208 protein-coding genes, 2 pseudogenes and 1 riboswitch (1 of these 211 only partly in view) are annotated in these 227,514 nt (G+C 72.2%); of the genes and pseudogenes, 120 read left to right on the top strand and 90 right to left on the bottom strand.

Annotated elements, in window-relative coordinates:
* Window positions 1-173: the 3' end of an extracellular solute-binding protein gene (locus tag AB0M92_RS11350; RefSeq protein WP_366101863.1), read on the top strand. It extends 1,252 nt beyond the left edge of the window; the window shows 173 of its 1,425 coding nt (coding positions 1,253-1,425); the start codon falls outside the window, past its left edge; its stop codon occupies window positions 171-173.
* Window positions 174-203: 30 nt separating this feature from the next.
* Here AB0M92_RS11350 and AB0M92_RS11345 read toward each other — a convergent pair whose 3' ends face one another.
* Window positions 204-554: a hypothetical protein gene (locus AB0M92_RS11345; protein WP_366101928.1), complete on the bottom strand. Its 351-nt coding sequence runs from the start codon at window positions 552-554 to the stop codon at window positions 204-206.
* Window positions 555-828: 274 nt separating this feature from the next.
* On the opposite strand from AB0M92_RS11345, the gene AB0M92_RS11340 reads away from it, so the two are divergent.
* From AB0M92_RS11340 to AB0M92_RS11320, 5 genes are all read left to right on the top strand, one after another.
* Window positions 829-972 (top strand): hypothetical protein, encoded by a 144-nt coding sequence (locus AB0M92_RS11340; RefSeq protein WP_366101862.1) that lies wholly within the window; start codon window positions 829-831, stop codon window positions 970-972.
* A 53-nt stretch (window positions 973-1,025) separates the two neighbouring features.
* On the top strand, window positions 1,026-1,244 hold the full coding sequence (locus tag AB0M92_RS11335) for a helix-turn-helix transcriptional regulator (protein WP_366101927.1): 219 nt from the start codon (window positions 1,026-1,028) through the stop codon (window positions 1,242-1,244).
* Window positions 1,241-1,750: a hypothetical protein gene (locus AB0M92_RS11330; protein ID WP_366101861.1), complete on the top strand. Its 510-nt coding sequence runs from the start codon at window positions 1,241-1,243 to the stop codon at window positions 1,748-1,750. Before AB0M92_RS11335 ends, AB0M92_RS11330 begins: the two co-directional genes overlap by 4 nt.
* An 84-nt stretch (window positions 1,751-1,834) precedes the next feature.
* Complete coding sequence (locus tag AB0M92_RS11325) at window positions 1,835-3,412, top strand: carboxylesterase family protein (RefSeq protein WP_366101860.1); 1,578 nt, start codon at window positions 1,835-1,837, stop codon at window positions 3,410-3,412.
* A 26-nt stretch (window positions 3,413-3,438) separates the two neighbouring features.
* Entirely contained in the window at window positions 3,439-3,894 is a 456-nt protein-coding gene (locus AB0M92_RS11320; RefSeq protein WP_366101859.1) for a hypothetical protein, read from the top strand.
* Here the strand turns inward: AB0M92_RS11320 and AB0M92_RS11315 are convergent.
* From AB0M92_RS11315 to rpmG, 6 genes are all read right to left on the bottom strand, one after another.
* On the bottom strand, window positions 3,854-4,636 hold the full coding sequence (locus tag AB0M92_RS11315) for a crotonase/enoyl-CoA hydratase family protein (protein WP_366101858.1): 783 nt from the start codon (window positions 4,634-4,636) through the stop codon (window positions 3,854-3,856). The two genes, AB0M92_RS11320 and AB0M92_RS11315, sit on opposite strands and share 41 nt — an antisense overlap.
* Before the next feature lie 9 nt (window positions 4,637-4,645).
* On the bottom strand, window positions 4,646-5,002 hold the full coding sequence (locus tag AB0M92_RS11310) for a hypothetical protein (RefSeq protein ID WP_366101857.1): 357 nt from the start codon (window positions 5,000-5,002) through the stop codon (window positions 4,646-4,648).
* A 17-nt stretch (window positions 5,003-5,019) separates the two neighbouring features.
* Window positions 5,020-5,991, bottom strand: a complete 972-nt coding sequence (locus tag AB0M92_RS11305) for a LysR family transcriptional regulator (protein WP_366101856.1) — start codon at window positions 5,989-5,991, stop codon at window positions 5,020-5,022.
* 103 nt (window positions 5,992-6,094) lie between these two features.
* Window positions 6,095-6,700: a GPP34 family phosphoprotein gene (locus AB0M92_RS11300; protein WP_366101855.1), complete on the bottom strand. Its 606-nt coding sequence runs from the start codon at window positions 6,698-6,700 to the stop codon at window positions 6,095-6,097.
* Between the two features lie 181 nt (window positions 6,701-6,881).
* On the bottom strand, window positions 6,882-7,124 hold the full coding sequence (locus tag AB0M92_RS11295) for a type B 50S ribosomal protein L31 (protein ID WP_366101854.1): 243 nt from the start codon (window positions 7,122-7,124) through the stop codon (window positions 6,882-6,884).
* A gap of 106 nt (window positions 7,125-7,230) precedes the next feature.
* Window positions 7,231-7,395, bottom strand: coding sequence for a 50S ribosomal protein L33 (gene rpmG / locus AB0M92_RS11290; RefSeq protein WP_366101853.1), 165 nt, complete (start codon window positions 7,393-7,395; stop codon window positions 7,231-7,233).
* A 176-nt stretch (window positions 7,396-7,571) separates the two neighbouring features.
* Between rpmG and AB0M92_RS11285 the strand changes: the two genes are divergently transcribed.
* The gene (locus tag AB0M92_RS11285) at window positions 7,572-8,132 is read left to right on the top strand and encodes a hypothetical protein (protein WP_366101852.1); all 561 of its coding nucleotides are present in this window, start codon (window positions 7,572-7,574) and stop codon (window positions 8,130-8,132) included.
* A gap of 5 nt (window positions 8,133-8,137) precedes the next feature.
* Here the strand turns inward: AB0M92_RS11285 and AB0M92_RS11280 are convergent, their stop codons facing one another.
* A complete protein-coding gene (locus tag AB0M92_RS11280; RefSeq protein ID WP_366101851.1) occupies window positions 8,138-12,952 on the bottom strand; it encodes a hypothetical protein in 4,815 nt (1,604 codons plus the stop codon).
* A gap of 78 nt (window positions 12,953-13,030) precedes the next feature.
* The gene (locus AB0M92_RS11275; protein WP_366101850.1) at window positions 13,031-14,167 is read right to left on the bottom strand and encodes an NAD(P)/FAD-dependent oxidoreductase; all 1,137 of its coding nucleotides are present in this window, start codon (window positions 14,165-14,167) and stop codon (window positions 13,031-13,033) included.
* 117 nt (window positions 14,168-14,284) lie between these two features.
* Between AB0M92_RS11275 and AB0M92_RS11270 the strand changes: the two genes are divergently transcribed.
* Complete coding sequence (locus AB0M92_RS11270; protein WP_366101849.1) at window positions 14,285-14,962, top strand: TetR/AcrR family transcriptional regulator C-terminal domain-containing protein; 678 nt, start codon at window positions 14,285-14,287, stop codon at window positions 14,960-14,962.
* A 50-nt stretch (window positions 14,963-15,012) separates the two neighbouring features.
* Here AB0M92_RS11270 and AB0M92_RS11265 read toward each other — a convergent pair whose 3' ends face one another.
* Complete coding sequence (locus tag AB0M92_RS11265; protein ID WP_366101848.1) at window positions 15,013-15,483, bottom strand: RICIN domain-containing protein; 471 nt, start codon at window positions 15,481-15,483, stop codon at window positions 15,013-15,015.
* Between the two features lie 389 nt (window positions 15,484-15,872).
* Here AB0M92_RS11265 and AB0M92_RS11260 point away from each other — a divergent pair, with 389 nt between their 5' ends.
* From AB0M92_RS11260 to AB0M92_RS11240, 5 genes are all read left to right on the top strand, one after another.
* Window positions 15,873-16,604, top strand: coding sequence for a glyoxalase (locus AB0M92_RS11260; RefSeq protein WP_366101847.1), 732 nt, complete (start codon window positions 15,873-15,875; stop codon window positions 16,602-16,604).
* Between the two features lie 217 nt (window positions 16,605-16,821).
* Window positions 16,822-19,143 carry a nitrate- and nitrite sensing domain-containing protein gene (locus AB0M92_RS11255; protein ID WP_366101845.1) on the top strand — a complete coding sequence of 774 codons (2,322 nt, stop codon included), beginning with the start codon at window positions 16,822-16,824 and terminating at the stop codon, window positions 19,141-19,143.
* A complete protein-coding gene (locus AB0M92_RS11250; protein ID WP_366101844.1) occupies window positions 19,140-19,559 on the top strand; it encodes a roadblock/LC7 domain-containing protein in 420 nt (139 codons plus the stop codon). Before AB0M92_RS11255 ends, AB0M92_RS11250 begins: the two co-directional genes overlap by 4 nt.
* 14 nt (window positions 19,560-19,573) lie before the next feature.
* Window positions 19,574-19,999: a DUF742 domain-containing protein gene (locus tag AB0M92_RS11245; protein WP_366101843.1), complete on the top strand. Its 426-nt coding sequence runs from the start codon at window positions 19,574-19,576 to the stop codon at window positions 19,997-19,999.
* Window positions 20,000-20,033: 34 nt separating this feature from the next.
* Window positions 20,034-20,585, top strand: coding sequence for an ATP/GTP-binding protein (locus AB0M92_RS11240; RefSeq protein WP_366101842.1), 552 nt, complete (start codon window positions 20,034-20,036; stop codon window positions 20,583-20,585).
* 39 nt (window positions 20,586-20,624) lie between these two features.
* On the opposite strand, the gene AB0M92_RS11235 is transcribed toward AB0M92_RS11240, so the two are convergent.
* Both AB0M92_RS11235 and AB0M92_RS11230 read right to left on the bottom strand, forming a co-directional pair.
* On the bottom strand, window positions 20,625-21,773 hold the full coding sequence (locus AB0M92_RS11235) for a hypothetical protein (protein WP_366101841.1): 1,149 nt from the start codon (window positions 21,771-21,773) through the stop codon (window positions 20,625-20,627).
* Window positions 21,774-21,881: 108 nt separating this feature from the next.
* On the bottom strand, window positions 21,882-22,433 hold the full coding sequence (locus AB0M92_RS11230; RefSeq protein WP_366101840.1) for a superoxide dismutase family protein: 552 nt from the start codon (window positions 22,431-22,433) through the stop codon (window positions 21,882-21,884).
* A gap of 357 nt (window positions 22,434-22,790) precedes the next feature.
* On the opposite strand from AB0M92_RS11230, the gene AB0M92_RS11225 reads away from it, so the two are divergent.
* Together AB0M92_RS11225 and AB0M92_RS11220 are read left to right on the top strand one after the other, a co-directional pair.
* The gene (locus tag AB0M92_RS11225; RefSeq protein WP_366101839.1) at window positions 22,791-23,594 is read left to right on the top strand and encodes a methyltransferase domain-containing protein; all 804 of its coding nucleotides are present in this window, start codon (window positions 22,791-22,793) and stop codon (window positions 23,592-23,594) included.
* Window positions 23,595-23,706: 112 nt separating this feature from the next.
* Window positions 23,707-25,230: an adenosine deaminase gene (locus tag AB0M92_RS11220; RefSeq protein ID WP_366101838.1), complete on the top strand. Its 1,524-nt coding sequence runs from the start codon at window positions 23,707-23,709 to the stop codon at window positions 25,228-25,230.
* A 35-nt stretch (window positions 25,231-25,265) separates the two neighbouring features.
* Here AB0M92_RS11220 and AB0M92_RS11215 read toward each other — a convergent pair whose 3' ends face one another.
* A complete protein-coding gene (locus AB0M92_RS11215; protein ID WP_366101837.1) occupies window positions 25,266-25,784 on the bottom strand; it encodes an N-acetyltransferase family protein in 519 nt (172 codons plus the stop codon).
* Between AB0M92_RS11215 and AB0M92_RS11210 the strand changes: the two genes are divergently transcribed.
* Complete coding sequence (locus tag AB0M92_RS11210; RefSeq protein WP_366101836.1) at window positions 25,783-26,373, top strand: XRE family transcriptional regulator; 591 nt, start codon at window positions 25,783-25,785, stop codon at window positions 26,371-26,373. The two genes, AB0M92_RS11215 and AB0M92_RS11210, sit on opposite strands and share 2 nt — an antisense overlap.
* 192 nt (window positions 26,374-26,565) lie before the next feature.
* On the top strand, window positions 26,566-27,627 hold the full coding sequence (locus AB0M92_RS11205) for a BTAD domain-containing putative transcriptional regulator (RefSeq protein WP_366101835.1): 1,062 nt from the start codon (window positions 26,566-26,568) through the stop codon (window positions 27,625-27,627).
* 16 nt (window positions 27,628-27,643) lie between these two features.
* Here AB0M92_RS11205 and AB0M92_RS11200 read toward each other — a convergent pair whose 3' ends face one another.
* Complete coding sequence (locus tag AB0M92_RS11200; RefSeq protein WP_366101834.1) at window positions 27,644-28,312, bottom strand: cutinase family protein; 669 nt, start codon at window positions 28,310-28,312, stop codon at window positions 27,644-27,646.
* Between the two features lie 206 nt (window positions 28,313-28,518).
* Here AB0M92_RS11200 and AB0M92_RS11195 point away from each other — a divergent pair, with 206 nt between their 5' ends.
* The 4 genes from AB0M92_RS11195 (at window position 28,519) to AB0M92_RS11180 (ending at window position 32,982) form a co-directional block, all read left to right on the top strand.
* Window positions 28,519-29,919 (top strand): penicillin acylase family protein, encoded by a 1,401-nt coding sequence (locus AB0M92_RS11195; protein WP_366101833.1) that lies wholly within the window; start codon window positions 28,519-28,521, stop codon window positions 29,917-29,919.
* Between the two features lie 41 nt (window positions 29,920-29,960).
* Entirely contained in the window at window positions 29,961-30,983 is a 1,023-nt protein-coding gene (locus AB0M92_RS11190) for a penicillin acylase family protein (RefSeq protein ID WP_366101832.1), read from the top strand.
* Window positions 30,984-31,116: 133 nt separating this feature from the next.
* Window positions 31,117-32,199, top strand: a complete 1,083-nt coding sequence (locus tag AB0M92_RS11185) for an alpha/beta hydrolase-fold protein (protein WP_366101831.1) — start codon at window positions 31,117-31,119, stop codon at window positions 32,197-32,199.
* Window positions 32,200-32,298: 99 nt separating this feature from the next.
* Window positions 32,299-32,982 (top strand): class I SAM-dependent methyltransferase, encoded by a 684-nt coding sequence (locus tag AB0M92_RS11180; protein ID WP_366101830.1) that lies wholly within the window; start codon window positions 32,299-32,301, stop codon window positions 32,980-32,982.
* A 90-nt stretch (window positions 32,983-33,072) separates the two neighbouring features.
* On the opposite strand, the gene AB0M92_RS11175 is transcribed toward AB0M92_RS11180, so the two are convergent.
* Window positions 33,073-33,549, bottom strand: coding sequence for an Rrf2 family transcriptional regulator (locus AB0M92_RS11175; protein WP_366101829.1), 477 nt, complete (start codon window positions 33,547-33,549; stop codon window positions 33,073-33,075).
* A 114-nt stretch (window positions 33,550-33,663) separates the two neighbouring features.
* Here AB0M92_RS11175 and AB0M92_RS11170 point away from each other — a divergent pair, with 114 nt between their 5' ends.
* Window positions 33,664-34,404 carry an NAD(P)H-binding protein gene (locus AB0M92_RS11170; RefSeq protein WP_366101828.1) on the top strand — a complete coding sequence of 247 codons (741 nt, stop codon included), beginning with the start codon at window positions 33,664-33,666 and terminating at the stop codon, window positions 34,402-34,404.
* 101 nt (window positions 34,405-34,505) lie between these two features.
* On the opposite strand, the gene AB0M92_RS11165 is transcribed toward AB0M92_RS11170, so the two are convergent.
* From AB0M92_RS11165 to AB0M92_RS11150, 4 genes are all read right to left on the bottom strand, one after another.
* A complete protein-coding gene (locus AB0M92_RS11165; protein ID WP_366101827.1) occupies window positions 34,506-35,495 on the bottom strand; it encodes a phospholipase in 990 nt (329 codons plus the stop codon).
* 230 nt (window positions 35,496-35,725) lie between these two features.
* The gene (gene metE, locus AB0M92_RS11160) at window positions 35,726-38,050 is read right to left on the bottom strand and encodes a 5-methyltetrahydropteroyltriglutamate--homocysteine S-methyltransferase (protein ID WP_366101826.1); all 2,325 of its coding nucleotides are present in this window, start codon (window positions 38,048-38,050) and stop codon (window positions 35,726-35,728) included.
* 166 nt (window positions 38,051-38,216) lie between these two features.
* A riboswitch (cobalamin riboswitch) is annotated at window positions 38,217-38,443 on the bottom strand.
* A 75-nt stretch (window positions 38,444-38,518) separates the two neighbouring features.
* Window positions 38,519-39,313 carry a hypothetical protein gene (locus tag AB0M92_RS11155; RefSeq protein ID WP_366101825.1) on the bottom strand — a complete coding sequence of 265 codons (795 nt, stop codon included), beginning with the start codon at window positions 39,311-39,313 and terminating at the stop codon, window positions 38,519-38,521.
* A gap of 213 nt (window positions 39,314-39,526) precedes the next feature.
* Window positions 39,527-40,459 (bottom strand): SDR family NAD(P)-dependent oxidoreductase, encoded by a 933-nt coding sequence (locus tag AB0M92_RS11150; protein WP_366101824.1) that lies wholly within the window; start codon window positions 40,457-40,459, stop codon window positions 39,527-39,529.
* 207 nt (window positions 40,460-40,666) lie between these two features.
* Between AB0M92_RS11150 and AB0M92_RS11145 the strand changes: the two genes are divergently transcribed.
* Both AB0M92_RS11145 and AB0M92_RS11140 read left to right on the top strand, forming a co-directional pair.
* On the top strand, window positions 40,667-41,869 hold the full coding sequence (locus AB0M92_RS11145; RefSeq protein WP_366101926.1) for an MFS transporter: 1,203 nt from the start codon (window positions 40,667-40,669) through the stop codon (window positions 41,867-41,869).
* A 159-nt stretch (window positions 41,870-42,028) separates the two neighbouring features.
* The gene (locus AB0M92_RS11140; RefSeq protein WP_366101823.1) at window positions 42,029-43,585 is read left to right on the top strand and encodes an AMP-binding protein; all 1,557 of its coding nucleotides are present in this window, start codon (window positions 42,029-42,031) and stop codon (window positions 43,583-43,585) included.
* 96 nt (window positions 43,586-43,681) lie between these two features.
* On the opposite strand, the gene AB0M92_RS11135 is transcribed toward AB0M92_RS11140, so the two are convergent.
* Window positions 43,682-44,128: a DUF1772 domain-containing protein gene (locus tag AB0M92_RS11135; RefSeq protein ID WP_366101822.1), complete on the bottom strand. Its 447-nt coding sequence runs from the start codon at window positions 44,126-44,128 to the stop codon at window positions 43,682-43,684.
* 91 nt (window positions 44,129-44,219) lie between these two features.
* Between AB0M92_RS11135 and AB0M92_RS11130 the strand changes: the two genes are divergently transcribed.
* The 8 genes from AB0M92_RS11130 to AB0M92_RS11095 all read left to right on the top strand — a co-directional run bounded on the left by AB0M92_RS11130 (window position 44,220) and on the right by AB0M92_RS11095 (window position 53,287).
* Entirely contained in the window at window positions 44,220-44,798 is a 579-nt protein-coding gene (locus AB0M92_RS11130; protein WP_366101821.1) for a TetR/AcrR family transcriptional regulator, read from the top strand.
* Between the two features lie 330 nt (window positions 44,799-45,128).
* Window positions 45,129-45,671, top strand: coding sequence for a GNAT family N-acetyltransferase (locus AB0M92_RS11125; protein WP_366101820.1), 543 nt, complete (start codon window positions 45,129-45,131; stop codon window positions 45,669-45,671).
* 261 nt (window positions 45,672-45,932) lie between these two features.
* Window positions 45,933-46,979, top strand: a complete 1,047-nt coding sequence (locus AB0M92_RS11120; RefSeq protein WP_366101925.1) for a histidine kinase — start codon at window positions 45,933-45,935, stop codon at window positions 46,977-46,979.
* Window positions 46,980-47,306: 327 nt separating this feature from the next.
* Window positions 47,307-48,662, top strand: coding sequence for a discoidin domain-containing protein (locus tag AB0M92_RS11115; protein ID WP_366101819.1), 1,356 nt, complete (start codon window positions 47,307-47,309; stop codon window positions 48,660-48,662).
* Complete coding sequence (locus AB0M92_RS11110; protein ID WP_366101818.1) at window positions 48,662-49,912, top strand: MFS transporter; 1,251 nt, start codon at window positions 48,662-48,664, stop codon at window positions 49,910-49,912. Before AB0M92_RS11115 ends, AB0M92_RS11110 begins: the two co-directional genes overlap by 1 nt.
* The gene (locus AB0M92_RS11105; protein ID WP_366101817.1) at window positions 49,909-50,907 is read left to right on the top strand and encodes a hypothetical protein; all 999 of its coding nucleotides are present in this window, start codon (window positions 49,909-49,911) and stop codon (window positions 50,905-50,907) included. Before AB0M92_RS11110 ends, AB0M92_RS11105 begins: the two co-directional genes overlap by 4 nt.
* 229 nt (window positions 50,908-51,136) lie before the next feature.
* Complete coding sequence (locus AB0M92_RS11100) at window positions 51,137-52,150, top strand: SDR family NAD(P)-dependent oxidoreductase (RefSeq protein ID WP_366101816.1); 1,014 nt, start codon at window positions 51,137-51,139, stop codon at window positions 52,148-52,150.
* Between the two features lie 96 nt (window positions 52,151-52,246).
* Entirely contained in the window at window positions 52,247-53,287 is a 1,041-nt protein-coding gene (locus tag AB0M92_RS11095) for a terpene cyclase (RefSeq protein ID WP_366101815.1), read from the top strand.
* Window positions 53,288-53,336: 49 nt separating this feature from the next.
* Here AB0M92_RS11095 and AB0M92_RS11090 read toward each other — a convergent pair whose 3' ends face one another.
* Complete coding sequence (locus tag AB0M92_RS11090) at window positions 53,337-55,343, bottom strand: hypothetical protein (protein ID WP_366101814.1); 2,007 nt, start codon at window positions 55,341-55,343, stop codon at window positions 53,337-53,339.
* 191 nt (window positions 55,344-55,534) lie between these two features.
* On the opposite strand from AB0M92_RS11090, the gene AB0M92_RS11085 reads away from it, so the two are divergent.
* A complete protein-coding gene (locus AB0M92_RS11085) occupies window positions 55,535-56,269 on the top strand; it encodes a helix-turn-helix domain-containing protein (RefSeq protein ID WP_366101813.1) in 735 nt (244 codons plus the stop codon).
* 102 nt (window positions 56,270-56,371) lie between these two features.
* Entirely contained in the window at window positions 56,372-57,331 is a 960-nt protein-coding gene (locus AB0M92_RS11080) for a DMT family transporter (RefSeq protein WP_366101812.1), read from the top strand.
* A gap of 10 nt (window positions 57,332-57,341) precedes the next feature.
* Here AB0M92_RS11080 and AB0M92_RS11075 read toward each other — a convergent pair whose 3' ends face one another.
* The 9 genes from AB0M92_RS11075 to AB0M92_RS11035 all read right to left on the bottom strand — a co-directional run bounded on the left by AB0M92_RS11075 (window position 57,342) and on the right by AB0M92_RS11035 (window position 65,596).
* Window positions 57,342-58,532, bottom strand: a complete 1,191-nt coding sequence (locus AB0M92_RS11075) for a hypothetical protein (RefSeq protein WP_366101811.1) — start codon at window positions 58,530-58,532, stop codon at window positions 57,342-57,344.
* Between the two features lie 174 nt (window positions 58,533-58,706).
* A complete protein-coding gene (locus tag AB0M92_RS11070; protein WP_366101810.1) occupies window positions 58,707-60,107 on the bottom strand; it encodes a HAMP domain-containing sensor histidine kinase in 1,401 nt (466 codons plus the stop codon).
* The gene (locus AB0M92_RS11065; protein WP_366101809.1) at window positions 60,104-60,844 is read right to left on the bottom strand and encodes a response regulator transcription factor; all 741 of its coding nucleotides are present in this window, start codon (window positions 60,842-60,844) and stop codon (window positions 60,104-60,106) included. Before AB0M92_RS11065 ends, AB0M92_RS11070 begins: the two co-directional genes overlap by 4 nt.
* Window positions 60,845-60,879: 35 nt before the next feature.
* Window positions 60,880-61,455, bottom strand: a complete 576-nt coding sequence (locus AB0M92_RS11060; RefSeq protein WP_366101808.1) for a hypothetical protein — start codon at window positions 61,453-61,455, stop codon at window positions 60,880-60,882.
* Between the two features lie 56 nt (window positions 61,456-61,511).
* Window positions 61,512-62,276 (bottom strand): cytochrome c biogenesis protein CcdA, encoded by a 765-nt coding sequence (locus tag AB0M92_RS11055; RefSeq protein WP_366101807.1) that lies wholly within the window; start codon window positions 62,274-62,276, stop codon window positions 61,512-61,514.
* Window positions 62,273-62,887: a TlpA disulfide reductase family protein gene (locus AB0M92_RS11050; protein WP_366101806.1), complete on the bottom strand. Its 615-nt coding sequence runs from the start codon at window positions 62,885-62,887 to the stop codon at window positions 62,273-62,275. Before AB0M92_RS11050 ends, AB0M92_RS11055 begins: the two co-directional genes overlap by 4 nt.
* Window positions 62,884-63,645 carry a thioredoxin family protein gene (locus AB0M92_RS11045; protein ID WP_366101805.1) on the bottom strand — a complete coding sequence of 254 codons (762 nt, stop codon included), beginning with the start codon at window positions 63,643-63,645 and terminating at the stop codon, window positions 62,884-62,886. The genes AB0M92_RS11050 and AB0M92_RS11045 overlap by 4 nt, the downstream gene beginning before the upstream one ends.
* Before the next feature lie 341 nt (window positions 63,646-63,986).
* Window positions 63,987-64,547, bottom strand: a complete 561-nt coding sequence (locus AB0M92_RS11040; RefSeq protein WP_366101804.1) for a hypothetical protein — start codon at window positions 64,545-64,547, stop codon at window positions 63,987-63,989.
* A gap of 161 nt (window positions 64,548-64,708) precedes the next feature.
* The gene (locus tag AB0M92_RS11035; RefSeq protein WP_366101803.1) at window positions 64,709-65,596 is read right to left on the bottom strand and encodes a CAP domain-containing protein; all 888 of its coding nucleotides are present in this window, start codon (window positions 65,594-65,596) and stop codon (window positions 64,709-64,711) included.
* Between the two features lie 209 nt (window positions 65,597-65,805).
* Here AB0M92_RS11035 and AB0M92_RS11030 point away from each other — a divergent pair, with 209 nt between their 5' ends.
* On the top strand, window positions 65,806-66,834 hold the full coding sequence (locus tag AB0M92_RS11030) for a hypothetical protein (RefSeq protein ID WP_366101802.1): 1,029 nt from the start codon (window positions 65,806-65,808) through the stop codon (window positions 66,832-66,834).
* Window positions 66,835-66,843: 9 nt separating this feature from the next.
* Here AB0M92_RS11030 and AB0M92_RS11025 read toward each other — a convergent pair whose 3' ends face one another.
* Window positions 66,844-67,251 carry a DUF6463 family protein gene (locus AB0M92_RS11025; protein ID WP_366101924.1) on the bottom strand — a complete coding sequence of 136 codons (408 nt, stop codon included), beginning with the start codon at window positions 67,249-67,251 and terminating at the stop codon, window positions 66,844-66,846.
* 432 nt (window positions 67,252-67,683) lie between these two features.
* Between AB0M92_RS11025 and AB0M92_RS11020 the strand changes: the two genes are divergently transcribed.
* From AB0M92_RS11020 to AB0M92_RS11000, 5 genes are read left to right on the top strand one after another with little or no spacing between them, the layout of a single operon-like run.
* The gene (locus AB0M92_RS11020; protein ID WP_366101801.1) at window positions 67,684-68,871 is read left to right on the top strand and encodes a branched-chain amino acid ABC transporter substrate-binding protein; all 1,188 of its coding nucleotides are present in this window, start codon (window positions 67,684-67,686) and stop codon (window positions 68,869-68,871) included.
* 6 nt (window positions 68,872-68,877) lie between these two features.
* A complete protein-coding gene (locus AB0M92_RS11015) occupies window positions 68,878-69,798 on the top strand; it encodes a branched-chain amino acid ABC transporter permease (RefSeq protein ID WP_366101800.1) in 921 nt (306 codons plus the stop codon).
* Complete coding sequence (locus AB0M92_RS11010) at window positions 69,795-71,213, top strand: branched-chain amino acid ABC transporter permease (protein WP_366101799.1); 1,419 nt, start codon at window positions 69,795-69,797, stop codon at window positions 71,211-71,213. The genes AB0M92_RS11015 and AB0M92_RS11010 overlap by 4 nt, the downstream gene beginning before the upstream one ends.
* The gene (locus AB0M92_RS11005) at window positions 71,210-72,064 is read left to right on the top strand and encodes an ABC transporter ATP-binding protein (RefSeq protein ID WP_366101798.1); all 855 of its coding nucleotides are present in this window, start codon (window positions 71,210-71,212) and stop codon (window positions 72,062-72,064) included. The genes AB0M92_RS11010 and AB0M92_RS11005 overlap by 4 nt, the downstream gene beginning before the upstream one ends.
* On the top strand, window positions 72,061-72,828 hold the full coding sequence (locus AB0M92_RS11000) for an ABC transporter ATP-binding protein (protein ID WP_366101797.1): 768 nt from the start codon (window positions 72,061-72,063) through the stop codon (window positions 72,826-72,828). Before AB0M92_RS11005 ends, AB0M92_RS11000 begins: the two co-directional genes overlap by 4 nt.
* Window positions 72,829-72,933: 105 nt before the next feature.
* Here the strand turns inward: AB0M92_RS11000 and AB0M92_RS10995 are convergent, their stop codons facing one another.
* The gene (locus AB0M92_RS10995) at window positions 72,934-73,602 is read right to left on the bottom strand and encodes a GNAT family N-acetyltransferase (RefSeq protein ID WP_366101795.1); all 669 of its coding nucleotides are present in this window, start codon (window positions 73,600-73,602) and stop codon (window positions 72,934-72,936) included.
* A gap of 563 nt (window positions 73,603-74,165) precedes the next feature.
* Between AB0M92_RS10995 and AB0M92_RS10990 the strand changes: the two genes are divergently transcribed.
* From AB0M92_RS10990 to AB0M92_RS10970, 5 genes are all read left to right on the top strand, one after another.
* A complete protein-coding gene (locus AB0M92_RS10990; RefSeq protein WP_366101794.1) occupies window positions 74,166-74,744 on the top strand; it encodes an NADPH-dependent FMN reductase in 579 nt (192 codons plus the stop codon).
* A gap of 547 nt (window positions 74,745-75,291) precedes the next feature.
* Complete coding sequence (locus tag AB0M92_RS10985; RefSeq protein WP_366101793.1) at window positions 75,292-77,190, top strand: PQQ-binding-like beta-propeller repeat protein; 1,899 nt, start codon at window positions 75,292-75,294, stop codon at window positions 77,188-77,190.
* On the top strand, window positions 77,187-78,470 hold the full coding sequence (locus AB0M92_RS10980; protein ID WP_366101792.1) for an MFS transporter: 1,284 nt from the start codon (window positions 77,187-77,189) through the stop codon (window positions 78,468-78,470). The genes AB0M92_RS10985 and AB0M92_RS10980 overlap by 4 nt, the downstream gene beginning before the upstream one ends.
* An 11-nt stretch (window positions 78,471-78,481) precedes the next feature.
* Entirely contained in the window at window positions 78,482-79,153 is a 672-nt protein-coding gene (gene ribA, locus AB0M92_RS10975) for a GTP cyclohydrolase II (protein WP_366101791.1), read from the top strand.
* Complete coding sequence (locus tag AB0M92_RS10970) at window positions 79,150-80,853, top strand: WD40 repeat domain-containing protein (protein WP_366101790.1); 1,704 nt, start codon at window positions 79,150-79,152, stop codon at window positions 80,851-80,853. The genes ribA and AB0M92_RS10970 overlap by 4 nt, the downstream gene beginning before the upstream one ends.
* A 41-nt stretch (window positions 80,854-80,894) precedes the next feature.
* Here the strand turns inward: AB0M92_RS10970 and AB0M92_RS10965 are convergent, their stop codons facing one another.
* A complete protein-coding gene (locus AB0M92_RS10965) occupies window positions 80,895-81,530 on the bottom strand; it encodes a TetR family transcriptional regulator (protein WP_366101789.1) in 636 nt (211 codons plus the stop codon).
* Window positions 81,527-82,987: an MFS transporter gene (locus tag AB0M92_RS10960; RefSeq protein ID WP_366101923.1), complete on the bottom strand. Its 1,461-nt coding sequence runs from the start codon at window positions 82,985-82,987 to the stop codon at window positions 81,527-81,529. Before AB0M92_RS10960 ends, AB0M92_RS10965 begins: the two co-directional genes overlap by 4 nt.
* Before the next feature lie 349 nt (window positions 82,988-83,336).
* Here AB0M92_RS10960 and AB0M92_RS10955 point away from each other — a divergent pair, with 349 nt between their 5' ends.
* Window positions 83,337-85,052: a glycosyl hydrolase family 18 protein gene (locus AB0M92_RS10955; protein WP_366101788.1), complete on the top strand. Its 1,716-nt coding sequence runs from the start codon at window positions 83,337-83,339 to the stop codon at window positions 85,050-85,052.
* Window positions 85,053-85,115: 63 nt separating this feature from the next.
* Here AB0M92_RS10955 and AB0M92_RS10950 read toward each other — a convergent pair whose 3' ends face one another.
* Entirely contained in the window at window positions 85,116-86,342 is a 1,227-nt protein-coding gene (locus AB0M92_RS10950; RefSeq protein ID WP_366101786.1) for a hypothetical protein, read from the bottom strand.
* 306 nt (window positions 86,343-86,648) lie between these two features.
* On the opposite strand from AB0M92_RS10950, the gene AB0M92_RS10945 reads away from it, so the two are divergent.
* The 4 genes from AB0M92_RS10945 (at window position 86,649) to AB0M92_RS10930 (ending at window position 91,013) form a co-directional block, all read left to right on the top strand.
* Entirely contained in the window at window positions 86,649-86,891 is a 243-nt protein-coding gene (locus AB0M92_RS10945) for a DUF6480 family protein (protein ID WP_366101785.1), read from the top strand.
* Window positions 86,892-86,985: 94 nt separating this feature from the next.
* Window positions 86,986-87,447 carry a DUF5709 domain-containing protein gene (locus AB0M92_RS10940; protein ID WP_366101784.1) on the top strand — a complete coding sequence of 154 codons (462 nt, stop codon included), beginning with the start codon at window positions 86,986-86,988 and terminating at the stop codon, window positions 87,445-87,447.
* 131 nt (window positions 87,448-87,578) lie between these two features.
* Entirely contained in the window at window positions 87,579-89,297 is a 1,719-nt protein-coding gene (locus tag AB0M92_RS10935) for a PP2C family protein-serine/threonine phosphatase (protein WP_366101783.1), read from the top strand.
* Window positions 89,298-89,387: 90 nt separating this feature from the next.
* Window positions 89,388-91,013: an MFS transporter gene (locus AB0M92_RS10930; RefSeq protein ID WP_366101782.1), complete on the top strand. Its 1,626-nt coding sequence runs from the start codon at window positions 89,388-89,390 to the stop codon at window positions 91,011-91,013.
* Window positions 91,014-91,100: 87 nt separating this feature from the next.
* Here AB0M92_RS10930 and AB0M92_RS10925 read toward each other — a convergent pair whose 3' ends face one another.
* Complete coding sequence (locus tag AB0M92_RS10925) at window positions 91,101-91,478, bottom strand: hypothetical protein (protein WP_366101781.1); 378 nt, start codon at window positions 91,476-91,478, stop codon at window positions 91,101-91,103.
* 504 nt (window positions 91,479-91,982) lie between these two features.
* On the opposite strand from AB0M92_RS10925, the gene AB0M92_RS10920 reads away from it, so the two are divergent.
* The 17 genes from AB0M92_RS10920 (at window position 91,983) to AB0M92_RS10840 (ending at window position 112,864) form a co-directional block, all read left to right on the top strand.
* Complete coding sequence (locus AB0M92_RS10920; protein WP_366101780.1) at window positions 91,983-92,975, top strand: Ldh family oxidoreductase; 993 nt, start codon at window positions 91,983-91,985, stop codon at window positions 92,973-92,975.
* A gap of 38 nt (window positions 92,976-93,013) precedes the next feature.
* Complete coding sequence (locus AB0M92_RS10915; protein WP_366101779.1) at window positions 93,014-94,180, top strand: LLM class flavin-dependent oxidoreductase; 1,167 nt, start codon at window positions 93,014-93,016, stop codon at window positions 94,178-94,180.
* 71 nt (window positions 94,181-94,251) lie between these two features.
* Entirely contained in the window at window positions 94,252-94,869 is a 618-nt protein-coding gene (locus tag AB0M92_RS10910; RefSeq protein ID WP_366101778.1) for a hypothetical protein, read from the top strand.
* A gap of 42 nt (window positions 94,870-94,911) precedes the next feature.
* Window positions 94,912-95,826 (top strand): ABC transporter ATP-binding protein, encoded by a 915-nt coding sequence (locus tag AB0M92_RS10905; RefSeq protein WP_366101777.1) that lies wholly within the window; start codon window positions 94,912-94,914, stop codon window positions 95,824-95,826.
* A 10-nt stretch (window positions 95,827-95,836) separates the two neighbouring features.
* Window positions 95,837-96,571: an ABC transporter permease gene (locus AB0M92_RS10900; RefSeq protein WP_366101776.1), complete on the top strand. Its 735-nt coding sequence runs from the start codon at window positions 95,837-95,839 to the stop codon at window positions 96,569-96,571.
* An 81-nt stretch (window positions 96,572-96,652) separates the two neighbouring features.
* Window positions 96,653-97,327: a phosphopantetheine-binding protein gene (locus AB0M92_RS10895; RefSeq protein WP_366101775.1), complete on the top strand. Its 675-nt coding sequence runs from the start codon at window positions 96,653-96,655 to the stop codon at window positions 97,325-97,327.
* Window positions 97,328-97,332: 5 nt separating this feature from the next.
* The gene (locus AB0M92_RS10890) at window positions 97,333-98,139 is read left to right on the top strand and encodes an SDR family oxidoreductase (protein WP_366101774.1); all 807 of its coding nucleotides are present in this window, start codon (window positions 97,333-97,335) and stop codon (window positions 98,137-98,139) included.
* A gap of 36 nt (window positions 98,140-98,175) precedes the next feature.
* Window positions 98,176-102,342 (top strand): beta-ketoacyl synthase N-terminal-like domain-containing protein, encoded by a 4,167-nt coding sequence (locus AB0M92_RS10885; RefSeq protein WP_366101773.1) that lies wholly within the window; start codon window positions 98,176-98,178, stop codon window positions 102,340-102,342.
* The gene (locus tag AB0M92_RS10880) at window positions 102,339-104,900 is read left to right on the top strand and encodes an SDR family NAD(P)-dependent oxidoreductase (protein WP_366101772.1); all 2,562 of its coding nucleotides are present in this window, start codon (window positions 102,339-102,341) and stop codon (window positions 104,898-104,900) included. The genes AB0M92_RS10885 and AB0M92_RS10880 overlap by 4 nt, the downstream gene beginning before the upstream one ends.
* A gap of 18 nt (window positions 104,901-104,918) precedes the next feature.
* Window positions 104,919-106,460, top strand: a complete 1,542-nt coding sequence (locus AB0M92_RS10875) for a Gfo/Idh/MocA family oxidoreductase (protein ID WP_366101771.1) — start codon at window positions 104,919-104,921, stop codon at window positions 106,458-106,460.
* Complete coding sequence (locus AB0M92_RS10870; protein WP_366101770.1) at window positions 106,457-107,467, top strand: hypothetical protein; 1,011 nt, start codon at window positions 106,457-106,459, stop codon at window positions 107,465-107,467. Before AB0M92_RS10875 ends, AB0M92_RS10870 begins: the two co-directional genes overlap by 4 nt.
* Window positions 107,464-108,777 (top strand): hypothetical protein, encoded by a 1,314-nt coding sequence (locus tag AB0M92_RS10865; protein WP_366101769.1) that lies wholly within the window; start codon window positions 107,464-107,466, stop codon window positions 108,775-108,777. Before AB0M92_RS10870 ends, AB0M92_RS10865 begins: the two co-directional genes overlap by 4 nt.
* Before the next feature lies 1 nt (window position 108,778).
* Entirely contained in the window at window positions 108,779-109,465 is a 687-nt protein-coding gene (locus AB0M92_RS10860) for a 4'-phosphopantetheinyl transferase superfamily protein (RefSeq protein ID WP_366101768.1), read from the top strand.
* 19 nt (window positions 109,466-109,484) lie between these two features.
* Window positions 109,485-110,312, top strand: coding sequence for a WbqC family protein (locus AB0M92_RS10855; protein ID WP_366101767.1), 828 nt, complete (start codon window positions 109,485-109,487; stop codon window positions 110,310-110,312).
* Entirely contained in the window at window positions 110,309-110,959 is a 651-nt protein-coding gene (locus AB0M92_RS10850; protein WP_366101766.1) for a PIG-L family deacetylase, read from the top strand. The genes AB0M92_RS10855 and AB0M92_RS10850 overlap by 4 nt, the downstream gene beginning before the upstream one ends.
* 106 nt (window positions 110,960-111,065) lie before the next feature.
* On the top strand, window positions 111,066-112,343 hold the full coding sequence (locus AB0M92_RS10845) for a molybdopterin-dependent oxidoreductase (protein ID WP_366101922.1): 1,278 nt from the start codon (window positions 111,066-111,068) through the stop codon (window positions 112,341-112,343).
* Window positions 112,340-112,864: a hypothetical protein gene (locus tag AB0M92_RS10840; protein WP_366101765.1), complete on the top strand. Its 525-nt coding sequence runs from the start codon at window positions 112,340-112,342 to the stop codon at window positions 112,862-112,864. Before AB0M92_RS10845 ends, AB0M92_RS10840 begins: the two co-directional genes overlap by 4 nt.
* 34 nt (window positions 112,865-112,898) lie before the next feature.
* Here AB0M92_RS10840 and AB0M92_RS10835 read toward each other — a convergent pair whose 3' ends face one another.
* Complete coding sequence (locus AB0M92_RS10835; RefSeq protein ID WP_366101764.1) at window positions 112,899-113,162, bottom strand: hypothetical protein; 264 nt, start codon at window positions 113,160-113,162, stop codon at window positions 112,899-112,901.
* Between the two features lie 108 nt (window positions 113,163-113,270).
* Window positions 113,271-114,500 carry a cytochrome P450 gene (locus AB0M92_RS10830; RefSeq protein ID WP_366101763.1) on the bottom strand — a complete coding sequence of 410 codons (1,230 nt, stop codon included), beginning with the start codon at window positions 114,498-114,500 and terminating at the stop codon, window positions 113,271-113,273.
* Window positions 114,501-114,786: 286 nt separating this feature from the next.
* Here AB0M92_RS10830 and AB0M92_RS10825 point away from each other — a divergent pair, with 286 nt between their 5' ends.
* Entirely contained in the window at window positions 114,787-116,190 is a 1,404-nt protein-coding gene (locus tag AB0M92_RS10825; protein WP_366101762.1) for a hypothetical protein, read from the top strand.
* A gap of 133 nt (window positions 116,191-116,323) precedes the next feature.
* On the opposite strand, the gene AB0M92_RS10820 is transcribed toward AB0M92_RS10825, so the two are convergent.
* Window positions 116,324-119,584, bottom strand: a complete 3,261-nt coding sequence (locus AB0M92_RS10820; protein WP_366101761.1) for a cytochrome P450 — start codon at window positions 119,582-119,584, stop codon at window positions 116,324-116,326.
* Window positions 119,585-119,736: 152 nt separating this feature from the next.
* On the opposite strand from AB0M92_RS10820, the gene AB0M92_RS10815 reads away from it, so the two are divergent.
* Entirely contained in the window at window positions 119,737-120,408 is a 672-nt protein-coding gene (locus AB0M92_RS10815; RefSeq protein WP_366101760.1) for a PAS domain-containing protein, read from the top strand.
* A 22-nt stretch (window positions 120,409-120,430) separates the two neighbouring features.
* Here AB0M92_RS10815 and AB0M92_RS10810 read toward each other — a convergent pair whose 3' ends face one another.
* The 4 genes from AB0M92_RS10810 to gnd all read right to left on the bottom strand — a co-directional run bounded on the left by AB0M92_RS10810 (window position 120,431) and on the right by gnd (window position 126,197).
* Window positions 120,431-122,833, bottom strand: a complete 2,403-nt coding sequence (locus tag AB0M92_RS10810; protein ID WP_366101759.1) for a glycosyl hydrolase family 65 protein — start codon at window positions 122,831-122,833, stop codon at window positions 120,431-120,433.
* Window positions 122,830-123,573 (bottom strand): beta-phosphoglucomutase family hydrolase, encoded by a 744-nt coding sequence (locus AB0M92_RS10805; RefSeq protein ID WP_366101758.1) that lies wholly within the window; start codon window positions 123,571-123,573, stop codon window positions 122,830-122,832. The genes AB0M92_RS10810 and AB0M92_RS10805 overlap by 4 nt, the downstream gene beginning before the upstream one ends.
* A gap of 114 nt (window positions 123,574-123,687) precedes the next feature.
* Entirely contained in the window at window positions 123,688-125,160 is a 1,473-nt protein-coding gene (gene zwf / locus AB0M92_RS10800) for a glucose-6-phosphate dehydrogenase (protein ID WP_366101757.1), read from the bottom strand.
* 11 nt (window positions 125,161-125,171) lie between these two features.
* The gene (gnd, locus tag AB0M92_RS10795) at window positions 125,172-126,197 is read right to left on the bottom strand and encodes a phosphogluconate dehydrogenase (NAD(+)-dependent, decarboxylating) (RefSeq protein WP_366101921.1); all 1,026 of its coding nucleotides are present in this window, start codon (window positions 126,195-126,197) and stop codon (window positions 125,172-125,174) included.
* Window positions 126,198-126,434: 237 nt separating this feature from the next.
* On the opposite strand from gnd, the gene AB0M92_RS10790 reads away from it, so the two are divergent.
* Window positions 126,435-126,932, top strand: coding sequence for a GNAT family N-acetyltransferase (locus AB0M92_RS10790; RefSeq protein WP_366101756.1), 498 nt, complete (start codon window positions 126,435-126,437; stop codon window positions 126,930-126,932).
* 4 nt (window positions 126,933-126,936) lie between these two features.
* Here the strand turns inward: AB0M92_RS10790 and AB0M92_RS10785 are convergent, their stop codons facing one another.
* The 5 genes from AB0M92_RS10785 to AB0M92_RS10765 all read right to left on the bottom strand — a co-directional run bounded on the left by AB0M92_RS10785 (window position 126,937) and on the right by AB0M92_RS10765 (window position 133,048).
* Complete coding sequence (locus tag AB0M92_RS10785) at window positions 126,937-127,992, bottom strand: PP2C family protein-serine/threonine phosphatase (protein ID WP_366101755.1); 1,056 nt, start codon at window positions 127,990-127,992, stop codon at window positions 126,937-126,939.
* 150 nt (window positions 127,993-128,142) lie between these two features.
* Complete coding sequence (locus AB0M92_RS10780) at window positions 128,143-129,867, bottom strand: BCCT family transporter (RefSeq protein ID WP_366101920.1); 1,725 nt, start codon at window positions 129,865-129,867, stop codon at window positions 128,143-128,145.
* 537 nt (window positions 129,868-130,404) lie between these two features.
* Complete coding sequence (locus AB0M92_RS10775) at window positions 130,405-131,241, bottom strand: YhjD/YihY/BrkB family envelope integrity protein (RefSeq protein WP_366101754.1); 837 nt, start codon at window positions 131,239-131,241, stop codon at window positions 130,405-130,407.
* Window positions 131,242-131,562: 321 nt separating this feature from the next.
* Window positions 131,563-131,718: a DUF6131 family protein gene (locus AB0M92_RS10770; protein ID WP_366101753.1), complete on the bottom strand. Its 156-nt coding sequence runs from the start codon at window positions 131,716-131,718 to the stop codon at window positions 131,563-131,565.
* A 199-nt stretch (window positions 131,719-131,917) separates the two neighbouring features.
* Window positions 131,918-133,048 carry an NADH:flavin oxidoreductase gene (locus AB0M92_RS10765; RefSeq protein WP_366101752.1) on the bottom strand — a complete coding sequence of 377 codons (1,131 nt, stop codon included), beginning with the start codon at window positions 133,046-133,048 and terminating at the stop codon, window positions 131,918-131,920.
* A gap of 129 nt (window positions 133,049-133,177) precedes the next feature.
* Between AB0M92_RS10765 and AB0M92_RS10760 the strand changes: the two genes are divergently transcribed.
* Window positions 133,178-133,720, top strand: a complete 543-nt coding sequence (locus tag AB0M92_RS10760) for a MarR family transcriptional regulator (protein WP_366101751.1) — start codon at window positions 133,178-133,180, stop codon at window positions 133,718-133,720.
* A gap of 11 nt (window positions 133,721-133,731) precedes the next feature.
* Here the strand turns inward: AB0M92_RS10760 and AB0M92_RS10755 are convergent, their stop codons facing one another.
* The gene (locus AB0M92_RS10755) at window positions 133,732-134,259 is read right to left on the bottom strand and encodes a cupin domain-containing protein (RefSeq protein WP_366101750.1); all 528 of its coding nucleotides are present in this window, start codon (window positions 134,257-134,259) and stop codon (window positions 133,732-133,734) included.
* 82 nt (window positions 134,260-134,341) lie between these two features.
* Here AB0M92_RS10755 and AB0M92_RS10750 point away from each other — a divergent pair, with 82 nt between their 5' ends.
* A complete protein-coding gene (locus AB0M92_RS10750) occupies window positions 134,342-134,962 on the top strand; it encodes a TetR family transcriptional regulator (protein ID WP_366101749.1) in 621 nt (206 codons plus the stop codon).
* Between the two features lie 87 nt (window positions 134,963-135,049).
* On the opposite strand, the gene AB0M92_RS10745 is transcribed toward AB0M92_RS10750, so the two are convergent.
* On the bottom strand, window positions 135,050-136,444 hold the full coding sequence (locus AB0M92_RS10745) for an alpha/beta hydrolase (protein WP_366101748.1): 1,395 nt from the start codon (window positions 136,442-136,444) through the stop codon (window positions 135,050-135,052).
* Between the two features lie 235 nt (window positions 136,445-136,679).
* Here AB0M92_RS10745 and AB0M92_RS10740 point away from each other — a divergent pair, with 235 nt between their 5' ends.
* The 3 genes from AB0M92_RS10740 to AB0M92_RS10730 all read left to right on the top strand — a co-directional run bounded on the left by AB0M92_RS10740 (window position 136,680) and on the right by AB0M92_RS10730 (window position 139,783).
* On the top strand, window positions 136,680-137,246 hold the full coding sequence (locus tag AB0M92_RS10740) for a histidine phosphatase family protein (RefSeq protein ID WP_366101747.1): 567 nt from the start codon (window positions 136,680-136,682) through the stop codon (window positions 137,244-137,246).
* 69 nt (window positions 137,247-137,315) lie between these two features.
* Window positions 137,316-137,753 (top strand): VOC family protein, encoded by a 438-nt coding sequence (locus AB0M92_RS10735; RefSeq protein ID WP_366101746.1) that lies wholly within the window; start codon window positions 137,316-137,318, stop codon window positions 137,751-137,753.
* 197 nt (window positions 137,754-137,950) lie between these two features.
* The gene (locus tag AB0M92_RS10730; RefSeq protein WP_366101745.1) at window positions 137,951-139,783 is read left to right on the top strand and encodes a glycoside hydrolase family 15 protein; all 1,833 of its coding nucleotides are present in this window, start codon (window positions 137,951-137,953) and stop codon (window positions 139,781-139,783) included.
* 103 nt (window positions 139,784-139,886) lie between these two features.
* Here the strand turns inward: AB0M92_RS10730 and AB0M92_RS10725 are convergent, their stop codons facing one another.
* Window positions 139,887-140,162, bottom strand: a complete 276-nt coding sequence (locus tag AB0M92_RS10725) for an isoamylase early set domain-containing protein (protein WP_366101744.1) — start codon at window positions 140,160-140,162, stop codon at window positions 139,887-139,889.
* Window positions 140,163-140,962: 800 nt separating this feature from the next.
* Between AB0M92_RS10725 and AB0M92_RS10720 the strand changes: the two genes are divergently transcribed.
* Both AB0M92_RS10720 and AB0M92_RS10715 read left to right on the top strand, forming a co-directional pair.
* A complete protein-coding gene (locus AB0M92_RS10720) occupies window positions 140,963-141,562 on the top strand; it encodes a TetR/AcrR family transcriptional regulator (protein WP_366101743.1) in 600 nt (199 codons plus the stop codon).
* Window positions 141,555-141,902, top strand: coding sequence for a nuclear transport factor 2 family protein (locus AB0M92_RS10715; protein ID WP_366101742.1), 348 nt, complete (start codon window positions 141,555-141,557; stop codon window positions 141,900-141,902). Before AB0M92_RS10720 ends, AB0M92_RS10715 begins: the two co-directional genes overlap by 8 nt.
* Before the next feature lie 40 nt (window positions 141,903-141,942).
* On the opposite strand, the gene AB0M92_RS10710 is transcribed toward AB0M92_RS10715, so the two are convergent.
* Window positions 141,943-143,175: an MFS transporter gene (locus AB0M92_RS10710; protein WP_366101741.1), complete on the bottom strand. Its 1,233-nt coding sequence runs from the start codon at window positions 143,173-143,175 to the stop codon at window positions 141,943-141,945.
* 505 nt (window positions 143,176-143,680) lie between these two features.
* Between AB0M92_RS10710 and AB0M92_RS10705 the strand changes: the two genes are divergently transcribed.
* The 4 genes from AB0M92_RS10705 (at window position 143,681) to AB0M92_RS10690 (ending at window position 148,165) form a co-directional block, all read left to right on the top strand.
* A complete protein-coding gene (locus AB0M92_RS10705) occupies window positions 143,681-145,519 on the top strand; it encodes an IPT/TIG domain-containing protein (RefSeq protein WP_366101740.1) in 1,839 nt (612 codons plus the stop codon).
* A gap of 221 nt (window positions 145,520-145,740) precedes the next feature.
* Complete coding sequence (locus tag AB0M92_RS10700) at window positions 145,741-146,544, top strand: alpha/beta hydrolase (protein WP_366101739.1); 804 nt, start codon at window positions 145,741-145,743, stop codon at window positions 146,542-146,544.
* Entirely contained in the window at window positions 146,544-147,830 is a 1,287-nt protein-coding gene (locus tag AB0M92_RS10695; RefSeq protein WP_366101738.1) for a SpoIIE family protein phosphatase, read from the top strand. Before AB0M92_RS10700 ends, AB0M92_RS10695 begins: the two co-directional genes overlap by 1 nt.
* Window positions 147,827-148,165: an STAS domain-containing protein gene (locus AB0M92_RS10690; RefSeq protein ID WP_366101737.1), complete on the top strand. Its 339-nt coding sequence runs from the start codon at window positions 147,827-147,829 to the stop codon at window positions 148,163-148,165. The genes AB0M92_RS10695 and AB0M92_RS10690 overlap by 4 nt, the downstream gene beginning before the upstream one ends.
* 114 nt (window positions 148,166-148,279) lie before the next feature.
* Here AB0M92_RS10690 and AB0M92_RS10685 read toward each other — a convergent pair.
* Together AB0M92_RS10685 and AB0M92_RS10680 are read right to left on the bottom strand one after the other, a co-directional pair.
* Window positions 148,280-150,757 (bottom strand): annotated as a pseudogene (locus AB0M92_RS10685) (SpoIIE family protein phosphatase); the annotation flags it as partial.
* Between the two features lie 145 nt (window positions 150,758-150,902).
* On the bottom strand, window positions 150,903-151,061 hold the full coding sequence (locus AB0M92_RS10680; protein WP_366101736.1) for a hypothetical protein: 159 nt from the start codon (window positions 151,059-151,061) through the stop codon (window positions 150,903-150,905).
* 262 nt (window positions 151,062-151,323) lie between these two features.
* On the opposite strand from AB0M92_RS10680, the gene AB0M92_RS10675 reads away from it, so the two are divergent.
* Window positions 151,324-152,163: a class I SAM-dependent methyltransferase gene (locus tag AB0M92_RS10675; RefSeq protein WP_366101735.1), complete on the top strand. Its 840-nt coding sequence runs from the start codon at window positions 151,324-151,326 to the stop codon at window positions 152,161-152,163.
* 163 nt (window positions 152,164-152,326) lie between these two features.
* On the opposite strand, the gene AB0M92_RS10670 is transcribed toward AB0M92_RS10675, so the two are convergent.
* Together AB0M92_RS10670 and AB0M92_RS10665 are read right to left on the bottom strand one after the other, a co-directional pair.
* Entirely contained in the window at window positions 152,327-154,054 is a 1,728-nt protein-coding gene (locus AB0M92_RS10670) for a thiamine pyrophosphate-dependent enzyme (protein ID WP_366101734.1), read from the bottom strand.
* Between the two features lie 83 nt (window positions 154,055-154,137).
* The gene (locus AB0M92_RS10665) at window positions 154,138-155,721 is read right to left on the bottom strand and encodes an FMN-binding glutamate synthase family protein (protein WP_366101733.1); all 1,584 of its coding nucleotides are present in this window, start codon (window positions 155,719-155,721) and stop codon (window positions 154,138-154,140) included.
* A gap of 270 nt (window positions 155,722-155,991) precedes the next feature.
* Here AB0M92_RS10665 and AB0M92_RS10660 point away from each other — a divergent pair, with 270 nt between their 5' ends.
* Complete coding sequence (locus tag AB0M92_RS10660) at window positions 155,992-157,011, top strand: AraC family transcriptional regulator (RefSeq protein ID WP_366101732.1); 1,020 nt, start codon at window positions 155,992-155,994, stop codon at window positions 157,009-157,011.
* Here AB0M92_RS10660 and AB0M92_RS10655 read toward each other — a convergent pair.
* Complete coding sequence (locus AB0M92_RS10655) at window positions 156,973-157,338, bottom strand: hypothetical protein (protein ID WP_366101731.1); 366 nt, start codon at window positions 157,336-157,338, stop codon at window positions 156,973-156,975. The two genes, AB0M92_RS10660 and AB0M92_RS10655, sit on opposite strands and share 39 nt — an antisense overlap.
* Window positions 157,339-157,447: 109 nt before the next feature.
* The gene (locus AB0M92_RS10650; protein ID WP_366101730.1) at window positions 157,448-158,029 is read right to left on the bottom strand and encodes a DUF2231 domain-containing protein; all 582 of its coding nucleotides are present in this window, start codon (window positions 158,027-158,029) and stop codon (window positions 157,448-157,450) included.
* A 241-nt stretch (window positions 158,030-158,270) separates the two neighbouring features.
* Between AB0M92_RS10650 and AB0M92_RS10645 the strand changes: the two genes are divergently transcribed.
* The 5 genes from AB0M92_RS10645 to AB0M92_RS10625 all read left to right on the top strand — a co-directional run bounded on the left by AB0M92_RS10645 (window position 158,271) and on the right by AB0M92_RS10625 (window position 161,680).
* Window positions 158,271-159,317 (top strand): YihY/virulence factor BrkB family protein, encoded by a 1,047-nt coding sequence (locus tag AB0M92_RS10645; protein WP_366101729.1) that lies wholly within the window; start codon window positions 158,271-158,273, stop codon window positions 159,315-159,317.
* A gap of 117 nt (window positions 159,318-159,434) precedes the next feature.
* Window positions 159,435-159,659, top strand: coding sequence for a DUF6479 family protein (locus AB0M92_RS10640; RefSeq protein WP_366101728.1), 225 nt, complete (start codon window positions 159,435-159,437; stop codon window positions 159,657-159,659).
* A gap of 107 nt (window positions 159,660-159,766) precedes the next feature.
* On the top strand, window positions 159,767-160,408 hold the full coding sequence (locus AB0M92_RS10635) for a HemK2/MTQ2 family protein methyltransferase (RefSeq protein WP_366101919.1): 642 nt from the start codon (window positions 159,767-159,769) through the stop codon (window positions 160,406-160,408).
* Window positions 160,392-160,652: a CDGSH iron-sulfur domain-containing protein gene (locus AB0M92_RS10630; protein WP_366101727.1), complete on the top strand. Its 261-nt coding sequence runs from the start codon at window positions 160,392-160,394 to the stop codon at window positions 160,650-160,652. Before AB0M92_RS10635 ends, AB0M92_RS10630 begins: the two co-directional genes overlap by 17 nt.
* Window positions 160,653-160,735: 83 nt before the next feature.
* Window positions 160,736-161,680 (top strand): iron-containing redox enzyme family protein, encoded by a 945-nt coding sequence (locus AB0M92_RS10625; protein ID WP_366101918.1) that lies wholly within the window; start codon window positions 160,736-160,738, stop codon window positions 161,678-161,680.
* A 59-nt stretch (window positions 161,681-161,739) separates the two neighbouring features.
* Here AB0M92_RS10625 and AB0M92_RS10620 read toward each other — a convergent pair whose 3' ends face one another.
* From AB0M92_RS10620 to AB0M92_RS10610, 3 genes are all read right to left on the bottom strand, one after another.
* Window positions 161,740-162,219, bottom strand: a complete 480-nt coding sequence (locus AB0M92_RS10620) for a hypothetical protein (protein WP_366101726.1) — start codon at window positions 162,217-162,219, stop codon at window positions 161,740-161,742.
* Between the two features lie 301 nt (window positions 162,220-162,520).
* Entirely contained in the window at window positions 162,521-162,694 is a 174-nt protein-coding gene (locus tag AB0M92_RS10615; protein ID WP_366101725.1) for a CsbD family protein, read from the bottom strand.
* A gap of 90 nt (window positions 162,695-162,784) precedes the next feature.
* The gene (locus AB0M92_RS10610) at window positions 162,785-163,063 is read right to left on the bottom strand and encodes a GlsB/YeaQ/YmgE family stress response membrane protein (RefSeq protein WP_366101724.1); all 279 of its coding nucleotides are present in this window, start codon (window positions 163,061-163,063) and stop codon (window positions 162,785-162,787) included.
* 168 nt (window positions 163,064-163,231) lie between these two features.
* Here AB0M92_RS10610 and AB0M92_RS10605 point away from each other — a divergent pair, with 168 nt between their 5' ends.
* Together AB0M92_RS10605 and AB0M92_RS10600 are read left to right on the top strand one after the other, a co-directional pair.
* Window positions 163,232-163,585, top strand: a complete 354-nt coding sequence (locus tag AB0M92_RS10605) for a GNAT family protein (protein WP_366101723.1) — start codon at window positions 163,232-163,234, stop codon at window positions 163,583-163,585.
* Between the two features lie 308 nt (window positions 163,586-163,893).
* Window positions 163,894-164,310, top strand: coding sequence for a hypothetical protein (locus tag AB0M92_RS10600; protein WP_366101722.1), 417 nt, complete (start codon window positions 163,894-163,896; stop codon window positions 164,308-164,310).
* Window positions 164,311-164,341: 31 nt separating this feature from the next.
* Here AB0M92_RS10600 and AB0M92_RS10595 read toward each other — a convergent pair whose 3' ends face one another.
* Window positions 164,342-165,022 carry a DUF4232 domain-containing protein gene (locus AB0M92_RS10595; RefSeq protein WP_366101721.1) on the bottom strand — a complete coding sequence of 227 codons (681 nt, stop codon included), beginning with the start codon at window positions 165,020-165,022 and terminating at the stop codon, window positions 164,342-164,344.
* Between the two features lie 203 nt (window positions 165,023-165,225).
* Window positions 165,226-165,450: a hypothetical protein gene (locus AB0M92_RS10590; RefSeq protein WP_366101720.1), complete on the bottom strand. Its 225-nt coding sequence runs from the start codon at window positions 165,448-165,450 to the stop codon at window positions 165,226-165,228.
* A gap of 249 nt (window positions 165,451-165,699) precedes the next feature.
* On the opposite strand from AB0M92_RS10590, the gene AB0M92_RS10585 reads away from it, so the two are divergent.
* The 7 genes and pseudogenes from AB0M92_RS10585 to AB0M92_RS10555 all read left to right on the top strand — a co-directional run bounded on the left by AB0M92_RS10585 (window position 165,700) and on the right by AB0M92_RS10555 (window position 172,847).
* Window positions 165,700-165,930 (top strand): DUF5133 domain-containing protein, encoded by a 231-nt coding sequence (locus tag AB0M92_RS10585; RefSeq protein WP_366101719.1) that lies wholly within the window; start codon window positions 165,700-165,702, stop codon window positions 165,928-165,930.
* A 46-nt stretch (window positions 165,931-165,976) separates the two neighbouring features.
* A pseudogene (locus AB0M92_RS10580) lies at window positions 165,977-166,264 on the top strand (hypothetical protein); the annotation flags it as partial.
* Window positions 166,265-166,343: 79 nt separating this feature from the next.
* Window positions 166,344-167,189 (top strand): peptide ligase PGM1-related protein, encoded by an 846-nt coding sequence (locus AB0M92_RS10575; RefSeq protein ID WP_366101718.1) that lies wholly within the window; start codon window positions 166,344-166,346, stop codon window positions 167,187-167,189.
* A 106-nt stretch (window positions 167,190-167,295) separates the two neighbouring features.
* A complete protein-coding gene (locus AB0M92_RS10570; protein WP_366101717.1) occupies window positions 167,296-168,762 on the top strand; it encodes an ornithine decarboxylase in 1,467 nt (488 codons plus the stop codon).
* Window positions 168,763-169,052: 290 nt separating this feature from the next.
* A complete protein-coding gene (locus tag AB0M92_RS10565; protein ID WP_366101917.1) occupies window positions 169,053-169,598 on the top strand; it encodes a 2Fe-2S iron-sulfur cluster-binding protein in 546 nt (181 codons plus the stop codon).
* Window positions 169,595-170,632: a xanthine dehydrogenase family protein subunit M gene (locus AB0M92_RS10560; RefSeq protein ID WP_366101716.1), complete on the top strand. Its 1,038-nt coding sequence runs from the start codon at window positions 169,595-169,597 to the stop codon at window positions 170,630-170,632. The genes AB0M92_RS10565 and AB0M92_RS10560 overlap by 4 nt, the downstream gene beginning before the upstream one ends.
* Window positions 170,633-170,669: 37 nt before the next feature.
* Window positions 170,670-172,847 carry a xanthine dehydrogenase family protein molybdopterin-binding subunit gene (locus tag AB0M92_RS10555; protein WP_366101715.1) on the top strand — a complete coding sequence of 726 codons (2,178 nt, stop codon included), beginning with the start codon at window positions 170,670-170,672 and terminating at the stop codon, window positions 172,845-172,847.
* Window positions 172,848-173,105: 258 nt separating this feature from the next.
* Here AB0M92_RS10555 and AB0M92_RS10550 read toward each other — a convergent pair whose 3' ends face one another.
* Window positions 173,106-173,957 (bottom strand): methyltransferase domain-containing protein, encoded by an 852-nt coding sequence (locus AB0M92_RS10550; protein ID WP_366101714.1) that lies wholly within the window; start codon window positions 173,955-173,957, stop codon window positions 173,106-173,108.
* 387 nt (window positions 173,958-174,344) lie between these two features.
* Between AB0M92_RS10550 and AB0M92_RS10545 the strand changes: the two genes are divergently transcribed.
* The 4 genes from AB0M92_RS10545 to AB0M92_RS10530 all read left to right on the top strand — a co-directional run bounded on the left by AB0M92_RS10545 (window position 174,345) and on the right by AB0M92_RS10530 (window position 177,052).
* Window positions 174,345-174,548, top strand: coding sequence for a cold-shock protein (locus AB0M92_RS10545; protein ID WP_366101713.1), 204 nt, complete (start codon window positions 174,345-174,347; stop codon window positions 174,546-174,548).
* A 275-nt stretch (window positions 174,549-174,823) separates the two neighbouring features.
* Window positions 174,824-176,341, top strand: a complete 1,518-nt coding sequence (locus tag AB0M92_RS10540; protein WP_366101712.1) for a DEAD/DEAH box helicase — start codon at window positions 174,824-174,826, stop codon at window positions 176,339-176,341.
* Between the two features lie 60 nt (window positions 176,342-176,401).
* The gene (locus AB0M92_RS10535) at window positions 176,402-176,734 is read left to right on the top strand and encodes a CBS domain-containing protein (RefSeq protein WP_366101711.1); all 333 of its coding nucleotides are present in this window, start codon (window positions 176,402-176,404) and stop codon (window positions 176,732-176,734) included.
* A 6-nt stretch (window positions 176,735-176,740) separates the two neighbouring features.
* Complete coding sequence (locus tag AB0M92_RS10530; RefSeq protein ID WP_366101710.1) at window positions 176,741-177,052, top strand: SCO5918 family protein; 312 nt, start codon at window positions 176,741-176,743, stop codon at window positions 177,050-177,052.
* A 22-nt stretch (window positions 177,053-177,074) separates the two neighbouring features.
* On the opposite strand, the gene AB0M92_RS10525 is transcribed toward AB0M92_RS10530, so the two are convergent.
* Window positions 177,075-177,488, bottom strand: coding sequence for a hypothetical protein (locus AB0M92_RS10525; protein ID WP_366101709.1), 414 nt, complete (start codon window positions 177,486-177,488; stop codon window positions 177,075-177,077).
* A gap of 154 nt (window positions 177,489-177,642) precedes the next feature.
* Here AB0M92_RS10525 and AB0M92_RS10520 point away from each other — a divergent pair, with 154 nt between their 5' ends.
* From AB0M92_RS10520 to AB0M92_RS10510, 3 genes are all read left to right on the top strand, one after another.
* Window positions 177,643-177,942, top strand: coding sequence for a hypothetical protein (locus tag AB0M92_RS10520; protein WP_366101708.1), 300 nt, complete (start codon window positions 177,643-177,645; stop codon window positions 177,940-177,942).
* A gap of 138 nt (window positions 177,943-178,080) precedes the next feature.
* Window positions 178,081-178,242: a hypothetical protein gene (locus AB0M92_RS10515; RefSeq protein WP_366101707.1), complete on the top strand. Its 162-nt coding sequence runs from the start codon at window positions 178,081-178,083 to the stop codon at window positions 178,240-178,242.
* 205 nt (window positions 178,243-178,447) lie between these two features.
* Complete coding sequence (locus AB0M92_RS10510; RefSeq protein WP_366101706.1) at window positions 178,448-180,244, top strand: hypothetical protein; 1,797 nt, start codon at window positions 178,448-178,450, stop codon at window positions 180,242-180,244.
* A gap of 130 nt (window positions 180,245-180,374) precedes the next feature.
* On the opposite strand, the gene AB0M92_RS10505 is transcribed toward AB0M92_RS10510, so the two are convergent.
* Complete coding sequence (locus AB0M92_RS10505) at window positions 180,375-181,019, bottom strand: lysophospholipid acyltransferase family protein (RefSeq protein ID WP_366101705.1); 645 nt, start codon at window positions 181,017-181,019, stop codon at window positions 180,375-180,377.
* Window positions 181,020-181,150: 131 nt separating this feature from the next.
* A complete protein-coding gene (locus AB0M92_RS10500) occupies window positions 181,151-181,588 on the bottom strand; it encodes a hypothetical protein (protein WP_366101916.1) in 438 nt (145 codons plus the stop codon).
* Window positions 181,589-181,818: 230 nt separating this feature from the next.
* On the opposite strand from AB0M92_RS10500, the gene AB0M92_RS10495 reads away from it, so the two are divergent.
* Together AB0M92_RS10495 and AB0M92_RS10490 are read left to right on the top strand one after the other, a co-directional pair.
* Window positions 181,819-182,127, top strand: coding sequence for a hypothetical protein (locus AB0M92_RS10495; RefSeq protein ID WP_366101704.1), 309 nt, complete (start codon window positions 181,819-181,821; stop codon window positions 182,125-182,127).
* A gap of 68 nt (window positions 182,128-182,195) precedes the next feature.
* Window positions 182,196-182,570, top strand: a complete 375-nt coding sequence (locus AB0M92_RS10490; protein ID WP_366101703.1) for a VOC family protein — start codon at window positions 182,196-182,198, stop codon at window positions 182,568-182,570.
* A 239-nt stretch (window positions 182,571-182,809) separates the two neighbouring features.
* On the opposite strand, the gene AB0M92_RS10485 is transcribed toward AB0M92_RS10490, so the two are convergent.
* Entirely contained in the window at window positions 182,810-183,031 is a 222-nt protein-coding gene (locus tag AB0M92_RS10485; RefSeq protein WP_366101702.1) for a hypothetical protein, read from the bottom strand.
* 209 nt (window positions 183,032-183,240) lie between these two features.
* Between AB0M92_RS10485 and AB0M92_RS10480 the strand changes: the two genes are divergently transcribed.
* Window positions 183,241-183,444: a hypothetical protein gene (locus tag AB0M92_RS10480; protein ID WP_366101701.1), complete on the top strand. Its 204-nt coding sequence runs from the start codon at window positions 183,241-183,243 to the stop codon at window positions 183,442-183,444.
* A gap of 162 nt (window positions 183,445-183,606) precedes the next feature.
* Here the strand turns inward: AB0M92_RS10480 and glgX are convergent, their stop codons facing one another.
* The 8 genes from glgX to AB0M92_RS10440 all read right to left on the bottom strand — a co-directional run bounded on the left by glgX (window position 183,607) and on the right by AB0M92_RS10440 (window position 192,396).
* Window positions 183,607-185,760 carry a glycogen debranching protein GlgX gene (glgX, locus tag AB0M92_RS10475; protein WP_366101700.1) on the bottom strand — a complete coding sequence of 718 codons (2,154 nt, stop codon included), beginning with the start codon at window positions 185,758-185,760 and terminating at the stop codon, window positions 183,607-183,609.
* 98 nt (window positions 185,761-185,858) lie between these two features.
* Entirely contained in the window at window positions 185,859-186,329 is a 471-nt protein-coding gene (locus AB0M92_RS10470) for a DNA starvation/stationary phase protection protein (protein ID WP_366101699.1), read from the bottom strand.
* Between the two features lie 150 nt (window positions 186,330-186,479).
* Window positions 186,480-187,844, bottom strand: coding sequence for a pyridoxal-dependent decarboxylase (locus AB0M92_RS10465; RefSeq protein ID WP_366101698.1), 1,365 nt, complete (start codon window positions 187,842-187,844; stop codon window positions 186,480-186,482).
* A gap of 126 nt (window positions 187,845-187,970) precedes the next feature.
* Window positions 187,971-188,549, bottom strand: coding sequence for a hypothetical protein (locus tag AB0M92_RS10460; protein WP_366101697.1), 579 nt, complete (start codon window positions 188,547-188,549; stop codon window positions 187,971-187,973).
* A gap of 134 nt (window positions 188,550-188,683) precedes the next feature.
* Window positions 188,684-189,316, bottom strand: coding sequence for an NAD(P)-binding oxidoreductase (locus tag AB0M92_RS10455; protein WP_366101696.1), 633 nt, complete (start codon window positions 189,314-189,316; stop codon window positions 188,684-188,686).
* Window positions 189,317-189,461: 145 nt separating this feature from the next.
* Complete coding sequence (locus AB0M92_RS10450; protein ID WP_366101695.1) at window positions 189,462-189,941, bottom strand: VTT domain-containing protein; 480 nt, start codon at window positions 189,939-189,941, stop codon at window positions 189,462-189,464.
* 348 nt (window positions 189,942-190,289) lie between these two features.
* Window positions 190,290-190,790, bottom strand: a complete 501-nt coding sequence (locus AB0M92_RS10445; protein ID WP_366101694.1) for a hemerythrin domain-containing protein — start codon at window positions 190,788-190,790, stop codon at window positions 190,290-190,292.
* 229 nt (window positions 190,791-191,019) lie between these two features.
* A complete protein-coding gene (locus AB0M92_RS10440; protein WP_366101693.1) occupies window positions 191,020-192,396 on the bottom strand; it encodes an MFS transporter in 1,377 nt (458 codons plus the stop codon).
* Between the two features lie 373 nt (window positions 192,397-192,769).
* On the opposite strand from AB0M92_RS10440, the gene AB0M92_RS10435 reads away from it, so the two are divergent.
* Window positions 192,770-194,221, top strand: a complete 1,452-nt coding sequence (locus tag AB0M92_RS10435) for an amidohydrolase family protein (RefSeq protein ID WP_366101692.1) — start codon at window positions 192,770-192,772, stop codon at window positions 194,219-194,221.
* Between the two features lie 73 nt (window positions 194,222-194,294).
* Here the strand turns inward: AB0M92_RS10435 and AB0M92_RS10430 are convergent, their stop codons facing one another.
* Window positions 194,295-195,731 carry a carotenoid oxygenase family protein gene (locus AB0M92_RS10430; RefSeq protein ID WP_366101691.1) on the bottom strand — a complete coding sequence of 479 codons (1,437 nt, stop codon included), beginning with the start codon at window positions 195,729-195,731 and terminating at the stop codon, window positions 194,295-194,297.
* A 171-nt stretch (window positions 195,732-195,902) separates the two neighbouring features.
* Window positions 195,903-200,879: an FG-GAP-like repeat-containing protein gene (locus AB0M92_RS10425; RefSeq protein ID WP_366101690.1), complete on the bottom strand. Its 4,977-nt coding sequence runs from the start codon at window positions 200,877-200,879 to the stop codon at window positions 195,903-195,905.
* An 865-nt stretch (window positions 200,880-201,744) separates the two neighbouring features.
* Between AB0M92_RS10425 and AB0M92_RS10420 the strand changes: the two genes are divergently transcribed.
* Window positions 201,745-203,088, top strand: coding sequence for a hypothetical protein (locus AB0M92_RS10420; protein WP_366101689.1), 1,344 nt, complete (start codon window positions 201,745-201,747; stop codon window positions 203,086-203,088).
* A gap of 35 nt (window positions 203,089-203,123) precedes the next feature.
* On the opposite strand, the gene AB0M92_RS10415 is transcribed toward AB0M92_RS10420, so the two are convergent.
* Window positions 203,124-203,621, bottom strand: a complete 498-nt coding sequence (locus tag AB0M92_RS10415) for a MarR family transcriptional regulator (RefSeq protein ID WP_366101688.1) — start codon at window positions 203,619-203,621, stop codon at window positions 203,124-203,126.
* Between the two features lie 64 nt (window positions 203,622-203,685).
* Here AB0M92_RS10415 and AB0M92_RS10410 point away from each other — a divergent pair, with 64 nt between their 5' ends.
* Window positions 203,686-205,806 (top strand): MMPL family transporter, encoded by a 2,121-nt coding sequence (locus AB0M92_RS10410; protein WP_366101687.1) that lies wholly within the window; start codon window positions 203,686-203,688, stop codon window positions 205,804-205,806.
* Window positions 205,807-205,854: 48 nt separating this feature from the next.
* On the opposite strand, the gene AB0M92_RS10405 is transcribed toward AB0M92_RS10410, so the two are convergent.
* Entirely contained in the window at window positions 205,855-206,262 is a 408-nt protein-coding gene (locus tag AB0M92_RS10405; RefSeq protein ID WP_366101686.1) for an ATP-binding protein, read from the bottom strand.
* 297 nt (window positions 206,263-206,559) lie between these two features.
* On the opposite strand from AB0M92_RS10405, the gene AB0M92_RS10400 reads away from it, so the two are divergent.
* From AB0M92_RS10400 to AB0M92_RS10380, 5 genes are all read left to right on the top strand, one after another.
* Window positions 206,560-206,901 carry an STAS domain-containing protein gene (locus AB0M92_RS10400; protein WP_366101685.1) on the top strand — a complete coding sequence of 114 codons (342 nt, stop codon included), beginning with the start codon at window positions 206,560-206,562 and terminating at the stop codon, window positions 206,899-206,901.
* Window positions 206,901-207,584, top strand: coding sequence for a response regulator transcription factor (locus AB0M92_RS10395; RefSeq protein ID WP_366101684.1), 684 nt, complete (start codon window positions 206,901-206,903; stop codon window positions 207,582-207,584). The genes AB0M92_RS10400 and AB0M92_RS10395 overlap by 1 nt, the downstream gene beginning before the upstream one ends.
* Window positions 207,581-208,723 (top strand): PAS domain S-box protein, encoded by a 1,143-nt coding sequence (locus AB0M92_RS10390; RefSeq protein WP_366101683.1) that lies wholly within the window; start codon window positions 207,581-207,583, stop codon window positions 208,721-208,723. Before AB0M92_RS10395 ends, AB0M92_RS10390 begins: the two co-directional genes overlap by 4 nt.
* Window positions 208,724-208,755: 32 nt before the next feature.
* Window positions 208,756-209,142, top strand: coding sequence for a response regulator transcription factor (locus AB0M92_RS10385; RefSeq protein ID WP_366101682.1), 387 nt, complete (start codon window positions 208,756-208,758; stop codon window positions 209,140-209,142).
* 551 nt (window positions 209,143-209,693) lie between these two features.
* Window positions 209,694-210,098 (top strand): STAS domain-containing protein, encoded by a 405-nt coding sequence (locus tag AB0M92_RS10380; protein ID WP_366101681.1) that lies wholly within the window; start codon window positions 209,694-209,696, stop codon window positions 210,096-210,098.
* Between the two features lie 394 nt (window positions 210,099-210,492).
* Here AB0M92_RS10380 and AB0M92_RS10375 read toward each other — a convergent pair whose 3' ends face one another.
* The 7 genes from AB0M92_RS10375 to AB0M92_RS10345 form a co-directional block, all read right to left on the bottom strand.
* The gene (locus tag AB0M92_RS10375) at window positions 210,493-210,687 is read right to left on the bottom strand and encodes a hypothetical protein (protein WP_366101680.1); all 195 of its coding nucleotides are present in this window, start codon (window positions 210,685-210,687) and stop codon (window positions 210,493-210,495) included.
* Window positions 210,688-211,363: 676 nt separating this feature from the next.
* The gene (locus tag AB0M92_RS10370; protein ID WP_366101679.1) at window positions 211,364-212,755 is read right to left on the bottom strand and encodes an amidase; all 1,392 of its coding nucleotides are present in this window, start codon (window positions 212,753-212,755) and stop codon (window positions 211,364-211,366) included.
* Entirely contained in the window at window positions 212,742-212,951 is a 210-nt protein-coding gene (locus tag AB0M92_RS10365) for a hypothetical protein (RefSeq protein WP_366101678.1), read from the bottom strand. Before AB0M92_RS10365 ends, AB0M92_RS10370 begins: the two co-directional genes overlap by 14 nt.
* 135 nt (window positions 212,952-213,086) lie before the next feature.
* Window positions 213,087-214,019 carry an MBL fold metallo-hydrolase gene (locus AB0M92_RS10360; RefSeq protein ID WP_366101677.1) on the bottom strand — a complete coding sequence of 311 codons (933 nt, stop codon included), beginning with the start codon at window positions 214,017-214,019 and terminating at the stop codon, window positions 213,087-213,089.
* A gap of 68 nt (window positions 214,020-214,087) precedes the next feature.
* A complete protein-coding gene (locus AB0M92_RS10355; RefSeq protein ID WP_366101676.1) occupies window positions 214,088-215,314 on the bottom strand; it encodes an MFS transporter in 1,227 nt (408 codons plus the stop codon).
* Window positions 215,315-215,390: 76 nt separating this feature from the next.
* Complete coding sequence (locus AB0M92_RS10350; protein WP_366101675.1) at window positions 215,391-215,975, bottom strand: TetR/AcrR family transcriptional regulator; 585 nt, start codon at window positions 215,973-215,975, stop codon at window positions 215,391-215,393.
* A 9-nt stretch (window positions 215,976-215,984) separates the two neighbouring features.
* Complete coding sequence (locus tag AB0M92_RS10345) at window positions 215,985-216,611, bottom strand: AAA family ATPase (protein ID WP_366101674.1); 627 nt, start codon at window positions 216,609-216,611, stop codon at window positions 215,985-215,987.
* 136 nt (window positions 216,612-216,747) lie between these two features.
* Between AB0M92_RS10345 and AB0M92_RS10340 the strand changes: the two genes are divergently transcribed.
* Complete coding sequence (locus tag AB0M92_RS10340; protein ID WP_366101673.1) at window positions 216,748-217,407, top strand: glyoxalase; 660 nt, start codon at window positions 216,748-216,750, stop codon at window positions 217,405-217,407.
* A gap of 189 nt (window positions 217,408-217,596) precedes the next feature.
* Here AB0M92_RS10340 and AB0M92_RS10335 read toward each other — a convergent pair whose 3' ends face one another.
* The gene (locus AB0M92_RS10335) at window positions 217,597-218,856 is read right to left on the bottom strand and encodes a serine/threonine-protein kinase (RefSeq protein WP_366101672.1); all 1,260 of its coding nucleotides are present in this window, start codon (window positions 218,854-218,856) and stop codon (window positions 217,597-217,599) included.
* A 288-nt stretch (window positions 218,857-219,144) separates the two neighbouring features.
* Between AB0M92_RS10335 and AB0M92_RS10330 the strand changes: the two genes are divergently transcribed.
* Window positions 219,145-221,541: an ABC transporter substrate-binding protein gene (locus AB0M92_RS10330; RefSeq protein ID WP_366101671.1), complete on the top strand. Its 2,397-nt coding sequence runs from the start codon at window positions 219,145-219,147 to the stop codon at window positions 221,539-221,541.
* Between the two features lie 85 nt (window positions 221,542-221,626).
* Here the strand turns inward: AB0M92_RS10330 and AB0M92_RS10325 are convergent, their stop codons facing one another.
* Complete coding sequence (locus AB0M92_RS10325; RefSeq protein WP_366101670.1) at window positions 221,627-222,559, bottom strand: MerR family transcriptional regulator; 933 nt, start codon at window positions 222,557-222,559, stop codon at window positions 221,627-221,629.
* A gap of 197 nt (window positions 222,560-222,756) precedes the next feature.
* On the opposite strand from AB0M92_RS10325, the gene AB0M92_RS10320 reads away from it, so the two are divergent.
* Window positions 222,757-224,430, top strand: a complete 1,674-nt coding sequence (locus AB0M92_RS10320) for a carboxylesterase family protein (RefSeq protein ID WP_366101669.1) — start codon at window positions 222,757-222,759, stop codon at window positions 224,428-224,430.
* 224 nt (window positions 224,431-224,654) lie between these two features.
* The gene (locus tag AB0M92_RS10315; RefSeq protein ID WP_366101668.1) at window positions 224,655-225,164 is read left to right on the top strand and encodes a hypothetical protein; all 510 of its coding nucleotides are present in this window, start codon (window positions 224,655-224,657) and stop codon (window positions 225,162-225,164) included.
* 165 nt (window positions 225,165-225,329) lie between these two features.
* Here the strand turns inward: AB0M92_RS10315 and AB0M92_RS10310 are convergent, their stop codons facing one another.
* Entirely contained in the window at window positions 225,330-226,820 is a 1,491-nt protein-coding gene (locus AB0M92_RS10310; protein WP_366101667.1) for a cryptochrome/photolyase family protein, read from the bottom strand.
* Window positions 226,821-227,038: 218 nt separating this feature from the next.
* Between AB0M92_RS10310 and AB0M92_RS10305 the strand changes: the two genes are divergently transcribed.
* Complete coding sequence (locus AB0M92_RS10305) at window positions 227,039-227,380, top strand: PRC-barrel domain-containing protein (RefSeq protein WP_366101666.1); 342 nt, start codon at window positions 227,039-227,041, stop codon at window positions 227,378-227,380.
* Window positions 227,381-227,514: the final 134 nt, after the last annotated feature.

Raw genomic sequence — 227,514 nt, 5'->3', positions numbered from 1 at the left:
TGCTGCCCGCCCTGGAGAACGCGGTCCAGCGGCCGCGCACCCCGCTCTACGGAGCCTTCAGCCAGACGTTCGCCGGCCAACTGGCCCGGCTCCAGGGCGACAAACCACCCTCCGACGTCCAACTGGCCGAAGAACTCGACAGAGAGCTGAAACGGGCCCTTCCCACACGCTGACCCCCGGGTGGCGCTTCACGCCTCGCGGCGTCACGCCACCCGGTCGTGCTCGGCCTCGTGGTGCATGCCGTGGCACAGGGCCCAGACGATGAAGAGGTTGACGGCCACCAACACCGTTGCCCAGACGGGGTAGTACGGGATCCAGAGGAAGTTGGCGATCGCACCCAGCCCGGCGACGAACACGCCGAAGAAGCGTGCCCACAGGGCGCCGGTCAGGACGCAGCACCCGGCGAGGACGATGACGATGCCGAGGATGAGGTGGACCCAGCCCCAGCCCGCCAGGCTGAACTCGAACACGTAGTGGCGTGTCGTCAGGAACAGGTCGTCCTTGGCGATGGCCGCGATCCCCTCGAAGACGGCCATCGCACCACCGAAGATCATCAACGCTGCCGCGAGGACGGTGGTTCCGGATGTGGGCCCGTGCCACGGGCTCGGGTCGGCACCGGCCGCTCTGGTCCGGGTGGAGTCACTGGCCATGTCGGCCTCCTTGCTTGGCGCGGCCGTCCGGCCGGTGGTGCGTGCCGGACCGTCGCGATCTCCATCTCAGCGTGGCACGGCGGCTGGGCGTCGGCACTCCGAGGTCAAGAATTCTTGACATCGTGTTGCGGCTGCTTGACACTCCTGGTGTCTGGTCTTCTTGACATCGGGAGTGGTGGTGGCAGTCGAGGAGAAGCGTGCCCGGAGCATGCCGGTGGTCGCGATCGGGTCGTACGCCATCTACCTGGCCTTCGTCCTGTCCTCGGTGCTCAGCTCGGTGGTCAAGGTCATCTCCTACCGGTTCGGCTTCCACCCGTGGTGAAGCCGACGAGGGTCACCAACACCATCCGGGCCCAGCGCTTCGCGCACCAAGAGATGACCCAGGCCGAGCTCGCCCGCCGCATCGGCGTGAGCCGCCAGACGGTCATCGCCATCGAGCAGGGCCGCTACTCGCCGTCGCTGGAAATGGCCTTCCAGATCGCCCAGGTCTTCGGGGTGCCCCTCGACAGCGTCTTCCAGTACTCGGCCGGCGGCGGAGCGAACGGCACATGCACGACGGGCGGCACGGACGAAGAGGGAGGGGAGAGCCGATGAAGGCCGGCTTCCAGGACGTGTACGGACCGCCCGAGGTCCTGCGTCTCGAAGAGATCGACCAGCCGGTGCCCGGGCGGGGAGAGGTGCTCCTGCGCGCACCGAGGCGGCGCGTCCGGGGCATGGACGCCGCGGGCCGGGTCGAGGCCCTCGGGGCGGACGTCACCCGCTTCCGGCGGGGCGACGAGGTGTACGGCACGTGCGCGGGCGCGTTCGCGGAGTACGCCCGCGCCAAGGAGGACCAGCTGGCTCCGCGGCCCGGCCGGCTCACGCCCGAACAGGCGGCGGTCGTCGCGGTCTCGGCTGGCACCGCTCTCCAGGCCCTGCGCGCCGGGCGGTTGAGGCAGGGGCAGCGGGTCCTGGCGATCGGCGCCGGGGGCGGGATCGGTAGGTACGCGGTCCAACCGGCCAAGGCACGCCGTCTACGGGAAGGCCGCGTACACGGCAAGATCGCGATCCGCGTCCAGCCCCTGCCCGCGACCACGGGGGCTCCGCCCGGCCGCCGGTAAATGGCTTGGTGCGGAGCCCGCGGACGGCGGATGATGCGCAGCGTCCGGTGCCGCCGTGCACCACGTACCTGACGGGATGTCGTGATGAGCCCCCTTGCCGCGTCCGAGCCCTCCGGGCCCTCCGAGCCGTCCGGGCCGTCCGTGCCTCGCGGGCCCCGGCCCGAAGTCCGCGTGACCGCAGGGGCGCTGCGCGGCAGCCGGGAGGGGGGTGTGGCGGTGTTCCGCGGCATTCCGTTCGCCGAACCCCCGGTCGGTGCCCTGCGCTTCGCCGCGCCGCGGCCGGCACAGGGCTGGAGCGGGGTGCGGGAGGCCGTCTCGTACGGTCCGCCGCCCCCGCAGGCCGGTGTGTTCGGGATGGACGCGCTGGCGCAGGAGGCTCCGGGCGACGACTGGCTGACGGTCAACGTGTGGTCGCCCGAACCCTCGTCGGGCGCCGGCCTGCCGGTGATGGTCTGGATCCACGGCGGCGCGTACGCGATCGGCATGTCCGGCCTTCCCGAGTACGACGGGGCCCGGCTCGCCCGGGACGGCGGCGTCGTCGTGGTCACGTTCAACCACCGCGTGGGCATCGAGGGCTTCGCGCAGATCGACGGGGCTCCGGCCAACCGCGGCCTGCTCGACCAGGTCGCCGCCCTCGAATGGGTCCGGGAGAACATCCGGGCCTTCGGCGGCGACCCCGACCGGGTCACGGCCTTCGGCCAGTCGGCGGGGGCGGGTTCGATCGCCGCGCTGCTGGCGATGGAGCGCGCGTCGGGGCTCTTCCGCCGGGCCATCGTGCAGAGCGCACCGGGCACCTACTTCTCACGGGAGCTCGCCGCGGACATCGCGGGCGCCTGCGCCGCCGAGCTGGGGCTGCGCCCGACCACCGCCGATCTGTCCGGTGTCGACCCACACCGACTGGCCGCGGCCGGTGACGCGGTCGCCGCCAAGATGGACCAGTGGGCGGACCGCTGGGGCCGACCCGCGCACCGGTCGATCCTCTTCGCGCCCGTCGTCGACGGCGAGGTCCTGACGGCCACACCCTGGCAGGCCCTGGCCGACGGCGCGGGCCGTGACATCGAACTGCTCGTCGGCCACACCCGCCATGAACAACGGCTGTTCACGCTGATCGAGGGAATGCTCGGGCAGGTGACCGAGGAGCAGGCGGCGACCGCCCTGCGCATCTTCGCGCCGGGCGAGGACGGCGACCGCCATTACCGCGAGGCCTTTCCGTCGGCGGGTCCGCAGGAGCTCTACGAGCTGGTCCACTCGGACTGGCTGTTCCGCATGCCCACGCTGCACCTCGCCCAGGCCCAGGCGGCCGCAGGCGGGCGCGCGCACGTCTACGAGCTGACCTGGCCGGCCCCGGGCATGGGCGGTGCCTTCGGTGCCTGCCACGGCCTGGACGTCCCCCTGGTCTTCGGCACCCTGGACCGCGGCCAGCCCGCCGTGCTGATCGGCGCGCCGCCCTCCGCGGAGGCGGAGGCCGTGTCCGCCCGTATGCGCGCCGCCTGGACGGAGTTCGCCGCCGGGGGCGCCCCGGGCTGGCCCGCGTACGACACCGCTGAACGCCTGGTCCGGCTCTTCGACGCCCGACCGGCCGTCACCGCCTATCCGGAACGGGACTCCGACCGGATCTGGATGAACCACACCTTCCCACCGCTTCCCCTGATCGGCGGGTAGCCACCGCAGGGTCCTATGCTCATCAGATGATGGACCGGGGGAGGGTCGTCGCGGCCGTGGCGTGGGGCGTGGTGGCCCTGTTGTTCACGGCGGTGACCGTGTGGGTGACCTTGGCCGGCCTCGCCGGACTGGGGTTCGTCGGCAGCGAGGACCAGCTCCAGGTCTCGCAGTGCCGACGCGTGGGCGGAGGGCGGGGCGGCAGCCACGTCGAGTGCACCGGGAGCCTGACGGCCTCCGCGGACGGCGGGCAGGTCAGGATCGTGCTGCCGGACGACGGGCGGAGCGCCGGGAGCGTCGTACGGGTCGCCAGGACGCCGTGGGGGAGGTACGCGCCCGTGGACACGGGCTTCACCTCGTGGGCGACGACGGCGCTCTACTGCTCCCTGTCATTGATCGCCGCGACGCTGTTCTCCTGGCTCTGCGCGAGGTCCGCGCGGCGGATCACTCCCCGAACGCGCCGTGCCGCCCCGCTCCCGAGGTGAAGCGGCCCGCGCCGGACGCCGTCTCTCCTTCGGCCAGCGGGACCAGGCCGTGGCGGTACTCCCCGGCCAGCGCCTGCGCCTCCTCCAGCCCGTGCTGTTCCAGGACGGACAACCGGTCGTGGCGCATGCACAGCCGGGGGAACGCGGCGATCTCGCGCGCCAGCTCCTCCGCCTTCGCGCGCGACTGCCCCACTCCCACCACCCGGTTCGCGAGCCCCATCCCGTGCGCCTCGGCGGCGCCGACCGGACGGCCCGTCAGGATCAGGTCCATGGCCCGGCTCTCGCCGATCAGCCGGGGGAGCCGCACCGTACCGCCGTCGATCAGCGGCACGCCCCAGCGCCGGCAGAACACGCCGAAGACCGCGTCCTCCTCCGCCACCCGCAGATCGCACCAGAGCGCCAGCTCAAGGCCCCCGGCCACGGCGTGCCCGGCGATGGCGGCGATCACCGGCTTGCCCAGCCGCATCCGGGTGGGCCCCATGGGCCCGTCCCCCGAGGCGAGCACCTGATTGCCGCGCTCGGTGCCGATCGCCTTGAGGTCGGCACCGGCGCAGAAGGTCCCGCCCTCGCCCCAGAGCACGGCGACGGCCGCGTCCTCGTCGGCCTCGAAGCGCCGGAAGGCATCGGCGAGCTGCGCCGCCGTCGGACCGTCCACCGCGTTGCGGACCTCCGGGCGGCTCAGGATCACCGTGAACACGGGGCCGTCGCGCTCGACCCGCACCGGTGCCCGCTCATCCGCCATGCCGCATCCTCACTGGTCGTCCTCGGTGAGGGGCCCGTAGTGGTACGCGAGCTCCCGCCAGGTCAGCGCGCCGCCGGGCTGCTCCTCCTGCCCGGGGCGGTCGAACCGGGCCATGCGCCAGGCACCCCGGTTCGGGCCGTCACCCAGCCGGGTCCACGCGTCCAGGTCGCCGTCGAGTACGCGTGAGGGCCCGTCATCGCCGGGGTCGGTGTCGTCGATGAGGGACCAGTGGCGCAGGTCGGGGCGCTGGGCCAGCCGTTCCTGGTAGGCGGCGGCCCGGGCCATGAAGTCGCGACCGCCGGCCGGGGCGCGCTTGACGTGCTCCAGGTCGTAGGCACTGGCGAGGCTGGTGAGCGTGTGGCGCATGTGACCAGCCTAAAAGCTCAGGCCTCCGTCCGGGAGCCGGTCCGGCGATCTGCTGCATTTCCCCTCTGGCCGGGGTCGGGGTCGGAGCCGGCCGCGTCGCCCGACGGGTCCCGTACCGCGGCCGCCACGTGATCGCGGAACCAGCGGTGACCCGGGTCGGCGGAGTTGCGGGGGTGCCAGGCCATTCCGAGGTCGAGGGGTTCCAGGTCCAAGGGGATGGGGAAGGTGCGCAGTCCCATCGCGGCGGTGGTGCCGGGGAGCCAGTCGGCCAGGGTGAGGGCGACGAGGTCGGTGTCCCGGGCGAGGACCATCGCGCTGGTGTGGCTGGGGACGACCACCGCCGTCCGCCGCCGGAGTCCGAGCTGCGCGAGGGCGGTGTCGATCGGGCCGTGGCATTTGCCGGTCCGCGAGATGCCGATGTGGTCGGCGGCGGCGAAGCGGCGCGCGTCGATCCGCCCCTTGAAGAGGGGATGGCCGGTGCGGGCGATGCCGACGAGCCGCACCCGGGTGAGCGCTCGGGTACGGATTTCCGGGTCCAGCTGTCCGAGGACGCCCAGCTCGACGTCGATCACGCCCTGCCGCAGCGCGGGGCCGCCCTCCATCGCCTCCGGCAGGAAGACCACGTCCACGTGCGGGGCCTCGGCGTGGATCCGCTCGGTCAGGGGTCCGGCCAGCCCGGCCAGGAGCAGGTCGGTGGTCTGCACGGTGAAGGTGCGCTGGAGGTGCACGGCGTCGAAGCCGGCACCCGGGCGCAGCACGTTGTCGCAGCCACGGAGCAGCGCGCCCACCTCCTCCCGGAGCTCCAGGGCTCGCGGGGTCGGGACCAGCTGCTGGCCCGCACGGACCAGCAGGGGGTCGCCGACGGCACGGCGCAGCCGGGCGAGCGTGCGACTGGCTGCCGCGGGCGAGGTACCGAGCCGCTCGGCGGCCCGGGTGACGCTGTTCTCCTGGAGCAGGGCGTCCAGGGCGCGCAGTAGATTCAGATCCATCGATGCTCCTGACCTGCATTTTTGTACCAGGAGCAACTATAGGACCCGCATCTTTGCGCCGCTGGGCAGCCCGCCCCTCCCGCCATCCGTCACAGGTGCCGGGTCAGGGGGCGCGCCAGACGTTGGCGAACGCGGCCTTCTCGATGGTCCGCCGCTGGCGTACGGCCTCCAACTCCATGACCGCGTCGTTGACGATCGCCAGCACGGTCGTGACCGCCTCGTCGTCGAGCTCCGGCTCCTCCTCGGAGGGGGCGCTCTGCACTCCGACGACCGCCGCGAGGGCTGCGAGCACGGGCTCGTCCGCCTCCCAGCGGTGCCGGGCCTGGCGGCGGGCGGGGGAGTCCACCAGTTCCAGGCGTTCGGACCCGAAGAGCGAGCGGCCGCTCCGTCCCTGCGTCAGCTGACCTTCGGCTTCGAGGGCGCTCTGGTACGCGGAGGCGAGATCGCGGCCCCTGCGCCACAACCAGTCCTCGACCCGCTCGTACGGCACGTGCCGGGTGAGCGCCTGCGAGGCTTCGCCCAACTGGTGGTCGTCCGGCACCGACTGCCCGCCCGGAACGATGCTGTCACCGTCCAAGGTGACGACCTGCGCGCCGATGAGATCGATCAGCTCCGCTCCGGCGAGCGCGAGCGACAAGTCGCCCTGCCCCACGGAATGGTTCGGCTGCGGATCCATGGCGATGATGAACAGGTCTTTCGCCGTGGTCATGAACGGCTCCCCTCGGGGTCATCGGCAGTGAGGTGTCCCACCGGGCGGCCCACCCGGCATCCGAGGCCGTCCGAACAGCGAGAGTAGCGCTCCCGGTTGGCGGAAAGCCGCCGTGTCGCGGGCCGGCGCCCCGCGAGGCGCGCTCGCGTCAGCCCCGGCGGGCCTGGAAGCGCGACGCCGATCAGCGGTCGTAGCGCCGGCGGAAACGCTCCACCCGGCCCTCGGAGTCCACGATCCGCGCGGTCCCCGTGTAGAACGGGTGGCTGGCGGACGAGACCTCGACATCGACCAGCGGGTAGGTCTTGCCGTCCTCCCATTCGACGGTGCTCGGCGCGTGCGCGGTCGACCGGGTCAGGAACGCGGTGCCGGCCGCACGGTCGCGGAAGACGACGGAACGGGATGCGGGGTGGATGCGGGGCTTCATGCGGTGTCCTTCCTCATGCCTCGTGCCTCGTGCCTGAGGCCTCAGGCTTCGTGCCTCAGGCGTGCGGGCCGGGTGCGCGTGCGTTCCGGGCGGTGCCCGGGGTGCCTCAGCGTTCCTCCCGGAAGGCGACGTGCTTTCCGGCCAGGGCGTCGTACTTGCGCAGGACCAGCCGGTCGGGGTTGTTCCGGGTGTTCTTGCGGGTCGTGTAGGTGGTGCCCGTCCCGGCCGTCGACTTCAGCCGGACGACGGGACGCGTGGTGTTGCGTGCCACGGGGTCCTCCTCTCGGCGGCACTCGCGCGATGTTTGACTCGCGCATGCCAGCTGAGTCCTGTAACAGGAGCCGGGCACGATGCATTCCCGCCGGGGAGCGCCCCGGCCCCTCCCCGTCCGAGTGATCATCGGTGTGGGTGCGTGTACGGCGGTGCGCGACTGCCGAGGATGGCGGCATGTCTCTTCGATCTTCATCACTGCGCCGTGCGCTGGGTCCGTTCGTGGCCGCCCTCGCACTGTCGGCCACCCTCGCCTCCTCCTCGGCCGCCGCTGCGGAGGCGTGCGGTTCGATCATCACCGCACCCCTGGCCGCGCCCGTCTCCGCCGACGACCCCTGCCCGAGCACCGACCCGGTCGTGTGCCGGATCCGGGTGCTCCCCATGGACGAGAAGGTCGAGGCCCAGAGGATCCGGATCCAGTACCACGACCTCCTTGAGGACATGCACCGGACCGCGGCCGACATGCGGGAGGCCGGGGCCACCGACGAGGAGGTCGCCAGGGAACTGGTGGACATGCGCAACCAGGCCAAGGCGATCACCCGCGCCGGCATGACCCCGGAAGAGGTCCGCATCCTCGAAGAGCGCAACATCGCCAAGTACGGCAACCCGCTCGGCCCCACCGCGGACCAGCTGTACGCCAAGTACGGCACCTGGCAGCAGGTCATCGACGCGTCGATGCGGACGAGCTACGCGGTCGACCGCGAACTCAGCCTGGAATACAAGCCCTGCCCCGTCTAGGACCTTCACGGTCCCGGTCGAAGTGCTGCGCCCGTCTCGCCCCTCCCTCCGCCGCTCGCCCCGCCGGACTCCCGCTCCCAGGCCGCGGCGAACATCTCGTGCAGCGGTGCCGTCGGCAGGACCCGGCCGAACGGGCTGAGGATCCGGTTGCGCGGCAGCGGCCGCACCGCGTGCGCCGCCAGCTTCGACGCCTCCAGGGGCAGGTGCGGGGACCCCGGCTCGGTCCACTCCCCGGGCAGGAACAGGGTCCGGCCCGCCCGGGCCCGCTTCGCCTCCACCACCCTGCCCGTGCCCAGCAGTTCCGTACGGGCGGCCGCGTGCCGCTTGGCCGACCAGTCGTTCCAGCGCCGTACGTTCCGGTCCGTCGGCGCGGCCAGCGTCGCCAGCTGGAGGTACAGGGCCGCCGCATCCGCGCCCGCCCCGAGCTGCTCAGCCACCCGGGCGAGTAGCTCCGGGCAGGACTGGCGCGGATCCGCCTCGTACGCACCGGCCGGCACCGCCCCGGACCGGGCCCGCCGCATCATCCGCTCCAGACCGCCGCCGGCCAGCAGCGGCTCCACCCGGTCCAGCTCCCGGCCCAGTTCGGCGACCTCCCGCACCCGCCGCCACGCCTCAGGGTCGGCCACCGCCGCCGGCCGCAGGAAGCAAGAGCCGCCCGGCACGCACACCACCAGCGCCCCCGCGTCGTACGCGGTCACCGCAAGCGGCTCCGCTTCCTTGCGGCGGTCCGTCGCCACCGGCAGCCGCCCGGGCCCGAACCGCTGAGCGATCCGCTCCGGGGTGTCCTCGACCCGCCCACCGGCCAGCGCGACCAGCAGTTCCGGACGATCGAGCTCCGCCCGCAGCCGCTCATAGAGGTCCATCGCGCCCGCCACCGCCGGATCACCCACGGGCCGGTCCGTCCACGCCCAGACCAGCGCGCTCGCGATCTGCCGGAGCGGGAGTCCCACCGGAGTGCGGTACGGCAGCTCGGGCCCGGCCGGCGGCACCGCCCGGACCTCCACGCCCGACCCGTACGCGGAAGCCGCCAGTTCCCACCCGGCCGCCTCCACCGTGGCGTCCGCCGCCGCCGCGTACCCGCCCGCGAGCCGCCGGGCCCACACCTCGCAGAGCCCCAGCCCGGCCTCCAGCGCGTCCGCCGCGTCGTCGTCCAGGGCGGGCAGCGTCCCGAGACGCTCCCGCCAGACCTCGGCCATGCGCTCCACGGCCGCCTCGACACCGCCCGGCCGCCACAGCTCGGCCGGGTCCTCGGGCAGGCCCGCCGCCAGGACCGCGCGGCGCCCCGCGCCGCCGAGCCCCGCGCGCAGCCGGTCGTACGCGTCGGCCGTCATCGGCGTCGCCTTGTACGGGGCCCTGCGGACCAGGGCGCGGTCCTCGTCACGGTCGGCCCGGCCGACCAGACCGGCCACCACGAGGCGGGCCACCGCCGCGCGCACGCCCGTCAGTTCGGCGAAGCGCACGGCAGCCGACTCCGGCACCGGCACCGGCCCGTGTTCCTCGACCGCCGCGACCAGGGCCCGCAGCCGGGCGGCGTCATCCCGCTCCACCCGGACCGGCCGCGCCTGCGGGGCCGCCGTCGGCACCGGGTCCTCGCCCGCCTCGGCCGCGGCCGCCACGAACCAGTGCTCCGAGCCGCCGGGCCGCACCGGCCAGGACGCCGCCGCCGTCCCGCTCGCGCGCAGCCCGCCCAGGGCCTCGGCGGACGCGCGGCCCACCCACCACCGGCCGCCCGCCCGGGCGAACGGCTGGTCGGCCCACGTGCCCAGCAGCGCCAGCAGCGCGGTCCGCTCCCCGTCCGGCGTCGGCTCCACCGCCGCCCGCCAGGCGACGGCGTCGATCGCGCCCATCAGCTGCGACCAGTCCCGCGGCGGCGCCGGCGGCGAGAGCCGCCGCACCTCCTCCTCGACGGCCCCCGCCAGGCAGGCCCCGTCGGCAGCCAGAGCGGTCAGCGTCGCGGGCAGGCTCACCTCGGGGCTGCGCCGCCCCGTCCCGCCCTCGCCCCGCGAGACCAGGCCGAACAACGCGGGCATCAGCACGGTGTCGGGCGCCGACCGGCGCGGCGGGGCGGGCGGCGCCTGCGCGAGCAGGGTCACGCGCCGGTGCAGGGCGAGCCTGCGCCCCTCCACCCGCGCGGCCCGCCCCGCCACCGCCACCACGGCCTCGACCAGCACCGGGTCGGTGACCTCCGGCAACTCCCGCGCCACGGCCTCACGCAGCGCCTCCGCGTCGCCGGAGCGGGCGGCCTCCAGCAACGCCTGCGCCGTCTCCCGGCCCGCGCCCCGCAGCGCCCGCGACCCGGCAGCGTCCCGGGTCCGCAGCAGATACCAGAAGGCGGGCGGCAGGGCCACGCCGCGCGACGCGGTGGCCCGGCGCACCGGGGCCACCCGCGGGTGCCGTGGCGACGCGTGCCCGTCCAGCTCCCACAGCAGAGCGCCGTCGGCGGCGTAGGCGCGCACGCCCGTACGGGTCTGCGCCTCGGCGAGGACCACGTCCTGCACCTCGTGCTCCACCGACGCCGCCTCCGGCGGCGCCCACAGACCCCACGGCTCCTGACCCTGCCGGTCGACGTCGAAGCGGGCGCTGCGCCCGTCCACGCTCTCCACCAGGTAGTGGTCCGGCGCGTTGTGGCGGTGCCGGGTGCGGTACAGCACCCGGGTGCCGACCAGCCCGTCCCGGCTGCCCAGCGGGGATCCGTCGAACCCGGAGGGCAGCGGCGCCAGCTGAAGCGCCTCCGAGGCCGGCGCCATCCCGACCTCGGACGGCTGCGCGGCCGGATCGGCATGCGCCGCGCGGCCCGGGAAGTCCGGCAGTGCGACCGGGCCCTGCGGCTCTCCGGTGACCGGGTCCACCACTTCCCAGGGCCTGCGCCCGAACACCGCGTTGGTCCAGATCCGCGAGCCGTCGCCGAGCTGGAGCTCGTCCCGGTCGATGCCCCCGGTCCCGCCCGGACGCAGGACCCGGCCGCCACCGTGGCGGCCGCCCCCGTCGGCGGTCTCGAACTGGAAGCCGTACGCCCCGTCCAGACTGCCGCCGAAGGGCACCAGACCGCCCACCTCGTCCGGGGCGAACGGCTCCGCGGGCCGCTCCGCCCACACGGCGGTGTCGCAGTGGTACGGGCTCTGCTTCAGGGTCCAGCTCACCAGGAAGGAGCCGCCCACGTAGTGCACCGCGTACATCGTCGCCTCGTCGGGCACCGTGAACTCGCAGGATCCGCGCACCCCTTCCGGACCGACGGCCACCGCCCGGTCCCGTCCGAACACCGTCAGCACCGGCCAGCTGGAGGTCACCCCGGCCACTCCCGCCGCACCCGGCAGCGCCTCGTCCGCTTCCTCCCCGCCGGCGCCCGACGCGAACGCGGCGTACACCGACTCCAGGGCCGGCCACGCCAGTTCCTCGGGCAGACCGGCCGACAGCGAGCGGTGCAGCGCGCCCGCCGCCCCCGCCCCGGCCAGCGCGTCGGCGATCCCGTCGAGGGCCGTCACCGTCGGCCGGTCCAGGACGGTCGCGAGCTCGGCCACGGCCTCCTCCGCCCCGGCCATGCCGCCACCGGCCACGGTGTCGACCAGCTTGCCGACCCGTACGGCCACCTCCTGGGCGATGCCCGCGTTGCCCGGCAGCAGCGTCACCGCCGAACCGGTCCGGCGCCGCGACGCGGGGCCCCACTGCGGCAGCAGATCCGCGTGCACGGTCCCCTCCAGCCGCGGGCCGAACACCGCGTCGGCGGCCAGTGCCGACAGGTCCCGGCGGGAGCGCTCACCCCAGAACCGCATCCGCGTCTGCGGCCCCGGGTCGACGACCGCCACGCCGGCCGCCAGACACGCGTCCAGCACGTCCGCGTCGAAGCCCTGGTGGTGGTACCGGGTGTGGTGAACCGCCACCGGGGCGCCCCCGGCCCGCAGCCGCGGACCCAACCGGCCCACCAGGTCGAGGAATTCCGCCGGCAGCGGCTGCCGCGCCACCCCGCCCCCGGACTGCGCCGCGTACTGGTACATCCGTACGTAGTTCCCGACCCAGCGGTGCAGCCCGCCCTCGGGCACCACCCGTCCGGCGGCCATGGCCTCCGCCGCGCCGGAGCCGATGAGCATCCGCAGCCAGGCCCCGCCGTCGGTCACCCCGTCCGGGAACACCTCCACCAGCCCCGCCGCGATCCCGTCCGTCGGCGGATGGGCCGTCAGGACCGTACCCGCGGCATCGAGCAGCGCCTGCGGCACCGACTTCTTCCGCGTGACCGACAGGATCGCGCCCACCAGCCGCGCGACCTCCCCGTCCCCGTGGCCGGCCGCCTTCGCGGAGGCCCGCACCCGGCGCACCAGGTCGGCCGGCAGGTCCGCCGCCGAACCCGCCCACGCGGTCACGAACGCCTCCAGGGCGGTGTGCGCGGCGGACGGCTCCAGCGTCTCGGCGAGGAACCGCTGGTGAGCCCCGAACTCCTTGGCCGGCATGGCCCCGCCCGCTGCGAACAGCAGAGCGTTGGCCCTGCGGTACGCGGGGTCCACGGGGAGCGCGTGCTGTGCCTCGGCCGCGCGCGCCGCCGCGTAGGCCCGCCCGCCCGGCCGGTTCCCGCAGCCGATCAGCCGGTGGCCCACCGTGTCCCAGAACCACGGCAGATGCGCCGCCGGCAGCCGCCGTGCCCGCGCCGTCATCGTGTCCACGAACCGGCCGGGCTTGGTCCGGGACCGCCCGAGCTCGGTGCGCATGTCCTCGATCAGATCGCGGGCGCCCGCGGCCGCGCCCGGGTCGTGGGCGGCGACCCAGTCGACGTAGGTGGTCGAGGTGTGAGCACCGGTGGTCGGCAGCAGGGTTTCCAACGAGACGATCATGTTTCGCATCGTCGCACGCCCCGCTGACAACCCCGCCCGACATGGTGTACGACGAACGGCCCGACCGCCGGTCCCCGTTCAGCCGGCCTGGTCATAGGCGGCGAAGAGGGCGACGAAGCTGTGCGGGGCGTCGTCGTCGAAGCACAGCTCGTGGTTCCGGGCCGCCTCGGCCGCGGCGTCGGCACTCCGCGGGAAGAGGGCCTCCTCGTAGGCGGTGAGCGCGGCTTCGACGTCGCCGGGGTGCGCGGCCATCGCGTTGCCGAGTTCGGCGCCGTCGTACATGGCGAGGTTGGCGCCCTCTCCGGCGAACGGCGACATGAGGTGGGCGGCGTCGCCGAGCAGGGTGACGCCGGGCACGCGGTCCCACCGGTGTTCGACCGGCAGGGCGTTGATGGTGCGCGGGACCGGAGCGGTATCGCCGTCCGTGATGAGCGAGGTGAGCTCCGGGGCCCAGTCGCCGAACTCCCCGGCGATCAGGGCCGCGGCCGCGTCCGGGTGGCTGAAGTCGATGCCGGCGAGCCAATCCTCCGGCTTGTTGAGCGACGCGTACGTGTGCAGGACCCCGCCGGGCTCCCGATGGGCGAGGATCCCCTTCCCCGGCGCGAGCGCGAAGAGCGACCCGCTGCCGACCGCCCGTGCGCCGGCCGGGTGCCGGGTGTCGGCGTCGAAGAGGTACGTCTCGATGAACGAGATGCCGACGTACTCGGGCTTCGCCTCGGAGAGCAGCGGCCGGACGCGCGACCAGGCCCCGTCGGCGCCCACCAGGAGGCCGGTCGTGACGGTGGCCCCGTCCGCGAACGTCACCTCGTGCCGGCCTTCGCCGAGGGGGCGGACCGCCGTGGCCTTGCGTCCCCACTTGATCGTGTCGGCCGGAAGCGAGTCGAGCAGGATGCGGCGCAGTTCGCCGCGGTGGACCTCCGGGCGGCCGCCGGTGCCGTCGTCCGGCTCGTCGCGGAGTACGGCTGCGGCCTTGTCGAGCACGCGCATGGCTTCACCGCCCTCGTGGACGAGGTCGAGGAAGGCGTCGAACAGGCCGGCCGCCTTCAGGGCCCGCTGTCCGTTGTGGTCGTGGATGTCGAGCATGCCGCCCTGCGTGCGCGCGGTCGGCGAGGGCTCCGCCTCGTAGATCGTCGCCGGGATGCCGTGGACGTGGAGGACCCGGGCGAGGGTCAGCCCGCCGAGTCCGGCGCCGATGATCGTGATGTCGGTGGTCATGGTGGTTCCGCCCCTGTCGGTCGCCTGTCTGGAATGCCGTTCCAGAACTCAGACTGGAGTGGCGTTCCAGAGTTGTCAAGCTGGAACGGAGTTCCAGACGTATGTCACGATGGGGCCATGGCAACCAGGGCGCGTCGTGCGGAGCGACGGGAGGAGCCGCTCTCCCGGGAGCGGATCGTCGAAGCGGCGATCGGCATCCTCGACGCGGTGGGTGAGGGCGGGCTCACGTTCCGCGTGCTGGCCGAACGCCTCGCCACCGGGCCGGGCGCCATCTACTGGCACGTGTCCGGCAAGGACGAGCTCCTCGGCGCCGCCACCGAGCTCGTCGTCGCCGCCACCGTGCTCGGGGGCGCTTCGGGGGCGACGCCGCAGGAGGCGATCCGCGTGCTCGCGCTCCGGCTCTTCGACGCGATCGACGCGCACCCGTGGATCGGCCGTCAGCTCGCCCGCTCGCCGGGGCGGTCGCCGATGCTCCAGGTCTTCGAACAGCTCGGGCGCCAGGTCCAGGCGCTGGGCGTACCCCGCCCCGCCCGGTTCACCGCCGCGTCCACGCTGCTGAGCTACGTCCTCGGAGTCGGCGGACAGAACGCGGCCAACGCCCACGGGCAGACGTCGCAGGAGGACCGGACCGAGTTCCTCGACGGCGTCTCGGCCGCCTGGGCGAACCTCGATCCCGACGAGTACGCGTTCACCCGCGACGTCGCGGAGCAACTCCGCGACCACGACGACCGGGTCGAGTTCCTCGCGGGAATCGACCTCATCCTCAACGGGATCGCCGCGTCGAAGGCCGACTGACGCGGCGATCCCGTCACGGCCGTCGTGGCCGATGGATGTGGGGGCGGCTGCTACCCCCGGGACCAGGACGCGCTGACGTGGTTGGTGCAGCGGTACATGGTCACCGGGGTGTGCTCGTCGTACGTGGTCAGGTCCATGCACATGGAGCTGCCGCGGTTCTGGATCGTGCCGTCTGCGTTGTACGTCCACTTGGCACTCGGATGGTCGCTGCACCGGTAGGTGGTCACCGGCGTGAATTCGTCGTAGGACGTCAGGTCCATGCACAGACTGCCGCCGACGTTCTGGATGGTGCCGTCGGAGTTCCATTTCCACTTGGCACTCAGATGGTCGGTGCAGCCGTACATCGTCACGGCGGTGTGTTCGGCGTAGGACTTGAGGTCCATGCACATGTAGTTGCCGCGGTTCTGGATCGACTGGCTCGGTTGAGAGAAGGCGTTGCTCGGGCTCGCCTGCAGCAGGATCGTGGCCGTGAACAGGGACATCGCCGCCATCCCGTGCAGGGCGGCCCTTCGTGCGCGCATGAATTTCCCCTCGGTGGCGAGTTTTTGGCTCACACTCAGGATTCCACGCGGGAGCGTCGTCACAGTTCACTCGATCGAGCGGATTCGAATTCTTGAGCCGCGAGATGACGCCAAGGATCGTTTCTGCATACACGAAGCTCTCCCGCCAATAAACGCACCGCTGGTTCAACCGTTTCCCAGCCGCGGCGGGCAGGTCGTTGGCCGGGTGCCGGCGCCTGCTCTGCCGGCCCCCGCCGCGCTCTTCGCGCGCTCGCGACGCCCGTCGGAACGCTGACCCCCTCCGAACCGGCCCCGGGAGGAGCGCCGGTCGTCTCATATGCGGAAATCCCGGAAAGCGGCGACAATGCCCGCCGGACGGAGAGAGCCGCGAGCGGAGGGGGTACGTACCCATGACCGAGCCGACCACCCCGGCGAACGAGACCACGGTGCCGATGCTGCCGTGCGTGTCCGTGGACGACACCCTGGAGTTCTACGAGGCGCTGGGCTTCGAGAACACGTACAAGCAGACCCGGCCCTACGTGTACCTGGCACTGCGCTGGAGCGGATTCGAACTGCACTTCGGCCCGGCGCCCAAGGAGCTGGACCCCGCCCGGGAGGACGCCGGCGGCTGCCTGGTCATGGTCGACTCGGTCGCCCCGTACCACGCCGCCTTCACCCGGGCCATGCGCCGCACCTACGGCCAGGTCCTCGCCACCGGAAGGCCGCGGATCACGCGCTACCGTCCCGGCGCGAGCCGTTTCAGCCTGGTCGACCCGTCCGGCAACTCGATCGTCTTCGTCCGGCGCGACGAACCGATGGAACTGGACTACGGCGGCTCGAAGCAGCTCGAAGGGCTGGCCAAAGCCCTCGACAACGCCCGTATTCTCCGCGAGTTCAAGGACGACGACCGCGCCGCGTTCCGCGCCGTGAAGTCCGCGCTGCGCAAGTTCGGCGAGGACGCCCCGGCGGCCGACCGGGCGCGGGCCCTGGCGGTCCTCATCTCGACCTCGGCCGCCCTGGGCGAGCACGGCGACGACGTCCCCGCCTGGACCGCGGAACTGGAAGGCATCCCCCTCACCGAGGCCGAGCGGGAACAGGTCGAGGCCGAACTGCACAACACCTCAGACCTGAACAATGACTGACGGATCCGGTCGACGGCCCGTAAGGTGTGACATCTGCTTCCGGCGTGACGAGCTCTGTCGACATCTCTTCCGTCGGGTGCGGCTGTATGCGTTCTTTGTGGCTGGATATGATCGGCGCCACTCGCTCGCGCGATCCTGCCCCGCCGCATACCGAGGACCGATGTCTCCCATACCCGAAGGCACCCCAGGGCCGTCGAAGGCCCGAAGACGGCGCACCGTGCGCCTCCGTACGATGCTCATATGGCTCGCGGTCGTGCCCACCGTGGCCATGGGCGCCCAGGTGGCGGTGACCGCCGAACGGCTGCTGACACAGGCCGACCACCTGCGCGAAGACCTGGCGGCCAGCAAGCGGATCGGCGAGCCGTTGTTCCGGCTCATGACCGAGCTCCAGGCGGAACGGAAGATGACCGCCGCGCGCTGGGCGGGCGCCGCGGTCCGTGACGGCGACCTGCGCGACCGCAGGGCGGCCACCGACAAGGCCGTGGCCGAATTCCGGCGCCTGTCGCCGGAATCCGACCGCGCGCCCGAGCCCGGGCAGACCGCGGAACACGTGCAGGAAGTCAAGGACCGCCTTGAGCAGCTCGGCGCCTTCCGCTCGCGCGCGGACGCCCGCAGCGGTGTCGCCGCTCAGACGATGGCGTACTACGACGGCGTCATCGACGGGATCACCGGTCTCTACCAGGGGGCGTTCGCCCACGCAGAGGACGCCGGCCTCCTCCAGGAGAGCCGCCCGGTCATCGCCATGCTCTCCGCATCCGAGATGCTGGCCCGCCAGGACACGATCCTCACGCTGGCCGGACCTTCCCGCGAGCTGACGCCCACCGCCTTCGGCGAATTCCTGAGCGACGCCGGCGCGCACCGGCACCTGTACGACTCCTGGGTCGTCCCGTACCTGCCGCCCGCGGAACAGCAGACGTACGAGAGGATCACCACCTCGGACGCCTGGAAGACGAAGCTCCGCGTCGAGACGGCGGTCATCGCCCAACACAAGATCACCGATTCCGGGATGAAGCTGCCCGCCGAGGTCAACGACTGGTCGGCGGCGTACCCGGTGTTCTCGGGACAGCTGACGGAGCTGGGGAACCAGCGTTCGCGCGACCTGCTGGCGCACGCCGACGAGAAGGCCGCCGAGCTGGAGGGCGAGGTCTACTGGCTGATCGGCGGCAGTGCCGGAGCGCTGCTGCTGGTCGTCGCCGTCGTGGTGGTCACCACCCGCTCGGTCCTGCGCCGCCTGCGGCGGCTGCACGAGCGCACCGTGGCCATCGCCGAGGTCACGCTGCCGGACGTCGTGGCCCGGCTGCACCGCGGCCAGGCCGTCGACGACGCGGCACTGCCGCTGGTACGCGGGGACCAGGACGAGGTCGGGCAGATCAACGACGCGTTCGCCCGGGTCGTCGCGGTGTCCGTGGACGGTCACCGGCAGCTCGCGGCCGAGCGGCACGGCTTCGGCATGTTCGCCTCCGGCATCGCCTCGCGCACCGGGAACCTGGTCAGCCGCCAGCTGAGCCTCACCGAGGACATCCAGGACGCTTTCGGGCACGACGAGGCGCTGCTCGCCGAGTTGATGCGGTCCGACCAGCTCACGGTCGGGATGCGGCGGCAGGTCGAGAACCTGCTCATCCTGTCCGGCGGCGAGGTCCCCGACCCGCACACCGAGCCGATGAGGGTCGCCGACCTGCTGCGCGAGGCAGCGGCGGAGGTCGAGGACTTCCGGCGGATCGAACGGCACGCGCTGGACGAGGCGAGCGTCGAACCGAGCGTGATCAGCCAGATCAGCCACCTGCTGGCGGAGCTGCTCGACAACGCCACCCGCTTCTCGCCGCCCCGGTCGAAGGTGGTCATCCGGGCCGAACTGGTCGCGGACGGCTTGTCGGTGGAGATCGAGGACCGCGGGCCGCGCGTGGGCGAGTCCGGCTACGAGGAGATGAACCGGCGCCTGCACTCGGCCCCGCCCTACTCCGAACTCGCCGAGAACGCGCACCGGCTGGGCCTGTTCGTGGTCGGGCACCTGGCCGAGCAGCTGGGTGCCAAGGTCACGCTGAGGCGTTCGGTGTACGGGGGGACCTCGGCGGTCGTCGTGCTGCCGAGCGACCTGCTGGCGCGGACGGCCGCCCCGGCCGCGTCCGCGACCCCGGCCGCGACACCGGAGGCGACCCGCACCCCCGGGCCCGCCGCAGCACCGGAGTCCGCCTCCGCGCCCGTCCCCGCGCGCGCCCCCGCCCCCGTACGGGCGCCCGTACCCGAGCCGGTCCCGCACCAGGCCGCCCCCGAGCGGCCGGCGCCCGCACTCGCGCAGCGCACGCCGGCGCTCCGCCCCGTGACCGGGGACGGCGGCGGTCGCCCGGCCGGTCGCCCGGCCCTCCCGGAGCGCGTCCCGCAGACGCACATGACCAGCCAACTGCGCGCACCGCGAGCACCGGAGCCGGAGCCGGGCCCCGGCCCGGACACCCCCGAAGAGGTCGCCGACGCCTGGGCGGACTATGAAGAGGGAACGCAGAAGGTGGAAGCCGAGCTCAGACAGGAACAGGACCAGCGATGACGACGACCCCCAACTCCGCCACCTCCAGCGAGATGATCTTCAGCGTTCTGGACAACCATCTCAGCCGGATCGCCGGCATCCAGGGAGCCGTACTCCTCTCCAACGACGGGATCCCGCTCAGCGCCTACCTCCTGGACCGGGACCAGTCGGAGCGCATGGCGGCCGCGGCCTCCGGGATCGCCGCCACGATGAAGGCGATATCCCGTGAGATCGACGGCGGCCGCGTGATCCGCCAGCTGGTGGAGATGGACGACCGGTACCTCTGCGTCGTCGGATGCGGGGAGGGCAGCACGCTCCTCGTGGTCACGTCCCGCAAGGCCCGGCTCGGCGAGCTGGGCGGCGAGGCGGTACGGACCGCCCAGGCGCTCGGCGAATGGCTGGGCACGCCGGAGCGTCCCCAGGCGCCCAAGCCGTAATGCCGGACCCGGAGATGGCGGAGCCCGAAAGCTCCGAAGCCGAGGCGCAGGGGCCCGTACGGCCCGAGCCGCCCGAGCCCGATGCGCCGCAGCGCGGCGGCGCCCGCCGTACCCGGCTCTACGCGCTGACGGACGGCCGGACCGCGGCGCCCCACACGGTGCTCACCATGGACACCACGATCACGGCGGCCGTCGGCGCGGAGGCCCGAGGCGGCCTGCCCACCGAATGGCAGGCCGTCCTCGCCATGTGCGCCCGGCCGGGCGGGCTGGCGGTCGCCGAGATCGCGGCGCGGATGAGGATCCGGCTCACCCCGATGACGCTGCTGCTCGGCGAACTCGCGGACCGCGGGCTGATCCACCACCGGCCGCCCCTGCAGGGGGCGGAGACCACCAACGTCCACATGCTCATGAGAATCAGGGACAACCTTGCCCGGATATGATGGATACGACCCGTCTGCCGCCCCCGCCGGACAGGTGTCGCCTGTCAAGATCCTCATCGCGGGAGGCTTCGGCGTCGGCAAGACGACCCTGGTCGAGACGATCTCCGAGATCGAGCCGCTGCGCACCGAGGAACGGCTGACCGCGGCCGGAGTGGGCGTCGACGACCTCGACGGCATCGAGTCCAAAGCCGTCACCACGGTCGCCATGGACTTCGGCCGGCGCACCCTCACCGACGCGGGCGTCGTCCTCTACCTCTTCGGCACGCCGGGCCAGGAGCGTTTCTGGTTCATGTGGGACGACCTGCTGGCCGGCGCCCTCGGCGCGCTCGTCCTCGTCGACACGCGGCGCCTGGACCGCAGTTTCCCGGCGATCGACTTCTTCGAGAGCCGCGGGCTGCCGTTCGTGGTGGGCGCGAACTGCTTCCATGGCGAACAGCCCTACACGGCCGAGGAGATCGGCGCCGCGCTGCACCTGCGCGACCCGGGCACCCCCGTCCTCCTGCTCGACGCCCGCGCCCGCACCGATGTCCGCGACGCGCTCCTCGCCCTCCTCGACCTGCTGATCAGTTCGGTGGACGCGGCGTAACGGCGACCCCGAGGGGCCGCGCCGCTCCCTCCGACCGCCTCAGGCCCCCCCGGCGCCGTCCGCCGAGCGCGGCGCGGTGGGGGCGGGGCCGGCGGTCGCGGGCGCGGCGGGCGCCGGGGCGACGGCGAGGTCGGCCAGGATCGCCTCGGCGAGGCCCTCGCGCCGGATCCGCTGGTCCACGTACAGCATGGCGCTCGCCATGTGGCTGAAAGCGATCTGGAAGACCTGCCCGGCCGCCCCGCCGAGGAACAGGAGGACGACGGCGAACACCAGAGCGGCGATGGACCCCGCCGCGGGGGTGCCGTGGTCGGACATCCCCTGGAGGGAGGGCACCATCGCGAACGTCCCGATGAGGTTGAACGGTATCTCGATCGCGTAGGCGATCGCGCCCGCCAGCATGGAGATGACGATGGTGTAACCGAAGATCCGCCACCAGTCGCCCCGGACCAGCGCCGTCGAGCGCCGCAGCCCGGTGACCGGACCTGCGCCCTCCATGACGACCACGGCCGGAGCCAGGCCGAACCGGATGCCGAGCCAGACGGCCAGCGGCGCGGCGGCCAGCATCAGCAGCGGCAGGAAGCCCATCAGCGCGAGGGCGTCCTCCCCGGAACCGGCGGAGAACACCAGCGGCAGCCACACGGCGAGGACGACGAACACCGGGGAGCCGGCGATCAGGCCGCTCAGGAACATGGCGCCGGCCACCGCCGGAGCCCGCCGGACCGAGGCCCGCCACAGCGTGCGGAAGGTGGTGGGGCGGCCCGTCACGGCTTCCTTGAGGACCGCCGGGCAGAGCGCGGCGATGACCGCCATGCCCAGCACGCCGATGGCCATGAACAGTACGAACACCACGACGGCCGCGACGACCAGCGGTACCACGTGCTCCGACGCCGGATCCTCGCCGAACGGCGGATGGAAGACGGGATCGAAGTGGTCGTGGACCGAGGCCGCGGCGATGCCCACCACGAGGGCCATGACCGGCAGGACGACGGCCAGTACGGCCAGCGCCCCACCGGCGAGCGTCTTCCAGTGGCCGCGGATCGCCGCGAACGAGCCGGTGATGATGTCCCCGAGGGACAGCGGACGCAGGGGGATCACCCCGGGCTGGGGCGCCGCCGGCGGCCGGCCTCCCCACTGCGGGGCGCCGCCCCAACCGCCCCCGTGCGCTCCCGGCCAGCCGTTCTGCGTCATTCCCGTGCTCCGTACGTCGTCCCCCAGTAGGACGGACAACATAACCCAGCTGGTCAGGGCCATGACAGGGCGGTCTCCGCGCCGCGCGCCTGAGGACAGCGGATGCTCCTACGTGAACGGCACGTTGACGCAGGCGAGCCGTGTCCCGGCCGTTCCCGCGGCGCCGGCCCCCGTGTGGGTGGCGTGCTCGTGGATCACCACGGAGCGGGCCTGACCGGCGCGGAACCGCCAGGCCTGGACGGCCGCCGTGGCGCCGTCGCCGTGCCCGTCGGTGCGGATGTCGAGCCACACCTCGTTGTGCGGACCGGCGTACGCGGGGTTCGTCGAGGGCTGCTCGGGGTCCGTGGCGTTCTGGTAGTGGGGCCCGGAGTCGTTCGGCTTGGCGCCGCAGGGCTTCTGGTGCACATGGGCGCCGAAGGTCCGGTTCGCCTGCACGCCGTGCAGCCGCAGCTCCACGTACGTGTCGTCGCCCACCCGCTCGGTGACGGTGACTTCGCTGCCGACCGGCACCGCCTGGGTGTCGAAGGTGACCGCCTGCTGGGCGGGCCGGCCGCCGGCCGCCCGGAACGAATCCTCGATCGTCACGTCCTGGCCGGCGACCATGCCCAGCGGCAGGACGACGGCCAGGGAGGCGGTGAGTGCTGAAACGAGGAATGACATCTTCCGCTCCTCTCGCCACGGGGTCTCGCGGAGGCTCCCCCCGTGCCCGCGCGATCCGGCCGTGCGCGTTGGCGGATCGCCGTGACCATGGTGGCGCACCCGGCGGCCCCGCGCGGGGCGCATCGAGGGTGTCGGCCCGCTTTTCCCTGATCAGCCGCGTGATTTACGGATCGCTCGGCGCGAGTCGCGGCAGCGCCGGTCAAGGCGGTCGGCACCGGGGCGGCGGCCGGTTCCGGGCCGGCGGCGGCCGGTTCCGGGCCGGCGGCGGCCGGTTCCGGGCCGGCGGAGGCCGGCCGCGATTGAATGGGACGGACAGCGCCCGGGCGGCTCCGGGCGATCCGCCGTGAAGGGACCGCGATGCGAGGCGCCACGGGCGATCACCCTCCTGCCACCAGCGGCTACGACGCCGAACTGCGGCGGCACAACGAGGTGCTGCGCCGCGCGGCCGGCATCCGGCTCCACGACCACGTCCTCGACATCGGCTGCGGCACCGGGCAGACCACCCGCCAGGCAGCGCGTACGGCACGGGAGGGCAGCGCGCTCGGGGTCGACGTCTCGGCGCCCGCGATCACGCGAGCCCGCGAGCTGGCCCGGGCAGAGGGGCCGGGCAACGTCGCGTTCGAGCACGCGGACGCACAGGACCACCCCTTCCCGCAGGAGCGTTTCGACCTGGTGATCAGCAGGTTCGGCACGATGTTCTTCGACGACCCGGGCGCCGCGTTCACCAACATCGGGCGAGCGCTGCGCCGGGACGGGCGCCTGGTGATGATGGTCTGGCAGGCCGGCGAGCTCAACGAATGGGACGTCACCATCCGCCGGTCCCTCGCCGCGGCCGAAGGCTCGGCGGCCGGACCCCCCGGCGGACCGGACCCGTTCTCGCTCGCCGACCCGACGGCCGTTCAGGAGCTCCTGCGGGGCGCGGGGTTCACGGACGCCTCGTTCACCGACGTGCACGAGGACGTCAACTACGGTCGGGACGTGGCCGCCGCCCTCGCATGGGTGCGTGGATTCACGTGCACGAGCGAAGTCCTGAAGCGACTGGATCCGGCGGCCGCGACACGCGCCGTGGAGACCCTGCGGGCGGAGCTCGCCGCGCACCTGGGCGAAGACGGCGTCCGGTTCGACTCCCGGGCCTGGATCGTCGCCGCGCGGCGCTCGTGAACGCGGGACGCGGGTAAAAGGAACGATCCTCTGCGGGGCCTCCCGGGTGACGGCGCGCCACGCCCGGCACGGCACGGTGTCGTACGGCGGCTCGCTTGACCACCATGTGCCCGTGATCCCATCCCACTTGATCGGCGCGCTCTCCGCCCTCGCCCTGCTCGTACCGGCCGCCGCGTACGACGCCTCCGCAGCCCCTGTGGCCCCCGCCCCCGGCCCCGCCCGGCCGCGGGACTTCTTCGCCGACCTCCCCAAGGGCGGTGACCTGCACAACCACCTCTCGGGTGCGGTCACCACCGAGTTCCTGATCGAACTCGCCGCCGAAGACGGCCTCTGCATCACCACCGACACGACCACCGCGGTCCCCCCGCCGTGCGGATCCGGCACCCGCCCCGCCGCCGACGCCGTCACCGACGCGGCGTTCCGCCGGCAGGTCATCCAGGCCTGGTCGATGCAGGACTTCCCGGCCGACGGCAACGGTCACGACCACTTCTTCGCGACCTTCGACAAGTTCGGCGAGGTGCCGTGGCGGCACCCCGGCCGCATTCTCGCGGAGGTCGCGGGCTCGGCCGCCCGGCAGAACCAGTTCTACCTGGAGACCATGATCACCCCGGCCTCGGGGGCGGCCCGCACCCTCGCCGACCGGGTCGGCTACGACGCCGACCTCGACGCCATGCACGACAAGCTGCTCGCCGACGGCGGCCTGGACGCGGTCGTCCGGCAGGCCCGCGCCGACGCCGACACCACCGACGCCGAGTTCCGCACCGCCGCGCACTGCGACACCCCGCGGCCCGACGCCGCGTGCTCCCTCCCGTACCGCTGGATCTCCCAGGTCGGCCGCCTCGGCACCCCGCAGCGGGTGTTCACCCAGCTGGCGCTGGGCATGCGGCTGGCCGAGAGCGACCCGCGCTTCGTCGCCGTCAACCTGGTCCAGCCGGAGGACGGTGAGGTGGCCCTGCGCGACTACCGCCTGCACATGCGGATGGTGAACTACCTCAAGACCCAGTACCCGAAGGCGCACGTCACCCTGCACGCGGGCGAGCTGGTGCCCGGCCTCGTGAAGCCGGAGGACCTCACCTTCCACATCAGGGACGCCGCCCAGACCGGCCGCGCCGAGCGGATCGGACACGGGGTGTCCGTACTCCACGAGGACCGCTGGGAGTCGCTCATGCGCTACATGGCCGACCGGCGGATCGCCGTCGAGGTCCCCTTCCACAGCAACGCGCAGATCCTGCGGGTCTCGGGCGACGCACACCCCTTCGCCACGTACCGAAGCCATGGCGTGCCGGTGGTCCTCGCCACCGACGACCCGGGCGTGTCCCGGATCGAGATCACCGACGAGTACCGCTGGGCCGCGCAGACGTACGGGCTCGGCTACGCCGAGCTGAGGGATCTGGCCCGGGCCTCGCTGGAGTTCGCGTTCCTGCCCGGTCGCAGCCTGTGGGACCGCGACCTGCGCAGCGGCTACCGGCCGTCCGGAGCCTGCGCGGGGGAGCGCCAGGGCGGTGAGCGGCCGGGCAAGCGGTGCGCCGCCTACCTGGCCTCCAGCCCGAAGGCGCAGGTCGAGTGGCGTCAGGAGGCGGCGTTCCACCGCTTCGAGGCCGCCCACCCCGGCGCCACCCGCCCCGGCTCCCGCTGATCCCGGGACCCGGCCGGGTCCGGCGCGACGGCCCCTCAGGTCAGGGGCAGCTGCATGAGGGTCAGGTCGAGCCAGCGGCCGAACTTGGTGCCGACCTCCGGGACCGTGCCGACATGGCGGAACCCGAAGCGCTCGTGCAGGCCGATGGACGCGGCGTTCTCGGCTTCGATGCCGGCCACCACGACGTGGTGGCCGGCATCGCGCGCCGAGGCGATGAGGGCGGCCAGCAGCGCCGAGCCGATGCCGAGCCCGTGCCGGCCCTCGCGGACGTAGACCGAGTCCTCCACCGTGTGGCGGTACCCGTCCTTCTCCCGCCACGGGCCGTAGACCGCGAACCCGGCCGTCTCGCCCTCCACCTCGGCCACGAACGCCGAGCCGCGCTCCAGGTGGGCGGCGAGCCAGGCGGTCCCCTCGGCCGGGGAGAGCTGGATCCGCGTCCACAGGGCCGTCGAATGCTCGATCGCGTGGTTGCGGATCGCGCGGATGGCCTCCTCGTCGCCGGGGCGCGCCCGGCGTACCGTGACCGTCCCGCCACTTGCGTATAGTGGATTCATGTCCAACATAGTAGATCCCCTGGTCGGCCGGATCGCGGCCCGGGTCCGCACCGAACGCGAACGCCGCCGGTGGACCCTGGCGCGGCTCGCGGACGCCTCCGGGGTCTCCCAGGCCATGATCAGCCGGATCGAGCGGGGCGAGAGCAGTCCCACGGCAGTGGTCCTGGGCAAACTGTCCGCCGCTTTCCAGCTGAGCGTCGCCTCCTTGCTGGCCCTCGCCGAGGGGGCGCCGGACGAAGCGGCGGCAACCACTGGAGTGCATCGCCGGGCCGAGGCGGCCGAGTGGCGCGACCCGGCCACCGGCTACCGGCGCCGCCAGGTCACCGGCCCGCTCTTCCCCGCGGAGATCGCCGAAATCCGGCTGCCGCCGGGAGCCCGCGTGCCCTACCCGGCGGCGGCCTTCGCCTTCGTGCGCCAGGTCGTCTGGGTCCTCGACGGCCACCTGACCTTCCACGACGGGGACGCCGTCCACGAACTGGGCGAGGGCGACACCGTCGAACTCGGCGAGCCCACCCCGCGCGTCTTCGCCAACTCCACCGACACCGAGTGCCGTTACGCCGTCGTCCTCACCCGCGGCACCCGGCCCTGACCGGCTCCGCTCCCCGGGACGGCCCGTTCTTCGTCGCGTCCGTGTCACTCCGGAACGTTCCGGATGCCGTGGCCGGGGCTGCCGCCGGTACGTTGTCGATCGCGTCCGACCGTCCGACCCTCTCGTCGATCCGTCGATCCGTCGATCCGTCGATCCGTCGATCCGTCCGTACGACCGGCCCGGGGAGCAGTGATGCCGACGACCGCCACCGTGCTCAGGCAGCAAGAGCGCAGGGTGCTCCGTGCGGTCGGCTGCGGGTTGCGGGACGACGAGATCGCCGCCGACCTCGCCATCCCCGAGGACGCGGTGGCCGGACATCTCGCGCGCATCCTGGCCAAGCTGGGGCTGCGCGACCGGGCCGCCGCCATCGTCCACGCCTTCGACTGCGGCCTGGTCGTCCCCGGCAGCGGTCCCCGTACGCGGGAGGTGCGCCGGGTGCCGGCAATCGTCACCGCCCGCCCCGCCGGACCCGTACCCAGGGTGCGGATCTCCTTGCTCGGACCGCTCCAGGCCCGGCAGGACGGCCGGCCCCTGAACCCGGGCCACCTGCGCCAGCAAGCGGTACTGGCGGCGCTCGCGCTGGGCGCGGGGCGGACGCTCAGCCGGCAGGAACTGCTCGACGGGGTATGGGGGATGGAGCCGCCCCTCACGAACGTGGTGCCGGTGTACGTCTACCGATTGCGCAAGACCCTGCGGATCGGGGACGGCCCGGGCTCGGTGATCGAGCACGACCGCTGCGGCTACCGGCTCGCCCCCGGCGCTGTCGACGTGGACGTGGCACGCATGGATCAGCTGCTCGCCGATGTCGCCAGGGCCGACCGGGCGGGCGAGGCGACCGAGGTGGTCCGCCTGTGTGCGCGGGCTCTTGACCTGTTCCGCGGCGAACCTCTGGCGGGACTCCCCGGGCCGCTCGCCGAGGCGGAGCGGCTGCGGCTCACCGAGCGCCGGATCGCCGTCATACAGCGGAAGTCGCAGTGGCAGCTGCGCCTGGGCCGGCACTTCGAGGCGATCGCCGAACTGTCCGCCCTGGCCGCGGCGCACCCGCTGAACGAGCCGGTGGCCGCGATGCTGATGCGCGCGCTCTGGCGCAGCGGCCGGCGGACCGAGGCCCTGGCCGTCTTCGACCACACCAGCCGCCGGCTGGCCGAGGACCTGTCGGTGCCGCCGAGCCGGATGCTGCGGGGGACGTACGAGCGGATCCTGCGCGGGGACCGCCTGCCGGCGGCCGAACTCCCGGCCGCCGGCAGGCGGTGAAGGATCCGCCGCGTGGTTACCAGGCGTACCAGGCGCCGTTGTACCACTGCTCGCTGGCGCTGTCGTTGTGGTGGTCCATGTTGAAGTCTTCGGGGTAGTTCCGCACGTGGTTGTTCGGATAGGTCCAGATGCCGGCCGACTCGTCGCAGACGTAGTCCCAGTGGCAGATGGTCTTGACGGGCACGTTCCCGAAGAACCGGTCCGCACCCGCGAGCGGGGCGCCGATGATGCCGCCGAACGGCACGGAGCCGCCGTTGGCACCGGGAGGGCCCTGCCTCTTGGGGTCGGCGATGAGAACGGCGTTGACGTTGTCGAACGTCTGCCAGTTCTCGGTGACCCACGTGTGCACCACCGCGGCGCCCAGGGAGTAACCGCCCATCTTGACGTGCTGCCACGGACAGGCGGCACGCTGGTCGCGGACCAGCCGGTTCAGCTCGTTCACGCCCGCGCGGGCGCTCGCGCCGTTGGGGATCTGGGTGGGGTACCCGACGTGCTGCTGGATGTTTCCGTAGAAGCCGTCGTTGTTCCACGAGCTGCCGGTGCCCCCGACGACGATCGTGTACGTGCCCTCGCACGAAGCCGTCGTCTTGGCCGAGGCCCCCTGGGCGTTGGCCCCCTGTACCGCCGAAAGCCCGACGGTCAGCAGGAACCCGGCCGCCATCGCCGCGATCGTTCTGGCTCGCATGTCGATCCTCCCCAAATAGTCGGCCCACGCGCCCGCCTTGCGATGCGCAGCGCGATCGGCCGAGATCACCGGACGACAGTGGCAGCGGGCGATGACATCCCGATGAAACCCGCGGCGGCGCGGCGACTCCATCGGGATTTCATCGCTGCTCCCTAGCGTGGGCGCGTTCGGGCGAGGGGCCCGGACCACAGGGGAGGGACGGCTCGATGGCGCGGAGGAGATTCATCGCGAGGCTGCCGGCGGCGGCCATGGCCGCGGTCGCGGTGATGAGCACGATGGCGGCCGCCGGATCGCCGCCCGCGGCGTCGGCGGCCGCCGTGCAGGGGCCGGACAAGCCGACGATCCGTTACACCGAATACGGGATCCCGCACATCATCGCCTCCGACTGGGAGGGGCTGGGGACGGGTTACGGATACGCGGCGGCCAAGGACAACATCTGCACGCTGGCCGACACGTATCTGATGGTCAACGCGCAGAGGTCCCGGTATCTGGGGCCCGACGGCAGGGCGAGTCCCGGCGAGAAGCAGAACACCACCAGCAATCTCAACAGTGACCTGTACTTCCAGCGCATCAAGGACGACCGGGTCGTGGAACGGCTGCTCGACCAGCCCGCCCCCAACGGGCCGGAGCCGGAGGTCAAAGAGGCCATTCGCGGCTACGTCCGCGGGTACAACCGGTACCTGGCCGAGACGGGCGTGAACGGCATCACCGACCCGGCCTGCCGCGGTGCGTCCTGGGTTCGGCCGATCACGGAGCTGGACGTCTACCGGCACGCCCACTCCGAGATCATCATGGGCAGCGCCGACCCGCTGCTGGACGGCCAGGTGACCGCTGCGCCCCCGGGGGTCCCGGCCGCCGCCGCGCCGCCGGCGTCCTCACCCGAGGAGACCGCGAAGAAGATCCGGGACGCGATGGCGGTCAGCCGCCGGGAGAGCATGGGCAGCAACGCCCTGGCGGTCGGTTCGCAGGGCGTGTCCGGGGGCACCGGCATGCTGCTGGCCAACCCGCACTTCCCGTGGCAGGGCAAGAACCGGATGTGGCAGAGCCAGCTGACGATCCCGGGGAAGATGAACGTCTCCGGGGCCAGTCTGCTCGGGTTCCCGGCCGTGAACATCGGCCACAACGACGACGTCGCCTGGAGCCACACGGTCGCCACGGTGGCCCCGTTCGGGCTGTTCGACGTACAGGTCGATCCGCTGAATCCGACCAACTACCTGGTGGACGGGGTCTGGCAGCCGATGGCCTCGCAGCAGGTCGCGGTCGACGTACGGAACGCCGACGGCACCCTCGGCAAGGTCACCAGGACGCTGTGGTCGACCCGGTACGGCCCGATCGTCACGTCCGTGCTCGGCAACCCGCTGCCGTGGGTGGTCAGCGCCCACGCGGTACGGGACGTGAACATGAACAACCTGCGGGCGCTCAACACCTGGTTCCACCTCGACCAGGCCAAGGACGTCCACGAGGTGGTCGACACCCTGGAGACCACGGAAGGCGTTCCCTTCTTCAACACGGTCGCCTCCGACCGCAAGGGCAACGCCCTGTACGCGGACATCCAGGCCACGCCGAACATCAGCGACGAGCACGCGCAGGCCTCTGCCTCACCCTGACCGGCCGGCTGCTGTTCAACCAGGAGCTGCGGCTGCCGAACGTGCCGCCGGTCTCCATCTTCGACGGCAAGCGCAGCGCGTGCGACTGGCCCGACGACCCGAACGCGGTCGCGCCGGGACTGATGGATCCGCGCAAGCAACCACGCCTGATCCGCAACGACTTCGCGGGCAACGCCAACGACAGCGCCTGGCTGGCCAACCCCGAGCAGCCGCTGTCCTTCCCCAGGGTGATGGGCGATACGGCCGCGCCCCGGTCCCTGCGCACCCAGGAGCTGATCCTGACCGCGCAGAACCGGATCAACGGCAACGACGGTCTGCCGGGCAGGGGTTTCACACCGGAGAACATGCGGCAGTTGCTGTTCGCGGACAACAGCAGGGCGGCCGACCTGGCCCTGGAGGCCACGGTGTCGATGTGCCGGAGCGTCCCCTTCGGGCTCGTTCTGGTGGACGGCAACCTGGTCAACGTGAGCGAGGCGTGCCCGATCCTGGCCGCCTGGAGGAGCCACGACTTCACGGCGGACAGCCGGGGATCGTGGCTGTTCGAGAACTACTGGGCCTTCCTGCTGGGCGGGCAGGCGATCGAGAAGCTGCCGTGGCGGGTGCCCTTCGACCCCAAGGACCCGGTGCACACGCCCAATTCACTGGACTCCGGGAGCTCCGCCGTCCGCGACGCGTTCGGCCGGGCGGTCCTCGCACTGCGCAGGGCGGGCGTCGCGCTGAACGCGCCGCTGTCGGACGTACAGAAGATCACCCGCAACGGGGAGCAGATCCCGATCCACGGTTCGATCAGTGAAGTGGGCGTACTGAACGTGGTCACCCCGGGCCTGGTCGACGGCAAGCTGGACATCACCTTCGGGTCCAGCTTCGTCCAGCAGGTGAAGTTCACCGCCGACGGACCGCCCCAGACCTCCTCGGTGCTGGCCTACTCGCAGTCGGCCAACCCGAACTCGCCGCACTACGTCGACCAGACCCGGCTCTTCTCTTCCGGCCAGTGGGTGACGGAACGGTTCACCGAGGAGCAGATCGCGGCCTCACCGGCCCTGGAGATCAAGGTCCTTTCCTGAGACGGCTGTTGCGCCCGGATTCAACGAGGACGTCGCAGCGCGACCACGTCACACCACAACCACGTCACACCACGACCACGTCACACCACAACCACGTCGCACCGCGACGACGAGGCTCCCGAGGAGGAACGCCGTGATGAGGAAATCGAGCCGGTGGCGCATGGTGGTGGCCCTGATGGCCGCCATCGTGGCCATGGCCACGCCCGCGGGTCCGGCGCAGGCCGCCGAGCGCACCGGGCCCCCGCCGATGGCGGACGGGTTCGGCCTGACCCAGGTCGACACCGCGACCGGCGGTCCCACCAACTTCCACATCACCGTGACCACACCCGAGGTCGCGGGCAAGCACCACATCAAGATCATCCTGCCGAGCGGCTACTACGGCGAGCCGGCCAGGCGCTATCCCGTGCTGTACTTCCTGCACGGTTCGCCGGACGACCCGATCCAGCAGAACTACCCGGCGCTCACCGCCTCGGACCAGATGATCACCGTCATTCCGGACGGCGGCGCCCGGGGCTGGTACGCCAACTGGCTCAACCAGAAGACCCAGGCCGGCGCCCAGAACTGGGAGAACTTCCACCTCAAGCAGGTGATCCCGTTCATCGACGCCAACCTGCGGACCGTCGCCGCGAAGAAGGCGCGGGCCATCGCGGGCGTCTCCATGGGCGGATTCGGGGCGCTCCACTACGCCCAGGCCCGGCCCGACCTGTTCGGCCAGACCGCGTCCCTGTCCGGGGACATCGACCTGTCGGCGCGCTCCATGGACCTGCGGCTCGCCGTCGTCGCCTCCCTCATCGACGCGCAGGGCGCGATCTGCGGCTCGTTCTCGGGCGTCTGCGGCGGCGCCGAGTCCCCGTACAAGCCCGGCGTGGACAGTGACGCCCTGTTCGGCTCGCCCTATCCGGTGTTCAACATCGACTGGCGGTGGAACGAGGTCGACCCGTCACAGCACATGGACAAACTGAAGGCCGGCGGGGTCGGCGTCTCCCTCTACGTGGGCAACGGGGGCGGCTCGGCCACCGACCTGGAGTTCTGGCTGGAGTCGGCCTCCAGGCACGTGAAGGACAGCATGGACGCCCTGGGCATGTCGTACTCCTACGTGAACTACGGCGACGGTTCCGCGTGGGGCACCCAGTGCAACGGCGGCCACAACGCGGGCTGCTGGGAACAGGATCTCCGCGACCTGATCCCCAGGCTGGAGAGGTCCTTCACCGCCTGATCCGCGCGAAGTCCCGGTGCGCCGTGAGGGCGCACCGGGACACCCGGTGCGCCGGTCCGCACCACCGCGGTCGGCGGCGCGGGTGTTAGCTTCTGTTCCGTGCCGGAACACCAGGATCAGACCAGGGTCGCCTACGACGGGGTCGTCGAGCTCTACGCGTCGATGTTCGCCGACCGGCTGGAGACACGGCCCTTCGCACGGGCCATGGTCGCCACCTTCGCCGAGCTGGTGCGCGAGACGGGGAACCTGCGGACGGCCGACGTCGGATGCGGACCCGGACACCTGACGGCCATGCTGCACGGCCTGGGGCTGGACGCCTTCGGGCTCGACCTCTCCCCGGCCATGGTCGGCCACGCCCGCCGGGCCCATCCGGAGCTTCGGTTCGTCGAGGGGCGGATGGAGGCCATGCCGGTCGAGGACCGGGCGCTCGGCGGGGTACTGGCCCACTACTCGATGATCCATACGCCGCCCGGTGAACTGCCCGCGGTACTCGCCGAGCAGGTCCGCGTCCTGGCCCCCGGGGGCCTGTTCCTGATCTCGTTCTTCGGTACCGACGGACCGGAGCCGGTCCGCTTCGACCACAAGGTGGCGCCCGCCCACAGCTGGCCGGCGGACCGGCTGGCCGAGCTGCTGACGGCGGCAGGGCTCACCCCGTTCGCCCGGCTGCTCCACGACCCGGCCTCCGAGCGCGGCTTCCTCGACGCCCACCTGCTGGCCCGCCGGGTCGCCGTCGACCCGGCCGCCCGGCCGACCGGGCGAGGCGACGGACGACTCCCCGGTTAGCCGTCGAAACGGTCGCCGCCCGGTGCGGGAGCCGTGCTGACCGCTCCCGGCTTGGGCTCGGGACACGCGGGAAAGCCGGAGGCCGGCCCCCTACGCCGGGTTCAGCCAGGCGCCGATGGCCGGCAGTGCCTCGGGGCCGTCGTCGCGTTCCACCGAGTCGACCAGGTCGGCGATGGTGACCCCGCGCAGCGATGCCCGCCAGGCGGATTCGGCGGCACGCATGACGCGGGCGATCCCACAGGCCTTCGCACACGCCTCGGGCGGGGCTCCGAACGGGCCGCGCTGGCGGATCTCCGTGCAGATGAACGCCGGGTCCGGGCCGTCGACGGCCTGCACCACATCCAGGACGGTGATCTCGGACGCCGGCCGGGTCAGCGCGTATCCGCCCGTCTTGCCCTGGACGGAGGTCACGAGGCCCGCCCGGGACAGGGCCTGCATCTGCTTGGCCAGGTAGCTCGGCGAGACGTCGTGCAGCAGCGCCAGACGGGCGGCGGGCACCGGCTGACTCGCCGCGGTCAGCACCACGCAGCAGTGCAGCGCCCATTCCACGCCCCCGGACAGTTTCATGCGCCCTCCATTTGACTCGGATACAGCTTATCCGAGTAACATCTCAGACAAGAGTTGTCCGAGTTTGAGGCGGCGGAGGGCCGCACTCGGTCGCACACAAGGAAGGGCAAAGCCATGAAGACCACGGTCATCGGCGGCACCGGACTCATCGGTTCCCAGCTCGTCTCCACGCTCCGCGCGGCCGGACACGAGGTGGTCCCCGCATCCCTGTCGAGCGGTGTCGACCTGCTCACCGGAGAGGGGCTGGACGCGGCGCTCGCCGGCGCGGACACCGTCGTCAACGTGTCGAACTCGCCCACCTTCGACGAGGCGTCCCTGGAGTTCTTCCGCACCACGACGGACAACCTGCTGGCGGCGGGGGAGCGGGCGGGCGTCGGCCACCAGGTGATCCTTTCCATCGTCGGCGTCGACCAGGTGCCGCAGCTGGACTACTACCGGGCGAAGACCCTCCAGGAGGAACTCCTCAAGCAGGGGCCCACCCCGTACTCGATCGTCCGCGCCACCCAGTTCTTCGAGTTCATGGACGCGGTGCTGTCCTGGACCGCGGACGAGCACACCGTCCGGCTGCCCTCCACCCCCGTCCAGCCGATGGCCGCGGCCGACGTCGTAGCCGCCCTGGCCGAGGCCGCCACCGGCGCACCGCTGGGCGCCACCGCCGACGTCGCGGGCCCCGACGTCTTCGCCCTCGACGAACTCGGCCGCCTCACGCTGTCGGCCCGGCAGGACCCCCGTACGGTCGTCACCGACGAGCGGGCGGGCCTGTTCGCGGCCGTCGAGGGCGATGTCCTGATCGGCGGCCCCGGCGCGCGCCTGGCTCCCACTTCCTACAAGGACTGGCTCGGCGCGAAGCGCTGAGCCCGCCGCGGCCGCGCGGGCGTCACCGCGCAGGGCCGTTCGGGGGCCGCGTCCCCCGTCCGGCCCCGGTCGGGGTGGCCGGCCGGAGCGCAGCGGCTGCCCTACCTGAACAACCGGTCACCGGGGGTGGCCATGCGATGGGTGGCCCCGTGGCGGTTCACCCAGTCGCGGACGAGGCCGATGGCGTTGGCGCACTGCCAGCCGTCGTCGTACTCGCGCACTCCCGTGAAGGCCCCGTAGCCCGCGATGATGCCGTCCACGCGGCCGTCGCCCAGCAGTTTGTCGACGTACCACGGATCGTTGTACGTGGTCGTCCAGGACAGGGTGGCCGCGAGCTGTCCGGCGTCACGGTCGCCGGCGCCCTTCTTCAGTTCCGCGCACGTGTTGTAGGTGGGTTCCGTGCAGTTGCCGAACCCCTTGGTGATGTCGCTGTCGCCGTAGTCCATCACCCGGCGGCCGGCCGGGAATCCGGAACCGGACCGGTTGAAGGCACCCCGGACCTGATCGCGGGTTCCGGTCGTCGTGATCCCCTCCAGGCTGCCGAGGCGGCCTTCCAGGCTCTTCCAGCCCCGGCCGCCGACGTCCGGGGTGCTGCCGCCGTGGTACTCGTAGAACCCGTAGAGCACCTGGATCCCGGCGGCGGTCAGCCGCTGCGCCTTGTCGCGCAGTCCCGCGACGCTGCATCCGCGGTTCTCCTGCTCCCCGCAGTAGTTCGGGTCCTTGATGTCCAGCCAGACCAGCGCCAGTCGGCGTCCCGCGTTGGCGTGGGAGACGATCCGGTCGATCATGCTGTCGAAGCTGGGGCCCAGCCGGTTGTCACCGGCTGAGGAGCAGTCGTGATAGGCCCGCCATTCGTTCGGGTTCCACCAGGCGCACACGTCTATCTCGATGCCGTTCGCGCCGTGTCCCAGTGCGGCGTCCACGCCGCCCAGGGTGTCGACGCGGTGCGCGATGGCGTAGATCGGGCGACGTTGATCGGCGGCTGCCGCCGGGGTCGCGGTGACGGCGCCGGCGCCGATGGTGGCGCACAGGGCCGCGAGCAACGTCACGAGCACGCGTAAGCGGGCGGCTCGCCCGAGATGAATGGTCAAGGAAGGCTCCGTCACGTCCGGTTCCGAAGTGCGCGATTGATCACGCCCCCACCATGCTGGCATGCGGTACATGCATGATGAACGGGATTTGGTTGACGGTGGCCTCAATGGCGGGAAACCGCTGCCTATGCCGGGCGGACGGGAGGCCGCCGGACTTCTCCCACCGCTGACGCCGTTCCCCGAGCGGCTCCTCCCCCCTTTCCGGAGTGAGGAGCCGCTCGCCGGTCGGGTCAGGAACCGTCGGTCGTGAGGTCCGCGCGCACCTCACGCGCGGCCGCGACGAGGTTCTCCAGCGAGGCGCGGGTCTCGGGCCACCCGCGGGTCTTCAGGCCGCAGTCGGGGTTGACCCAGAGCCGTTCGGCGGGGATCGCCCGCAGTGCCTTCCGGAGCAGCTCGGCCACCTCCCCGGTGCCGGGAACGCGCGGGGAGTGGATGTCCCAGACGCCGGGTCCGGCCTCGCGCGGGTAGCCGTGCCCGGCCAGTTCGCCCGCGACCTGCATGTGGGAGCGGGCGGCCTCCAGGCTGATGACGTCGGCGTCGAGGTCGTCGATGGCCTGGACGACGTCTCCGAACTCCGCGTAGCACATGTGCGTGTGGACCTGGGTGTCCGGCCGGACACCGCTGGTGCTGAGCCGGAAGGACTCGGTGGCCCAGGCGAGGTACTCCGCGTGATCGGCAGCCCGCAGCGGCAGCGTCTCACGCAGGGCCGGCTCATCGACCTGGATCACCGAAGTGCCTGCCGACTCAAGGTCGTTGACCTCATCGCGCAGCGCGAGCGCCACCTGTCGCGCCGTCTCGCCGAGCGGCAGGTCGTCGCGTACGAAGGACCAGGCGAGCATGGTGACCGGGCCGGTCAGCATTCCCTTGACCGGCCTGGACGTCAGCGACTGGGCGTACGAGGTCCACCGGACGGTCATCGGCTCCGGACGGGAGACGTCCCCGGCCAGGACCGGGGGCCGGACGTAGCGGGTGCCGTACGACTGGACCCAGCCGTGCCGGGTCGCGAGGTAGCCCGTGAGCCGCTCGGCGAAGTACTGCACCATGTCGTTGCGTTCGGGCTCGCCGTGCACCAGGACGTCGATGCCGGTCTTCTCCTGGAAGGAGAGCACCTCGCGGATCTCGTCCTTGATCCGCTCCTCGTAGCCCGCGGTGTCGATGCGGCCGGCCCGCAGGTCGGCGCGGGCGGTGCGCAGCTCGTTCGTCTGGGGGAAGGAGCCGATGGTCGTCGTCGGCAGCAACGGCAGCCGCAGGAGGGCGCGCTGGGCCGCGGTGCGCTGCGGGTAGGACTGCGAACGCCGCCCGTCGGCATCGGTGATCGCGGCGGTACGGGCGCGCACGGCGGGGTCGTGGGTGATCGGGGAGGAGGCCCGGGAGGCCAGGTCGGCCCGGTTCGCCGCCAGTTGGGCGGCGATGGAGTCGGTGCCCCGGGCGAGTCCGCGGGCGAGCGTGGCGATTTCGGTGGTCTTCTGGCGGGCGAAGGCGAGCCAGCGCCGGATCTGCGGATCGATGTCCCGCTCGGCGTTCGCGTCGAGCGGGACGTGCAGGAGGGAGCAGGACGCGGCGACGTCCACCTGATCGGCGAGGCCCAGCAGGGTGCCGAGGGTCGTCAGGGACTTCTGGTGGTCGTTGATCCAGACGTTGCGGCCGTCGACCACGCCGGCGACCAGGCGCTTGCCGGGCAGTCCGCCGACGGCGGCGAGATCGGAGAGGTTCGCGGCGCCGCCGTCCGTGAAATCGAGGGCGAGGCCTTCGACCGGTGCCGCGGCCAGCACCGGGAGGGCGTCGCCGAGCCGGTCGAAATAGGAGGCGACGAGCAGCTTGGGCCGGTCGGTCGGTGCGCCGAGCTCGCGGTAGGCGCGTGCGGTGGCGTTCAGGTCGGCGGGGGTGCGGTCCTGGACCAGGGCCGGCTCGTCCAGCTGGACCCACTCGGCGCCGGCGGCGCGCAGCTCGGCCAGGACCTGGGCGTAGACGGGAAGGAGCCGGTCGAGCAGGGTGATCGGCTGGAAGTCGGCGGCCACGCCGGGCGCGGGCTTGGCCAGCAGCAGGTACGTGACGGGGCCGACGAGGACCGGGCGGGCGGTGTGCCCGAGCGCGAGGGCCTCCGTCAGCTCGGCCACCTGCCGGGTGGCATCGGCGGTGAACACGGTGTCCGGACCGAGCTCGGGGACCAGGTAGTGGTAGTTGGTGTCGAACCACTTGGTCATTTCGAGCGGGGCGGCGTCCTGGGTGCCGCGGGCCATCGCGAAGTAGCCGTCCAGCCGGTCGGCCCCGAAGGCCGCGCGGTGCCGCTCGGGTACGGCGCCGACCATGACGCTGGTGTCCAGGACGTGGTCGTAGTACGAGAAGTCACCGGTCGGAACCTCGGTGATGCCGTCGTCGGCCAGCTGCCGCCAGTTCGAACGGCGGAGTCCGGCGGCGGTCCGGTGGAGGGCGTCGGCGGTGACGAGCCCCTTCCAGTAGCCCTCGATCGCCTTCTTCAGTTCGCGGTTTCGACCCTGGCGGGGGTAGCCGTACACGGTGGCTCGTGCTGCGGCGGCTGCGGGCTCGGCTGTCACGGAACTCTCCTTCGCGAGATGTGTCCTGAACACCCCGGAGACGGGACGCGGACGCGAAGGAACGACAAATCGAGCGGGCCACCGGGACGGAGAACACCGCCACGCGTGCCGCTCGATATGTTCGCCGACCCGCCCACGAGGTCACCGGGATTTCCGCACGGGAATCGTCCGCGTACGGGCAACGGGCAGGTCTTCGGACTCGCGGGCACACCCGCCGGTCTCCCGGCGGGCACCTACTGGCCATCGCTTCCCAGGACCGATGTCCGGTCCCAGTGCGTATGACGGCGGTCGTTCCCGCTCACCGCTGCGGGGCAGTCCCGGATTCCCACCGGGTTCCCTCTTACGACGCATCCCGTCTGGAGGACGGGGCGAACCAGCTGCACCGGTCACCCTAGGACGCGAAATCGCCCAGCGGCGAGCCGCGTCCACCATTCGGACGAAGAAGTGAGACGCCGTGACCGGGGCGGCTCAGCCGACGCGGCCCGCGCGGCCCCTGACCTCTTGCGGGTCGCGAATCATGAGGGGCAGGGTGCCTTCATCGGCGAGCTGGGTGCCGATGTCGATGATCGACTGGTTCGAGCTGTGGAGCAGGAACCCCTGCTTGCCCCACGCGAAGACTTCCGGTGAGTGGACGTGGACCTGATAGGGAACCGGGACGAGGCCGCGGCGGAGGAGATCGCTGTTGAGGGCCTCCTGCCCCTCGCTCGCCGCGAACTGACTCGTACGGACCCAGCCGATCGGCCGGTCACCGGGGCCTGGCGCCGGCGCCGCCAGACTCAGCGCGTCCATCTGGTCCCGGATGGAGGGGAAGTGGCGGAGCGTCACCAGCTCCGGCAGGGCGGAGTCGAGACGGGTGCGGAGCTTGTCGAAGTGGTCGTCTCCGAACAGGAACACGATCGACCGGCCCTTCTGCCCGGGAGGCAGCCGGTTCAAGTGGTCGACGAGCTGCGCGATCACGGTGTCGTCGCGTTTGGAGTCGGCGGAGGAGAGGCCCGGGGTGGTCTCCACCACCATGTTGGGTGCCGGCGGAATGGGGCTGAGGTCCCGTTCGACGACGAGGGTGACCTTGGGGTGTGAGGACAGCTGCCGGATGATCTCGTCGCGCCGGGAACTGTCGTACCTCGTGTTGTGGTGGGTCTCCGACACGAAGACCACGAGCCGCTCGCCGACGGGTGCGCCGTGCAGGGCGAGCGCGCTCACGTCCTTGATGTCGACGTCGATGATCCAGTTGGTGGGGTGGTCGATCTTCTGATGGATGGGCATACCCCTGCGCTCCTGTTCCTCGGATCCGTGGCGCCGTCCGTGACGCGCGGGAGCGGGTGGTGCCGTCCCCCCCCGTGCGCGCCGCCATCACTTTCCTCCGGCCCGCACCGCCCGACAAGTACGTGCGCAGGAGCGGCGGTTGCGCGAGGGGGGCGTGCGTTCACGCAACGATCGGTGGGGCGAGGGGCCTCTCTCGTTCACCGCGGCGGGTGCTCAGGTGAGGACATCGGCGCCGATCAGCTCACGGCTGGCGTCCCACAGCCGTGCCGCGACGGAGGGGTCGGCCAAGTGGTTCCACACCGGTTCGCGTCGGGGCTCGCCGCGCAGGCCGAAGACGCGCGGTCCCCACAGCTGGCCCCCGCTCACACCCGGGTCGAGCACCGCCCGGACCGCGGGCCATGCGCCCGCGTCCTTGCCCTGGACGAGGAGGGCCGCGGGTGCCGCGCCGAGCCGTGCCCCGGCGCTTCGCACATGGACCGGGGGCCGCGACGGGGTGAGGGAGTCCAGCGCGCCGCCGGGATGGGCCACCACGCCGGCGACCGTGCTGCCGGCAGCACGCAGGCGGCGGTCGAGTTCGACGCCGAAGTACATCTGCGCCAACTTGGAGCGCCCGTAGGCGCGTTTGGGCTGGTAGTCCTTCCGGGACTGAAGGTCGTCCAGGTCGAGCCGCTCCGACTTCGCCGCGAAGCTGCCCATGGTCACGACACGGGCCGCCGGGGCGGCCGCCAGCAGTGGCATCAGCCACCGGGTCAAGGCGAAGTGCCCGAGGTGGTTCGTGCCGAACATCAGCTCGTGGCCGTCCGCGGTCTCCCTGCGCGGCGGGTCGTCAAGCGCGACGCCGGCGTTGTGGACCACCGCGTCAAGGCGTTCCACCTCCAGTGACTGCGCCGACGTTCCGAGCGACGAGAGGTCGGCGAGGTCCAGCCGTACGGCCCGCACCCGGGCGCCGGGGACACGTGCACGGATCGAGGCCGTGGCGACCTCGGCCTTGGCGGGGCTCCGGCTGCCGAGCACGACGTCGGCTCCGGTGGCCGACAACTGCTCCGCGACGAAGTACCCGATGCCGGCGTTGCCGCCGGTGACCAGGAAGACCCGGCCTTCGGCGCGCGGCAGTCGGCGGACGTTCCAGGGCGGGGTGGAGGACATGGTGACGGTGCTCCCTTGTCGTGGAGGGTGGTGCGGGCCGTTCCCCTGGGGGGGACTCGGCACCCACGGTTCCAGCGGCCGCCGACACATCGCCTACATGTCACCGACGGCTCCGGCGGACCTCCGACATACCCGCCGGCCAAGGGCCGGGCGGCCCCCGGCCGGACCGGTCGGGGTACCGAGGTCACCCCTCAACCGCAGCGCACCATCGCCGCCTCGAACTTCGTCTACACCGTCGGCAGCGGTCTCTATCTGACCGCGGGAGTGCTCTACTTCACCCAGGCCGTCCACCTGCCCGCGCCCCAGGTGGGTCTCGGACTCGGGATCGCCGGTGTCCTCTCGCTCGCGGTGGGGATCGCGGTGGGCCACTTGGCGGACCGGCGCGGGGCGCGCGGGGTGTACGCCGCCACCCTCGTCGTGCAGGCCCTGGCGACGGCCGGATTCGTGCTGGCCGACAGCTTCTGGCCGTTCGTCGTCGCGGTGTGCGCGGCCACCGGGGCGAAGGGGGCGGGGCTGGCGGCGCGCAGCCCGATCATCCGCCACTACGGCGGGGACAGGCCGCAGGAGTTCCGCGCCTACCTGCGGGCGGTGACCAACATCGGCATCTCCCTCGGCGCCGTGCTGGCGGGGTGGGTCGTACAGGTCGGCAGTCACAGTGCCTACCGGCTCATGGTCGTCGGGAACGCGGCCGCCTTCGCGGCCTCCGCCCTGATCGTGCTCCGCCTGCGACCGGTCGAGCCCGAGCCGGCTGCGGGCGGCCCGCGCTGGATCGCCCTGCGGGACCGGCCCTACCTCGCACTCACCGTTCTGGACGGCATCATGGCCATCCAGTTCAAGGTGCTGACCGTTGCCGTCCCCCTCTGGCTCATCGCGGCCACCGAGGCCCCGCACTGGCTGATCTCGGGGACCATGCTGCTGAACACCGTGGTCGTGGTCACGTGCCAGATGAGGGCCGGCCGCAGCATCGACACACCCACGGCCGGTGCCCTCGCGTACCGCCGTTCCGGGTTCGCCTTCCTCTTGGCCTGTGTACTGATCTCGCTGACCCAGGACATCCCCGGCTGGGCCGCGGCGGCCCTCCTGCTGGCCGGGGTCGCCGTGCACACGATCGGTGAACTCTGGCATGCGGCGGCGGGGTTCGAGATCTCCTTCGCCCTCGCGCCCAAGCGGGCCACCGGGCAGTACCTCGGTGTGTTCGGGCTCGGTGCCGGACTGGCCGAGGCCGCCGGGCCGGCCCTGATCATCTTCCTGGGCATCGCGTGGGGCCGCCCCGGCTGGTACGTCATGGGCGCCCTGTTCGCCCTCACCGGCCTGGCCACTCCCCTCGTCGTCCGATGGGCGGGGCGCCACCGCCCCGCCGAACAGCCGCAGTCCGGGGGCGGGAAGGCGCGGTCCGCCGCCACGGCCTGAGCTGCTGGGGCGGCACGTGCGGGAGATGGGCGCCCCCGCCGGTCCGGTCGCGAGGGGAGGCTGCGGGTGTCTGGCCGGATATCGGCGCCCGGGTTGGGGTTGTGGATCACCGGCGGTTAGCCTCGCGCTAGTTGCTCAGGTCAACCAATGGGGAGCGGTATGGACGACACGGCCGAACACTTCCGCAGCCACGTGGAGGAGATTCTTGACGCCCTGGGACAAGAACCCGACCGCGAAGCCCTGGTGCACCGGGGCCGACGCGTCAGCGCGGGTGAATTACGGGGCCTCGTCCACGGCATGGCCCGCGCGCTGCGCTCCCAGGGGGTGAGGCGCGGCCAGACGGTCACCCTCCTCTCCGGCAACCTTCCCGAGACGATCGCGGCCCGCTACGCAGCAGGGCTGCTCGGCTGCGCCGTGAACCACCTCTACGCGGGCCTCTCGGTCGACGTGCACGCCGACATCCTCCGGGACGTCGAGACCCGGGCGCTGATAGTCGACCCCGCCCACCACGAGCGCGCCGCCGACCTGGCCCGGCGGGTGCCGCTGGACCGCGTGCTGGTCCTCGGCGGCGCAAGGGGAGCCGCAGGGGGCGGGGGCGCCGGCCCGGACCTGGTGAAGCTCGCCGCCGAGGAGTCCGCCGAGGTGTTGCCCGGCTCGGCGCAGCCGCAGGACGTCTGCATCATCCGTCACACGGGCGGGACCACCGGCCACCCCAAGGCCATTTGCACGACCTTCGAGCAGTGGGTGTCGGTCGGATCGGACTGGTCCGAGGGCGGGTCGGTCAGGGCCCTGGTGTGCACGACCCTCGCGCACGCGGCGGGCCTCGTGGCGGACACCACGCTGCACCGCGGCGGAACCGTCGTCCTGCTGGACGAGTTCGAGGCGGGCGCCGTGCTCGCCGCCATCGAGCGCGAGCGCATCTCCCACATGTTCCTGTTGCCGCCGCTCCTGTACCAGTTGATGGACCACCCCGAGATCGACCGCACCGACACCTCCAGCCTGCGCATGCTCACGTACGGGGGCTGCGCCTCGTCACCGACCCGCCTCGCGGCGGCGATCCGTCGCTTCGGACCCGTGCTGAACCAGTTCTACGGACAGAACGAAGCCGGGGGGATCAGCATCCTCTCGCCCGAGGACCACGATCCGCGCCGCCCGGAGCGCTTGCGAACCGCGGGAAAGGTCATGGAAGGCGTCGAGGTCGCCGTCCGGGATGCCGAGGGGCGCCACCTGCCCGCCGGCGAGCGCGGCGAGATCTGCGTACGTTCCCCACAGGTGATGAAGGGCTACTGGAAGCAGCCCGAGCTCACCGCGGAGGTGCTGCGGGACGGCTGGCTGCACACCGGTGACATCGGGTTCGTCGACTCGGACGGCTACGTCACGATCGTGGACCGGCTGAAGGACATGATCGTGGTGGTGGGAGGGCACGTGTACACGGCGGAACTGGAGGACGTCCTGAACTCCCATCCGCAGGTCCGGCAGAGCGCGGTCCTCGGGGTCCCCGACGCCAACCTCATGGAGCGGGTCCACGCGGCCGTCGTCCGCACGCCGGCCGGCGACGTCGGTGAAGGGGAGCTGCGCGCCATGGTCCGGGAAAGGAAGGGCGCGATGTACGAGCCCGCGGGCATCACCTTCCTCGACGCGCTTCCCCTGACGGACGCGGGCAAGCCGGACAAGAAGCTGCTCCGCAGTCGGGCGCTCGATCGCCAGGGCGGGTGACCTGCGGGACTTCGGTCCTCCCATGGCGATGGCCACGTCCCCCCAGGGGCGTGGCCATCAGGTGGATCCCGGCGGGAGCCCTGCCGACGGAGGCGCTCAGAGGAGAGCGGTGACCAGCAGGGTGAAGGCCGCGATGATGACGGCGACGCGGACGTGGTGGAGGCGGTCCCAGCGCTGCATCTGCTCCCGCCAGTCGGCCGGGGCGCCGTCGGCGGTCCACGTCTTGGCCCGGTTGTTGATCGGAACGAGCAGCAGGATCGACATGATCACGCTGAGGATCAGCAGCCCGGCGGCGGTGACGACGAGGCCGGCGCCGTGGTCGTTCCATCCGGTGACGGCCCAGACCGCGGCGAGGGCGAGAGAGCCGATGTACCAGAACGGCATCACGGCGCCGAGCAGCCGGGCCCCGTGGGTACGGCCGCGCAGGCCGTTGTCGCCGGGGAGGCCGTCGAGGATCGGGTTGACGAAGAAGGCGACGGAGAACTCCACTCCCACCATCACGCCGACGGCCACGGTGGTGAAGACCTCAAGTGCGTTGAGCATGATGACCTCTCCAGGGATCTAGCGCTGCTAGGTGATGGGGCAACGCTAGTACTGCTGCCGCTCGTATGTCTAGCGGTGCTAGGATCGAATCATGTCGGTACAGGAACGCAAGGAGCGCGAACGGGCGGGCCGCGAGCGCCTCATCTTGGCGACGGCCCGCGAGATCGCCGAGCAACAGGGCTGGGACGCGGTCACCACCCGCCGGCTCGCCGAGCGCATCGAGTACAGCCAGCCCGTGCTCTACAGCCACTTTCGCGGCAAGCGCGAGATCATCGGGGCCGTCGCCCTTGAGGGCGCCGCCGAGATGGCGGCGGCGCTGCGGGCCTCGGCCGCCGCCGCGGACGGCCCGCGCGCCCGGGTCACCGCTCTCGCCCGCGCCTACCTCGACTTCGCCGAACGCAACCCAGCGGTCTACGACGCCATGTTCCAGCTCGACGGAGGCCTGGCGTTCGCGCAGGAGGACACGCCCGAGCCCATGAAGGACGCCTTCGCCGCCCTGCTGGAGACCCTCGGCGAGGTGGCCGGGGACGGAGTCCACCCGGCGCTGTTCACGGAGGTGTTCTGGGCGGCCCTGCACGGGCTGGCGACCCTGACCCGCACGGGACGGCTGCCGCGGGGGGAGGCCGAGCGGAGAGTGCGACTGCTGGTGGACCGGCTCGCCGTGCTCTGACGCGCCGTCCGGTGCCGCAGACGCGCCGGGTGCTGCCCGAAGCCGCCGGGAGCGCCGAGGCCGGCCGAGCCCCGCCGCGACGTGAGCGTGCGGGGAGACGCTCCGCTCGACCCGGGGTCACCCGCTCACCCACTCATTGCGCCAACCGGAAATGGACGATGGCTATCGTGCCGTTCGGCCCGACATCGGGATGGTGAAACCGAACGCGTAGACCTCCCTCTCACACAATTCGGCGGATGCCCGAGGGCCGTGGCCTGGGGGGTGGAGCGGAGGTGATCGCTTCGCGGATATCCTGCCCAGCCGACAATCGACCACGGAGGCCACCCCGCCATGAGCAGCACCACGTCGTCCTTTCCCGACCGCATGGAACTGGCCGGGGAGGGCCTCGTCCTGCGCGACTGGACGGAAGCCGACCTGACGGCCATGCCCGCGCTGTTCGACGACCCCGACGTCGCGTACTGGACGCCCATCGTCTCGCCCTTCGACGAGGCGGCCGGCCGCGCGCGGCTGGAACGGGACCGGCGGATGAGGGCCGAAGGCACGGTCGTCCTGCTCGCCATCACCGTGGACGGCGACGAACCCCTCGGCGAGGTGATGCTGCGGCGCGCCCCCGAGGGCACGGAGCTCGGTTACGCGGTCGGACCCGCTCACCGCGGCCGCGGACTGGCCGCTCGGGCAGTGCGCGTGATGGCCGCGTACGCCTTCGAGCAGCTGGGCGTGGACCGGGTGATCCTGGAGCTGGAGGCCGAGAACGCCGCCAGCGTCGCGGTCGCCGTGAAGGCGGGCTTCGGCCTGCTCGACGTCCCGCTGATCGAAGGCGAGGAGAAGGGGCGGCCGTACACCTTGCAGACATGGGGCCTGGACCGCCCCTGACCTCTGCGCGGGCGATCCCGGTCCCCTCCTCGCATCGCCGGCGGCGCGCGGGCAGCGGTCCGCGGTCGCTGCGCACACCGCCGTTGCCGCCGCTCTCCGGGCCTGACCGTGGGTTATGGTCGCGGCATGCCAGGACGAGAGACGGACGGGCCCGGCGGTGTGGCCCGGTGGAGTCCGCTCGATGGCGGGGGGCGGAGCGCCCGCTCCCAGTCCGTGCTGGTCGCGGCCGTCGTCATCGTGGGGATCGCGACGATCCGGCCGATGGGTCTCAGCGGCCGGGGCCTGGCCGTCCTCGTCCTCTTCGTGATCAACTGCGCGGTGCTGGCGGTGCGGCTCGTGCCCGAGTCCGCCCTTTCCGACCGCCTCGTCACCGTCTGGCTGGCCTTCGGCGTGCTGGCGGCGGCGGCACTGATCGGTACCGGCAACTCGGGGACGTCGTACCTCTTCGCGTTCTTCCTCACCGCCTTCGCCGGGTCCCGCCTGGACACCGGGCCGGCCCTGGTCCTCGCCGCATCCTGCAGCCTCCTGTGCGGTGGTGTGCTGTACGTCCAGGCCGAGCCGGGCCAGTACGCGACCCCCGTCCTGGGCCTCGCGACCGGCGCCGCCGCCCTGGGCGGCATGGCCGGGCGGAGCCGGGCGCAGGCCACCCGGGCGGCGATCGCGGCGGCCGAATCCGCCGAGCAGGCGGCGCGGGCGGAAGCCCGGACGGCCGTACTGGCGGAGCGCACCCGGATCGCCCGGGACGTCCACGACGTGCTCGCGCACTCGCTCGCCGGGATCAACATGCAACTCGAACTCGTCGACGCGCTGATCGACACCGGAGACCTGACCGAGATCCGGGAGGCGAACGGCAGGGCTCACAGCCTGGTCAAGGAGAGCCTGCGGCAGGCGCAGTGGACCGTGCACGCGCTGCGCGAGGACCATCTGCCGCTGCGCGAGAGCCTGGTCGCGATGCTCGAATCGTCGGGCCACCACGACGCCCTCACCGTGGTCGGGGACGTACGCGCGCTGCCGGCGCGGTCGACCCAGTGCCTGCTGCGGATCGCCCAGGAGGCGCTGACCAATGCCGCCCGGCACGCTCCCGGCGGCGACGTCGGCGTGAAACTGACCTTCACCGGGGAAGCGACCGTACTGAACGTCCGCAACCGTCCCGCGACGTTGCCCGTGCCCGCGGCGACCGGAAGCGGAATGGGACTGATCGGAATGCGCGAGCGCATCGCCCTGCTCGGCGGCACCGTGACCACCGGCCCCGTCACGACGGGGCCCGAGGCGGGAGGCTGGCAGGTGGAAGCGGTGATCCCGCGATGAGCGGACCCGCGGACCCCTCCGGCCCGTCAGGGTGATCGTCGCCGACGGCCGTCCCGCAGGCCGGACTCCGACCATCGGCGTCCGGGAGAGCTCGTCCCATCCGCCCCTGTGGACCGTTGTGTTGGGCCACTGGTAGGAAACTTTCCTATCCGCTACGCTCCCCGACGGCGGCTTGGCGCGGTGCCCGATGTCATGGGCATGACGTGCTCAGCGAGAGCTCTGACCCGGCCGCCGTGACGCTGTCCCCTGCTCGCCGCCACGGTCAGGGGCGGCGCTCTCCGCACCGGTTGTCCAGCTCTCGCCGTTCCCAGGCCAAGGAGTCCAGGCATGCACCTGTACGCCTCCACCCCACCCCCCACCTCAAGCAGTCGACTTCGACCCGCCCTCCTCCTCGCGGCCACGGCCGCCGTGCTCGCGCTCGTCGCCGGGCTCCTCCTCGCCTGGCCCGGCCGGGCCGGAGCCGCCGCCGACCCGCTCATCTCGCGCGGCAAGCCCGCCACCGCCTCCTCGGCGGAGAGCTCCTCCCTCGGCGCCGCCAACGCCTTCGACGGCTCGGCCTCGACCCGCTGGGCCAGCGCCGAGGGCAAGGATCCGCAGTGGATCCGCGTCGACCTCGGGGCCGGCGCCACCGTCTCCCGGGTCAAGCTGACCTGGGAGGCCGCCTACGCCAAGGCCTACCGCGTCGAGGTCTCCGCCGACGGCGCGACCTGGACCAAGATCGCCGAGGAGAAGGCCGGCAACGGCGGCACCGACGACCTGACCGGCCTCGCCGGCAAGGGCCGGTACCTGCGCGTGTACGGCACCGCGCGCGGGACGGCGTACGGCTACTCCCTCTTCGAGGCCGAGGTGTACGGCACCACCGACGGCGGCCCGCCCCCCGGCGGCGGCGCCTTCACGGTCGTCGCGGCCGGTGACATCGCCGCCCAGTGCACGGCCTCCGACAGCGGCTGCGCGCACCCGAAGACGGCAGCGCTGGCCCGGCAGATCGATCCGAAGTTCTACCTGACGATGGGCGACAACCAGTACGACGACGCCCGGATCGCCGACTTCCGCGCCTACTACGACAAGAGCTGGGGCGCCTTCAAGGACAAGACCCGCCCCGTGCCCGGCAACCACGAGACCTACGACCCGGCCGGCTCCCTCGCCGGATACAAGGCGTACTTCGGGAGCATCGCGTACCCGCAGGGCAAGAGCTACTACAGCTTCGACGAGGGCAACTGGCACTTCATCGCCCTCGACTCCAACGCCTTCGACCAGGCCGCCCAGATCGACTGGCTCAAGGCCGACCTCGCCGCCAACGGCAAGCAGTGCATAGCCGCCTACTGGCACCACCCCCTGTACTCCTCCGGCGGACACGGCAACGACCCCGTCTCCAAGCCCGTCTGGAAGATCCTCTACGGGGCCAAGGCCGACCTGGTCCTGAACGGACACGACCACCACTACGAGCGCTTCGCCCCGCAGAACCCCGACGGCAAGGCGGCCGCCGACGGGATCGTGGAGATCGTCGGCGGCATGGGCGGCGCCGAGCCCTACCCGATCGAGCAGGTGCAGCCCAACAGCCAGAAGCGCGTCAGCGGCCCCTACGGGGTCCTGAAGCTCGACTTCACGGACTCGGGCTACAGCTGGACCTACGTCGCCACCGACGGGGTCAAGGACACCAGCCCGAAGTACAGCTGCCACTGATGTACCTGGCCAACACCGGCCGCCCGGACGCGCCGCCCCGCCCCCTCGGGGCGCGGCGGCGCGTCCCCGCCACCGTCATCGCACTCGGCGCGGTCAGCCTCGTCACTGACGTCTCCTCCGAGATGGTCACGGCCGTGCTGCCGCTCTACCTCGTCCTCGGCCTCGGCCTCTCGCCACTCCAATTCGGTTTTCTGGACGGCATGTTCAACGGAGCCACCGCCCTCGTCCGGCTCCTCGGCGGCCGGCTCGCCGACCGCGGCGGCCGCCACAAGCGCGTCGCCGGCGCGGGCTACCTGCTCTCCGCCCTCTCCCGGCTCGGACTGCTCCTCGCCGACGGCGCCACGGCCGGGATCGCCGGCTCGCTCGCCGCCGACCGGCTCGGCAAGGGCGTGCGCACCGCCCCGCGTGACGCCCTGATCTCGCTCAGCGGACCGCCGGAGACACTTGGCCGGGCGTTCGGCGTGCACCGGGCGATGGACACCACGGGCGCCCTGCTGGGTCCGCTCGCCGCCTTCGCCGTGCTGTGGGCCACGGCCGACGCCTACGACGCGGTGTTCGCCGTCAGCTTCTGCGCGGGCCTGCTCGGGGTGCTCCTGCTCGTGCTGTACGTCCCCGCCGAGGCCGCCGCCCCACCGCTGCGGCGGCCCACGCCGGTGCGACACAGACCACTTCGCGATCCCGCCTTCCGCCGGATCCTGTACGCCGCTTCCCTGCTCGGCGCCGCCACCATCGGAGACTCCTTCCTCTACCTGCTCGTCCAGCGCGCCCTCGACCTGCCCGCCGCCCTGTTCCCGCTGCTGCCGCTCGGCGCCGCCGCCGGGTACCTGCTGCTCGCCGTCCCGGCCGGCCGGCTCGCCGACCGTGTCGGGCGCAGGCTGCCGTTCCTGGCCGGACACGCCGCACTGCTCGGCGCGTACACCGTCCTGCTGCTCCCCGTGTCCTGGCCGACCGTGGCCGCCGTGCCGGCGCTCCTCGCCGTCTTCTACGCCTCCACCGACGGGGTCCTGATGGCGCTGGCCGGGCCCGTGCTGCCCGCGCACCGCCGCGCCGGCGGGCTCGCGGTGCTCCAGAGCGGCCAGGCGCTGGCCCGGCTCCTCGGCGCCGCGGGCTTCGGAGCGGCCTGGACGTTCTGGGGGCAGGGGCCCGCCCTGTGGGCGGCGGCGCTCGCGCTGGCGGGGGCACTCGCGGCCGCCTGGCGCATCCTGCCGGCCCCCGCAACCGCGATCGACACCACCCCGGAGGCCCTGTGAACCCCCGAGTCGCACAGCCACGCCGGCTCCACCGGCTCGTCCTCGTCGTCCTCGCCGTCCTGCTGCTCGGGGGCGGCTCCCTGGGCTACGTACTGCACGCCAGGCACCGGGATCTGCCGACGGCCGCCGCGGACGGATCGTTCAGCCTGGCCGAACCCGGGCTCTACTACCGGGACTCGGCCACCGGCCGGGTCGCCCGCCACAGCGGCACCGGCGGCCCGCCCGCCACGGGAGGCCCCGCCTGCGAGCGCTTCTACGCCGCGGGGGAGCGCGCCCTGTGCCTGCGCAAGCTGCCCGGCATCCCCGCCCGCACCCAGGCCCTCGTACTGGACCGGCGGCTGCGCGAGGTCAAGCGCGTGACCGTACCCGGCATCCCCAACCGGGCCCGCGTCTCGGCCTCGGGGAACGTGCTGTCCTGGACGGCGTTCGCGGTCGGCGACTCGTACGCCACGACCGGCTTCTCCACCCGAACCTCCATCCTTGACCTGCGCACCGGCTACCTCGTCAAATCGATGGAGGAGATCCCGCTGACCATCGACGGGACCCGCTATCACGCACCCGACGTCAACTACTGGGGCGTGACCTTCGCCGCCGACGACAACCGCTTCTACGCCACGGTGTCGACCAAGGGCCGTACCCACCTCGTCGAGGGGGACCTGCACAACTGGTCGGCGAAGGCCCTGCGCGAGAACGTCGAATGCCCGTCCCTGTCACCGGACAACACCCGCATCGCCTTCAAGAAGAAGGTCTCCGACGACCCCGCCGCACCCTGGCGGCTGTACGTCCTGAACCTGGCGGACCTGAGCGAACACCCGCTCGCGGAGACGCGCAGCGTCGACGACCAGGCTGCCTGGCTGGACGACGAGACCGTCGGCTACGCCCTCCCGGGACGGGAAGGACGGGCCGGCGACATCTGGTCGGCCCGGGCGGACGGCACGGGCGAACCCCGCCTCCTGGTCCCCGGCGGCTCCTCCCCGGCCGCCACGAACCGGTGAGGAGGGCCTCCGCAGTCAGACCCGTACCGAGGACCCGTACCGAGGACCCGTACCGAGGACCCGTACCGAGCAGCCGTGCCCTGGGGGCAACGGCGCGTGCGGAAGCGTTCGGTGGCACATGAGGCGTGTGCGAATGCGTCGGATCGTCGTGCGCGCTCCCTGTCCGTATCCGTGCCGCCCGGGCAGGGTGTGCGGGAATCGCACGTCTTGGGGAGGGGCGGTGGGCGGGATGGACGAGGTCCGTTTCGAGGGGCGCGTGGCGGTGGTGACCGGCGGGGGCCGTGGGCTGGGCCGGGAGTACGCCCTGTTCCTCGCGGCCCGGGGCGCGACAGTGGTCGTCAACGACGTCGGGACGGGGATCGACGGGCGCGGGGCCTCGCCGTCGCCCGCGCACGCCGTGGCCGACGAGATCCGGTCGCTCGGCGGGGAGGCGGTGGCGGACGTCCACGACGTCGCGACCGCGGCCGGCGCCCGCGCCCTGACCGCGGCCGCCCTGGACGTCCTGGGGCGGCTGGACGTCGTGGTCAACAATGCCGGCATAGCGATCCTGCGCCCGCTCGGGGAACTCTCCGACGAGGAGTGCCGGCGCGTACTGGACACCCACGCGGGAGGGACCCTCAACATGCTGCGGGCCGTGTGGCCGCACATGCTCGCGTCCGGGTACGGGCGGATCGTCAACACGTGCTCCGACGCCCTGTTCGGCGACACCGGCCTCAGCGTCTACGCCGCGGGCAAGGGCGCCGTCCTGGGGCTGACCACGTCACTCGCCGCCGAGGGGGCCCCGCACGGCATCAAGGTCAACGCGGTCGTGCCGATCGCCGCCACCCGCATGTCCCTGGAGGCGCTCCAGGACGATGAACCGATGGCCGCCCTGCTCGCCGACGCGTTCCCCGCACGGCACGCGGCGTCCGTGGTGGCCCTGCTGGCGCACGAGTCGGTGCCGTGCACCGGGCAACTCCTGCACGCTGCGGGCCGGCGCGTCGGGCGGATCTTCCTGGGCGCCACCGAAGGCGTGCTGTGGGAGGAGGACCACACCCCGGAGTCGGTCCGCGACCAGCTGGCCGAGATCCGCAGCACCGAGGCGTTCCGCACCCCGGACGGCGTCGGCGCGTCCATGGCCCTTTCCCTCTCCCGGCTGGGGATCGGCGGCACGGAGCCGCTCGCCCTGGACCTCACGACCCCGGTCCCCGGCACGACCCCGGTCCCCGGCGACGAGCACCGGTCGGTTCCCGCCGACGTCTGAGGCGAAGCGGGATCCGCAGCCGCAGAATCCTTTCCTTACGCGAGGCGCGGTACCGGGCCGGACCGTGCCGCTCCACGCCCGACCACGGGAGGACCCGTGCCACAGGACATCGACTTCGACCTCCCCGCCGCGGCGCCGATCGGCCCGGGGCTGGACGAGGCACGACGGCACAACCTGGAATGGGTCCGCCGGCTCGGCCTCGTCTCGGACGATCGTTCCGCCGCCTGGTACGCCTCCTGGGACATGCCGCGCCTGGCCGCCCTCGGCTTTCCCCACGCCCGGGGCCCCGCCCTGGACCTGTGCGCGGACGCGATGGGGTTCTTCTTCGTCTTCGACGACCAGTTCGACGGTCCCCTCGGCCTGGACCCGGCCCGGACCGCCCGCGTCTGCCAGCAGTTGATCGACATCGCACACGGCGCAGCCCCGCCCGCCGGAGGCGACCCGTGCACGGCGGCGTTCGCCGACATACGCGCCCGCGGCACGCGCGGCGCCCACCCGGCCTGGACCGCCCGTACCGCACACGAATGGGAGTACTACTTCGCCGCCCACGCGCACGAAGCGATAGGGCGCCTGCGCGGCACCCCCGCGGACATGTCGACCTACCTCCAGGTCCGCCGCGGCATCGCCGCCACCGACCTGCCCCTCTCCCTGGGCGAACGCGCCGCCGGGATCACGGTCCCCGCCGCCGCCTTCCACGCACCCCAGCTGCGCATGATGCGCCAGGCGGCCATCGACGTCACCCTGATGTGCAACGACGTGTACTCCCTGGAGAAGGAGGAGGCCCGGGGCGACGTCGACAACCTGGTGCTCGTCCTCGAACACACCCGGCACCTCGACCGCGACGAGGCCGTCACGGCCGCCGGCCACCGCGTGAACCGGCTCGTCCGGCGGTTTTGCGAGCTCGCCGGACAAGTGCCCGCGCTCTGCGCCCAGCTGGGCCTGGACCGCGGGGAGCGGGCCGCCGTGGACACGTACGTCGGGATCATGACAGCGTGGATGGCCGGCTACCACGCCTGGCAGACCGGCACGCTGCGCTACCGCACCGCGCCCGAGGTCGTCCCGGCGACGGGCCCCGGCCACCTCGACCGGATCCTGTACCTGCTGCCCGGCAACCCGCCCGCCCGCGGCACGTCCTGACCCGCCGGCGGAAGCGCCGCCGTCGGCCGCGGGGCCGCGGGCGCGGCCGTCAGTCGCGGCCGCCGCCCCGGGCGTCGAGCGCGGTGATCACCGCCCCGCTGTGCAGGGTCGCCGTGAGGGCGGCCGGGGGAGCGGGGGCCGCGGGCGCCGGGACCGCGAGGGTCCGGCCGGGCGTACGGGTGTTGAGCGAGCCCGTGGCATTGATGTGCGTGACCTCCCGGCTGCCCGCGGCCAGTTGGTAGCTGCGGCCGGACGGCGCCCGCCAGAGCGTCGCCGCGAGGACGTGCTGCCCGAACCGCCCGCAGGCGGCCGTGGATTCGGCGTGCGCCACGGTCAGGGAGGTCCCCGCGGACGGCCGGAGCCGGATCCGGACGTCGCCCCGGCCGCTCCAGTGGGTGGCCCGGGTACAGGACCACACCGCCCGCCCGGCGCTCTCCGGGAGTTCCGTGACGGCGAAGTCCCACAGGTTGAGCGCCCGGACCGCCCGTCCGTCCACCTCGCCGAGCGCGCAGGACTCCTGGGCCCAGCGGGCCAGGGCGGCGGGTCCCGTCGCCTCGCGGGGCTGGCGGGCCGGAGGCACGTCGGAGCCTTCCACGGGCGGGGTGTAGGTGAGGTGGACGGGGAGCAGCCCGCCGAGGTCGGCGAGGAGGAAGGCGTGCTTCTCCACGATCCGCGGCGAGGAGGCGACCTCCAGGACCGGGCGTGGCCCGCAGCCCCCGTCCCGGGCACGGCCCGCGGCGGCATCGCCCCCGTCCCCGGTCCCGGGCGGCAGCTCGGTGGTGACCGTGCCGTCGGGGCCGATCGGCAGGGGCCGGACGGCGGTGGCGGGGGCGGCGAGGTCCCGGACCCCGGCGGTGGCGATCCACGGCGCGAGGAGCCGGCGGGCCGTGCCCGCGTCCCGGGTCAGCGTGACGGCGGCGGCCGTGGTGACGTTGGCATCGTCGGTCCGGGCGATGTCGAGGTTCCGGCGGCCGTCCCGCTCGGTGTAGCGGACGACCCGGTCGGCGTCGAGGAAGACCACGACGGCGGTCCCCGGCAGGGGATCCCCCGCGAACAGCAGCTGTGGCGGGTGCTCCGGCGGGCCCGCCGAGACCGAGGGCGCCGTGGTGACGACCGTGGCGGAGGTGGGCGCGGCCCAGGAGCCCAGCGCCCGGGCGAGCAGGGCCCGGTCCCCGGTGCGCGGGCCGCGGGCGGGCCAGGCGGTGAAGTCGACCCGGCCGGTGTCGGACCAGGCCTGCGCGGGCACCCGCACCAGGCGCGCGGGGTCGAGTGCGGCGCGGGCGGCGGGCGCTCCGGCGTACGGGGCGGGGAGTCCGGCGTCCGGCCCGGCGGCGGTGGCCCGGGTCAGCCCGGCGGCCAGCAGCAGGACGGCGGCGACGCCCCAGGCCGCGCGGACGCGGGTGCGCCGCAGCAGCAGATCGGTGGGCCGCGTGTGGACGTCCGCCGGGTGCAAGACCGTTCCTCGCCCGGTCCGGGGCCCCGCACCGCTGCCGGGTTCCTCCGGGGAGCCCGGTTCCGCTCCCGCCGCGTCCGCTGCCCCGGGTGCCGCAGGGGCGGCCGCCGCCCCTGCGGCACCCGCCCCGGCTCCGGCCGCGCGGGCCGCCCGTACCGCCCCCGTCGGATCACCTGCCCCGGCCTGCGCCAGCACCGCCGCCGCGGCCTCCTCGTCCAGCCCGTCGAACCGGCACAGCACGAAGGCGGCGCGGGCGTGCGGGGTCAGCCCCGTCAGCCTGCGGGCCTCCTCGTCGAACCCCTCGGCGCTGGGCCACATCCGCAGCCCCCACACCCACGGCGGCAGTGGGCGGCGCAGCCGTCCGGCCGCGTGCCGCACCACCTCGGCCCGTACGGCCGCCAGCGGATCCCCGCCCTGACCTGCCCGACGCCCCGCGGCCCGCAGGGAGTGCTGGACGGAGCGGTGGGCGCGGAGCAGCCGTGTGTGCCGGTCGAGGTCTGGCGGGAGCACCAGATAGGCCAGACGCAGCAGTTGGGGGTAGCGCTCGACGATGACCGCTTCGGCTCGGCGCAGCCCGGTTCCGGATCCCTGACGTTGTCCCACAATGTGGACAACGAGCGGATCATGGGATGGTCACATGCACGGACGGATCGCGCAGAAGTCCGGCGCCGGCGGCTCCGGGCCCTTCGCCCGTTCGCCCCGACGGCCCGCGGCCACGGGGTCACGAGCCCATCGGCGGTGCCATCGCCCCCGATCATTCGCCATATGCCGAAACGATGAGGCACCCTGGAGTCATGGATCACGTACCTGCTTCCGGGCCCGCCGACTCGCCGGCGCCCGCCGCGCGGCTCGCCTCCCTCGCCGCCGCCCTGGCCGACGAGACCCGGGCCGCCATCTGCATGACCCTGTTGGAGGGGCGGGCCTGGACCGCGGGCGAGCTGGCCCGGACCACCGGGGTGGCCCCCTCCACCGTCAGCGGGCACCTCAACCGGCTCCTCGACGCCGGGATCTGCGTGACGGAGCGGCAGGGGCGGCACAGCTACGTGCGCATCGCCGACGCCGCCACGGCCCGGCTGGTGGACGAGCTGGCCTCCTACGCCGTCCCGGGCCGGGACGCGGCGCACGCCGTGCCGGTGGTCTCCGCGCCGGACCCGCTGGCGCGGGCGCGCACCTGCTACGACCACTTCGCGGGGCGGCTCGGCATGGCGGTGACGGACGCGATGGAACGCCGCGGCCTGCTGCTCACGGATGCCGTGTTCACGCTGACCGACAGCGGTCTCGACTGGTGCCGCCGGGCGGGCGTCGACGTGGCGGGCGCGGGGCGCAGGCCGCTGGTGAGTTCCTGTCTGGACTGGACCGAGCGCCGCCGCCACTTGGGCGGCCTGGTGGGGGCGAGGCTGTGCGCGCGGGCCCTGGGCGAGGCGTGGGTGGTGCGCCCCGAGGGCGGCGGCCGGGGGCTGCTGGTGACGGAGGCGGGGGAGAGGGCCTTCGGTGAACTTCTGGGCCTCGTCCCGCGGGCCTGGGGCTGAGGGGCTCCCCGCCTCGGGCGTCCGCCGCCTCGGGCATGCGCCAGGAAGTTTCAGGAGAAATACTTCGGCGAGGACCGAAGTGTTGAGGGTAGAGTGAGCGACATGAAGACCCACTCGCGTGCCCTTCCGCCCGGCCTCCTCATCGTCGGCGCCGTCTGCTGCACGGTGTTCGCCTGGGCGTCCGCCTTCGTCTCGATCCGCAGTGCCGGAGCTGCCTACTCCCCGGGTGCGCTCGCCCTCGGCAGGCTGCTCGCCGCCTCGCTGGTCCTCGTGACGATCCTCCTCGTGCGCCGCGAAGGCCTGCCCCCGCGCGGCGCCCGCCGTGGCGTCCTGCTGTCCGGATTCGTGTGGTTCGGCGGCTACACGGTCGCGCTGAACTGGGGCGAACGCCTCGTCGACGCGGGCACCGCGTCCCTGCTGGTGAACACGGGGCCGATCCTGATGGCGCTCCTCGCCGCGCGCCTGCTCGGCGAGGCCCTGCCGCCGCGGCTGCTCGCCGGCATGGCCGTCTCCTTCGTCGGCGCCGTGGTCGTCGGCCTGTCGATGTCCTCCGGCGGCGACGGCTCGACCTCGCTCCTCGGAGTGGCGCTGTGCCTGCTCGCGGCGGTGGCGTACGCGACGGGCGTCGTCGCGCAGAAGCCCGCGCTCGCCTTCGGCACGCCGCTGCAGATCACCGCGTACAGCTGCCTCGCGGGGACCGTGGCGTGCCTGCCGTTCGCCGGGCAGCTGGTGGCCGAGGTTCCGAAGGCCCCGCTCTCCGCGACCTTGAACATGGTCTACCTGGGCGTGGTCCCGACCGCCCTCGCCTTCACCACCTGGACCTACGCCCTCGCGCGGATGCCGGCCGGGAAGCTGGGCGCGACGACGTACGCCGTCCCGGCCATCGTCGTCCTGCTGAGCTGGATCCTCCTGGGCGAGGTCCCGGCCTGGCTGACCCTGCTGGGCGGCCTGCTGTGCCTGGCCGGGGTGGCCGTGTCCCGCTACCGCCCGCGCGCCCGGGAGGCTTCCGGGCTGCGGGCGGACGGGCCCGCGGCCGGAACCGCCGCGGCGCGCGGGCGGTAGCGCGCCTCCCCTACGCCACCGCGTGCGGCACCCAGACCACGGCGTGGAACGGGCCGTTCGCGGTGGACGGGTCGGGGGCCGCCAGCGCGGCGCTGCCCGCGACGACCCCGCGGCTGTTGACCTGTTCCGCGTACGAGTTGAGGCCGCCGAGGGACGGCAGGTAGGTGAAGTCCCCGTTGTCGACGCGTGCGGCGAAGGCGAAGGAGTTGGGGGCGAAATTATCGCCGACCATGACGTTCCCGGAGATCTGCTTGACCTCGGTGACACCACGCCCGGAGCCGATCACGGCGCTCGCGTGCGTCGTGAGGTCGAACGAGCTGGCGAGCAGGCCGTCACCGCCCACCACGGTGCTCCCGCTGATCAGCTGCGCGGTCAGGAAGCGGGACCCCAGGTCCGTGCGGACGCGGGTACGGAGGTCGTAGGCGTATCCGCTGAGGCCGTTCGCGGTGGTTCGAGACCGGCCGACCACGGTGGAACCGCTGATGGCGTTGGCCGTGCTGGAGTTCCCGCCGAGGGTGCCGAGATCGGTCGTCCTGCGGGTGCGCAGGTCGTACGCGAACCCGTGCGTGGTGGTGGAGGGCGCGTCCGGCAGGGAGGAGCTGCCCACGACGACCGCACCGCTGACGGCCGCCGCGGTACTGACGCCCGACGGCCCTGCGAGGCTGCCCAGATCGGTCATGATCCGGGTGCGCAGGCTGTACGCGAACGCGTGGGTGACCGCGTCGCCGGGGAGCGACGACGTCCCGACCACGGTGTCACCGCTCAGGCCGGCGACGCGGCTGTCGCTGCCGCCGAGCGTGCCGATGTCGACGAGCCGGCGGGTCCGGAGGCTGTAGGCGAAGCCGTGAGCCGGGCCGTCGGCGGAGAGGTCCGACTGCCCGACGACGTAGTCCCCTTCCGTGTCGATGGCCTGGCTGGAGCCCCCCAGCGTGCCGAGATCCGTCATGGTGTGCCTGCGCACGTCGTACGCGAAGGCGTGCTCGGCGGCGTCGCCGCTCGTCCACGAGCTCCCGACGACGGTGTTGCCTTCGATGGCTGTCGCCCTGCTGCGGCTCCCGCCCAGGGTGCCGAGGTCCTGCACGGTGTACCGGGCGGACCCCGCCGCCCCGGCCGACGGCATGTCGGCCCCGTATGCCGGACCGGCGCCTGCGGCGAGCAGGCCCGCGCCCAGCAGAATCCAGGCACGTAAGCGTCTGCGCATGATGCCCCCCAAAACGATCGGTCGAACCGAGCACGGCCGGCGGACCGCCGCGCCCTCGCGACGTACGGGCCGGCCGTGTTGCACGGCCTCAACTTGTACGGCAGTTCCGATCGGGCGGACAGTGAGCGGTCGGCCACAAACGGGACCGGCCGTGGCGAACGTCCCGGAACAGGTCTACCGCCTGCGCCGCCAGGTCGGCCGGCGCCGCGAGATGCGGCGTCCGAGTTCGGACGGAGCCTGCGGGGCCAGGGCGAACGACACCGTGATGTGGGCCCCTCCCAGGGGTCCGCGGCCGATGTGCACCGAGCCGCCCGTCGCGGTCGCGGCCCGCCCCGCGATGTCGAGACCCAGCCCGGTGGAACCGGTGCTGCTCCCGCGGGAGAGGGCCAGCTCCGGTTCGGGGATGCCCGGTCCGCCGTCCTCCACGACCAGTTCCACGGCCTGAGCCGTCCGCACCACCTGGACACCGAACGGGGTCCCGGGCGCGGTGTGGCGGAAGACGTTGCCGATGAGCGCGTCCACCACGGCGGCGACGTCGTCGTCCGAGAGTCCGACGGCCGTGGGTTCCTGGGTCACGTCGACGGTGCAGGACCGGTTCTGCTGCTCGGCCAGGACCGACCAGAAGGTGGTGCGGCGGCGGACCACGTCGGCGGTCTCGCAGCGCGAGCCGGCCGCCCCGGCGGAGTCGTGGACCGCCGAGGACTCCGTACCGAGCATGCCCTGGCCCATGGGGCCCACGGCGAGCGGGGTGCGCGCCGCGGCGATGATGGCCCGCAGTTCCGCCTCCAGTTCACCGACGGCGGCCTCGACCCTGGCCGATTCGGGTGTGCCCGCCATGCGCTCGGACGCGAGGTGCAGAGCGGTGAGCGGCGTGCGCAGCCGGTGTGACAGATCGGCGACGAGCTCGCGCTCGACGGCGAGCAGCTCCGTCATCCGGTGCGCCATCGCGTTGAAGGCGACGCCCGCGTCCCGCAGTTCACGGGGGCCCACGGGGTCCACGCGGGTGTCCAGATCGCCCTGGCCGAGTGCGCGCGAGGCCTGGGCGAGCTTCTTCGAGGACCTGACGACCTTCGAGCCCAGCCGGTCGGCCACCAGGACGGAACCGCCGATCAGCGCCACCGCGAGGAAGGACATGACCGCCCACGATTCCTTGACCCCGTGGGTCAGTTCCTCCTCGGGCACGAAGTTCTCGATGACGGCCACCCGGTCGCCGGGGAGCACCACCGGTTGCAGGCATATCCAGCCGTCCGGGATCTCCTGGGAGATGGACTCCCGTCCCTGCTGGGCCCGTTCGAGCAGCGCGGCGGGCGCCTTGGAGTCGCCGAGCGGCGCGGCATCGGCCGGCAGGTGGATCACCAGCTGCTGGGCCGGGTCCAGACTCGCGGCGGACTCCCGCAGGGCGGAGGGATCCGTGGTCAGGGTGAGGATGGGGGCCAGGGCGGCGGCGCGCTGTTCGGCCGCGGTGACGGCCTGTGCCTTGACCAGCGACATGACCAGTGCGCCCAGTGGTATGAGGAAGGAGAGGGCGACCATGGAGGTCACGGCGAGTGCCACTCCGGCCAGGGAACGCCTCAACGCGGTGCCACCAGTTTGATGCCGACTCCGCGGACGGTCAGCAGGTAGCGCGGGGCCGCCGCCCGTTCGCCCAGCTTGCGGCGCAGCGACGACAGGTGCACGTCGACGGTCTGGTCATCGACGTACGGCTCGCGCCAGACCTCGGTCAGCAGGCGGCGTTTGGAGACCACCTGGCCGGGGTGGCGGGCGAGGAACGCGAGCAGGTCGAACTCCCGCCGGGTGAGGCGCAACTCCACCCCGGCCAGGTACGCGGTGCGCGCGCCCGGGTCCACCGCCAGTTCGCCCACGGTGGTGGGGTGCAGCGCGTCCGCCGTCGGAGCGGCGTGGGCCACCGGTGCTCCCCGCGTTCCCGCCGCGGGTCCGGTGGCGGGGACATGGGTGGTGCGCCGCAGGACGGCCGACAGGCGCGCGACGAGCTGGCCGCCGGAGAACGGTTTGACCAGGTAGTCGTCGGCGCCCGCGTTGAGGAGGCTGATGATTTCCCGTTCGTCGTCGCGGGCGGTGGCCACCAGGACGGGTACGGAGGAGATGCCCCGGATCATGCGCAGTGCGTCTCCTCCGTCCAGATCGGGCAGGCCCAGGTCGAGGACCACGGCGTCGAGGGGCGTCTGGGTGACCTCCCGCAGGGCTCCGAAGCCGTCGGCCGAGCTGCGGACGGCATACCCGTGTTCCGTCAGGACCTCGATCAGTGACTGGCGGATGCTGGGGTCGTCTTCCACGACCAGGACGCTGGGCATGGGGGACACCTTAGGGTCGGCCGGCCGGCCCGGTGCTACTGGGGGCTGAAGGTCGCGCCGTCGGCGGTGACGCGAAGGTGCACCGGGTGGTCGGAGACCGGGATCGTACAGCCGTCCCGAGTGCTGCAGCTCGCGTACCCGAGCAGCACCGTCGCCTCCCCGTCCCCATCGGCGCGGACGGGCAGCGTGGTGGTGACCGGGCCGTCCGGGTAGACGGGCACCGGGGCCTCGACACCGGGCACGGTGATCGACCGTACCTCCGCGGAGGCCGCCAGCCTGCCGTCCGCCCTGACCGCCCCGCTGACGGCCATGGCCGTCGGTCTGCCCACGCCCTCGACGCCGTCGGCCGGCAGATCGGTGCTGTAGAGGTGGAAGCCCTCGCGCTCGGGCGTGAAGACCGCGGAGAGCGTGCCCGTAGAGGCGTGCCAGTCGGACACCGTGAGGGTGACCGTGACCCCCTGCTCGGTGAAACTCGTCGTGGGCGCGGAGGGGTGGGCGCCCCCGGCCTGCCGGCCGCCGCAGGCGGCGAGGGCGGCGAGGGCCGCGGAGGTGAGAAGGGCGGCCGAGACCCGGGCTGTCCGGGAACGCCGTATGTACTGCGAAACGTTCATGTGCGTCTCCGCGTCTGCGTATCGTCGCTGTCTTGGTGGCTCGGGGCGGATCGGCTCTAAAGGGCGGTGGCGGAGTCGGCGCTCCACAGCTGGAGCGTGTAGACCAGGTCGTTCCACACCCCGGTGGCGAGCAGTACGCCGACGAGGACGAGCAGACCTCCGCCGGTCCGCAGCACCCACGGGTAGTGACGTTTGACCAGGCCGAAGGCGTCCAGCGCGCGGCGGAAGGCGAGCGCGGCCAGGACGAACGGCAGGCCCAGCCCGAGGCAGTAGGCGGCCATCAGCAGGGCTCCGCGGGCCGCGCTCGCCTCGGCCCAGGCCAGGGCCTGCACGGCCGCCAGCGTCGGGCCGATGCAGGGGGTCCAGCCCACCGCGAACACCGCTCCCAGCACCGGGGCTCCGGCGAGCCCGAGCGCGGGCCGCCGGTGGCTGCGGAACTCCCGCTGTGCGAAGCCCGGCAGGAACCCCATGAACGACAGCCCCATCAGTACGGTGAACCCGCCGATCGCCTGGGTGATCACCTCCTGGTGGGCCAGCAGCACGCGGCCGAAGTGGCCGAACAGGGCGCCTCCGGAGACCAGGACCGCCGTGAAGCCGAGGACGAACAACAGGGCTCCCGCCGCCATGCGGCTGCGGTGCCCGCCGCGCGCGTCCGCCAGGTCGGAGACCGACAGGCTGGTCACGTAGCTGAGGTAGCCCGGAACGAGCGGCAGGACGCACGGCGAGAGGAAGGAGACGAGCCCCGCGAGGAGCGCCACCGGGGCCGCGATCAGGAGCGTTCCGTTGACGAGGGAGGTGGCGTCCGCGGCGGCGGGCGTCATGACCCCTCCTCCGCCACGTGCGCGAGTACGGGCCTCAGCTGCTCCTCGGTGACGGCGCCCCCGATGCTGGCGGCGATGCGTCCGCGGCGGTCGATCACGAGGGTCGCGGGGACCGCCTGCGGGTTGAGCAGCGCGGGCGGGAAGCGGAGCAGCAGTTCGCCGCTGGGGTCGGCCAGGCTGGGGAAGCTCAGGGAGTGCGCGCGTACGAAGGACCGGGCGGCGGCCGGGTCCCGGTCGCGCGTGTTGATCCCGAGGAACCGGACTCCCTCGGCCCGGGTCTGGCGGCTGAGCCGCTCCAGGTCGTCGGCCTCCGTCCGGCACGGTCCGCACCAGGAGCCCCAGACGTTGAGGACGACGACGTGGCCGCGGAGCCCGGCGAGGCTGACCGCATTGCCGTCCAGGTCGTCGCCGGTCAGTACGGGCGCGTCCGGGCGGGAGCCGGGGTCGGTCACCGTGGCCCCGGCCGGGGTTCCCAGTACCGCGCCCGCCTGCCCGTCGGGTGCCCCGTGCCCGCCGTCGTCCGTGGCGAGGCCGGCGAGGACGAGAGCGGCCGCCACCGCGAGCCCGGCCCCGGCCGGGACGAGGGCGTACCTGCGGACCGTTCGTCTCATGACGCCCACTGGCGCAGGAAGGAGTTGATGCCCTCCGCGGTCAGGGACGGGTTGCCGGTGACATGGGTATCGGTGCGTACGGTGCCCGACGGGGTGACGACGACCAGGACGGGCATCGTGTAGGTGCCCCCGGACGGGCTGTACTTGCGCAGGAGCGCGGAGTTGGCGGAGCTGTTGCCACCGATGTCGATCTTGACGAGCTGGTAGGACTTCCCGAGGAGCGCGGCGGTCTGGGGCTGGCCGAACACCTTGTCGGCGGCCTTGCAATTGCCGCACCAGTTCGCGCCGAAGTCGAGCAGCACCATCCGCCCCTCGGACTTGGCGGTGCGCAGGGCCGCGTCGATGAGCTTCTGCGCGTCGGCCGAACTGTCGTAGCCCGGCCCGGGCACGGCGGCCGGCTGGGCCGCTGCGGGCGTACGGGAAGCCTTGGCCGGCGCACCGGCGGCGGCGCCGGACCCGGTCCGGGCGGGGGAGGAGCCGGGCCGGGGGGTGGCCGACGCGGAGGCGGACGCGGACGCGGAGGCGGTCGCGGTCGGGGACGTCTCGGGTGACGCGGTGGCCGACTCGGTGGCGGAGAGGTCCGGGGAGGCGGAGGCCGCGGACGGCGCGGCGGATCCGACGGGCTCGGTGGACGGCCCGCAGGCGGCGGTCAGCCCCGCCGCGACCACGGCTGCGGCGACGAGCGGCAGCCGCATCCCCCGGGGCGTACCGGGGCGGGGCGGCTGCGTACGGCGGTCGGCGCGGACGGGTCGGAGCATGCGAGAACTCATGGCGAAGACACCCCAGGACACGGATCGGAACGCGGGAAGGGCGGGCGCCCTCCGGCTCGGTGAAACCGGCGGCCCGACCGATCGCCGGGTTCGTGCCCCGGCGCCGAGGGCCGCTCGGCTGAGGCGAGCATAGGACCGCTCCGGGCCGCTGCAACCGGCTCGGCCCGATCTTGAGGATGCCCTAAGGAACAGCTCAGCTTCCGCTTCGCCGAACGCGCTCCAGGGCGGGGACAAGGCGGTCAATCCCGTCGAAGGGGGCGGGGCCGGGCGGTGTTGTCATCGGTGCCCCGGCCGCAACGACCGGCGAGGACCTCCCGCGCGGTCGGGCCTCAGAACGAGGACTCGCGGACGCTGGCCTTCGCCGACGGTTCGATGGTCGCCGTCACGACCGAGCGGTGGTCGGCGCTGGTGAACGTGACCGTGAGGGTGTCGTCCGCGGTCTGCGAGGTGGTGGTCTTGAAGCCGCGGTCGGGGACGGCGGAGATCAGGCACACGCCGCGGCTCCCGTACCGCACGGTGACCTTGCCGCCCTGCGAGGGGACGGTGTACAGGCCGGCTCCGCCCTCCGCGCAGTCCACGCCGCTCTTCGGGGCGCCCGTCCGGGGGGCTCCGGCGGAGGCCTTGGCGGGGGTGGGGGACGCGGCCGAGGGGGACGGCCGCTGCGACGCCGAGGGGGAGGGGCTCGCGGACGCGCTCGGGGACGGCGTGCCCGGCGACGGGGTGCCCGCCTGCCATGCGGGCGGCGTCTCGATGACCGTCGGGGCGGAGCGGGCGACGGGGGGCGTATGGCGGGTCGAGCCGACGACGAACTGGACCGTGGCGAGCACGGCGGTCACGCTGGCGGCCGTGCACGACAGCCATATGAGCAGGTAACGCGGAAGTCGGGGCACGGCACCATGGTGACGGACGCGCCGAGCGGCCCGTCACCGCCTCCCCTCTTCGGGGAATCTGCGGTTCCGCCGGGGCCGCCGCGGGCGCCGGGGCCGGCGAACGCCGACGTCCTGCACGCCCGTGGACGGGTGCGCAGGACGTGGGGCGCCGTGCGGGCCGGCTACCTGGAGGTGCCGAAGTCCTGCGTCCACCACGGGCCGCCGTCGCCCTTGTGCACGCCGATGCCGATCTCCTTGAAGGCGCAGTTGAGGATGTTGGCCCGGTGGCCGGAGCTGTTCATCCACGCGTTCATCACCGCGTCGGCGTCGGACTGGCCGCGCGCTATGTTCTCGCCCAGACGGGACCAGGCGTACCCGGCGGCCTCCACGCGGCTGGTCATGGTGGACCCGTCGGGTCCGGTGTGCGACATGACGCCGCTGCGGGCCATGGTGTCGCTGTAGGCTCGCGCGGCCGCGCTCAGCTTGCCGTTCGTGCTCAGGGGTCCGCATCCGGCCGCGGCCCGCTCCTTGTTGACCAGGGCGAGCACCGCGGACTCGCTGCCCGCGTCGACCGTGCCGGAGCCGCCGGAGCCGCCGGAGCCGCCGGAGCCGCCGGACCCGCCGGACCCGCCGGACCCGCCGGACCCACTCGACCCCCCGGAGCCGCTGCCCCCGGCCGCGGGCTTGCGCGTGGGCTTGTCGCCCTGGCCCGACGCCGACTTGGCCGCGGTGCCGCTCTCCGCCGCCGCGGGCTGCGCGGGAGTGGCGGAAGCCGAGGCTTCGGGCGTCCCGGACGGGCTCGGACTCGTCGTGGCCGAGGCCTCGCCGGTCGGGGCGGGAGGGGTGGGGGTTGCCGTTGCGGCCTCGGCGCTCGCCGTCTTGGACGAGGTTCCGGCAGCGCCGTCGGTGTGCCCGCCCCCGCGCGCAGCACCGTCGGAGTCGGCCACCGCGACGCCGACCGCCACCGCCGCGGCGGCCGCGGTGACGGAGAGGACGATGCGCGTACGCACCGTCTTGTTCCGTCGTGCTTCGACGCGGGACGGACGTCCGGGAGTACGGCTGGGGCTCATGCCGGTAACACCTCACAAGGCAGGGGAGGAGGGGAGTGCGTCCGAGCCTAGGCCGGTGATCAGCGAAAAGAGCGATCCGGAGGGGTTCTTCAACTTCCCTTAAGGAAGCCCGCAGGATCGGCAAAGGGCCGAATCGGGCAATCGCCCCAACCCGCGGGATCCCAGGGCTCTTAGGATCTTCTTAGGGGCGCTTCCTACAGTCGCCGCTCATGACGACCCGACGACTGCCCGCCGTGCTCGGCGTACTCCTGGCCACGGCCCTCGCACACACCGCCCTCGCGCCGGCGGCCGCGGCCGCCCCCACCGGCTCCGGCTCCGGCTCCGGACGCGCCGCCCTGCCCCAGGCCCCGGCCCAGTACCTCTACTCCTCCATCGGGGACTTCGACACGGAGGTCAGGCCCTTGATCGACCGGCCGGACATCGCGGGTGTCCAGGTGGTCGTGCCGTGGAAGGCCATGGAACCGCAGAAGGGCCGGTACGACTTCTCCGCGATCGAGGAGGCCCTCACGGTCCTCCAAACACGCCACAAGAAGTTGTTCGTCCAGGTGCAGGACCGCTTCTTCAGCGCTCCCACGCGGCTCCCGGACTACCTGCTCACGGAACCGGCGTACGCCGGTGGCGCCGCAGCGACCACGAACGAGAACGGCCTGGGCCCCGGCGAACCGGGAGCCGTCGCGGCCCAGTGGGTGCCCGAGGTGCGCGAGCGCTTCCAGCGCCTGCTCGAAGCGCTGGCCGCCCGGTTCGACGGACGGCTGGCGGGGGTGAACCTTCCGGAGACCGCGACCCAGGTCGACCCGGGCAAGGACCGCAGCGGCTACACCGACGAGTCGTACTTCCGGGCCGAACTCGACAACATGGCCTTCGGCGCCAAGGTCTTCAAGCGCACGCGGTTCATCCAGTACGTGAACTTCTGGCCCGGCGAGTGGAACAACGACCACGGCTACATGGAGCGGACCTTCGCCTTCGCCCGGGCTCACGGAGTGGGTCTCGGCGGCCCCGACGTGCTGCCGAACCGCCAGGCGCAGATGGAGAATTCCTACCCGTTCTTCGAGCGGTACCGCGGGAAGCTCCCGCTGGTGGCGATGGCGGTGCAGGAACCGGACTTCGAGTACACCAACCCCTCGACCGGCAAGCCCTACACCAAGGAGGAGTTCGTCGACTTCGGAGGCCGGCGCCTGGGCGCGGACGTGATGTTCTGGGCGACCAGCGCCCCTTGGCTCCACCGGCCCGCGTCCTGACCCACCTCGTCACGCCCGTGGAAGGCCGGCCGCGCACTCCGCGTCGGCGCGGCGGGCGCGGCGGGCGCCGATCGACAGGAGGGCGCACGCGAGCCCGAGGAGCGGCCAGGGGGTGAACGGGAGGACCACGGCGACGAGGACGGTCCAGCCTCCCAGGGTCCAGGCGATGAACGCCGGCGGGGTGATGCCGCGCCGGTCCAGCCACAGCACCGTCAGGCCGACCAGGACGAGCGGTATGCCGAAGCTCGCGAGGCTCAGCCAATAGGCGCTGCCCGCCGGGCTCATGTCGGCGAGATCCTCGCTCCACAGCCCGCCGCTGAACCAGGTCCCGGCATGGCGGGCCGCCCTCTCGACCGTCAGGGCGCCGAGCGTGTGAGCCGTTCCGAACAACGTGATGATCCAGCCGGCCCATTTGATCAGCTGGGTCCTCCGTTCTTGCAGTGATCTCGGCGGTCACCGTTCCCGGTACCGCGGTTTCGATACCGGCGTTCCCCATCGTGCGAGCACGACGGCGAGAGGGCAACGGGGCGGATGCCCGCACGAGGGTCGCGTGGATCGCGCGGTCCTGGAGACCGCACGGCGCAGCGGGCGTTCGCCGCCACTGTCTGGCCCGCCGCCATGTCGCCCGCCGCCGTGTCGCCCCGCCGCCGGCGACGCCCCGTGCCCCCGCCGACGCGCGGACCTGACACGGTTCTCCGGGACTTGACCAGGTCTGGAAGCGCACCCGGACGGCCCCGCCGGCGCTGATTACTGTGCCCGAGTCGCACGAGATCACCGTGCGGTTTCGGGGGGTCGAGCAAGCCACCCCTGTCGATCCAGCCCAGCCACGGATAGCCACAGGGAGCAGAAGTGAACCGCAGGAAGTTGTCGATGTTCGCCGCACTCGTCGTCACGGGCGCGACCGCGCTGACCGGCTGCAACAAGGGCGGCGGTGCGGCCAGTGTCGGCAGCGACGGAAAGACGATCTACAAGATCGGTTTCCAGGGCCCCCTCACGGGTGAGAGCTCCGCGATCGGCGTGAACATGGAGAACGGCGTCAAGCTGGCCGTCAAGCAGGCCAACGCCCGCGGCGACCTGCCCTTCCACGTCGAGTACGCCGCGTCCGACGACGCCGGCTCCTCGGACCAGTCCCCGGCCGCGGCGCAGAAGCTCATCGACGACGAGAGCGTCCTCGGCCTCGTCGGCCCCGCCTTCTCCGGCGCGGCCAAGGCCTCGGGCCGGCTGTACTCGGAGGCCGGACTGGTCTCCATATCCCACGCCAGCAACCCGAGCCTGCCGGAGCTCGGCTTCCGTTCCTTCGTGCGCTCCGTCCCGAACGACAACGCCCAGGGCGGCGCGATGGCCACGTACTTCACCCAGCGGCTCCAGACCAAGAAGGTCTACGTCGTCGACGACAAGAGCGAGTACGGCGTCGGCCTCTCCAAGGTCGCCGAGAAGCAGCTCAAGGAAGCGGGCGTCGAGGTCGTCAAGGCCAGCGTCCCGGCGAAGACCCCCGACTACACCGCTGCCGCCACCGCCGTGAAGCACTCCGGCGCCGACGCGCTGATCTACAACGGGCTCTACTCGGACGCGGCGCCGTTCGCCAAGAAGCTCAAGGACGTCGGCTTCGACAAGCCGAAGATCGCCAGCGACGGGACGTACGACAAGAAGTTCACCGAGCTGGCCGGCGACGCGGCCGAGGGCTGGATGCTCACCTGCCAGTGCCTGGACGCCAACGTCGACCCGGGCACCAAGCAGTTCGCCGAGGACTACAAGACGGAGTACAAGGCCGCGCCCGGCCTGTACGCCGCCGAGTCCTACGACGCCACCAACCTCATCATCGAGCAGATCAAGTCGCTCGGCGGCGGCGATGGCGGCGACGTGCGGCGCGAAGCCGTCCTGGAGAAGGTCAAGAAGGCCAACTACAAGGGGCTCACCCGGCAGTTCTCGTTCAAGGAGAACGGCGAGTTCGCCGGCAACGGCATCTACCTCAGCGAGGTCAAGGGCGGCCGGATCACCCTCAAGGGCAACGTCGACACGCTGGTGAGCGCGGGCTGAGCGGCGATGACACTCCTGGAATTCCGCGACTACCTGATACCGGGCCTCGCGCTCGGCGCGCTGTACTCCGTGATCGCCATCGGCTACACCCTGGTCTACGGAGTGCTCAAGCTGATCAACTTCGCGCACAGCGAGGTGTTCATGCTGGGCGGCTTCGGAGCGCTGATCGTGCTCACCGAGGTCGCCCCCGGCCACCCTTCCGGGCTGGTCTCGGTCCTGCTCGTCCTCCTCGGCCTGGCCGTCTCCGGCCTGGTCGGGGCGGGCACCGCCTTCGGCCTGGAGAAGGTCGCCTACCGGCCGCTGCGCAAGCGCAACGCGCCCGCGCTCATCTTCCTGATCAGTGCCATCGGCGCTTCGTTCTTCCTCTACAACCTCGCGGGCAAGCTCTTCGGACGCGACCCCAAGGCCATGCCCGCCCTCTTCGACAACGGAGTGCTCTTCCACGTCTTCGGAGCGCCGGTCGACGTCGTCAAGCTGCTGCTGATCGTCGCCGCGCTGGTCATGATCGTCGGCCTCGACCTGCTGGTGCGCCGTACCCGGCTGGGCTCCGCCATCCGGGCCGTCGCACAGGACCCCGAGGCCGCCGGCCTGATGGGCGTCGACATCGACAGGATCGTCTCCCGTACCTTCATGATCGGCGGGGTCCTCGGCGGAATCGCCGGCTTCCTCTTCGGGCTCAACAGCCAGGTTTCGTTCACCATGGGCTTCATCCCCGGCATCACGGCCTTCGCCGCGGCCGTCCTCGGCGGCATCGGCAACATCCGCGGCGCCATGCTGGGCGGAATGCTCCTCGGCCTGGTCGAGACCTACAACGTCCCGCTGTTCGGCGAGGAATGGCGCTACGTCGCCGCCTTCGTGGTCCTGGTCGTCGTGCTGATGTTCCGCCCGACCGGCATCCTCGGCGCGAAGCTGGGGAGGACGGCATGAGCACGCTGAACGATACGAGGCCGGCGGCCGAGGGGCGGCTCGCGCACCTTCCCGAGCCCACCGTGGCGAAGGCGCCCGCGGAGCCCACGGCGCCCGCGGTCTCCTTCCGTCCCGCCCGGCCCTCGGCCGAGGCCCTGGCGGCCCTGCGCAACGTCTCCTGGTACCGGCGTCCGCGCTGGCGCAGGCTGTGCGCCCTCATCGCCGTCGGCGTGCTGCTCGCCGTGATGACCGGGGAGCAGGGATCCGGAGCGGACTTGCTGTTCTCCCTGCGTACGACCTTCACCGGAGCCGCGCTGTGGGCCTGGACCGCCGCGGCCGTGGTCCTGTGGGCGGTCGCCGAGTTCGGCGCCGCCGCGCGCCGCGCCGTCGCCTCCGGCGCCAGGGCCGCCGCCGCTCCGCTGGCCAGGATCCGCCCGGCGCTCGACAGCCGTCCCCGGCTGCGCGTGGCGCTGGTGGTGGCCGGGCTCGCCGCGGCCGTGCTCCTGCCGCTGCTGTTCGACCGCTCCACGAACCAGGTACTGGTCGACTGGGTCGGCATCTACATCCTGCTCGCCCTCGGCCTCAACGTCGTCATCGGCTGGGCCGGTCTGCTCGACCTCGGCTTCGTGGCGTTCTTCGCGATCGGCAGCTACAGCACCGCCTTCTGGAGCGGTCAACTGCCCGTCAAACCGCCGTTCGAGCTGAACCCGTTCCTTTCCATCCCCGTCGCGATGGTCACCTGCCTCCTCGCGGGCATCCTGCTCGGCGCCCCGACCCTGCGCCTGCGCGGCGACTACCTCGCCATCGTCACCCTCGGCTTCCACGAGATCATCTACCTGATCGCCAAGAACGCGGAATCGGTGACGGGCGGCTCCCTCGGCGTCTTCGGCATCCCGCACTTCTCCGTCGACCTCGGCCCTCTGCAGTACCGCTGGGGCCTGGACCCGCTGGACTACCTGTGGCTGCTCATCGGTCTGATCACGGGCCTGGTGCTGATCTTCCGCAAGCTGGTGCGCTCCAAGATCGGACGCACCTGGGAGGCCATCCGCGAGGACGAGGTCGCCGCGGCCGCGCACGGCGTGGACACGGTGAAGTACAAGCTGATGGCCTTCGCCATCGGCGCCTCCACCTCCGGAGTCGCTGGTGCCGTCTACGCCAGCAAGGTCGGGTTCATCAACCCCGAGAACTTCCCGCTGCTGTACTCGGTGCTGGTCCTCGCCTACGTGATCTTCGGCGGGATGGGCTCCATCCGCGGCGTCCTGCTGGGTGCCGCACTGCTGGCCTATCTGCCGCACGGCCTGAAGGACGTGGTGGACCAGAAGGACCGGTTCATGTACCTGGGTGCACTGCTGGTGGTCATGATGATCTACCGACCGCAGGGACTGCTGCCCGCCAGGCGCCGCAGGCGCACCGTCCCCGCGCGGGAGGCATCATGACGACCACACTCGCAGAACGCACGGCGCCGGCACGCCCGGCCTCCGCTCCCGTCCTCCAGGTATCGGCAGTGACCTTGCGCTTCGGCGGCCTGGTCTCCCTCTCCGCAGTGGACCTCACGGTGTGCCGGGGCGAGATCCACGCGGTGATCGGCCCCAACGGGGCCGGCAAGACCTCCTTGTTCAACTCGCTCACCGGCGCCTACACACCGCAGGAAGGGCGCGTACTCCTGCGCACCGACGACGGCGCCGAACACAGCCTGCTCGGCCGCAAGCCCCACCACGTCAACCGGCTCGGTGTGGCGCGCACCTTCCAGAACATCCGCCTCTTCGCGGCCCTGACCGCGCTGGAGAACGTCAAGGTCGCGGCGGAGAGCGGCACGCGCTCCGGCCCGCTGGGCATCCTGCTCGGCCTGCCCCGGGCCAAGGCGGAGGAACGCGCCGCCGAGGAGAGGGCCCGGGGGCTCCTCGCACTCGTGGGCCTCGACGCGCGGTCCGAGGAGAGGGCCGACTCCCTCTCGTACGGTGACCAGCGCCGGCTGGAGATCGCCCGGGCGCTGGCCACCGGCCCCCGGCTGCTCCTCCTGGACGAACCGGCGGCCGGAACCAACCCGACCGAGAAGCGGCAACTGGCCGCGCTGATCCGGCGCATCAACCATGAACTCGACGTCAGCGTGCTGCTGATCGAACACGACATGCCTCTGGTGACCTCGGTGGCCGACCGGGTGACCGTGCTCAACTTCGGCAAGGTCATCGCCTCCGGCTCGCCGGCCGCGGTACAGCGGGACCCGGCGGTCGTGGAGGCCTACCTCGGCGTCAGCGAGACGCACGCTCGGCAGGGGGATTCCCGATGACCACCGCAACACCACTGCGACACCGGACCGCCACCGTCACACCGGGCCCGGCGATCCTGGAACTCACCGGTCTCCACGTGTCCTACGGTGCGATCAGCGCGCTGGGGGGCATCGACATGGTCGTGCGCGAGGGCGAGGTGGTCGCACTGCTCGGCGCCAACGGCGCGGGCAAGACGACCACCCTGCGCACCATCTCCGGCCTGCACAAACCCGCCGCGGGAGAGGTCCGGTTCTGCGGGGAGCGCATCGACGGCGTCCCCTCCCACTCGGTGGTGGGCCTCGGTATCGGCCACTCGCCGGAGGGCCGCAGGGTCTTCGCCGACATGACGGTCCTGGAGAACCTCCACATGGGCGCCTACCGCTTCAAACGGCTGAGCCGGGAGGACCTGGAGCGGGTGTTCGCCCTCTTCCCCCGCCTGGCCGAGCGGCGTACGCAGCAGGCCGGCACCCTCTCGGGCGGTGAGCAGCAGATGCTGGCCATGGGACGCGCCCTGATGGGCCGCCCCGAACTGCTCCTCCTCGACGAGCCGTCGATGGGTCTGGCACCGCTGATCGTGGCGCAGATCTTCGAGATCATCAAGGAGATCAACGCCCAGGGCACGACGGTGCTCCTGGTCGAACAGAACGCCGCCCAGGCCCTCAGGATCGCCGATCGCGGCTACGTCCTGGAAACGGGCCGGATCACCATGCACGCTCCTGCCCGCGACCTCCTGGACGACCCCCGCATCCGCACCGCCTACCTGGGCGAAACCGCAGGAGACTGACCCTCCCTGTCAGAGGGTCAGGGTACGGTGGGCGCGATCTTGACGAGGCCCGGCGACGCACGCCGCAGGAGGGCGATGCCCTGGTCGTCGAGTCCGTCGTCCAGTTCAGGTGTCGGCCCGGTCCGGGCCTCGCAGGACGCTGGTCAGTGGCGCCAGTACGCGCCATCCCATCGCCTCGTACAGGGCACGGCCCTCGGGCGTCGCGCCCAGCACACCTGCCGTGGCTCCCTGTTCGGCGGCTGCCTCGGTGAGCGCGTGCATCACCAGGCGTCCCAGGCCGCGGCGCTGGTGAGCCGGGTCGGTCTCCACCTGGTCGACGACCGAGGTGCGACCGGTGACGGCGATCTGGCCGCGCGCGGCGAACGCGCCGTCGGCGCTGCGCACGAGCGCGCGGGTGACGCCCTCACGTGTCCAGGTGGTCATCCGGTAACCCCCGGGCAACGGCCCCGTGGCCCGACCGCGGGTGACGGGCAGGGAGGCGGCCATCAGGTGGCCGGGGCCGCCGGCGAGGTGCCAGCCGGGGGCGAGCCAGGGTTCGAGTGCTTCCGGCGGGACGAAGGCCTTCAGCCAGACGCCGGGTGCGGTGGAGCGCTTGGTGATCTCGTGGACGGTCGCTTCGTCCGCGGAGTGCAGGACGTGGCGCATGACGTGTCCGTGCAGGCCGACGTCGATCGTGAAACCCCAGGCGGAGGGCACGGGTTCGGCTGCGCCGCGTGAAGCGGACCAACCGTGGACCCATGCCCGTACGGCCTCGGCCGTGTGCGCGAAAGGCAAGGCTTCCCCCTCGTGGGTAACAGGTGCACTCCTGGATGGATTATTACATCAGGGGTGCGGTGAAATCTCGGAGGACACCCGCCGCGACCCCGCCCGGAGATGGCCCGATGCGGCCCCTGGCTGCGGGTCGGTGGGTCCTTTCCGGCCGCCGTCACCGGCGGTCATGACCGGTTCAGCCGGTCGCCGGCCCTCGACGCCTCCACGTCCCGCGAGCGGAAACCGGACCCCCGGCGCGAGCCTGGCAGGCCCCGCCGGGGCCAAGCGCGGTACGCGCCGCGGTGGTTCCGCTCGTGGTGGCCCGTCTGGCCTGCGACGCGGGCTCTCCGGGTGCGGTCGAACCGGCGCGCGCGCCGCCGCGTCCCGTGCGGCGGTGCGCGGGCGGGAGAGTTCCCCACCCGAACCACCCCGGAGGGAATGCGAGATTCCGGTGTCTGATTCTGCACCGACTTGATTCAGCCTGAAATCGAAGTTTTCGACATTGAACTCCAGGAGGCAATCTCATTCACACGAGGAAGGCCAACCGCCAAGGAGACGGAGGGTCGCAGACCGGTAGGGAGTCGGGTATGGCCAGGATCGTTCTGATGTCGGGAAGTCTGCGTCGGCACTCGGTGAACAGCGCTGCTCTCGCCACCATCCGCGGCATTCTCAACCGGCGTGACAGTGAATTCCACACGTCCGAGATCAGGGTCGCCGACCTTCCCCACTACAACGAGGATCTGGACGTCGGTCCCGGGCCGGCGGCGGTGCGGGCCGCACGTGAACTGCTCATCGCATCGGATGCCGCGATCATCAGTACGCCGTCCTACAACGGCGCCATGACGGGGACGTTGAAGAACGCCCTTGACTGGCTCTCCCGGCCGTGGAAGGCGAGTTCGCTCTCGGGCAAGCCCGTCGCGCTCCTCACCGCTTCCCCCGGGACGTACGGCGGCGCCGATGCGCAGCCCGACACCCGCAGGGTCCTCGAAAGGTGCGGAGCCGTACTGATCGACCATCCGCCGGTGGCCATCGGCAGTGCCGACTTTCTGGTCGGCCGCGAAGGGACCATCACCGAACCCATGGTGCTGGAGGAGCTCGAAGGCCTCGTCGACGCCGCCATCGCGGCCATCGTACGAGGTCACCAGCGAATCCCCCTCGCTGCGTAGGCGGCCGGGCCCCCCTCGTGCACACCAACGGAAGGAGGTGGTTTCCATGGAGAAGATCGTTCGTCGCGTCGTCCGCCACGACATCTGATTCTCCGGTCCCGCCCCTCGCAACGCGGAGGAGGTGAATTCCATGAAGAAGAACGTCGTCCGTCGCGTCGTCAACAACAAGATCTGAGCCCTGCCAGGCCGGATCGACCGCTTCCGCCGCCGTATCGGCGAGGGCATTGGTTTCCGTGGAGCAGTCGCCGGATCCTTTCCGGCAACACGCCGTGAAGGAGGTGATTTTCATGACCAAGGGCATCGTGCGTCGCGTCATCCGCAACGAAATCTGAGTTCCTACCGGCCGGAACTCGGCCCGAGCACACGTGCAGAGGAGGTGATTTCCATGGAGAAGATCGTTCGTCGTGTCGTCCGCCACGACATCTGATGCGGACATCGCATCCCAGCTGAGGGGTGAACCCCCTCGGGCACCTGTCTCCCGGGGAAAGCGAACGGCTTTCCCCGGGGGCTGTCCCATTGAACCAACTTACCAACAGGAGGTATTTCCATGGCGAACCTGGAGCGCCTGACCCGTATCGTGAACAGTCCCGGCCGGGGCCTCCTGGGCGCGGACGCCCGCGGCGGTCTGCACTGGCTCGACCGCGAACTCAACGTGCTGCGTTCGTCCAATTCCTCCGCACCGTCACAGGACCCCGCCGGCGATCCGATCTACGCCGTCACCTTCGTCGACGACTGGATCATCACCCGCGACAAGACGGGCACGATCTCCCGCTGGCACGCCGACACCCTGCGGCTCTCCGACCGCCTCGACGCCGCCGCGACCGCCGACGCCTCGCTGCTCCTCGAAGGCGAGCAGCCCGCCCCCACCATGCTCCGCGGCATCGGCGTCTGGGACGGCAAGCTCTACACGAACAACGGGTACTTCCAAGTGGTCGTCATCGACCTGGAGACCTTCACCATCGAGCGGATCACGGAGTGGCCGCACGGCTACGACATGCTCGAATGGTTCTGCACCGACGCCCCCGGCGTGCACGCCGTCTCCGACCGGTCCGGCCGCATCCACCTCGGCTCGCTGCCGGAACTCTCCTTCCCGACGGTCGTCCAGGTCGACACCTCCAACGTCCACCGCGTCGTCTACGACGCCCGCCACAACCGTCTGTGGGCCCTCGGCGACGCGGGATTGGGGGAGACCCGCAACATCACCAACGGCGTGATCACGGTCGGCCTCGACGGCACCGTCGGCGAGCGCTTCGACTACGCGCGCAACGACGTCGAAGGCCTCGTCTTCTCACCCGACTTCTCCTCCGTCTACACCGGCGGTTTCGACGGCGAGCTGCTGATCTTCGACAACACCGACCCCGAGTTGCGCGTGGCCAAGCGGGTCGGCGGCTTCAGCCACCAGATCATCGACATCACCGTCGACGAGTACGGCGACGTCTACACCCTCACCCAGGACGGTGAGGTGACCGCGCTGACGGCGGACGGCACCGTACGCGACCGCCTCGGGTACGAGCGCCAGTGCGTGTGGGACCTCCAGCCCGTCCCGGGCGACGACCGCGCCCTGCTGGCCGCGACCGACGACGGCACCGCCGTGCTGCGCCTGGTCGAGCAGGTCCCGGGCCACCCGGCGCTCGTCCTGACCGGACAGGAGTTCTCGGGCCTCGGCTTCACCCGCCGCCTCGTCACCCTCGACGACGGCTGGGCGGGGGTGTTCTGGCCGGGAACCGTACGCCGCGTCTCCGGGACGGGCCAGGTGGTGTGGGAGCGCGAAATGCCCGCCGTCTCGCACACGCTCAGCCGGTCCCCCGACGGCAGCCGACTGCTCGTCGCCTGCAATGACGGCGCGATCGAACTCGACGCCGCGACCGGCGAGGAGCTGTCCCGGATCGACGATCTGCCCGCCAGCGCCTGGGCGAGCGCCTACCTGGCGGACGGCAGCCGGCTCATCGCCACCCGCAACGGGGTGATGTCCGCCTACTCGGCCGAGGGCGAGGCCACCTGGACCACCGAACTCGGCGGCTACCCCAAGCGCCTCCTGGTCGACGGCGACCGGGTGCACGCCACCGGTGGCGGCGGCATCAAGGAGTTCGAGGTCGGGCAGCCCAAGCTCGGCCAGCGCTTCACCGAATTGCTCGACAACACCTGCGAGAACTGCGTCGTGGCCGACGGCGTCCTCGTCGCGATCACGTACGGCCTCCAGGTCGCGGCGTACGACCACGAATCCGGTGAACTCCTCGGTCTCCACGAGGACCTGCCCGACTTCCCCAAGGGCATCGCCCTGCTGCGCGGCCAGGACGGCACCCCGTACGTCGTCATCGGCGGCCGCGGCGGATTCCTGCGGCTCTACCGGCTGGACCGCGAGCGCAAGGACAGCGTCCTGACCGCCGTACGCGACCTGTGGCTGCCCACCTCCACGGGCGACTACCCGAACGCCGGCTCACGATGAGCCCTCCCGCGGCCGCCACGCCCAAGACCGGAGCCGCCCCCGGTTCGGATGCGGTGGTGGAGCCCTCGCCCTTCCAGAACCCGCGGTTCACCGTGTTCGCCGCGGGAAACGCGATCAACAACGTCGGCGAGGCGATGTACGCGACGGCGCTGCCGCTGCTCGCCTACCGGCTGACCGGCTCGCTCGCCGTCATGACGCTGCTGGCCGCCGCCGTCCCCGTCGGCATGCTCCTCGCACCGTCCCTGGGCTGGGTGGCCGATCGCTGGGGGCCGCGGGCCCTGGTCGTACCGGGTCTGCTGCTGCAGGCCCTCGCGGCCCTGGTCATGAACCTCGTCCTGCACACCGGCACGCCCACCCCGGCCTCGCTCTTCGGCTGCGCGCTGCTCGTCGCGATCGGCGGAGCCGCGTACCGGACGGGCTGGATGACCGGAGTGCCGGGGATGTTCCCCGACTGCCCGGTGCGTGCGCGAGGGACGCTGAACAGCCTCTTCTTCGCCGCCACCCTCGTCGGCCCCGTCGTCTTCTCCCTCTGCCTGCCCTTCCTGGGCTACGAGGGGCTGCTGTGGCTCAACCTCGCCACCTTCTTCGCGCCGGTCGCGGTCTGGGCGATGGGGGTGCACCCGCCCCGCGTCCGGCCGGGCGAGCCGGGCGCCGGCCGCAACTGGAAGCTCTCCGCGGGCTGGAAGGCGATCACCGCGGACCGCCGCGTCCGCGACATGCTCATCGTGCAGGTGGTGCTCGCCGTCACCTGCGGCGCGGGCTTCGAGGCCCTGGTCGTCTACTCGCTGGGCCACGCCTGGAACCTCTCCGACCGCGCCGTGAGCGCCGTCGTCACCGTGATGAACGCGTGCATGCTGGCGGGCAACCTACTCGTCGCCCAGCGCAAGCGGATCCGCCCGTGGATCGCCCTGACGCTGGGCATGACGGCCTGCGGGCTGTCGCTGCTGCTGATGGCCCTGCCCTGGTGGCCGGTGTTCCTCGCGGCCGTCGCGCTCGGCGCGCTCGGCGAGGGCGCCGTCCTGAGCACCGTCGTGATGATGCGGGTCAAGTACCTGCCCGGCCCGGTGCTGGGGCGCGCCTCGGGGCTGATGTGGCTCGTCACCGGCGGCGCCGCGCTGCTCTCGCCCGCCGTCACCCCCGCTCTGACCGAGGCCGTGGGCGCCCGGGGGACGTTCCTCGTGCTGGGCCTCGGCGCGTGCTCCGCCCTCTGGTACCTGAGGCGCGGCCGGGGGGACTGGCTCCGGCCGTCCGCACCGGTCGCCTCCGAATCGAATGCCTAGGAGGAAACACCATGCAGGAAGTTGCCGAATCATCCCGCGGGACGGCCCGCCGCGGGCCCCTCCGGTCCCGGGCCACGGTGCGCTCCGAGGTGCGCGTCCCGCTCGGCTTCGGGCCCGGCGCCGCGTACGACGCGAGGGTGATGACCTTCGACGGACTGTCCGACGGCAAGGAGCACCTGGCCCTCGAACTCGGTGTCCGCCCGGCCGACGGAGTCCCCCTGGTCCGCCTCCACTCGGAGTGCCTGACCGGCGACGTCTTCGGATCGGCCCGGTGCGACTGCGGTCCGCAGCTGCACGAGGCCCTGCGCATGATCGACGGCGTCGGCGGCGTGCTGCTCTACCTGCGGCAGGAGGGGCGCGGCATCGGCCTCTACAACAAGCTCGACGCGTACCGGCTCCAGGACGACGGCCTGGACACGTACGAGGCCAACCGCGCCCTGGGCCTCGGCGACGACCTGCGGGACTACACGGCCGCGGCGCAGATGCTGCGGACGCTGGGGATCACCGAGGTCGACCTGCTCACGAACAACCCCGACAAGTCGAGCCAGTTGACCCGGCACGGCATCGCCGTGCGCAGCACCGTGCGGACAGGGGTGTTCGCCAATCCCCACAACATCTCGTACCTCACGGCGAAGGCCGACAAGACGCTGCACACCATCAGCCTCAAGGAGAAGATCGCGTGATCAAGCACCAGGGCCCGATCAGCGGGGTCGCCACCTTCGGTGACCGCTACGTGGCCACCGCCGGCTACGACAACCAGGTCATCCTCTGGAACGCTGCCGAGCACACGTTTTTGGCCCGCGGCGTGCACGACCACCTCGTCAACCAGGTGGCGTTCAGCCCGGACGGCTCCCTGCTCGTCACCTCCTCCAGCGACTACACGGCGCGCCTGTGGTCGGTCCCCGACCTGCGGCTTCGCGCGGTGCTGGGGGACCAGAAGGACGATGTGGAGATGTCCGTCTTCCACCCGGAGCAGGAGCTGATCGCCGCCGCCTCCCGCGACCACACGGTCCGCGTGTACGACTTCTCCGGCGCCGTGGTCCACCGCTTCGAGGGCCACACCGCCGACGTCATCTCCGTCGAGTGGCTGCCCGCAACCGGCGAACTGATCTCCTCCAGCGACGACGGGACGATCAAGCGCTGGTCGCTCGCCACGGGTGAGATGACCGCCGACATCGACCTCGACGGCGTCGAGACGGACACCATCGCGATCACGCGCGGCGGCGTGGTGTTCGCGGGCAACGACGACGGCGCCATCATCCGGATCGAGGACGGCGAGACCGAGTACTTCCCGGCCCACGACGCCGGCATCAAGCGCCTCGTCCTCAACTCCGCGACCGGCGCCCTCGTCAGCCTCAGCTACGACCGCTCCCTGCGCGTATGGGACACCGCCGAAGGGCTGCGTCCGCTGCACACCGCCGAGTTCCCCGCGCAGATCTGGGCCCGGTCCTGTGCGTTCCTCGACGACCACACGCTCGCCTTCGCCACCTTCGGCTCCACCTACGCGACGTACGACACGGTCTCCGCGACCTGGAACCTGGACCTGGTGGAGGGCACGCGGTGCGTGAACGCCGTCACCACCCTGGCGGACGGGCGCACCTACACGGTCGGGGACGCGGGCGTCGTCCGCGTCGACGGGGCCGAGGGGGGACGCCCGGACAGCCTGTGCAACTTCCTGGTCCCCGTGGGCGGCCGGGTGCTCACCGGCGGCCAGCTGGGCCGGGTCTTCGACGCCGACACCGGCGAGACGCTCCACCAGCACCGCTCCCCGCTGAACTGCGCGGCCGCCTTCGAGCGCGACGGCGTGCCGCACGTGGTGGTCGGCGCCTACACCGGCGAGGGCCTCGTCTTCGCCGTACGGGCCGACGGGGTGGTCGAGCACGTGGCGACGCTCCCGCTGCTCGCCAACGCCGTGAAGGGCCTGGCCGTCTCCGGCGGCACGATCTTCGCGGTGTGCGCGGACGCTTCGGCCAGCTGGTTCAGCACCGAGACCCTTTCGGAGACCGCCCGCGTGGAGGAGGCGCACACCCGGATCGCCAACGGCTGCGCACCGCTGCCCGGCGGCCGGTTCGCCAGCGTCAGCCGGGACCTGGTCCTGCGGCTGTGGGACGGCGACGGCGCCACGGCCGTGCCCACCCCGCACGACCACTCGGTCAAGTGCGTCGCCGCCTCCTCCGACGGGGCCCTGGTGGCCACCGGTTCGTACGGGGGCACGGTCGCCGTCTACGACACGCGCACCGGAGCATGGCCGTACGTGGGCAAGCCGACCACCGCGGGCATCTCCGCCCTCCACTACGCGCCGGAGACGGACACCTTCCTCGCAGCCTCGTACGACGGTTCTGTGTACCCGGTCCCGGCGGCGCGGGATGCGGGCGCCGTCTGACGCCGCGGGCCTCTCGACGGGCGTGGGGCGGCGCGGTCGTCTCAGGGCCCGTCGATGAGGCGCTGGAGGCCGGGGGCGTAGAGGTCCGCCAGACGGTCGGCGCCGGTGTGGGAGCCGGCGCCGTCGGGGCGGTGCAGGCTCAGGGTGGCGCCGAGGCCCAGCAGCTGGCCGGCGATCAGCTCGGCCCGCAGCTGTGCGTCCGTGCCGCTGAGGGCGGCGGCCAGCCGGTCGGTGACCTGTTCGCGGAAACGCGCGCGCAGCAGGGTGCGTTCGTCCTCGATGCCCAGCGAGAACACGACGCGCAGCAGCGGGTCCCCGCGGAAGCGATCCCGTAGCTCGACCATCGTGAGGACCAGGTGCCGGCCGAGGGCGGGGGGCGCGGCGGCGAACAGTTCGTCGGCGGCCGCCCGGAAGTCGACCACCGTGTTGAACAGGGCTTCCTTGCTGCCGAACCGCTTGACGATCAGCGACGGGCTCACCCCGGCGTCGGCCGCGATCCCGCGCATCGTGACCTCGGCGTACGGGCGCAGCGTGAACGCCCGGCGGGCGGCCCGGACGATGGCCTCGCGGCCGGTCCCGGCGCCCGCCTCGGTGCCCGGCTCGCCGCCCGCTTCCGTGCCGCTCTGCTCCCCCGCCGTGGCGGACGCGGTGGTGGGGGAGTCCCCGGTGCTGGTCATGCGCTCTCCCGGGCGGTGGTCACGGACGCTGACACCGTGACCGTACCGCCCAAGCGGCCGCGCAGCGGACCGCGGCCGCCTCGGATGCGGTCCGACGACCGGTCCGACGGCCGGTCCGACGGGAGGAACAGCGTGGCGACGAGGGCGGCGAGCGCCGTACCCCCGGCGATCAGGAAGATGAGCAGGTAGGCGTGCAGGGTCGGTGCGGTGTGCCCGCCGGCGACGAAGGTCACGTGGGCCAGGACGGCGGCGACCACGGCGCTGCAACAAGCCTGGCCGACGGAGCGCATGAGGGTGTTGAGGCCGTTGGCCGCGGCCGTCTCGCCGACCGGTACGGCCCGCATGACGAGGGCGGGCAGCGCCGAGTACGCGATGGCGGTACCGGAGGCCACCACGGTGGCACCGGCCACGATCAGCCAGAGGCTGTGGCTGGTGAAGAAGCGGACCACGTAGCCGACGGCCATGACGACGGCGGCCAGCGCGAGGGCGGTGCGCGGCCCGTAGGCGGCCGAGATCCGTGCCGAGACGGGGGAGAGCGCCACCATGGCCAGGCCGCCGGGAAGCAGGCACAGGCCGCTCACCACGATGGAGGCGCCGAGGCCGTACCCGGTGCTGGTGGGCTCCTGCACCATCTGCCCGGTGACCAGGGAGTTCGCGTAGAACGCGAAGCCGATCAGCAGGGCCGCCACGTTGGTGAGCAGGACGGCGGGCCGCGAGGAGACCCGCAGGTCGACCATGGGGGAGACGGTGCGCAGCTCGAACCACCCCCACAGCAGGCCCACGGCCACGGACGCGCCGAACAGGCCGAGCGTGCGCGGGGAGGTCCAACCCCACTCGGAACCCTGGGTGATGGCGAGCAGCAGGCCGACGAGGGTGGCGGTGAGCCCCAGGGTGCCGGGGAGGTCGAAGCGGCCGTGCGCACGCACCGGCGACTCGGGGACGATCCACAGCACCAGCAGCAGATCGAGGAGACCCAGCGCCGCCGACGCCCAGAACATGGTGTGCCAGTCGAAGTTCTCCATGACGACCGCGGCCACCGGCAGACCGATCGCCGCACCGATGCCGAGGGTCGAGCTCATGAGCGCTATCGCGGAGAGCACCCGCTCGGCGGGCAGCTCGTCGCGGATGATGCTGATGCCCAGGGGGATCACCGCGAGCGCCGCTCCCTGGAGTGCCCGGCCGGTGATCAGGACGCCGATGTCGGAGCTGACCGCGCACAGCACGGAGCCGACGCTGAGCACGCCCAGGGAGGCCAGCAGGACACGCCGCTTTCCGTACATGTCGCCGACGCGGCCGAGTACGGGAGTGAAGACCGCGCCGGTCAGCAGCGTGATGGTGACCAGCCAGCCCGCGGCCCCGGGGCTCGCCCCCGTCAGTTCGGGGACGTGTGGCAGCAGCGGCACCACCAGGGTCTGCATGACGGCGACGACCATGCCGCAGAAGGCGAGGACCGGCATGACGAGCCCGGGGCGGCGGCTGTGGGCAGTGGCGGGCGCGGGGGAGGGGGCGGCGTGGTCCTCGGGGTTCGGACCGGGTGCGGGTATCGCGGGGGGCATGTTGCTCCAGGGGCGTGAGGGGAGCGGGACCACAGGGGTGCACAATCGTTCACTCCCAGGGTAAACGATTGTGCACCCCCTCATCCGCCGTGTCCGCCTTCGCGTATTGGTCCAGACCTATTGACGGGGTCGGTGCGCGCTCCTACGATCCGGTCCGGCGCAGCCCCACATCTCCCCACCTCACCCAGGCCGGGTGTCGCATCCCCACGCATGGTCATGCCCATGACACTCGGCGGGAATGGAGCACCACATGTTCCGTCGCAGGTCGCGTGACCCACGCCCCTCGGGCGATCTCCCCCCACGTCCCGATCCCGCCCGCCCCCAGGGTGACCGGGCCGGACGCGAGGGCGGACCGGCCGCCCTGAAGCGCGTTCTGGCCGGGGCGAGTGCCGCTGCCCTCATCGCCACCGGCCTCGCGGTGGCCGGCTCCATCACGGCCGGCGCCGCCACCGCCAACCTGGTGGCCAACGCCGGCTTCGAGAACGGGCTGAGCGACTGGACGTGCCCGGGCGGTGTCGCCACGGCCGTCGGCAGCCCGGTGCGCTCCGGCACCTCGGCACTCAAGGGGGTACCGACCGGCCAGGACACCGCCCAGTGCACCCAGACCATCAGCGTGCAGCCCAACTCCCAGTACTCCCTGAGCGCTTACGTCCAAGGCAGCTACGTCTACCTGGGCGTCACGGGCACCGGCCTCACCGGATCCCCGTCCACGTGGACGCCGGGCAGCCCGTCGTACGGCCGGCTCGACGTGGCCTTCACCACCGGGCCGAGCACGACGTCGGTGACCGTCTACCTGCACGGCTGGTACGGGCAGCCCGCGTACTACGCGGACGACGTGTCGCTCAGCGGCCCCGGCGGCCCCACCCCCACACCGACCGCCACGCCGCCCACCACCACCCCGCCCACCACCACCCCGCCGACGACCGCTCCGCCCACCACAGCGCCGCCGACGACCGCCCCGCCGACGACCGCCCCGCCCACCACCGCCCCGCCCACCACCCCACCGGGTGACACCTGCCCCACGAAGCCCAGGCCGTCTGGCAAGGTCCTCCAGGGCTACTGGGAGAACTGGGACGGTGCCTCCAACGGGGTCCACCCCGGCATGGGCTGGATCCCCATCACGGACGGCCGGATCGCCGCGCACGGGTACAACGTCATCAACGCCGCCTTCCCGGTGATCCTCTCGGACGGCACCGTCCTGTGGCAGGACGGCATGGACGCCGGCGTCAAGGTCTCGACCCCCGCCGAGATGTGCCGGGCCAAGGCGGCCGGGGCGACGCTCCTGATGTCGATCGGCGGCGCCGCGGCCGGCATCGACCTGAGCTCAGCAGCCGTCGCCGACAAGTTCGTGGCGACCGTCGTCCCGATCCTCAAGAAGTACAACTTCGACGGCATCGACATCGACATCGAGACCGGCCTGTCCGGAAGCGGCGACATCAACACGTTGTCCGCCTCCCAGTCCAACCTGATCCGCATCATCGACGGCGTCCTCGCGCAGATGCCGTCCGGCTTCGGTCTCACCATGGCTCCCGAAACCGCGTACGTCACCGGCGGAAGCGTCACCTACGGGTCGATCTGGGGCGCCTACCTGCCGATCATCAAGAAGTACGCCGACAACGGCCGCCTGTGGTGGCTGAACATGCAGTACTACAACGGCAGCATGTACGGCTGCTCGGGCGACTCCTACCAAGCCGGCACCGTCCAGGGCTTCACCGCGCAGACCACGTGTCTGAACAACGGCCTGACCATCCAGGGAACCACCATCAAGGTGCCCTACGACAAGCAGGTGCCGGGCCTGCCCGCCCAGCCCGGCGCGGGCGGTGGCTACATGGCGCCCAGCCTGGTCACCCAGTCGTGGAACGCCTACGGCGGATCGCTGAAGGGGCTCATGACCTGGTCGGTCAACTGGGACGGCTCGAAGGGCTGGACCTTCGGCGACAACGTCAAAGCCCTGCAGAACCGTTGATTCCCCGCCGACCGCTCGCGCCCGGTGCAGTGCACCGCAGTGGACCGCACTGCACCGGGCCCGTCACACCAGAACTCCGGCGAAGAACATCGAGGCGAGAAGGGCGTACTGCACCGAGCAGCACGCCAACAACGGAACCTGGATCCATCGGGGCAGGCGCTTGACGAGTACGAGCCCGACGAACATCTGCGCATGGTTGCGGTACCACGACATTTCCGCACCGGCGAAGAACGGCAGCAGGAAGATCGCCACCGTAAGGATCAAGGAAGCCCATTCGTCCGCGCCGAGCCGGCGTTTTCGGATGAGCAGAACGACGGCCGTCGCCACCACGAGCAGAAAGAAGGCCGCATTCAGCCAGAGCTGGCTCTTGTGAGCGCCGAGGCTGTGTTCCACCAGCCACGGCAGGTGCCCCTGTGGCCGGTACCATTCGCTGAACGGGAAGTCGTAGGCATTGCGCATCTCGTCGAACGGCTGGCGCACCCCGCTTTGCTGATAACTGGATTTCTGGATGGCCTCGTACGCGTCCCAGCGGCCCGTCGCCTGCCACATCAGCCATTTGGTCCACAGGACGCCGCACCCGGCGATCGCCGCCGACGCCCCGGCCTTCGCGATCCGCACCCGCCACGGGTCCCGCTGCCATGCGAAGAACGCGCTCAACAGCAGCATGCCGACCGCGACCGCGCCGACCAGGTGACAGGAGGCGGCCATGAAACCACCGGCAGCCGCCATGACCCAGGAACCGCGTTTCACCCCGGCGATGCAGACGAGCAACGCCAGCGTTCCGGTGGCGATCGGGAACATCGCGTGGAAGTAGACACCGCCCGGAAAGACCACACCGATGGCGAGGGTGAGGCCGGTGGCCCAGGTGAGCCGGGCGCCCAGCAGGTACCACAGCACCGCGAAAATGCCGAACAGGGATGCCTCGGTGACGACAACCGCGGAGATCTCGTAGGAGAGTCCGGTGGCGGAAACCGCCCGGACCGACATCGGATAGCCGGGAAACCAGGCGACATTCCCGCACACGACATCGGGAAAGTCCGCGTAGCGATCCCGGCACCGAAACATCTCGTAGCCGGTCTTGGCGATGGACAGATAGTGCTCGGAATCCCAGCGGCGCCGACCGGCGGTGGTCCAGTACGCGACCTCTGACCCGTCGCCGGCGACGGAAGAATGCGCGATCAGCCAGGTGATGAGGTTGCTCACCAGCCATGCGACGAACGGAGGCAGCAGAACGTGCGGCCCACGGCCGCGCGACGACCGGATGCGCGCGGGCCGCGAAGAGCCGATCACGTCCGGCTCCGCACCCGGCCGCCGAAACCACGGGGTAACGCTCCGGGCCGGCCGAACCCCCTGGTCAGGAGGGGCTGAGGGATGCTCTCCACGGCGCCATGGAATCACGGGAGGAGCCCGGTCACCGGCCCGCCGCTCCCGAGGGCGCAGGTCCGGCCACGGCCGTTCGGCGGGCCGGCCCGCCCGCCGAACGCGAGGAGTGAGCTGTGGGGGTGCGGGTAGGAGCCGGGTACCCGTTCCTGTGCCTGCGTGCCGGGCCGGCCCCGGTGCCCTCGCCAGTCGAACGGGTTCGAGGAGGTGCACGTCATGTCCGTATCGAACCCGGCCTCCGGCCCTGACCCGCGCCGCTGGATTCCGCCCGGCGGCCGAGGGGGAAGCGGTGCCCCACCGGGCGAAACCCCGCCCGGGGAGTCGAGCACCGGCTCGGGGGCAGGTCCGTACCGGCCACTGTCCCGCGGCTGGGGCAAGGGACCCCTCGTCGTGATCTGGGCCGTGGCCCTGGTATTCGCCCTGTTCTTCCTCGTCTACGCCATCAACCTGAACCTCTGAGCCCCGATCCGCGTGATCGTCGCGTTTCCGGGGAGGTGTCAGGAAGAGCACGCGGTGCTTGCGACAGCTGCCGCACGGAAACGGAGGACAGGCCATGAGTGAGACCAGTGCCCGCGGCGACGACGTCTACCAGCCGCAGCCCGAGGACGAGCCCTCCGAGCGGCAGCCCGACATGGACGACAGCCTCGGCGAGCCCGGCACGGACGCCGTGCTCGACCAGGGCTACTCGCCTCCCGAGCGGCCCCATACGAGGCAAGGGGACGCCACCACCGGCGAGGCGCAGCGGCGGGGGGAGACCCTCGACCAGCGCCTCGCCCGTGAGGAACCCGACCAGGAACCCCCGGCCGGAGACGGCATCGGTGACCTGGCCGACGGAGAGGGCGAGCCCGTGGACCCGCAGGCGGGCGGCCGCCGCGCCGGACGGCTGGCGCCGGCCACCGCCTGGCCCCACGAGAACTCCGTCATCGCCCATGACGTGGGCATCGACGCGGGGGCCGCCTCGGCCGAGGAAGCTGCCGTACACGTCATCGAGGATCCCGACGAGGTCCTGTCCTAGGGGGCGCCGCGGGGCAGGCAGGACTTTGCGGACACCCCCTGGGGAGCGGTTCCCGCACCGGGGTGGGGCGGTCTTGTACCTTCGGTTCGGAAACGGTTGACCAGGGTCTTGCTCCACGCCGGTGAGGACCGATGACGCCAGTGATTCCGCAGGACCCCGAGACGCTCAAGCAGCTCGTCGCGAGCGAGGTGGCGGCCCTGCGCACCGCCGCCCGCCGGGAGGCCGGCGTACGCCCGGACCACGCGTCGGCTCCCGGTCCGCAGGACGGCGGGGCGGCGCAGGCCTGCCCGTGCGGCGCGGGCGACGGACCGGGGCACGGGTGCGGCGACGAGGGAGACGGCCACGACCCGTGGGCGTGCGTCTGCGCCACGCTGCCCGCGATCCCCGTCTCGGCCGCGCTCCTGGTACCCGTACGGGACGAGGACGGGCGGACCGGGGACTTCACCGTCCGGGCGGGGAACCACGTCCGCTCCGCCCAGTGGCTCGACGCCCCCGACCGGCACATCGGGCGGCGGCTGCTGGAGTTCCAGCCCGGAGCGGCGGCAGGCGGGCTGATCGACGCCCTGGCGGGGGTCCTGAGCACCGGCCGCGCCCTGCACGCGCATGCCGTCGACTACACCGAGCAGCGCGGCGACGGCCTGCACCGGGCGCGGCTGCTGTACGACGCGGCGTCGTGCGGGGACCAGGTGCTGGCGACCTGGAGACCCGCCCGCAACCGCACGGAGATGCTGTCCCTCGACGCGCAGTACATCGCCTCCATGGGCTGGGGGACGTGGGACCTGCTGTCCGGCGACATCACCTGGTCGGAGGGGCTGCACGCGATCTTCCGCACCGAGGAGGGGCGTGCGCTGTCGCTGCCGGAGCTGTGCGACGCCGTACTCCTGGACGACGTACCGCGTTTCGCGAGGATGCTGACCGCGCTCCTGGAAGGCGAGGAGCCGGCGGGTTCGGAGGTCCGTTTCACCGTGCTCGGGGAAATCCGCACCCTGCACCTGGTCGGTCATCCCGTCACCGCCACGGACGGACTTCCCTGGGCACTGCACCTCATCGCGCGCGATCTGACCGCCCAGGTGCACAGCCGTCAGAGGCTCGCGGCGGCCCGCCGCCAGAGGGAGCAGCTGCGGGAGGAAGCGGCGGCCGAGCGGCGCGTGGCCACGGTGCTGCGGGAGGCGCTCCTGCCGACGCATTCGGCGGAGCTCGCCGAACTCGGGCTGTCCGTGGCGGCTGCCTACCTCCCTGCGGAGTGGGAGGCCGTCGGCGGCGACTGGTACAAGTGCCGCCTGCTGCCGGACGGACGGATCCTCCTCGCCATCGGCGACGCGTGCGGCCACGGGCTGAGTGCGGTCGCCCGGATGGCGCAGCAACGACACGCCCTCGCCGGCCTCGCGCACGCGCCCGGGACGCACGCCGGGCAGCTGACGACCTGGCTCAACGAACTGGTGTGCGGCGACGCCGCTGCGGAAACGGCGACCGGGATCATCGGCCACATCGACCGGGACCGCAATTTCCGCTGGGCGTGCGCGGGCCATCCGGCGCCCTTGCTGCTCCGCGACGGTCAGGCGTCGGAGCTCGACACCTCGCACCGGGGGCCGTTGTTCGGCCTGCTGTCCGGTCACGAGTACGCGACCGCGACCGTCCCGCTCCGCCGGGGCGACCTCCTGCTGCTCTACACCGACGGCATGGTCGAGCGGCGCGGGGAGGACATCGGGCAGGGGATCGAGGCTCTCCGCAGGGTGCTGGTGTCCTGCGGGGGTCTCGGCGCGCAGGAGACCATGGACCGCCTCATGGCCGCGTTCACGCCCGAGGAGAACGAGGACGACACCTGTCTGGTGGCGGTCCGGCTCGACTGAGGCGGTGGCGCCGTCAAGGGCTCCCGCCAGTCGGCTGAACCGCGCGGCGAGGCGGCACATCGTCGTCCGTCCCCGTGGGACGCTCCGTGCATGACAGCCAAAGCACCCCGAACCCCCACGGCCGGGAAGGCGAAAGACGCACAGCTCGTCCTGCTGACGCTGGCGTCCGGGCAGTTCCTGATGGCCCTGGACAGCTCGGTGATGAACGTTTCGATCGCGACGGTGGCGGAGGACATCGGCACCACGGTGAGCGGCCTGCAAGGGGCGATCACGGCCTACACACTGGTCATGGCGATGCTGATGATCATCGGTGGCAAGGTCGGCGCGCTCGTCGGCCGCAGACGGGCCTTCATGATCGGCTGCGTCATCTACGGCTGCGGATCCCTCACCACGGCGCTCGCGCCGAACCTGCCCGTCCTGCTGCTCGGCTGGTCGTTCCTGGAGGGCGTGGGAGCGGCACTGATCCTGCCGGCGATCGTGGCGCTGGTCGCCTCGAACTTCGCGGTGGAGCGCCGGCCGGCCGCGTACGGGCTGGTGGCCGCCGCAGGGGCGGTGGCGATCGCGGTGGGGCCGCTGATCGGCGGGGTGGCGACCACGTTCTTCTCCTGGCGCTGGGTGTTCGCCGGTGAAGTCGTGGTCGTACTGGCCATCCTGATGCTGGGCCGCCGGGTGGCCGACGCGCCCCCCGACCACCGGCCGCGCATCGACGTCCTGGGCGCGGTCCTGTCCGCCCTGGGCATCGGGCTGTTCGTCTTCGGCGTGCTGCGCACGAGCGAGTGGGGCTGGTTCCTGCCCAAGTCGGGCGCTCCGTCCTGGTGCGGCCTCTCACCCGTCGTCTGGCTGATGCTGGCCGGTCTCCTGCTCGTCTGGCTCTTCCTCCGCTGGGAGGCCCGCATGGTCGCACGGGGTACCGAACCGCTCGTGGACCCCGAGCTCATGCGCAACCGGCAGCTCACCGGCGGTCTGACGATGTTCTTCTTCCAGTACCTCGTGCAGATGGGCGTGTTCTTCGTCGTCCCGCTCTACCTGTCCGTCGCGCTGGGCCTGTCCGCCGTCAAGACGGGCGTGCTGATCCTGCCGCTCTCCATCTCGCTGCTGGCCGCCGCGATCGGGATCCCCCGGTTCCGTCCCGACGCCTCGCCGCGGCGCGTGGTGAAGCTCGGGATCCTGTCGATGCTCGCCGGCGCCGTCGTCCTGCTGGTCACGCTGGACGCGGATTCCGGTGCGGCCGTCGTCACCGTCCCACTGCTGCTGATCGGACTGGGGATGGGGGCGCTGGCCTCGCAGCTGGGCGCGGTCACCGTCTCGGCCGTCCCCGATGAGCAGAGCGCCGAGGTCGGCGGAATCCAGAACACCGTCACCAACCTCGGCGCGTCGATCGGTACCGCTGTCGCCGGATCGATCCTCATCACGGTTCTGACCTCGTCATTCCTCGCGACCATCGAGCAGAGCCCGGCGATCCCGGACGAGGTCAAGAGCCAGGCGAACGTACGGCTCACAGGAGGTGCGCCGTTCCTGTCGGACGCCCAGCTCACCGCCGCCCTCGAAGAAGCCGGTGCGAAGTCGGAGGTGGCCCAGGTCGCCCTCGACGCCAACGCCACGGCGCGGATCGACGGTCTGCGGGCCGCCCTGGGGATCCTCGCCCTGGCCGCGCTGACGGCGCTGTTCTTCACCCAGCGCATCCCCGCGACGCAGCCCGGATCGGCGCGCCCCTGACCGGGTGGGGGGAGCCGGGCCGCGGCCGCCGGGCGAGGGCCGATCCGCCGACAGGCGGGCGCCCGTGACGGACCGGCCCCCGAGCGGTCAGCCGCAGTGGCCCCAGCCGGAGGAGGCGGACGTGCTGCGGACCTGGCCGTTGAACATGACGCAGGTGCCGCGGGCGTCGAGGTAGACGGGTCCGGCGTAGTACTTGTAGTCGGCACGGCTGTCCCAGACGCCCTGGTTGTCGCTGGCGCGGAACAGTCCGACCGCGATGAGCTGGGGGGTGCCGCTGCCGCTCTTGGGCACGGTGTAGGCGCAGTTCCGGCCCGTGGCGGAGCTGTAGTAGAGGTAGGTGTACCCGGTCGCGAACTCCAGGGTGTCGACCTTGGTCCCCTCGCAGACCGGTGCGGCTGCCTGCGCGGGGGCGGCCGCACCGGCGACCGTCCCCGCCAGGGCGAGTGCGGCGGCGACGGCTGCCACCGCCCCTCGCCGGACCACTTTGCTCGCTCCGTGCGGTGCCACGCGTGATCGGGAAGGCACGTTCACAACTCCTCGTCCGGGAGGCGACAACGTCGCGGCATTCCCTCACGCGGCGCCCTCGACCGCAAGGGGCGTCATCCACGCAGGACCGGAAATGACCGGCGGAGCTCCCCGCGCGGCCGCAGCGATTTCCGGCCACGATTGGCCGTCGTGCTCCATCTGTCTCTGCTTGGGCGTTTTCGTGGGGACTACGCTGCGCGTTCGACGGCGTGACGTCCTACGGGGGGACTTCACTGTGCGTATGGGGCGCCCGCCCGAAGGACGGGCGGGGGCCCGGGCGTTGCCGTGATCTTCTGCGTGGCAATTTTCGGATCGCACACTTGTGTTGGGTATTTGCGCATGTGACCCTCGTTGCCGGTGAGCGATCTGAGGAGGACCGGAGCGGCTGCAGAACCATTGCGGAAACGGGGGCACTGAAAGTGGGTTGTTTTTCCGGGCAGTCATATGAAGGCTGACCTCGCGCACGTGCGTCACCTGATGGTGGAGGCTTGTCGCCACGCCGAAGTTCCCGAGGAATCCGTCGACCCCGTCGTCGATCATTTCCTCCTCGGCGAGACCCAGGGGAAATATTCGCACGGCCTGGCCAAATTCTGCTTCGAATCCCAGTTCTTCCACGAGCGGCAGGGCTCGCCCAGAACGGTGCGCGAGCACGGGGCCCTCGCGGTCGTCGACGCCCGGCGCGAGATCGGACCGGTCAGCGCGGAGTATGCCGTGCGCGCGGCGGAGGGCCGGGCGCGGAGGTGGGGTGTGGGCATCGTCGGCATGATCAACACCCAGCGCTACGGTGTCCTGTCGCCCTGGTCGGAACGCCTGGCCAGAGCCGGCCTCCTGGGGGTGGTCATGAACACCTCCCGGGCCGACAGCACGGTGTCCGGCGCCCGGACGCCCTTCCTCGGGGTGAACCCGATCAGCTACGCCGTTCCGACCGGTGGTGAGCCGCTGGTGGTCGACATGTCGACCACCAAGTCACCCATGGGTGTGCTGTGGGAAGCGCGCCGCGCCGGGACGCAGCTTCCCCGAGAATCCTTCGTGGACGGCGACGGGAATTTCACCATCGACCCGCACGAGGCTGCGTCGGCGATGGTCTTCGGAGATCACAGGGGCTTTTCCATTTCTTTGCTGATCCAGATCATGACGGGGTCCCTGTTCGGATTTCCGATGGGCGAGGACGTCGATTCGACCTGGACCACCGGCTACACCTTCATGGCCGTTGACCCCTCCTTCGGCGGAATGCTCGACGGGTTCCCCGACGCCAACGCGGAGCTGGTCCGGTCGATGGAGGGCGTGTCCACGCGCGACGGCCTGCCGCTGCGGATTCCCGGACAGGAAAGTCGCGAACGCCGTCGTGGGGCCCTGTCGACGGGAGAGCTGACCGTCGACGCGTCCGTCTACCGGAGGCTCAAGGCCCGCGCCGCGGGGGATTTCGCCTGCGACTGACCTGCTTCGGACTGCCTCCTCTACTTCTACGGAGTGCGATGTCGAAACGATCAACAGCAACGTTCCATTGGTTCCTGCCCACGGCGAGTGACGGACGATCCCTGACCGTCGGGACGCACGGGACGCACGGATCGGCCGCCGGCGCCGAGCACGCGCCCGAAGGCGGAGCCGACCGGTTCCGGGCACCGAGCATGTCGTACCTCGGCCAAGTCGCCCGTGCTGCCGAGCACCAGGGCTTCGACGGCATCCTCACCCCCACCGGCACGTGGTGCGAGGACGCCTGGCTGGTGACCGCGGCGCTGGCCAGGGAGACCACCCGGCTGAAGTTCCTGGTCGCCTTCCGGCCGGGGTTCATCTCTCCGACCCTCACGGCCCAGATGGCCACCACCTTCCAACGGCTCTCCCGCGGACGGCTCCTGCTGAACGTGGTGACGGGCGGGGAACGCGACGAGCAGGCCCGGTTCGGCGATCACCTCTCCAAGGAAGAACGCTACGCACGGACGGCCGAGTTCCTCACCGTGGTGCGCGGTGCCTGGAGCGGAGTCCCCTTCGACTTCAGCGGCACGTACTACGACGTCCGCGGTGCCACGGTCGCCGCGCCTCCGGACCCGGTGCCCGGGGTGTACTTCGGCGGCTCGTCCGAGGCGGCCGGGCCCGTCGCCGCCCGCCATGTCGACACCTACCTCACCTGGGGCGAACCGCCCGCGCTGGTCGCCGAGAAGATCGGCCGCGTACGGAAGCTCGCCGCCGAGGAAGGACGTACGCTGCGCTTCGGCATCCGCTTCCACGTGGTCACGCGCGACACGGCCGCCGAGGCGTGGGCGGCGGCGGAGCGGCTGCTGGACCGAATCGACCCGGCGCACGTCGCTCAGGTGCAGAACGTCCTCCAAGCCAGCGAGTCGACGGGCCAGGCCCGGATGCGCGCCCTCCACGAGGGCTTTCGCGGCAGCTGGGCCCGTGAGCAGCTGGAGATCCATCCGAACCTCTGGGCCGGCGTCGGGCTCCTGCGCGGGGGAGCCGGGACCGCCCTGGTCGGCAGCCACGAGGAAGTGGCCGACCGCATCGAGGAATACGCGGACCTGGGCATCGAGGAGTTCATCCTCTCCGGGTTCCCCCACCTGGAAGAGGCGTACTGGGTCGGCGAGGGCGTGCTCCCGCTCCTGCGCCACCGAGGGCTCGCGGCGCCACTGGCCGCAGCCGGGTGACGGGCGGCGGCAGGCGGGAGGCGACGCCCCGCGGCGCGGATCCGTGGCAACGATCAGCGGAACGAGGAGACGTGTACGGCGAACCCGGGCTTCCCACCTTCTGCGAGACCGGCGCCGGCCTCCTGCTCAGCGTGGTGGACCTCATCCATCAGAGTGTTCCCAAGAGCGTCTGGGACATGGAGCGGCTCAAGAAGTCCTTCGGCAACCGGACGGTGCCGATGATCCTCGCCGACGGCGACGTCATGGCCTTCGGCCCCTGCCCGGACCGGACCCTGGTGGCCTCCGCGGTGCTGCGGCACCACGGCATCCGGCCCACCATCGTCTACCACGAGCGGAGGGTGCCGGGCTTCGGCCCGTCCACGGCGCACATCGCCATGGAGATCGACCTCGGTGGAAGCACCTGGATGATGGACTTCGGCAGCCGGGAAACCCGCCTGGTCGAGGGAGGCTATTACTACAACCCCGAAGTCGAGGAGACACTGGCGCTCGAACGCTTCGATCTGCTGGCCATGGACATCGATCTGATGGAGATCACGCCCAATCGGATATTCGGACTCGTGGCCACCGAGAACATCGACATGGAGCTCAAGTTCGAGCACTACGCGAAGCAGGCACGGAAATACAGCGAACACATCGTCGAGGACCGTTTGGCCCTCGACAAGAGTCACAGCGTCTACTACGAACTGTGATTCGCGATCGTTCGTGCCGTGCGCCGAGGGAAAGAGAGCCAATTGACCGACCTTGCATACGAGATCGAACACCTCGTGAAGATCTACCCCCACCAGACCGAACCCGCGACCAATGACGTCTCGCTCGACATCCGTACCGGGGAAGTGTTCGGGATCCTCGGCGACAACGGAGCCGGAAAGACCACGCTGGTACGACAGATGGTCAACCTGCTGCGTTCCACATCGGGCGAGATCCGGTTGTTCGGCCGGCCCATCTCCCGGCATCCGCTGCACGTGGCCCGGTCCGTGGCCTTCATGCCGCAGAGCAGCGGCGCACTGAACCGGCTCAAGGTGGGCGAGGCCATCTACTTCGCCGCTCACCTGCGCGGCATGACCCGCCGGGACGCACGCCAAGAGCGTGACGCCATGATCGAGACCTGGCAGCTGGGAAGCGTGCGGGACAAGTCCAGCTCACGCCTGTCGGGCGGTCAGCAGCGCCTGCTCCAGCTCGCCCTGGCCATGGCCGGACGACTGCCCGTCGTGGTGCTGGACGAACCGACCAACGACCTCGATCCGGTCAACCGCAAACACGTCTGGGAGGTGCTGAAGAAGTGCAACGCCGAATACGGGACGACGATCCTGTTCATCACCCATGACGCGATCGAGGCGGAGCGGATCGTCCATCGCGTCGGCATCATGCGACACGGCCGGTTCCTCGCGACCGGCCGGCCGGCCCAGCTGAAGCGCGGACTGCTGGACCACATGCGCCTCGAAGTGTGGCTGGCTCCGGGCGAGCGCCCCGTCTTCCCGGCGGACATCCCGCAGCACTGGAAGTCGGACGACAACATCGTCCTGTCCGTTCCGCGTGATCGCGCGCCGGCCCTGCTGTCCGAACTGCGGCTGCACGAATCCGTCGACTACCGGCTCTACTCGGCAACCCTGGAAGACTTGTACCTTCACTATGCGACTTCAGACTGAACGCCCGGGAATGGGAGCCCAGTTCGTCGACCTGTGGCTCATGCAACTGTCCAACTGGCGATGGTCCTGGCGTGCCATGGTCGTCACGGGAATCTTCGCCCCCATGATGAGCATCGCCGCACTCGGCGCATTCGCCCACGGCCGCGGCCAGGAAGCGCTCACGTACGTACTCACCGGCAGCATCCTGCTGTCGCTGATGTTCGAGAACCAGAACAAGGTGGCGCAGAACTTCGCCTTCATGAAGGCGATGGGGACACTGGATTTCCTGGGCACCCTTCCGGTGCGCCGCTACATGGTCATTCTGGCGACGGTTCTCGCCTTCTTCGTCCTCTCGGCGCCGGCGCTCGTGGTCACCCTGCTGCTCGGGTCCACGCTGCTCGGTGTCGGTCTGTCCGTGAGCTGGCTCGTCCTCGTGGTCGTTCCGCTCTGCGTACTGCCCCTCGCCGGAATCGGCGCGGTCATCGGAGTGCTGGCCCGCACCCAGGAGGAGTCCAGCTCGTTCACCCTGCTGGTCACCATGCTCCTGCTGTTCTTCGGGCCCGTGATCATCCCGGCGAGCCAGCTGCCCCAATGGCTGCTGACGATCAGCCATGTCAGCCCCACCACGTACGCGGCCTCGGCCCTGCGGCAGGTCCTGGTGGGCCCGGTCACCGGACGCCTCTGGATCGACCTGCTCGTCCTCGCCGGACTCACCGGGGTCACCCTCTGGTTCGCGGGATCGCGCATGCAGTGGAAGGCCAACTAGGCGGCCAGAGCGACCGGAACGGCCGGAGCGGCCAGAGTGACGGAGCAGCCAGAGCAACCATCCACACGACAGGAGGGCACTGTGCCCGAAGTACGGATACACGACCGCGTCTCCGCATCCACGCAGCTCGCCTGGAAGGTCCTGTTCGGCGAGGAGTCGCTGCGCGCCGCCGACGAGGAGATGCTCAGCTCCCTCCAGGAGAACCCGGAGTCCTGGGGGCGGCTGCTCCTCGACACCTGGACCACCTTCTCCGCCATCGCCGGTCCCGCCGGGCCCCGCCGGCAGGCCGCCCCGGTCTCCGAGCCGGCCCCGGCACGCACCACCGCCCGTGCGGTCCCGGAGCCCGTCGACGAAGCACCGCAGGCGCCGACCGCATCGGCGGCGCCCCCCGCCCGCCCGGATCCGGAGCCCCGTGCGGTCCGTGGTCCGGCCGCCACCGTCGACTTCTTCGACCCCGAAGAGGAGGAGGGGCAGGGGCCCGCCCGCGCGGAGCCCCGGCGCGTCTCCGTCGAGGAGGTCAAGGCCCGGCTCGTCGAACTGGTCGCGGAGGTGAGCGGCTATCCACCGGAGGTGTTCGAGGACCACCTGGACCTTGAGGTGGACCTCGGCATCGACTCCATCAAACAGGTCGAGACGCTGGGGCGGGTCCGCGAGGAGTACGGCCTGCCCATGGACGAGGACTTCGTCATGCGGGACTACGCGACCATCGGGAAGATGGCCGACTACATCGTCGGCCGCCTGGCGAAGGAGACCTGACCGCGATGCGGGACGAGTTGCCCGCTCTCAACGGGAAGGTCGCGCTCGTGGTCGGCAGCAGCCGGGGCCTCGGGAGGAGGATCGCCGAGTTGGCGGCCGGCCAAGGGGCCCGGGTCATCGTCAACTCCGCCTCGACCTCGGTGGACGGCCGCATCGTCGCCCGGTCCATCAGGAAGGCCGGCGGCCAGGCCCAGTACATCTGCGCCGACGTGTCGCAAGAGGATCAGGTGGCGGCCATGGCCGAGCTGGTGCGGGAGAAGATCGGCCGTCTGGACATGGTGATCCACTGCGCGGCCGGAGGGTCCGAGGCGCGTGTCATGGACGCCACCCTCCCGATGTTCGAGCGGACCTTCAGCGTGAACTCGTACTCCCTCGTCACGCTGGCACGGCACCTGTCCCCGCTGATGCCGCCCGGTTCACGGTTCGTCTACATGAGCAGCGTGGGCGCCGTCCGCGCCTCGCACGGCTACGGGGTGGTCGGTGCGGCGAAGGCTGCGAGCGAGGCCCTGGTCCGCTCGCTCGCCCTTGAACTGGCGCCCTCGGGCATCACGGTGAACGGGGTGCGCACCACTGCCTTCCCCAGCCTCTCCCTGCGCTACTTCTCCGCCGGCGACGACTGGCTGGCCCTGTGCGACCGGGAGTCCCCGCTCGGACCGCCGCCCGCGGAGAAGGTTGCAGAAACGATTCTGCTCCTCTGTTCCGGCGGCGCCGACTACATCACCGGCCAGGTCCTCAACGTGGACGGCGGGTGGCTGACCTCCGTACAGCGCACCGCCCCGGCCGGCACGGGGCCCACCGCGTCCCCGGAGTGAACCGACATCCATCGCCGCAGTCTGGGAGTGGAGCACATGCAATTCGAACCGATCGCGATCGTGGCCGCCGACTGCAGACTTCCCGGAGCCGCCCGTCTGGAGGAGTTCTACGCGAACAACCGTGACGCCGTCTGCTCGATCAGGAAGGCCGACGAGGCCTTCTGGGACGGGTGCGAGGTCTACGACAAGAATGCCGGCGGCCACACCAACACCTCGTACACCGACCTGGGCGGGTTCCTCGACCCCTGGCAGCTCGATCCGTCGACCTTCCGCATCGCCCCCCGGGTGATCGAGCGGATGGACCCGGTCCACGCGCTGGGCCTGGACCTGGCGCACCAGGTCATCAGCCGGGCGGAGCGGAGCGCCCCGCTGCCCCGGGACGAGACGGCCGTGATCATCGCCAATGTGGCGGGCGGATCGACGAGCCGGGTCAACGCCAACATGAAAGTGCAGACCGAGCGGTGGGCGGCCGCCCTGCGCCGCCGCGAGCCCGCCCTCGCGAGCGTCCTCGACGAGGCCCGGGAGCGGGAGGGAGAGCGGTACGCGGACAAGCGTGAGGACCTGGCCCTCAACGGGGAGTCCGCGACCATCGGCGGGCGCATCGCCAACTACTTCGATCTCCGCGGCGCCCACTACGGCATCGACGCGGCGTGCGGCAGCTCGCTGGCGGCGGTGCACTCGGCCTGCATGGGTCTGCACCAAGGGGAGTTCGACGCGGCACTGGTGACGGCGCTCGGCATCCTGACCCCGGACATCTTCGTCGTGAACAGCGCCGCCCGGACCCTCTCGGCGGAAGGCGCCTTCCCCTTCGGCGCCGCCGCCGGCGGCCTCGTACCGGGCGAGGGCGGCGTGGGGATGCTGCTGGTGCGCCTGGCGGACGCCCGGCGCGAGGGCCGGCCCGTGCTCGGCGTCATCCGCGGCATCGGGCACAGCACCAACGGCCGTACCACCTCGACCTGGGCACCCAGTGCCGAGGCGGAGGAGCGGGCCATCCGAGGAGCGTTCGACGGCATGCCCTTCGGCATGCGCGACATCGACTACGTGGAGGCCCACGGCACCTCGACCCAGGCCGGTGACGGGGCCGAACTGGAGGCGATGGCCCGCACGTACGGCTCCGTGCCCCGCCCCCGCCCGCTGCCCTTCGGCTCCGCCAAGAGCCTGATCGGCCACACCGTCGAGAGCGCGGGCCTGGTCGGGATGTTGCGCGGCCTCTTCGTGTTCGGCTCGGGCCACCTGCCTCCGACGGCGAACGTGGACGAGCTGCGGCCGGAGGCGGCCGAGGCGGCCGATCGGCTCCGGCTCCAGCGCTCCGCGGAGCCGATCGCCCGGGTGCCGGGCCGGCCGTGGCGGATCGGTGTGAGCGCCTTCGGATACGGGGGCATCAACTACCACCTGCTCCTCGAACAGCCCGAGGGGCACAGCGCCGGCACGAACCGGACCACAGCCGCGCGCCGCCCCGAGCGGGTACCCGTCGCCATCACTGCGGTCGAGGCGGTCCAGCCCGATGCCGCGGACGCGGACGCCTTCTGGCGAAACCTCCGGGCAGGGCTGGCCAGCAGCAGCGACCTGCGGGTACGGGTACCCAGCCTCGAACAGGACCTGGTCGACGCCGGTCTGAAACGCCAGGCCGGACACCTCCGCAACGCGGCGCTCACCGACGTGCCGCACAGCGTGGACAACGCCCGCTTCCGCATCCTGCCCAAGCAGGTGGCGGGCCTCACCGACGAGTACCTCGTCCTGCTGTCGTGCGCCGCCAACCTCGCCGGAGCCGTGGAGCGGGCGACGGCGTCGGTCGACCGCGCCCGCTCCGGCTGCATCATCGGACAGCTTCCGGACTCCGACCGCGAGTTCGACCTCATGCAGTCCCTGCGCTTCATGCCGTGGCTGCGCCGGGTCCGCGGCCTCGCCCGCGCACGCGGCATCGAGGCTCCCTGGCAGGCGCTGCGCGACGAGCTGTGGAGCGATCCCGCCCTCGATCTGCACGCCGTGAACCAGGACACCTCGGTGGCCGGTTTCGGCTCGACCCTCGCCTCCTCGCTGGCCAGCTCCTTCGACCTCAGGGGAAAGAGCTACGCGGTGCGGGCCGCCTGCGCCACCGGGCTCGCCGCACTGTCACTGGCCCTGCAGGAACTGCGCCAGCACACGCTGGACTTCGTCCTGTGCGGCGCCGTCGGCATGGGCGTGGGCCTGGTCAACCACTCGGCGCTCGCCTCGATCCGCGCCCTGAGCGGGACCGGCGCGGGCCGCCCGTACGACGACCAGGGCGACGGGTTCATCATGGGCGGCGGCGCCGGTCTGCTGTGTCTGAAGCGGCTGGCGGACGCGGAACGCGACGGGGACCCGATCCTCGCCGTCGTACGCGAGGTGCGCGGCGGCAGCGACGGCAAGGGGCGCAGCCTGCTCGCCCCCAACGCCGCCGGACGCAGGCTCGCTATGGAGCGCACCTATCGCGGGGCGGGCCTGGACCCCTCGGGCGTCGGATACGTGGAGGGACACGGCGCGGCGACGGCGCTCGGGGACCAGTCCGAAGTCGAGGCCCTGTCCGGGGCCCTCGCCAACGAGGAGACCGTCTTCCTCGGCAGCGTGAAGGGCAACGTCGGCCACCAGAAGGCCGCCGCGGGCATGACCTCTGTCATCAAGACCGTCCTCTGCCTCCAGCGCGGAGAGCTCGTCCCCACCCCGGGCTTCGAGAACCCGCATCCCGCGCTGGAGCTGGGAAGGCGCCGCTTCCGGGTGCTGACCGAGGCCATGCCCTGGCCGGCCCCGCGCGACGGGGCCCCGCGCCGCGCCGCCGTGAACGCCTTCGGTCTCGGGGGCGTCAACTACCACGCCGTACTGGAGGAGTACGCCCCTCCCCGGAACGGGCGGCTTGCGATCGGCCGGGCCGCGGGGCCGGAGGCGAAACCGGCGCACACCGCCGTCTGGACGGCTCCCGGCCCCGCCGAGATGCTCGGCGCGCTGTCCCGGTTCGCCGAGCACGGTGAGGCTCCGCCCGCCCCGTCCGCCGACCACGCGCACCGGCTCGCGATCCACACGGGCACCGGCCCGGAAGCGGACCGGGTGCTGCGCGAGCGGGTCCGCCGGTACCTGGCCACGGGACCCGGGACGCTGACCCCCGGGCAGTGGGACGCCATGGGGGTGTTCACCGGCCGCACGGACGTGAGCCCCGGCCGGGTCTGCCGGCTCTACCCCGGCCAGGGCAGCCAGTACGCGGGGATGCTTCGGGAAGCCGGCCGGGCGGTGGAGGGCACGGAGGCGAGGTTGCGCGCGGCGCGGGAGGCCCTCGCCGCGGAGGCGCCGGGCCTGCTGGACGGGTTCTGGCACGCCGAACCCCGGGCGAGCGAGGAGTGGCTGTCGCGGACCGAGAACTGCCAGGTCGCCACGTTGTTGGTGAGCGCCCTGCTCGGTGACTGGCTCAGCGCCCTCGGGGTGCCGTCCGACTTCCACCTCGGTCACAGCTTCGGCGAGGTGTCGGCGCTGAGCGCCGCCGGAGCCCTCTCCTTCGAGGACGCGCTGCGCACCGCCCACCGCAGGGGCGTCATCGCCGGCCGGGCGCGGGGCGGCCCGCCCCAGAGCATGGCCGTGCTCTTCACCTCCGCCGCCGAGGGGGCACGGCTCATCGGAGAGGACGAGGCCGACGTCGTGATCGCCAACTGGAACAGCCGGCGGCAGATCGTCGTGGCCGGACGGGCCGCCGCGATCACCCGCGTCCTCGGACGCGCCGCCGGGGAGGGGATCGAGGGCCGTACGCTGCCCATCGAGCGGGCGTTCCACTCGCCGCTGCTGAGGCAAGCCGTCCCGGAGTACCGGGAGTTCCTGGAGAGCATCCCCCTCAGCGCGCCGTCGGCGCCGGTCTACGAGACGCGCACCTCGCGTCCCTACCCGCGGGACGCCGAGCCGGACCGGATCCGCCAGAGCCTGGCCGACCAGTACGTGCTCCCCGTCTACTGCGAAACCATGATCCGCGACGCCTACGACCGCGGTGCGCGCGTCTTCGTCGAGACCGGCCCCAAGCGGGCCCTGACCTCGCTCGTCACGGAGAACCTCGGCGCGTCCGCCGAGGGCGTACGGATCGTGCACCTGCTCCACCCGAAGGGCGGCGAGCTGAGCCAACTGGAGCGGGCGGCGGCGCAGTTGTGGGCCATCGGCCTGACCGGCACCGACCCCGTCCGCGCCGTGACCACGAGGGAGGTCGCACCATGATCGCAATGGTCCCCATCGCCGTGCAGGCCGAGCCGCGTCCGGTCCGCGAGGACCTGTCCGGCAGGCGGGTGCTCGTGCTCTCGGACGGCGACGGCCTCGCCGCCGAGACGCTGGACCGGCTCGCCGCGGCGGGAGCCGAAACCGAGGCGGTGACCGTGCGCGAGACGGTCCGCGCGAGCGCCTCGGGCTACTGCGGCCGGCTGCTCGGCGCCGAGGAACTGGCCGGACGCCTCGCCTGCGGACCGCTGCCGGACTGGGTGTTCTTCCTGCCCGGCTACACCGCGAGGGCCCGCCCGGAACAGCGGTTCCGCCCGGAGGAGGGCCTCTACGCCCACGGGCTGGCACGGACCCTGTTCCACACCCTGTCCGCGCTCGGGCGGCGCTGGGTGGGGCGTGGCTCCGGCGGATTCGCCGTGGTCACCCGGGCGGACGGACGGTTCGGACTCTCCGGAGCCCGTTCCGGGGACGCACTGGCCGGCCTGCTGCACGGCGCGGCGCGCGCCCTGCACGTCGAGATCCCGGTGATCCGCACGGCCGTGCTCGACGTCGGCGCGTCGGTCTCCACCGGGACCGCCGCCGACCGGCTGGTGCAGCTCGCCGCGGACACCGCGGTCGGCCATGCGGAACTGGGGCTCGCGGGGTCCCGTACGTACACCACCACGCTCGTCCCCGCCTACGAGCGGCCCGGGGACGTCCCGGGGGCGGACGGGCGGCTGCCCCTGGAGCGCGGTGACACGGTGCTGGCCTCCGGAGGCGGGCGGGGGGTGACGGCCAGGGTGGTGCGGATGATGGCCGAAGAGGTGCCGTGCCGCTACGTCCTGCTCGGAACCACCGACCTGGTGGACGTGAAGGCCGCCCTCGGGGTGGGCGACCGGGACCAGCTCCTGCACATGTCCCCGGAGGAGCTCGCCGGGCACAAGCGGCGGCAGTTCGCCGCGATGCGCCGCGACGACCCGGCGCTGCTGCCGCCCGCCTTCGAACGCCACTGGGCGCGGATCGCCAACTCCCTGGAGGTTTTGCAGACCGTCACCCACCTGCGGGATCTGGGCGCCCGCGCCGAGTACAGGTGCCTGGACGTCACGGACGGCCGGGCCACGCGGCGGTTCGCCGAGGAAGTGCTCAGGTCCGGCGGCCCGGTCCAAGCCCTGCTGCACGGCGCAGGCGTGGAGACGAGCAGGCCGCTGTGCGACAAGACCCGCGAGTCCTGGGAACGGACCCTCGCCGTCAAGACCGCCGGCCTGTACAACCTGAGCCCGGTGCTGGGGGACGAGACCCGCTTGATCGTGCTCTTCGGCTCGGCCGCGGGGACGTACGGCAACCCGGGACAGATCGACTACGCCGGGGCCAGCGAGTTCCTGGGAACCGCGGCCCACCGGCTGGCGGCCGATTTCCCGGCCGCCCGGGTGCGCTCGGTGGCCTGGCCCGCATGGGCGGAGGTGGGGATGGCGATGCGCCCGTCCTCGCGGGCCGCCCTGGAGCGCAGGGACATCCCGTTCATGAAGGTGTCCGAGGGGCTGGCCTGGGCCGGAGCGCTGATGCGCAGTCCGGTCGGGACCCCGACCTGCCTCACCCTGGGCTACCGCGGCATGCCCGAAGAGACCACGATGACCCGCACCACGGCCCCTTGGGGTTCCCTCAGGGCGGTCAAGGGGCGACTGGTGGACCTGTGCCACGAGCGCGGCCCGGACCGCTGGGAGGCCCGGTGGACCTACCGGCCGGAACTCGACGGAGCCCTGCGCGACCACCGAGTCGACGGGAACGTGCGCGTCCCCCTCGCCTTCTTCGCCGAACTGGTGTGCCAGTCCGCGGCCGCGTGCCTGGACGACACCGGCGGCTTCACCCTGCGCGGGCTGCGGGTGCACCAGCCGCTCACCCTGGCGCCCGACCGGCCCAGGGAGCTGCGGACCACACTGGTCCGGCGCCACGACGGCAGCCTGCACGTGAGCGTGGAGAGCTCGCCGGTACGGCCCGACCACGGCTGGGTCCCGGTGACACTGCGGCACGCGAGCGCCGACGTGCATCCGCGGACCGGACAGCGGCAGGCGCCCCGCATCGAGACGGGGCTGCCGCGGTCGGAGCCGGTGGCGGTGGCAGGGCTCGCGGAGGAGTTCGCCACCCAGGGGATCCAGTACGGGCCCGCCTTCCGCGAGATCGTCTCGTGCCGGCGGGGCGGGGACGGCGCCCTGCACCTGGCGCGGCTGCGGGCCGGAGCGGGCAGTACGGCGGAGGGCGGGACGGACAGCACCGGGACGGGCAGCGCCGGGACGGACAGCGCCGGGACGGGCAGCGCCGCGGACGTGCGGGGGCCGTCGTTCCTCGACGTGGGCCTGCTCGATCTCGCCCTCCAGACGCTGGTGTTCCACCCGCGATCGCGTGCGGGCGGCCTGCCCACCGCCATCGAGGAGCTGGTGGTCCACGCATCCCTCGGCGAGGGCCCGACCGAAGGCTGGGCCGTGGTGGACGCCGGGGACGAACGGCTGAACGTGACACTGGCCGATCCTGACGGCCGGGTCATGGCAGAGATCCGCAACCTCGAACTCACCGGGCGCGAGTCATAGGTCACCAAGGAAGGCAACGTGAAGAATTTCCTCGTGGTCGGCATCGGTCCCCACGCGCGCCGCAACCATCTGCCGACGCTGGCGGCCGGCCGGGCGACAGGCCTCGTCGGGACCGTGATCGGGGTCGACCTCACCCGTGCCGCCGAAGACATAGCGGCCTTCAACGCCGCCGCGGACGGGACCCGGATACCGGTCACCTTCATCGCCCCCTTCGACCCGGCCTGCCGCACGCTGCCCGCCGCGGTGCGCGACACCCTCGACACGCTCGTGCGCGAGCACGCCATCGACGCGGTCGTGGTCTCGACCGAACCGGCCTTCCACATGGTCTACACCCACTGGGCGCTCGACCGCGGGCTGAGCGTGCTGCTCGACAAGCCGCTCAGCGTGCACGTCAACTGCTCCGTCGATCCCGACCGGGCGGCTTCCATCCTCAGCGATTTCGACAAGGTGCTCGACCGCTACCAGGTCGTGCGCCGGGCCCACCCCGAGGTGCTGGTGGCGGTGCAGTGCCAACGACGCCACCACCCGGCGTTCCTGCGGATGAGAGAGCTGATCGCCGAGATCGCCGAAGAGACCAACTGCCCGGTGACCTCGGTGCAGTCCTTCCACAGCGACGGCCAGTGGCGGATGCCGAACGAGCTCCTGGACATCTCCTACCACTCCTTCGACCAGGGCTACGGCAAGTGCGCCCACTCGGGCTACCACTTCTTCGACATCGTTCCCTGGCTGCTGCGGGCGGGGGAGACGCCCGGCAAGGAACTCGACAGCGTGGAAGTGCACGCCAACTTCAGCCGGCCCGGGGACTTCCTCGCCCAGCTCGACCTGGACGACTACGCACGGCTCTTCCCCGAGTTCGAGGAGGCCAATCCGTACACGCAGAAGCAGCTGATCGCGGCCACCGAGTCGTTCGGCGAGGTCGACGCGTTCGTCTCCATGGCCTACAAGAGCGGCGGCCGGACCATGACGCTCGGCAGCATCAACCTGGTGCACAACGGCTTCTCGCAGCGCGGACGCTTCACCCCCGCCCACGCCAACCTCTACAAGGGCAACGGCCGCGTCCGGCACGAGAGCCACATCCTGCAGCAGGGCCCGTTCCAGGCCATCCACCTGCACTCACTGCAGACCCTGGGAGGGGAGGAACAGGACGAGGACGCCTACGGCATCGGCAGCCAGGGACACATCGAAGTGCACGTCTTTCGCAACAGCGGCTTCAAATCGCGCTGGAAGAAGTACGAGACGCTCGACTACGACGCGCTCACGACCGTGTCCGCGTCCGGCATCGAGGAACCGACGCAGTCCTCCTCCCGGCGCCGTGCCGTGGAGGAGTTCCTGGAGTACGTCAACGGGCGGCGCAGCCGCGAGGAGATGTCGTCGGAACTCGTGGACCACCGGCGCGGTTCGACCTTGATGGCGGGGGCCTACCTGTCCGCCGCCCGGCAGTGGGTCGGCGGCCCTCCCGTCGCCCTGCTGGACTTCCGCGAGCACGACGACGGAGCCGCGCGGCCCGGAAGCCGCCGGGGCGGCGGGGGCGCGGCCCACCTGATGGACGTACCGCTGTGACCGGCCCCCTCGGGCGGGAACCGGCCACCGTCCTGCCGGGCCCCGCCGACCTGCTGGGCGACGCGCTGCCCGACGTCCTCGCCGACTGCAGGGCCCATGTGGGCGCCGTCACCGCGATCAGCAGGCTGACGGGCGGCAACGTCAGCCACGTCTTCCGGGTGGAGGGGCCGCGCGGCAGTGTCGTCCTGAAGGTGCGCACGGCGGTGTTCGCCCGCATTCCGTCGCTGCGGACGGACCCCGCGCACATCGCGGACGAACGGCGGGCCCTCGACGTGTACGGGGCGCTGGTGCCCGCGGTGTTCCCGCGCGTCCTGGCGTTCCGCCCGCGGGCCCACGCCATGGTCATGACCGACGTGTTCCAGGACCGGCGCACCTACGAGGACCACCTGCGGGAGCGCCCCGCCACGGCGCACGAGCTCATGCGCCTGGGCGCGGCCGTGCGCCGGATCCACGAGGCGACCGGGGCCGTCCGGGTCGCCATCCGCTCCCAGGGAGACGTGTGGTTCCGCGAGCACACCTTCGACTACTGCCTGCGCGGCAGCGGACACCCCGCCCTGGAGCGGGCCTGCGAGGAACTGCGCGCCCAGGAGCCGCAGCGGCTCGTCCTCGGGGACCTGGCCCCGAAGAACCTCAGCCTGGCCGGCGGACGGGTCGCCCTGTGCGACCTCGACAACGTGCACCGGAGCCGGCCGCTCTTCGACGTGGGCTACCTGCTGGCCCACCTGCTGATCCACCACGCGCCCTGGCCGGCCCGCCTGCCCGCCCTGGCTCCCACGCTGCTCGACGCCTACGAAGCGGGCGGCACGCCCGCGCCACGCGAAGAGGCCCTGCTGGCGGCGGTGGCCGCCGGGGTGGTCCTGTACCGGCTGGACAATGCGAGGGTTCCCTACGACCTGGGGCTCTGCGCGCAACAGCGCGTACGGCTCAGGGAGGCCGTCATCCGCTTGCTGGACCGGGGAGCCTTCCCGACGCAGGAGCTGGCCTCCGCGGTGGCGGGCGCCCGATGACGATCTCCGTGCCGCCCTCGCCGCACGCCGAGGAGGACCGGCAGGCCCTCGCGGCCCTCAGGGCCCGCGGCTATGACGTGCGCGACATCCAGGAGATCGCCCGCGATCAGCGGCCGTTCGCGGTGCGGGTCGCCGAGCGCGAGCGCGTCCTGGCCCGTGGCGTCCTGCTCCGGGAGGAGAGCGTGGAACTCGGCGGCGGAGACTTCGCCAACGTCCACACGCTGCGGATCGACCGGTCGGCGGCCCGGGTGGAAGTGGAGTCGGACCCGGCCGGGTTCGCCCTGCGCGACCGGTGCGGCGCCGACGCCCTCGCGGCCGTCAGCGGATCGTTCTCCTTCATCTCCGACGAACCCGACCACCAGCCGGCCGAACCCTGCCTGGACTTCTGCTCCCGGCAGGGGGTCACGGTCAGCCTGCCGACCGTGACCAAACCGGCCTTTCTGGTGTACCGCGGCCGTCCGTCGCTGCGCACCCTGCCGGCCATCGGGACCCTGGTCCTCGGCAGGGCCGTCCGCGAATGGATCGGCTCCAAGGACGCCGCCGCACCGGAGGCTCTGCGCCGGGGCGCGCTCGCCGTGTTCGGCGCCGCCAACTGCACGATCCGGTACGCCGATCACGCGCTGACGGGGTTCACCCGGTTCGTGGAGCGCACCGGGAACGTGACGCCCCGGGACGCGGGCGTCGTCGACGCGGTGGTGCGGCGGGTGGCACCCGACGCGCACGTGATCCACAGCGTCCACCCCGGCGGCGGGGCGAGCCTGTTCGGCGGCAGCTACGTGCTGCGGGCCGCTGCCGCCCACGCCCGGCACCTGGCCGAGGGCACCGAGGTGCGGGTGAGCGCCGTCGCGGGCCTGGCCACCGAGCATCTCGGCTGCGGGATCTCCATCGGGCCGAGCGCCGCGGCGGCGGCCCGCGGGGACGTGGCGGCGTACGACGCGAGCCTGGGGACCTCCCCCTTCCGGCCCGTCCGGTACGCGCGGACCCTGGTGTGGCCGCAAGGGCGGACGCTCTGCTTCCGAGTCGTCGACGGCGCACCCCTGACGGACTGCTTCCGCGGGATGACCCCCGTCGAGGTGTTCCGCGACCTGGCACGGTCGGGGGTCGATCCGCGCACCGCCCACCACCTCGACGGGGGACAGTCCTCGAAGATCGTCTTCCGTCGCGAGGGGGAGTCCGAGGTGGTCGGCAACCTCCACTACCTCCAGTGGCCCGCAGCGGGGGAGAGGAGGTTCCGCTGGCGCGGCATCGAGGGCCGCCGCCTGCGCAGCGCCTTCGTCGTACGCGCCCCGTCCCCGGCCGGGGAGGTGTGACGTGCTGGAGCGGATCCTCTTCCCGCCCGTCGCCGTCGCGGAGGTGTTCCACGACCCCGCGGACGCCGTGCCGCTCCGCGAGGAGGAACCCGTGCTCCGCCGCGCCACCGACAAGCGGCGCCGTGAGTTCACCACGGTGCGCTGGTGTGCGCGCAGGGCGCTGGCGGGGATCGGCGAGGGCCCGCACCCCCTCCTGCCGGACGACGCGGGCGCCCCCCGCTGGCCCGGCGGGGTCGTCGGGAGCATGACCCACTGCGACGGCTACCGGGCAGCGGCCGTCGCCCGCACCGGTGGCTGCCGCGCCCTCGGCATCGACGCCGAGCCGGACCGGCCGGTGGCCGGGGTCGTCCTCGACGTCGTGGCCCTGCCGGGCGAGCTGCGCCGGCTGGCCGCCCTGAGGGAGGCGGAGCCGCAGATCGCCTGGGACCGCCTCCTGTTCAGCGCCAAGGAGGCCGTGTACAAGACCTGGTACCCGCTGACCGGCCGCCCGCTCGGCTTCCACCAGGCCGACATCACCCTCCTGCGCGACGGCACGTTCACGGCGGAACTCGCCCCGTCCCTGCCGCGATCGGACCCCGACGCGTTCGCCGGCCGGTGGACCTCCGGCCGCGGGCTCCTCGTCACGGTGATCGCCGTGCCGGGCGACGGCCGGCAGCCTCCCGGTCCCCGCAGCACCCGTACCGCCTGAGAAAGGAGACCCCGTGCGCGTGGCAGTGCACCAGCCCGGATACCACCGACACCTCTACTACTTCTACAAGATGGCGACAGCCGACCTCTTCGTCTCCCTGGACCACGTGCAGTTCGTGCGATCGGACTGGCAGAACCGACAGGTGTTCGTCCACGACGGCGTCCGCCGGTGGCTCACCGTTCCGGTGCGCGGCGGCCGCGTCGCGATCCGGAGGAAGGTCCTGGCGGACCCCTCGGCGCTCGCCTCCCACTGGGACCGCATCACCTCGATCTATCGCGGCACACCGTACTTCGGTGACTACGAGAGGGCGCTGGGGGAGATCTACGCCTCGTCCTGGACGCATCTCAACGATCTGTGCGACGCGCTGACGGAGGTGGCGCGCACCGGGTTCGGCATCACCACCCCCTATCTGCGCGCATCGCGCCTCATGGACGAGCCCGGGGAGGCCAAGGGCGCCCTGCTCGCAGACGTGGTGCACCGGGCCGCCGACACCGCGGTCCCCGCCGGCCCGCAGGTCCCCCTCACGTACCTCGCCTGCTCGCACCCCATGGGTCAGGACCATTACCTGCGCCGGCCGTCCGGCCAGGACCCCGCCCGTGCGGAGCACGAGGTCATGGAGGGCCGGGGGGTCCGGGTACGGACCTTCGGCTTCCGTCACCCCCGCTACGCACAGACCCAACTCGCCCCGGGCACGCCCTTCCAGGCCGAGCTCTCGGCCTACGACCTGCTGTTCAACCACGGCCCCGAGGCGCGAGACATCCTGCTCGGCGCAGGCGCAGGCGCAGGCTCGCGATCCGATGCCGACGAGCGCGAGCGGCCGCGGCTGTACCGGATAGGGGGGAAATGAAGAGCGTCCTGGTAGTCGTCGCCCACCCGGACGACGCCGAGATTTCCATGGGCATGCGCATCCACTGGTACGCGCAGAACGGCGTCCGCGTGCGCGTGCACTGCCTGAGCACCGCCAAACCCGAGGAGAAGGGGTCGCAGACGAGGCGCAACGAATGCCTGAGCGCGGGCGCCGTGCTCAGGGTGGACGAGTACTCGTTCTCCGACGTCCCCGACACCCGTTTCGTGGAACACCGCGGGCGGATCAACGCCGAGCTCTTCCGGGTCATCGGCGCATCGCGCCCTGACGTCGTCTACACGCACTATCCGGAGGACCAGCACATCGATCATTCGATCACGGGACAGGAGGTGACGGCCGTGGCCCTGCGGGAAGCGAGTGACCTGCGCTACTTCCGCTCCCCGTACAGCACCGGCTTCGAGCCGAACCTGTTCTTCGTCGGCACGCGGAAGCTGATGGACGTGAAGGTCAGGGCCCTGGAGTCCTTCGCGTCGCAACGGCAGCTGGACATGGACGTCTTCCGGCAGCTGGGGGCGGTGGCGTACCGCCAGCACGTCCACCACCGGGTCGTCGAGCGGTTCGGTGACGACTCGGCCTATTGCGAGATGTTCAGGGTGCAGCGCTCCATCGAGTCGGCAAGCGGGTCGTAGCGGCGGGGCGTGGCGTGTCGCATGATCGGTCGCCGTCCGGGTACGGCATGTTCTCCTCAGCGGAGTATGTCCGAAAGGCCCGGTGTGCGGAGGTGTCCCGGTGGGCGTGACCGATGGCGAGCCGGATCAGCCGCGTTCCGCCGTGCCACCCGGGCCGACGCGTCCGGAGTTCTGGCGCAGTCCGCTGCGGGGGCCGTGGCTGACGGCCGTGTTCGGGCTCGTCCTGCTGGTCGGCATCACGGTGCTGTTCGTGACCGGCCTGCTGTCGTACGCCTCCTACAACCCGGATCTGGCTCCGGTCAACGATCAGACGCCGGACAAGGGGTGGCTCGGCTTCTACCTGTTCTCCTGGCCGACCTCGCCGCACTGGCTCTACCGCGTGAACCAGGGCGTGCACGTGCTCCTGGGCGTCGTCCTGGTGCCGGTGCTGCTGGCGAAGCTGTGGTCGGTCATCCCCAAGCTCTTCGAGTGGCCGCCGGTGCGGTCGGTCAGCCACGGCGTCGAGCGCCTGTCTCTGCTCCTGCTGGTGGGCGGCGCCGGCTTCGAGTTCGCCACCGGCATCCTCAACGTGCAGCTGCACTACATCTTCCCGGGCTCCTTCTACGTCCTGCACTTCTACGGGGCCTGGGTCTTCATCGGTGCCTTCGTGGTGCACGTGGCCTCGCGCCTCCCCCGAGCGGTGCGCTCCGTGAGGTACGGAAGCGCACCGCCGCAGGCGGGTTCCGAGGAGGCGGCCGGGCTGGTCTCGCCCCGCCCGGCGCCGCCGACCATCTCCCGCCGGGGCGCCCTGGGCATGGTCGGGCTGGGGTGCCTGGCGCTGTTCGCGGTGACGGCCGGGCAGAGCGTGGGCGGCTGGTGGCGCCGGACGGCCCTGCTCGCCCCGCACGGCCAGGACCCCGGCTCCGGGCCCAACGGCTTCCAGATCAACAAGACGGCGGCATCCGTCGGCATCCGGCCGAGCGACATCGGCCCCGCCTGGCGGCTGACCGTACGCGGGTCAGGCCGCCAGGTCGTCCTCACCCGCGAGGAGCTGCTGGCCATGGAGCAGCACGAGGCGGCCCTGCCCATCGCCTGCGTGGAGGGCTGGTCGACGCCCGACCAGCTGTGGAGCGGCGTGCGGCTCACCGATCTGGCAGCCCTCGTCGGACGGGGCTCGGACACGCCCCGGGCCCTGGTGGAATCGGTGCAGCGCGGAGGGCCGTTCGGCTCGGTCGTCCTGGCGGACGACCAGGTGCGCGACCGCCGCTCGCTCCTGGCCGTTCGTGTCAACGGTGCGGTCCTGTCCGCGGACCACGGCTACCCGGCCCGTGTGATCGTCCCCGGTGCCCCCGGCGTCCACAACACCAAATGGGTCACCCGCCTCACCTTCGCAGAGCCGGCATGAGCGGCGCGATCGCCTTCCGCCGACGCTACGGAGCCTCCCCGCTCCACCTGCTCCTCGTCCTGGCCTCCTTCGCCCTCGCCGCGTACGCCGGCGTGCGCCTGCTCAAGGGAGACACCCTGGGCGTGGCCCTGTGGTTCGTGGGCGCGGCGCTCCTCCACGACCTGGTGCTGCTCCCCCTGTACTCGGTGACCGACCGGGCCCTGCAGTTCCTGTTCCGGGAGGGAGCGGGCGCGGGGGACGGGAGCCGGCCGACGAGGCCGAGCGTCAACTACGTACGGGTCCCGGCCTTCGTCTCGGGGCTTCTGATGCTGGTGTGGTGGCCGCTGATCCTGCGCAGGGTGGGCCACTACACGGCGGCCACGGGACTCCCGGCGGACGTGTTCCTCGGGCGCTGGCTGCTGATCACCGCCGCCCTCTTCGCGGCCTCGGCCGCGACCCTGCTCGTCCGCAGGTGGCATGCGTCGGGGCCTCGGCGACGAGCCGAGCGACTCCGGCGGCGGGCCCGCAAGGACGCGAAGTGACGGCGTCCGCCGGCTGACCGTCCTCCTGGTGGGGTCACTGCGGCCGACGGCCCTGCCCCATGACGAACGCGACGAGGATCCCGGCGAGTCCGGCCCATACGAGGCCCTCGACGCCCGCCTGCCGCCAGCCCAGCAGGCCGAGGACGAGGGCGATGAGGGCCCCCGCCGAGACGGCGCGGCGATCGGTGAGGAACATCCACTGGCGGCGGCCGCTTCCGGGCTCCCTGAGCTCGGCGAGGGCGGTTCTGACGACCAGGGCCGCGATCACCATCGCCGCGACGAGGAGAGTCGCTCCCACATCCGCTCCCGATGTCGGTGCCAGGTCCGGGGTGATGTCCCGATGGTAGATCCCCGGGGCGCCGTCCGCCTCGCACCGCCCTCGGGGCACCTCGCGAGCGTCGCCCGGTCACCAGGTGACGTACAGGGCCCGCGGTGAGCGGTGGATCAGCGTGGGCCGCATCCGCGGCCGCGGACGGCCCGCGTCCAGCCGCAGTTCCGGCATGCGGCGCAGGAACAGTTCCAGGGTCAGGCGCAGCTGTTCGCGCGCCAGCCGGGAGCCGGGGCAGCCGTGGGGTCCGTACCCGAAGGCCAGGTGCTGCCGGTTCCCGGACCGGGTGATGTCGAACTCCCCGGCCCGCTCGTAGCGTTCCTCGTCGCGATTGGCCGAGCCGTACGCCACCATCACGGTGGCCCCCGCGGGCAGGTCGGTCCCCGCGATGGTCACCGGACGGGTGGTGGTCCGCCGGAAGGCCTGGATGGCGGTGTCGTGGCGGGCGGCCTCCTCCACCGCCGCCGGCACCAGGGACGGATCGGCGCGGAGCATCCGCCATTGCCGCCGGTCGTCGCCGAGCAGGTGCATCAGCGTGGTGCCGATGAGGGCGCTGGTGGTGAGGAATCCGGCGATCAACAGGTTCTGCAGGCTCGTCACCAGTTCGTGGCGCTGGTCGAGGGTGAGCTCGGCGTCACCGGGGGCCATGGCGGCCACCATGGCCGAGCACATGTCGTCCCGGGGCCGGGCGCGGCGGTCGCGTACGTACCCGTCCAGCAGGTGCTGGAGCGCGACCACGTCTTCGGCGGCGGCAGCCTGCCCCTCGGGCGGCAGCGGGCGGAACAACAGCTCCTCGGCCCGGTAGCCGCCGTGCACGGCGGCCGGCACGTCGGCGGGGTCCAGCCCGATCAGCCGGCCGACCACCATCCCGGGCAAGCGCCGGGCGTACGCCTCCACCAGTTCGGCGGACCCGTCGGCCGCGAAACCGTCCACCAACTCCCCGGCGCACGCCCGGGCGTACGGCAGCAGAGCGGTCACCCGCGCGCCGGACAGCCCCCGGTTCAACGGAGCCCGGAGCCGCCTGTGGTCCTCGGCGTCGGTGGACACGACGGTGGGGCGGGGTCCGAACCCCCGGGGCAGGACGCCGAGCGCCGCTTCGGAGAGGGGGACGTCCGGCAGCAGGGAGTTGGCCGAGGAGAAGTCCTCCGCGCGCAGCAGTACCTCCCGTACGTCCCGGTCGCGCGCCACCAGCCACGCGTCGAACTCGGCCACGTACAGCAGCCCCTCGGCCCGGCGGGCGCGGTCGTAGAGCGGATAGGGGTCGCGGTACAGCTCGTCACGTCGCGCCTGGTCGTCGTGCCATGCCACTGGGGGACCTCCGGATCACGGTCGGGACCGGCGGGGTCACGGCCGCGGGTGACCTCCGGTGCGCCGGGTCATCCTGCCCGAAAGCGGTCCGGCCCGGTAGGGCGCCTGCCCGGCGCCCTACCGGTCGTCTCCCTGGACGAGGCGGCCGTCCCGGCGCAGCCGCACGGATCGTTCTTCCGCGCGAACCAGGCTCCGGCCGCCGGCCTGCAGCCATCCGGAGGGCCGGCTTCCGACACGCCGCGTCCGGCGCCGTACGCGGACGCCCGCCTCCCTACACTCGGCGGCCATGACCTCAAGGACACGGCTGTTGTGCGCCGCGGCGATCCTGGTGTGCACGGCGACGGCGGGGGTGGCCTCCGCGACGGGCGGTGGCCTGGACCCCCGCTTCGGCCACCACGGGGTGGTGGTCTCCTCGACCGCTCCCGCTGCCGGAAGCGATTTCGCGAACGGCCTGGTCATCGACGGCCGGCGGCGGATCGTGGTCTCCGGCTCGTCCGACCTGGGCGGGAAGGGCGGGGTGCAGTGGCGGTTGCAGCGCTTCACCCCCGACGGCGCGGTGGACGCCTCCTTCGGAAAGCACGGCACGGTACTGACACCCATGTCCGCGGCGGGGGGCGAGGACGAGAACATCTGGCGGATCGCCCTCCAGCGCGACGGAAAGATCGTCGCGGTCGGCCACGCCATCACCGCGACGGGCGGTGAGGACTTCGCACTCGCCCGCTACCTGCCCGACGGCCGGCTGGACCAGGGCTTCGGCACCGGCGGCAAGGTGTTCACCACAGTGGCCCCGGGCACCGGGGACGACGAGGCGCAGGCCGTGCAGGTGCAGCGCGACGGCCGGATCGTCGTCGCCGGCTTCACCGGCACCGGGGCGGGCACCGAAGGCCGGGACCTGGCGCTGGCCCGCTACCTTCCCGACGGGCGCCCGGACCCGGGCTTCGGCACGGGCGGACTCGTCGTGCGCGATGTCGCGGGCGGGCGGGACCAGTTCAAGAACATGGTGCTGGACGGTCACGGGCGCGTCGTGGCGGTGGGCTCGGCCGATCTCGGGTCCGGGCGGGGCGGTACCAGCTTCGCGGTGGCCCGCTACCGGCCGGACGGCACGGCGGACCGCACGTTCGGCTCGGACGGCCTCGTGGTGACGCCGATGGCATCGGGTGACGGGCTGGACCTGGCCGAGGCCGTGGCGATCGACGGCAAGGGGCGGCTCACGGTCGGAGGGTCGGCGGACGCGGGTGGTCCCTTCGACCTGGCGCTGGCCCGGTACCTGTCCGACGGACGGCTGGACGGCCGGTTCGGGGCCGGCGGTCGGGTACTGACGAACGTCGGTCCGGGCGCGACGGACGAGGACCTCGAAGGCCTCGTCGTCCAGGGCGACGGAACGATCCTGGTGGGAGGTTCGACCGCTCCCACCGCGTTCCTCGTCGACAGCGATTTCCTGGTGGCGCGCTACCGCCCCGACGGCAGCCTCGACCGGCGTTTCGGGAAGGACGGGTTCGTCGTGACCCACGTCGCCCCCGGCACGGCGGACGACGAGATCTACGACATCGCGCCGCAGGGCCCCGGCCTCCTCGTGGCCTCGGGCGAATGCGACCGGCCCACGACCGGCCGGGACGTCTGCCTGGCCCGCTACCTCGTCGGTGGCCAGGAGCCCACGCACACCGGCCAGGGCGCGCGACCGCTGCACTGACGACGTGACGCGGCGGGTCCCGGCGGGACCCGCCGCGCGGTGCGGGGGCGGTCCGGGAGCAGAACCGCGCCGCCGACGTCCGCCGGCACCGGGCGTCGGGCGTCGGCGGGCGTCGGGCGCCGGCGGCGCCGCGTCAGCCGCCCACGTAGACGTCCTCCACGTAGCGGCCGTCCGCCATCAGCCCCCGGAGCCACTCGGGGGCCGTCGACGCGTCCTTCCCGCTGTACCGGACGTACAGCCGCCGGAAGGCCTCGCGGACGCCCGGGGCCATGCGCGAGCCGTCCCCGCAGACGTGGATGCGGGCGCCCGCCTCGGTCAGCCGCCAGACCTCCTCACCCTCCGCCTCGATCCGGTGCTGTACGAAGCGGACCTCCCCCTCGGGCGCCAGGGAGAAGGCGGGGCGCATGGACACGGCGCCCTCGCGGTCGGCGTCCTCCAGCTCCGCCCGGTGGAGGTAGTCCACTTCCGGGTGGTCGCAGCCGAAGTAGCAGAGCGCGGGAGCCAGCTCGGCTCCCGACGCGCGCAGCGCGCGGCGGTCGGCGATGGCCCCCCGGAAGGGCGCGAGGCCGGTACCCGCGCCGATCATGATGACCGGCGTCCGCTCGTCGTGCGGGATGCGGAAGGCCTCCCGGCACGGCTGCACCCGGGCGAGGACCGTGTCGCCGGGACGTACCCGGTGCAGGTACGAGGAGCCCACTCCGCGGAACACCCCGTCCCGGCCCGATCGGTGGGGGGCTTCCAGGAGCGAGACCATCAGGTCCGCCCGCCCCGGACCCGCCGACGGGGACGAGGAGATGGAGTAGTGGCGGGGGCGCATCGGCTCCAGCAGTTCCAGCAGAACGGGCCACGGCAGACGGCCCCGGAGCGCGGGGTGCTCCTCGACGAGGTCCACGAGGCTGCCCGGGCGGGCTCCGTCCGTCCCCGCGGCCCCTGCCGCGATCCGTTCCAGTGCGGCCTTCTCCGGCGGGCACGGGTTGTGGGCCGCGAGGACGGCCGCGTGCTCGGCCGTCACCGGGGTCTGGAGCTCGACGTACCGGGTGAGCAGGTCGCGTACGGCGACGGGGCGGTCGAGCGGCAGGGCGGTCCGGCCGGGGCGGTGGCTCCGGATGTTCAGCACGGCGTCCTGGTCGACGCCCAGGGCCCGGGCCGCCCGCTCCACGTGCTCCGGGTCGTTGGCCGGCAGGACGGTGAGGTGGTCGGCGGTGCGGTAGCCGACCCCCTCGGGAAGTCCGACCCTCAGGAAGCGCTTCGACCTGCCCGCCGGGTGGCCGAGGTCGGCGAGGTCCCCGGTGTGCGTCACGGTCATCGGCTGCATGCCGTGCCGCCGGGCCAGCGCGTCGAGCGGCTCACCCGTGATCTCGACGACGTCGTGGGCCGGGCCGCCGGTCGACTGAGCCTGCGGGGAGGGGGCCACGGACTCCGGGTCGCCGTAGCGCTCCAGCAGCGTACGGCGCAGGGCGGCGGTGAAACCGCGTACCGCTCCCGCGAGGTCCCCGGAGGCGTCCGCCTCGCCGCGCTCCGTCAGCCGGGCCGCACCCGCCGAGGCGAGGCGGCCGTCGATGAGCGTGGGGACGTGCTGGTAGGTGGCGGCCCAGTTGCGGTCCCCGACGCCCAGGACGGCGTAGTGCACGCCTTCCGCCGCGCCGGGGCCCGCCTGTGTCAGCCAGGAGACGAATCCGGCCGCGTCGTCGGTGGGGCGTCCGTTGTACGAGGCGGCGACGACGACCAGCGGCCCCTGCGTCGGCAGCCCGCCGTCACGGTGGTCGTCGAGGGGCGCGACGTGCGTCTCGAAGCCCAGTTCCGCCGCCATGTCGGCCAGGTCCTGCGCGTACGCGCGGCAGGTGCCGAAGTTGGACCCGTGAAGCAGCGTCAGCTTCGTGCCGGGAACGGCCCGGGTGGGGGAGGCCCCCGTAACCGGCGACTGCTCGTCCCCTTGGTGGCCCGCCGACACGACCGCCCCGAGGGCCGTACGGTTGCCGGCGCGGTCCGCCGGGGTGCGCCGGCCCAGAGCCAGCGTGAACCCGTCGGGCTTGAGGGTGAGGGTCTCCTTGATGCGCAGCTCGTACCGCCCCTGGTCGATGAAGCGGTACCGGTGCACCAGCATGCCCAGCAGCATCGTCGCCTCGTGCAGGGCGAACTGACGCCCGATGCAGGCGCGTTCCCCGGTCCCGAACGGCTTGTACGCGTGCGGGGAACGGGCCGCCTCCGCCTCGGCGGCGAACCGGTCCGGGTCGAACTCCTCCACGTTGTCGCCCCACACCGGGTCGCGGTGCAGCATCGGTGTCAGCACCAGCATCCGCTGCCCGGCCCTGACCGGGAGGCGGCCGCCGATCACGGTGTCGGCGCGCGCCTCGCGTGCGAACGCGGCGGCGGTCGGCCACAGCCGCAGCGTCTCGTTCAGGACCTGGCGTACGTAGCGCAGCCTGCCGATGTCCTCGAAGGCGGGCTCGGGGTCCGGGTCGTCGCCCCACAGCGCGTCGGTCTCGGCCTGGGCCAGGTGCAGCACCGCCGGGTTCTTGAGGAGGTGGTAGAGCGCGAACGAGAGGGCGCCCGAGGTCGTCTCGTGGCCCGCGATCAGGAACGTGATCACCTGGTTCCTGATGTTCGCCTCGTCGAGCACCTCGCCGGACCGGGGGTGCGCAGAGCCCAGCATCAGGCCCAGCAGGTCGTCGGTCGAGGTGTCCCCCGAAGCCTTCCGCTGCTCGATCACCTCGTCCACGACGCGGGCCAGGTAGGCGGCGTCGGCGGCGAACGCCTCGTCCTCGGCGGTGTGGTCCGCGCCGGGCACCCGGCCGAGTTTGGCCTGGCTGTGGGTCAGGGCCCGTACGAGTGCCCGGACGAACGGGTGCGCCTGCTCCCGCTCGAAGGAGGCGAAGTCGTAGCCGAAGCCGGACAGGCCGATGGTGTCCAGGGTCATCCGGGTCATGTCCTCGGCGACGTCGACCGGGGCCGAGACGCCGGCGCCTGCGGTGAACCGCGCGTCCCAGGAGCCGATGAGCCGCTTGGCCACCCGCAGCATGTGCGGGTGGTAGGTCCGCATCGAGGTGAGGGCGAAGGCCGGCAGCAGGATGTCGTGCGCCTTGGCCCAGTTGGGCTCGTCGTTGTACGCGGTGAACAGTCCGTCGGCGGCCACCTCGCGCACGTTCTCCAGCGCCGGGCCGATGCCCTTGACGAAGCGCTGCTCGTCGGACAGTTCCTCCACCAGCGCCGCCGAGCTCACGAACACGGTCTCCCGGTCGTGGAAGCGCTGGACGAAGACCGGACCGAGCCGGCGCGCGTGCCCCATGGCCGTCTGCAGGGGGGTGCTCGTCATGCCCGCTTCGCTCACGTCGACGACCGGCGGGTGCGCGGCGGCGTCGAGGGGTCCGGCACCGGTGGTGTGCGATTCATTCATGGCTTCTGCCTCTTCTGGTCACGTCAGCCGTGTCGTGTCCACGGTGACGCGGCCGCCGCGGCGATGGCGGTCGACGACTACCTATTCTTGTAGGGGTGTTTTCCGTTCCGAGCCTTGATCGGGGGCAGTTGGCCGTGGCAGAGGAAGAGCCCGTGACACAGCCGTCACGGCATGCGTCCGACGAGGCCGCGGCGGCCTGGCGGTCGCGTTTCGTCAGCCTGTTCGACAGGGCGCCCGTGGCACTGGCGATCAGCGACGCGTACGGCCTGATCCTCGGCGCGAACCCCGCGTTCGCCTCCGCATGGCGGCTCCAGCCGGGAAAACTGGAGGGCCGCCGCCTCCTCGACATCCTCACCCCGACCAACGAACGGCAGCTGCACCGGCTGGACGAGGCCCTGCGCTCGCGCCGCAGGTCCCGCTATCCGGTCGAGGTGACCTGGCAGGTCGGGGGAACGGCCCGGCACGGCCGGGTCACCGTCGAACCGGTCTCGGACCCGCAGGACGACATCCCCCGCCTGCTGGTCTCGCTGACCGAGGAATCGTGCGAAGGCCCGCCCGACGCGCCACCGCAGGACCCGGCCAACGGCCTGAGCCCCCAGGAGGCGCGCATCCTGCCGCTCGTCGCCGCGGGGGCGGCGGGGTCGGCCATCGCCCGCGAGGTGGGCCTCACCGTCGACGGGGTCAACTACCACGTGACCCGCCTGTGCCGACGGCTCGACGTACCCAACCGTCCCGCCCTGATCGCCCGCGCCTACGTCCTGGGCCTGCTCGACCCCGTCGCGTGGCCCCCGCGTACGGTGTCGACCGCCGCGGACCGGCCCTGAGGCGGCAGCCCGCGCCCTGCCGTCAGGTGCCGGGGGCGCGCCCCTTGGGCTGGCGGGGTTCGGGGGAGTCGGGCGCGGGCGGGACGGGGAGGTCCGTCGGCGCGTCCGTGGTGAGCGCGACCGGGGTCCCGTGGTGCAGCACGGTGACGGGCTCTCCGGACAGGAGCGTGTAGCGGGCGGTCGACTGGCCCATGTCGACGCGGATCAGCCGCTCCTGGACACGCACGTTGAAGGCCAGCCGCGTGAGCGAGGAGGGCAGACGCGGCGCGAAGAGCACCGGGGCCCCCGGCTCCCCGGTCCGCGTGTCCCCGGACGGCTGGTCCTGCGGTGGTGCGCCCGGGGCCGGCCGGATGCGCCGCAGCCCGCCGAGACCCTGGACCAGGGCGATCCAGGTGCCGGCGAGCGAGGCCATGTGGAGGCCGTCCCGCGTGTTGTGTTCGAGGTCGTCCAGGTCCATCAGCGCCGCCTCGCGGGTGTAGGCCCAGGCGAGGCGCAGGTGCCCGGTCTCGGCGGCGAGCACCGCCTGGCAGCAGGCGGAGAGGGAGGAGTCCCTGACCGTCAGCGGCTCGTAGTACGCGAAGTTGCGGGCCTTCTCCTCGGCGGTGAACTCGTCCGGACACGTGAACATGGCCAGGACCAGGTCCGCCTGCTTGACGACCTGCTTGCGGTACAGGTCGAAGTACGGGAAGTGCAGGAGCAGCGGGTACTGGTCCTCGGAGGTCCCCTCGAAGTCCCAGGGCTCCTGGTCGGTGAAGCCGTCGGACTGCTCGTGCACCCGGAGCCGCCGGCTGTACGGGATGGCCGTCCGCGCGGCGGTGTTGCGCCAGTCCGCGATCTCCTCGGCGCTGACGCCGAGGTCCGGTGCCCGGTCCGGGTGGAGCGCGGCGGCGTCCGCGGCGGCGCGGAGGTTCCGCCGGGCCATGGCGTTGGTGTAGAGGTTGTCGCGTGCGATGGCGCTGTACTCGTCGGGACCGGTGACCCCGTCGATGTGGAAGACGCCGTCGGCGTCGAAGTGGCCGAGCGAGCGCCACAGCCGCGCGGTCTGCACCAGCAGGTCGAGTCCGGGTCCGCGGTGGAAATCCCGGTCTCCGGTGGCGAAGACGTACCGCTCCACGGCCGCGGCGATGTCGGCGTTGACGTGGAAGGCGACGGTTCCGGCGGGCCAGTAGGCCGAGCACTCGGCGCCGTTGATCGTGCGCCAGGGGAAGGCCGCCCCCTCCAGCCCCAGTTGGCGGGCGCGCTCCAGCGCGCGGGGAAGCGTGGAATGCCGCCAGGCGAGGGCCGAGGCCACGCCGTGCGGCGCGGTGTGAGTGAGGACGGGCAGGACGAAGGACTCGGTGTCCCAGAAGGCGTGGCCGTCATAGCCGGTGCCCGTGAGGCCCTTGGCCGGGATGGGGCGCCGCTCACCCCGGGCGGAGGCCTGGTAGAGGTGGAAGAGGCCGAACCGGACGGCCTGCTGGACCTCCTCGTCGCCCTCCACCTCGACGTCGGCCCGGGACCAGAACTCGTCCAGGCAGGCCTTCTGCGCGTCGAGCAGCCCCTGCCACCCGGTGGTGCGGGCTCCGGCCAGACCGCCCTCCACCTGGTCGCGCACGGCGGGCAGGGAGCGCTCCGCCGACCAGCCGTAGGCCACGAACTTGACGAGTTCGAGCCGTTGCCCGGGTTCCAGGGTGGCGGTCACGGTCAGGCGGGCGACGTCCGGTTCGCTCTCGGCGGCCCACGCGGTGCCGGCGGGGCCTTCCACGATGTGGTCGGCCGCCACCGCGACGCGCTGCCCGCTGGTGGCCGTGCAGTGGATCAGGCGCAGCCGGGTGTCGTTCGCGTAGTGCTCCTCGGGGAGCAGCGGGGAGTCGACGGCGGCGGCCATGCGCGGGTCGCCGGAGGCCGTGGGCAGCTGCTCGTTGGCGACGAGCTCGGACTGCACGGCGATGGTGGCCGGCCCGTTGACGGTCTCGACGGTGTACGAGATCGCGGCGACGGCCCGCTGCGCGAGGGAGACCAGGCGGTGCGAGGTCAGGCGCACGGTCCGGCCGGAGGGCGTGGTCCACTCCACGGCGCGGCTGAGGACGCCGCCGCGGTAGTCCAGGACGCGTTCGTGCGAGAGGAGTTCGCCGTAGCGCAGGTCGAAGGGGTGGTCGTCGACGAGCAGCCGGATGACCTTGCCGTCGGTGACGTTGATGATCGTCTGCCCGGACTCCGGATAGCCGTACCCGGCCTCGGCGTAGGGCAGGGGGTGGCTCGCGTAGACGCTGTTGAGGTAGGAGCCCGGCAGGCCGTGCGGTTCGCCCTCGTCGAGGTTGCCGCGCCAGCCGAGGTGACCGTTGGACAGGGCGAACACGGATTCGCTCTGCGCGAGGACGTCGAGGTCGAGGGCCGTCTCGCGCAGCTGCCAGGGCTCGGTCGCGAAGTTCTCGTGAGTGATCATCCGCGGTCCAGCAGCTCGGAGAGGTCGGTGACGACGACGTCGGCCCCGTGCGCGCGCAGCTCGTCCGCCTGGCCGGTGCGGTCGACGCCGACGACGAAACCGAAGCCGCCCGCCTTTCCGGCGGCCACCCCGGCCAGCGCGTCCTCGAAGACGGCGGCATCGCGGGGTTCGGTGCCGAAGAGGCGGGCGGCGGCCAGGTAGCTGTCGGGGGCGGGCTTGCCGCGCAATCCCTGCTCGGCGACGGTGAGGCCGTCCACCCGCTCCTCGAAGAGGTCCTCGATGCCGGCCGCCACCAGTACGTCACGGCAGTTGGCACTGGAGGAGACGACGGCCCGGTGCAGGCCCGCGTCGCGCACGGCGCGCACGTAGGCCACGGAGCCCTCGTAGGACTCCACCCCCTGCTCGCGGATCGCCCGGAGCACCAGGTCGTTCTTGCGCGTGCCCAGGCCGTGGACCGTCTCCCGGTCGGGACCGTCGCTCCCCGCGCCCTCGGGCAGCGTGATGTCACGCGAGGCGAGGAAGGTGCGCACTCCGTCCTCGCGGGGGCGGCCGTCCACGTACTCGTCGTAGTCGTGCACCGCGTCGAAGGGCACGAAGGGCGAGCCGTCGCGGGTGGCGCACTGACGCAGGTAGTCGTCGAACATCTCTTTCCAGGCGGCCGCGTGGACCTTCGCGGTCCGGGTGAGCACGCCGTCGAGGTCGAAGAGGCAGGCGCTGACGTGGTCGGGGAGTCCCAGCATGCCGTCGAGGCTAGGAGGGCGCGACGGCCGACGGGCACTGCGGCGCCCGCGGGAGGGGCGCGGTGCCCCGTACGGCTGAGGGGGTGTGGCGTTCGGCGCAACGCGTCCGTCGCCTCACCCCGCCGAGGGCAGGCCCCGATCGGGCAGGTGCCACCGATAGGGGGCGGCGAGCGGACCGATGGCCGCGGGGCCCCAGGACCCGGGGGCGTACGGGACGACGGGCGGGGGCGCGTCCAGCAGTGGCGCGGAGACCTCCCACAGGCGTTCGATGCCGTCCGAGCGGGTGAAGAGGGACTGGTCGCCGAGCATGGCCAGGAGGATGAGGTGCTCGTACGCCTCCAGGGCGTTCTCGGCGGTGAAGGAGCTGTGGTAGTCGAACGCCAAGTCGGCTTCCGCGAGCTGCATGGTGGGGCCCGGCACCTTGGCGAGGAAGCGGGCCGTGATGGAGCCGGGGTCGGCGAAGTCGATGACGAGTTCGTTGGCGCGGCCGTCCGCCGCCTCCCGGGCGTCCAGGGGGAACATGCCCAGCACGGGCTCGCGCAGGCCGAGGGTGACGACGTGCCGGCCCTCCGCCAGTGCCTTTCCCGAGCGCAGGTGGAAGGGCACGCCGGCCCAGCGCCAGTTGTCGATGTCGACGCGCAGCGCGACGAAGGTCTCGGTGTCCGAGGCCGGATCGACCCCGGGCTCCTCGCGGTAGCCGGTGTACTGGCCGCGTACGACCTGCGCCGGGTCCAGGGGCCGCATGCTGCGGAAGACCTTGACCTGCTCGTCGCGCAGCGACTGCGCTTCGAGGGCGACCGGCGGTTCCATCGCCACGAATCCGAGCAGCTGGAACAAGTGCGTGACGACCATGTCGCGGAAGGTTCCGGTGCCCTCGAAGAAGCGGGCGCGACCCTGGATGTCGATCTGTTCGGGCACGTCGATCTGCACGTGGCTGATGTGCTCGCGGTTCCAGAGCGGCTCGAAGAGACCGTTGGCGAACCGCAGGGCGAGGATGTTGTCCACCGCCTCCTTGCCGAGGAAGTGGTCGATGCGGAACACCCGGGACTCGTCGAACACGGCGTGGACGGCCGCGTTGAGCGCGCGGGCGGACGCGAGGTCCGTTCCGAACGGCTTCTCGACGATGACGCGCGCGTCCTGAGCCAGCCCGGTGGCACCGAGCAGTCCGACGACGGAGGCGAACGCCACGGGCGGGACGGCGAGATGGAACAGCCGCCGCGGGCTGCCGCCGATGGCGCGCTCGGCCTCGCGCACCGCCGTCACCAGAGGCTCGGTCGCATCCGTGTCGGCCGCGCCGAAGGACAGGGCGGCCTCGAACTCCTGCCACGCGGGGCCCTCGGGGCGCGAGCGGCCGAACTCCGTCACGGCCCGGCGCGCGTGGGCGCGGAACTCCTCGTCGCTCAGGGCCTCGGCAGCAGGGGCGGAGCCGACGATGCGGTAGCGCTGCGGCAGGAGACCCGCCTTGGCCAGGTGGAAGAGGCCCGGGAGCAGTTTGCGCCTGGCCAGGTCACCCGTCGCGCCGAACAGTACGACGACGTGGTCCGCGGGGCGCGGCCGGGGCTGCGAAGCGCCGGAATCCCTGTCCACGGCGGGCCCCCTCACGCGTCCGCGCCGGGGCGCTTCTCGGCATGGCCGCCGAACTCGCTGCGCATGGCGGACAGCACCTTGGCGGTGAACTCGCCGAGCCCCCTGGACTCGTAGCGCTCGTAGAGGGAGGCGCTGATCACCGGGGCGGGCACGCTTTCCTCGATGGCCGCCAGTACGGTCCAGCGCCCTTCCCCGGAGTCGGAGACGCGCCCCGAGAAGTCGTCCAGTTGCGGGGAGCGGGCCAGGGCGTCGGCGGTGAGGTCGACCAGCCACGAGCCGACGACCGACCCGCGGCGCCACACCTCGGCGACTTCGGCCACGTCGATCTGGTACTGGTAGGCCCCGGGATCGGACAGGGGAGCGGTCTCGGCGTCCGCGGTACGCGAGCTCAGGCCGGCGTCGGCGTGCCTGATGATGGCGAGGCCCTCGGCGATGGCGGCCATCATCCCGTACTCCACGCCGTTGTGGACCATCTTCACGAAGTGACCGGCGCCGCTGGGCCCGCAGTGGAGGTAGCCGTGCGGCGCGGTGCCCCCGGTCCGGGTCCGGCTGGGGGTGGGCTCGGCGCTGCCGGTTCCGGGCGCGATCGTACGGAAGACGGGAGCGAGCCGCTCCACGGGGCCCTGCTCGCCGCCGATCATGAGGCAGTAGCCGCGGTCCAGGCCCCAGACGCCCCCCGACGTGCCGCAGTCGACGTAGTGGATGCCCTGCTCGGTGAGGGCCCGGGCCCGGCTGATGTCGTCCCGGTAGTAGGAGTTTCCGCCGTCGATGACCGTGTCGCCGGGCTCAAGGAGCCCGACGAGCCGGTCCAGGGTCTCCTGGACCACCCCGGCCGGCACCATGAGCCACACGGCCCGGGGCGGCTCCAGCCGCTCGACCAGCTCCTCCAGCGAGAAGGCCGGCGTCGCGCCTTCCCCCTCCAGCGCGCGTACGGCGTCGGGGCTGACGTCGTTCACGACGCAGCGGTGGCCGTCCCGCATGAGCCGGCGCACCAGGTTGGCACCCATCCGGCCGAGTCCGACCATTCCGAGCTGCATGGGCGCGTCCGATGTCATCGCCGTGCTCCCGTTCTCCCGCTCCTGGCCGCGAGCGCGCGTCACGCGCCGTCCCGGGCGCGCGGCACCGTCCGTGCCACCTTCCCCCCTCCGCGCCCCACTGTGCCCGCCCGCCCCCGCCCCGGCACCCGGGACTCCGCCACTCGGGGCGCCGGGAGAAAACATTTCGTTTCGCGGCGGCTGCGCCCGTACGGTGACGCGATGGTGCACGTGCGGGAGATGGACGCGGCCGACATCGAGGCCGTTTCGACGATCAGGGTCCGGGGATGGCAGGCGGCGTACGCCGGCATCGTTCCCCGGACGCATCTCGATGCGATGACGGTGGAAGACGACGCCGGCCGGCGGCGGCAGTGGTTTTCCCGGCCCGGACGAACGTCACGTGACCTCGTCGCGCTCGGTGACCGCGGTCCGGTGGGGTGGATCTGCTTCGGGCCGTGTCGAAGCGAGATGCCCGCTCCGGAGCGGGTCGGTGAGGTCTACGCCCTGTACATCACCCCGGACCTGCTCGGCAGGGGCATCGGCCGGACCCTCTTGGGCGAGGCCCATGCGCAGATGGGGGGCCAGGGCTTCGAGGCCTCGGCCTTGTGGGTTCTGAGTGACAACCAGCGAGCCCGGCGCTTCTACGAACGGTCCGGCTACCGGGCTGACGGTGCGGTCCGGGACGACGTCTACGACGGGATCACTCTCACGGAGCTCCGCTACCGGTGCGTGCTGTGAGCCCTCACGGGGAATCCGGGCTCCGTGGCGCGCGCAGGCGTACGGCGAGGGCGGCGACGTCGTCGTCAAGGCGTCCCTTGCTGTGACGCAGGAGGTCTCGGTGGAGAGCGGTGAGCACTTCGCGGGGCGCCAGCGGGGGCTGTCGGCCCAGCCAGGCCGCCAGCGGGAAGAACTCGCCGTCGCGGACGTGGGCTTCGGCGATCCCGTCCGTGTAGAGCAGCAGCAGATCGCCGGGGGCGAAGTCGAAGGTGTCCACGCTGTAGTGGTCGCCGATCAGTTCCGCGAGGCTGAGCAGCGGCGAGGGGGAAGCGGATTCGAGGATGCGCAGTTCCCCGCGGTTCAACAGCAGAGGCGGGGGATGCCCGCAGTTGAGGACATCGATCCGGCCGCCCTCGTGCGGGATCTCCACCAGCAGGGCGGTGGCGAAGCGTTCCATCGGACCGTCGGAGGGAAAGGAGGAATTGTACCGGGTGCTGCTGGCGTCCAGCCTGCGGGCGATGTCCACCAGGTCGCTCCCCCCGTGGGCCGCCTCGCGGAAGGCGTTGACGATCGCGGCGGCTTCTCCCACCGCCGGCAGGCCCTTGCCCCGCACGTCCCCGATGAGCATCCGGATCCCGTACGGGGTCTCCACCACCTCGTAGAAGTCCCCGCCGATCCGGGCCTCCGCCGCCGCCGCGAGGTACAGCGACTCGATCTCGATGTTCCCGAAGCGCCGCGGCAGGGGGCTCAGCACCACCTGCTGCGCCGCGTCGGCCACGAGCCGCACCTGGAAGAGGGTGCGCTCCCGCTGGAGCCGGGCGTGGCTCCCGTAGGCGGCGGCCACGGTGACCGCGATGATCCCGGCGGCCGTCCACCACGTCCCCAGGTCGGGGAAGACGAGGCTGAGGCCGATCATCAGGAGGAGGCACACCGTCCCGAGCAGAACGGTGGGGAGGACCGGCCACATCGCGGCGGCGAGGGCCGGCGCGGCGGGCAGGAGGCGGCTGAAGGCCATCTCCGGGGGAGTGGCGTAGGCCAGGCTGGCAATGACGACCATCAGGATGACCGGCGACAGCCGCACAAGTCTTCCCGGGCCGGGGCGCCGACGGAGCCACGGTCGTCCAGACTCGATCACATTTCCTAGAATATCCGCGTAATCGGGACATGGCGCTGCGATGTGTCAGCGGGGGCCGTCGGGCGGCCCCCGCTCCCGGACGCCTTCGGGCGGGTGTCAGGGGCTCGGTGGCGGGGCTTCCGGGTCCCTGCCGGCGCGGTCGTCCTTCGGTTTCGCCGGTGCCTCGTCCTGTGCCGGACCGATGCGGATCTCGAAGTCGCCCGCGTACTTCTCGTGGCCGGCGATCACGGCTTCCTCCACCGCCTCCTCGGCGAGTTGGCCCCGGACGATCAGCGGGTCCCGGCGGAGGTCCCGCAAGAGCGCCCAGCACATGCCGATCATCACCAGGACGAACGGGGCCGCGACGAGGATCGTCAGGTGCTGCAGGCCCGCGAGGGCGTCTCCCTTGCCCTGACCGACGAGCAGCATGACGGCCGCCACCCCGCCGGTCACCACTCCCCAGAAGACGACGATGAACCGGTCGGGTTCGAAGCTGCCCTTCTGGGAGAGGGTGCCCATCACGATCGACGCCGCGTCGGCGCCGGACACGAAGAAGATGCCGACCAGGACCATCACGAGCAGGCTCATCACGCCGGCGATGGGGTACTCCTGGAGCACGCCGAAGAGCTGCGCCTCGGGCGTGGTCGCACCGCTGAGGCTGCCCTGCTCCTTCAGGCGCATGGCCGTACCGCCGAAGATCGCGAACCAGACCAGGCTCACGGTGCTCGGCACCAGGATGACGCCGCCGACGAACTGCCGGATCGTACGTCCCCGGCTGATGCGGGCGATGAACATGCCGACGAACGGGGTCCAGGAGATCCACCAGGCCCAGTAGAAGACGGTCCAGCTGCTCAGCCAGTCGGCTACGTCACCGCCGCCGGTGGACGCCTCGGTGCGGCCGACCAGCTGGGGCAGCTCCTCGAAGTACGCGGCGAGGGAGGTGGGGATCAGGTCGAGGATCAAAATGGTGGGGCCGACGACGAACACGAAGACCGCGAGGACGACGGCCAGCACCATGTTGATGTTGGAGAGCCACTGGATGCCCTTCTCCACACCGGAGACGGCGGAGAAGACGAAGCAGACGGTCAGGACGCCGATGATGGCGACGAGCAGCCCCGTCCCGGCCTTGTCCAGCCAGCCCACCTCGTGCATGCCGCTGCCGATCTGGAGCGCGCCGAGTCCCAGGGAGGTGGCGGAACCGAACAGCGTGGCGAAGATCGCCAGGATGTCGATCACCCGGCCCGGCGCGCCCTCGGCGCGCTCCTTCCCGAGGAGCGGGACGAAGACGGCGCTGATCGTCTGCCGCCTGCGGCGCCGGAAGGTGCTGTACGCGATGGCCAGGCCCACCACCGCGTAGATGGCCCACGGGTGCAGCGTCCAGTGGAACAGGGTGGTGGCGAGCGCGGTCTGCATGCGGTCCGCGGCATCGGCGGGGTCGGTGCCCGGCGGCGGGGTGGTGAAGTGCGCGAGGGGTTCGCTGACGCCGTAGAACATCAGGCCGATTCCCATGCCGGCACTGAACATCATGGCGACCCAGGAGACGGTGCTGAACTCCGGCTTCTCGTGCTCCTGGCCCAGCTCGATCCGTCCGTACCGGCTGATGGCGAGCCAGAGCGCGAAGACGACGAACCCCGAGGCGGCCAGGACGAACGCCCAGCCGCCGTTGTGCATCAGGCCGTTCAGCAGCGTGTCGGAGACGCTTTCCAGCGTGCTGGTGGCCGTGACGCCCCAGATCACGAAACCCAGGGTCAGCACGGCGGTGACGCCGAAGACCACCCGGTCGGTGACGGGCGCCTTGTCCTCCTGCGGATGACGGCCGGGCAGGGCCGCCTTCACGGGCAGCCGCGGCCTCTGGCGCCGTTTACTTTGCTCCTGGGACACAGGTGCCACCCTTCGCGATCATGGCCGGATTCGGCTCCTGCTATCCCGTACCACGGCGCGCGGGTCCAGCCGTGCGTGACTCGCCCGGCCTGCGCCGTTCCAGGAAGGCGGCGCCTTCGGGCCCGGCGGCGGCGAACGGCGCGCCGGCCCGTTCCGTGCGTGCGGAAATCCGTGGGCGCGGGCGGGGTTTGGGGGCCGCGATCGGGGACACACGCGTCAGTGACGGTGGCACGTCTCTCCAGGCCGGCGACCATCGCGGCCGGTGACCGTAGGCGGCCCCCCTTCCCCCGGGTGCCGCCTACGGGCCACTCGACACGGTCAAGCTCCGCCGTCCCGTCGCACGGCACAGCCTGCGGCCGCGTCCATGCCTCCCCGCGGACCCGGCCGGGCCAAGCCCCCGGCGCCCGCTGACCACACAGCGGCCCCCGGGCCGCCGACGGGACGGCGACCGCGCGCCCTCGACCGCGTGGAGGAGGACCGTACCGGTCGCCTGCCGGCTCACTGGCCGGGGCCGGGGCCGGGGCCCGGCTCGGGCCCGGGGTCCACCGGAGGACTTCTGAGCTGATCGCCCGCGGGCGTCCGGTGCAGCAGCTCGTCGTGGAGCAGCCGGCCGACGAGCGCGCCCCCGAACACGACGACGCCGACACCGACGAGCCACGTCTGGATGACGAGCACGGTTCCGAAGGGGCCGTAGGTGACGGCATTGGACGCGATCAGCGGTGAGAAGACGAGCCGGGAGAAGACCCGCAGCCCGAGCAGTCCGATCATGGTGGCCACCGCCCCGGGAAGCAGCGCGGCCCACGGGACCCGGCCGCCGAGCAGCAGCCGCTGGGACCACCAGAAGAAGAGCGTGCCGATCGCCACCGTGACGAAGCCGCGGGCCGGGGACTCGCGCCACGGCGAGGAGACCGCCGAGAGGTAGAGGACACCGACCAGCACGCCGAGCCACAGCACGTGACGCCAGCCGGCCCACCACCGTCCCGGCGACAGGTTCCAGACCCTTTCGTACCCGTTCTGCAGTGTGGTGCCGAAGGACAGGCCGAACACGGCGAGCAGGGCGAGGCCGAAGGCGGTCGTCGTCCGCCATGCCTGCCCGGGCAGGGCGAAGAGCCGTTCGACCTCCACTCCCGCGGCCGGGGACACGCCGAGCCCGTCGCCCAGCCATTGCGCGAACCCTCGCCCCCCGCGGGCGTCCGCCGCGGTCACGACGATCAGCAGCGGTACGAGCGTCAGGAACCCGAGCGCGGCGAAGCCCAGCGAGCGCTGCCACAGCCCCAGGCTCCGGACGTGTACCCAGCGCCGTCCGGCCCGCACGCGGCGGAGCGTGCTGCTCATCCGTCCGAAGAGCGGCAGCCGGTCGGTCCTGCCGGGCCCGTTCATGGCGCCGGAGCACGTTTGGGCGGCTCGGGCGGGCCGCCGACCCCGCCCCTGGGGCATCCCCGGATGGCGGGGGCGCGACCGGAGCGGGGTGCATCGGCCGCGAGCGGGGTCGAGGGATTCATGGGTCCGGCTCCTGTCCGGTATCGGTTACCGCACGGCCGAACCGGCTGCTCCCGGGACGGGCGAGAGGGTCGGCGGAATGTCGGTACACGGCTCGCGTTCCGGCTTCTTCCAGGCCGGAACGCGGGATGCCGCCGTACGGACGGCTCGGCGTCGTCACCAATAGTGCCGCCGGCCTCCCACCGCGTGCCCCACCCCGCCGAGCACCCACAGCACCACGCCCACCAAGAGGAGGATCAGGCCGATCGTCCACAGGATCGATATACCGAAGACGAAGCCGAGGATGAGGAGAATAACGCCGAGGACAATCATGAGGACCTCCCTGTCCTGCCAAGTCCTGCCAAGCGCGGACCCTCTTCTTCTACCCATCTGAGAAGTTTCACGCCTATCCGGGACAAACTGGCTGAATCGGTCGGCACGCGAACGCCCCGTGACGTCGGCGGATCGACGTCACGGGGCGTACTCGGACCGGATCTCCGGCGGCCTGGTGTTACCGGCTACCGGCTACCGGCTACCGGCTGAGCGACTTGAGCGCCGCCGCGTCGTACGGCTTCAGCTCGTCGAAGCGGTTTCCGAGGACCTTCGCCGCCCAGTGCGGGTCCTGGAGCAGCGCCCGGCCGACGGCGACCATGTCGAACTCTTCGCGTTCCATGCGGTCCAGGAGGTTGTCGATGTCACCGAGGGCCGCGCCCTCCCCGGCGAACGCGCGGATGAAGTCGCCGTCGAGGCCGACCGAACCGACGGTGATGGTCGGCCGGCCGGTGAGCTTCTTGGTCCAGCCCGCCAGGTTCAGGTCCGAGCCCTCGAACTCCGGGAGCCAGTAGCGCCGGGTGGAGGCGTGGAAGGCGTCGACGCCGGCCGCCGCCAGTGGGGACAGGATCGCTTCCAGCTCCTCCGGGGTCTGCGCGAGGCGGGCGTCGTAGGCCTCCTGCTTCCACTGCGAGTAGCGGAAGATCACCGGGAAGTCGGCCGCGACGCGCTCGCGGACCGCGGTCACGATCTCCGCGGCGAACTTCGTGCGCGCCACCGCGTCGCCGCCGTAGGCGTCGGTGCGGCGGTTGGTCCGCTCCCACAGGAACTGGTCGAGCAGGTAGCCGTGGGCGCCGTGCAGCTCGACGCCGTCGAAGCCGATCCGCTCGGCCTCCTCGGCGGCGTCGGCGAACGCGCCGATGACCTCGTCGAGATCGGCGCGGGTCATCGCCTTGCCGGTCCCCTCGGTGCCGTCGACGCGGATGCCCGACGGGCCGACGGCGGGGGCGTCGGCGTACGGCGCCTCGCCCTGCTTGCGCACCATGCCTATGTGCCACAGCTGGGGCACGATCGTGCCGCCGGCCTCGTGCACGGCCGCGGCGACCTTCGCCCACCCCGCCAGCTGGTCCTCGCCGTGGAACCGCGGCACCCGGTCACTCTGACCGGCGGAGTCGTGGCCGACGTAGGTGCCCTCCGTGACGATCAAGCCCACGCCCGCGGCGGCCCGGCTGGCGTAGTAGGCCTGCACGTCCTCGCCGGGGACGCCGCCGGGGGAGAACATCCGCGTCATCGGGGCCATCGCGATGCGGTTGGGGACGGTCAGGCCGTTCAGCGTGATGGGCCGGGCCAGGATCTCGGCCGCGCGGGAGGCGGTGGACGTGGTGAGGGTCATGCGGGTCCTCCGGGTTGAGGCTGTGGCTCGTCGGGGTGACAACGAGAAGTGCATAGTACACATCTTATGTATCATGCATATTGCAGCCCGGTGGCCGGGACGGGCCCGCCGGCCCGCGGATCGGCGATAATGGGGCGCCGGAAGGAGCGGAGAGACGCCGTGCTGGAGAAACTTGAGCGGGAGCTGATGCTGCTCTCGCGGCACCAAGTGCTTGCCCGGCGCGAGCGCGACCCCGAACGCCTGGAGCGTTCGGCCTACCTGCTGCTCAGCCGGATCGACACACAAGGCCCCATGTCCATCGGGCAGTTGGCAGAAGCCTTCGGGCTCGACACCTCCACCGTGAACCGCCAGACGGCGGCATTGCTGCGCTGCGGACTGGCCGAGCGCGTCCCGTGCCCCGACGGCGGCATGGCCCGCAAGCTGCGCATCACCGTCGAGGGCGGGCGCCGGCTCGCCGGGGATCGCGAGGTCAACCGCTCCTGCCTGGCCCGGGTGGTCGCGGGCTGGTCCCCGGAGGAGGTGCGGGAGCTGGAGGACGTCCTGGTCCGGCTCAACCGCAGCGCCGAAGCCCTCGGAGGGCGGTACTGGCCGCGCGTGGAGGAAGGGGACACCCGCGCCGCATGCCACCCGCCGGTCCCGCGGGAATCGGCAGCGCCCGCGCCGCGGGAATAGGGCATCCGCGGTCAGAGGCCGGGCGGGGGCGTCAGGTCGTACCTGGAGATGACGTCGGGCAGCCAGGCGGGGCGCCCGAGCACGAGCCCGTACTTGGCGGCGAGTACCGGTACCGCGTCCGCGGCCGGCGGCTGCCCGTCCGCCAGCATCTCGGTCATCTCGCGGAAGAAGTGTTCGAACCCGGCCGGACTGATGATCTCGATCATTCGAGCGGGGACGGACCCGGCGTTCCACATCGTGTGCAGTTCCCCCCGCGGCTTGGTGATGTAGCCGCCGGCGCCGAGAACGGTTTCGCGGTCACCGGAACGGAAGCCGATCTCGCCTTCCGTCACGATCGAGTACTCGTCCTCCCGGGTGTGCAGGTGCGGCGGCACCAGTGCCCCGACCGGGAACGGGTGCTCGACCACGGATACGGCGCCGCCGGTGTCCTGCCCCCACAGCTTGAAGGCGACCCCGATGGAACCGAGGAAGCCCTCGGAGCCCTCGCCGGGGCGAACGACGGTGAGCGGCGGGACCGGCGGGGCCGACGGCTCTGTCATGGCGATCACTCCTCGACAGAATTTCGAGATACACTGCTGTTCTCTTAAAAAGTCTCCGCCGCGTACGCCAGGACGTCAAGAATTGAGTGATCAGCAGCGCACGACCAGGCCGCGTGGCTACGAGATGCGCAAACGCGCCGAGGACGTCGGTCGGACGAGACAGCGCATCATCGAGGCCGCCGTGCATCTGCACGGCACCGTCGGCCCGGCGTCGACGAGCATCGCGGCGATCGCCGACCGCGCCGGCGTCACTCGGCTGACCGTGTACCGGCATTTTCCGGATGAGAGCGCCTTGTTCGCGGCGTGTTCGGGGCACTGGCTGTCGCGGCAGGAGCTGCCCCGGCCCGAGGCGTGGAGTGCCTTCGACAGTCCCGTCGAGCGGCTGACGGCCGGGCTCACCGACCTCTACCGCTTCTATCGCGCGGGCGAGCAGATGCTGGCGCTCGTCATCCGCGACGTGCACGCCGTACCCCAGGCGATCCGCGAGGCCCGGGAACGGATGAACCGACGGTACGTCGAGGTACTGGCCGGTGCCTGGCCCGACGCCGACGCTGACGCCGACGCCCCGGTCCGGCGGGCGGTGATCGGGCATGCCGCCGCCTTCACGACGTGGCGCTCCCTGTGCCGGGAGCAGGGGCTCACGGACGACGAGGCGGTCGAGCTCATGGTCGTGCTGGTGGCAGCGGTCGGCACGACATCGTGAACCGTCTGTTCGTGGGCCGGTCGGCCGAAGGGGCTCCCGCACCCGCGCACGTACCCGCACCCACGCCCGCACCCACCCCCGCTCCCGCTAGGAGCCCAGCGTCTTGTCGAGCCAGTCGAAGACGACCTCGCAGTGCAGTTGCGGGGCCATGGGGGAGCAGTGCAGTTGCGCCCCTTGGGCCGCCGTCAGCTTCAGGTAGTCCTTCGGCGAGGTGAGGGCGTCGTACATGCGGCGCGGCTGGCCCGGGTAGAACTGCTCGCCCTCGTAATCCAGCACCAAGGTCGGCGCCTTGATGCGGGGGACGACGTCCGTGATGGACAGCGCCTTGATGCGGTTGGCCGGGGTGTAGAAGTCGGTGAACAGCTTGCCCTGGCGTGCTTCCAGCATCGCGGGCACGGAGAAGGGCTCGAACCGCTTCTTCATCACATCGGCCGCTTCCGGGGGCAGTTCGGGGACGACTTCCTTGTTCCAGATGTCGTTCGTCTGCTGCTTGTCCGGGGTGAGGATCTTCCGGATCTCGGGCGGGAAGCCCAGCCACGGCTCCACGCAGCCGGGCATCGCCACCAGGGCGGCGATGCGCGTCTCGAACGCCGCGGCCCGCGGTGCGAGGTCGCCCGCCATGCTCAGGCCCGTCAGGGCGATCTTGCCGGGGTCCACGTCCGAACGGGCCGTCAGCCAGTCGACGAGGGGCGTGACGACCCGCTCCCAGGTGGGGGTGAACACCACACGGTCCACGAAGAGCAGCTGTCCCTGGCCGGGTCCGTCGTAGACGAGCGCGTTCCAGCCCCGTTCCAGGGCGGCGGGGACGCCGTACGTCCACATGTCGACGTTCTGCCCGTCGCTGCCGTTGGTCAGGATCACCGTCGGGCGCGGAGTGGCGGACGTGTCGGGCCGGAAGAACCACACCGGCAGCGGTGTGGTCCCGTAGGGCACCTTCGCCTTCACCGGGGCGGGCTCGCACAGGTCGCAGAAGACGTCCCAGGCGGCGCGTCCCGCCTTGTAGAGCTGCTCCTCGCTGCCGGGGTCGTCCGAACCCAGCACGAAGAACAGCGCCTGGCCGTAGTACTGGGCCGCGCGCAAGGCCCGGAACCGCTTGGTCTGGCCGTCGGCGGGGGCGCCCGGAGGCGCCGCCATGAGCCGGTCACCGAGGCTGCGGAACGTCTTGACGTACGACTGCGCCGTCAGCCCCGCTCCGTTGATCGCGTTCACGGCCGTCAGGACCTCGCCGACCTCCGCGGAGCCGGCGCCCGAGGCGCCGAGCGCTAGGAGCCCGTTGAAGTTGTACGCGGGGTCCTTGAACAGCGTCATCGCGCCCGGGGTGAGGCCGCCGGCCGTGGTCGCGGCCGGGCTGCTGGTCGCCGCGGCCGGGGCGCCGGGGGCGCCACCGCGGGCGCAACCCGCCAGGAGCGCGGCTCCCGCGCCGGCGGTGAGGAGGGAGCGACGCGTGGGTCCGGAGTGAGGATCGCCGTGTACGGGGCTCATGGCACCGGAGCGTAGAGCCGGACCGGCACCCCGACCTCCCGGACCACCCGGCCCGGAGCGAGCCGCCCACCGCTCGTACCCGCCTCTGAACAGGGAGATCGCGCCCCCGCTCCCCGCCCCACCGCCCTTGGGCCGTTCGGGCGGCCGCCGACGGCTTCGCCATCGGGGAGCGGGCCTGCCCGTACGACGACACGCGAACGGACCCGTCCGCAGCCCCGGGCCCTACGCTCGGGGTATGAGGCATCGAGACCGGGCACCCGAGGTTCAGGACGTACACGGCGCGGGGCCGGGAGGCAGGGCGCGCCGCCTCGTGCTCCTGCGGCACGCCAAGAGCGCCTGGCCGGACGGGGTTCCCGACCACGACCGTCCGCTCGGGCCCCGCGGGCTGCGCGACGCGCCGGCGGCCGGCCGGCTGCTCGCCGGCTCCTTCGGCCTCCCGGATCTCGTGCTGTGCTCCCCGGCACGCCGCGCCCGGGACACCTGGGACCTGGCCGCCGCGGAGCTGGGCCGCATGCCGCCCGTCCGGCACGATCCACGGCTGTACGCGGCGGACGCGCGGGATCTCCTCGGTGTCGTCCGTGAAGTCCCGCCCGAGGTGGGCACCTTGCTGCTGGTCGGGCACAACCCGGGCTTGGAAGACCTGCTGTTGCTGGTCGCCGGGGCGGCCGTGGGGGACGCTTTGGAGCGCGTCCGCACCAAGTTCCCGACCTCGGCGGTGGGCGTACTGAGCCTGCCGGGCCCCTGGTCCGGCCTCGGACCGGGCGCCGCGCTGCTCACGGAGATGGCCGTACCCCGGGGATAGCCGGAGGGGGGCGGGTCCGCGGCAAGGTGCGCCCGATCGGCCCGGCTCGGGCTCGCTACCATGCAACGCATGGCCATCAAACTTGAGAACGTCGGCATCGCCGTTCGCGACCTCGAAGCGGCGATCTCCTTCTTCACCGACCTCGGCCTCACGGTCGTCGGCCGTGACACGGTCAGTGGGGAATGGACCGACACCGCTGTGGGCCTTGACGGCAATCACGCCCACATCGCGATGCTCCAGACGCCGGACGGCCACGGCCGCCTTGAGCTCTTCGAGTACATCCACCCCGAAGCGATCGAGTCGGAGCCCACTCGTCCCAACGAGATCGGCATGCACCGCGTCGCCTTCTCCGTGGACGACATCGACGAGGCCCTTGAGACAGCGGCGAAGCACGGATGCCTTCCGCTTCGCGGTGTGGCGACCTACGGGGACGTCTACAAGCTCACGTACCTCCGCGGTCCCAGCGGCATCCTCGTGATGCTCGCCGAGGAACTGAAGAGGAACTGACGCCCGATCGGGCCGGTCCGGCCGCTGCCGGTTGCGACCATCACCGTGCGAAGCGGCGGACCGCAATGATATACGAACAATTGTTCACCTCCGCTCTTGTGATCGCCGCGCCGGAATCCGGGAGCGTTCTACCATGAGGGACGAGGTCTTCTTGATTCCCGCGCACCTGCTCATGGCGAGACGGCAGGGAGGTCGGCATGGAGTTCGGGAGCGATTTCGGGGGAGTGGACGGCGCACGCTATCTGCCGATCTCCGAGCACGGCCTGATCGGTGATCTTCGTACCGCCGCGCTCGTGGGGACCAACGGCACGATCGACTGGTACTGCTGCCCGCGCTTCGACGCACCGAGCGTCTTCGCTTCCATCCTCGACGCCGACAAGGGCGGATCGTGGGAGCTGGCCGCCGACGTGCCGGCGCGGACACGGCAGTTCTACTTCCCCGACACCAACGTCCTGATCACGCGGTTCTACGCCGCGGACGGGGTGGCGGAGATCCAGGACTTCATGCCGGTCGTCGACGAGTCGCGCGAGGCGTCCCGGCACCGGCTGATCCGGCGGGTGATATGCGTCCGCGGCACCCTCCCCTTCAAGGCGCGGATAGCCCCTCGCTTCGGCTACGGCGCCGATGCGCACACCGTACGCGCGCAGGTTCACGAGGCCGTCTTCGAGTCTGCGTCGCTGTCACTGGCGCTGACCTCCACCGCGCCGCTGGAAAGCGACGGCACGGACGTGTGGTCGCACTTCAAACTCCTCGAAGGCGAGTCCGTGGTCTTCGCCCTCGACAAGATCGGCGATGACGTCCGCCCGCAGGCGTGTCCGCGCGCCGAGGCGGAGGAGCAGTTCGAAGCGACGGTCCGGTTCTGGCGCCAATGGCTGGGCCGCTCGCGCTACCGGGGCCGGTGGCGGGAGATGGTGCACCGCTCCGCGCTGGCGCTCAAGCTGCTCACCTATGTGCCGACCGGTGCGATCGTGGCCGCGCCGACGACCAGCCTGCCCGAACGGGTCGGCGGCGAGCGCAATTGGGACTACCGGTACGTATGGGTCCGCGACGCCGCCTTCGCCACCTACGCCATGCTCCGCCTGGGTTTCACGACCGAGGCCGAGGCGTTCATGGGCTTCCTGTCCGACCGGGGCATCATGCGGGGCGTCGGCCCCACGGGTCCGCTGCAGATCATGTACGGCATCGACGGGCGGACCGACCTCCCCGAATCGGAGCTGCTTCACCTCGAAGGGCACCTGGGATCCGCTCCGGTGCGGGTGGGGAACGCCGCCACCAAACAGCTCCAGCTGGACATCTACGGCGCGCTGATCGATTCCGTCTACCTGTACGACAAGTGGGGCCAGCCCATCAGCAGTGACCGCTGGGACGAGGTCGACGCGGTGGTGAACTGGCTCTGCGACCACTGGGACCAGCCCGACGAGGGGGTCTGGGAGACCCGGGGCGGCCGGCGGAACTTCGTGTACTCGCGGCTCATGTGCTGGGTGGCGATCGAACGGGCCATCCGGATGGCCAACCGGCGCGGCCTGCCGGCCGATCTTCTCCGCTGGCAGCAGAGCCGGGACGCGATCTACCGGCAGATCATGGGGCAGGGCTGGTCGGCGAAGCGCGGAGCGTTCGTCCAAGGGCTGGGGGACGACGTACTCGATGCCTCGGTGCTGATGATGCCGATGGCCAAGTTCATCTCGCCCACCGACCCGAAGTGGCTCTCGACCCTGGACGCGCTCACCACGGATCTGGTCTCCGACTCGCTCGTCTACCGCTACGACCCGGAGGCCAGCCCGGACGGTCTGCGGGGTTCCGAGGGAACGTTCTCGATCTGCTCCTTCTGGTACGTCGAGGCGCTCACGCGCGCCGGACGTCTGGAGGAAGCCCGGCTGGCCTTCGAGAAGATGCTCACCTACGCCAACCACGTCGGGCTCTACGCCGAGGAGATCGGCCGGAGTGGAGAACAACTGGGCAACTTCCCCCAGGCGTTCACCCACCTCTCGCTGATCAGCGCCGCCTTCAACCTCGACCGCGCGCTCGGCTGAATTCCCCGGCGGACCCGGCCCGGCCCGGCCGCCGGTGCGACCTTCCGCCGGGCGCGGGCCACCGGGGCGTTCGAAGATCGCCTTGAGCCCGCCCCCGCGGGGGTCAGGTGTGCAGGCGGCTGTTGGTCCCGTCGTGTCCGTCGGCGTATTCGTCGTTGAACCAGTAGTCGCCGGCGGCGAGGTAGCGGAAGGAGTGCGCGCTGTGGGCGGGCAGGGACACCTCGGCGGCGCGAGTGCCGTCGCCGCGCGGCTGGAGGGGGTGGGCGGCCGGGTTCCAGTGGTTGAAGTCTCCGACCACGCTGACCGGGCCGTTCGGGTCGCTTTCGGAGAGGACGAAGGTGACCTTGGTGCGGCCCTTGGCCGTCTTGCGTTCCAGCACGGTGTTCTCCAGCCGTAGGCAGTGGTGGGTGGTTGGGCGGGCGGGCTCGGGCCTCGTCGCGTGTGCTGCGGCCGACCGGCCGCGGCGGGGCGCGACGGATGGCCCCGGAGCCGGTCACCCTTCCGGTTCCCGCCGGTGGGGGCGGGCGGTGGCGATGGGCCGCCTTCGCCGGAGGAGCGCCGGTCCCGGGTCCGGTGCGGTGCGGGGCCCGGCCGGGGTGGCTTCTTCGCCGGCCGGGCCCCGCGTGCGTGGACCTCGCCTCGCCCTGCCACCGTGCCACGGCCCGGCCCGCGCCGCCCGCACGGAGCGGGTACGCGTACGCCGTTCGGGCAAGGAGCCCGTCCGGACCCCGTCCGGTCCCCGTCCGTTCCCCGTCCGTTCCCCGTCCGGCGTGCCGCGGCCGACGCGCCACGGCCGCACCGTCCCGGAGTCGGTACGACGCAGTGTTCCGGCCGTGGCGACGGCGGCCCCGCCCCGGGTGAGGACCTCTGCCCCTTCCTTCCCGATGCGCTGCTTCGACGGCCTCGACCGGCCGCCGTTCACGGCCCGGTTCTGGCCCGAGGCCGGCGCTCGCTGCGAACCCTTCGACAGCCAGGCCGGTCCGCAACTCCCCGCCGATGGTGGGCGGAAGCCCAGCGCGCCTCGACGGTCCCCGGCTGTCTCCCGGTCTGCGGAGCAGGTTCCGTGTGGACCATCTGCCGTTCAGGCGCGGGCCGTTCGTCCTGCTGCCGGATGATCATTGAGCCGGGCGGCCACTCGTGCTATTTTTTGTGAGCGATCGTTCAACTATGGAGGTGCCCGTGGGACGCAGACAGCTCTGGGACCAGGCAGAGGTCCTGGCCTGCGCCATGCGGCTCTTCCGACGCCAGGGCTATCTCGGCGCCTCGCTGCGGGACATCGAAGCGGCGACCGGGCTGCACCCGGGCAGCCTGTACCGGAACTTCGAAAGCAAGGACGGCCTGTTCCGCGCCGCCCTGGACGCCTACAACGACCAGGTTGTCCAGGGCCGGGTCCGGGAGCACCTCCTGGACCCGGCGGATCCCGTGGCGGGCATCCGGTCGTTCTTCACCTCGGCGTTCGAGACCGGACCCGGCCCCGATCCGGGCTGTCTGCTCACCAACACCGCCGTGGAGTCCTTCACCGTCCCGCAGGCCGCCGACGCGGTCCACCGGGGACTGGAGACGATCGAGTCGGGCTTCGCCGAAGCCCTGACGCGCGCCCGCGCCCTGGGCCTGCTGTCCGCAGATCTGGAGGTCGAGGCGTCGGCAGCCCACTTGCTGGCGCTCTACCAAGGCCTGCTGGTGCTGGTCCGGGCCGGCACGCCCCTCACGAAACTGCACACGATCACCGACGGCGCGATGGCGTCGATCGGCCGCGAGAAAGAGGATGGCAATGAGTGACTCACAGCTGCTCTGGGAGAACTACGCCGCGTGCTGGTCTGCCGATCCCGGCGAGCGGCTCGCCGCACTCGGCGAGGTCACGGTCGACGACGTCGCCTACCGCGACCCGGGCACGGAGGTCGGCGGGCGGACCGAGCTGGCCGCGTACATGACCGGATTCGCCGGAGCCTTCCCGGGTCACCGGTTCCGCATCGACGAAGTACTTGAACACCACGACCGGTCGCTCGCACGATGGACCCAGCTCGGCGAGCAGGGTGAACCCGCCATGGCGGGCGTGAGCACCGCCCTCCACCGCGACGGCCGACTCGCCGACATCACCGGGTTCTTCCTGCCCGCCTGAGCGGTTCCCGCAGCCTCGCCGAGCACGCCGCCGACACCCCCTAGGGGCGCCGCCCGGGCCCGGGGAGCGGGCCCCGGGCGGATCCTGCCGAGGAGGGCTCCAGGTTCCGCATCCGGCCGTAGGCGTACACGCAGCCCGCCAGGGCGAGGTCGGACAGGAGCATGAAGCCGATGGAGTACGAGCCCTTCGCGCTGTAGACGGCGCCCATCAGCAGCGGGGGAACGAACCCCCCGAGGCCGCCCACGGCGCCGACGATTCCGGTGACGCTTCCGACCCGTTCCTGCGGTGTCACCTGCGAGACGAGGGCGAAGACGCTGCCGCCGGCCGCCCCGAGGCCGGCCGCCATGAGGAGCAGGGCGAGCGTACCCAGGGGGTACAGCGGGGGATCGAAGGCCTGGACCACCGCGAAGAGCGCGACGAGGGCCAGTGCCCCGGAGGTGACGACGGCCGGGTGGAACCGGTCGGACAACCGGCCCCCGACCGGCCGGAAGACGACGGTGACCAGGGCGAAGCCGGCCGCTTTGGTGCCCGCGTCGGTAGGCGACAGCTCGTACCACGTCTTGAGGTAGGTCGGGAGGTACACGCCGAACGCGACGACCCCGCCGAATCCGATCGCGTACAGGCCGGACAGCTCCCAGGTGACCCGCAGCCTCCCCGCTCGGGCCAGCCGGGCGGAGAGCGGGGCGGTGGGCACGGGCCGGTCGGGCCGGTCGGTGATGAGGAAGGCGGCGGCGACGGCGAAGACGGCCAGCGCGATCGCGACGACGAGGAAGGGGAGGTTCTCGCCGTGTGCCGCCATGCGGGGCGTGAAGTATCCGGAAAGGGCGACACCTCCGGTCCCCATGCCGAACACACCGAGGGCGAAGCCCCGCCGGTGGGGCGGGAACCAGGAGTTCACGAGCGGCACGCCGATCGCGAACGTGGTCCCGCCCAGGCCGAGGAGGAACCCGGCCAGGAGGACCCATCCGTAGCTGTCTCGGGTGGGAATGAGGAGAAGCACCGGGACGATCGTGAGCGCCGAGACCGAGGGGAAGACGATGCGCGCGCCGTAGCGGTCGGTCAGCGCGCCGGCCGGGATGCGGCCGAGCGACCCGACCAGGACCGGGACGGCGACCAGCACCGCCTGCTGGAAGTCGCTCAGGCCCAGGCGGTCCTTGTAGCCGGCCGCCAGCGGGGCGATGAGGTCCCACGCCCAGAAGGTGAGGGCGAAGCCGACCGTAGCGACGGCGAGGTTCCGGTACGCCCCGGCGGGAGGTTTCGCTTCCGTCTCCATTCCGCCAGTCAAAGCGAATTCGTCCGGCCCGTCGCCCGGACTGGGCCATCAGTGCTTCGGCGAGTGGGGCGCCGGGTGCCGCCGGCTCCCCGATGGTCATCGGCGGTTCGGCGCGGATGCGCTCGGCCGGCGTCAGGCCCGGTACGCACGCCGTGGCCGGCCAGGGCTGTGCGGCGTCCGGGTCGGCGTCGACGACGGGAGAGCGGGGCGGGGGTACGGTCCGCGCCGTGGTCTGCGCGGGCCCTTCGCCGGTCGGTCCCCTACCTCTCCCGGCACGGGAAGGGACGCGATTTCGCGTTTCTCCCGCGGCGCGCGCCGCCCGCTGCGATGCTTCCGCCGTTGTCGCCGGGCCCCCGCTCCCGCGAGTGGCCCGGCGGTACCGGCGAACGCAGCCGCGCCGTGGGGAACGGCGCTCGGTTCGTCGTGCCGGAGCGCCCGGCAGCGGCTTCCCGGGAGACTTCGCCTCCGGTCGCCGCCGGGCGGAACTGAGAGGGGGAGACGAACGATGTCATCGAAAGCGGTACTCCACGGACCGAGACCAAGGCCCCGATGGCGCGATCGGCTGCTGGCCCTGGCCGCGTCGTCCGCGCTCGCCGCGGGCGGCCTCACGGCCCTGGCGTTACCGGCGGCCGCCGAAGGGGTGTGCGCCGCCCCGGCCGTCGCGGACGGCATCACCACGATCACCTGCACGGCGGGCGGCTCCGGAAGCCTCACCGTGCCCCAAGGGGCCGCCGGCGCGGTGGTCACCCTCGACGGCGCCGGCGGCGGCAACGCCTACGACGGCACACCCGGCGGCAAGGGCGCGCACCTCGTGGCGACGCTCCCCGCGATCCCCGGACAGACGTTCAACGTCACCGTCGGCCGACGCGGCGCCAATGCCGCGGCGAATCCGCAGTTCGGCGCGCCCGGTTCGGGCGGCGCCCTCGTCGCAGTGACCACCGAAACCAACTCCCCGCTGCTGACGGCGGGTTCGGGTGGTGGCGCCGGAGGTCCGGGCATCGGCTCCCCGTCCTACCGGGGAGGCGCCGGCGGTGACAGCGGCGGCGCGGGAGCCGACGGAAACGGCCTGGTCCCGGACGCACAGGGCGGTACGGGCGGCGGCCCGGGCACCGCCACCGCCGGCGGAACGGCGGGCACCGGAGGACCGGGCACGGACAACGAGGGCGCGAACGGCTCTCCCGGCGCCTACCCGAACGGCACCGGCGGCTCCGCCGCACAGGGCGTCTACAACCCGACGGGCGCCGGGGGCCGCGGCGGAGCCGGGTACGGCGGTGGCGGCCGGGGCGGAGCCGGCGGCCGGTACGCAACCACCGGTGGCGGGGGCGGCGGTGGAGGCGGCGGATCCAGCCTGGTCTCCGGCACCCTGTCCGGCTCGCCGGTCACCCTCACCGAGGGGGCCAACGCCGGGGACGGCCGCATCGTGTTCGCCTTCCTCCCGGACGCGCCCACGCTCACCGGCGTCAGCCCGGACACCGGCCTCGCCGCGGGCGGTACGCCCGTCACGCTCACCGGCACCAACCTGACCGGCGCCACCCTCACCTTCGGCCCGGGCAACCCCGCCACCGGCGTCTCCTGCACCCCGACCTCCTGCACCGCCACGGCCCCGGCCGGCACCGGCACGGTCGACATCCGGGCCACCACGCCCGGCGGCACCAGCGCCGCATCCCCGGCCGCCCGCTACACCTACCTCCCCGTCCCCGTGGTGACCTCGCTCAGCCCCACCTCGGGCACCACGGGCGGCGGAACCGTCGTCACGGTCCACGGCACCGGCCTGAGCGGCGCCACGGCGCTCACCTTCGGCCCCGGCAGCCCGGCCGGCGCCCTGTCCTGCACCGCCACCACCTGCACCGCCACCGCACCCGCGCACGCCGCGGGCACCGTCGACGTGCAGGTCACCACCCCCGGCGGCACCAGTGCCGCGTCCCCCGCGGCCCGCTACACCTACCAGCTCCCGCCCGCCGACATCGACGTGGACCTGGCCGCGCAGCCGGGCCTGAGCCTCCTCGTCCCGTACCTCACCTACACCCTGACCGCCCACAACACCGGTCCCGGTACGGTCACTTCGGCCACCCTCACCGCGACCCTGCCGCCGGGCTCCTCGGCCACCTCCCTCGCCTCGGGATGCACGGCCATGGGGACCACCGTGACCTGCGCCTACGGAACCGTCGCCGCCGGCGCCACCTCGGCCAAGTCCTTCCGGGTGCCGCTGAGCCTGCTCTCGCTGGGCCGCGTCTCGGTCACCGCCACCCGCACGGTGTCCGCCCCGGCCGACCCCAACCCTCTCAACGACAGCGCGACCGCCACCTGCACGGTCGTCTCCGTCCTCCTGGCCACCTGCCCCTGACGCGCCGCGGACCCGGGCACGGCGCCGGAGGCGAACGACGCCCCGCGCGCGTGCCCGGGGACTGCGCCCGGGCACAGGCTCAACGGCGGCGCACGGGGCTCGGTCCCACCTCGGCGGGCAGGAGCCACTGCCCGGCGACCCGTGCAGAAAGGGGCCGGGCGGGACCCGCGGTGGTTCCGGCTCGTTCACCGTCCGGGGGCAGGCCCTGCGAGACTGCCGTCATGGATATCGCCAGAAGGAACAACGTCACCGTCACGGGCAACCCGGAAGGGCCCGTAGTGGTGCTGGCGCACGGGTTCGGCTGCGACCAGAACATGTGGCGGCTCACCGTGCCCGCGCTCGCCGACGACTACCGTCTGGTGCTCTTCGACTACGTCGGAGCGGGTGGCTCCGACCTGTCGGCGTTCTCCGAAGCCCGCTACGCGTCCCTGGGCGGCTACGCCCGGGACGTCGTCGAGGTGTGTGAGGCGCTGGACCTGCGCGACGCGACGTTCGTGGGTCATTCGGTCAGCGCGATGATCGGAGTACTGGCCGCCGAGACGGCACCGGAACGCATCGGGGCGCTGGCGATGGTGGCTCCCTCCCCGCGCTACATCGACGACGTGGACTACCACGGCGGATTCAGCGCCGAGGACATCGACGAGCTGATGACCTCCCTGGAGTCGAACTACCTCGGCTGGTCCGCCGCCATGGCCCCCGCCATCATGGGCAACCCGGAGCGGCCCGAGCTCGGAGAGGAACTGACCAACAGTTTCTGCGCCACCGACCCCGACATGGCCCGCGTCTTCGCCCGCGCCACCTTCCTGTCGGATTCCCGGGAAGACCTGAAGAAGGTGAACGTCCCGACGCTGATCCTGGAGTGCACCCAGGACGTCATCGCACCCCGCGAGGTCGGCGCCTTCGTCCACGAGGCGATTCCCGGTTCGACGCTGGTGACCCTCAACGCGACCGGGCACTGCCCCCACCTGTCCGCACCCGAAGCCACGAACACGGCCCTCGCCGGTTTCCTGGCGGGCCTGCGGTGATGTGCGGCACCGGGCACCTGTCGGGGCCGCACGAGGCCGACAACCAGGAAGAAGGCGGCGAAGAACCCCAGGTCGTGTTCGCGGCGATGCTGGAGGACAGTGCCGAGGACCTCTACGAGAGCGCCCCGTGCGGCTACCTGTCCACCCTCATGGACGGCACCATCGCGAAGATCAACGCCACACTGCTGAACTGGCTCGGCCTCCCACGGGAAGCAGTGGTGGGGCGGAGACGGTTCACGGACCTGCTCACCGTCGGCGGCAGGCTCTACCACGAAACGCATCTCGCGCCCCTCCTGCGCATGCAGGGCGAGGTCGGCGGGATCGCCCTGGAGATCAAGAGGGCCGACGGGGGCCGGCTGCCCGTGCTCGTCTCCTCCGTCGTCAAACACGGCGAATCCGGAGACCCGCTGCTGATCCGCACCACGGTCTTCGACGCCCGCGACCGGCGGTCCTACGAACAAGAGCTCCTGCGGGCGCGGAAGGCGGCGGAGGAAGCACGCCGCGAAGCCGAAGCCGACCGGGCCCGGCTCCAGGACGCCCTGGCAGTGCTCCAGGCCTCGCTGCTGCCCGACACCCTGCCCCGTATCCCCGGGGTGGAGGCGGCCGCCCACTACCGCACCGCGTCCCCGGACCGCCTCGGCGGCGACTTCTACGATCTCTTCCCCATCGACGGAAAGCGCTACGGGTTCTTCCTCGGCGACGTGTGCGGCAAGGGGCCCCAAGCCGCTGCCGTCACCTCGTTGACGCGCTACACCCTGCGGGCCGCCGCCCTGCACGACCCGGAGCCCGCATCCGCACTGGCCATCCTCAACGAGGTCCTGCACGAGCGGTACGGCGGAGGGGACCCGCGCTACTGCACGGCCATCTTCGGCACCCTCGAACACGACCCCGCGACCGGCCGGGTCGCCATCGCTCTCGCCGCAGGCGGTCACCCTCCGGCCCTCGTCCTGCGCGCCGACGGCACGGCCTCCTTCCTGCCCACCCCCGGCGGCCTCCTCGTGGGGATCCTGCCCGCCGCGCACTTCACCTCCGCCACGACCGTCCTCGCGCCCGGTGACACGCTTCTGCTCTACACCGACGGCATCACCGAAGCCCGTACCGGCCGAGACCGCAGCGCCCTGTACGGGGAGGAGGCCCTACGCGATTTCACCGCCGGCCAGGCCGGGAAGCCGCCGCAGGCCGTCGTCCGGGCGCTGGCAGCCCTGCTCGACGACTTCGGCGACGGCCTCGACGACGACACCGCCCTCCTCGCCCTCGGCGCCCCCGCGACCGGAACACCGACATGAGCCCGCTGCGCACCACCGTTCTGGACGCCGCGACAGGTCCCCTCCTCCAGGTCGCCGGCAACCTCGACTACACCACCGCCCCCCGGCTCCACGAGCTCCTCACCACCCTCACCCTTCACCCGGACGAGCGGCTCATCATCGATCTCGCGCACCTGGACTTCTGCGACTCCAGCGGCATCAGCGCCCTGATCGCCGCCCGCAACCATGCCCTCGCCCACCGGGCCGGCATCGCCCTCGCCGCCGTCCCCGCCCGTACCCTGCGCGTCCTTCGTCTGGTGGGCCTGGACCAGGTCTTCGCCATCCACCCCGACGCGGAGACCGCCATGCGAACGTGAACGGCGACCGCACCCCACCCTGTCGAACGAAGGCGCCGCACCGAGAGGCCGCACCGAGACGCCGCACCGGAACCGAGTCGAAGCCGCCCCGGCGGCGATCGACCGGACTCGGCGTCAAGAGCGTCCGCCGGTCGCGAGCCGCTCGCGCGGCGCCAGCGGAACCTCGGCCCACACCTGCTTGCCGCTGCTGAGCGGTACCGACCCCCACGACGCGGTCGTCGCCTCGACGATGAGGAGCCCGCGGCCCCCGGTAGCCGACCAGTCGACGGCCGCCGGCTTGACCGGGCTGCGCGGCGAGGCGTCGTTCACGGCGATGCGCAGCCGGTCCGCGGACAGGGTCAGATCCAGCCGGACCTCTCCCTGCGTATGGGCGATCGCATTGGTGACCAGCTCGGACACCACCAGCAAGGCGACGTCCACTTCCTCTTCCACGCCCCACGAGCGCAGGGTGCGCGCGGCGAAGCGGCGCGCGTGCTGGACGGCGTTGGGGAGCCGCCAGACGGTCCAGTTCGACCGCATCGGCCGGATGTCGGTGCCGTCGTAGCGCAGGAGCAGCAGCGCCACGTCGTCGTCCCGACGGTTGACGCCCGCGAGCAGCTCGTCGGCCATCATCCCGGGGTCGGCCGGGTCCGCCGTGGCCAGTACGTCGCACACCCGGCGCATGCCGTCCTCCAGGCGGACGTTGGACGACTCGACCATGCCGTCGGTCAGCAGGGCCAGCACGCTGCCCGGGGCCAGGCCGACCTCCGTCATGGGGAATTCGGCGTCCGTGACCACTCCCAGGGGCGGCCCTCCCTCGACCGCCAGCTCCTCGGCGCGGCCGTCCGGGCGGCGCAGGATCGGTTGCAGGTGGCCGGCGCGGACGAACCAGGCGATGCCCTCCTCCATGTCCAGGTCCACGTACAGACACGTGGCGAACAGGTCCGTCTCCATGCCGACGAGGAGCCGGTTGGCCCTCGCGATGACCACGTCGGGCGGATGCCGCTCCACCGCGTAGGCCCTCACGGCCGTCCGTATCTGGCCCATGATCGTCGCGGCGCCGGCGCTGTGGCCCTGCACGTCGCCGATGACGAGCGCCACGTGGCCGTCGTTCAGCGGGATGACGTCGTACCAGTCGCCGCCCACTTCGAGCCCCATGGTCGCGGGCAGGTACCGGGCGACGGCCGTTCCGCCGGGGAGCGAAGGCAGTTTGCGCGGCAGCAGGCTGCGCTGGAGCATCGTGGCGAGTTCATGGCCCGCGTCCAGGGCGTGCGCGCGCGTCAGGGCCTGCCCCACCAGCCCGGCGGTGGCGGTCAGGAGCGAGCGCTCCTCCGGCCCGAACCGGTGCTCACCGTCCCATCCGACGAGGCAGACCCCGACCATCCGGCCGTCCGCGGGCAGGGGCAGGACGGCGAGCCCACCGGGCCCGATGCCCGCGAGAGCGGGTTCGAGGTCGGCACCCGGCGGCCACAGGCTGACATGGCCCTCCCGGATCGCGTTCTGCAGGGTGGGCAGGTCGTGCATCGAGGCGTCCGGCCACTCGGATCGCCATTCCGAACGCCACATGCCCGGCCAGGCTCGCGGTTCGGGAGGGTCGAGCACGGTGATCACGAGCCGGTCGGCCTCCAGCTCGGCGACCGCCACCCGGCTCGCGTCCAGGGGGTCGCGCAGGGAGTTCACCACGATCTGGCTGACGTCCCTGATGGTCGTCGCGCCGGCCAGCTTGGTGGACAGCCGCTGCACGATGGACACCTCGTCGGCACTCGGGCGCAGGTAGGAGGCGTCGGCCACGACGCCGAGCACGCGCGAGGGGGTGCCTTCGTCGTCCGTCATCACCCGGCACCGCAGCCCCAGCCAGCGCAGTTCACCTCCCGGCCTGCGGATGCGGAACGCCAGCTGCTGCGGATCCGTCGTGAGCCCGTCCGGCTCCAAGACGGCCATCAGCGCGGGGACGTCGTCCGGCACGGCACTCGCGAGCAGCATCTCCACGGTGCCCTCGAACTGGTCGGGCGGGATGCCGAGCAGCTCCAGTACGCGTGCGTGCGCCTCCATGCGGCCCGAGGCGAGGTCCAGGATGAAGGCGCCTCCCCGCATCGGCACCAGTGTGTGTCCCGGTACGGGACGCGGGGCCGTACGCCCCGGCGCGTGGGCGGCAACCGATTCGAGTCCGGCGGCGACCTGGTCGGCGTACAGCTCCAGCAGGCTCCGGCGGTCACTGCTGAAGCCGTCGGTGACCTCGCCGGCCACGACCAGGCAGCCCAGCTCCCTGGCGCCGTGCCCGAGCGGGAGGGCACCGAGCGAGAGTCTGGCCGGCGACGCCCTGACGGAGTCGTCCCCGACCCGTCCGGGGAAGTGGTGCGGGTCCTCCTCCACGTAGGCGGCGAGTGCCTTCGGGGTCAGCCACAGCGGGCGGCCCGTCCGGTAGGCCTCGGCGGCCGGGGAGTGCCCGTCGACGGAGAGGACCGCGGGCAGTCCGTAGAGCATGGAGCGGTTCCCGGTCATCTCGGCCAGATGGAGTTCCCTGCGCCCGTCGGAGAGCACGTAGACAGCGGCCAGCTCCGCCCCGCAGAACGCAAAGCGCTGCCTGGTCACGATCTGTAACGCCCTCCTGCGCGGGCAGCCGCTCTCGACCGCCCTCCCTCCATGCTGTCGCCCCTCGTGCCGTCGGCGCGAGTCAGGAGGGGCCGAGCGCCGGTGTCGCCGACGCCGCTGAGGTGCCGCCGCGGCGGGACGCGGGTGCGCGGTGCGCTCCCGCGCCTCAGCCGTTGAAGCCGCTGCACCGGGTCCATTCGCCGCCCTGCCGGACGCTGTACCGGGCCGGCGGAGACTGGGGGACCGCCGCGAGGGCGGCGGGGGCGGCCACGAGCGAGGCTGCCGCGAGGGGATCGAGGACGAGCGGACGTGTACGCCGTTTCATGGGCTTTCCCTACGCGTGGGCGATGGAGTCGCGTCCGCACGCCCGGCGCCTGCGCCCCCGGCCGCGCTCCGCACGCACCAAGCCGTCCCCCCGCCGGAGAGCGGGGCCGCGATCGCGGGCGCGAGCGAGGTCCGCCTGCCCATCGTCACCCCGCCCGTCCCGTGGTGCGACCGGGAACCGGCGGCTGTCGCCGGGCCGCGTTCCGAGCGGGTTCCTATGCTCGAAGGAAGTGGGGATTTTGTACGCGAAGGAGGCGGACGGCATGACCGACACGGCGGACGCGCGCGACGCTGACCGCGCGCTCAAGGCGAAGCACCGGAGCATGTGGGCGCTGGGCGACTACCCGGCGGTCGCCAAGGAGGTCGTCGGGGCCCTCGGCCCCGTCCTGGTCGAGGCCTGCGGGGTGAAGCACGGCGACAGGGTGCTCGACATCGCCGCGGGGTCGGGCAACTCCTCCATTCCGGCCGCGCTGGCCGGCGGTGACGTGATCGCCTCCGACCTCACGCCAGAGCTGCTGGACGTGGGGCGACGGGACGCGGCGGCGCGCGGCGCCGAGCTGCGCTGGCAGGTGGCCGACGCCGAGGCGCTGCCCTTCGCCGACGAAGAGTTCGACACGGTCATGTCCTGCGTCGGGGTCATGTTCGCCCCGCACCACCAGCAAACCGCCGACGAACTGCTCCGGGTCTGCCGTCCGGGCGCCACCGTCGGGCTGATCAGCTGGACCCCTGAGGGGTTCATTGGACGGATGTTCACCACCATGAAGGCGTACGCGCCACCGCCGCCCCCGGGGGCGCAGCCGCCGCCCCTGTGGGGGCAGGAGGAGCACGTCCGCGCCCTCCTGGGCGACCGCGTCACCGGGGTCGAGGCGCGACGGCAGACCGTGCGCGTGGACCGCTTCGCGGAGCCTGCGGACTTCCGCGAGTTCTTCAAGGCCGCCTACGGCCCGACGATCGCGGTCTACCGGAACGTCGCCGACGCTCCCGAGAAGAGCGCCGCCCTGGACCGGGCCCTGGACGAGCTAGCGCGTGACGCACTCCAGGACGGGGCGATGGAGTGGGAGTACCTCCTGTTCACCGCGCGCAGGAGCGGCGCCGCAGCCTAGGGGGCGCCGCGGGACGGGCGGGACTTTGCGGACACCCCCTAGGGGTACCCGACGTGGTGCGCATCCGGTACCCGATGGTGACCGCCGACGGGCCGGAGCGACGCGCCGCGCGTGCCGGCGACGGGAGCCGGCGCGACGATGGCCCGCCGGCTCCGGTGCTCCGTCAGCCCTCGCGGCTCGACAGCGTCTCCTTGACCTTGGCGATGGCGAAGCCCCACCCCTGGGCCACGGTCGGCTTGCCCGGCACGGCCACTTCCTCGGGGTTCGTCAGTACGTCCAGCAGGACCGGTCCCGGCGTCCGCAGGGCCCGGCGCACGCTGTCGTGGAGTTCGGCCGGATCGGTGACCCGGATCCCCGTCAGACCGAGGGCAGTGGCGACGGCGGCGAAATCGGGGTTGTCGAGTTGCGTTCCGAACTCGGGCAGTCCTGCCTGCTCCTGCTCCAGTTTGACCATGCCCAGCCGGCGGTTGTCGAAGACGACCAGCTTCACCGGAAGCCCGTACGTCTTGATCGTCATCAGGTCCCCGAGGAGCATGCTCAGCCCGCCGTCGCCGCAGAAGGCGACGACCTGCCGGTCGGGCGCCCAGAGCTGGGCCCCGAGGGCCTGCGGCATGGCGTTCGCCATCGAGCCGAGGTTGTACGAGCCGACCAGCCGCCGCTTTCCGCGCATGCCGACGAAGCGGGACAGCCACACGGTGGCCATGCCGGTGTCGGACGTGAACACGGCGTCCTCGTCGGCGTACCGGTCCACCGCGGCGGCCAGGGCCTCCGGGCGGATCTCGTGGTCCCGGTTGTCCAGTGCGGCCCGCAGCTTGCCGGTCCAGCGGTGCTCGTGGCCGGGGTCGGCCAGCCGCTGCTGCCCCTCCTCCCAGCGCGCGAACCGTTCCCGGGAGCCGTCCAGGTGCGTACGGTCGGAGGCCTCCTCCAGCAGCGGCAGCAGTGCGCGCAGGGTGGCCCCGACGTCGCCCGCGAGACCCACGTCGACCGGGACCCGGCGGCCCAGGTGCTCCGCACGGGTGTCCACCTGAACCACCTTGCAGCCCGTCGGGTACCAGTCGCGGTAGGGGAAGTCGGTGCCCAGCATCAGGAGCGCGTCGCCGCCGTCGAGCGCGTGCGCCGCGGCGGGATTGCCGATCAGGCCGGTCTGCCCCACCTGGAAGGGGTTGTCGCCCTCGAAGCCCTCCTTCGCCTTGAGCGTGAGCACCATGGGCGCGGCGAGCAGCTCCGCGGCCCGCAGCACCTCGGTACGGGCCTCGCGCGCCCCGCGGCCGACGAGCAGCGTCACGCGGGAGGCGGAGTTCAGCAGCTCCGCGGCCTCGGCGAGGGCCGGGTCCTCGGGACGCGTACGGGGCGCGGCGAGGGCGAAGCGCGTGGGGCGGTCCTCGCCCAGCTCCCGGTCGCCCAGGTCGCCGGGCACGGTCAGGACGGCCACTCCGCCCTGGGTGACGGCGGCGCGCACGGCCGATTCGAGCATCCGCGGCATCTGGTCGGGGGAGGTGACCGTGGCGCGGTAGACGGCCACGTCGCGGAAGAGCAGGTCGTTGTCGACCTCCTGGAAGTAGTCGCTGCCGATCTCGGCGAGCGGGACCTGCCCGCAGATCGCCAGGACCGGCGTGCGGCTCTTGGCCGCGTCGTAGAGCCCGTTGAGGAGGTGCACGGAGCCCGGCCCGACCGTGCCCATGCACACCCCGAGGGTGTCGGACAGCTGCGACTGCGCCGAGGCCGCGAAGGCCGCGGCCTCCTCGTGCCGGCAGCCGACCCAGTCCAGCTCGTCGGTGGTGCGGATGGCCTCGGTCAGGGGGTTCAGGGCGTCTCCGACGACGCCGAAGACGTGCCGGACACCCAGTTCCTTGAGTGCGTCGACGATCACGTTGGCGACGGTACGTGCCACAGGAGTGCCCTTCGGTCCGGAGTGCGGCCCCCGGGGCGAGGGCCGGCGCGATGTCAGTGGGTGTCAGCGGGTGTCAGCGGGTGTCAGTGGGTGAAGCGGTCCGGGTCGGCCGCCCGCCAGTCGGATGCCCAGCTCTCGGGCGCCGATGCGAGCAGTTGTCCCGGTGTGAGCCACTCGTGCAGTTCCGCGTAGGAGCGGACGGTGTGCGGATCCACCCTGTGTACCAGCTGGTGCGGGCGCAGCCCGGACGGCTCGTCGACTCCCATCGCCGCCATGATCTGCAAGGCGCTCTTGACCGTGGCCTCCTGGAAGCGCCGCACGCGTTGCGCCTTCTCGCCGACGTCGAGGGCGCGGGCGCGCCGCTCGTCCTGGGTGGCGACGCCCACGGGGCAGGTGTTCGTGTGGCAGCGCTGCGCCTGGATGCAGCCGACCGCGAACATCATGGCGCGGGCGGCATTGGTGTAGTCGGCGCCCTGGAGGAGACGTTTGACCAGGTCACTGCCAGTGGCGACCTTGCCGCTGGCCCCGATGCGGATCCGCTCGCGCAGACCCGTGCCCACGAGGGCGTTGTGCACGGTCATCAACCCCTCGCCGAGCGGCAGGCCGACGTGGTCGGCGAATTCGAGCGGTGCGGCGCCCGTTCCGCCCTCCGAGCCGTCGACGATGATGAAGTCCGGCGCGGTGCCCTCTTCCAGCATGGCCTTGCACACGGCGAGGAACTCCCGGCGCGAGCCGACGCAGAGCTTGAAGCCGACCGGTTTGCCGTCGGCGAGTTCGCGCATGCGGGCCAGGAAGCGCACCAGCTCGCGCGGTGTGGAGTAGACGCGGTGGAACGGCGGTGACACGACCGTCTTCCCCTGCGGGACACCGCGGACCTCCGCGATCTCGGCGTTGACCTTGGCTCCCGGCAGGACACCGCCGATACCCGGCTTGGCGCCCTGGCTGATCTTCAAGGACACGCACTTGACCTGCTCGTACGCGGCCTTCCGGGCGAACTGCCGCTCGTCGAAGTCCCCTTCGTGGGTCCGACAGCCGAAGTAGCCGGTGCCGATCTCCCAGACGAGGTCCCCGCCCGGGCGCAGGTGGTACTCCGACAGCCCGCCCTCACCGGTGTCGTGGGCGAAGCGGCCCGACCGCGCGCCGGAGTTGAGGGCGAGTACGGCGTTGGCCGACAGCGAGCCGAAGCTCATCGCCGACACGTTGAGCAGGGCCATGTCGTACGGGCGGGTGCAGTCGGGTCCGCCGATCCGTACCCGGGGCGGATCCGTGCGCACCGCCCGCGGCGCCATCGAAGGCGTGAGGTACTCGCTGCCGGGCCGGTACAGGTCGAGCTCGGTGCCGAACGGCTCCTCGGCGTCGGTCCCCTTGGCCCGCTCGTAGACGATGCTCCGGGTGTCCCGGTCGAAGGGGCGGCCGTCGAAGTTCCGTTCGACGAAGTACTGCTGGATCTCCGGCCGCAGGGCCTCCAGGGCGAAGCGGAGGTGCCCGAGCAGCGGGTAGTTCCGCAGGATCGAGTGCCGACGCTGTACGAGGTCGTGTACGGCCACCAGCGCGAGCAGGGCCAGGGGGACGGCCAGGGCCGCGAACCAGGGCGTGGCCAGGGCGGCGGCGGCCGACGCACAGGCGGCGAGCAGGACGAGCAGGACCACGAGAGGTATCTTCAGCACCCCGAGCTTCTGTCCCGAAGTCTCCCCGTCAACCGCCCACGGGGTGCGCGTGCAGGCTTCGGCACCACCTCGTGGCCCGAGGCGGGCAGGGACTGCGCCGGCACGAGCCGGACGGCCGCGCGTCGCCGGAGCGGGAAGGCGGAGCGGGAGCCGATCGGTTCTCTCCGAGGGGCGCTGGTGCGTCCTCCGCCCGCCCGCACCGACCGTATTCTGGGAGCCGGACCGGGCAGGGTCTCCTGCCGGCCGCCTGCCGGAGGGGGGAGGGCCGCGATGCCACGGCATTCCCCGGCCGATGCGCCGGGCCGGACGAGTTTCCGGACCACGGACCTGGAAGCCGCCCGCGACTGGATGAGGTCCGCCTACGGCACGAGCCTGCGGATGAAGTCCCCCGCGCCGAACGGCACGTTCAGCTACTCCCGTACCCTCGCCGGCCCCGTCACGCTGAGCACGCTCGCACTGGCCACCGAGTACGCGTACGCGAGCGATCCACTCGGCGCCGTGGCCATCACCCATGTGGTCAGTGGCCGGATGCACCGCGAGTGCGCCGACCACGCCTTCGCTGCGGGACCGGGCGACGTCCTCGCGATCTCACAGCCCGACCTGCCCTACACCGGCCGCGTCGACGGCGCCGAGCTGCGTGCGGTGTCGCTGCCCCGCCGACTCGTCGAGGATGCCGCGGGCCGCCTGCCGGGCCGGCCCGCGCCCCCGCTGCGGTTCACCCGGTTCGTCCCCGTCTCCCCGGCACTGGCGGAGCAGTGGAAGAAGGCCGTGGCCTACCTGGAGTCGGGAGTCCTGGCCGGGCCCGCGGCCGGCGAACCGCTGGTGGTGGACGCCGCCGCCCGCATGATCGCCGCCCATGTGCTGACGACCTTCCCCAACACCGCGCATCCCGCATCCGTACTGTCCGACACCCGCGACGCGACTCCGGAGACCGTCCGGCGGGCCGTGGCCTTCATCGAATCCGCTCCCGATGCGGAGATCGGCCTGACGGAGATGGCCGCGGCCGCCGGCGTCACCCCGAGAGCGCTCCAGTACGCCTTTCGCCGGCATGTCGGTACGACGCCGACCGCCTACCTGCGCCGCGTACGGCTCGACCTCGCGCACGCCGACCTGCTGGCGGCCGACGTGGCGGACGGGGCCGGCGTCGCGGCGATCGCCCACCGGTGGGGCTTCCACCACCTGGGCCGCTTCGCCGCCGCGTACCGCGCGGCGTACGGACGCTCGCCGAGGCGCACCTTGGAGGAGGGCGGCCTAGCCGGGCCGGGCATCCACGGCGTCCCGGGGCCGTAGCGCGAGGAGGTGGTCGCCGCGGACCGCCACGTCGAGACCGCCGTCCTGCAGGGTCACCGCCAGAGCCGTCCGCAGGGCGGTGCGCAGGCCCGGCAGGGCCGTGAACCGGGAGAGGTCCTCTTCGTGGCCGTGGACCTGGATGGTCGGCCGCAGAACCTCCTGAGCGGCCCACCCGATCATGACCCCCTCCGCCACCGCCCAGACCCGCAGGCCGTTGCCGTCCTGCGGCACCGTCTCGAAACCGGCACGGGTGAGCAGACGCCGTACGCGTGCGCAGTCGTCGCCGGGGCCGTCCTCGGTTGTCCCGGCGACCGTTGGGGAGGACATGTCCCCACTGTCGATCAAGCCCCGGCGCTCGCGAAAGCCGCGGGACGAAGACCTTTCCCGCCACGAGCCGGAATACGAAGACGCCGCCGGTCCCCGGGCCCTGCCGGGTTCACGCCGCGGGGTGCGCTCCGACGGCCTGCCGGTAGGCCACGTGCCCGCCCAGCGCGCCGGTGACGGCGACGGCGGCCAGGCCGCCGAGGGACCACAGGCGGCCCTTCGCCGACCGGCCCTGGAGCCGTGACGTCAGGGACACGGCGTAGCAGGCCACGGCGGCCGCGTTGGAGACCGCGTGGGCCAGTCCGACCCGGGCCTGCTCGGGAGGGAGGTCCGCCCAATCCGCCCAGCCGGCCATCGCCGCCGGGGCGACCCCGGCGAGACCGACGGCGGTGAGGGTCGTCGCCGCACGCCGGGTCCCGGGTACGAGGTCCAGTACGGCGGCCGAAAGCCAGCATCCGATCGGTACCTGCACCAGCACCGGATGCACCGGGTGGCCGAGCGGCCTGCCCCGCAGCAGATCGCGCATCCCGCCCAGGGGGAGCGAGCGGATCCCCCGCTGGAGCACCTTGATCGCGGGGTCGGCCACCGTCGTCCGCTCAAGCCGGTCCAGGGCCGTCAGCCACCGCGTGGAGGCAGTGTCGAGGACTGCGGTCCGCCCTGCCGTCGTCGGGGTGCCGGGGGTCTGTGAGGTCATACACGACGCCTACCCGGTGTCGCGTCGCGATCCCGCCCCGGCTTCGAGTGCACCCGAATGACCGGCACGATGCCTTCCCGTGAGGAGCCGATCCGCGCCGGGCCGGGCTTGCCCGTCACGCCGTGCCCGGAGTGGGGGAGGGAGGGGGAGGGGGGTACAGGCGGGCGCGACGGCGCGGAGCGGGGTGTGATCGGGCGTGCCGTACGGGCATGAGTGGCCCCGTGGTGGAAAGCCGCCGGATGTGACACCTCATACGAAGCGTGGCCAAGGCGGAGACCGTGATCGTTCCGGCACCGGGCGGGACCCGGGGGCGGGCCCGAGCGAACTGGTCGAGGCACGGGCGCCGGACAAGCCCTCCGACCTGCCCGCACGTTCCTGGCGGGCGGTACTGCGCGGCACGGCCGAGGAGTTCCGGAACGACGAGCTGGCCGATCGCGCCGCGGCCCTGACCTACTACGGCGTCCTGGCGCTCTTCCCCGCCCTCCTGGTCCTCGTCTCCCTGCTGGGCCTGGCCGGTGAGTCGACGACCGAGCGGTTCTTGGACAGCGTGCGGCAACTGACTCCCGGCTCCGCGCGGGAAGTGATCACAAGCGCCGTCGAGCAGCTTCAGGGCCGCAGCGGCATCGGGTCGCTGATGGCGGTCGTCGGTCTCGTCGTGGCGCTGTGGTCCGCCTCCGGCTACGTGGCCGCGTTCATCCGCTCCTCGAACGCCGTCTACGACATGCCCGAGGGCCGTCCGGCGTGGAAGGTGCTGCCGCTGCGCCTGGCGCTCACCGTGACGCTGATGGTCCTCGCCTGTGCCAGTGCGCTGATCGTCGTCTTCACCGGAGGACTGGCGCGGCAGGTGGGCAGCACCCTGGGGATCGGCGACAGCGTGCTCACCGTGTGGTCGATCGCGAAATGGCCGGTCCTGGTGCTCCTCGTCACGATCATGATCGCGTTGCTGTACTGGGCGGCGCCGAACGCCAAGGGCCGGGGGTACCGGTGGGTGACACCGGGCAGCGTCCTGGCTCTGGTGATCTGGATGGCCGCCTCGGCCGGCTTCGCGTTCTACGTCGCGAACTTCGCTTCCTACAACAAGACCTACGGCACCGTCGCGGGTGTCATCGTCTTCCTGGTCTGGCTGTGGATCACCAATCTCGCGATCCTCCTCGGCCTGGAGTTCGACGCGGAACTCGCTCGCCAGCGTGCGATAGCGGGAGGGCTGCCCGCGGACGCGGAACCTTATGTCCAGCCCCGTGAAACCGGCGCCTGGAGCGACGAGGACCGCCGCCGCATGGAGCGGTGACCTCGGTGACCGCACAGGACTGTATGGAACCGCATAGGACCTCCGTGCGTTCTCCGCCGGAATTCCGAAGGGCGCCTTCTCGTAAATAACCCCGCCGATTACGGGAAGGCGCCAGCCATGATTCCTACCGAGAACCTTGCGGCCGAAGGACAGGGAGCGTTTTTCCTCATATTCGCCGGCGTGGTGGTCGTCGTCCTTTTGATCGGCGCGTTCTGGTACGGCAGCCGCCGGAGCGCCAGGCGCCGGGCACCTGCGCGGCCGGCCGAGCAGAATCCCGTGGCCCGCGGGCGCGAGGATTCGTGGCAGGACGGCGACACCAGCGGCCAGGAGCCCCGCGCATGAGCCGGCCCGGTGCGCTGTGGGAGGGCCGTGAGGCGCCGCAGAGCGCGGAAGCGTCCGCGCCTCGGGTGCCCCAGCTGCCCCAGCTACCCCCACTGTCCCTCGACCTGATGGCCCTGCCGGGCGTCTACCAGCCTCAGGCGGACACCCTCCTCCTCGCCGAGGCGCTCGCCCAGGAAGAGCTGGGGCCGCGGACGGACGCGCTGGAGATCGGTACGGGCACCGGAGCGCTCGCCCTGCACGCCGCGGGCAGGGGAGCCCGGGTCACCGCGGTGGACGTCTCCTGGCCCGCCGTGGTCACGGCGCGGCTGAACTCCCTGCGCCGAAGACTGCCCTTGCGCGTCCTGCACGGCGACTTCGCGGCGCGCACCGCGGGGTCACGCTTCGACCTGGTCATCACGAATCCGCCGTACGTCCCCGCCCCGGGGGCCCGGCTGCCGTCGTACGGACCGGCGCGCGCCTGGGACGCCGGCCCGGACGGCCGCGGGGTCATCGACCGGATCTGCGCCGACGCGCCCGCCCTGCTGCGTCCCGGCGGCGTCCTGCTCATGGTGCACTCGCGGATGTGCGGGGCCGAGCGGACGCTCGACCGCCTGACCGGGCTGGGGCTGGCCGCCGAGGTCACGGCGAAGGCCTCCGTGCCCTGGGGCCCCGTACTGCGTTCACGACGAGCCTGGCTGGAGCAGCGGGGACTCGCGGCGGAAGCCGAGGAGTGGGAAGAGCTGGTGGTCATCCGTGCCGAGTCCGAATGACCGCGGCCCCCACCCGGATCGCGCGCCGGCGCCCGCCCGGCGGGTCTCCGTGGATCCGCAGGGTCCGGTCCTGGTCGAGGGTCCGGTCGAGATCGTTCTGGACGACGGGACCGTCGCCCGCTCGGACCGCTTCGTGGTCGCGGTGTGCACCTGTCGTCGCAGCCGTACCTATCCCTGGTGCGACACCAGCCACCGCCGACGCGAGCGAGCGGCTCCGTCACCCGAGAACAGGATCCCGAAATGACCCCTCCCAGCCCGGGTGCGACGACGATCGCGGTCGGCCGCCCCCGCCTCGCCGAGGGGCGGGGCGAGCTGTCCCGCGCCGTGATGAAGGCCCTGCGGTCGGGCGGCCTGCCGGTCTACGCCACCTCGTCCGTCCTGAAGGCGGACCCGTGGGGCGAGGACCTCCAACTCGCCCTATACCTTCTCTACGAACTGCACTACCGCGGCTTCGACGGCGTGGACGACGAGCGCGAGTGGGACCCGGACCTGCTGCGGCTGCGCCAGGCCCTGGAGACCCGCTTCCTCCACGCCCTGCGCACCGAACTGCCGGACGTTCCCCGAACGGTCGAGGAGGCCTTCGCGCCGCTGCTCGTCGAGCCCGTCGATCTCTCGGGCAGCCTGAGCCACCATCTGGAAACCGAGGGCGAGCCGTGGCAGCTGCGCGAGTACGCGGCCCTGCGCTCGCTCTACCACCTCAAGGAGGCCGACCCGCACCTCTGGGTGGTCCCCCGGCTCACCGGAACGGCGAAGGCCGCGATGGTGGCCATCGAGTACGACGAGTTCGGCGCCGGCCGCGCCGACCGGATCCACGCCCAGCTGTTCGCGGACCTCATGGCCGACCTCGGACTGGATCCCTCGTACGGACGCTACCTGGACCAGGCGCCGGCGCCGCTGCTCGCGACCGTGAACCTGATGTCCCTCTTCGGACTCCACCGGGCTCTGCGCGGGGCCCTCGTCGGCCACTTCGCATGCGTCGAGGTCACCTCGTCACCCGGATCCAGGCGCCTGGCCAAGGCCATGCGGCGCTGCGGAGCGGGACCCGCCGCCGAGCACTTCTACGCCGAGCACGTCGAGGCCGACGCCGTCCACGAGCAGGTCGTACGCCGTGAGGTCATCGGCGGCCTGCTCGCGGACGAGCCGCGGCTGGAGGAGGACGTCGCCTTCGGGTGCGCCGCGACCGTCCTGCTGGAGGACCGGCTCGCGACCCACGTCCGCCAGGCCTGGGACCGGGGGCACAGCGCATTGCGGTCGCCCCTGCCGCAGCCGTAGGGCCTTGGCCGATGGGGCATCGGCCAAGGCCCCGGAGGATGCTCGCCGTACCGCCGCGCTCAGCGCGGCGCGGCCCGGTGGCCGAACCAGTGGCCTCGACGACCGTGCGGGGCGTCCGCCACGCGATCAGTGCTCCCAGCCGCCGGAGCGGGGGTCTCGGCGCCGGCGTCGTCACGGATGGTGGCTTGGGCGCGGGCGTCGTCACGCTGCCTGATCAGATCTTCGCGCTCCAGCTCGTGCTCGCGATCGATGGCGCCGGCCTCACGGCGCGAAGTGACCGGTTCCCGTCCGGTCCGCGCCGAGCGACGCGCTGAACGACGAGCGCCGGCCATCACGAGTGCCAGACCCAACAGGGCTGCGGCGCCCACGATGATCCCGGTCAGAAAGAGCGCTCCGGTCGAACCGGTTGCGTGATAGCCGAAAACAGAGAAGTCGCCACCTGCGCCGAGAACGTGTCCCGGACCGGTATTGCCGAATAGTCCGGCCACACCGACGACGATGGCGGCGATCAGAATGATGAGTCCGAGGATGAGAATCATGGGACTGCTCCTTGGATCCGCGCCCGGACAATCCGCCGAACACGGTCGGCGCCTACCCCTGTTTCGAACCGTCAAGCCACACCGGCGGACATCGCGCCGTCAGCGCCCCAGACACCCCCGTCAGCTCCGCTCGGCCGGTCGTAGGGTGACCGAGGGTGACGGACCGCCGCCGCTGAGCCCCACCTGATGCGGCGACGGCCTTGTGCCTCACCGCCTTGCAGTGCCCCGCCGCAGAACAGTGCCTCGGTCCCGAACCCCAGACGGGTTCGGGACCGAGGCACTGTTCTGCGGAGCCGTCAGGTCACCGCTTGAACATGTCCTTCATCTTTTCCTTGGCCTGGCGGGCGTCGCCCTTCGCCGCTTCGCCGCGGCCTTCGGCAGTCAGCCGTTCGTTGCCCACCAGGCGGCCGGCCGCTTCCTTGAGCTTGCCCTCGGCCTGCTCGGTCTTGGCCCGGCCCTTCTCGTCCTTCGACACAGCTGATCACTCCCTGGGGGTGCGGGGACTTCTTGCTCTGCGCGTGTGACCCGGATCGCGGACGGCAAACGTGCCGCCCGCTCCCCGGGGTCAGGCGTGCCGGTGGGAACGCCGGCCGCCCGTCACGAGCCGGTAGACGGCCAGAAGGATGACGGATCCGACGATGGCGGCGATCCACGTGGACAGGTCGAAGAAGCCGTCGATGGAGTCGACGCCGAAGACGACCTTGCCGAGCCAGCCGCCGAGCAGGCCTCCGGCGATGCCGATGAGCGTGGTGATGATGATTCCGCCCGGGTCCTTGCCCGGCATGAGCGCCTTGGCGATGAGGCCGGCCAGCAGTCCGATGAGGATCCAAGCGATGATGCCCATGTTGCGTCTCCTGCCTTGTACTGCGAGGTCGGTGTCGGATCGCTTCTGCACGCCGCGCGCGATTCCAAACGTGGTCTCGCACCGGGTTCCCGACAACGAGACCCCGGTGCCGGTGCCGTACCGGCGTGCGGACGCGGAGAAGCTCGTCGGCGAGACACTGCCCGCGCAGTGGGCCGAGGACAGGGACTGCACCCTCGGCGCGTTCCGCAAGGCACCGGCGCCCTGGTCGGCTCGTACTGCCTGACCCTCATCAGCCGCGGTGTCCGGGAGCTCGGCTATGGGGCGGTCAAGGAACAGCGCGGACGCGGGTACTCGGTGGAGGCCGCTCGGACCCTGTGTGACTGGGGCTGGGACACCCCCGACGTCCACCGCATCGAGTGGTGGGCCATGGCTGGGAACACCGCCTCGCGTGCCGTCGCCGAGAAACTCGGCTTCACCGTCGAAGGGACACTGCGCAATCGCGGCATCGCCAACGACGGCAAGCCGCACGACTGGTGGGTGGGTGGACTGCTGAGGCCCTGATGCCCGGTCCGGTGCTCGGCGGGCCGCGTTCGCTTCGAGCGTGACCGAGAAGTGGGCTCGTGCGGCCTTGACCCATGCTGCCTTCTCGGTGAGCGGCACGGTGCTGAGCGGGAGCGGGAGGCCGGTGCCGGCCCGAAGCACGACCTGGTCTTGACCGACCGCCCGCTCGTCACCGAGCTCGCGCCCGCCCGGCAGGCCGCCCGGGGCGCAGGTCTGACGTCCGCCTGCGTCCCCGCGCGTGGGCACCGGACGGCTGCTGTCGTTGGGCGGGCGCTGCCACGAAGTCGGCCTGCGCTAGGTTCATTCCCATGAATGTCATCCCCATGAACTCGTTGGCGCAGGTGTACGACCGGGAGTTCCGGGTGCGAGGCCTGCGCCAACAAGGCTGGGGACGGGGGCTGATGGCCGTAGCCGTGCTCATCTGGCTCTGGCTGGGCTACCTGCTCGTCCTCCCCTTCAGCGTGGACCAGGGCGCGCACGTCAAATCCGTCGAGTGCGAGTCCCGCGCCTTCCACCAGAGCGGGCGGTTCGCGGTGACCTACCGCGCGGACACGGGGGAGCGCTGCGATGCCGAGCGTGACTGGGGACCCATCACCGCCGGCCTGCTCCTCTCCCTCCCCTTCGCGGTCCTCGGCACCGGCATGTACGTGTCGGGAACCGCCACCGCTCGCACCGCCGCGTACGCAGCGGATATCGCCCGCTTGAACGCCACCAAGGACATCTGAGCCGCCGCGGCCGGAGACGGCTTCCGCCGCGTCACGAGGGCTTCGTCGCCGAATAGGCCGTGACCGTGGCCTTGTTGTCGCACAGGGCGAGGATTCCGTCATCGAGGGCGGTCTGGTGCGCGCCCGCCCCCGGGACCCCGACGACGAGCGTGGGGAACGAGGCGGGCGTCGCGCCGGACTCGCAGTATCCGTCGGCCTCGCCCTGCACGTTCACGAACGTGAGCTTGGTCCAGGCACGGGCACCCGGGGCGAGGGACACCGTGGCCGCCGCGCCGCTGTGGGTCGTGGCCAGCGGTACGTTCTTGTCCGGCGATCCGTTGCCCGCACCCGCCACGGTGGGGAATCCCCGCAGCGTGCAGGTGCTCTTCGAGACGTTGGTGACGGCGACGATCGCAGCGCCGGTTCCCGTGCCCGGCGGCCGGACGGCAGCCTGCCGGGCCTCCGTGACCTTGACGTCGTCGATCGTGCAGGGCTTCGTCTTGCCACCGGACATGGCGGGGGAGGCCGAGGCGGCCGGCTTCGCCTGCCCCGTGCCGCCGGAGCCGCTGCCGCCCGCGCCGGTCCCGGGGACCGGCGACTGCACGGATCGCGTCGGCTCTTCGGCCGCTCCGGCGTCGTCGCCGGACGGAGTGCAGCCCGTCATCAGGGCGGCAGCCGCGGCTGCGACCGCCAGCGCGGACACGGTCCGTCGGACGCCTTCTGCGTACTGCATGGGGAACCTCCCTGGGCTTGCGACCGGTGCCGTGCCGGCCCGCACGCCGACAGCCACGGCGAAGCGGCCCGCCCGAGTTGCCGTGGGTGCAGCGCTGTGCCGCTCCGGTGACACGACCATGACGTACCGGCCCCGCCACCGCCCGGTGCCGCCGCCCGACCGGCAGGTGGTGGCCGTACCGATCGGCGCGATCGGCGGTGGACTCAGCCGCCGCCCCTGTGGAGGAAGAGAAGCAGGTCGTTCGCTTGGGCGGGGGTCAGTTCAACCGGAACGGCGTGGGGCGCCGCTCTCCCCTCGGCGATCGCGAGGAGGCAGTCCTCGGCTTGCTCGGGTGGGACGCTGTCGAGGATTTCATTGATCACTCTCATCATCTCCTCGTCGGAGAGTGCTTCCGGATCGTCCGGGCTTTGCGGCTTCTTCTCGTCCATTTCCGCCCTCACCGTCTAGTAGCGTGATCGCACTTCCGTGCCACCGCATCCATGTCCCACCATGACGAGTCGGTCCGCCGGAGTCGTTCCGACCCGCTGGCGCGCCATGCGAACGAGCGAGCCCCGATGCGGCAGCCTCGCGCCTTCCCGTTCGACGGCTCCGAACGCGTTCCCCGCGCCGGGGTTCGACGGTGATCGACAGGGTATGCGACGGTCACCTGATCGATCCGCCGGCGAAAGGCAACACCCATGTTGATGGCTCACCCGGCCGTGCTCCCCGGCCTCGTCGACCGATACTGGGCGCTGTCCGTACTCGATGCGGCGGAAGGCGACTCGCCCGTGCGCAAGGAGATCGAGGAGGTCGAGCGAGCCCTGTGCGTGTCCACCGGTACGACGGACGTGCACGCCGCCCTGATCGCCGCCCGCCACCACCTGCCGGGCACGGGCCCGCTGGACGACTCCGTGCTCGCCACCGGCTGATCGAGTCCGACCGCCCAGCCGCCCGACACCGCAGGCAGGAGCAGCGGTGACTGAGACGCGCCCCTTCGTCGTGTTCGCGAACTTCCTCTCCGACGTGGCGGTCGATCTCAACGAGGGGGGGATCCTGACGCGATGGGCGCAGCAGGCGCCCCGGAAGGCATGGCTGCTCCGGCCGGGCGACGTGCTCGTCACCCCCGTGCCGCTGGGCCGGGACTTCTTGCGTTACGTCTACGACCTGACGGGAGTGCCCCCGGAAACGGTGGCGGTCGTCGAAGTACCGCCTGCCGGCGCGGTCCCGCTGGCGCGGGCGGTGCGCGAGGCCGGACTCGCCGAGCGCGTTCGCCCGGGAGGTCGGCCTCGCGGTCCATCCGTACCCCACGGTCGCGGCCGCGGAGGCCGCGCTGAAGGTGACCATGCTGCTCAATACGAAGACCGGTTTCCGCGAGGCGGCCGGCCACGTGGGCATGCGCTTGCCGGCGGGGCGGATGTGCCGACGCGCGCAGACCGAGGGCGTGGCCCGCGAGCTCTTGCGCGACCATGAGCGTGTCGTGGTGAAGCCCGACCGTTCGGCGGGAGGGCACGGGATGCGTTTCGTGTCCCGCGACGACCTGAGGGGCGGCGCGGGTCTGCCGCTCGATGCGGTCGGTGGCCCCGACGGCAGGTGGGTGGTGGAGGAGTGCCTGCCCGTGACCGCATCGGTCAGCATCCAGCTGGAGGTGACCGCCTCCGGGACGCACGCGCTCTTCAGCGGAGCCATGCGTACGGCTCGGGGTTCCTTCACGGGATACCTCTCCCCGCTGCCGCCGTCCTGCGCGCACGTGGCCGACGAGCTGGAGGAGTGGGGGAAGGCGCTGGGCCGCCATCTGTCCGATCACGGCTATGCCGGGCCATTCGGACTCGACGGGCTGGTCGACGCCGAAGGCGTCGTGTACGCGAGCGAGAGCAACGTCCGCCGTACGGCCACCACGACACCGCACGCCATGGTCACCCGGTTGACCGCGGGAGCGGCCGCGCCGCATCCGGCATGGTCGCTGTCCAGGGGCCGGACGCGCAGCGCCATGGGCTTCGAAGGGGCCCTCGCCCGGCTGCGCGCATCTCGCCTCGCGTTCGACCCCGACCGGGGCGAGGGCGTGGTCCTCTACGCGGACGCGCCGTCCGACGGGCGCTCCTGGCGGTACGCCGTGACGGCCGGGAGCGCTCGACACGTGGAGGAGCGGGAAGCCGCGTTGGCCGAGGTCCTCGAATTCGAGGAAGGCTGACGGCCGACCCCATGACGCGGAGCGGACAGGGGTGACCGGCCACCGCAGTGCCCGTCGCGCGCTCCGCGGTCCGTTTCCCCCGGCAGCCGCCGGGAAGGCGGAGACCATGAACCAGTCCAAGGCACCGGTACTCGACGCATTGGCCGCCTACCAAGCCGACGGGCAGACACCGTTCACGCCTCCGGGGCACAAGCAGGGCCGCGGTACCGACCCCCGGGTGAGCGCCGTGCTCGGAGACGCGGTGTTCCGCTCCGACGTGCCGGCGACCAGTGGGCTGGACGACCGGAGGTCCTCCCACGCCGTGCTCGCGGCGGCCCAGGCGCTGATGGCCGAGGCGGTGGGCGCCGACCACGCCTTCTTCTCCACCTGCGGCAGTTCACCGTCGGTGGAGTCGGCGATGCTTTCCGTGGCCGGCCCCCAGGAGAAGCTGCTGGTGGGACGGGACGCCCACAGGTCCGTCGTCTCCGGCTTGATCCTCTCGGGCATCCAGCCCGTCTGGGTCGACCCGCAGTGGGACGCCGAACGCCACCTCGCCCACCCGCCGTCCGCCGGGGCCTTCGAGGCGGCCTTCGCCGAGCATCCCGACGCTCGCGGAGCGCTGGTGACCACACCGACCCCCTACGGCACCTGCGCCGACCTGGCGGCCATCGCCGGGATCTGCCACGAGCGGGGCCGCCCCCTGATCGTCGACGAGGCATGGGGCGCTCACCTGCCCTTCCACCCCGACCTGCCGACCTGGGCCATGGACGCCGGCGCCGACGTGTGCGTCACCTCCGTCCACAAGACGGGGTCCGGCCTGGAACAGGGTTCGGTCTGCCACCTCCAGGGAGACCTGATCAAACCCGAGGTGCTCAAGAGCCGGCAGGACCTGTTCGGTACCACCAGCCCCTCAGTCCTCGTCTACGCGGCCCTGGACGGCTGGCGCCGGCAGATGGTCGAACAGGGAAGGGTCCTCTACGACGGCGCACTCGCGCTGGCGGAACGGGTCCGTGCCCGCATCTCCCGCATCGACGGCATGCGGGTACACGGCCGTGAGGACGTCTGCGGGCCCGGCAAGGCGGCGGACATGGACCCCTTGCAGATCGTCATCGACATCAGCGCGTGGGAGGTCACCGGCTACGAGGCCGCGGACTGGCTGCGCCGGAACCACCGGATCGACCTCCACGTCTGCGACCATCGCCGCATCGGCGCGCAGTTCACCCACGCCGACGACGACCGCACGGCCGAGACCCTGCTGACGGCCCTGACCGACCTGGCCGCTCACGCCGGCGAACTGCGCACGGGACAGCCCGTTCACGTCCCGCCGCCGTCCCGGCTGAGGCTGGAACAGGAGGTCCTGCCACGCGACGCCTTCTTCGGCGTGACGGAGCAGGTGCCCTGGGAGAAGGCGGACGGGCGGATCGCCGCCGAGATGCTGACCCCGTATCCGCCGGGCATCCCGGCGGCACTGCCGGGCGAACGGCTCACCGTGGACGTCCTGCGCCACCTTCGCTCGGGCGTCGCGGCGGGCATGGTCGTCCCCGACGCGGTCGACACGAACGTCGAAAGCGTGCGGGTGCTGCGCGAGGACTGACACCGGGCAGGACTTCCCCGGCCGCTCGGGCCGAAGCGGGGACTACGCCAAGACCCCACCCCCGGCCGTAGGCCGTACGGGGGAAGCCGACGGGGGCGTGCGACGCGCTCGGGCGCGCGAGGGGTCAGGCTGGGCAGCCGAAGGGACATTCCCTCCCCGAACGTACGCCAAGGGAGCTCGTCGTGGCCCACGCAACCGACCCGCCCGCCCGTCGACCCGCTCCCGACGGCAGCCCCGGACCGGCGCCGAGCCCGCCGGACGAACCGCTCGGCGCAGCGGACCGCTCCCAAGTGACCCTCCGCGTCAACGGTGTCCACCACGACCTCGACCTGGACCACCGGGTCACGCTGCTCGACGCCCTGCGCGAGCACCTGGACCTGACCGGCGCCAAGAAGGGCTGCGACCACGGGCAGTGCGGTGCCTGCACCGTCCTGGTGGACGGCCGGCGCGCCAACGGCTGCCTGCTCCTCGCCGTGGCCCTCGACGGCTGCGAGATCACCACCGTCGAGGGCCTTGCGCACCCCGACGGCGCCCTGCACCCGCTCCAGCGCGCCTTCCTGGAGCACGACGCGTTCCAGTGCGGCTACTGCACCCCCGGCCAGCTCTGCTCTGCGGTCGGCGCGCTCCGCGAGGCCGCCGCCGGGCACCCCTCGCACCGCACCGCCGCCCTGGCCCCGACAGCTGCCGGCCCCGCCGAGCTGACCGCCGAGGAGATCAGGGAACGGCTCAGCGGGAACCTCTGCCGCTGCGGCGCCTACCCCGCCATCGTCCGGGCCGTCGCCGAGGCCGGAGCCGAGGCCTCGGCCACCGCGACCGGTGCGCAGGTGACCGCGTGAAGCCCTTCGCCTACGTACGCGCCACCAGCCTCCAGGCCGCGGCCGACGCCTACGCCGCCCACCCCGGATCCCGCTACCTCGGCGGCGGCACCAACCTCGTGGACCTGATGAAACTCGGCGTCGAGACCCCGGGCGCCCTCATCGACGTCTCCCGCCTGCCCCTGGACGAGATCCGCGAACTCCCCGACGGCGGCCTGCGCGTCGGCGCCACGGTCCGCAACAGCGACCTGGCCGCCGACCCCGTGGTGCGCACCCGCTACCCGCTCCTCAGCCGGGCGCTGCTCTCCGGTGCCTCCGGTCAGCTGCGCAACGTCGCCACCACCGGAGGCAACCTGCTCCAGCGCACCCGCTGCGGCTATTTCCAGGACCTTTCGAAACCCTGCAACAAGCGCGAACCCGGCAGCGGCTGCGGGGCCCGCGACGGCCTGCACCGCGACCACGCGGTACTCGGGCACTCCGAGCACTGCATCGCCACCCACCCCTCGGACATGGCCGTGGCGCTCGCCGCCCTGGACGCCGAAGTCGAGCTGTACGGCGCGGCGGGCACCACCCGCCGCGTCCCGGCCGCCGAGTTCCACCGGCTCCCCGCGGACCGGCCCGAGCAGGACACCGTCATCCGAGCCGGGGAGATCATCACGGCGGTGATCCTGCCCGCCGCCGCGCCGGGCGCCCTTTCCCTCTACCGCAAGGCCCGCGAACGCGCCTCGTACGCCTTCGCCCTCGCTTCGGTCGCCGCCGTCCTCGACCTCGACCCGGGCGACGGCCGGGTGCGCCGCGTCGCCCTCGCCTTCGGCGGCCTCGCCCACCGGCCCTGGCGCGCGACCACCGCCGAGGCGCGGCTGACCGGCGCCGTACCGCACCCCGACGCCGTCCGCGAGGCCGTCGACGCCGAACTCGCGCAGGCGAGGTCCCTGCGCGACAACGCGTACAAGATCCCGCTGGCCCGCAACCTCGCCTGCGACGCCATCGCCGAGCTGGCCGGCACGCACCCCGGTTCCCCCGCCACGCACCCCGGTTCCCCCGCCACGCCGTAGCGACGCCACCGACGCGCCGACCAGGAACAGGACCACGATGAGCCCGACCTCCGTCACCCTCGAACCCACCGCCACCGCCCCCGCCGTTCTCGGCGCCGCCGTCCCGCGGCGCGAAGGCCGGGAGAAGGTGACCGGCGCCGCCCGCTACGCCGCCGAACGGCACCTGCCCCTGCGGGCCTACGCCTGGCCGGTGCCCGCGACCGTCGCCCGCGGCCGGATCACCGCCGTCGACACCGCCGGGGCCCTGGCCCTGCCCGGCGTACTGGGGGTCCTCACGCCCTTCGACGCTCCCCGCCTGGGCCCCTCCGACGACCCCACCCTGCAACTGCTGCAGGACACACGGGTTCCGCACCGCGGCTGGTACGTCGCACTGGCCATCGCCGACACCCTGGAAGGGGCGCGGGCCGCGGCCGACGCCGTGCGCGTCACGTACGAGAGCGAGCCGCACGACGTCACCCTCCACGAAGGGCACCCGGGCCTGTACACCCCCGAGCAGGCCAACGGCGGCTACCCCGCGCACCGCGAACAGGGCGACCCGGACGCGGCGTTCGCCGAAGCGCCCGTACGCGTCGACGTCCGCTACTCGGTTCCGCCGCTGCACAACCACGCCATGGAGCCGCACGCCGCCACCGCCGACTGGGACGCCGAACGCGGCCACCTCACCGTGTACGACTCCTGCCAGGGCACCACGGTCGTGCGCAACGTCCTGGCCGGGCTGTTCCGGCTGGAGCAGGACCAGGTCACCGTCCTGGCCGAGCACGTCGGCGGCGGATTCGGCTCCAAGGGCACACCGCGCCCGCACGTCGTCCTCGCCGTGATGGCCACCCGCCACTGCGGACGCCCCGTCACGCTGTCGCTGCCCCGACAGCACATGGCCGCCACCGTCGGACACCGCGCGCCCACCCTGCACCACCTCCGCCTCGGCGCCCGCCCCGACGGCACCCTCACCACCCTCGTCCACGAGGTCACCACGCACACCTCGCAGGTCCGCGAGTTCGTCGAACAGGCCGCCGTACCGGCCCGGGTGATGTACGCCGTCCGGAACAGCCGCACCACCCACCGCGTCACCGCGCTCGACGTGCCCACGCCCTCCTGGATGCGTGCCCCCGGTGAGACCCCCGGCATGTACGCCCTGGAGTCGGCCATGGACGAGCTGGCCGAGGCCCTCGGCATGGACCCCGTCGAGCTGCGCGTACGCAACGATCCGCCCACCGAGCCCGACAGCGGACGCCCGTTCAGCACCCGCCACCTCGTGGAGTGCCTGCGTGACGGCGCACGCCGGTTCGGCTGGTCCGAGCGCCGGGCACCCCGCCGCGAGGGGCCGCTCCTCATCGGCACCGGCGTGGCCGCCGCCACCTATCCCGTGTACATCGCCCCCTCGGGCGCCCGGGCCCACGCCCGCCCCGACGGGAGCTACCTGGTCGAGGTCAACGCCACCGACATCGGCACCGGCGCGCGGACGGTCCTGGCCCAGATCGCCGCCGACGCCCTGCACGTGCCGCTCGACGCAGTCTCGCTGGCCATCGGCAACAGCGCGCTGCCGCCCGGCCCCGTCGCCGGAGGGTCCACCGGAACGGCGTCCTGGGGCTGGGCGGTGCACGACGCGTGCACCGCGCTCACCGACCGGCTGGCCCGGCACGAGGGGCCGCTGCCCGCCGCCGGGCTCTCCGCCTCCGCCGACACCACCCAGTCCGCGAAGCAGAAGTCCCCGTACGCGCGCCATGCGTTCGGCGCCCACTTCGCCGAGGTCCAGGCCGACACCGTCACGGGCGAGGTCCACGTCCGCAGACTGCTGGGCGTGTACGCAGCCGGCCGCATCCTCAACCCGCGCACCGCCCGGTCCCAGTTCATCGGGGGGATGGTGATGGGGCTGGGCATGGCGCTCACCGAGCACAGCGCGCTCGATCCCGCGTTCGGCGACTTCGCGGAACGGGACCTGGCCTCCTACCACGTACCGGCCAACGCCGACGTCCCCGTCATCGAGGCCCACTGGATCGACGAGCACGACAAGCACCTCAACCCGATGGGCAGCAAGGGCATCGGGGAGATCGGCATCGTCGGCACGGCCGCGGCGATCGGCAACGCCGTGTGCCACGCCACCGGCCGGCGGCTGCGGGAACTGCCCCTGACCCCCGACCGGGTCCTGGCCGCGCTGGAAGCCGGGCCGGGAGGGCCGGGTGCCGTCCCTGGGGGTACGGGAGCGCCGGCCGCGTGATGGCGGGGGGTTGCCACCACGCGGCTCGGGCCCGCTCGGGAACCCGCGCCGCTCACCGCCGCGGACTCCCGTGACCTCGCGTATGGCCGCTATCCGGCAGCGCAAACGCCGGGAACGCATCTTTTCGCTGCCCGGCGGGTTCCGAGGGCCGGGGGAGTGGCGTCGTGGATCTCCGGGCAGGCGCGCCGTCGACGGAAGACGCCTCTCGGAGGGAACGCGGACCATCACGAGGCCCTGAGCGCGCACTATTCGCGGACGTCAGGGGCGGGCCGCCCGGATGATCCAGGCCGCCGAGGCGTAGAGGACACCGCTGTCGCTCTCGTGGGCGGCGAGCGTCGCCCTCAGGTCGTCGACGGCGCGACGCCGGTCCTGCTCGTCGAGGCCGTCGAGCATCCAGCCCAGCATGCCGAGCGTGAAGCGCTCGGCATCGGCCGCGTCCTCGCCGAACCACATCGACCCGCTGCGCGGATCCAGCCGGACGTCCGTGAAACCCGCGGCGCCGAGTACGGTCCGTACCCGCGCGGGGTCGGAGAGCGAGAACGGCCCCGGCGCGTCGACCGCGGGCGTCGGCATCGGGCGGCCGAGGGCCAGGGCCCCGGTCAGCGCGAGGAACCACTCGTTGTCGGCCAGGGGCTGCCAGACCGACTGCACGAGACGTCCGCCGGGGCGCAGCGCGCCGCCGATGTTGCGGAACGCGGCGACGGGGTCGGCGAAGAACATCGTCCCGGCACGGCTGACGGCCACGTCGAACGCCGCGGCGGGGAAAGCGTGGATCTGCGCGTCGGCCTGGACGAATTCGGCGTTGGACAGTGCTTCGGCGGCCGCGCGCCGTCGTGCGACCCGCAGCATCGCGGCCGACAGGTCCACACCCAGGACCCGGCCGCGGCTCGCCTGCCGCGCGAGGTCGCGGGTGGTCTCGCCGGTGCCGCAGCCGATGTCCAGCACGCGATCGGCGGCGGAGACGTCGGCTGCCGCGAGGAAGCCCTCGCGGTAGGCGCGGACCGCGCGGTCGAACCGATCGGCATGCTCCGCCCAGTAGGAACCTTCCTGACCGTCCCAGGCAGCTGCCTGATCGGCGTTGGAGGGATCGGCCCGCAGAACGCCGGCCACGGCCACCACCTCCCATGTTCCCAAAGTACTCCCGAGGGTCCTCGACACCGTCGGGACGCGCCACGGCATCACGTTCACCTACGCTTCCCCGAACTCGGGCCGGACCGATACCTGTGCTCGCGGACTGAGGTTTAACAGGATCGCCGAGGGAATTTGTTTCCCCGGCGCACGGGTTTGAAATTCTTCACCCCCCACCGGCCGTCGCAGCGTGCTACTGTCGATCTCGGTTGCAGTTTTGGTACCCAAAAACTTCAAGTGCCTCCGGCCGGCCTCGGCGCCGCTGGAAGCACTTTATATTTCCGGACTTTATTCCGGGCGGGGCATCATCGCGGCGACACGGCGTCCGTGCAGTGCGGATTCCGTTGTACTGCCCCAAAGGAGACATGCATGCCGGCTGGCACAGTGAAGTGGTTCAACGCGGCCAAGGGCTTCGGCTTCATCGAGCAGGACGGCGGCGGCCCCGACGTGTTCGCGCACTTCTCGAACATCGCCACCCAGGGCTTCCGTGAGCTCGTCGAGGGTCAGAAGGTCACCTTCGACGTCGCGCAGGGCCAAAAGGGCCCGACGGCCGAGAACATCCTTCCCGCCTGACGGCGGCGCGCACTCTGTAGCTGGGGCCCGCATCCCTCGGGGTGCGGGCCCCAGCTACAGGTATCACCTCCCGCAGTGGGTTCGCCTGCGGGATTCCCTCCAGGATGCAGACCGGAATTTCACTCCCGGCGTCACCTGTTTCAGCGACTGTGCCCGTACGGACTCCCTGCGGCCAGTTTCGCTTCCGCATTTAATCGGCCCGTTCTCGCGATTCCCCGCGCTGTGTTTTCGCTGCTGGAATTCCTTGATACGTGCCGCATCAAGGAAGGTTCTGAATGAACCCCGCACGTACGAACAACCGTTCCGCCCGCACCCGCGGCCGTACCGGCGGCCCCGCTTTCGGCGCCACCGCCGGTTCCGGCCGCAGCAGCCGCTTCGGCTCCTCCGCCCCCAGCCGTTCGGGCGGCGGCACGGGCCGCTCGGGCGGCTACGGCCGGCGGCCCGCCGCGGTGCAGGGCGAGTTCGCGCCGCCGAAGACGATCACTCCCGCCCTCCCCGCCGTCGAGACCTTCGCCGACCTGGACATGCCCCGGGAGCTGCTGGCCGCCCTCGGCACGCAGGGCGTGAGCGTGCCGTTCCCGATCCAGGGAGCCACCCTGCCCAACACCCTCGCGGGCCGCGACGTACTCGGCCGCGGACGCACCGGCTCCGGCAAGACCCTGGCCTTCGGCCTCGCGCTGCTGGCCCGCACCGCCGGACAGCGGGCCGAGCCCCGCCAGCCCCTCGCCCTGATCCTCGTACCGACGCGTGAGCTCGCGCAGCAGGTGACCGAGGCTCTGACTCCCTACGCCCGCTCGGTCAAGCTGCGTCTGGCCACCGTCGTGGGCGGAATGTCGATCGGCAAGCAGGCCGGGGCACTGCGCGGCGGGTCCGAAGTCGTCGTCGCGACCCCGGGCCGCCTCAAGGACCTCATCGACCGCGGTGACTGCCGGCTGAACCAGGTGGCGATCACCGTTCTGGACGAAGCCGACCAGATGGCCGACATGGGCTTCATGCCCCAGGTCACGGCGCTCTTGGACCAGGTGCGCCCCGAGGGCCAGCGGATGCTGTTCTCCGCCACCCTGGACCGCAACGTGGACCTGCTGGTGCGCCGGTACCTCACCGACCCCGTCGTGCACTCGGTGGACCCCTCGGCCGGTGCGGTCACCACGATGGAACACCACGTCCTGCACGTCCACGGCAGCGACAAGCACCGGACGACGACGGAGATCGCGGCGCGCGACGGCCGGGTGATGATGTTCCTGGACACGAAGCACGCCGTCGACCGGCTCACCCAGGACCTGCTGAGCAGCGGCGTCCGGGCGGCCGCCCTGCACGGCGGGAAGTCGCAGCCGCAACGCACCCGCACCCTGGCCCAGTTCAAGACCGGGCACGTCACCGTGCTGGTCGCCACGAACGTCGCCGCGCGCGGCATCCACGTCGACAGCCTCGACCTCGTCGTCAACGTGGACCCGCCCACCGACCCCAAGGACTACCTCCACCGCGGCGGCCGCACCGCCCGGGCCGGCGAGTCCGGCAGCGTCGTCACCCTCGTCACCCCGAACCAGCGCCGCGACATGAGCCGCCTCATGGCCGCCGCCGGCATCGTCCCCCAGACCACCGAGGTCCGCTCGGGCGAGGAATCCCTGAGCAGGATCACCGGCGCGCAGGCTCCCTCCGGCATCCCCGTCACCATCACCGCGCCGGTGTCCGAGCGGTCGGGGCGCCGCGCCACCTCCCGCGGCCGACGCAGTTCCGCCGCGAGCACCCGGCGGGTGGGCGGACGGCGCTCCGCCACCGACGCCGCGGCCTGAGAGCCACGTGACCGGGAAGCCGACCATCTCTGCAGGAGGCACCTTTTGACGCCACTTTGGATGCAATCCCGCACGGCGGGAGCCGATCCCGCGCACGGGACGGCGGACGAGGACGCGGAGCAGGGCTGCCCGCGGGTCGGCGACGACATGACGGTCGAAGTGGCCCTGTCCGTCATGGCCAGTGCGCGCGCGGGACATCTGCTGGTCTGCGACGAGGACGGCGCGCGCACCGGGCTGGTCACCCCGGCCCGGCTCGCCGCCGCCCGTGGCAGCGACACGTACACGGACCGGGTCCGGCTGCGCGACATCCTCGGCGATCACGAGCCGTTCATCTCGCCCTCGCACGCTCAACCGCCGCGTGGCGGTCGGACCGTACACCCTCTTCCCCTGTGAGGCATCATGCGCTGTGTCATCGCCCGCTTCCCGTTCGACCTCACCAAGAGCGGCGTCCTGGAAACGATGAAGGGCATCAAGCCCGAACCGATCACCGGTGAATCCGTGGTCATCGGTCGCCGTACCTACCCCGTCAAGCAGGTCGGCCAGGCCGTCACCCGCCAGGACCGGCGCGACTTCAGTGTCGGAGAAGTCCTGCGGGCCATGACCCAGCTGGGCTTCACGTGCCGCGGTCTTCCCCGGGCCGAGACGCCCGCTCGTGGCCTCAGCCCGCTCCAAAAGGCCTCCGCGATGCTGGGCGCCCCGGCGACCGTCTGACCGAAGCGGGCGCCGCGCCGGCTCAGGGCATCTCGTCGGGGTCGCAACTGGCCCGGCGCAGCCCGATCGTGCGCAGGGCCCGCATCAGGGCCTCGGAGTCACCCTCGCGCACGACGTGGACGGCGCCCTCGACCGCAAGGCCGGATACGGTGCGGGGCACGCGGTCGGAGGCCGTCCGCAGCACCACCCCGCTCGGCGGGTCCAGGGAGCGCACCCCGTGGAACACGCCGAGGATGCCCGGGTCCGCGTCGAGGCTGTCGAGCCCGGCCGGCAGGGACAGGACGGTGATGTCGGGGAGCAGGATCCGGGCATGCGCGAGGGCGACGGCGGGGTCGTGGGCATGCGACAGGACCCGGAAGTGCGGATTGCGCTGGATACCCGCGCGCAGAAGTTCAAGCTGCTCGCCATCGGGCACTCCGACCACCAGAACCGTCATCACCTGTTCCATCCTGCGTTCCGGCCGGCGGTGCCGCGACCCGGGACGCGGAAACCGGCTCGGCCCTGCCCGTAACACGCGTGTACGACGCGCAGATGACGGTGACGTGGGGTCGGAGCAGCTGGTGTCGCTCGCGGGCGGCCACACTGGAGACATGACCGAGCACCGCTTCACCGTTGACCTGACCAGTGCCGACAGCTCCGACGGCACCGGCAGTACTCCCAGACACACCCGCAAGCCCCAGTACCGCCACAGCCTCAGGTACGAGAACCCCGCCGGTGAAGCCCCGACCGGCCCGGAGGGGCACGCACCGCGCACCCCCCGAGGCCTCACCGCCGTGAGGTGTGCCTGCGGCCTCGCCACCGAGGCGCTCCCGAGCGATGACGCGAGGCTCGTCTACGAGGAACACCGCAACGTGATCCGCGACGAGGCGATGCGCGAGGGCCCCCAGTAGGACGATCCCGGGCCCGGCTGCTCGACGGGCAGCGCCGGGCCGGCGCGGTGGTGCGCGGGTCAAGGGGCGCCCGCCCCCGCCCGCTTGCGGCGCGCGGAAGCGGGCGGGCAAAAGGAGTTCCTGGCCCGGGAGTTCGGGGTGGACGTCACCGCGGCGCGACTCCGGGACGACGCCTGGCGGGACTGGCTGCTGTGGGCACGTGTGTGCGCCGAGCACCGGCCGGACGGTGAGGAGGCCAACCGGCCGGTGATCGACATGCTCACCGCGGACGGCGGAAGCACCTCTCCTTCGCCCTGCTGAGCGCCCGCGAGCGGTAGGCGCACGACGGGTACCGGGTACCGGGCGCCGGTAAGCCGGACCGCCGTCAGTCGACGTGGGCGGGCACTCCTGCGATCGGGTGAATTGCCGATGGAGATCCCGCGCGCCGCGGGTGTCACGGCATGTGAAGAAACGATGGGGCCTTGGTAGGACGGGCGCGTTCCCCCGCGACCGAAAGGTGCTCGCCGTGTCTCCCACCACCCAAAACGCGCCGGAGCCGAACACGCCCCGGTGGCGCAGACCCCGCCGTCGGGGCGCTCTGGCAGCGCTGCTCACCGGCATCCTCATGGCTGCCGTCCTCCCGCTGGCCGCCGGCGCCCCCCGGGCCCGGGCGGCCGTGGGCATCGACGAGTACCCCGTGCCCACTCCGAGCACACCGGTCGGCATCACCACCGGCCCGGACGGCAATCTGTGGTTCACCGAGGCGGTCGGCAACAAGATCGGCCGGATGAGCCCGGCGGGCACGCTCATCGCCCAGTACCCGCTGCCCGGCGAGTTCAGCACCCCGCACGACATCACCACCGGGCCGGACGGGAACGTCTGGTTCACCATGCAGCACTTCGACTCCCGGGTCGGAAAGATCGACACCAACGGCACGGTCACCGAGTACCACCTCCCCGAGCAGTTCGTCGAGCCCACCGGCATCACCGCGGGCCCGGATGGGGCCATGTGGTTCACCGAGCAGAACGGCCGCCGCATCGCCCGCATCACCACCGCCGGCGCCGTCACCGAGTACCCCCTGCCCGCCGGCGGCTCCGGGCAGCCGTCCTACATCACCACCGGCCCTGACGGGAACCTGTGGTTCACCGAGATCGGCGCCAACCTGATCGGCCGCATCACCCCGTCAGGGGTCGTCACCGAGTTCCCGGTCCCCGGTGGCGGAGGACCGACCGACATCACCACCGGCCCTGACGGGAACCTCTGGTTCACCGTGTTCGGCGGCAACCGGATCGGCCGCATCACCCCGGCCGGCGTGATCACCCAGTACGACGTGCCGGCGAGCGGCGGCCCCTCGCCCCAGCCCCAGGACATCACCGCCGGGCCGGACGACAGCTTGTGGTTCACCGAACGCAACAGCGGGAAGATCGGGCGGATCAGTACCTCCGGCATCATTGCCGAGTTCCCCCTGCCCTCCTCGGAGCGAGGCCCCTGGGGCATCACCAAGGGCCCGGACGACGACATCTGGTTCGCCGAGACCTCCAGCTTCATCGGGCACCTCCACCTGGCCGACGCCGACCTGGCCGTCGCGAAGTCCGACACGGGCTCCGACCCCGTCGTGGAGGGCCAGAACGTCACGTACACGCTCACCGCGACGAACAACGGCCCGCAGACGGCCGAGGGGGTCGTGCTCCAGGACGTCCTCCCGGCCGGAACGCAATTCGTCTCGGCATCTCCCGGGTGCACCGCCTCCGGTGCCACCCCTGACGTCGTCACCTGCGGCATCGGCACCCTCACCGCGGGAGCGAGCGCCGCGCGCACCATCACCGTGTCGACCACGACCGAGGACGTCGCCGTGGACACGGCGGGCGTGGCCGGCGCGGTCTCCGACCCGACCCCGGCCAACGACACCGCGACGGAGAGCACCACCGTCAACGCGGTCACCTGCTTCGGCGAACAGCCCACCATCACCGGCACCCCCGGCAACGACCAGATCAACGGCACGCCCGCACGTGACGTCATCCTTGCCCACGGGGGCAACGACACCATCAACAGCGGTGCGGGCGACGATCTCGTATGCGGCGGCCCCGGGGCGGACTCGATCACCGGAGGTCCCGGCAACGACCGCATCGCGGGCGGCGCGGGCGGCGATACCCTCCACGGCTCCCCGGGCGACGACACCTTGACCGGCGGTCCCGGCGACGACTCCCTCTTCGGCGACGTCGGCAACGACGACCTCGACGGCGGCCCGGGCACGAACATCAACGACGGCGGCCCCGGGACCGACGTCTGCACCAACCCCGGAACGGGTGCCGGCTGCCCGTGACCCGACCCCGACGGGGTGCTCCCGTACCGGAGCCGGACCGGGAGCACCCCACGGCTTGGCAGCCGCTCGGCCGGACCCGGCCGGACCCGCGGGACCCGCAGGGGGACGATCGCCGATCGCCGGTACGCCGCTACCGGCTCTGGGCGCGGATCGCGCTCTGCCATGCGGAGTCGACGGCGGCCTGGATGCGGAGTGTCGCTTCCGGGAGCGGGCCGGGCACGTGCACCGGTGCGCCGATGTGCACGTGCAGGCCCGGCCGTCGTAGCGGGGCGGTCAGGGCTCCGGCGAACTGTTTGACCACGCCGCCGGAGCACAACCGCCGGGCACCGGCCTGGCCGACGGGGACGAGCGGCGCTCCGGTCATCGCGGCCAGTCGCGCCGGACCGCTGCGGAAGGGCCCTGGCGCGGCCTCGCCGGCGTCGGTGCGTTCGGGCAGCCGGCCTTCGCCGTAGAGCAGGACGCAGCGCCCCGCCGCGAGTACGGCCGCCGCGGCATCGAGGCATTCGCCGGCGCGGGCGGTCCCGCGCCGGACCGGGATGTGCCCTTCACGGCGCAGCGCCGCTCCGAGCAGCGGCAGCCGCCACAAGCCTGCGGTGGCCATGACGACGGGCTCGATCCGGTACCGTCGCAGCGCCGCGATCACGACGGCCGGGTCGGCGAGCGAGGTGTGGTTGGCCACCAGGATGCTGCCGGCGCGGGGACCCGCCGGGGTGTCGGAGGTGATGGTCAATTGCCCGGCAACGGGTACGACTGCGGCGGCGATTCGGCTGAGCATGGAGGGCCTCGTTCGGGTGGTCCTGCACTGATGCCCTCATCGTCGGCTGCTGCCGATTGCCCGTCATGAGTAGCCGTACTCACCCCTCAGGGGCTCCCGACCCCAGAGCGCAATGGCAACTCCCGGGAGCGTCACAGGTGCCGTTCCTTCACGCCCTCGGCGATGAGCGAAACACCGATGCCCAGCAGCCAGACGTCCTTGGCCAGCGCGATTCCCTGCTCGGTGGGACGCAGGCTGCCTTCCTGGCGCATGCCAGGCGTCCGGAGATAGAGCCCGAGGGTGCCTGCGGAGAACGCGGTCAGCGCCACACCGGCGACAGCGGCGGGAACGAGCGGCACCAACAGCGCGGCGGCTATGGCGAGCTCCCCGGCGGAGAGTAGGCGGACGAACTTCTGGGCATCCTGCTCGCCCAGGAACGGGTAGGTCCCGGCGGCGAACTGGTGGAGCCCCTCGGCGGTGGCCTCGTCCGCACCGCGTTTCGCCAGCCCGGAATTCAGGAAGAACGCGCCGGCCGTGAGCCTGAGCGGAAGCTGCCGCGCCGCCGAATGCCATGCCCCACAGGAAACCATGCCGAGCCTCCCAGCGATGTCCCCACCCATCCACCCTGCCACCCCTCGCAGGCATGTCAAACGGGGAGCGGTCGGAGCAGGTGGAGAGCGGCTTGCCCGCTACCGGCCAACCTCGTGGAATTGCCGTGTCGGCGGGCGTGTGGGCCGTGGGCGGCCCGTGCGGCGGTGTTTGCTGGCGGCAGCAAGGACCTCACCCGCGAGGCCGCCACGCGCCAGGAGGAACCGGAAGCATGAAGTTCGCCCAGATCATCGACTTCGAGACCGAGCGCATCGACGAGGTCCGCAACGTCATGCGCGCCTACGAGGAGCGGGCCCGCTCGGAAGGACGCACCGGCGCCCCCGATTCCCGCACCCTGCTCAAGGACCGGGCCAACCCCAACCGCTACCTCGCCGTGGTCGAGTTCGACTCCTACGAGGCCGCCATGGCCAACAGCAACGCGCCCGAGACCAACGAGCTGGCTCAGCAGCTCTCGACGCTGATGACCAGGCCGCCGCTCTACACCGACTGCGACGTCCAGGATCGGCAGAGCACGGGCTGACGTAGGCGCCCGCGTGGCGGGTACGACCTTTCCGTACGCATGGGCGCCGAGGAGCCGGGGGAATCCAAATGATTCGGAAGTTGCAGGCGGTGGCGCTGGACTGCGCCGATCCGGTACGGCTCGCAGGGTTCTACGCGGAGTTGCTCGGGGGCCGTGTGGTCGTGGACCCGGAGGATCCCGACTGGGTCGAGGTGCACGGGTTCGAAGGGACGCCGCTGGCCTGCCAGCGGGTGGACGGCTACCGGCCGCCCGAATGGCCCGGCCGGCAGCACCCTCAGCAGCTGCACCTGGATTTCGACGTGGACGACCTCGACGGGGAGGAACAGCGGGCGCTCGCCCTCGGGGCGAGCGTGCTGGAGCGTACGGACCAGCTTCGCCCGGACGCCAACTGGCGGGTCTACGCGGACCCGGCCGGCCACCCGTTCTGCCTCTGCCTTCACTGATCCCCACGTCACGTCATGCGCGGGCCCGGGGCGTACGGCGCGGTCATCGGGTGTGGCGGTGCCTGCCGTGCTTGTGCCGTTCGCCGGTCGTGAGCAGCACGAGGGCCAGACCGAGGGGGAGCAGGAACAGCAGTAACAGAGTCATGCAACGGCGTGTGCCCACTCGGAAGCGGTCGACACCGGGCAAACGGGAATCCGCAGAACATTTCCCGGGCGAGCCGGCCGCTCAACCCCGGACCTCAGGCCGTGGGCTCCTGAGGCGCGGGATCCTCGGCAGGGTGATCATTCTCGGCCTGCGGTTCGCTCCCCCCGCCGTCCGCGTCCTTGACCGCCCGCAGGTCGGGCGCCGGAGGGTCCAGCGGGGGGAGGTCGGGAGTGAGGGCGTCTTCGTTCTCGGGAACCCTGGGGGGCAGTTCCGGTTCGCGCGTCGCGGGCACGTGGGCTTCTCGTTCCTCGTTCATGTGGCCCACCTGCCCGTGATCCGGGTCCGAACACTTCCCCTGCGGTGCCTGTCAGCCGTCCGGGGGAGTGAGGGTTCGGGAGGAGCGCCGTTTCGGGCGAGGCGGGAGCGGCCATGCGGCTGACGGATGCTTGGCCACCGGTGCGGTCCGGGAAGCGGTAGTGGGGTGAGACGCGATCCGCGCGTGAGTGTGCACGAGAGGAACAGACGATGACCGGTTCCGCGCAGGTGTCGGACGGGTCCATCAGTGATGGCGCCGATGCCGAGTTCGTCGATGCGACCAATCTCTTCGTCTCGGGAGGAGGCCTGGCGGGCATCGAGCGGCTCGCCCGGTCGGGGGTCGGCGACCCGATCACGGAGGAGATGAAAGCGAGCGCGATCGGCGTCGTGAAACTGTTCGGCGGCATCGGCTAGTCGTTCCTTCCTCCCGTCGGCCTCCCGTCGAGCTCCCGTCGAGCTCCCGTCGGTACGCTCAGCGGCCCGGAGGGAGGAGAGGCCGACGGGAGGGACGGGGAGGGAAGCGGAGGCCGAGGAGGGCCCGGCGTTCGCTGCCCCGTGGTCGTGGGCGGTGTGCCGTCAGGCCGGGTCCGGCCCCGCGTCCTCCCGCGCGCTGCGCAGGACCACCGTGCTGTGCGGCTCCAGCCGCAGCCCGCCGCCCGCCTTCCACTCCCGTTCGTCCGGGGCGTCCGTGCTCGCGGTGTCGACCAGCAGTACCCAGTGCGCGGCGAACCGGTCCGCGGGGAGGCGGAAGTCGACCGCCGCGTGCGAACTGTTGAACATCAGCAGGAAGGAATCGTCCGTGACCCGGGCGCCGTAGCGGTCCGGCTCGGTGATCGCCCCACCGTTGAGGAACATGGCCAGTGCGCCGGCCTGCGGCCACGTCCAGTCCTCGTCCTCCATCGCGGACGCGTCGGGGCGCAGCCATTCGACGTCGGCCGGCGCCCGGTCCCCGTGACCTGCGGGCCTCCCGGAGAAGAAGCGCCGCCGCCGCAGCACGGGATGGTCGCGCCGGAGCCGGATGAGTCCGGAGGTGAAGGCCAGCAGCCGGCGGGCGCCTTCGTCGAGGTCCCAGTCGATCCAAGCGGTCGGGTTGTCCTGGCAGTACGCGTTGTTGTTGCCGCCCTGCGTACGGCCCAGCTCGTCCCCGTGGCTGATCATCGGGATGCCCTGGGAGAGGATCAGGGTGGTCATCAGGTTGCGCTGCTGGCGTTCTCGCAGGGCCAGGACGCCGGGGTCGTCCGTCTCGCCTTCCGCTCCGCAGTTCCAGGACCGGTTGTGGTCCTCCCCGTCCCGGCCGTCCTCGCCGTTCTCCTCGTTGTGCTTGCTCTCGTACGAGACCAGGTCCCGCAGGGTGAACCCGTCGTGGGCGGTGACGAAGTTGACGCTGGCGAGCGGACGGCGGCGATCACGTTCGTACAGGTCGGCAGAGCCGGTGATGCGGGAGGCGAACTCCCCGAGCGTGCCGTCGGCGCCGCGCCAGTAGTCGCGGACGGCGTCGCGGTAGCGGCCGTTCCACTCCGACCACAGGGGCGGGAAGTTGCCGACCTGGTAGCCGCCCTCGCCGAGGTCCCAGGGTTCGGCGATGAGCTTGACCCGGCTGATGACCGGGTCCTGTTGGATGACGTCGAAGAAGGCGGACAGCCGGTCTACCTCGTGGAACTGGCGTGCGAGGGTGGCGGCGAGGTCGAACCGGAAGCCGTCGACGTGCATCTCAAGGACCCAGTACCGCAGGGAGTCCATGATCAGTTGCAGCACGTTGGGATGTCGCATCAGCAGGCTGTTGCCGGTGCCGGTGGTGTCGTAGTACTGGGAGCGGTCCTCGTCGACCAGCCGGTAGTAGGCGGCGTTGTCGATTCCCTTGAAGGCCAGGACGGGCCCCATGCCGTTGCCCTCGGCGGTGTGGTTGTAGACGACGTCGAGGATGACCTCGATGCCCGCGGCGTGCAGCGCCTTGACCATCTGCTTGAACTCGACGACCTGCGCACCGCGGCCGCCCGTGGCCGCATAGCCGTTGTGCGGTGCGAAGAAGCCGATGGTGTTGTAGCCCCAGTAGTTGGACAGGCCCTTCTCGGCGAGGTGGCCGTCGTGGATGAACTGCTGCACCGGCATCAGTTCCAGTGCGGTCACCCCCAGCCCGGTGAGGTGGTCGAGGATGGCCGGATGCGCCAGGCCCGCGTAGGTGCCGCGCAGTTCCTCGGGCAGATCGGGATGGGTGCGCGTGAGGCCGCGTACGTGTCCCTCGTAGATGACGCTCTCTGCGTACGCGTGGCCCGGAGCCCTGTCGGCGCCCCAGTCGAAGCTCCGGTCGGTGACCACCGACACCATGGTGTGGCCCGCGCTGTCCAGGGTGTTGGGCTCGCCGTCGGCCGCGTCGGCCGCGTCGTCCGCGAAGTGGTGGCCGTAGAGCGATTCGTGGTGGTCGAGCTGCCCGTCGATGGCGGTCGCGTACGGATCCAGCAGGAGCTTCGCCGCATTGCAGCGGTGCCCGGCAGCCGGGTCGAAGGGGCCGCTGACCCGGTAGCCGTACCGCTGTCCCGGGCCCACGTCCGGGAGGTGAATGTGCCAGGCGGACCGGTCGATCTCGGTCATCGGGACGCGCGTCTCGCGCCAGGCCTCGTCGAGCAGAACCAGGTCCACGCCCTCGGCGACCTCGGAGAACAGCGCGAAATTGGTGCCGGAGCCGTCGTACGTCGCTCCCAGAGGGTACGGTTTGCCCGCCCATGTACGCATGGGAGTCACGCTACTGTCGGCGGGCCTCCGGGGCCCGCCGGCCGTTGGCCCCGGGTGTCGCGCCCGCCGGCCCGGGGCCTTCTTCGCGCCGTGGGCCGTCAGGCGTTCTCGGCCGCGAACATCCAGTGGTGCTTCTCCAGGTCGCCGGTCAGGGCGATCAGGAGGTCCTGGGTGACCGGGTCGGGTTCGTCGGTGGACTGGATGCGCTCGCGCATGCGAGCGATCACCGTGCTGAGGGCGCCGACGAGGATGCGGACGGCTTCCGCGTCCTTGATCCAGCCCTCCGGCACGCCGGTGATCGCGGTGGTGGATGCCACCGTCTCCGCCCGGCCGTCCGGGGTGATCCCGAGGGCGGAGGCGCGCTCGGCGACCACGTCCGAGTGGGTGCGCGCCGTGGTGACGACCTCGTCGAGCTGGAGGTGTACGGAGCGGAAGCGGGGTCCCACCACGTTCCAGTGCACCTGCTTGGCCACGAGCGAGAGGTCCACCAGGTCCACCAGGGCGCCCTGCAGCGCTTCACCGACGATCTTCAGGTCGGCTTCCGGGAGGGCGTTCTTGACGACGGACACAACGTCTCCATTCGTTCCTATCTAGACATGTACTGATAAAACACCGACTACCCGCTGCGCCCATGCCGAAACGGTCCTGTAGTCCGGCTGGTCCATCAGTCGAGCCGGACGGCCCCGGCGCCGGACACCCCGCGGTTCGCGACCGCCGTCTCAGTCGGTGCAGGCGCGACGGATCGCGGTGAGGGTGCGGGTCACGTCCCCATCCGTCGTCGACCAGTTGCTCACCGAGATCCGCATGACACGGCGGCCGCGCCAGGTCGAGCCGCTGATCCACGCCGTGCCGTCGGCGAGCAAGCGGGCGAGCACCCGTTCGGTACGTTCGTCGCTGCCGAAGTCGGCGCACACCTGCGTGAACACCACGTCGTTGAGGATCCGGGCGCCGTCGATCCCGGCGATGCCCGTGGCGAACGCGTCGGCGTGCCGGCACAGCCGCTCGACGAGGTCGGACACGCCCGACCGGCCGAGGGAGCGGAGCGCCGCCCATACGGTGAAGGCCCTGCCGCGCCGGGACAGTTCGGGAACCTTGTCGACGGGGTCGCCCTGTTCGTCCTGGATGAGGTAATCGCCGCGCATTCCCATGGCGGCCCGGAGCGCGGAAGGGTCTCGCACGATGGCGAGCCCGCAGTCGTAGGGGACGTTCAGCGTCTTGTGGGCATCGGTCGCCCAGGAGTCGGCCTCCGAGCAGCCCGCCGTCAGATGCGCGAAGCGCGGGGAGACGGCCGCCCACAGCCCGAAGGCACCGTCCACGTGCACCCACGCCTCCGATGCCCGAGCCGTACGGATCGTCTCGGCGAAGGGATCGAAGGCACCGGAGTGGATGTCCCCGGCCTGGAGGACCACGATCGTCGGACCCCGTCCGCCGGCCGCCAGGGCGCTGCGCAGGGCTTGCGGCACCATGCGCCCCTGACCGTCCGCCGCCACCGGCTCCGGCCCGCCCAGCCCGAGATAGCGCAGCGCGAGGTCAACGGCCATGTGGCGGTCCTCGCCGACGAGGACGCGGACCGCCGGCCCACCCGCGAGTCCGTCACGGGCGACGTCCCGGCCCGCGCGGCGCAGCACCGCGTCGCGTCCGGCCGCGAGACAGGCGAAGTTCGCCATCGTGGCACCGGTGGTGAAGCCGATGGCGCTGCCACTCGGCAGGCCGAGCAGGTCGAGCAGCCACCCGCCGGCGATGTCCTCCGCCGCCGCGTACGCGGGGGAGGCGGCGCGCATCACGCAATTCTGGTCCCACGCGCTGACCAGCCAGTCCGCGGCGAGTGCGGCCGGTTCGGTGCCGCCGACGACGAATCCGTAGAAGCGGCCGCCGGGGAAGGCGGTCAGCCCCGGCTCACAGGCCGTGGCCAGCAGATCGACGACGTCGCACGGCGGGCTCGGACCGTCGGGCAGCTCCGCACCCAGCGCGTCCACGATCTCACCGACCGAAGCGCGGGCGGGTACCGGACGGCCGTCCAGGCCCGCCAGCCACCGGGCGGCGTGGGCGTACGCCCGTCGGAGCGCCTCTTGTCGCGCGTCCATACCTCGGACTATGCGACCGGCGCCGCCGCTCCGCAATCGGCGCGCCGGGCAGTGCGGAGCCGAGTGCGTGCCGCGGCGGCCGCGAGAGACGCCGCCACGGCGCAGCGGGTGGCCGTCGCCGTGTCCTCAGCCGACGCTCTGGTCCCCGTCGGGGACGTCCTCGACCGTGACGAGGCCGCCGGGCACCGCGAGTCCCCGTGACACCGCATCGGCGAGTCCCTCGGGGTCCGGGTGCGACGGGTACGGCGGCTGCTCCCCCTCGCCGTAGCTCTCGATCGCTTTGTCGAAGTAGCCGGGGTGCCAGGCACCGACGGCCCCCTTGACCTGGACGGCGATCACGGGGCGCGCGCCGGTGAGCTGCTTGAGCGCGGCCAGGATCTCGTCGGATCGCAGTTCGCCCGGCACCTGGAACAGGCTGGCGTGAGCGCCGACGAGGCCGCCGTCCCACAAGCGCACGGTGACGGTGAGGCAGCTGGTGACGCTCGGATAGGTGATCACGCCCCCGGGCGCGACCTCCTTGACCTGCCCTTCCGTGATCGTCGCCGTGCCGGGTATCCCCGCGCCGCTCGTCGGGTGCGCTCCCGCGCGGGCGCGCTCGGCGGGCTCGGACGGTGCGCGGTCGGAGGCCGTACCGGGCGGGGCCAGGGCGACGGTGCCCGCGAGGGCGACTGCGAGGGCGGTGATGCCGCGCTTGAGTTCGATCATGACTCGCCATTGTCCGGCATCGGCTTCCTCGGCCGGTACGGCGGCTTCCCGAGCCGCCGCGAGCGCACCGGATGGCGGTCCGCCGCCACTGCCCGGAGCGGAAGCACGGACGAGGATCCGGCCGTTCCGACGGCTCAGCGCGTGAGGATGACGCGCCGGCGGACCCACAGGTCGCTCGTCGCGGCGGAGAGGAGGAAGTCCGCGACGTCGGCGCGGTCGATCCTCCCGCCGACGCGTCCTCGGGTTCCGTCGAGCGGGATCGTCTCGTAGTCGCCGGTGGGGCGACCGTCGGCGAACATCACGGGCAGGGCGATGGTCCAGGCGCGGTCGCTGCGGGCGATGGTCTCGTCGGCTGTGCCCTTGTCGGCCATGAGCGTGCCCATCACCAGCTTCGCCGCCCCCGCCTGGAAGAGGGACTGGCGCCGGGAGGTGCCGCCCGAGCCGAGAGCCGAGAGCCAGACGAGACGCTCCACGCCGGCCGCGGCCATGGCCTCCAGGACGGGGCCGGCGGTGCGGGTGGCGAGAGTGGACTTGTAGTCCTTGCCCGGTCCCAGGGCGCAGATGAGGGCCCGGCTGCCCCGGGCCGCCCGCTCGACGTCGGCTGCGGAGGCGGCGTCGCCGACGACAACGGTGACGCGTTCGTCGTCACGCTGCGGCAGCCGGGCCGCGTCGCGGACCAGCACGGTGACCCGGTGCCCGGCCGCGAGGGCCTGGCGGAGTATCTGGCGGCCGATGGGGCCCGTGGCGCCGAGGAGGGTGAGCTGCATGATCGGGCCTCCGTACTGTCTGCGGCCGGCCCTCCGGGCGAGGCGCGGCAACGAGCCCCGGTTGCAGGCCCTCGTCTCCATCCTCCCTCGGAGGAGACCCCGTTTCGCGCGGTCGTCCTGCCCGCCCCGCCATCGCGGGACGAGCTCATGATTCTTCGGCCACGGCCTCACCGGAGGAAGGGACAGCCCTTCTGCGGTACGCCATCACCCCGCACGCGGCGAGGAGGAGGACGGCCACGCCGGCCACTCCGAGGGCCGTGTGCTCGGCGAAGAGCCTCCCCAGCACTTCCAGCACGCCGAGCCCCGCGGTCGCGTAGATCAGCGCCCAGGCCGCTCCGCCCAGGAAGAGGGCGGGGAGGTAGCGCGGCAACGGCATGCGCATGCTGCCCGCGAGGAAGTTGGCGGCGGTCTGGAAACCGACGGTCAGGAAGGAGACGGCGACCACCGGTGCGCCCCACCGCTGGATCGCCCGCTCGGCGCGCCGGAACTTCGCCGAGGAGGTCCGCCCGGCGAACCTGCTGCGCCGGGCACCGGCACCGGCGAGCCAGCCGACGGCGAACGTCCCTCCCGCGCGAAGCAGGACTATGGCGTACAGGGCCCCTGCCGTGAGCGCGATCTTATGCACGGCGCCTCGTCCCGGGCGCCTGGCCGGAACCCGCGTCCCCCGTCACCCGCATGGGCGTACCACCCCACTCGGCGCACGACGCGCACGAGCCCGGTCACCGTCTCTCACCTGCGTCCCGCCTCTGCCCGTTCCGTCCCGTGGATCGCCCCCTGTGGCACCGGAACCCGAACGCGCACGCCGGGGTCCGTACGCCAGGCAAGGCCAGCCTAACCGAACGTGCATGCGGCGGACAGGGCGCACCGGGCCCACCGGCCCCGACCGGCGGGCGCCAGGGGGCGCCGCGGGGCAGGCGGGGGTTTGCGGGCGCCCCCTAGGGTGCGGGCGGGGGCACGCGCCCCCGTTTCCGGCTCACCGGCCGACGATCTTGCGTACGTTCTCGATGCTGCCGCAGTCGGACGCCAGCTGCTTCTCCCGTTCCCGCAGGAACGCGGTGCCCAGCTCGCCCCTGCGCTCGTCGGGAACGTTCTCCCTGGCGCCGTTGAGGATCGTCCGCTCCTCCTCGTCCAGGTGGTGGGAGACCGCCTTGACCAGGGCCTCCAGCCGCGTGTCCCACTCCTCGGAGCCGATGTCGTCGACTTCCAGCAGCGCCAGCAGGGCCTCGTTGCCTTCGGCGTGCTCCTCCTCGCCGTGCTCGACTTCCTCGTTGTCGACGTCCTTGAAGCGCTTGAGCGCTCCGTAGACCTCGGACTCCTCGGCCTCGCCGTGCGCGATGAGCAGGGCCGCGAACTTCTCCCTGGCTCCCGCACGGTCAGCCTCGACGCTCCGCATGCGGCGGAACAGTTCCTCCATGGTGCGGTGGTCCTTGAGGATCACCGCGACGACGTCCGGGTCCTTGCTCTCTTCCACCATGGCGCGCGCCTCCTCGATCGTCCCGGTCCGCACCGGCGGTGACAGCACCCTCCGGAGCCCGGGCCACGAAGCCCACCGGCCGGGATCGGCGCGGCGGACATACGGCGACTGCCCGTGCCCGCCACGTTCATGCGGACCCGGCCGCGCACGGGAACGCGGTTCGGCCCGCACGTCCGGGCGGGCCGGCGCCGCTGCCTCGCCTGCCCGCCCGATCAGACTCCGCCGCGCTTCAGCGCGATGACTCACAGGCGAGCACGCGAGCGGCTTCGGAAGGGGAGCGGCCGGTGACAAGGTCGGTTCCCGCGTCCTCCTCGGTGCTCTGGCTCTGGCGCGGAACGAAGAGGGTCACCAGCGCCCCGAGGACGGCGACGCCGGCGAACGCGAAGAACGCGCGGTGCGGCGAGACCCCGGCGCTCACGAGGGCTCCGCCGACGAGGGGCCCGCCGATGCCGCCGAGCCGGCCGAACCCGGCGCACCAGGCCACTCCGGCAGCGCGGGCGTGCGTGTCGTAGTAGTTCGCGACGAAGCCGTACACCAGGACCTGGGTGCCGATCGTGCCGATTCCGGCGACCGCGACCAGAGCCAGCAGGGCGCCCAGGGGCAACCCCAGGGTGAGGAGCATCAGGGAGAAAGCGGCCAGCACGAACGTCGACGTGATCACCCGCTGCGGGCCCGTGCGGTCTGCGGCCCGGGAGGCGAGTACCCCGCCGATGACCGCCCCGCCGTTCAAGGCCAGCAGGAAGACCAGTGAGTACGACTTGCCGAATCCGCTCTGCCCCATGATTTCCGGCAGCCACGTGTTCAGCGCGTAGGTGAGCAGCAGGCCGGAGCAGCTCATCAGACCGAGCAGCACCGTGGGCAGGGCGTAGCGGCGGCTCGCCAGAGCCGCGAAACCGACCTTCTCGGCCCCGGTCGTCCGTGCCGATTCGCCCAGGGCGATTCCGGTGCGCGAGGAGAGCGCGCGGGCGCGCTCGGTGTGCCCCCGCGCCAGCAGCCACTTCGGAGACTCGGGCAGGCGCAGCAGTGTGACCGGCAGGAGGACCACGAGGGGGGCCGCACCGAAGAGGAACAGGGTGCGCCAGCTGTCCCCGCCGGACGTGAGGAGGGCCATGACCGCGGCGAGGACACCGCCGACGGGGACGCCGCTGTAGACGATGGCGTTGTAGACGTTGCGGCGGTTGGGCGGTGCGAACTCCGCGACCATCGCGGCGGCGGTGGCCACCAGGGCGCCCACCCCGATGCCGGTGAGGAAGCGCAGGACGCCGAACGCGGTGATGCTCGTGGCGAATGAGCTCAGCCCCATGGCGACGGAGAACCAGACGATCCCCGCAATCATGATGCGCCGGCGCCCTATGTGGTCGCCGACCGCACCGGCGCTCAGGGCGCCGACCATGACGCCCATGAGTGCATAGGAGCCGAGCGCGCCGGCCTGGGCGACGGAGAGGTGGCCGATCTGGCTCGGGTCGCGCAGGAATTCGGGGACGACGGTCCCGTAGACGACCAGGTCGTAGCCGTCGAAGACCAGCGTGATGGTGGTGATGGCGATGATCCAGCGCAGCGTTCTGCGGTGCTGCCGACTGATTCTCGTGTGCTGTGAGGTGTTCATCGGGGAGCCCCAGTTGTGTGAGCGTACGGGTTTGCCTCCACCGGCCCGGTGGACAGGGAGAGCCGTGCCGGCGGTAGGCGGTGACCGCGTGGGGCCTGCTCCGCGGCCGCCGTCTGACAGCGGTGGTAGAGCGTGAACCAGTTGAACGTAAGCCCGAGGCGTCGCCTTCGTGGCCGGTGATCTCGGACATCGGTCATGTCGTGCCCCCATCGCGGCGGCGCACATGACCAGATCGGAAAATGTTTTCCGAAAATGCCCATGGAAGGCGCGTTGGCTGGGAATGCTGCGTGTAATTTCCCGCACCTGTTCGACGCCGTGTCACCGCGTCGTTCGGGCGGGCCTTCCGTTCTGAGCTCTCGGGAGGTACCACGCCATGCAGTCGAACCCCACTCCGCGGCCGGCCCGCAGCCGCCGCGATCTCCTCGCCGGCCTCGGCGCGGCCGCTGCCGCCCCGCTCCTGCTCGGTGTCACCGCCCGCTCCGCCCCCCACGACGGCCTCGCCCACCGGCCCGTCCCGGTCGGCCGTACGGTCCTGCTCCGCGGCGCCGCCCTCGTGCTCACCATGGACCCTGCCTTAGGCAGCGGCCCCCTCGGGTCGGTGGAGAACGCCGACGTCCTGATGCGCAACGGCGCCATCGCCTCCGTGGGCACGGCCCTGCGGCCTCCGCCCGGCGCCTCGGTGGTGGACGTCTCGGGCAAGCTGGTCATGCCGGGCTTCGTCGACACCCACACCCACCTGTGGCAGGCGGCGATCCGCGGAGGCTGCACCGACGGCGACCTGTTCGGCTGGTTCGAGCGCTGCACCGACCCCGCGCGCGGCGGGCTGACCCCTGCGGGGCTCCACAGTTTCGTGCGCCTCGCAGCCCTCGACGCCGTCCAGTCGGGCGTGACGACCCTCGTGGACTGGGTGGACATCTTCGCCTACGACCTCATCGAGAGCTACGTACGGGCCCTGGCCGGTACGGGGGTGCGGTTCACCTACGCGATGTTTCCGCCCGGGCCCGGTGCGGCTCTGGTCATGAAGGTGAAGAAGGACCTCGTCGACCCGGTGCCTCTCGGTTCCTTCCAGGTCGCCACGCACGCGGCGCGCTCGGCCCAGGACCTCAACCGCGCGCACTGGGAGGCGGCCCAGGACATGGGAGTCATGCTCAACTCCCATGTCCTGGAACGCCCCGAGCAGCGCGCCGACGACCCCATCGGGGTCCTCGCCGACATCGGCGCGCTGGGGCCGCGGCTCCTGGTCAACCACGCGATCCACCTGACCGACGAGGAGATCGCCGCCCTGGGTGACCACGACGCGCGCGCGGTCCACTGCCCGCTGAGCAACATGCGTCTGGGCTCCGGCGTCATGAGGCTCTCGGAGTTCAGACGACGGGGCGTCAAGGTGGGTCTCGGGCTGGACGGCGGCACCAACGACACCTCGGACTTCCAGGCGCTGATGAAGACGGCCATCGGCCTGCAACGCTCGCGCGCCATGGACGCCGGGGTCTTCCCGCAGGTGCAGGACGTCCTGCGGATGGCCACTCTGGGCGGCGCCGAGGCCATCGGCATCGCCGACCGGGTGGGTTCCCTGACTCCCGGCAAACGGGCTGATGTGGTCGTCATCGACCCCGCGGCCCTGAACTTCGCGCCACGCTTCGAGTGGGTGGGCCAGATCGTCTTCAACGGACGGCCCGAGAACATCGACTCCGTGTTCGTGGACGGACGTCCGCTGAAATTCGCCGGCCGACTCGTCGACATCGACACGAGCGGCGTGGTCAGGGAGGCCGAGGCGGCGGCGACCCGCCTCCGCGCGGCCGGCGGGTTCCCACGGGCGCTTCAGTGATCGAGGCCGGGCGGGAGGGCGCGCGCCCGGCCCTCACGCCCGGCCCTCACGCCCGGCCCTCACGCCCGGCCGCTCAGCCGCCGTCGGTGGGCAGCCAACAACCGTGCAGGCCGAGCGGGACCCGGACGGGGACGCGGGCGCGCGCCACCGGACCGGAGGCCGGATCCTCGGCGGGGACGACCAGGAACCAGCTCGACCCGTCGGTGCGGTCGGTGGCGAAGGTGAGCCAGTGGCCGCGCTCCTCGGAGTCGGCACCGGGCTCGGGAGCGAACACCGGTTCCCCGACCGACAGGTCCCCGGCCTCCCAGACCCTCGCGTCCCCCGTCCGCCCGTCATGGAAGCGCACCGCGTCGTACTCGCCCGGCAGCAGGTCCGTCCGTCCGGTCGAGGTGGCCAGGGCGGTGTGCCGGTGGCGCCGGCCGATGAGGCGGTCGTCGATGCGCGGGAACTCCACCCGGGCGTCGTCCAGCAGGGTACGGGTCATGGTGCCCGCCGCGGGGTCGATGCGCGCCCGTGTCAGACCGCCGCTGGCGGGGTCCTGCGCCTGCCCCGGCGAGCCGCCGACGGTCAGCCGGCTCCACTGCACGTAGTCGAGGACCACCGGGGCGTCCGCGCCGGGGCCGTCGTCGTAGGCGTTCACGGTGTGCCACAGCCAGAACGCCTCGTCGGCCGCCCAGCGCGGCGGCCCGCCGTCGCGGGGGATCAGGACCACGCGGGTGCCCCGCTCGGGCCGCCAGGCCAGGAACGAGCCGCCCGCCATGGCCGCGTCCAGGTCGAAGAAGGCGGGCGCGAGGACCAGGACGGCGTAGCGGCCGGTCAGGGCCATGTCGTGGATCATCATCGGCTCGTCCACGCCGTCGACGGTGGTGGGACCGCGCGTGACGGCGCCGTCGCGACCGATCACCGACCAGGTCAGGTACGGCGGCTCCAGGCCGTAGCAGAACACGACCATCTCGCCCGTGACCGGGTCCGTCTTGGGGTGGGCGGTGATCCCCGCGGGCAGAGTCCCGCCGAAGTCCTCGCGGCCCAGGGTCTCCAGCCCGGCGCCGATCCGGTACGGGCAGGCCGACTCGGCGAGGGCCAGCAGCCGGCCGCCGTGCCGTACGACGTTGATGTCGGGCAGGTCCCGGAAAGTGCCCGCGAGCTCCGGCCCGACCTGCTCGGCATCCGGCACGATCATCGATTCCAGGCCTCCCCACAAGGCCCGCCCGGCCCGTTCCTCGGCTTCCAGGGCCGGGGTGCGCACGAAGCGGTTGCGGTAGCGGGCACGGCCTTGCGAGAGCCACACCCCGTGCAGCATGCCGTCGCCGTCGATGGGGTACAGGTACGAGCCGATCGGCGTGAAGCGGGGATTGGGCCCGTTGCGCAGGTACAGGCCGTCCAGCGCCGCCGGGATCTCGCCCGTCACCTCCAGTTCGGCGACGTCGACCTCCTCGGTCACCGGCGCGAACGAGCCCAGGAGGTGGGGGACGCGGGTGGGATCGAAACGGGGCGGCGTGTGCGTGTTCACGGAACCTCCCGGAGCGTGGTGCGACACCTTCCGGCACCTTCCAGTGAAACGCCCGGCGGACGCCGCCGCCATGCGCCCGGGCGGCCACCCGGACCTGGGAACGGCGAGGCCCCGCACCTTCGCCGAAGGTGCGGGGCCATGGGGGGGCCTACCGGCGCGGAGCCGGCATGGTCACCAGGTGCCGGGCAGGGCCTGCCAGCTCCGGAGGCTGTTCTCGAAACCGCCGTCCGGGCGGCTCTTGAACGTGAAGGTGCTGGAGGCGCCGCTCGCGTAGTTGTACACGATGGCGATGTCCTCCCGGCCGTCACCGTCGGTGTCGCCCGAGACCGGCAGGGAGGCGCTCGTGCCGTACCAGTTCCCCTCCGGCGTGTCCCAGCTGCGGACGTTCTCGCCGACCGTGCCGTCGGCCTTGCCGAGCAGGGTGTCCAGCGAGGCGTGGCCGTCACCGTGGTCGTACATCAGGGCGACGTCGGCGCGCTTGTCGCCGTTGTAGTCGCCAACGGTGATCTTCGTCTGCGCGTACTCCCAGACCCCGGCGGGCTTCGCCCAGTGCTTCACCGGGGCGGCGAAGCCGCCGTTCGGCTGGGCGAGTCCGGTGAACAGGGCCGTGCCGTAGGAGGCGTAGCCGTACATGGCCAGGAAATCGTCCCGGCCGTCGCCGTTCATGTCCCCGACGCGGAAGGTGGCGTAGTCGAGCCACCACTTGCCGGTGCCCGTGCGCCAGCTCGCGACGGAGGCGTTGAAGGTGTTGTCGCCCTTGGACGTCCACGTGTGGGCGCCCATGTCGCCGTTGCCGTAGTCCTGGATCAGGGCGAGGTCGGCCCGCTTGTCGCCGTTGAAGTCACCGGCCAGGGGCTGGGACTTGGCCCAGGTGTACACGCCCTTGGCGACGGTGATGCTCTTCACCGGGGTGAAGGTGCCCGTGGAGTTGGAGACGAAGTTCCACAGCGCGGTGCTGCCGTCCTCGTATCCGTACCAGGCGCCGATGTCGGCCCGGCCGTCGCCGTTGAAGTCGCCCGCGACCCACTTGGCCTGGGTGGCGGAGAAACTGCCCTTGGCGCTGGTCCAGCGGACGGTCGGCTCCGAGAAGCCGCCGCTGGGCAGGCCGTCGAAGACCCACAGCGCGGTGGTGCCGTCGCCGTAGTCGTACGCGGTGGCCAGGTCGCTGCGGCCGTCGCCGTTGAAGTCGCCCGACAAGTCGGTCCGCAGGTGCGCGGTCCGGTCGGCGGGCAGGTGTTCGACGGTGCTGCCGGTGGTGCGGTTGTGGCGGATGTAGCCCTTCTCGAAGTCCTCCCGGGGGCCGCCCGCGACCTCGTACTCGTCGGAGGTGGGGTAGCCGAGGGTGCTCTTCTCGCCGCCCAGCGCGATCCACTTCTTGCGGATCGAACCGAACACCGACCAGGCGCCGTTGGTCCTGGTCCAGTAGACGGAGCCGGTGTCGGCGGAGTCGGTGCGCTTGCGGAAGTGGTTGAAGCGGGCCACGCTGCCGTCGCCCACGTTCGTCTCGTCCGTGATCGGGTAGCCGAGGAAACTGGCCGGGCCGCCGAGCGAGGCGTACTTGTCGAAGACCGCTCCGTGGACGGACCAGGCGCCCGTCTCGGGGGACCAGTAGATGCCGCCCTTGCCGCCCGCGGTGGAGGAGAAGGTGGAGTTGTAGCCCGCCCCGTCGAAGTTCTTGGCCTCGTCGGAGACGGGGTAGCCCATGATGGACTTCTCGGCGCCCATGCTGAGCCACTTGGCCCGGATGGCGCCCCACACGACCCAGGCACCGCTGCTGGGGTGCCAGTAGATGGAGCCGTTGTCGCTGGTCGCGCCCACGCCGCGGATGTTCACGTACCGGCCCACCCCGTCGGCGGGGACGAGGACGTCGGTCGTCGGGTAGCCGAGAGCCGTGCCGCCCTTGGCCAGGAACTTGGACAGGATCGGACCGCACAGCGTGTGCGTGCCGGTGGCCGTCGAGGTGAAGGCCTGGCACTCGGACCACGAGGTGCCGCCGAGGACCAGCGGACGGCCCGCCGCGAAGGCGGAGCCGGCGGACGCGGCCCGGCCCGGGAACTCGGTGATCCGGCCGTCGCCGCCGCGGGACCACAGGTCCGCGAAGCCGTCGGTCTCGAAGTCGCCGTTGCTGGACAGGTGCGGGTACGCGGCGCCGGTGAATCCGGTGGCGATCTCGCTCGCGCGGGCGGAAGGCTCACCGAAGACCGCGAGGTCGGCGGTGGTGGCCGCGCCGGGCTCCGTGGTGCGGCGGCTGGTGTACTGGTGGATCTTGCCGGTGACGGTGTCACGGGCCCAGACCTCGGGCAGCTGGTCGCCGTTGAGGTCGCCGGGCGCCATGATCGTCATGTTCTTCCAGTCGGCGTTGCCGAGCGCGACGGGCTCGCCGAACATGTCCAGGAAGCCGACCGGGGAACCGAGGTACAGCCACAGCTGGTCGCCGGACTTGACCAGCAGGTCGGGCTGGTCGTTGTCGTCGGTGCGGCCGTCGCCGTTGTCGTCGTTGACGCTGCCGATGGAGACGACCTGGTCGGCATGGGCCCAGTGGTCGTTCGCGTCGGGATCGGCGACCTGGAGTTCCTGGCGGTTGGCGTCGGCGTTCTCCAGATCACCGTCGCCCTTGTTCGGGTAGACGTACAGGTTCTTGCGCGAACCGTCGGGGCCGGGCCTCAGGACGACGAGGTCCTCGTAGTAGTCCTCGTTCCAGCTGCCGCGGTGCGCCACCGAGGTGGCATCGGCGAAGGATCCCTGGTCGAGCTGGCGGGACAGGTCGAAGGTGCCGTCGCCCTTGCCCGGGTGCATCCACAGGGTGCCGGCGCCGGGATCGACGCTCCAGATGTCGACCGTGCCGTCGCCGTTGAGGTCGCCGTGCTTGTCACGGGTGGCCAGGCGCTTGGCGTAGAAGAGGTATTCCTTCAGGTTCGACCGGTTGCCGGAGGCGTCCAGGCTGCGGACGAAGAGCCGCTGCGGACCGGCAGTGGTCGGCATGTACTTGACGTCGACCGAGCCGCCCTGGGTGGTCGGCGCGATCTTGTTGACCTTGGGGTTGGAGTCGGTCCACCACTCGAAGGCGGTGACGTCCTTGACGCCGTTGGCGCCCAGGGTGAAGACGCCCTCGGTGCGGGCGAAGCCCGTCTTCTCGGGGTCCTCCTCGTTCTCGGGGAACTGGACGGACTTCACGGACGGGGTCTTGTCCGGCCTGGTGCGGTCGATCGTGAAGGTGCACTGGCCCGCCCAGGGACCGGGAGCACCGACCTTGTCCAGCGCCCGGACGTCCCAGCGGTAGGTGCCGTCGAGCCCGGTCGCGGGGATCGGCAGCTGGGCCACATTGCCGTTGGTGACGTTCCTTTCGACCTTGGTGGGGGTCGAGGCGCCGTCCTTCCAGTAGTGGAACTCGGCCCAGAGACCGACGTCCTCCTTGTCCTTGTCCTTCACTCGGGCCCGCAGGACGACCTGGTCGGTCGTTCCGATGGTGCCGCCGGTGCAGGGGACGGAGGGGTCGGTGGACCGCTCGGTCACCTTGTCCGGGGTGGTGTTGAAGGTGACCGAGATCCGGGCGCTGTTCGGGTCGAGCTTGCGCCAGGAGACGTCGACGGTGTCCTTGGCCGCCTTCAGACCGAACGTCCAGTTGCCCCAGTGCTTCTGAGCGGCCATCGCCACGGCCGACTTCACGTTCAGCTCGATCAGGTCGCCGTCACCGGGGCAGTTGCGCCCGCCGTAGGACTGGCCGGTCGCGTCGACCATCCGGACCCAGCTCGGCTGGTTGTTCCAGGTGGTGGACTTGGAGATGGTGCCGGTGTCCCAGACCTGGATGTCACCGGACTTGCAGCTCCAGGAGCCGGCCGACTTCTGCTTGATGCGCAGGGTCGATTCGATGATCTGCTTGTCCCAGTAGTCGGTCATGCCGACCTGGAAGAACGTCTTGGCGCAGATCACCGCGTTGCCGTTGGCGGCGTCCTTGGCACAGCCGACGCGGGCGTCCTTGCTGAGCGTGCCGCCGTTCCAGTAGTTGGTGTTCGGCGAGGACGGGAACGCGTTGTGCTTGTACGCGATCGTCCAGGCCTGCTTCCAGGCGTCCCAGGTCGGGTCGATGACGACCGGATACGTGGTGTCCGGAGCCCCCAGCAGGCTCTGGTCCGGGGTCAGCGTCAGCGTGGACCCGGAGAGCCGGATGCCGAGGTCGGCCTGCTTGGCGCCGGTGGTGACGCCCTCGACAGGGGCGGCGGGAGCCGCCGGGGCCGCGGCCGCGGGCGCCTCGGCGGCGGCCGAGCGCAGCGCCTTCGCCGAGGGGGTCGCCGGGGCGGCGGCCTCGGGGGCCTGGGCCGGGGGCTGGGCCTGGCCCTGGGTCTGGCCCTGGGTCTGGCCCTGGGTCTGGGGCTCGGCGGTCTTCTGCCCGCCCGCGTCCCACATCTGCGGCTTCGCCGAGCCGAACACGGTCTGGCCGTTCGGGTCCAGCGCGCGCAGTTGGCCGTCGGACTCGGCGCGCAGGGTCAGCCCCTTGGCCTTGAGGCCGAAGTCGAGCTGCGCGAGGGCCGGATTGGACGCCGCCTCGCGTGACTTGACGATCAGGGCGTGGGAGAAGCTGTCGACGGTCGCGCTGACGCGCAGATCGACTCCGGGGAGGACCTCGGGGTAGACGGCGCTGTCGCCCTCCAGCTTCGGCTGGGGGAGCGGCTTGGGCCAGGACAGGGACACATCACGGCCGTTTTCAGACATCACCGCCAGCGGAGTCTCGCCGCCGCCGGAGAAGGTCAGTCCCATTGCCGTTGCTTTAGGTGCGATGCGCCCGTCGCGGCCGCGCTCCAGCGTGGTGTCGACCGGTATCAGCTTTCCACCCTTGCGGACCCGTACGGGTACCAGGGCGCGATTGGCCGTCTTGGTCCCGTCGGGGTTGGCCCACACCTCGTCGGTCTCGGTGCGCCCGCTCACGATCTCGACCGGCTTGCCGGTCCGCCGCGCCTCGGCGGCCGCCCTTTCGGCGTCGGTCCGGGCGGTGGGCGTCTCGTTTCGGGCGGCCGCGTCGCGGGCACCGGCCGCGACGGCGGCGGGTGCCGTGGCCAGCAGGCCGGCAGTCAGGGCCACGGTGGTGACCAGCGCCGATGCCCGCAGGCGTGGCTGGCCGATGGCGCGTCGCCGCGCCAGGGGTGGTCTCACAGGTGTTCCTTGAAGTCGTCCCGCGCGCTCCGGGAACCCGTTCCCGCGCGCGGATGGCTCGAATCGGACCGGCTGAGCTTCTCACGTGAGATGCGCCGAAAATAAAGCGGAAGAGGAAATTCCTGTTCCATGTACTTCCTGTCCGCCTTTGCCCGTTCTTGATGTGCTCAAAAGGTCAAGAGGAACCTGCGGCAGCGGCAATCATAAATGTGACGCACTCCTCGCTGTTACTTTTTTAGCCGCTGCAGAAACGGCGTGTAGATTGCTTTCGCGCCTGACTATTCGCGGAATCCACTTTGCCAAATCATAATTCGTACGGTAAGGGAAGGTGGCGCAGACGCCCGCTCGCCCGGTCGATACGGGCCCTTGTCGTCGGCCTGCTCGTCACAGGACTCGGCGCCCCACCCGCCAAGTCGCGGTCGGCCTGCACGACCGCGCCCGGGCCGACCGGGCCGGCACGCGTACTGCGTGGTGGCGGGCAGACCCCGGTCTTCGTCCACACCTGCGCGCGGGCCTCGGCGAGACGGGTCTCTCCCGCGCCGCCGACCCGGTCGGCCACCTCCACCCGGAGTACCCGGCCCAGGACTGTCTGGCGGAGGCTCGACGAGGGGGCCCCTCCTCGCCCTGACCGACGGACCACACGAGGCCCTGCCGCGGCCTCACCACCGCGGCAGGGCCTTTCCGTTGACGCCGAGCCGGGAGCGGCAGACTTCAGCACCCCCCAGCCCGATGCCCCGGCGCAGGGGCGTCCGGTGGCCGTACGTATGATCTTCGCTCCCTCCCCTGAGTGAAGGTCGAAGAATCAACGATGACACTCCGTAAGGCCCCTAGTGGGTATGCCGGTTGGATCGCCGTCGCAGTCGCGGTGGTCCTCTCGGTTCCGGCGTTCGGCTCCCCCGCCCAGGCGGCCCCCGGAGACCCGGCGACCGCTTCCTCCTTCAACCTCAAGTCCGGACCCGACCTGAGCCGCCCCGTGGCCGACCTGAGAGCGGCCTTGCCCACGCAGGGCGTTCAGGAACTGCTCGACCAGGGCAACCGCGTCGCGAAGACGGGCGCCTCCTGCACCACGGACCCGTTCGGCTCGGGCGACGACGGCAAGGCCCTGGCACCTGCCGCGAAGCTCTGCTGGGATCCCGGTGACTCCGCCACCGAGGAATGGGTGCCCCAGGGCATGACCGGCGTCTCGGACGCCCAGAGCGACGAGCTGTGGGGCACCCGCAAGCCGCTGGTCACCGCCTGGTACGACAAGGCCGGCGGCAAAGGCGTGCGGCTGTCGTTCCTCGACCCGCAGACCGCGATACCCGGCGACCCCGACGGTCGGCGCTATCGTCACGTCCTGCTGGTGGAGCCGTACTACAACAGCTACGGCCACGTCTCCTACAAGGCGGTCGACGTCCACGCCGGCGGCATCGCCTGGTACAAGAACTACCTCTACGTCGCCGACACGATGAACGGCCTGCGGGTCTTCGACATGCGTTCCATCCTGGACCTCAACCCGGACCAGAACGCCTCGGTGGACGACACCACGCTGGACGGTCTGAAGAGCAACGTCCGGGACGAAACCCAGATCGGCCGGCGGAACAACGTCTACTACGGCTACACGTACCGGTACGTGATGCCGCAGGTGGCGTCCTACAAGTTCGTCAGCGCCCAGGGCAACTCCTCCGCCGGGACCTGCGTCGCCACCGGAGCGCCGAAGGCGTCGTACATCTCCGTCGACCGCAGCGCCACCGCCGCTCCGGCTCTGATCATGGGGGAGTACTGCGACTCCGACGAGACGCACCCCGAGAAGGGCCGGGTCGGCGCCCTGCCGATCGACGACGGCACCGGCCTGCTGAAGTCGGCCAACGGAGTGGTCGGCGCGACGGGCGCTTTCCACCTTCCCCGCGACCTCACCCAGGGCGCGGCACGCTACGAGGGCACGTACTACTTCAACCGCAGCTGGACCACCCACAGCGGCAGCCTGCGCAGGGCGACCGTCTCCGGCGGCCGTCTGGTGGACTACGGCGCCAACATCACCAACGCGGTCGGCCCCGAGGACCTGTACTTCGAGCACGGCCAGAGCGTGCCGGGCGGCGGTACGCAGTACCTCTGGTCGCTGACCGAACACCGTATGGACACCGCGGACCCCACCTGCACGGACCCCGGCTCCCCGTGCGGCCGGGTGATCTACGCGCACCGGGTGAGCGACATCCTGGCCCGGCCCTGACGAGCTCGTGAACGTGGTCTCGCCGGGCGCGGCCCTCATCGTCGGACGAGGGCCAGCCGGTGGTTCATCTCGTTGAGGAAGCGGACGACCACGGCCAGTTCGGCGTCACTGAAACCGGCGCGCGCGGCGTCCGTGCCGTGGGCCAGCGGCCGGAAGTACTCCCGTGCCACCTGCCGGGCCCGCTCCTCGTAGTGCAGATGGACCACCCGCCGGTCGTCCGCCGCCCGGACCCGGCGGATGTGCCCGCTCTTCTCCAGCCGGTCCAGGCAGGCGGTCATCGCGCCGGAGGTGAGGTTCATCCGCTTCCTCAGCCGACCGGGCGTCATCGGCCCCGCGGCGTCGTCGCTGTCCGCGTCCAGTACGGCGATCAGTGCCTGGACGTCGGTGAGGTGGAGTCCCTGTGACTCGGCGAACTCCTGCGCGATGCGGTTGAACTCCGCGTTCATGCGGCGCAGCAAAACGGCGAAGGACTGCAACCCAATGGGATCGTCCGCCGGAAGTGGGGGTGTGCGGCCGTCGGTGTTCTCACGCATGGCTTCAGCATAAGATATCTTGATCGTTGACATTCTTTGCCGTTGACCTACCTTGGGATCCGCAATGAGGAAGACGCCACGCTGGGCCTTCTGGGCCGTGCCGGTTCTGCTCCTGCTCGTCTGGCTCGGCGTGGGCGCGACCCTCGGTCCCTACGCCGGCCGGCTGGGCGAGGTGGCCACCAACGCCCAGGCGGCCTTCCTGCCGCGCAGCGCCGAGTCGACGCGGGTGGTCGATGCCCGCAAGCCGTTCGAGGCCTCGGCCTCCGTCCCGGCCGTCCTCGTGTGGACGGCCGACGGAGAAAGGGTGACCGGTGCGCAGCGGGAGGCGGCCACGCGGTCGGTGGGCGCCCTCGCCGGCCGGCCCGGGATCGCCCAGGCGCCCTCCCCGGCGATCCCCTCCGAAGACGGTCTGGCCGTCCAGGCCGTGGTACCCCTCGCACCCGATCTCGGCAAGCAACTCCCTGCCGTGCTCGACGAGGTACGCCGAGCGGCGGGGCAGGTGCCGGGCACCACGCTGCAGATCGCCGGCCCCGCCGCGGCCCAGGCGGACCTCCTTGACGCCTTCGGTGGCATCGACGGCCTGCTGCTCGGGGTCGCGCTCGGGGCCGTCCTGCTGATCCTGCTGCTCGTCTACCGCAGCGTCCTGCTGCCCCTGGTGATCATCTTCAGTGCCGTCCTCGCCCTCGGCCTCGCCTGCGCGGTGGTGTACGCGCTGGCCGACCGGGGAGCGGTCCGCGTGGACGGCCAGGTCCAGGGAATCCTGTCGATCCTCGTGATCGGCGCCGCGACCGACTACGCCCTGCTCCTCGCGGCCCGCTTCCGCGAGGAGCTCGCCGCCCGGGGCGATCGAGGAGCGGCCGCCCTGGCCGCCGTGCGCCGGTCGGCGGGCGCCGTCACCGCCAGCGCGGCGACCGTGGCCCTCGGCCTCCTCGCCCTGCTCGCCAGCGACCTCACCAACAACCGGGCCCTCGGGCCGGTCGGTGCGATCGGCATCGCCTGCGCGGCACTGAGCGCCCTGACGTTCCTGCCCGCCGCTCTGCTCCTGCTCGGCCGGGCGGCCTACTGGCCCGCCACCCCCAAACCGGCCGACGCCACCGAAGACGGCCACGCGGTGTGGCGCCGCATCGCCGGCCTGATCGACCGCTCACCGCGGCGCGTATGGGCCTCCTCCGCCCTGCTGCTGCTGATCCTGGCCGCGTTCTCGCCCGGCCTGTCGTCCAAGGGCGTCCCGCTCGACGAGATCTTCGTCAACGACGCTCCCTCGGTCGGCGCGCAGCAGACCCTGGCCCGGCACTTCCCCGGCGGCTCCGGCAACCCGGCCGTCATCATCACCGACGCCGCCCGGGCGGCGGACGTACGGACGGCGGCCGAGGGGACGGACGGGGTCGCCTCGGTCACCGCCGTCACGGCAGGTGGCCGGCCGGGTGCCGGGGAGCCGCTCGTCGTCGACGGAAGGACCCGCCTGGACGCCACGCTCGACGCGGCGGCCGACAGCGACGCAGCGAAGGGGACGGTCCAGCGGCTGCGGGAGAGGGTGCACGCGGTCGCGGGCGCTGACGCGCTCGTCGGCGGCTATACGGCCCAGCAGTTCGACACCCAGCAGACCGCGGCCCGCGACCGCACCGTCATCGTGCCGATCGTCCTCGGCATCATCCTGCTGATCCTGGTGGCGCTGCTGCGTTCCGTGGTCGTGCCGGTCCTGCTCGTGGCCACGGTCGCCCTCAACTTCCTGGCGACACTGGGGGTGTCCGCGCTGATCTTCGAGCACCTGCTGGGCTTCAGCGGCACGGACGCCTCCGTACCCCTGTACGGGTTCGTGTTCCTCGTCGCCCTCGGAGTCGACTACAACATCTTCCTCATGTCGCGCGTGCGCGAGGAATCCCTCACCCACGGCACCAGGGAGGGGGTGCTGCGCGGACTGGTCACCACGGGAGGCGTGATCACCTCCGCCGGCGTGGTGCTCGCGGCGACCTTCGCCGCGCTGATGGTGATCCCGCTGGCCTTCCTCGTCCAGATCGCCTTCATCGTCGCCTTCGGCGTCCTGCTGGACACCCTCGTCGTACGGTCCCTGCTCGTGCCGGCCCTGGTCATCGACTGCGGCCCGCGCGTGTGGTGGCCCAGCGCCCTGGCCCGAACCGCCCCGGGTACCGGGCTGCGGGCCGCGTCCGTACCGCAGGACCGCTGACGAGACGGGAGCGCGCGCCCGGCGCCGCAGCGGCCGGAATCCCTCGGACTACCAGACCAGTTCGGCGTGGACGGACTTGCCGTCGGGGTGGGGAACCACGCGGACCCGGCGGGCCAGGTTCCCGACGAGGGGCCACCCGCGGCCGCCGGTGCGGTCGGGAGTGCGCGCATGCGGGAGGGCGGGGCTGGTGTCCCGCACGCTGATGCCGACCCCGTGGGGAAGCAGGCCGAGTTCCAGGGTGAGCGGCCCGGGGGCGTGTCGAACGGCGTTGGTCACCAGTTCGGAGACCACCAGCAGGACGTCGTCGTGGAAGGTAGGGCCGGCGTGCGGGGCGTGATCGCGGAGCACGGCGACGGCGGCAGCCCGTGCCCGGGCGATGGTGCCCGGCGCACCGTCGAACTCCACGCGCACTCCGGCAGCAGGTGCGTCGTGCGCAGTGGCCGGCGGGAGTTCCATGCCCACTCTCTTTCGACTGAGTGCCTCACGACCCGGGCGTCTCACCGCTACCGCTGTTCCGGGACCCGTCGCGTTGCCGGGGCCCCGGTCGCCCGGCGTGCCCAATGCAGCAGGGTACCCAGCCCTTTCACGACTTTTTCGGGTTCGTGGTTCCCGCCGTCCCGCGCTTTTGCCTCGGTCTGCCCGTACGTGCGGCGATCCGTTGGAGGGAACGGGTTCACTTCTAGTGCAGATTCACTAGTCTTGTCTGGTGCCCATTACCCAGGTTGGGGGTTGCCGCATGAGAGAAGACGCAAGGTGACCCCGCCGTTTCAGGTCGGCGCCATGCCCGAAGCGCACGCGCACGGCCTCCGACTCGTCGGCGCACTGGACTTGGACGGTACTGCGCAGCTGCGTGCCGCCTTCGCAGCCTGCTTCGCCCAGGGTTGCGACCGTGTCGTACTCGACCTGCGGGACCTGTTCTTCTGCGACTGCTCGGGACTCAACGCACTGGTGGAGGCCAAGGCCACAGCGGATAGGATCGGCACCGAGTTGCGCGTGGAGGGCGCCCGTGCGCAAGTGGCGCGACTGTTCGCTCTCACCGGCGTCGACGAACTGTTCGCCGACAGGGTGCCGCGCATACCCCCGAGGACTGTCTGATGGCCACGACACCGCATGCCACACCCGACAGCGTGCAGTGCGGCGCCGACGGGAAGATCACCATCCTGCTCGTCGAGGACCACGACATGGTGGCCGAGGCGATCCGGCTCGCCTTCGACCGCACCGACGACCTGGACGTGGTCGGCCGCAGCCTGTCCGTGAAGGACGCGCTGGCCGACGCCGCCCGGCTGCGCCCGGCCGTGGTGGTGCTTGACCGGCGGCTGCCCGACGGCGACGGCATCGCGGCCATCACCCCGCTCAAGGCCGCCGCCCCCGGCACGCGGGTTCTCGTACTGACCGGCGAGGGGAGCCCGGCGATGGCCGCACTGGTCGCCGAGGCCGGTGGCTCGGGCCTCATCCTCAAGGCCGGCAACCTGGCCGAACTCCAGGACGGCGTACGCCTGGTGGCGGCGGGTGACGCGGCCTTCAGCAACGGTCTGCTCGGTGGAGCGCTGGAGCGGCTGACGGGCCGAACCGCCGGCCCGGGCGCCGCCCTCACCCCGCGCGAGCGCGAGACCCTCGGCCTGCTGGGCGACGGCCTGGGCGCCGCCGAGATCAGCCGCCGGCTCGGCGTCGCCCTCAACACCGCCAGGAACCACGTCCAGCGGGTCCTGGAGAAACTCGGCGCCCGCTCCCAGCTGGAGGCGGTCGCCGTGGCCCGTCGCGAGGGCCTCCTCCCGTGAGCGTGAACACGTCCGCCGGGCAGAGCGGCGCCCTCGGCCCGACCGAGACGGCATTCACCCTGCTGGTCACGAGCGTCGTCGACTACGGCATCTTCATGCTCGATCCCCGAGGTCACGTATCCACCTGGAACGCCGGAGCCGAACGGATCAAGGGCTACCGCGCCGCGGACATCATCGGCCAGCACTTCTCCGTCTTCTACCCGCCCGAGGACATCGCTTCCCGCAAACCCCACCTGGAGCTGGAAGCGGCCATCGCCGACGGTCGTTTGGAGGACGAGGGCTGGCGCATCCGCAAGGACGGCTCCCGCTTCTGGGCCAACGTGGTGATCACCCCCCTCTTCGACGGGAGCGGCGAACTGCGCGGCTTCGGCAAGGTCACCCGGGACATGACCGAACGCCGCGCCGCGGAGCAGGCGCTCACCGAACGCCGCCGCCTGTTCACCCATCTGGTGGAGGCGCAGGAGCTGGAACGCCGCCGCATCGCCTGGGACGTGCACGACGACACCATCCAGGCCATGGTCGCCGTCGGCATGCGGCTCCAGCTCCTCGCCGACCAGGTCGGCGAGCCCCACGCGCACGACCTCTCCCGACTCGACGCGTCAGTACGGGAAGCGGTGGGCCGCCTGCGCAACCTGACCTTCCGGCTCCAGCCACCGGGCATAGACCGGCACGGCCTCGCCGAGTCCCTGGCCCAGCACCTCAACGACGTGGTGGCCGAAGACTGGGGCCTCACCCCGTTGCTGGAACACGACCTTGCGGGCGAACCGGCCCCCGCGACCGCGATCACGGTGTTCCGCATCGTGCAGGAGGCGCTGCTCAACGTGCGCAAGCACGCCCAGGCCCGCACCGTACGGGTCAGCGTCACCAACGAGGATCGGGGCCTGCTGGTCCGGGTGGCCGACGACGGCAACGGGCACCCCGCCGCCTCCCACAGATTGCACGAACACTTCGGACTGATGGAGATGCGCGAGCGGGCCGAGACCGCGGGCGGCTGGTGGACGCTGCGCAGCGAGCCCGGCACCGGCACCACCGTGGAATTCTGGGTTCCCGACCTGCCGTCCGGCGCGCTGGACGAACCGCTGCCCGGCACACCGCTCGGCAGCGTCGTCCCGCAGACGCCCTCCCAGGGGGCTTCGTGACCCCGCCGCCCGCCCCGGGAGGCCCGGTACGTGTGCTGATCTGCGACGACAACCAGATGCTGCGCGCCGCGCTGGCAGACGTCATCCGGGCCCAGCCCGACCTCACCCTGGCCGGCAGCGCGGCCGACGCCCATGAGGCGATCCGGCTCGCCACCGCCCAACGGCCGCACGTCGTGGTGCTCGACGTCCGCTTCCCCGGCGGCGGCCGGCACACGGCCCGGCACATCATCCGTGCCGTACCCGGGGTGCGCATCCTCGCGTTCTCCGCTTACGGCGACCAGGGTCCCCGCGCCGAGATGGCCGCAGCAGGGGTCGCGGGCTACCTCGTCAAGGGCATCGGCAACGCCGAACTGCTGGCCGCGGTCCGGGCCCTGGGAGGCGAAGCCCTCACGTGCACCGCCTTCGCCGACGGCGGTTGAGCCGCTCGCGCGACGGCCGTAGGGCAGGAGTGGGGACGAGGGCCGGCGAAGGCGATGAGACGGGCGAAGCCGTGGACGCCGGCGCCGTGGTGACGGTGACCGTCGAGGTGACGGTTGCCGTGACGGTCGGGCCGGGCCGGACGGTCTTCGGCTCGGGGGAGTGGGCCGAGGACATCATGCCGCCCATGAGGAACAGGGCGACGATGCCGCTGCATGCCAGGAACGTCTTCTGCCTCGTGCTGAGCTGCCCGGACGGTCCGTCAGGGTCTCCGTACGGATGCCGGGGAAGCGCGCAGCCGTACGCGGGGGGCCGGGTGGTCACGATCACTCCAGGAGGGTGCGGGGGGAATCCCCGACGAAAGCGCCCGGTCCAGCGGGTGCGACAGGGGGACGCCTGTCCGGGCACCGGCAGTTGAGCCCCGCCAAGATACACATTTTGTTGAAGCCGAAAGCGGCCGTTCCGTCCGCGAGCCTTGCACCCCTCCGGGGTAACGCCGCGCAAGGATGTGGGAGCCCCGAGGGCTCGGAGCCCCGGGCGGGAGGAGAGCGCATTGATCACCACACACATCCAGCGCCACGGCACGGTCCTGATCAGTGTCACCGGCACGGTCGACGAGGAAGCGGGCCCGGCGCTGCAGCGGGCGCTGGACGACGTCACCGCCTGCGAGCGGGACCTCATGGTCGACCTGCACGGCGCGCCGTCCATGGACGCCGACGGCCTGCTCCACCTCCTGGCCCTGCACCGGCGTGCGGAGAGCCTGGGCCTGCGCGTCTTGGTCGTCGGCTGGCAGCCACAGCCGCAGCAGCTCATGGCGGATGTCGCGGGCATCCGCGGGCGCGGCTCGGCCACCGGTGAGCGGTACCCCCTGGCGGGATTTCGACGGCTGATCGAGGAGCGGGCGCAGCGCGCACGAGACCTCTCGGATTTCGGTGCCGGGTGGCTGTCCGGCGTCTAGGGACGTGGCTCGCCCCGATCCTCGTAGGGTGACCCGAGGGCGACGCCGTCTTGGCGGATCCCAGCTGAAACGATGCATCCGGACGGTGGGCGACCGGCCTCGCGAGCTGCTGCGGCCCGTCGGGCAGCCGCACGGCGGCGAGGTCGCCATGGTCTCGCGTACCGAGCGTGCATCTCGGGCGCCCTTCCACCTCGCCCCGACGGCCGTGCTGCACTCCTCCGGCTACGAGGTCAAGCGCGGGATGCCGGCGGTGGGGGCCGTTTTGCCGAACCCGCACGGACTGCAGTCGTGGACCACCCGTCCGGTCCGGTACGCGGTCCCGTACGACCCGTGTCCCGGCGGGGCGGGCGCGGGGCGGGCACTCTTTCCTCGGAGAGTGCCCGCTCTGCGTTCCTCAGGTGACGTCGAGGCAGATGACGCGGACCACGAAGTTGGCCGGGGCGACACCGCGGTTGAAGACGTCGATCCGCCAGGAGGAGGAGCCGTCGAGGTCTTCGCTGACGACGGAGAGGTCGAGGGTTTGCAGCAGGTAGCCGCCGCCGGTTGCGATGTCACCGCTGTCGCACGACTTGAAGGCGGAGGTGACCATCCCCGCCGGTGCCGAGATGAGCTCGGTTTCCCGGTGGTACGGCAGCGCGTCAGGGCCGGCGGGACCGGTCGGTCCGGTCGTTCCGTTCAGCCCCGCGGCGCCCGTGAGCCCTGTGAGCCCGGTGGCTCCGGTCGGCCCCGTGAGTCCATTCAGGCCTGCTGACCCGGTGGGTCCCGTCGGTCCCGTGCCCCCGGTGGCTCCCGTTGCTCCGGTGGGCCCAGTGGCCCCGGTGGGTCCCGTCAGTCCCGTCGTTCCGGCGGGCCCGGTGGGCCCGGTGGGCCCCGTGGCCCCGCGTGGCCCCGTGCGGCAGTCGTCGCGCCTCTTGTCGTGCTGGGAGTCCTTGCACCCCTTGTCCGCTCCGGCCCCGTTCCCGGGGACCGATGCGGAGCCGAGGTCTCCCGAGTCCTGCGGCGCGGCAGCCGTTACGGCCCCGGCCGTCCCCGTCGCCAGCAGCAGGACGAGAGAGGCGACGGTGCCACTGCGGCGCCAACCGGCCCGACGGGCCGGTCGGCCGGGTGGACGGGACGTCTGTTCTTCGGAGGCCACTGCTCACTCTCCTGGCATGAGATCCGATGAGATGTTCAGAGGGCAGTCTGGGATCCAGGCCGCAGGCGGCCGTCGCACCCCGCCAGCGAATCCGGATCAATCAGCAGCCTGGAGCAACCGTCCGCGCAGATCAGGCCGGTGTGGCGAGTGCCCGGGCGGGTCGCGTCCGCTCGTAGGCGTGGCCGACCCGCAGGAGCGTGCGTTCACCGAGGGGCCGGCCGAGCAGCTGCATTCCGATGGGCATGCCCGACGCGTCGTGGCCGACCGGAACGGTCAGGGCGGGCACTCCGGTGATGTTGGCGGGGGCGCAGAGGCGCACGTAGGCGTCGGAGACGCTCTCGGCCGTGCCGTCGGGCCAGGTGACCGTCTCCTCGTCGGCCCCGACCGCGGCCATCGGGACGCTCGGGGCGGCGATCACGTCGACCTCCTCCAGCATCCGCGCCCACTCCGCGCGCATCAGCGTGCGGGAGCGTTGAGCGCGCACGTAGTCACCGGCGCTCATCAGCTCGCTCGCTTCCAGGAGGATGCGGACGTCCTCCTGGTACAGCTCGGGGACCGTGCGCAGGCTGCCTTCGTGGTAGGCGCCGGCCTCCGGCACCATCAGGCCCCACTGGGTGGCCCGGACGTAGCGGGCCATCGGGATGTCGACCTCGACGAGACGTGCGCCCAGGGCTTCCAGCTGCCCGATGGCCTGCCTGACGGCAGCCTCCACTTGCGGGTGGACGTTGTCGAAGTAGTACGTGCGCGGCAGGCCGATGCGCAGCCCCGTCAGGTCCGTGCCGGGACCGGGCCGGTAGTCCGCGGCGGGCACGGACAGCGACGCGGGGTCGCGCGGATCGTGGCCGGCCAGCGTGGACAGGACCAGGGCCGCGTCCTCGACGGTGCGGGTGATCGGGCCGACGTGGTCCAGTGACCAGGACAGGGAGGTGACGCCGTGCCGGGGGACGAGGCCGTAGGTCGGCTTGAGGCCGACGACCCCGTTGAGCGCGGCGGGCACCCGGATGGACCCGCCGGTGTCGGTGCCCAGGGCGAAGGTGGCGGTGCCCGACGCGACGGCGACCGCGGAGCCGCCGCTGGAGCCGCCGGCGACCCGGCCGCGGTCCCAGGCGTTGCGGGTCTGCGGGGTGATCAGGCCGTACGCGAATTCGTGGGTGTGGGTCTTGCCGAGCAGGATCGCGCCGGCCGTGCCCAGACGCGCGGCGACCGTACTGTCGGCTGTCGCGCGGTGGTCGCCGCGGACCCGGGAGCCGGCCGTGGTGGCCATCCCACCGACATCGATCAGGTCTTTGAGCCCCATCGGGATGCCGTGCAGCGGTCCCCGGCAACGGCCGTGCGCCATTTCGTGTTCGGCTTCGCGCGCGGCCCGGCGCGCCTGCTCCGCGGTGACCGTGACGTAGGCGCCGAGGTGCGGATCCGCCGTCTCGATGCGGTCGAGGACCGAGTCGACCAGCTCGACGGGGGACAGCCGCCGGGCACGTATCGCGTCCGCGGCGGTGGCGAGGGACAGCTCATACGGCTGCATCGTGCTCCTCCTCCGCGGCGCGGTATGCGGCGGCGGGCGGGACCTCGCCGAAGTCCAGCTCGCGCAGGAGCGCGACGACGCCGTGGATGTGATGGGCGACCGCGGCGACCGCGGCGTGGCGCTCGGCGGGCAGCACCAGTCCGGCCCGGGCGGCCCAGCGGGCGGCCTCGGGTGGTGTGAGTTCGACGGCTGACATGGATGTTCTCCCTCGTGGCAGCGGGAGCGGCGGGGTGCCGACGCCCTGGAGGCCAAGGATTCGCTTTTGTGCGGCTGCACAGGCCGCGGCCGCTCGGCACCCACCCGGGGCATGCCGAGCGGTCGGCTCGCGGGGTCAGGCCGCGGTGGCCGGGATCTCGACGCCGTGCTCGGTGAGCAGCCGGTAGCGTCCGTTCTCCCGGCGGACGGTGCCGCCGGTGGGCTGCGGGAAGTGGGTTCCCAGGAGCAGCGCGTCGGTGTCCGCCAGGGCGTCGAGCAACCGGGTGCGGGTGCGGACGGCCTGGGCGGGGTCGATGTCGACGCAGCTGCTCACGTGGGGGTGCGACAGCTGAACGGGGTGGTGGATGCTGTCGCCGGTGATCAGCGCGCGGCGGTGGCTGCCGCGCAGTTCCACGGCGACCTGCCCCGGGGTGTGGCCCGGGGCAGGGACCAGGACGATGCCCGGCGCCACCTCGCACCCCTGCTCGGGCACGTCGACGAGGTCGTACTGTCCGGCGTCGCGGACGGGGGTGACGGAGTCCCGGAACATCTGGCGGCGGGCCTCGTCCAGGTCGGTGCCGGCCCAGTGGTCCCATTCGGTGCGGCTGGTGAGGTAGCGGGCGTTGGGGAAGGTGGGGACCCAGTCCCCGCCGGCGAGGCGGGTGTTCCACCCGACGTGGTCGGTGTGCAGGTGAGTGGTGATCACCAGGTCCACGGACTCGGGCGGGAACCCGGCCCCCGCCAGGCGTTGCAGGAAGTCGGTGTCGAGACCGTTCCAGGCCGGGTTGGCGCGCGGCTTGGCGTTGCCGATACCGGTGTCGACGACGATCCGCAGTCCGCCGGCCTCCACGGCGAAGCTGTGGCTCGCCAGGCGGGGGACGCCGGCGTCGGCGAACTCGGGGCGCAGCCACGATGCCTCGTCGAGGACTTCCTCGGTGGCGTCCGGCAACAGCCAGGGGCCGGTCTGGCGCGGGAGTTCGATCTCGTCGACGCGGCGTACGGCGATGTCGCCGAGGCTCCATCCCGTGCTGGTGGGGGAAGTGGCCGGACGGGGCGTGGCGGTGTTCATCGGTGGGCCTTTCGGACGGGGTGTGGCGGCGGGGGAAGGCGGGGCTCGGTCGGCGGGGCGTGACGCGGTCAGCTGGTACGCGGCTGCCGCGCGGCGCGGGCGAGGCCGGCGAGGGCCAGCAGAACGACCGTCACGGCGTAGAGCGAGGCGGCGCTCTGCAGGCCGTAGAGGTTGGTCAGCAGGCCGGCGAGGACGGCCGGGACGCTCATGGCGAGGTAGCTGAGGACGTAGTAGGCGGCGAGCGTGCCGGCCCGTTCGCCGGGGGCGGCCGGCGGCAGCAGCAGGCGCAGGGCGCCCTGGGTGACGGCACCGAAGCCCGCGCCCGCCAGGGCCGTACCGGCGAACAGCGCGGGCAGGCTGTGCAGGTGGGGCCCGCTCAGGGTCAACAGGGCCCCCGGGATCAGGAGCGCGCTGCCGGCCCGGCTCGCGGTGCGCGCGGGCAGTGTCCGCGCGGCGTGGACGGCGAGGCCGGCCGCGGCCGTCAGGGTGAAGAAGACCAGGCCGCCGGTCGCGCGGGAGGTGTGCGGGGCGATGAGGCGGGCGAGCGAGGGACCGAGGGAGGAATAGAAGCCGCCCAGCGCCCAGGCGGCGACGACGCCGGGGGCGAGAACCCTCATGGCCGGGCGGGAGGCGGGCGCCACGGCGGCCCCGGGACGCAGGGAGCGCCACGCGCCGGAGCGGGGGCGTGCGGTCTCGGTGGTGAGAAGCACCGCGGCCGCCTGCGCGGCGAACAACAGGAGCAGCAGGACGTAGACGGTGCGGGTGGGAGCGGGGGCGTACTGCACGAGGACGGTGGAAGCCAGCACGCCGGCCGCCATGCCGGCCACGGGGGTGATGCCGTTGGCGAGCGTCGCCCGTCCCGGGCGATCGGGGTCCTCGAAGTCCAGCAGTGCGGCTCCGGCGGCGCTGGTGGCCACGCCGGTGGCCAGGCCTTGCAGGATCCGGGCGGCGATCAGCGCCGTCACGCCCTGGGCAGAGGCGAAGACGGCCATGGCGAGGCCTTCGGCCAGCAGCGCCCCGGCGAGGACGGGGCGCCGCCCGAGGTGGTCCGAGAGCGTTCCCGCCGTCAGCAGGGCCACGAGCAGGGCGAGCGCGTAGGCGCTGAACACGACGGTGAGCGTCATGGCCGAGAAGTGCCATGCGGCCTGGTAGAGCGCGTAGAGGGGGGTCGGCGCGCTTGAGGCGCCCAACAGGCCGATGAGTACGCAGGCGTGGAGGGAGAACGCGCTGCGGCGGCCCAGTACGGGCAGGCGGCGGGTACGAGAACGGGACGGTGTGGCCACGACGCTGAGCACGGAGCACCTCTCATGCCTAAAGGCAAACGCTTTGCTTTAGGCAGAGTAGACCCCTGATGACTCAAAACGCAAACGATTAGCTTTTAGGTGCGGGGGGAGCTGGTCTGCGGTCGAATGCCGCCGCCACCAGGTGGTCGGTGTAGGCCGCCGACAGATCCGAGGGACGGAACAGGATGCGGTACATCAGGGGCGCGACGACGACGTCCAGCAGGGTCTCCACATCGGGCACGGCTTCCCCGCGCCCGGCCGCGCGCACACCGATGGCCTTCAGCTGCTCGGCCGCGTAGTCGGAGCAGCGAACCGCATTGCCCTGCTCGGGGTCGCCCAGCAGGGCGTCGCGGATGTACGTGCGGCCCGCCGTCGAGGACATCTCCTCCGCGAACTGCACCGCCCACGCCTCCAGGTCCGCCCGCAGGCCGCCGTGGTCGGACGGCGGGGTGTCCGGGCGCAGCCGCTCGACGGCCACGTCGGACAGCAGTTCCCGCAGGTCCCCCCAGCGCCGGTAGATGGTGGACGGCGTCACTCCCGCGCGGGCGGCGATCAGCGGCACGGTGAGCGCGTCGCGCCCCACCTCCGCCTCCAGATCGCGGACGGCCTGGTGCACGGACTGCTGGACGCGGGCGCTGCGCCCGCCGGGGCGCGTGGTCGATCGGGCACTCATGCGTACAGCTTAATGCGAAGAAGTTGCGTCTGGGCGGATCACCCGCGCTGGAACCCCGCCCGGGCCCGGACGCTTCTCGAAGCGGCTTGAATCCCCAGAGACGCTCGCCAGCCATCTCGTGGCGCCCACGACCTCGCGCGCTATGTCGACCACAGCACGTCCGTCGGTCGCCACTCGCACCGTGTCCAGGGGCGCCTGCTCATCCAGAATCCGCGCCTTGCGGGCGCTGCCCTCCACCTCCTGCTCCAGCTCCGAGCCCAGTTCCCGACCAGTCAGCCGCTCACGAGCGGTGGCATCGGATGCGGTGAGCACCACCCGTACGATCCCGACGTCCGCGCCCATGGCGCGCTGGAACATCCCCTCGTTCTCAGCCAGAACGCTCACCGTGTGCGTGTAGATCAAACGGCGGTAACCGAGCTCGGCGTAGTTCGACCAGAGCGCCGCCAGATTGCGCTCGGCGATCTTCCTGCGGCGGGGGTCCCCTTCCGGAGCTGGATGGGCCTGCCCCATGAAGTCGCCTTCGATCACACAGTGAGGGACCATCGCGGCACGCATACGTGCCGAGACCTCCCATCCCACCGTCGTCTTGCCGACGCCGGCGCGCCCTCCGATGAGCAATACCTCTGCTTGATCCATGACTGCACCTTGCCACCGAGCGGGCGAACCACGCGAACCACATGTGCGTGGATCAGGGAGACAGGCCCTGTGGCTGTCTGCGAACGGTCAGGAATCGAGAAGCACCGGCCGCTGCCCACCCCCTAGCGTGATGTTCATGGCAACCACCGCTTCCACCGCAGCCCGCATGTCCCTCGCGTCCGTCACCCTTGAGGTGGCCGACCCCGAGGCCGCCCACCGCTTCTACGCAGCCTTCGGTGTGGACGCGTACGTACGCCTGCGGGCCTCCGAGGGCCACTCCACCGGCTTCCGCGGCTTCACCCTGGGTCTCACGGTGTCCGGACCTGCCACCGTCGACGGCTTCTTCGGAGCCGCCGTGGAGGCCGGCGCCACGGTCCTGAAGCCCGCCGCGAGGTCGCTGTGGGGCTACGGCGGTGTCGTCCGGGCCCCGGACGGGACGATCTGGAAGATCGCGACCTCGGCCAAGAAGGACACCGGCCCCGACACCCGCGAGATCGACGAGCTCGTCCTGCTGCTCGGCGTCGAGGCCGTGAAGGCCACCCGGCAGTTCTACGTCGAGCGGGGCCTGACCGTGACCAAGAGCTTCGGCGGCAAGTACACCGAGTTCGCCGCCGGCACCTCCTGCCCCGTCAAGCTGGCCCTGTACAAGCGCAGCGCCCTGGCCAAGGACCTCGGCGTCCCCGCCGACGGAACCGGCTCGCACCGCATCGCCCTCGGCAGCACCGCCGGCACGTTCACCGACCCGGACGGGTTCGTCTGGGAGGCTGCGGAGCAGCCCGCCTCCTCTCCGCACTGACTCCCGCTCCGCATACCGCCCGGCCCGCTCGCACGTGGTCCGAGAGGAAGACCGCCATGGGGTCCACGCAGTCGCCCGCCTCGCGCCCAGGCTCTGGTACGGGATGCCCGCGTACGCCAGGGACGGCAGGGTCGTCTGCCACTTCCGCCTTCGCCTTGAAGGAGCTGACCGCGGCCGATGAACAGCTCGTCAGCGCGCTCGTGAAGAGGGCGGCGGGCTGAGCGGCAGGACGTGCGGGGCGGCGGCGGGGGGTGCCGCGGCCGTCAGGTGGGCCGCCGAGAGCGCCGACGGCGAGGGGAGCGCGGAGCGGGGGACCGGCGCCTCGGCCGCCTCGGCCGCCTCGGACACGGGCGAATGGTTGCGGAAGGCCGCGGCAGGCGGCGTCCTCTCCACGGCGGGAAGCCCACCCACCAGCAGGGCGCATGTCCCGGCGACACCCACCGCCGCGATGCCCATGGCGGTCGCACGCCGCCGCGCCGGGACCCGCCTCCACCCCGCTTCGGGCGCTCGCACGGGCGGCAACACCGAGCGGTGTGTGGGGGTGTCCGCGGACACGGACACAGACGCGGAAAGAGAAGCCGGCGCCGGCGTCACCGCAGCGGCCCGGAGCACCGGCGCACACACGACGTCCCGCAGACGCAGATGGACGAGAGCGGCGTCGGGGCGTGCCCGGGGGTCCTGGTCGGTCATCGCCTTCAGCAGCCTTCCGAGGCCGCCGGGCAGGCCCTCGGGCAGCCGCGGCCCGTGGAGCAGATGGGCGGTGCCGACCTCCACGGGCGTTCCCTGGTACTCGCGGTGGCCGGTGAGCGCTTCGAGGAGGGTGAGTCCCAAGGCGTAGATGTCGCTGGCCGTGCTCGCGCCCTGCCCGAGGAACTGCTCGGGGGCCATGTAGGCGAGGGTCCCGACCAGTGTCTCGTGGGTTTCGCGGGACCGGTCGTGCACGGTCCGCGACAGTCCGAAGTCCGCCAGGAGCGGAGAACCGGCATCGCTGAGCAACACGTTGGACGGCTTCACGTCATGGTGGATGATGCCGTGCGAGTGGACGTGGTCGAGGGCGGAGGCGATCTCGGCGCCGAGCCGTGTCACATGGACGGCACTGAGCGGGCCGGCGTCTATCCGGGCGCGCAAGGTGGCTCCCCGGACCAACTCCGTGACCATGAAGGCGCCCTGGCCCTCCCGGCCGGGGTCGAAGTCGAAGACGGTGACGAGGGCACGGTGTGAGAGCCGGGCCAGCGTGCGTGCTTCTGCGCAGAAGCTGTCGGCGGTGGCCGTGTCCGTGCCGGGGCGGATCACTTTGACGGCCACCTCCCGCCCCAACACCTCATCGGTGCCGCGGAAGACGTCCGCCGTACCACCGGAACCTATGGGGGCCTGAAGTCGGTAGCGACCCGCCAGCAGGGTGTCGCATCGAAGCTGTTCCCCGTACGCGGGGACGGGCCGTGCCGGCATGCGGGGTCCTCCTCCACTGGCGGACGATACCGCCCGCCTACCCGCCGGAAGTCGTCGTACGCAGCCCGTCCGGCAGAGTGTGGCCGCGCGGGGCACGAGCGATGCGCACGGCCGCACTTGGCGCAGCCGCCAGGCTGCTCGGGAGGGTGGTATCGAGCCATGTTTCCGTCACCTGGTCGGCTCAGCAGGACCTAGGGGACCCGCAAAGTCCCGCCTGCCCCGCGGCGCCCGGCGGCCCGCCCTGCGGACGGACGCCGCCACTTCGCGGACACCCCCTAGAGTGTGCGCGTGACCGAGCAGAATCCCGAACTCATCGCCGGCCGGTACCAGCTGGTCGAACGTATCGGCCAGGGCGGTATGGGCCGGGTCTGGCGCGGCCTCGACCAGCACCTCTTCGGACGTGAGATCGCCGTCAAGGAGATCCTTTTCCCGCCAGGCATGGACGACGGCGACCGCGCGGCGCTGGTGCGGCGGTTCATCGGCGAGGCGCGCGCCGCGGTCACGCTCAGCCACCCGGGCATCATCACCGTCCATGACGTCGTGGAGCACGACGGCGCCCCCGTCCTCGTGATGGAACTGGTGCGCGGCCAGTCCCTGGCCGCCGCCATCCGCACCGGCGGGCGGCTGCCCGTGCGCCGCGTGGCCGAGATCGGCGCCGCGATGCTCGATGCGCTGGCCGAAGCGCACAGGGCCCGGATCGTCCACCGTGACATCAAGCCGGACAACGTGCTGCTGACCAAGGACCGCGTCGTCCTGACCGACTTCGGCATCGCCCACCTCGCGGACGCCACGACCAAGCTGAGTCACAGCGGGATCGTCATCGGCACCCCGCACTACATGGCGCCGGAGCAACTGGAAGGCAAGCGTCCGACCGCGGCCAATGACCTGTGGGCGCTGGGCGCGACCCTCTACCACGCCGTCGAGGGCCACCCCCCGTTCGACGCGGAGGGGATCCACGCCCTCGCCGTGGCCGTCTTCACCCGCCCGCACCGGCCCGCGGTCCACGCCGGTCCGCTCGCGCCCGTCCTGGACGCGCTCCTCACCAAGGACCCGGCGCGGCGCGTGGGCGCGGGCGAAGCGGCCGAGATGCTGGCATCGGTACTGCGGTCCTCCGAGCCCGCGCCGCAGGCACCCGCCGGACGGGGGAGCGAACACGAGCCGGCGTCCCCGCCCGCGCCCGACCCGCGGGCGACTCCCGTACCGGATCCGGACGCCGCCGCTCCCGGACCGCCGCCGTCCCCCCGAACCCCGACGGTCCTGGACTCCGGGTCCGGTGCGGACGTACCGCAGCGCCCCGTGCCGGACCGGCCGAACACCCCGCCCCCGCCCGCGCCCCCGGCCGGGGAACCTCGTACGCACGCAATGGCGACCGGCGAGCCGGCCCCCACCGGGCGCCGGCCCTTCACCCGGCGGCCCCTCACCCCCCGGCCCCTCACCCGGCGATACGCCGTCCTGGCCACCGTGCTGGCCACGCTCGCCACCGGCTCCGTCCTCACCTGGACCCTCACCGGGGACAAGGGCACGCCCCACGACGACAGGGCGGCCGGCAGCGGGTCGTCGGCCTCCTCCGTCACCGTGGTGATCGGAGTGGACGCACCGCTGAGCGGCGGGCTGTCCTCCATGGGCGTCGGGATCAGGAACTCGGCCGAGTTGGCGGTGAGGACCGCCAACGAGACCAAGCCCGTCCCCGGAGTGAACTTCGAGATCAAGGCCCTGGACGACGGCGCCGACCCCGCGAAGGGAGCGTCCAACGCCGCCCGGTTCGTGGCCGACGAGAAGGTGCTGGGAGTCGTCGGCCCCCTCAACTCGGGTGTCGCCAAGACCTTCGTGGCGCCGCTCGCGCAGGCGAACATGGCCGTCGTGTCACCGGGCAACACCGATCCCGTGCTGACCTTGGGCTCCGCCTGGGCCGCCGGCGCCCCCTCGCGTCCCCACTCCACGTACTTCCGCACCGTCGCCACGGACGTGGACCAGGGGCCGTTCGCCGCCCGGTACCTGCACGGCGACGCGAGGAAGACCAAGCTGTACGTGGTGGACGACGCCAGCGCCCACGGCACCGCTCTCACCTCCGGCCTCACGGACGAGTTCACCAGGCTGGGCGGGACCGTCGTCGGTACCGAACAGGTCGATCCCGCGGAACGCGCCTTCACGGGCCTCGCCCAAAGGGTGCGGTCCTCGGGAGCCGAGGCCGTCTACTTCGGCGGCTACTACGACACCGCCGCACCCCTTTCCCAGCAGCTCGACCAGGCGGGGGTGAACGTCCCCCTCATGGGTGGTGACGGCATCTTCGACCAGCAGTACCTCACGACGAACCCCAAGGCCGAGGGCGACCTCGCCACCAACATCGGCGTGGCCGCCGGGGAAACGGCGGCCGGGCAGGACTTCCTCGCCCGGTACCGGAAGGCCGGCTACCCGGATGCGGCCGGCTGGTACGGGCCGTACGCGTACGACGCGACCTGGGCCCTCATCCAGGCCGTGAAGGCGGTCGTGGCCGACCACGGCGGCACCCTCCCCGGTGACGCCCGGGCCGAACTGCCCTCCGCCGTGGCGCGGGTGGCCTTCGACGGAGTCACCGGCCGCGTCGGCTTCGACGGGAACGGCGACACCGTCAGCCGCAAGCTCACGGTGTACGCGGTGCGCGGCGGCAGCTGGACGGCCGTGACCAGCGGACCGATCGCCCGCTGACCGCGCCGCGGGCCGAACGTACGCAGCGTGCCTCCAGGTTGCCGGGCAGCGGCGGCCCTTCGCCGCGGTACGGGCGGCAGCCTGCTCAGAACACCGTCTTGGGCCGGGCGGCCTCCGCCATCGAGATCGACAGCCCCTCGGTCAGCCATCTGTGCGCCACGGTCATGTTCAGCACGCGCCCGCCGGTGACCGTGCCGACCAGGCCCCAGTAGCGTTCCAGGCGGGGATCGAAGCCGGACGACCTGGACACCAGCCCGTGCAGGAAGGCGCGGAACGCGGGCGTATCGCTCTCCCGCCGGGCTCGCGCGTGGGCGGACACGAAGGCGTTCACCGCCTCCCCGGCATGCGGTGGCAGACCCCGGGACACCGCGCCGGCCGTCAGGACGGCGACCTCGTCTATCTCCGCGTAGAAGGCCGGGCCGCTGCGCATCTCCTCGTCGTGGTCCTGGGTCCAGCGGGTGAAACCGGGCGTGTTGATGAGCAGATGGAGCTCCGCGTAGGCCAGGACCGTGGCGGGCGCCGGGTCGGCGGGCGGCTCGGGAGAGAGCATGGCGACCATGATGTCGAGGCGTCGCCCGGGCATGCTCCCGGACAGCTCACGACCCCAGTGACCGGTCAGTGTGCCGTGTGCCTGCGGGAGCTGCTGCACACGGGCGAGGATCTCCAGACGCCGCAGGCGCTCCTCGCCCGCGCAGTCGTCCAGGGCCTTGAGCGTGGCCTGGCGCCACCGCAGTTCGACCAGCCGCTCCTGCACCGCTTCGAGCTCGGTCGTCACCAGTTCACCGAGCGAGGACTCGCCGGTCACCACCTGCGTGATGGCCGCGATCGGAGTGTCCAGCGCACGCAGCCGTCGTATGAGGCGGATCCGCTCCCACGCGTCGGGGCCGTAGCGCCGGTGGCCCCCGGTGCTGCGGCCGGCCACGGGCAGCAGCCCGCTGTCGGAGTAGTAGCGGAGGGTCTTCACCGGCACTCCGGTACCGTCCGCGAGTTCACCGATGCTCCAGGTGGTTTGCGTCACAGACCCTTGAACCTCCAGTGCGGGGGAGGTCTTAGCGTACGAGCTGACCGCACCGGCCGACGTCGCGGCCCCGGCCGCTCACGCGGCCTTCGGCTCCGGCCGGCCCGGTGCGGCCCGTTTCGATCGATGAAGGGTGTGTCCGTATGTCCCCAGTCCTGCCGGCATGGTCCGTGCGTCAACGAAGGAGCATCCGTGCGGTGCTGCTCCCCTTGTTCAGCGCGGTCGCGGTGCTCGCGGCCACCGCCGTGCCGGCGGCGGCCGGGGAGTCCGGCTCCCCGCAGTCCCGGGGAGCGGACGGCCCCGTCGTACGGACCGAGCAGGGCCTGGTACGCGGAGTTCCGCACGGCTCGTACAGCACCTATGACGGCATCCCCTACGCGGCACCGCCGACGGGACCGCTGCGCTGGCGGCCCCCGGCGCCCGTCACCCCGTGGCGCGGTGTGCGGGACGCGACGGTTCAGGCCCAGCGCTGCGTGCAGATGCCGGCACCCGGTGCGGCAGCGGTGGTCGGGTCGGAGGACTGTCTCTACCTGAACGTCACGGCGCCGACGCTGGCGCTGGCGCCGACGCCGAAGCCGACGCCCGCACCTCCGCAGTCGAGCCGTAAGCGACCCGTGCTGGTGTGGCTGCACGGCGGCGCGTTCCTCGGCGGCTCCGGCAATGACTTCAGCGCTGAACGGCTCGCGGTCCGGGGTGACGCGGTCGTCGTGACCGTCAACTACAGACTGGGCGTCTTCGGCTACTTCGCCCACCCCGGCCTCGGCTCCGCCGCGCCCTTCGGCCTCGCGGACCAGCAGGCGGCCCTGCGCTGGGTGAAAGCCAACGCGGAGCACTTCGGCGGTGATCCGCAGAACGTCACGCTGTTCGGGGAGTCCGCCGGCGCCCTCGGCATCTGCGCGCACCTCACCTCACCGACGGCGGCCGGGCTCTTCCAACGGGCCGTGCTCCAAAGCGGTTCCTGCTTCATGTCCTTCCCGCGCGGGGCCCTGGGACCCGCGACACCCGCGTACGAGCCGTTCGCCCCGCAGCACGACGTCGAGACGGCCGGCGCGGAGGCGGCCCGGCAACTGGGCTGTACGGCCGGCGACGCCGGGGTGGTGCTGGCGTGCCTGCGCGGGACCGGCACGGACCGCCTCGCCACGCCCGGGATGATGCAGTCCTTCAACCGGCCCGCCTACGGCAACGCGCTGCTGCCCATGGCGCCGGACGAGGCGCTGAGGGCGGGACGCTTCCACCGCGTACCGCTCATCCAGGGCACCAATCACGATGAGATGCGCATGTTCGTCGGACTGTCGCTCGGCGCCTTCCCCATCCGGACCGAGGAGGACTACCGTGCCCGCCTGACGGACGCCTTCGGGAGCACGGCCCCGGCCGTCGAGGCGCAGTACCCGGCAGCGGACCACCCCACGCCCGCCCTGGCCTGGGCCGCGGTGCTGACCGACCGATCGCTGGCGTGCACCACGCTGGCCGCCGACCGGGCCATCGCCGCGCGCGCACCCGGCCTGCCCCTCTACGGCTACGAGTTCGGCGATCCGGCCGCTCCGACGCCCGCGGGTCTGCCGGGGAACCCCGACTTCCCCTACGGGGCGGCGCACGGCTTCGAGCTGCCGTACCTGTTCTCCTCCATCCCGACCGAGCGGCCGCTGACGGATGCTCAGCGCGCCCTGTCCGGCCAGATGGTCGACTACTGGACGGACTTCGCGCGCACCGGGACCCCGAACGGCCCCGGCGACCCGCCCTGGCCCGTCCTGCGTCCCGGGTCTCCGCGCAGCGGTCCGGTGCTGTCGCTGGCTCCCGGGCGAGGAGCGATCCATCCCGTGGACGCGGACTCCGCACACCACTGCCGGTTCTGGGACTCCCTGTCCCGTTGACGGCCCCGGACGTGGGGGCGGCCTCGGACGTGGGGGCACCCCGGACGTGGGGGCGGCCGCGGGCGCCGGGCACCGCTCGCGGCCGCACGCGTTGCGGAAACGTTCCGTCCGCCCTCTGGCGGACGCGCGTAGACCTGGGTCACCATCTCCTTGCCCCATCAGCACACCCTGCTCGTCCGCACCGTCGTCCCGTCCGTCACGGCCACCAGCAGGAGACGATCCCGATGAAGCTCCGTTCGGTCCTCACCGCGCTCACCCTCGTCCTGGGCGCTCTGTTCGCCCCTGGAGTCGGCGTCCTCGGCGGCGCCACCGCCGCGCACGCGGCCACCAAGATCAGCCACGCCACCGCGAGCTCGATGTTCCGCGGCTCCGCCATCACCTGGTCGTCGTCGGGCGGTTGCTCGGACCGCGCCAACGCGACCTGCACGTCCTTCGAGCAGCTCAACCTCGCGACCGCGCAAGGCGCCCAGACCCTCAAGAGCGCCAGCGGCTGCGCCCTGAACATCACCGGGGGCACGGAGACCGGCCACGCCGGCGGCACCTACTCGCACTGGAACGGCTACAAGCTCGACTTCGGCAAGTACACCTGCCTCGGCAACTACATCAAGAACAACTTCAGTTACATCGGTCTGCGGGGCGACGGCGCCCCGCAGTGGAAGTCCGGCGCCGGCAACGTCTACGCCGACGAGGGCAGCCACTGGGACGTGACCTTCTACAACTGCGGCGGCTGCTGACCCGGCACGGCCGGCGTCACCGCGCGACCGCTGCGCCAGGACGTCTTCTGCGCACCCCGTCGCCGGGCCTGCGGAGAGGACGTCCGCACCGGCAGTCCCGTGTACGGCCCACACGGCCGGACCCGGACGCCCAGTGGGAGCCGACAGCCGCACTGGAGGAGCCGCTCAGGGCGGGTCGTCGCCGCGCCGGCGCTCCCGGCGCAGCACCTCCTGGAGGTCCGCCAGCCGGTCCAGGCCCCTGACCGGCTGCGCCATCCGCGGGTTGCCCTCCAGGCGGGCCCGGTGCCGGTGCAGGAAGGCCCAGTAACCGGCGGTGTACGGGCAGGCCCGGTCACCGGTCCGTTCCCCGGGCCGGTAGACGCACCCACCGCACAGGTCGCTCATGCGGTTCACGTAAGAACCGCCGGAGGTGTAGGGCTTGGTGGTCATGCGTCCACCGTCGGCGTACTGCGACATGCCGACGACGTTGGGGACCATCACCCAGTCGTAGCCGTCGACGAAGCAGCGGTGGAACCAGTCCGTCACCGCCTCCGGATCCCAGCCCCGCTGCAAGGCGTAACTGCCCAGCAGCATCAGCCGGGGGATGTGGTGCGTCCATCCCGTGTCCCTCACCTGGGCGAGCGCCGTGGACAGGCAGCGTGCCCGCACCGCGTCCGCGTCCAGTTCCAGGAACCAGCGCGGCAGCGGCTCATGGTGCCGCAGTACGTTGCGGTGCCGATAGCGCGGGCCGAAGTACCAGTAGAGCTGCCAGACGTACTCGCGCCACCCGGCGACCTGGCGGACGAAGCCCTCCACGCTGTTGACCGGAGCGCGGCCCGCCCGCCATGCGCCCTCCGCCCGCTCCACACACTCGGCCGGGTCCAGCAGGCCGAGGTTGAGCGAGGAGGAGAGCAGGCTGTGGCTCATCACCGGGTCCTGTGCCAGCATCGCGTCCTCGTACGGGCCGAAAGCGGCGAGGCGGTGCTCCACGAAGCGGCGCAGCGCCGCCAGTGCCTCGTGCCGGGAGGCCGGGAACATGCGGGGGCCGTCCGTGCCCACGAAGGAGACGGAGCCGTCGCGCTCCCACCGGTCGAGATCGGCGCGCACCTCCTCGTCGACCTCGTCCTCCCGCGGCCGGTAGGGCGCGGGGGAGCCGAGGGTCCGTGCCCCCTTGGGCGGGGGCTCGCGGTTGTCGTGGTCGTGGTTCCAGCGCTCGCCCGCCGGGCGGTCGCCGTCCATCAGCAGGTCGTGCGAGTGCCGTACCCAGCGGTAGAAGTCTTCCTGCCGCAGACGCCGTCCGCCGTGCCCGTCGGCCCACGCGCGGAACTCCTCGTGCCCGACGAGGAACCCGCGCGCCGGCAGCACGGTCACCGGGTCCAGCGACCGCACCAGCCGCAGTGCCGCGTACGAGGTCGGGTGGTGCACGGTCACCGCGGTGCCCCCGACCGCCTCACGCAGTCCTTCGCGGTAGGTCTCCGCCCGGACGTACCGGACCCGGTCGCCGAGTTCGGCGGCGCGGTGGCGCATCGCGGACAGCACCAGGTGGGCCTTGGCCCGGTGGAAGCGGCGGCGCCGCAGGACCGAGCGGGCTTCGATCATCACCACGGGCACGTCGGATCCGGTGGTCAGGAAATGCGGCCCGAGCTGGTCACCGAACAGCCAGTGAGGCACCGCCATGGACATGCTCCTTGGTTCCGGGTGTCGAATTGCTGCAACCCGAGTTCCCTCTTGATGGGAAGAATAGGTTACGAAACGGTCTAAACTTACGCGCCTTCCCTTGCGCGGCGACGCATCCGGTCCTCTCGCTCCGGGGAGTGGACGTGTGGAGTCCGGTGCGTGGGGCAGGCGGGTCGGTGCGCGACAGCCGTACATCGACACCGTGAAGGAGTTGCGGCATGACCGACGACATGTGGGCTTACCGTTCGGGCATCATCCACCCGACGGGCGAGGACCTGACGGGCTACCGCGTGGAGGCCGCAGACGGCCACATCGGCAAGGTCGACAGGCATTCCAACGAGGTCTCCGACGCGTACATCGTGGTGGACACCGGAGTGTGGATCTTCGGCAAGGAGGTCCTGCTTCCCGCGGGGACGATCCTGCGCGTGGACGGGGAGAACAAGACGGTCCACCTGGAGCGCACCAAGGAACAGATCAAGGCGGCTCCGGAATTCCATCGCGACAACCACTTGCGCGACCCGGACTACCGCCAGGCGATCAGCAAGTACTACGCAGGCTGATCCCGCCCCGTCCCGGGCAAGGTGATCGCGCGACGCCGCGATCCGCATCGCGGCCGGGGGGGGGGGGGCGCCCCGGCCCGGCGGACCCCCCCCGGGGGGGCGGGGGGTGTTGGGGGTGGGGGGGAGGCGGGCCG

Source organism: Streptomyces sp. NPDC051582, assembly GCF_040681715.1.
GTDB lineage: Bacteria > Actinomycetota > Actinomycetes > Streptomycetales > Streptomycetaceae > Streptomyces.
Note: the sequence above shows the minus strand (reverse complement) of the source record. Positions and strands in the feature narration are given on the sequence as shown.

Bases quoted from the DNA above. Each gene is read 5' to 3' on its own strand.
- AB0M92_RS11345 (WP_366101928.1), bottom strand. From the start codon at position 554: ATGATCTTCGGTGGTGCGATGGCCGTCTTCGAGGGGATCGCGGCCATC.
- AB0M92_RS11335 (WP_366101927.1), top strand. From the start codon at position 1,026: ATGACCCAGGCCGAGCTCGCCCGCCGCATCGGCGTGAGCCGCCAGACG.
- AB0M92_RS11330 (WP_366101861.1), top strand. From the start codon at position 1,241: ATGAAGGCCGGCTTCCAGGACGTGTACGGACCGCCCGAGGTCCTGCGT.
- AB0M92_RS11325 (WP_366101860.1), top strand. From the start codon at position 1,835: ATGAGCCCCCTTGCCGCGTCCGAGCCCTCCGGGCCCTCCGAGCCGTCC.
- AB0M92_RS11320 (WP_366101859.1), top strand. From the start codon at position 3,439: ATGATGGACCGGGGGAGGGTCGTCGCGGCCGTGGCGTGGGGCGTGGTG.
- AB0M92_RS11315 (WP_366101858.1), bottom strand. From the start codon at position 4,636: ATGGCGGATGAGCGGGCACCGGTGCGGGTCGAGCGCGACGGCCCCGTG.
- AB0M92_RS11310 (WP_366101857.1), bottom strand. From the start codon at position 5,002: ATGCGCCACACGCTCACCAGCCTCGCCAGTGCCTACGACCTGGAGCAC.
- AB0M92_RS11305 (WP_366101856.1), bottom strand. From the start codon at position 5,991: ATGGATCTGAATCTACTGCGCGCCCTGGACGCCCTGCTCCAGGAGAAC.
- AB0M92_RS11300 (WP_366101855.1), bottom strand. From the start codon at position 6,700: ATGACCACGGCGAAAGACCTGTTCATCATCGCCATGGATCCGCAGCCG.
- AB0M92_RS11295 (WP_366101854.1), bottom strand. From the start codon at position 7,124: ATGAAGCCCCGCATCCACCCCGCATCCCGTTCCGTCGTCTTCCGCGAC.
- AB0M92_RS11285 (WP_366101852.1), top strand. From the start codon at position 7,572: ATGTCTCTTCGATCTTCATCACTGCGCCGTGCGCTGGGTCCGTTCGTG.
- AB0M92_RS11280 (WP_366101851.1), bottom strand. From the start codon at position 12,952: ATGATCGTCTCGTTGGAAACCCTGCTGCCGACCACCGGTGCTCACACC.
- AB0M92_RS11275 (WP_366101850.1), bottom strand. From the start codon at position 14,167: ATGACCACCGACATCACGATCATCGGCGCCGGACTCGGCGGGCTGACC.
- AB0M92_RS11270 (WP_366101849.1), top strand. From the start codon at position 14,285: ATGGCAACCAGGGCGCGTCGTGCGGAGCGACGGGAGGAGCCGCTCTCC.
- AB0M92_RS11265 (WP_366101848.1), bottom strand. From the start codon at position 15,483: ATGCGCGCACGAAGGGCCGCCCTGCACGGGATGGCGGCGATGTCCCTG.
- AB0M92_RS11260 (WP_366101847.1), top strand. From the start codon at position 15,873: ATGACCGAGCCGACCACCCCGGCGAACGAGACCACGGTGCCGATGCTG.
- AB0M92_RS11250 (WP_366101844.1), top strand. From the start codon at position 19,140: ATGACGACGACCCCCAACTCCGCCACCTCCAGCGAGATGATCTTCAGC.
- AB0M92_RS11245 (WP_366101843.1), top strand. From the start codon at position 19,574: ATGGCGGAGCCCGAAAGCTCCGAAGCCGAGGCGCAGGGGCCCGTACGG.
- AB0M92_RS11235 (WP_366101841.1), bottom strand. From the start codon at position 21,773: ATGACGCAGAACGGCTGGCCGGGAGCGCACGGGGGCGGTTGGGGCGGC.
- AB0M92_RS11230 (WP_366101840.1), bottom strand. From the start codon at position 22,433: ATGTCATTCCTCGTTTCAGCACTCACCGCCTCCCTGGCCGTCGTCCTG.
- AB0M92_RS11225 (WP_366101839.1), top strand. From the start codon at position 22,791: ATGCGAGGCGCCACGGGCGATCACCCTCCTGCCACCAGCGGCTACGAC.
- AB0M92_RS11210 (WP_366101836.1), top strand. From the start codon at position 25,783: ATGTCCAACATAGTAGATCCCCTGGTCGGCCGGATCGCGGCCCGGGTC.
- AB0M92_RS11215 (WP_366101837.1), bottom strand. From the start codon at position 25,784: ATGAATCCACTATACGCAAGTGGCGGGACGGTCACGGTACGCCGGGCG.
- AB0M92_RS11205 (WP_366101835.1), top strand. From the start codon at position 26,566: ATGCCGACGACCGCCACCGTGCTCAGGCAGCAAGAGCGCAGGGTGCTC.
- AB0M92_RS11200 (WP_366101834.1), bottom strand. From the start codon at position 28,312: ATGCGAGCCAGAACGATCGCGGCGATGGCGGCCGGGTTCCTGCTGACC.
- AB0M92_RS11195 (WP_366101833.1), top strand. From the start codon at position 28,519: ATGGCGCGGAGGAGATTCATCGCGAGGCTGCCGGCGGCGGCCATGGCC.
- AB0M92_RS11175 (WP_366101829.1), bottom strand. From the start codon at position 33,549: ATGAAACTGTCCGGGGGCGTGGAATGGGCGCTGCACTGCTGCGTGGTG.
- AB0M92_RS11170 (WP_366101828.1), top strand. From the start codon at position 33,664: ATGAAGACCACGGTCATCGGCGGCACCGGACTCATCGGTTCCCAGCTC.
- AB0M92_RS11155 (WP_366101825.1), bottom strand. From the start codon at position 39,313: ATGCCCATCCATCAGAAGATCGACCACCCCACCAACTGGATCATCGAC.
- AB0M92_RS11150 (WP_366101824.1), bottom strand. From the start codon at position 40,459: ATGTCCTCCACCCCGCCCTGGAACGTCCGCCGACTGCCGCGCGCCGAA.
- AB0M92_RS11140 (WP_366101823.1), top strand. From the start codon at position 42,029: ATGGACGACACGGCCGAACACTTCCGCAGCCACGTGGAGGAGATTCTT.
- AB0M92_RS11135 (WP_366101822.1), bottom strand. From the start codon at position 44,128: ATGCTCAACGCACTTGAGGTCTTCACCACCGTGGCCGTCGGCGTGATG.
- AB0M92_RS11130 (WP_366101821.1), top strand. From the start codon at position 44,220: ATGTCGGTACAGGAACGCAAGGAGCGCGAACGGGCGGGCCGCGAGCGC.
- AB0M92_RS11125 (WP_366101820.1), top strand. From the start codon at position 45,129: ATGAGCAGCACCACGTCGTCCTTTCCCGACCGCATGGAACTGGCCGGG.
- AB0M92_RS11120 (WP_366101925.1), top strand. From the start codon at position 45,933: ATGGGTCTCAGCGGCCGGGGCCTGGCCGTCCTCGTCCTCTTCGTGATC.
- AB0M92_RS11115 (WP_366101819.1), top strand. From the start codon at position 47,307: ATGCACCTGTACGCCTCCACCCCACCCCCCACCTCAAGCAGTCGACTT.
- AB0M92_RS11110 (WP_366101818.1), top strand. From the start codon at position 48,662: ATGTACCTGGCCAACACCGGCCGCCCGGACGCGCCGCCCCGCCCCCTC.
- AB0M92_RS11100 (WP_366101816.1), top strand. From the start codon at position 51,137: ATGGACGAGGTCCGTTTCGAGGGGCGCGTGGCGGTGGTGACCGGCGGG.
- AB0M92_RS11085 (WP_366101813.1), top strand. From the start codon at position 55,535: ATGGATCACGTACCTGCTTCCGGGCCCGCCGACTCGCCGGCGCCCGCC.
- AB0M92_RS11080 (WP_366101812.1), top strand. From the start codon at position 56,372: ATGAAGACCCACTCGCGTGCCCTTCCGCCCGGCCTCCTCATCGTCGGC.
- AB0M92_RS11075 (WP_366101811.1), bottom strand. From the start codon at position 58,532: ATGCGCAGACGCTTACGTGCCTGGATTCTGCTGGGCGCGGGCCTGCTC.
- AB0M92_RS11065 (WP_366101809.1), bottom strand. From the start codon at position 60,844: ATGCCCAGCGTCCTGGTCGTGGAAGACGACCCCAGCATCCGCCAGTCA.
- AB0M92_RS11060 (WP_366101808.1), bottom strand. From the start codon at position 61,455: ATGAACGTTTCGCAGTACATACGGCGTTCCCGGACAGCCCGGGTCTCG.
- AB0M92_RS11055 (WP_366101807.1), bottom strand. From the start codon at position 62,276: ATGACGCCCGCCGCCGCGGACGCCACCTCCCTCGTCAACGGAACGCTC.
- AB0M92_RS11050 (WP_366101806.1), bottom strand. From the start codon at position 62,887: ATGAGACGAACGGTCCGCAGGTACGCCCTCGTCCCGGCCGGGGCCGGG.
- AB0M92_RS11045 (WP_366101805.1), bottom strand. From the start codon at position 63,645: ATGCTCCGACCCGTCCGCGCCGACCGCCGTACGCAGCCGCCCCGCCCC.
- AB0M92_RS11035 (WP_366101803.1), bottom strand. From the start codon at position 65,596: ATGAGCCCCAGCCGTACTCCCGGACGTCCGTCCCGCGTCGAAGCACGA.
- AB0M92_RS11030 (WP_366101802.1), top strand. From the start codon at position 65,806: ATGACGACCCGACGACTGCCCGCCGTGCTCGGCGTACTCCTGGCCACG.
- AB0M92_RS11015 (WP_366101800.1), top strand. From the start codon at position 68,878: ATGACACTCCTGGAATTCCGCGACTACCTGATACCGGGCCTCGCGCTC.
- AB0M92_RS11010 (WP_366101799.1), top strand. From the start codon at position 69,795: ATGAGCACGCTGAACGATACGAGGCCGGCGGCCGAGGGGCGGCTCGCG.
- AB0M92_RS11005 (WP_366101798.1), top strand. From the start codon at position 71,210: ATGACGACCACACTCGCAGAACGCACGGCGCCGGCACGCCCGGCCTCC.
- AB0M92_RS11000 (WP_366101797.1), top strand. From the start codon at position 72,061: ATGACCACCGCAACACCACTGCGACACCGGACCGCCACCGTCACACCG.
- AB0M92_RS10990 (WP_366101794.1), top strand. From the start codon at position 74,166: ATGGCCAGGATCGTTCTGATGTCGGGAAGTCTGCGTCGGCACTCGGTG.
- AB0M92_RS10985 (WP_366101793.1), top strand. From the start codon at position 75,292: ATGGCGAACCTGGAGCGCCTGACCCGTATCGTGAACAGTCCCGGCCGG.
- AB0M92_RS10980 (WP_366101792.1), top strand. From the start codon at position 77,187: ATGAGCCCTCCCGCGGCCGCCACGCCCAAGACCGGAGCCGCCCCCGGT.
- ribA (WP_366101791.1), top strand. From the start codon at position 78,482: ATGCAGGAAGTTGCCGAATCATCCCGCGGGACGGCCCGCCGCGGGCCC.
- AB0M92_RS10965 (WP_366101789.1), bottom strand. From the start codon at position 81,530: ATGACCAGCACCGGGGACTCCCCCACCACCGCGTCCGCCACGGCGGGG.
- AB0M92_RS10960 (WP_366101923.1), bottom strand. From the start codon at position 82,987: ATGCCGGTCCTCGCCTTCTGCGGCATGGTCGTCGCCGTCATGCAGACC.
- AB0M92_RS10955 (WP_366101788.1), top strand. From the start codon at position 83,337: ATGTTCCGTCGCAGGTCGCGTGACCCACGCCCCTCGGGCGATCTCCCC.
- AB0M92_RS10945 (WP_366101785.1), top strand. From the start codon at position 86,649: ATGTCCGTATCGAACCCGGCCTCCGGCCCTGACCCGCGCCGCTGGATT.
- AB0M92_RS10940 (WP_366101784.1), top strand. From the start codon at position 86,986: ATGAGTGAGACCAGTGCCCGCGGCGACGACGTCTACCAGCCGCAGCCC.
- AB0M92_RS10935 (WP_366101783.1), top strand. From the start codon at position 87,579: ATGACGCCAGTGATTCCGCAGGACCCCGAGACGCTCAAGCAGCTCGTC.
- AB0M92_RS10930 (WP_366101782.1), top strand. From the start codon at position 89,388: ATGACAGCCAAAGCACCCCGAACCCCCACGGCCGGGAAGGCGAAAGAC.
- AB0M92_RS10920 (WP_366101780.1), top strand. From the start codon at position 91,983: ATGAAGGCTGACCTCGCGCACGTGCGTCACCTGATGGTGGAGGCTTGT.
- AB0M92_RS10915 (WP_366101779.1), top strand. From the start codon at position 93,014: ATGTCGAAACGATCAACAGCAACGTTCCATTGGTTCCTGCCCACGGCG.
- AB0M92_RS10900 (WP_366101776.1), top strand. From the start codon at position 95,837: ATGGGAGCCCAGTTCGTCGACCTGTGGCTCATGCAACTGTCCAACTGG.
- AB0M92_RS10890 (WP_366101774.1), top strand. From the start codon at position 97,333: ATGCGGGACGAGTTGCCCGCTCTCAACGGGAAGGTCGCGCTCGTGGTC.
- AB0M92_RS10885 (WP_366101773.1), top strand. From the start codon at position 98,176: ATGCAATTCGAACCGATCGCGATCGTGGCCGCCGACTGCAGACTTCCC.
- AB0M92_RS10880 (WP_366101772.1), top strand. From the start codon at position 102,339: ATGATCGCAATGGTCCCCATCGCCGTGCAGGCCGAGCCGCGTCCGGTC.
- AB0M92_RS10865 (WP_366101769.1), top strand. From the start codon at position 107,464: ATGACGATCTCCGTGCCGCCCTCGCCGCACGCCGAGGAGGACCGGCAG.
- AB0M92_RS10850 (WP_366101766.1), top strand. From the start codon at position 110,309: ATGAAGAGCGTCCTGGTAGTCGTCGCCCACCCGGACGACGCCGAGATT.
- AB0M92_RS10840 (WP_366101765.1), top strand. From the start codon at position 112,340: ATGAGCGGCGCGATCGCCTTCCGCCGACGCTACGGAGCCTCCCCGCTC.
- AB0M92_RS10825 (WP_366101762.1), top strand. From the start codon at position 114,787: ATGACCTCAAGGACACGGCTGTTGTGCGCCGCGGCGATCCTGGTGTGC.
- AB0M92_RS10820 (WP_366101761.1), bottom strand. From the start codon at position 119,584: ATGAATGAATCGCACACCACCGGTGCCGGACCCCTCGACGCCGCCGCG.
- AB0M92_RS10810 (WP_366101759.1), bottom strand. From the start codon at position 122,833: ATGATCACTCACGAGAACTTCGCGACCGAGCCCTGGCAGCTGCGCGAG.
- AB0M92_RS10805 (WP_366101758.1), bottom strand. From the start codon at position 123,573: ATGCTGGGACTCCCCGACCACGTCAGCGCCTGCCTCTTCGACCTCGAC.
- gnd (WP_366101921.1), bottom strand. From the start codon at position 126,197: ATGCAGCTCGGAATGGTCGGACTCGGCCGGATGGGTGCCAACCTGGTG.
- AB0M92_RS10790 (WP_366101756.1), top strand. From the start codon at position 126,435: ATGGACGCGGCCGACATCGAGGCCGTTTCGACGATCAGGGTCCGGGGA.
- AB0M92_RS10775 (WP_366101754.1), bottom strand. From the start codon at position 131,241: ATGAGCAGCACGCTCCGCCGCGTGCGGGCCGGACGGCGCTGGGTACAC.
- AB0M92_RS10770 (WP_366101753.1), bottom strand. From the start codon at position 131,718: ATGATTGTCCTCGGCGTTATTCTCCTCATCCTCGGCTTCGTCTTCGGT.
- AB0M92_RS10765 (WP_366101752.1), bottom strand. From the start codon at position 133,048: ATGACCCTCACCACGTCCACCGCCTCCCGCGCGGCCGAGATCCTGGCC.
- AB0M92_RS10760 (WP_366101751.1), top strand. From the start codon at position 133,178: ATGGGGCGCCGGAAGGAGCGGAGAGACGCCGTGCTGGAGAAACTTGAG.
- AB0M92_RS10755 (WP_366101750.1), bottom strand. From the start codon at position 134,259: ATGACAGAGCCGTCGGCCCCGCCGGTCCCGCCGCTCACCGTCGTTCGC.
- AB0M92_RS10745 (WP_366101748.1), bottom strand. From the start codon at position 136,444: ATGAGCCCCGTACACGGCGATCCTCACTCCGGACCCACGCGTCGCTCC.
- AB0M92_RS10740 (WP_366101747.1), top strand. From the start codon at position 136,680: ATGAGGCATCGAGACCGGGCACCCGAGGTTCAGGACGTACACGGCGCG.
- AB0M92_RS10735 (WP_366101746.1), top strand. From the start codon at position 137,316: ATGGCCATCAAACTTGAGAACGTCGGCATCGCCGTTCGCGACCTCGAA.
- AB0M92_RS10730 (WP_366101745.1), top strand. From the start codon at position 137,951: ATGGAGTTCGGGAGCGATTTCGGGGGAGTGGACGGCGCACGCTATCTG.
- AB0M92_RS10715 (WP_366101742.1), top strand. From the start codon at position 141,555: ATGAGTGACTCACAGCTGCTCTGGGAGAACTACGCCGCGTGCTGGTCT.
- AB0M92_RS10710 (WP_366101741.1), bottom strand. From the start codon at position 143,175: ATGGAGACGGAAGCGAAACCTCCCGCCGGGGCGTACCGGAACCTCGCC.
- AB0M92_RS10705 (WP_366101740.1), top strand. From the start codon at position 143,681: ATGTCATCGAAAGCGGTACTCCACGGACCGAGACCAAGGCCCCGATGG.
- AB0M92_RS10700 (WP_366101739.1), top strand. From the start codon at position 145,741: ATGGATATCGCCAGAAGGAACAACGTCACCGTCACGGGCAACCCGGAA.
- AB0M92_RS10695 (WP_366101738.1), top strand. From the start codon at position 146,544: ATGTGCGGCACCGGGCACCTGTCGGGGCCGCACGAGGCCGACAACCAG.
- AB0M92_RS10690 (WP_366101737.1), top strand. From the start codon at position 147,827: ATGAGCCCGCTGCGCACCACCGTTCTGGACGCCGCGACAGGTCCCCTC.
- AB0M92_RS10680 (WP_366101736.1), bottom strand. From the start codon at position 151,061: ATGAAACGGCGTACACGTCCGCTCGTCCTCGATCCCCTCGCGGCAGCC.
- AB0M92_RS10675 (WP_366101735.1), top strand. From the start codon at position 151,324: ATGACCGACACGGCGGACGCGCGCGACGCTGACCGCGCGCTCAAGGCG.
- AB0M92_RS10660 (WP_366101732.1), top strand. From the start codon at position 155,992: ATGCCACGGCATTCCCCGGCCGATGCGCCGGGCCGGACGAGTTTCCGG.
- AB0M92_RS10655 (WP_366101731.1), bottom strand. From the start codon at position 157,338: ATGTCCTCCCCAACGGTCGCCGGGACAACCGAGGACGGCCCCGGCGAC.
- AB0M92_RS10650 (WP_366101730.1), bottom strand. From the start codon at position 158,029: ATGACCTCACAGACCCCCGGCACCCCGACGACGGCAGGGCGGACCGCA.
- AB0M92_RS10640 (WP_366101728.1), top strand. From the start codon at position 159,435: ATGATTCCTACCGAGAACCTTGCGGCCGAAGGACAGGGAGCGTTTTTC.
- AB0M92_RS10635 (WP_366101919.1), top strand. From the start codon at position 159,767: ATGGCCCTGCCGGGCGTCTACCAGCCTCAGGCGGACACCCTCCTCCTC.
- AB0M92_RS10625 (WP_366101918.1), top strand. From the start codon at position 160,736: ATGAAGGCCCTGCGGTCGGGCGGCCTGCCGGTCTACGCCACCTCGTCC.
- AB0M92_RS10620 (WP_366101726.1), bottom strand. From the start codon at position 162,219: ATGATTCTCATCCTCGGACTCATCATTCTGATCGCCGCCATCGTCGTC.
- AB0M92_RS10610 (WP_366101724.1), bottom strand. From the start codon at position 163,063: ATGGGCATCATCGCTTGGATCCTCATCGGACTGCTGGCCGGCCTCATC.
- AB0M92_RS10600 (WP_366101722.1), top strand. From the start codon at position 163,894: ATGAATGTCATCCCCATGAACTCGTTGGCGCAGGTGTACGACCGGGAG.
- AB0M92_RS10595 (WP_366101721.1), bottom strand. From the start codon at position 165,022: ATGCAGTACGCAGAAGGCGTCCGACGGACCGTGTCCGCGCTGGCGGTC.
- AB0M92_RS10590 (WP_366101720.1), bottom strand. From the start codon at position 165,450: ATGGACGAGAAGAAGCCGCAAAGCCCGGACGATCCGGAAGCACTCTCC.
- AB0M92_RS10585 (WP_366101719.1), top strand. From the start codon at position 165,700: ATGTTGATGGCTCACCCGGCCGTGCTCCCCGGCCTCGTCGACCGATAC.
- AB0M92_RS10575 (WP_366101718.1), top strand. From the start codon at position 166,344: ATGCTGCTCAATACGAAGACCGGTTTCCGCGAGGCGGCCGGCCACGTG.
- AB0M92_RS10570 (WP_366101717.1), top strand. From the start codon at position 167,296: ATGAACCAGTCCAAGGCACCGGTACTCGACGCATTGGCCGCCTACCAA.
- AB0M92_RS10555 (WP_366101715.1), top strand. From the start codon at position 170,670: ATGAGCCCGACCTCCGTCACCCTCGAACCCACCGCCACCGCCCCCGCC.
- AB0M92_RS10545 (WP_366101713.1), top strand. From the start codon at position 174,345: ATGCCGGCTGGCACAGTGAAGTGGTTCAACGCGGCCAAGGGCTTCGGC.
- AB0M92_RS10540 (WP_366101712.1), top strand. From the start codon at position 174,824: ATGAACCCCGCACGTACGAACAACCGTTCCGCCCGCACCCGCGGCCGT.
- AB0M92_RS10535 (WP_366101711.1), top strand. From the start codon at position 176,402: ATGCAATCCCGCACGGCGGGAGCCGATCCCGCGCACGGGACGGCGGAC.
- AB0M92_RS10530 (WP_366101710.1), top strand. From the start codon at position 176,741: ATGCGCTGTGTCATCGCCCGCTTCCCGTTCGACCTCACCAAGAGCGGC.
- AB0M92_RS10525 (WP_366101709.1), bottom strand. From the start codon at position 177,488: ATGACGGTTCTGGTGGTCGGAGTGCCCGATGGCGAGCAGCTTGAACTT.
- AB0M92_RS10520 (WP_366101708.1), top strand. From the start codon at position 177,643: ATGACCGAGCACCGCTTCACCGTTGACCTGACCAGTGCCGACAGCTCC.
- AB0M92_RS10505 (WP_366101705.1), bottom strand. From the start codon at position 181,019: ATGCTCAGCCGAATCGCCGCCGCAGTCGTACCCGTTGCCGGGCAATTG.
- AB0M92_RS10500 (WP_366101916.1), bottom strand. From the start codon at position 181,588: ATGGTTTCCTGTGGGGCATGGCATTCGGCGGCGCGGCAGCTTCCGCTC.
- AB0M92_RS10495 (WP_366101704.1), top strand. From the start codon at position 181,819: ATGAAGTTCGCCCAGATCATCGACTTCGAGACCGAGCGCATCGACGAG.
- AB0M92_RS10490 (WP_366101703.1), top strand. From the start codon at position 182,196: ATGATTCGGAAGTTGCAGGCGGTGGCGCTGGACTGCGCCGATCCGGTA.
- AB0M92_RS10485 (WP_366101702.1), bottom strand. From the start codon at position 183,031: ATGAACGAGGAACGAGAAGCCCACGTGCCCGCGACGCGCGAACCGGAA.
- AB0M92_RS10480 (WP_366101701.1), top strand. From the start codon at position 183,241: ATGACCGGTTCCGCGCAGGTGTCGGACGGGTCCATCAGTGATGGCGCC.
- glgX (WP_366101700.1), bottom strand. From the start codon at position 185,760: ATGCGTACATGGGCGGGCAAACCGTACCCTCTGGGAGCGACGTACGAC.
- AB0M92_RS10465 (WP_366101698.1), bottom strand. From the start codon at position 187,844: ATGGACGCGCGACAAGAGGCGCTCCGACGGGCGTACGCCCACGCCGCC.
- AB0M92_RS10460 (WP_366101697.1), bottom strand. From the start codon at position 188,549: ATGATCGAACTCAAGCGCGGCATCACCGCCCTCGCAGTCGCCCTCGCG.
- AB0M92_RS10455 (WP_366101696.1), bottom strand. From the start codon at position 189,316: ATGCAGCTCACCCTCCTCGGCGCCACGGGCCCCATCGGCCGCCAGATA.
- AB0M92_RS10445 (WP_366101694.1), bottom strand. From the start codon at position 190,790: ATGGTGGAAGAGAGCAAGGACCCGGACGTCGTCGCGGTGATCCTCAAG.
- AB0M92_RS10440 (WP_366101693.1), bottom strand. From the start codon at position 192,396: ATGAACACCTCACAGCACACGAGAATCAGTCGGCAGCACCGCAGAACG.
- AB0M92_RS10435 (WP_366101692.1), top strand. From the start codon at position 192,770: ATGCAGTCGAACCCCACTCCGCGGCCGGCCCGCAGCCGCCGCGATCTC.
- AB0M92_RS10415 (WP_366101688.1), bottom strand. From the start codon at position 203,621: ATGCGTGAGAACACCGACGGCCGCACACCCCCACTTCCGGCGGACGAT.
- AB0M92_RS10410 (WP_366101687.1), top strand. From the start codon at position 203,686: ATGAGGAAGACGCCACGCTGGGCCTTCTGGGCCGTGCCGGTTCTGCTC.
- AB0M92_RS10405 (WP_366101686.1), bottom strand. From the start codon at position 206,262: ATGGAACTCCCGCCGGCCACTGCGCACGACGCACCTGCTGCCGGAGTG.
- AB0M92_RS10395 (WP_366101684.1), top strand. From the start codon at position 206,901: ATGGCCACGACACCGCATGCCACACCCGACAGCGTGCAGTGCGGCGCC.
- AB0M92_RS10375 (WP_366101680.1), bottom strand. From the start codon at position 210,687: ATGGTCACCTCCGCCTTCAAGTCGTGCGACAGCGGTGACATCGCAACC.
- AB0M92_RS10370 (WP_366101679.1), bottom strand. From the start codon at position 212,755: ATGCAGCCGTATGAGCTGTCCCTCGCCACCGCCGCGGACGCGATACGT.
- AB0M92_RS10365 (WP_366101678.1), bottom strand. From the start codon at position 212,951: ATGTCAGCCGTCGAACTCACACCACCCGAGGCCGCCCGCTGGGCCGCC.
- AB0M92_RS10360 (WP_366101677.1), bottom strand. From the start codon at position 214,019: ATGAACACCGCCACGCCCCGTCCGGCCACTTCCCCCACCAGCACGGGA.
- AB0M92_RS10350 (WP_366101675.1), bottom strand. From the start codon at position 215,975: ATGAGTGCCCGATCGACCACGCGCCCCGGCGGGCGCAGCGCCCGCGTC.
- AB0M92_RS10345 (WP_366101674.1), bottom strand. From the start codon at position 216,611: ATGGATCAAGCAGAGGTATTGCTCATCGGAGGGCGCGCCGGCGTCGGC.
- AB0M92_RS10340 (WP_366101673.1), top strand. From the start codon at position 216,748: ATGGCAACCACCGCTTCCACCGCAGCCCGCATGTCCCTCGCGTCCGTC.
- AB0M92_RS10335 (WP_366101672.1), bottom strand. From the start codon at position 218,856: ATGCCGGCACGGCCCGTCCCCGCGTACGGGGAACAGCTTCGATGCGAC.
- AB0M92_RS10315 (WP_366101668.1), top strand. From the start codon at position 224,655: ATGAAGCTCCGTTCGGTCCTCACCGCGCTCACCCTCGTCCTGGGCGCT.
- AB0M92_RS10310 (WP_366101667.1), bottom strand. From the start codon at position 226,820: ATGGCGGTGCCTCACTGGCTGTTCGGTGACCAGCTCGGGCCGCATTTC.
- AB0M92_RS10305 (WP_366101666.1), top strand. From the start codon at position 227,039: ATGACCGACGACATGTGGGCTTACCGTTCGGGCATCATCCACCCGACG.